The sequence below is a fragment of the Sorangium sp. So ce145 genome (assembly GCF_051525985.1).
Taxonomy (GTDB): domain Bacteria; phylum Myxococcota_A; class Polyangia; order Polyangiales; family Polyangiaceae; genus Sorangium; species Sorangium cellulosum_B.
On the sequence record NZ_CP150315.1, the window covers coordinates 6,171,887 to 6,402,572 of the forward strand.

The window sequence follows — 230,686 nt, forward strand, 5'->3', positions numbered from 1 at the left end:
GTAGCCGTGCCGCTCGCCCGGGAACACGAGGGTGTCGAACCGCTTGTCCGCGGCCATGAGCGCCTCGATCATCTTCGCCGTGTGCGCAAAGTGCACGTTCTCATCCATGAGCCCATGCATGAGGAGCAGCTTGCCGCGCAGGTTGCCCGCGCGCTTCGTGAGATCGGTCGCCTCGTACCGCGCGGCCTCCTTGTCGAGGAGACCCATGTACCGCTCCGTGTAGCCCGTGTCGTACAGCCGATCGTCGCTCACCGGTGATCCCGCGACGCCCACGTGGAAGCGGTCCGGCGCCATGAGGAGCGCCTCCAGCGCCATCCTGCCGCCGTAGCTGTGGCCGTAGATCCCGACGCGGCCCGCGTCGACGTAAGGCAGCGTCTTCAGGAAATCGAGGCCCGCGATCTGGTCGGCGAGCTCGACCTCGCCGAGGCGCCCGTGAATGGCGGACTCGAACGCGCGCCCGCGGTTCGCCGAGCCGCGGTTGTCGAGCTGAAACACCACCACCCCGCGGTCCGCGAGGTGATTCCACAGGAGCCACGGCGACCACGAGTTGAAGACCGTCTGGACGCCGGGCCCCCCGTACACGCTCACCACGACCGGATAGCGGCGGCCGGGCTCGATCCTCCGCGGCGCGAGCAGCGCGCCGTAGAGCGTGTCGCCGCTCGCGGCGCGCACCTCGACGATCTCGGGGGCGCGCAGCTCGAGCTCCGCGAGCTCGCGGTCCACGGGCGCCGGCAGCGCGCCGACCTCGGCGTTGTCCGCGCCCCTCACCGCCCCTCTCCACGGGCGATCCAGGGCCGCATGGAGCTCGACGTACCCCGGCCCCCTCGGATCCACGGTGATCTGGTGCATCCCCGGGTCGGACGTGAGCCGCTTCACCTCGCCGCCCGCGAGCGGCACGGTGTAGAGGTGGCGCTCGGTCGGGCCGTCCTTCGTCGCCACGAAGCGCGCGAGGCCGCGCTCCTCGTCCGGCGGAAGGAGCGAGGTGATGTCCCAGTCCCCCGCGGTGAGCCGCGCGAGCTCGGCGCCCGAGCCGGCGTCCCGCAGCGCGAGGTGGCGGTGGCCGCCCTCGGCGGTCGACCAGAGGAACCTCGGCGAGCGCTCGAGGAGCCGCATGTCGGCGAAGTCAACCCACGTCGGCGAGGTCTCGACGACGACCTCGGCCGCCTCGCCCGAGCGCGGCCTCGCGCGGAGGAGCGAGAGGCGCTTCTGGTCGCGCGAGAGGGTCTGGAACCAGAGCGCCTTGCCGTCTTCCGCCCAGGCGAACCGGCCGAGGTAGCGCTCGCCTTCGCCATCGCCGCCCTTCCACGCGAGCCATGTCGTCTTCCTGGTGGCGAGATCGAGGATGCCCGCCCTGACGCGGGGGTTCTTGCCGCCGACGCGCGGGTAACGCGCCATCATGAGATCTTCCTTGCCGTCGCGGAAGCCGAGGACTGGCACCTTCTCGACCTCTCGCTCGTCGACCTCCAGATAAGCCACCCGGTCGCAGCCGGGGGAGATCCAGAAGCCGCTCGGCTCATCGAACTCCTCCTGACCGTTGAAGTCGCTCAGGCCGCGCGACACCCCCTCGGGCGCCCCCCGGGTCAGCGCCGTCTCGCGGCGCGAGGCGACGTCGATCATGAAGAGCTCGCGCCCGCGGACGAACACCACGCGCTCGCCGCCGTCGCACACCTTCGGATCGATCTCCGGCTCGGGCGTGTCGGTGAGCCGCGCGATCGCCCCTTTCGGGTCGCGCGCGTCGCGCAAGAAGAGGTCGCCGCCGAAGGGGATGAGCAGGACCTCTGCCCGCTTCGCCCACGAATAGGCCGTGATCCCCCTGGAGAACATGCGCTGTCGCTCGCGGCGGAGCTCCTCCTCGCGCGACAGCGGCTTCGCGTCCTTCAGCAGGTCGCCCGAGGCGACGAGCTGCCGGATCTCGCGCGATGTGGTGTCGAAGGCGAAGAGAGACTGCTCCGGCCCGTCCGCCTGCCGTTGGAGGTAGGTGATCAGGTTCCCGCCGGGCGCGTACTGGATCCCCCTGGGCAGCCGCGCTCCGAGCGGCGGTTGCCGGCCGAGGTGGGCGTACGTGATCCGGCTCGCCTCCGGCCCGGCGATGCGCGTCCTGTCCGGCAGGGCGGCCTGCTTCACCGCCGCAGCGGCCCCGGCCGGGGCCGCCTTGGCGGGCGGGGCGGCCCTCCGCGGGGACGAGCCGGGCGGGGCGCAGGCGGCCAAGAGGAGGGGGAGCAACCCCCAGATTGCGGGGCGCGGCGGAGCTCGCATGGCCGCGATTTCGCTCGACGCGGCGGGGAATGTCAAACGCCGGCTGCCGTGGCGAGGCCAGGGGGTGAGAGGAGAGAAAAAAAACGCAAAGACCCGAAGACGCAAAAGGGAAAGAAGACGTCTCAAGGCGCAAAGGAATCATCGGAGCGGCAGAGATCGGGCCCCTGCCCTGCATCTCTTCTTTTTTGCGTCTTTGCGTCTTTGCGTTTGAATTCTCCTTCTACGTCTCGCGCTCACAGCACTCGATCTCCATCGCGCGCCATGAAGGCAGGTCAGCTCGCGATGCGCCGGAGCACGATGACCGGCCGCCCCGCGTCGCGCGAGCGATCGATATCCACCTTGCAGTCGAGCATCCAGTCGTTGTGGTCCTCCGGATCGGCGATGATCTGCTGCACGACCCAGGAACCGCCGTCCTCGGCGGGGTGGATGATCGTGTTGCTCGGGCTCCGGGCCGCCGGATCGGTGCGGATCGCCGCATGCTCCGCGTAAAAGCCTCGGAGCGCCTCGTCCAGCCGATCCGCCGTCCAGGGCGCCTCCTCCCCCTCCACCATCTCGGCGGCGACCTCGTAGTCGCGGCGGGCCAGCGCGCGCAGGAAGAAGAAGAGCTCGTTCCTCACGAGCACGGTGAACTCCTTGACGTTCCGCGTGACGTCGAACGCGGCCTGCTCCACGGCGCCGCCCGGGGCCGCCGCGCGCGGCTGGAACGACGGGTCGCGCAGCCGCTCCCACTCGTCGAGCAGGCTCGAGTCCACGCCGCGGATGAGCGCCCGGAAATAGGCGATCATGTCGATGGTGTCGCTGTCCTTCGCGTACTCGGGCACCGTCTGGACGAGCGCCTTGTACACCTCGGAGACGTACCTGAGGAGCAGCCCCTCCGCCCGCTCCAGGTTGTACTCCCGGATGTACTCGCTGAACGACAGGTATTGCTCGTACATCTCGCGCGCGACGCCCTTCGGACGGATGTTCTCCTGCCCCACCCAGGGGTGCCGCCGCGCGAAGTCGTTGAACGTCCCGTAGATGAACTCGCGGTTCGGCCTCGGATAATCGAGCTTCTCGAGCTCCTCCATCCGCTGCTCGTACTCCACGCCCGCCGCCTTCAGCTCCGCGAGCTTCTCGGTCTTCAGCCGATCGAGCTGCTTCTGCAGGATGAGGTCGGGGTTCTCGAGGATCGACTCGACGAGCGTCAAGAGATCGAGCGGATAGGTGCCGCTGTCGGGATCCAGCTTGCCCACCGTCTCGAGGACGTAGAGCGAGAGGGCGTGGTTCAGCGAGAAATCTTCCTGGAGATCCGCGTTGATGCGGAGGCGCTTGCCCGGCCCGTCGTCCCTGGGGACGAACTCGATGATGCGCGCCTCCACGAGCGAGCGGAAGAGGAGCATCGCCGTCCTGCCGTGCTGGCGCCGGACCGCCGGCCGATCGTGGGTGCCGCGGATGAGCCGCTTCAGCGCCAGACAGCCGCCCTCCTCGCGCCCGAGCACGTTGACGAGCATGCCGTGCGTGACCTGGAACCGGGACACGAGCGGCTCGGGCGGCGACTGGATCAGCCTTTCGAACGTCTGCCGGTCCCAGTGCACATAGCCCTTCTCCGGCGGCTTCTTCCTGACGATCTTCCGCCGCTTGGCCGGGTCGTTCCCCGCCTTCGCCTCGAGCCTCATGTTCTCGATGACGTGCTCCGGCGCCTGGGCGACGACGCTCCCCTGGTTGTCGAACCCCTTCCGCCCGGCCCGGCCGCTGATCTGCTGGAAGTCACGCACGCTCAGGATGGCCGTCTTCTCGCCGTCGAACTTGCAGAGCTTCGTGAACAGCACCGTGCGGATCGGGATGTTGACGCCGACGCCGAGCGTGTCCGTGCCGCAGATGATCTTGAGGTGCCCCTGCTGGGCCAGCTTCTCGACGAGCAGCCGGTATTTCGGCAGGAGCCCCGCGTGGTGGAGCCCGATCCCGTGCCTGACGAAGCGCTGCACCTCGCGGCCGTAGGGGCTCGAGAACTTGAACGGACCCCCGAACGCGGACCCCGGCCCTGCGCCCGCGAGGGCGGCGGTGATCGCGCGCTTCTCCTCCTTGGTGCAGTAATCCTGGCTCATCAGGTTCTGCGCCTCCTCGGCGCAGCCCCGCTGCGTGAAGCTCACGATGTAGATCGGCGCCTTGCCGCTCTTCACGAGCGTCGCGACGGTCTCGTGGAGCGGCGTCTCGCGGTACTCGAAGTCGAGCGGCACCGGGCGCACGGTCGACTTGATCACGGCGGTCTGCTCGCCCGTCAGGCGCGTGAGCTCCTCCTGGAAGAACTCGGTGCCTCCGAGCGTGGCGCTCATGAGCAAGAACCTCGCCTGCGGCAGCGTGAGCAGTGGGATCTGCCAGGCCGCGCCGCGATCGCGATCCGAGTAGTAGTGGAACTCGTCCATGATCACGTAGTCGCAGAGCGCCTTCTCGCCCTCGCGGAGCGCGATGTTCGCGAGGATCTCCGCGGTGCAGCAGATGATGGGAGCGTCGCGGTTCACGGCCGCGTCTCCCGTCAACATGCCCACGTTCTCGGGGCCGAAGTCGTTGCAGAGCGAGAAGAACTTCTCGCTGACGAGCGCCTTGATCGGGCACGTGTAGTACGACTTCATCCCCTCGGCGAGCGCCTTGAAGTGCATGGCGGCCGCGACGAGCGACTTGCCCGAGCCGGTCGGCGTGTTGAGGATCACGTTCTTGCCGCCGAAGATCTCGAGGATGGCCTCCTCCTGCGCCGGGTAGAGCTCGAGCCCCCGCTCGGCGACGTAGTCGAGGAAGCCGTTCAGGAGATCGTCGGCCGTGAAGTCGTGAGGCGACGGCGGGAGGCGAGCGAGGAGCGGAGCGGCGGCTTGATCCATGGCGGCTGTCGGGCGCGCGCCCATGGGCGCGGGCCCACCATGCAGAAGCCTGGTTTCAGCGAGAATGCAAGCAAACTCCTCCATGTCCGGGCCGGATCGCCCGCGACGCGCGCTCGGCGCGCGACCGACGCGGCAGGCGCAACCGACACCGCTGTCGCACTGGCGCGACCGACACGGCAGACGGAACAGGCGGATCGGACGCAGCAGGCTCCGCCCAGTCAAGCAGGACGAGCAGAGGACGGTGGCGATCGAGGTGCCATGCCGCCCGCAGCGTCACGCGATCGTGATAGCGTGGCCGGACGAAACACCAGGGGGGAGCGCCATGCACACACGGCCGAGCGGGCGGGTGCATGGAGGATCAGGGCGAGCGGCGGATGGGGGAAACGGCCGGACAACCAGCCTGGGCGACGCGAGCGCCCAGCAGGGGGACCGCGTGGATCGACGCGTCGAGCGGGAAGATCCTGCGCGCCAGCAGCTCGCTTTGCCTGCTGCTGGGCTATTCGGAGGGCGAGCTGCTCCAGAAGAAGCTGTCGGATCTCGCGCTGCCGGAAGACCGCGCGGGCTCGCTGGCCGCGTGGCGCTCGCTGCTCGAAGCCGACGAGGAGGAGCTCACCTTCGAGATGGCCTGCCGCTGCAAGGACGGCGGCGTCCGCTCGCTCCACGTGACCGGCGTCTTCGTCCGTGACGTCCGGCAGAGGCCGTATCGCGCGGTGGTGTTCGTCGAGGACATCACCGAGCCGAGGAACGCGGAGGAGCGGGCGGTCGCCGCGGAGCAGGCGCTGGCGGAGAGCGAGGCCAAGCTGCGGAACATCTTCCACAGCAACATGGCCCCGATGGCCTTCTGGACGCATGACGGACGCATCATCGAGGCGAACGACGCCTATCTGAAGCTCGTGGGCCACACGCGGGAAGAGGTCGCGGCCGGCCTGGTCCGCTGGGATGCCGACATGTCGCCGGAGGATCGCGCCGCCGGCGACCGCGCCCTGGCAGAGCTGCGGGCGAGCCGGTGGACGTTCACGCCCTTCGAGAGGACCTATGTGCTGCGCGACGGCACGCGCATCAAGATGCTGGTGAGCGGCTGTCTGCTGCCCGGTGAGCGGTACGAGGAGGCCGGCTTCGCGATCGTGCTCGACATGACGGCGCTCCGGCAGACGGAGGCGGCGGTCCAGCGGTGCGAGCAGGTCTTCCGCGCCATCGGTGAATCCATCGACTATGGCCTCTGGGTCAGCGACCCGGCAGGACAGAACATCTACAGCAGCCACGCGTTCCTCCAGATGGCCGGGATAAAGCAGGAGCAATGCTCGGGTCACGGGTGGATCGAGACGCTGCACCCGGACGACCGGCAGAAGGTCGCGATCTTCGAGGAGTGCGTGCGGCGGGGTGAGCCGTTCGAGGAGGAGCTCCGTTACGTCAGCCCTGACGGCGTCGTCCACCCCGTCCTCAACCGGGGCGTCCCGGTCCGCGACGAGCGAGGCGAGATCACCGCCTGGGTCGGCATCTGTCTCGACGTCAGCCGGCTCAAGCGCACGGAGGACGCGCTGCGCGAGAGCGAGGGCCGGCTCCGCGCGGCGCTCGACGAGGCGCAGCGGGTCATCGCGGAGCGCGGGCGCCTGGAGGACGAGCTCCGCGCGCGCGAGCGGGAGCTCGCGTCGCTGATGGCGAACTCGCCCGACGTGATCTACCGCCTGGACCTCGACCTGCGCTGCACCTTCATGTCGCCCACCTCGTGGACGGTGATGGGGTTCCCGCCGGAGCACTACATCGGCAGGACGCCCCGCGAGAACGGGCTCCCGACCGAGGTGATCGAGGTGAGCGAGGCCGTGTGCCACGAGGCGCTCGCGACGGCCAGACCGCAGCGGATGGAGTTCAGCCTCGGCGGGCGGCGGTTCCGCGCCCGGATCATCCCCGAGCTCGGGCCCGAGGGCGCCGTGGACTCGTTCATGGGGATCACCGAGGACGTCACCGCGGAGCGGCTGGCCGAGGAAGAGCGCCAGAAGCTGCTCGAGAGCGAGCGCGCCGCGCGCGACGAGGCGGAGCGGGTGAGCCGGGTCAAGGACGACTTCGTCGCGACGCTCTCGCACGAGCTGCGCTCGCCCATCAACGCCATCCTCGGCTGGGCGCGCATCCTGCGGGGCCGGGCGCCCGAGCCGCCGACGCTCGCGCGGGGGCTCGAGGTCATCGAGCGCAACGCGCGCCTCCAGGCCGACATGGTGTCCGAGCTGCTCGACATGAGCCGGATCGTCTCGGGGAAGCTGCGGCTCGACGTGCAGCCGGTCGACCTGCCGTCGGTCATCCGGAGCGCGCTCGAGGCGATCCAGCTCGCGGCGGAGACCAAGGGGATCGCGGTCGCCTCGAGCATCGACCCCGAGGCGAGCTCCCTGAGGGGGGATCCCGCGCGGATCCACCAGGTCGTCTGGAATCTCCTGTCGAACGCCGTGAAGTTCACGCCCCCGGGCGGGCGGATCGACGTCGCGCTGCGGCGCGCGGGCGCGCACGCCGCGCTGTCGGTGACCGACACCGGGATGGGCATCGCCCCGCAGTTCCTCCCCCACCTGTTCGAGCGCTTCCGGCAGGCGGACGCGTCCTCGACGAGGAAGCACGGCGGGCTCGGCATCGGGCTGTCGATCGTCAAGCACCTGGTCGAGCTGCACGGCGGCACCGTGGAGGTCGCGAGCCAGGGCGAGCATCTGGGCGCGACCTTCACCGTGACGCTGCCGCTCGCCGGCGTCTCGCAGGAGGCGCCCGACGCGGCGGCGCGCCCCAGCGAGGCGTGCGCCGAGGCGCTGGCCGACTACCCGGGCGCGTCGCTCGCCGGCATGCGGGTGCTGGTGGTCGACGACCAGCCCGACGCGCGCGAGGTCGCCCAGCGCGTGCTGGAGGAGTGCGAGGCGACGGTCATGACCGCGGGATCCGCCGCCGAGGCGCTGGCCATTCTTTCGCAGGATCGGCCCGACGTCCTCGTCAGCGACCTCGGGATGCCTGGTGAGGACGGCTTCCAGCTCATCCGCAGGGTGCGGGGCCTCGACGAGGCGCTCGGCGGGGCGACGCCGGCCGTCGCGCTCAGCGCGCTGGCGCGGGCCGAGGACAAGGCGCGGGCGCTCGGCGCCGGGTACCAGGCGCACGTCGCCAAGCCCCTGGATCCGGCCGAGCTCGTCGGGGTGATCGTGGCGCTGGCCAAGGATCGGGCGAACCCGACGGACCCGACGAACCCGACGAACCCGACGAACCCGACGAACCTGACGAATCCGCCGAGCGAGACGAGCCAGACGGCTCCGACCGATCGGACGAGCCGATGAGCGGCGGTTGCCCCGGGGGAGCTCCTTGGATTAGGTAGAAGCCTTTACGGCGCCGTCCACGGCGGGATGGCGAGCACGGCCATGGTCCAACAGATTTCCGTGAAAGATCTCTTTCTGAAGCTGAAGGCGGGCGAGCCCGTGTACCTCCTCGACGTGCGCACGCCCGGCGAGCACGAGATCGCCGCGCTGCCGGGCAGCACGCTGATCCCGCTGAACGAGCTCGTCGAGCGGGCCGACGAGGTCGCGCCGGGCGAGGGCGCGCTGGTCGTCGCCTACTGCCACCACGGCGTCCGGAGCCTCTCGGCCGCCGCCCTCCTCGAGAAGCTCGGCCACGAGCGCGTCGCCTCGCTCCAGGGCGGCATCGACGCGTGGTCGATCCACATCGACGAGAGCGTCCCGCGGTACTGATCCCCCATCGACGAGCTCAGTTGAGCGAGGCGGCGCCGAGCCGGAAGTAGAGCGATCGGCCTGCGCCGCACGCGCTGCAGGCGACCTTCGCGACGCGGAGGCGGACGCCGTCGAGCGTCTCGGCAGTGTGGTCTTCCACGCGGAAGGCGCCGCGGCAGCGCGGGCACGGGATCGACCGGGCGGCGACCTCGACCTGCGAGGCGGCGTCGAGGGGGATGGCGCGCCCGGGGGTGTGGCCCGGCTCGAGCAGCGCGAGCCGCTCGATATCGCGGGTGAGCTTCGCCGACGTGCGGTCGCCTTCGCGCCGGGCGGCGCGGGCCGAGAGCTTCTTCTTCGCCATGATGCCTGTCCCTGCGGCCCGCCGGTGTGGAGACGTCGCCCGCGCGGGGAGCGCGAGGCCGGGTCTACCGCTTGTCGCGGATCGTCTCCAGGTCCTCGTACACGTCCTCGGCGCCTCCGCCGTACACGTCGCGCTCTGGCGAGACGGCGCCCGAGCGCGAGGGCGCGAGGGTGCCGGGCCGCCGCACCTTGGGGGGCCGGACCCCTTGCGGGCGGTGTTCGGGGACCGCTGCGGGGTCGGGCGTCGTGGCGGCAGCGTCGACCGCGGAGGGCGAGTCGGCCCCGGCCGGATCCGCGGGGTGCGAGGGCGCTTCCGGGGCCGGCGCGACGCCGGAGGGCGCGGGCATGCCGAACGGCGCGGGGCCGGTGGTGCTCGCGAGGGTCATCGGCGCGTCCTGGCCCGCCGGCGACCTGGCGGCGACCGGCGCGCTCGAGCTCGCTGTCCAGCGCGCCGCGCCGAGCGCTACCGCGGCGAGGAGAGTTGCGGCGGCCGCGATCCACGCGCCCGCGTTGCGGCGCCAGCGGAACGCGTGGGAGCGCCACCGCTCGCGGCGCCGTTCGGTCCCTTCGCGCGGGCTCCAGGCGATCTCCTGCCCGTCCGGCTGGGTCAGCGGCACCGCCCGCTTGCCCGCGCCGAGCTGCTGCGGCGGCGCCCCCCGCTTGCGCGCCATCGTCAGCGTGGGGGAGTCGTCGCGCGCCATCGTCAGCGTCGGGCCTTCCTCGCCCGCCATCGTCAGCGTCGGGCCTTCTTCGCCCGCCATCGTCAGCGTCGGGCCCTCCTCGCGCGCCATCGTCAGCGTCGGGCCTTCCTCGCGCGCCATCGTCAGCGTCGGGCCGTCTTCGGGAGCCGTCTTCAGCGCGATGCCGCTGTCCTGCGCCGTCTTCAGCGCGGCGCCGCTGTCCTGCGCCGTCGCCGGCGCGGGGCCGATGTCCTGCTCCATCTTCAGCGCGGCGCCGCCGCCCTGCGCTGTCGCCAGCACGGAACCGCTGCCTTGCGCCATCTTCAGCGCGAGGCCATCGCTCCGGGGCATCGTCAGCGTGGGGCCGTCCTCGGCGCTCCCCCCGTGCGAGGACCGGTCGTTCCGCACCATCTTCAGCGTGGGCCTGCTGTCCTGCGCCGGGGTCGTGGGGCCGCTGCTCCGCGCCAGCGCCAGGGTGGGCCGCTCCGCGACGGCCACGAGGGGGAGCGTGCGACGCTCGCTGGACGGGGCGTCGGCGCTGGACGAGGTCGCCGTCGCCGCCGCGGCGCCCTGGCTGGGCAGGGTGGTCACGTGGTCGCCGCCGGGCGAGAGCGCCGTCGAGCAGGGACCTGCCCCGGCTCCCGCCCCCTTGTCGGCGTCCGGCAGGGTCGACGACGCGCCCGGGCCGTCGTTGGCCGCGGCGGGGAGCGTGCTCGCGACGCCGTCGCCCGAGGGCCCGAGGGGCCGCGACGACGGAAAGGCCTTGCCCCGGGCGATCGCCTCGATCTGCGCCAGGGCGCGGGCGGAGTGCTCCGAGCCGAACGGCGCGATCTCTCGCGCCAGATCCGCCACGGTCTGGACGCGCAGCTCCGGCTCTTTCTCGAGGCAGCGCAGGATGATGTCCTCGATCCGGGCCGGCAGATCCATCCGGTGCACCCGCGGCGGCGTGGGCGCCTGCGTGGCGATGGCGACGAAGAGCGCCGAGATCCTGGACACCTCGAAGGGGAACCGCGCCGTCAGGAGCTGGTAGAGGATGACGCCGAGCGACCAGATGTCGGTGCGCGCGTCGACGTCTTTCGAGCACCGCACCTGCTCGGGCGACATGTAGCAGGGGGAGCCGAGCATCATCTCCGACGCCGTGAGCTTGCCGTCGTCCTCGGCGGCGGCCGACTTGGAGAGGCCGAAATCGAGCACCTTGACGATGGGCGCGCCGGTCGCGCCGGTCGTGAGGAAGAGGTTCCCCGGCTTGAGGTCCCGGTGGACGATGCCGCGCGCGTGCGCCTCCGCGATGGCCTCGCAGCCCTGGATCACGTAATCGACCGCCTCGGACACGGGCAAGGGGCCGCGCGCCTCGATCTCCCGCTGGAGATCGCGGCCGCGCAGGTACTCCATGACGAGGTAGGGGACGCCGAGATCGCCCGTGCCGACGTCGATGACGCGGGCGACGTGCTCGCTGCGGATCGCCGCCGCGGCGCGCGCCTCGCGCAGGAACCGGGCGCTCGCGCCGGGCAGCGTCATCGCGCGGGGGAGGAGGAATTTGACGGCCACGCGCTGGCGCAGCGAGACGTGCTCGGCGGCGAAGATGACGCCCATGGCGCCCCGGCCGAGGCTGCGCTCGAGGCGGTATTTCTGCGCGAAGACCTCGCCTATCGCTGGGATGCCCGCCGTTGACGCGGGGGCATCCGGTTCCGATGGCCCGACCTCCATGCGCACACTATAGCCGCGCTCCCGCTTTTTTTGACGCGAAGATGCGGGGCGTCGGGGGTGGGGGGCGACCGGATGCGGGGGCAGCGGAACGCGGTCGCGAGGGTCGCCGTAGGCGGGCCGCGCACCTTCCATCACTCCCATGGTGGGCGCCGTCGGCCACGCGCGGCTCGCATCACGAGAACGCGCGACGCGACGACGCCGCCCTCGCCAGGCTTGCCCGCGCCCCCTCGCCTGCGACGCCTTCCCCGCGCCCTCCAGCATTGCGACAGCCCTCTCGCCATGGCACGAGCCCGCCCTCATGCCGACCCGCCCCTTCACCCTGGGCCGCTCCCGCCCGCTCTCGGGCGATCCCGGCGCCGCCGGCGCGCGCCCGTTCGAGCTCCCGGCGCACCACCTCGTGACCCACGGCGTGGTCGTCGGCATGACCGGCAGCGGCAAGACAGGGCTCGTCATGGTCCTCGTCGAGGAGGCGCTGCGCTCGGGCGTCCCGGTGCTCATGGTCGACGTGAAGGGCGACCTGCCCAACCTGCTCTTCACGTTCCCGGAGCTCTCCGCGGCCGAGTTCGAGCCGTGGATCGACCCCTCGGCGGCCGCGCGCGACGGCCGCTCCACGGCCGACGTCGCCGAGGGGCTCGCGGCGCGCTGGCGCGACGGCCTCGCCTCGTCGGGGCTCGGGCCGGCCGACGTCGCCGCGCTCCGCGCCCGCATGGCCCCGCGCCTGCTGACGCCGGGCACCACGGCGGGCGAGCCGGTCCACGTGCTGTCGGCGCTCGAGGCCCCCTCCCCGCTCTGGGACGAGGACGAGGAGGCCGCCCGCGAGGCGCTCTCGGCCTCGCTGTCGCTCCTGCTCCGGCTCGTCGGCCGCGACCCGGATCCGGCCCGGAGCCGCGAGCACGTGCTGCTCGCGCACCTCGCCGAGCGGCGGCTGCGCGCGCGGCGGGCCGCGGGGCTCGAGGAGCTGCTCGCGGACCTGGCCGATCCGCCGATCGCCGCCGTGGGCGCCCTCGGCGTCGACGAGTTCTTTGCCCCCAAGGAGCGCCAGGCGCTCGCCCGCGAGCTCAATACCCTGCTCGCCTCGCCCACGTTCGCCACCTGGCGCAAGGGCGCGCCGCTCGACGTCGCGGCGTGGCTCGCGCCGCAGGCCGGCAGCGGCGGCGGCAAGACCCCGGCGGTGATCGTCAGCGTCGCGCACCTCGACGACGACGAGCGGCTCCTCGTCCTCGGGCTGCTGTTCGATCAGCTGCTCTCGTGGGTGCGCGGCCTCTCGGGCACGAGCGACCTGCGCGCCCTCGTGGTCTTCGACGAGGTCTTCGGCTTCCTGCCGCCGCACCCGGCGAACCCGCCCACGAAGCGGCCGCTGCTCGCGCTGCTGAAGCAGGCGCGCGCCTTCGGGGTCGGCGTCGTCCTCGCCACGCAGAACCCGATGGACCTCGACTACAAGGCGCTCTCGAACGCCGGCGCGTGGTTCGTGGGCCGGCTCCAGACCGACGCCGACCGCGAGCGCGTCGTCGAGGGGCTCTCGGGCGCGGACGGCGGCGCCGGCGGCGTCGGGGCCGCGGCCCTCTCGGCCACGCTGAAGGCGCTCCCCCCGCGCACGTTCTTCGTGCGCGACGTCCACATGCAGCCGCCGTCGTTCCTCGCCGAGACGCGCTTCAGCCTGTCGTGGCTGCGTGGCCCGGTCACCCGGCGCGAGATCGGCCGCCTCGTCCGGAGCATCTCCCCTCCCCCGCCCGCGCCCGATCCGACACACGCTTCTCTCGATTCAAGGTCTGTACATCCAGATCCCAGAGTCAATTCTCTCGATTCAAGGTCTGCACATCCAGATCCAAGAGTCAACTCTCTCGATTCAAGGTCTGCACATCCAGATCTCAGAGTTGATTCTCTGGATATCAGGTCTGCACATCCAGATCCCAGAGTCAATTCTCTCGATTCAAGGTCCGTACATCCAGATCCTAGAGTCGATTCTCTCGATCCCAGGCCTGCATCTCCCGATCCGAGGCGCGCTTCGCCCGGTCCGGCGAGCCCCGCCCCGCGCGCGCCCATGGGCCCGGGCGGGACGGTCGTGCTCGACCCGCGCCACACGCCCGCCGCCCCGCAGCCCGCGCGGCGCAGCGCGGCTGCTCGAGCGGGCGCCGGCGCCCCCGCGCCCGCACCGCCGCCCCCGGCAGCGACGGCGCCCCCGCCAGCGCCCGATGGATGGCGGAGCCTCTACGCGCACGCCCCCGCCGCCGCGCCGGAGGGCTTCCGTTACATCCCCTGGGTTGCTGCCTCCGTGATCGCCCACCTGCGCGACACGAAGCTCGGCGTCGCCCTCAACCGGAGCCAGCTCCTCGCCGCCCCGCTCCTGCCCGACGGCAGGCCGGATCTCTCGCGCGTCGCCCGGCTCGACGCCTCGCTGCTCGCCACATCGCCCGCCGCGGGCGCCCGCTTCGCCGAGCTGCCTGCCCCGCTCGCGAAGCGCGCCACCGCGCAGGCCGCGGCGCGCGCGCTCCGGGAGCACGCCTACCGCACGACCGAGGCCGCCGTGGCCGTCCACAAGGAGCTCGGGCTCGCGCAGGACGACGGCGAGCCCCTCGAGGCGTTCGCCGCCCGCTGCCGCGCCGCCGCGGCCCGGCTCGCCGCCGCCGAGCAGCAGCAGGTCGTCGGCCGGTTCGCGCCCAGGATCGCGCGCCTCGGCGAGCGCATCGCCGCCGCGAAGGCGCGGTACGGCGAGGCCGAGGCCGAGGTGGCCGCGCTCCCCGGCGCGGTGGGCGCCGCGCTCCTCGGGCTCGTCGCCGGCAGGGACACCGCCCGGCGCGCCGGGACCCAGCGCGACAAGGCCGCCGCGAAGCTCGAGCGCGCGCGGCAGGAGTGGACCGAGGCGGACGCCGCGCTCCGGGATCTCCACGCCGCGCAGGCCGCCGAGCTCGCGGCGCTGGAGCAGCTCCCCCTCCGCGCCGGCGAGGGCATCGAGACGAAGCGCCTCGTCCCCAAGAAGAACGACGTCGAGGTCGCGTTCGTGGCGCTCGCCTGGGCCGCGACGCTCGCCGGCCCCGCGTGAGCCCGCGGCGCTCGAGCCGCGACGCGACGCCCATACCTCCTCCCTCCCGCGACGTCGCGGTATCGCTGCCTCCATCGAGGCGCTACGCTCCCCCGCATGCAGCCGATCGGCTCACGTGAGCGACGCCTCGACGGGGAGCCCGCGCGGCTCTGCCCCAGGTAACGCCATGCCATCCTCCCGCTTCCGCGCCGGGCTCGGCCGTCCGAGCGCGGCGCCCGCCGAGATCGCGTGGTTCGCCTTCCACGGCGACGACCTCCTCGTCCGTGCGCCGGGCGACGGCGGCGATCGCTTCGACCTCCCGATCGCCGCCGATCTCGCCGACCTCGGCGTCTCCGTCACGCGCGCGCAGCCGCTCGGCGAGCTGGACGGGCGCGCCTGCCGCTCCGCCGAGCTCGCGCAGGGCGCGCCGGCGCCGGCGGGGTATGCCTACGTCTCGCTGCGGCGCCTCCACGGGCGCATCGATCCCGAGCTGTTCGAGATCGCGGGCACGGCGTACCAGGTCCAGCACTGGGACAAGGCGCACCAGTACTGCGCGGCGTGCGGCGCCGCGCTCGAGACCGGGCAGGACGAGCGCGTCAAGCGCTGCGTCCGCTGCGCGAGCAACTACTTCCCCCGGATCACGCCGGCGACGATCGTCCTCGTCGAGGACGGACCGCGCGTCCTGATGACGCGCCAGGCGCGGTTCCCCGCGGGCATGTACGGCCTCGTCGCCGGGTTCGTCGAGCCGGGCGAGACGCTGGAGACGTGCGTCGCGCGCGAGGTCCACGAGGAGACGGGCGTCGACGTCGCCGACATCGTCTATTTCGGCAGCCAGCCGTGGCCCTTCCCCCACCAGATCATGGTCGGCTTCACCGCGCGCTACGCCGGCGGCGAGCTCCGCGTCGACACGCGCGAGCTCGAGGACGCACGCTGGTTCCACCGCGACGCGCTGCCGCTCCTGCCGCCGCCGCTCAGCATCGCCCGGAAGCTCATCGAGGCCTGGCTCGCGCGGCCGGCGCGGTAGCGGCGCCGGGCGACCGCTTCGACGTGCGATTCAATGTCGGCGCACGCCTAACATGCGTCGGCGAGGTTCACATGCGGATACGCGCGGATCTTCGCGTCCGCGGTGAGCAGAGGACAGCCGTGAATCCGAGCGGTGGCCACGATGATCTGGTCCGCAGGATCGCTGTGGAACTCGCCGGGCAACCGGGTCGATTCAGCAGCGATGCTCGGCGCGAGCGGCAGGAGCAGCACGCCGGGATACGCCAGCGCAGCTCTGAGCCAGGCGTCGATGTCGCACGGCAGCGCGAGCCGTCCACGCTCGACGAGCTTCGCCACCTCCCAGCAGGAGATCGCGCTCACCCCGAGGCCATTCGCTTCGCTCCGCCGTATTAACTCCGCCCAGGCAGAGCCGAGGCGCTCATCGCGCTGGACCCACCATACCCAGGCGTGGGTATCCAGAACGATCATCGTTCCGCCTCCCACCCTCCGGGCTCTGCCGGAGAGAACGGGTCGTCAAAGCGGTATGGCGTTCCCTGCAGCGGGTATGCCGAAGACTGCGGCCGCTCCTTGACGAGCACGATCACCTCCACGCTCGTCCCGGGGCCGAGCGGCAGCCCCTCGATCGTCAGAGTTCCATCCGGCCGGACCGTCGCCTCAAGGCGGTGCGCTTCCATGGCTCAGTATAGCCTGGCGCCGCCCCGCTCGGCCCCGCGGCGGCTCAGACGCGCCGCAGCTTCCACGCGCCGCGGCGGAACACGAGCCCGCCCGCGACGGCCAACGTCGAGAACGCCGCCGCGATCGCGACGAACACGCCCGCCGGGCCGAGCCCCGCGGCGCCCGCGAGGCCCCAGGCGAGCGGGATCTCCCAGAGCCAGAAGCAGACGAAGTTCAGCAGCGTGGGCGTCCAGGTGTCGCCGGCGCCGTTGAACGCCTGCGTGAACACCAGGCCGAAGCCGTAGAACAGGAACCCGCACGAGAGGATCCGCAGCGTCTGCGTGCCGAACCGGAGCACCTCGGCGTCGTCCGTGAACGCGCCGACGATGGCGCCGGCGCCCACCGCGAAGGCGACGCCCACCGCGCCGAGCATGACGGTGGTCCAGATGCCCGCGCGGTACACGGCGGCCTCGGCCCGGTCGGGGCGCCCCGCGCCAAGGTTCTGCCCGACGAGGGTCGCGGCGGCGTTCGAGAGCCCGAGCGCCGGCAGGATCGCGAACACGATGACGCGCATCCCGATCGTGTAACCGGCGAGCGCCGCGCTCCCGAAGGGCGCGATGATGCGCACAAGGCCGCTCCAGCTCGCCATGCCGATGACGTTTTGCAGCGCGCCGTTCGCGAAGAGCCGCAGCAGCGCCGCGAGCGCCGCCGGGTCGGGGACGAGGTGCCGCGCTCGCACCCTCACCCGGCCGCTGCCGCGCGTGAGGAAGAAGACCTGCAGCGCGACGCCAGTCCCGCGGCCAAGGGTCGTCCCGACCGCCGCGCCGGCCACGCCGAGCTCCGGGAACGGGCCGAGGCCGAAGATGAGGCACGGGCCGAGCGCCATGTTCAGCGCGTTCGAGAGCCAGAGCACCCGCATCGACAGCGCCGCGTCGCCCGCCCCGCGGAAGATCGCATTGATGACGAACAGCATCAGGATCGTCGCGTTGCCGAGCAGCATGATCGAGGCGAACGGCGCGCCGATCGCGATCACCCCGGGCGTCGCCCCCATCGCCGCGAGCAGCCGCGACGCGAGCAGCGCGCCGACCGCCGAGATCGGCAGCGAGATGAGCAGGCCGAGCACGATCGCCTGCCCCGCCATGGCGGCCGCCTCCTCATGGCGCCCCTCGCCGACCCGCCGCGCGACCGTCGCGGACGCGGCGACCGCGAGGCCCATCGCGATGGCGTAGACGAGCGCGAGGAGCGACTCCGTGAGCCCGACGGCGGCGACGGCGTCGGCCCCGAGCCGCGAGACCCAGAAGACGTCGACCACGACGAAGAGCGACTCCATGAGCATCTCCATGACCATCGGGATCGCGAGCAGGGCGATCGCCCGGTCGATGGAGCCGGTCGTGAAGTCGTGCTCGCCGCCGCGGACCGCGTCGCGGAGCGTCGACCAGACGCCCGCGCCGCGGCGCGAGGGCGGCGACGGAGCAAGAGCGTCCGCGCGCAGGTCGGGGGCGGGTGGCGTGCCGTGGTCGCGCATGAGGGCCGGCAAGCTGATCGCTGCAGGCCATTTCGTCCAGCGGCGTTGCACACCTTCGCCAACACTCCCGTCCTCGGTCGGTCCCGACCGAGCCAGGGGACCTCGGTGAGCCGGGCGCGCCGCTGAACCCTGGTGTATGCCGCGCCCCGCCCCCTCCCGGCGCAGCGCCGCGTCGTCAGCGGATCGAGAACGGATCCCGGTCTCGCGCGCTGAGCTCGACGCGCAGCGACGGCACCGCGGCGCGCAGGCGCTCGGCGAGGCGCGTCAGGGCGGCGCGCTCGCTGTTCGAGTGCAACGCGCACACCACGGTGACGCCCGCGCTCGCCGCGCGGAGGGCGTCGTGGTGGCGCAGCTCGCCGGTCAGGTAGAGCTCCGCGCCCTGCGCGATGGCGTCGTCGAGGAGCGCGCCGCCCGCGCCGGCGCACGTGGCCGCGCGGGAAACGACGCGCTGCTCGGGGCCGGCCACGAGCAAGGCGTCGACCCCCAGGCCCTCCTTGACGCGGCCGAGCAGCTCGGAGACCGGCGCGGCCCCGGCGAGCGGCCCGATCCGCCCGATGCCGGCCCTGAGCGGCTCGGCGGCGAGCTCGACGAGATCGAACGCCACCTCCTCGTACGGGTGCGCGGCGCGCATCGCCTGCACGACCGCGGCGGTCCGGTCGCGGGGGAAGACCATCTCCAGCCGCACCTCGGCGATGCGCTCGAGCCGGCCCTTCTCGCCGACCGTGGGATTCGCGCCCTCCTCCCCGAAGAACGTGCCCGTCCCCAGCGTGCGGAAGCTGCAGCGCGAATACCGGCCGATCTGGCCCGCGCCCGCCTCGGCGAGGGCGTCGGCTACCGCGTCGGCGTGATCCTCGGGGACGAAGACGACGAGCTTGTGCTGCCACGCCTTGGCTGGCGCCCGCCGGAGCGGCGCGCGGTCCGCCGAGATCCCGAGCGCGTCGGCGAGGACATCGTTGGTGCCCCCCTCGGCGACGTCGAGCGCGGTGTGGGGCGAGTACAGCGCGATGCCGTCGCGGATGGCCGCGAAGATGGGGCTCGGCGCGACCACGCGCTTCATGGCCTCGAAGAGGGGTGGATGGTAGGCGACGACGAGATCGCAGCCGAGATCGCGCGCTTCCCGGGCGACCTCGGGGGTGTAATCGATGGCGAGGAGCGCCGCGGACGAGGGCCGCGCCGGGTCGCCCGCGAGCAGGCCGACGTTGTCCCAGGGCTCGGCGAGCCGGAGCGGCGCGATCGACTCGAGCGCTGAAAGGACGTCTCGGAGGAGGGTCATGGCCGCCTCTATACCAGCGGCGACCGCGGTTCGCCGCCCGCGAGGGCTCGCCGCGGCAGCGGCGCAATCGATGCAGACCAGGCCTGTGCCATGCTGTGCCGGGCATCCCGCGCTGAGAGGCTGCGCCCGCGGATCCTGCGCTGGTATGGATGCTGCTGCTCTCTGGCACCATGGCCAGTCCCCCCTCTTCTCCGGCTCAATTTCGGATCGCGCTCGCTCACCAGCTGACACGCGCGATCCTCGCCACAGCGACGCTCAACGTGGCAGTTGGAGGCGCCGCCTGCGGCGGCGACGTCACCCTGGAGCGCGCGTCGGGCGGAGGCGGTGGCCCCGCGTCGGGCGACGAGAGCTCGGGGGCGCGCGGAGGGATGGGCGGGAATGCCGGGCCAGGCGGCGATGCCGTCACGTCGATCCAGGCAGGCGGCGTCCAGTGGACCGAGGAAGGAACGGTCTGTGTCGCCCTGGGGACCTCGGGACAGGGAGGACAGGGCGGTGTCGGGGGAGCTGCCGGCGAAGGGGGGACTGCCGGCGAGGGTGGCATCGGCGGCTCCCCCGCGGGCACGTGCCCGACCTACGGCCCCTACAGCTCCTCCGTCCCGGGATCGGGGTCCGGTGCGCCCGCGGGGTGCTGGTACACAAGCCTCGGGGAAGGTGTCCTCCGAGGCAACGAGTGCTGCTACGAGTTCATCGCGACCTGCGGCGGCTCAGGCCGTCCGTTCCTCGTGGGCGAGCGCGCGCGCACGGCGCGGGCAGAGCGGCGAGCGGCGAGCGCGTGGGGCGCCGCGGCGCACCCGGACGTGGCGGCGCTGACGCCATCGACCCGCGCCGCGCTGGCCGAGGCGTGGCTCCGCGACGCCTTGCTCGAGCATGCGTCGGTCGCCTCCTTCGCGCGGTTCGCGCTGGAGCTGATGGCGGTCGGGGCCCCCCCGGACATGCTCGCTGCCGCGCACGAGGCCGCGGGCGACGAGGTGCGGCACGCGGCGCTCTGCTTCGGCCTGGCGAGCGCGTACGCCGGCGCGGCGCTCGCGCCGGCGCCGTTCGCGTTCGGCGGGCGGGTCGAGGTCGCCTCGGGCCTGCCCGAGCTCGCGGCACGCGCCGTCCGCGAGGGCTGCGTCGGCGAGACGCTCGCCGCCGTGCAAGCCAGCGAGCAGCGCTCGCGCGCCACCGACGCCGCGGTCCAGAGCGCCCTTGCCACGATCGCCGAGGACGAGGCCCGGCACGCCGAGCTCGCGTGGCGCTTCGTGGCCTGGGCGCTCCAGACGGGCGGCGAGCCTGTGCGCCGGGCGGTCTCCGAGGCGTTCGAGGCGGCCCTCGCCTCGCCTCCTCCGGCCGCCACGGCGCCGGACGCCGAGGCCGACGCCCTCGCCGCCCACGGGCGCCCTGACGGCGCGGCGCTGGCCGCCTCCCACCGCCGCGCGGTCGCGGAGGTCATCGCGCCTGCGATGCGCGCGCTGCTGGGCGCGTGGTCCTAGCAAGGACGCGATCCGACGTGTTGTACCGGAAGGTGGACGACGCGCAGGCGCAGGCGCAGCTCGCTCCGGACACGCTGCACGCAGATCGAGTGGAAAACCATCCGGAAGACGGTCAGTAGATCGAGACGATGCGTCGATCGATCACAGGCTACCACCAGGACGATGCGAACGATTGGGTGGCCGAGCTGAGCTGTGGACATGGCCAGCACGTCCGGCACAAGCCGCCGTTCTTCTCGCGCCCCTGGGTCGTCACGTCCGAGGGCCGCGCATCCATGCTGGGCACCGAGCTCGACTGCGTGCGCTGCGATCGGCTCGAGATGCCCGACGGGATGGTCGCGTACAAGCGCACGGCCGAGTTCGACGAGGTCACGATCCCCTCCGGCCTGCGAAAGAACCATTCCACCAAGTCCGGCGTATGGGGGGTGATCCAGGTGATCTCGGGGCGGCTGCGCTACCGGATCGATGGGCTCGGCGGTCGAGAGCTCTCTCTCGATCCGGAGAGCCCAGGGATCGTCGTCCCCGAGGTGCTGCACCACGTCGACCCCGACGGCCCGGTGCGGTTCTTCGTGGAGTTTCGACGCAAGGGCGGGTAACCCGACCGCTGAATGGGACGGTCGCACCAAGCGTTCTGCGTCCTCATGAGCCGATCCTCCATCGCCCTGCTGGTCGCCGCCGCCATCGGGTGTAGCCCGCCTTCTCCCAGCCCGTCGGCGAGCGTCTCCGCGGCTCCTGCAGAGCCAGGCCGAGCTCCGGCGCCCGGCGCGACCACGCCCCCGGCCGGCACCTCCGCCGCAGAAAGCCCGGCGCCCGCGGCAGCACCCCAGGCCGCCACGGACACCGCGGGCGGCTCCAAGGTGAGCCTCGACGATCCGCGGATCCAGAAGATCAGGGCCCGGTATCAGGACATCCAGGCCCGCAAGGACATGACGCGAAGCGAGCTCCGCTTCGAGTGCGCCGGCGGCGAGGGGCGCGGCGAGCTCCGGTTGTACAAGGCGGACGGCGCGATCCAGAAGGCGGAGATCGCGGCCGCCGACGCGGGGCACGGCGAGTCGGCGTACCAGTTCTACTACGACCAGGGCCAGCTGGTCTTCGCGCTGCACGACGATGGATCCTGGGCCTTCGACGGGACGAGGGGTACGCCGGACAAGCCGGCGACAACGAGCAGCGTCACGCAGCGCCGGTACTATGTTCACGAAGGCGAGCCCGTCCTCTGCATCAAGAAGCACGCGAAAGGCCCCACGGAGAAGCTCGGCCCCTTGCTGGAGCAGGCGCCCAACGGGCCTGACGATTGCTCCAGGGCCAAGGAGACGCAGCAGATCGCCTCCGCCGCCCTGGCCGGCGCGAAGCCCAAGACCAGGGATGAGCTGAAGAGGCTGCTCTGCAACTGAGCCCAGCGGCGCGACCGGGCGGCGAGCCTTCTCGAGAGTTTTCAGACACCGGACCGGAAGACATGCGGCGCGCATGCTCTTCCTCCAGGTCTCGCCGCCGCTGGTCGAGCTGCTCGTGGAGCCGGCATGCTCGGGCGAGGCTGTCTCACGAGGCGAAGCTCAGGACACCTCGCGCGGCTCCTGGCGCGCGCGCCGGAACATCGCGATCCCGAGCAGGATCCCGCCCGCCACGATGGCGATGTCAGCGACGTTGAACACCGGCCAGCGGTGAAGGTGGATGAAGTCGATGACGTAGCCGCGGACGCCGCGATCGATCGCGTTCCCGATCGCGCCGGCGACGATGAGCGCGTACCCGGCCTGCTCGGTGACCGAAGCGCGGCGGCTGCTCCACCAGCCCAGGAGCACCACGCCGAGGACGATCATCGAGCACACCAGGAGGACCGCCACCTTCGCCGGCGACTGGATGCCCCGGAGCAGGCTGAAGGCCATGTCGCGGTTCTCGGCGTAGCGGAGATCGAGCACCCCCGGCACGATCGACAGGGGACCTCGCCGCTCGAGCGCGGCCTGCGCGACGGCCTTGGTGGCATGATCGCACCCCACCAGGGCCAGCGTGAACAGAATCAGGACCCAGCCCATCACACGTCGCGCCATGGCCGATGGAACACGGGGGCCCGGCGGTTTGTTCCCGGCCTCTCACGTAAGAGAGGACGGAATGGAGCCGGCGCCGTCCCGCCTGGAGCAAGCGGCAGGTGAGGACGCGGCTCGCGCTGGAGTCGATGGCGGCCAGGCCCCCCGCGGACAGGCTCGCGGCCGCGCACGAGGCCACGGGCGACGAAGGTGCGCCGCGCCGCGCGCCGCTCCGGCCTGACGAGCGCGTACGCCGGCGCGGCGCTGGCCGCCTGTCACAGCCCCGTGGCCGCCGACGTCATCGCGCCTGCGCTGCGCGCGCTGCTGGGCACGTCGTACCTCGTCGGGAAGCGCGGGGCCATAGAGCATCGATCCGCCTGAAAACCAGAGAAAACAGCCGCCAAGACGCCACAAGTCGCCAAGAAAACACCAACCTTGACGTCTCATGGCGCCTTGGCGGCTCGAATTCTTGCTGCTTGCCCGCGCTTTCAACTCGCTTGCCGCTCCAGCACGCCACAAAGATTGCACCAGGGCCTGACACCCATTAGGATGAATCTTCATTCCGCACTCTATTCTTCGATACAACAGGAGCCATCATGCCCACTCTCATGCTTTTTGGACACGGAGCAGCTCAGGCCGGAACCAGCTTCGATTTTCGAAGGCCATCAGCAAACGCTTCGAAGATCTATTTCTGGGCTGCAGAAGGGAAGCCTTCGAAGGTCTACGACGAGGCAATGAGTTCCATCATTGCGAACGCAGGCGCAATCCCAGTGGGGTGGTCCCAGGAGAAGTCCAGCAGAATCGGCGGAGCTCAGATAACTGAGCACCTGCTACAAGACCCAACACTACCTCCCGATCTGGTGCCTTGGCTCCCCGCAAACTTTGCCACCTTGGCCCATAACACCAACATACATCCACTCAATGGCATCGTGTACCATAACCACGCAACAATCATAGCCAGCAACGTAATGGTCTTTCGACTCAACGACGGAGCAAATAGCGTGCGCCTATCGGCCATCCTAAACAACGGAAATTTCAACAATAGGCCTCTCAACATCGCGTGGCTTGTCTGTCGCGTGTAACCGCCCGCAGGCGGCGGAGCGGCCTCGGCCCTTCGAACCATGGACACGTTGTTGATACAGCATCACTCTTGCAGGAGGGGAGCGGATCGCGCAAGGAACCTTGTATATCTCCTCCGACCGGAGTGTCCTCTGGTCGTCGTGGGGCCCAGAGGGTCCGGTAACCTGGGGCCGCGGCGCGGGGCCCACCTGGGCCGATGGGGCACGGGATCGCGGCTGTTGGTTCCCGGTTTCTCACTCAAGAGAGGACTGTTTGGAGCGAGCGCCGCCCCGCCTCGATCAGGCGTCAGGCGAGAAAGCCCGGCAGCGGTCCGCAGTTCGGCTCGATGCCGATGCCCGTCGCGGCGTGGCCGAGCGCGTTCATCACGGACGTGAGCAGCTTGTTCGAGCTCTGCGCGGCGGTGTTGTTGATGTACTGGCCCACGTTCACGCCCAGGTTCTTCCCGCCGATGACCAGGTACTGCATGTCCCGCGGGTTGTGGCTGTGGTTCGTGCCGCTCTCCACGCCCCAGAGCAGGATCGTGTTGTCGAGCATCGTGCCGCTGCCCTCGCGGATGCCCGCGAGCCGCTTCGCCAGGTACGCGATATGGCTCGCCCAGAAACGATCGAACAGCATGAAGGCCTGGCGCGTGGTCATCGACTCACCACCGACGCTGACGCTGTCGTTCGTGCGGCTGACGTGCGCGACAACGTCGTGCCAGCTCTGGCCGAAGCCGAGGAGGCCCTCGTGGTGGCCGCCGGAGAAGCTGAAGTGGTAGTCCGCGACCCGCGTGCGATCGCACGTGAACGCGCTCACGATGATGTCGGCCTGGATCTGCGCCCAGCGCGTGATCGTCGTCGCGTTGTTGGTGCTGCCGTTGTAGCCGGAGGTGTCCGCGCGCTCGCACGCCGCGCCGGCCGGGACCGACGTGCCGCCGCCCATGCCCGCGATGCGCTTCTCGAGCTCGAACAGCGCTTCCACGTGGAGCTCGAGCTTCTGGCGCTCGGCCTGGCCGAGGAAGCCCTGGATGGTCTTGAGCTCGCGCGTGTTGATCTGGAGGATCCGCTGGTCGGCCTTGCGCTTCGCGGCCGCGACGGCGTCCGGCATACCGCCGGGCGTGGGCGTCGGCGCGGCGCCGTCGAAGGTGACGCCGCTGAAGATCGTGCTGAACGCGCGCGCGGGGTCGGCCGTGTGGGTCATGGGCTGACCGGGGCCGCTGTACGAGATGATATGGCGCTTGTCGGCGCCGCCGCGATCGGCGACGCACAGGTGGATGCTCGCGATCGGCGTGCCGCCGCGCAGGTCGGAGCTCTTGAGCAGGATCTGATCGAGCGAGGGACCGTTCGCGTGGTGTGAGCTCTCGTCGATGAAGCGCGCGCCCGTGAACAGCTGCGCCATGCCGGCCTCGTGGTGATTCCCGACCGTCCAGGCATGGTCGAGCCGGCGCAAGAACAGCATGTTGCTCTCGAGGCCGCGGAAATCGGCGAGCGGCTCCTGGAGCTGGAACGTCGACCCGCTGCCGGTCGGCCACCACTCGGGCGGGTGCGAGTCGGGCGTGAAGATCAGCACCAGCCGCTTGGGCACGACGGTCTGCGCCTCGACCTCGCGGTGGCGCAGCAGCGGCGCCAGGAAGATCGCGCCGGCCGCCGTCTTCAGGATGTCTCGTCTGGATACGTCGAAGGGCCTGGGCATGTTCGATCCTCGATGGCCGTAGCTAGTCGCGCACGCGCTCCACCGTGCTCGGCGACGACAGGAGCGCCACGAGCAGGTCGCGCAGGAGACCGGTGCGATCCAGCGCCGCCGTGCCCTGCACGACCGGCGGAATACCGCGCGCAGACTCGACCTGGCCGAAATAGAACCGGAAGGCCTGCCGCGCCACGCACTCGCGGACCCAGGTGCTGCGCGACAGCGCTTCTCCCAGCCCCGCGGCGCTGTCGTACTCCCCGTCGACGTCGGTGTTGAGCAGCCACCCCACCGCCTCGATCGGCTGCGGCGCGGCCATGGGCGCGGTGAGCGACGGGCTCCTGTACTGCTCGAGCGTCCGATAGCGGCCCGCGCCGTCGAAATTCTCGAGCATGAAGCCGACGTTGTCGATCAGCGCGTGGCAGCTCTTGCAGACCGCCTGCGCGTTGTGCGTCTCGTACAGCTCGCGCGTGGTCTTCGGGGTCATGCGTAGCTCGCTCTCTTCGATCGGCGGCGGCGTGAAGTTCTCGGGCAACGTGATGTGCTGGCACAGCAGCTGATCGCGGATGAACAGGCCGCGGAGCGTCGGGGACGTGAGGTACTGCTTGGCGGTCTTGGAGAGCACGGAGCCGAGGGAGAGCAGGCCGCTCCGCGCGGTGTCCGTCGCGCCCGAGGCGTCGCTGCGGTAAAACGCGGAGAGCGCTGGATCGGCCTCGGGTACAGGCGCCGTGAGCAGGCTCGCGATCGAGCCCTCCATGCCTCCGTTCGCGCGGAGGAAGCGCTGCGTCTCGGCGAACATCGCCCCCTTCACATCGGCGAAGCCGGGGAACACGTCCTCGAACTTCTCCACCTCGGCCTCGAACGTGTGCAACCGCAACCACTGGACGAGGAAGCGACCGAGCTGGTCGGCGGCGCCCGGCGTCGAGAGCAGCTGGTCGATGTGACCGGGAAGCAGCGCGGGATCGGCCAGCTCGCCGCGATCGGCGGCGGCGACCAGCGTCGCAGAGGGCGGCTCGCCGAGCACGCTGTACGAAAGGAAGGTCGCGATCTCGTGGTCAGTCAGCCGGAACGCCGCTTTCGCCTCGTCGCTCGGCGCGCCGATCTCGGTCCGGTACAAGAAATAAGGCGAATTCAGCACGCCCTTCAGCACCCAGCGGAACGGCAGCGCCGGATCCCCGGACTCGGCGGCGAGATCGAACACTTCGCCATAATTGGCCAGGTCCTCCGCCGTCGCGGGCCGCCGGAACGCCTTGCTGACCGCCGCGCGCACGAAGTCCGTTTTGCACGTCGCGTCGACCTTGCCGCACGGAATCAGCGCGCTGAGCTGCCGATCGCCGAGCGCAAGCACCGCGGCCTCGGCCTTGGCCGCGTACTGCTCGGCCAGGGTCACGCGGACGAGCCCGCTGGTGGACATGTTCGGATAGATGCCGTTGTCCGGCACGGGCTCCATGTCCGAGATGTCGATCGACACGCCGAGAAAGCGCTGGACGGAGCGACCGTACTCCTCCGGGGTGAGCAGCCATGTGCGGGCGCGCAGCGCCGCGGAGGCGGGCGTTGGCGCCACGTACGGCAAGCTCCCGTCGGCCTGCGGCGGGGGAACGTCGCCGCCGGTCTCACCGCCAGCCGCGCCCGAGGACGGATCGCCGAGCTGCCCTGTGCAGGCGGGCGCCAGAGAACCCAGGACGAAGATCCAGCCAAACGATCGAAGATGCATATCGGATCTCCACATGGGTACGCGGCGCCGTTCGAAACCGCTCCCGTCGAGGAGGCTGGAAGTCCAAACGCTGTCCGTAAGTCAAACCGCCCGAAGCCGCCCATACAGCGTCATTGTTGCGCTGCAGTGGATGGCGAAGGTCCCGCTGCGGCCCCGCTCCCCTCGCCCGCGGCGCCTTCGTTGACGTTGCTCTCGGCGGGGCCGCCGTGCCCCGGGCGGGCGACTCGCGGCGCCCGGTGTCGTCGCATTCTCGAACCGCCTCTCCCGGGGGCGTTGTATCGACGCAGAAATCTGCGCGCACCTTGCGCGCCTTCACATTCCCGAAGGTCTCGGTTTTGATCATCGCCGCGCGCAGCGGCACAGCCGTTTCCGGTCGGCGCGGTGCCACTCACGCTGTAAGTTTGTCTCGAACCCCTGGCCCGCTGCAGCCGGCAGGTCGAACCCAGGGTGAATCAGACCGCCTTTCGCGGCTTCTTCACCGCGCGGAGCCTGCCTGTCGCCGGGTCGCCGCACCACAGTCGGCCGCTCGCGTCGGCCTCGACGCCGGAGAGGCGCACGCTCTCCGGCAGCGCGAGCCGATCCAGGACCTCGCCGCTCCGGGGATCGACGCGGCGGAGCTCCGACGGCGCGCCCTCCGCTTCGCACATCACGCCGTGCCAGAGATCGCCGTCGGTCCAGGTGACGCCGGTGACGAGCCGATCGGAGACGAGCGTGCGGAGGACGGCCCCGCGCTCGGGATCGATCTTGAGGATCTTCCGCTCGCGGTAGATGCCCGCATAGAGCGCGCCGTCGGCCCACGCGAGCCCGCTCACGGGCGTCGCGTCGAAGCCCGGCACCTCGCCGACCGCGGCCCCGCTCGCGGGATCGATCTTCCGGATCCTGCCGCCCCCGACGACCCACAGGTGGCGCCCGTCGAAAGCCACCCCCGCGCTGGCGGGCGCCTTCAGGCGGCGCAGCACGCGGCCGCTCTCGGGCTCGGCGGACATGAGGTCTCCGCGATCGCCGTGCGCGAACCACACCGCCTGTCCGTCGAACGCGACCCCGTGGATCGACTCCACCCCTTCGAACGTGCGCTCCGCGATGATCTCGGCCTGCCGGGCTTTCACGGTCCACTCCTTCCTCGCCCCGCGCACTCAACCAGGAAGCGCGAGCCCGAGGAGCAACATTTGTGACGCGATCGACAGCGCCGCTCTGGGCCTCGCGTAGCGCCGCGAGGGGCCGCTGCCGGTGACCTCGACAGCGCGCGCGAGCGAGAGCTCCGCGAGCGCGCGCTGCACCGTGCGCGCGCTCTTGCCGAGCGCGGCGCCGATGGCCGAGGCGCTCCACGCGGCGCCGTCCGAGAGGAGCGCGCGGATGGCGCCCGCATCGCCCGGATCGAGCGGCGCGAGGACGACCACCGCCACGCCCGCGCCGAGCTCCCAGCGGTACGCATTCCCGAGCGCGCGCACGACCCCGGCGCCGCCGAGCTCGGCGCGCAGGCGCCCCACCTCGACGCGCAGCCGCCGCCGGTGGGACTCGTTGACCGCGCGGACGCCGAACGCGGCGCGCGCGAGGTCGTCGCTCGCGCTCGCCGCCGGGTGGGCGCGCGCGAGCGCCTCGAGCAGGGCGAACAGGACCGGCCGGCGCGCGAGATCGGCCCGCACCTCGCCGCCGTCGAGCACGCGGCGGCGGAGCGCGTCCACGACGACCCGCCCCGCGGGCGCAGCGACCAGGGCCTCGATGTCAGCGAGGCGCACGGGCTCGTCGCGGTCGCCCTGGACGAGGCGCGCCACGGGCTCGTCGTGCGCGCGGAGGAAGCGCTCGGCCTCGGCGGTGAGCAGCGGGTGTCCGCTCGCCCGCGCCCACGCCGCGGCCTGCGCGGCGGCGCGCCGCGCCGAGGACGCGCGCACGAGCCGCGCGTGGACCTCGGCGCGCACGAGCGCCAGCGCGGCCCTCGTGAACACCGGCGCGTCGCTCGTGACCGTGCCCTCGGCCGCCGCGAGCGCCCGCTCCGCCTCGGCGACGCGTCCTTCGAGGAGCGCGGCCCGCGCCGCGCCCAGGCGAGCCCACGCCGCGTTCGTGAGATCGCCGGCGCGCTCGAGGGCGTCCCCCGCCTCGACGAGCCCTTGCCACGCCTCGCCGATCTCCCGCTGCGCGAGCGCGATCTCCGCGAGGGCCGCGCTCGCGCGCGCCCGGGCGCGCTCGGCGCCCGCAGCGGCGAACGCCCGCGCGGCGCGGCCGAGAGCGGCCTTCGCTTCCGGATAGGCGCCCATCTGCGCGAGCGCGATCCCGCGGAGCGCGAGCGCGTGTGGACCTCCGAAGGGGCCGACCACCTTCAGCGCGTCGAGCGCGTCGCCCGCCGCGAGCGAGCGGGCCGCCAGCGCGCCGAGCTCGGCGGGGACCTCGGCCGTCGCATCCATCGCGGCAGCGTCGCACGCCCGGCGGCGCGCGCCAACGGATCGCGACATCGATGTTGCTGTCGCGGCCAGAGGCGCCGTGGTCATTTCCACGGGTCAGCGGCCGGCGCGGCGAGGCGCCGCGCGCGCCGCCCACAGGAGGAGATCCCCATGTGCCCTGCGTGCCTCGCGTCCATCGGATGGGTCCTCGCCCAGGCGGCCTCCGCCGGCGCGGTGACCGCGATCGCCGTCAAGAAGCTCCGGAACCGGAACCATGGCAGGAGCGCCGCCGGCGCCCCCGCGTTGAAGGGAGAGCGCCGATGAGCCGCGCCAAGATCGCTTCAAGGGAAGAGTGGCTGGCGGCGCGCCTCGCGCTGCTGGAGAGAGAGAAAGAGCACGACCGGCGGCGCGACGCGCTGAGCGCCGCGCGCCGCGAGCTGCCGTGGGTGAGGGTCGACAAGGCCTATGTGTTCGACGCCCCTTCAGGCAAGCTGACGCTACGCGAGCTCTTCGGCGAGCGAAGGCAGCTCCTCGTCTACCATTTCATGTTCGCGCCGAGCTGGGAGGAGGGCTGCAAGAGCTGCTCGTACGTGGCCGACAACATCCAGGGTGGCCACGTCCACCTGGCCGCCCGCGACACGGCGTATTGCGCCGTCTCCCGCGCGCCGCTCGCCAAGATCGAGGCGTTCAAGGCGCGAATGGGCTGGACGTTCCCGTGGGTCTCCTCGGGGGAGACGGACTTCAACCATGACTACCACGTCTCGTTCCGTGAGGAGGAGCGCGCGCGAGGAGAGATGGAGTACAACTACAAGAAGGCGAGCTCCCCCTTCCCCGAGGCTCCTGGGCTGAGCGTCTTCGCCCGCGAGGGCGACGAGGTCTTCCACACCTACTCGACGTATGCGCGCGGGCTCGACGTCCTGATCGGCACCTACAACTACCTGGATCTCACGCCCCTCGGCCGGGACGAGGCCGCGCTCCCTTACACGATGGCGTGGGTCCGCCATCACGACAGGTACCCCACGACGTCAGGCACCTCGCGAAGCGAAGCCGCTGGGGAAGGCGGCTCGTGTGGGTGCGCCGCTTCGGCGCGCGGGCCCGGGTGACCCGGACTCCTCGCGGATTCCGCGCAGATCACGCGCGCCGCCCGCAGCGCGCGGAGCCCGGCCCCCGGTTTGTTGGCCGAGCCGACCGCGTCGACGGACACTGGCGAGACGGTCGCGATGAAGAAGTGGAGCTTCCTGGCCCTGGGGCGCAGCTACGAGATCACGGATTATGGCCCCAGGTTCGGGATCGAGGTCACACGGAACGGCTACACGGTGTGGACCGGCTACCGTGACGGAGCGCGGCTCGTGACGGACACGAGCACCCTGCCGTCGCGCGAGCTCGTGGCGCTCCGCGAGGAGCTCGCCCTGCGGGGGAGCTCCTGGAGCGCCACCCCGGGGACGGGCGCGGGTCTGCGCGCGCGCCGGCCGCAGCGCGCGGTCGAGCAGCTCGATCTTCTCGGGGCACCGCTGCTCGGCGGCTGCCCGCGCTGAGACGACGCGAGCGCGCCCGGCTTCACCGCCGGAGCGGGTCGACACACCTCCGCCCGCGTCAGCGAGCGTGCGCCCGCCGCCGCCCACGCCGCCGCGCCCCGCCAGCCGTCGGCCATCCCGCCGCTCTGCCGCGGCGCCGGCTGACAGCGCTCGCCCTGCACCAGGTCGCCGGGCTGGATTCCGCTCCCATCACAATTTAACCCGGGGACCCTCGACAAGCCCCGCCCACACGGAACCTCATCCGGGCACGTCGCGCAGCCAACCAGGGCGGGCCAGATCCGTCTAAAGTGCGCCGCCATGGCCAACCCGATCGACGCCGATCCCAACCGTCAGAGAGAAACCCCCGCCCAGAGAGACGGCAACGCCCAGCAGCGCGACACCTCCGCCGCATTTTTCCGCGGCAACCCGGCGCCGGACGCCCGCACCGGCATGCACCCGATCGCGTTGCGCCGCGCCTTCGCCGATCACCTGCACTACTCGCGCGCCCGGGAGTCCATGTCCGCCACGCCGTTCGACCGGTACGTCGCCCTCGCCCTCTCGGCGCGCGACCGCCTCGTCGACCGGTGGACGAAGACACAGCACACCTACTACGAGCAGGACGTCAAGCGCGGCTACTACCTCTCCGCAGAGTTCCTCCTCGGCCGGGCGCTCGTCGCCAACCTGCAGGCGCTCGACATCTACGACAGCTACAAGACCGTGCTCGGCGAGCTCGGCCTCGACCTCGATGAGCTCGTCGAGCAGGAGCCCGACGCCGGGCTCGGCAACGGCGGCCTCGGGCGGCTCGCCGCCTGCTTCCTCGACTCCATGGCCACGATCGGCCTGCCCACCTACGGGTACGGCATCCGGTACGAGTTCGGCATCTTCGAGCAGGTCATCCGCGACGGCTACCAGGTCGAGCGCGCCGACGAATGGCTCCGCTTCGGCAACCCCTGGGAGATCGAGCGCCCCGAGCACGCCGTCCCCGTCTCGTTCGGCGGCTACACCGAGCGCGTCCCCGACAAGCGCGGCGGCTTCCGCGTGGTCTGGCGCCACTCCGAGCAGGTCATCGGCGTCCCGTTCGACACGCCCATCGCGGGCTACCAGTCGAACACCGTCAACACCCTCCGCCTCTGGTCGGCCCGCGCGGGCGAGGAGTTCGACTTCGAGCTCTTCAACGCCGGCGACTACGTGCACGCCGTCCACGAGAAGAACCAGTCGGAGGTCATCTCCAAGGTCCTCTACCCGAACGACAACTTCGACAAGGGCAAGGAGCTGCGCCTCCGGCAGGAGTACTTCTTCGTCGCCTGCTCCATCGCCGACATCGTGAACCGCTACAACCGCGTCCACCCGGACTTCTCGCGCTTCGCGGAGAAGAACGCGATCCAGCTGAACGACACCCACCCCGCCATCGCGATCGCCGAGCTGATGCGCGTCCTCATCGACGACCACCTGCTCCCCTGGGAGGACGCGTGGAAGCAGACGGTCGGGGCCTTCGGGTACACGAACCACACCCTGCTGCCCGAGGCGCTCGAGCGCTGGCCCGTCGCGCTCTTCGAGCGGCTCCTGCCGCGGCACCTCGAGATCATCTACGAGATCAACCGGCGGTTCTTGCGCGAGGTCATGGACGCCCACCCGCAGGACCAGGACCGCGTGGCGCGGATGTCCCTCATCGAGGAAGGCCACGAGCGCCACGTGCGCATGGCCCACCTCGCGGTCGTCGGCTCGCACTCGGTGAACGGCGTGGCCAAGCTCCACTCCGAGCTCGTCAAGCGCGACCTGCTCCGCGACTTCTACGACCTCTGGCCCGAGCGGTTCAACAACAAGACGAACGGCGTCACGTTCAGGCGGTGGCTGCTCGCCTGCAACCCCGCGCTCGCCGCGCTCGTCACCGAGAAGGTCGGCCCGAAGTGGGTGACGGAGTTCGAGCGGCTGCGCGAGCTCGAGCGCCACCTCGACGACCCGGAGTTCATCGAGCGGATCGCCGCGGTGAAGCGCGCGAACAAGGTGGCGCTCGCGAAGGTCATCGCGCAGGAGCTCGACATCGTCGTCGACCCCTCCTCGATCTTCGACGTCCAGATCAAGCGCCTCCACGAGTACAAGCGCCAGCTGCTCAACGCGCTCCACATCGTCGCGCTCTACCTGCGCCAGAAGCGCGGCGAGCAGATCACGCCGCGGACCTTCATCTTCGGCGCCAAGGCGGCGCCCGGCTACCGGCAGGCGAAGCTCATCATCAAGTTCATCCACGCCGTCGCCTACGTGGTGAACGGCGACCGGCGCCACACCGGGCTCCGGGTCGCGTTCATGCCGAACTACCGCGTCTCGCTGGCCGAGCGCATCATCCCCGCCGCCGACGTCTCCGAGCAGATCTCGACCGCGGGCATGGAGGCGTCGGGCACCGGCAACATGAAGCTCGCGCTGAACGGCGCGCTCACCGTCGGCACGCTCGACGGCGCGAACATCGAGATCCGCGACGCCGTGGGCCCGGAGAACTTCTTCCTGTTCGGCCTGACCGCCGACGAGGTCATCGCCCGCCGGGGCGAGCACTTCGAGGGGCGCACCGCCGTGGCCGCCGACCCGGAGCTCCGCGAGGTGATCGAGCTCATCTCGTCGGGCTTCTTCTCCCCGGAGTACCGCGAGCTCTTCCAGCCCCTGCTCGACCGGCTCCTCGGCCGGGACGAGTACATGATGCTCGCCGACTTCAAGGCCTACTCCGCCTGTCAGCGCGAGGTGGAGGCGGCCTACGCCGACCGGCAGAGCTGGCTGCGCAAGTCCGCGCTCAACATCGCGCGCGTGGGCGAGTTCTCCTCGGACCGCACGGTGCGCGAGTACGCGCGCGACATCTGGGGCCTCACGCCCGTCGAGATCGACCTCGGCGCGGCCATGTCGCTCGTGTGAAGGCGCCGGCGCGCCTCCGCCGCGGGCCGCTCGCGCGCCTGCGGCGGGGCGGCCGCGCCCCGCCGGACGGAGCCAGCCGGACCAGGCCGGCGCCCGCGAACGAACCCAGCAGCACCCTCGTCCCGGTTCCATGAGCCGGGCGCCACGGCGGACGGAAAATCCAGGCCCGCGCGTGGCGAAGCGCGCCGCGGCGGAGCATGCTTCCGGGGCATGAGCCAGCTTCGTCGGCCGCTCGCCGGGGCGGGGCTCTTGCTATCCTTCCCGACGGATTTATGCCGAACGATCCTGAGGAAAGAGAAGACAGGCAGGGCGACCTCGCGACGGAGCGGGAACGGAAAGTCGAGAAGCCCCGCCGCTACAAGGTCGTGTTCCACAACGACGACTACACGACGATGGAGTTCGTCGTGCTCGTCCTCATGAAGTTCTTCCACCGCACCGAGACGGAGGCCACGCACATCATGCTGAGCGTGCACCACCGCGGCCACGGGGTCGCCGGCGTGTACACGAAGGATGTCGCCGAGACCAAGGTCGCCCAAGTACAGGACTTCGCCAAGGAGCACGGGATGCCCCTTCGGTTGACCGCCGAGCCGGAATGACCATGCGCATCAGCCCCGAAGTTGAGATCGCCTTTTCGCTCGCCACCCGGGAGGCCTCGCGCCGCCGGCACGAGTTCGTGACCATCGAGCACCTGCTCTACGCGCTGCTCTTCGACGAGGAGACGGCCGAGGTCCTCCGGCACGCGGGGGGCGACACCCCGCTGCTCAAGAAGAAGCTCGAGCGCTTCCTCGACGAGGAGATCGAGGTGCTGCCGGAGGACGCGGACACGAGCCCGACGCTCTCGCTCGGGTTCCAGCGCGTGGTCGGCCGCGCCGCGATGCACGTGCAGTCCTCGGGCAAGAAGGAGCTCAAGGGGGCGAACGTGCTGGTGGCGATGTTCGCCGAGCGCGACTGCCCGGCCGTGACGCTCCTCGGCGAGCAGGGCGTCAGCCGCTTCGACGTCGTGAACTACATCTCGCACGGCATCTCGAAGACGGGCCAGGACGACGGCCTCCGGGAGGAGCCGCCGGAGGAGGGCGGCGAGCCCGGCGCCGCGCAGCCGATCAAGGATCCGCTCGCGGCGTTCACGATGAACCTCAACAAGGAGGCGGCCGAGGGCCGCATCGACCCGCTGGTCGGCCGCGAGAACGAGGTCGCCCGCACGATCCAGGTGCTCGCGCGGCGGCGCAAGAACAACCCCCTGCTCATCGGCGACGCCGGGGTCGGCAAGACGGCGATCGTGGAGGGGCTCGCGCAGCGGATCGAGAAGAAGGACGTGCCCGCGCCGCTCAAGGACGCGACCGTCTACGCGCTCGACATGGGCGCGCTCCTCGCGGGCACGAAGTACCGCGGCGACTTCGAGAACCGCCTCAAGGCGGTGCTGCGCGCGCTCGAGAAGCAGCCGGGCTCGGTCCTCTTCATCGACGAGATCCACACGATCATCGGCGCCGGCGCCGCGAGCGGCGGGACGATGGACGCGTCGAACCTGCTCAAGCCCGCGCTGGCCTCGGGCCGCCTGCGCTGCATCGGCGCGACGACGTTCCAGGAGTACCGCGGCCACCTCGAGCGCGACAGCGCGCTCGCGCGGCGCTTCCAGCGCATCGAGGTGCCGGAGCCCTCGGTCGACGAGACGGCGCAGATCCTGAAGGGCCTGCAGAAGCGCTACGAGGAGTTCCACAAGATCACGTACACGGCCGAGGCGATCGAGGCCGCGGCGAAGCTGTCGGCGCGGTACCTGCAAGATCGCCGGCTGCCCGACAAGGCGATCGATCTGCTCGACGAGGCGGGCGCGGCGGCGCGCCTCCGCCACGGCGACGGGTACACGGTCGAGGCGGCGGACATCGAGCTCGTCGTCGCGAAGATGGCGCAGATCCCGCCGCGCCAGGTGTCGACGTCGGACAAGGCGCAGCTCAAGGATCTCGAGCAGTCGCTGCGCTCGGTGATCTTCGGGCAGGACGAGGCGGTGAAGCAGCTCGCGTCGGCGATCAAGCTGTCGCGCGCGGGGCTGCGCGCGCCGGAGAAGCCGATCGGCTCGTTCCTGTTCTCGGGCCCGACCGGCGTCGGCAAGACCGAGCTCGCGAAGCAGCTCGCCAGGGCGCTCGGCATCGGGTTCCTGCGGTTCGACATGAGCGAGTACCAGGAGCGCCACACCGTCTCGCGGCTCATCGGCGCGCCGCCCGGCTACGTCGGCTTCGACCGCGGCGGCCTGCTCACGGAGGCGGCGGCGAAGACGCCGCACGCGGTGCTGCTGCTCGACGAGATCGAGAAGGCGCACCCGGACGTGTTCCAGGTCCTGCTCCAGGTGATGGACCACGGCACGCTGACCGACAACAACGGCAAGAAGAGCGACTTCCGCCACATGGTGCTGATCATGACGAGCAACGTGGGCGCGCGGGAGCTCGCGCAGGCGCGCGTCGGCTTCGGCGAGCGAGGGACGGCGGGCGACGACGACAAGGCCTACAAGAACACGTTCAGCCCGGAGTTCAGGAACCGGCTGGACGCGCGCATCATGTTCCGGCCGCTGGATCCGTCGGTGATGGGCAGCATCGTGGACAAGTTCGTCGGCGAGCTCGCGGCGATGCTGGCGGATCGGTCGGTGACGGTCGAGGTGACCGACCGGGCACGGGCGGAGCTCGCGACGCGAGGGTACGATCCGGCGAACGGGGCGCGGCCGCTCGGGCGCGTCATCGAGAACGACATCAAGCGGCGGCTCGGGGACGAGCTGCTCTTCGGGGCCCTCGAGAACGGGGGCAACGTCGCGGTCGACTTCGAAGGCGGGGAGTTCACGTTCAAGTTCTCGGCGGCGAACGGGGGAGGCGCGGAGAAGGCGAAGGCGAACGGGGCGGCGGTCGAGCCGGAAGCCGTCGGCTAGGACGGCTGCGACGGAGCCAGCGGGGAGGGGGTGCCCGTGCGCGCGGGCGGCGGGGGCCCCTCCCACGAACTCGCGCCTTTGGGGAGGCGATTGCCGTGAGTACGGGAGACGTGGGTCGGGAGGGATAGCTGCGATGCGGGCCGGCGCTCGGGTTCGTGGGGCCCTACCCCGCCGCCCGCGTGCACGGGCACCCCCTCCCCGCTGGCTCTTCCAAGGGGGGTGGGGGGTAACGGGGGCGGGTCAGTTCAGGGAGTGCGGCATCGCCAGGGTGAACGACGCGATCTCGGCGTCGAAGACGCGGCCGTCAGGGCGGTGCATCTGGTAGGTGCCGCGCATCGTGCCGCGCGGGGTCTCGAGCACACAGCCGCTCGTGTACTCGAAGTGCTCGCCAGGCTTGAGCGAGGGCTGCTGGCCGACGACGCCAGGGCCGCGCACCTCCTCCACCTTCCCGCTGCCATGCGTGATGATCCAGTGCCGCGTCCTCAGCTGGGCAGGCTCGGTGCCTTCGTTCGCGATCCGCACGGTGTAAGCAAAGACGTAGCGGTGCTCCGTCGGGGATGACTGCGTGGGGACGTAGACCGTCGAGACGGTGACCCGGATGCCCTGCGTGATGGCCGTCGACACAACCACGCACTGCCACCGCTGCGGCGCGCGCACAAGGGCCCGGCCGCGCAGCACGCGCACAAGGGCCCGGCCGCGCAGCGCCCACAAGGGCCCGGCCGCGCAGCGCGCGCACAGAGCCGGCAACCGGCAAGGAGCGCCGCGGCCCGGCGTGACGACGGGACGGCCAGGCTCCGGGAGACCCGGCGTTGACAGCTTCCGGGCTCATCCGCACGTTTCGATGAACCTTGGGTCGACGAACCGTGGAGGACCCGCCGTGGGCGAACAGAACCGTATCTGTGTTCGAGATGCAGTTGGCGAGCCGTTCGTCCCGATCGCGATCCTGCCGCCGGCGCGCGGCGAGAGGGCGGCGATGATCCAGAACGGCGATCCCACCTCCGGAGAGGCGGAAAATCACGGCCTCGGGCTCACGGCCATCGGCCCCGTCATGCCGGAGCGCAAGATCCGCGAGTGGGCCCTCGTCCTCCAGTCGAGCGAGCTTTGGCACGCCGTGCGGTACACGCCGGCGGGCTGGGTGCTCCTCGTGCGCGACGAGGACTACGCCCTCGCCGCGGGCTCGATCGATCGGTACGAAGCGGAGAACCGCAACTGGCCCCCGCTCCGCCCGCGCGAGCGGCTGCGCCACCCTCCGTCCATGGTCGCCGGCGTCGCGTTCGCCGCGCTCGCCCTCTTCTTCTTCCTCGTCACCGGGCCCGCGAGCGGCGGCGGACGCTGGTTCCAGCGCGGCGCCTCCGTCGCCGACCTCGTCGTGGGACCGGAGCCGTGGCGCGCCATCACCGCGCTCACGCTGCACGCCGACTCGGCCCACGTGCTCGGCAACGTCATCTCCGGGACGGTCTTCGCGTCCGCCGTGCAGCGCCGCCTCGGGCCGGGCGGCGCCGCGCTCGCCGTGGTCGCCTCGGGCGCGATCGGGAACTTCGCGAACGCGCTCTGGCACCAGAGCCTGGGCCAGCACCACGCGTCGATCGGCGCCTCCACCGCGGTGTTCGGCGCGATCGGGCTGCTCGCCGCCACGCAGCTGATGCTCGACCGCGCGCACGACAAGGAGAGCGGCGAGAAGCGCCACCTCCTCCACCTCGTCGCGCCGCTCGTGGGAGGCCTCGCCCTCCTCGGCGCCCTCGGCGCGAGCCCACGCTCGGACCTCGGTGCGCACGCCTTCGGGTTGCTCAGCGGCGCCGCGATCGGGGTCGTCGCCGGCCTCTCGCTGCGCAACCGGCCCGCGCCGCGGCGCCCCGTCGTCCAGGTCGCGCTGGGCGCGACCGCGGCGGCGCTCGTCCTCGGCGCGTGGCAGATCGCGCTCATCGCCTGAGCGCGCGACTGAGCGCGCGACCGCGGCGGCGCTCGTCCGCGGCGCGTGGCGCGCGCTCATCGCCCGAGCGCGACCTCAGTCGACAGGCCAGATCCCCACGGTGCCGCCGACCCAGGTCAGGTCTCGGTTGTGGTCGACGCCGAGCATCCTCCCGCGCGAGAGCCGCACCAGGTTGAGCACGAGCGAGAGCTCGGGCTCGTCCGGCGCGCGCAGGAACATCATCCGCACCTCGGCCTTCACCCCGTTCCCGTCGGGCATCGCGAGCGCCGGCTCGTACGCGACCTTCTCCTGGAGCAGCCAGCGCGAGCGCTCCCCCTCCGGGATCGCGGCGATGTCCTCGGGCGTGACATCGACCTTCACCCCGGAGCCCGCGAAGGAGAACAGCGGCTTGAGCACGTACCGCTCGAGATCCAGCGGCGCGCCCTCCAGCGCGCTCAGCGTCCGCGACCGCGGGAGCGCGGGGTGATCGATGTAGGGCAGCGTGTACTTCGACCAGGTCCAGTACCAGTTCGGGTGCGAGCACCACGTGACGTCGAGCGGATCGCCGTACCGGAACGGGAGCTCGACCCGCTTCGACTGGAGCTCGTCGAACACGACGCGGTTGTACAGCCGGCGGACCTGGACGAGCCGCCCACCCACGCGGCGGAACAGCCGGTCCCCCTCCCGGACGAGCGCCGTCGGACAGACGGCGTCGACGCCGACGAGGAGCTTCGTCGCCACGAAATCGGGGTACGTCTTCTGCTTCTCCGGCGCGAGGTCGAGCAGGACCACCGACTCTTCGGGCTCTCCCGCGAGGATCGCGCGGCGGAGCTGCGCGAGGACGTCTGCGGTGCTGCGGTCCCCGAAGCAGCACGACCAGCGCCGGTCGAGGCCCGGCATCCCGGCGAGCACCTCGGCCATGATCTCGACCTGGATGAGCATGAGCGCGTAGAGCGACGGGAACGCCTGCAGCTCGACCACCTTGCCCGTGAGCTCGCCGTCCGGGCCGCGCACGATCGCGAAGTCCACCTGCACGCAGTTGGGGAGCGGATCCATGCCCGGGACGTCGAGGTGCGCGGGGATGGCGCGCTTCATCTGCGCGATGAGCGCGGGGCTCGAGATCTGTCGCACGATCTCCGTCGCGGAGCGCTCGAGGTCGTCGCGCAGCCCGTGGGGCAGGAACAGCGGCGTCTCGGCGACGCGGAACGGGATCGCGCACCCGAGCCGCCGCTCGAGCCGGCCGAGGTAGTCCGCGTAGGTCGACGGCCCGAAGGCAGCGTTGAACGCGCGCCGGAAGGTGGGGTCCATGTATTTGTATTTTGTTGGTATCACGGCAACGCGCGCGGCTGAACGACCCGCCGGGCGCCTCCAGCAAGAGCGCGCCGGGGGCTCTCCGCGGTTCGATCCGGCTTGAGGACGCGGGCACGGCGACTACAGTCGCCGCGAACCCCGCCGAGGCCTCCCACGATGATCAAGCTCCGCTCCGCCATGGTTTTGCCGCTCGTCGCCGCGCTCGCCGCGGCGTGCTCGAAGACCCCCGAGCCGACAGCCACATCCGCGCCCGAGGCGCCGGCGACCAGCAAGCCCGCCGCGCCCGCCGAGGCGGCGCCCGCTCCGAAGCCGGCGCCGGCCAGCGGCCAGCAGGCGGGCGGCGAGCTCGCGTGGGATGCCCCGGCGAGCTTCGAGAGCGCGCCGAACCCCAACGCGATGCGCAAGGCCACGTACAAGATCAAGCGCGCCGCCGGTGACACCGAGGACGCCGAGCTCAGCGTGAGCCAGGCGGGCGGCAGCGTGGACGCGAACATCACGCGCTGGGCCGGCCAGTTCTCCCAGAAGAGCGACGATTCCCCCAAGCGCACCGACCTCAAGGCCGGCGATCTCAAGGTCACCATCGTCGAGGTGAAGGGGACGTTCGCCGGCTCCGGGATGCCCGGCATGCCCGCGTCGGATCCGAAGCCGAACTATGCCCTCCTCGGCGCGATCGTCGACACGCCGTCCGGGCTCTGGTTCTTCAAGATGACCGGCCCCGAGAAGACGGTCACCGGGGCGCGCGCCGACTTCGACAAGCTCGTGAACAGCCTGCGCCTGAAGTGACGCCACAGCGCGGCGCGTCGACCACGCGCCGCGCCCTCAGTACGCGATCTCCCCGTCGAAGAACCGCGCGAACGCCGGCGGGAGCGCCGCCGCGCCGCCCTCCGCGAGCGGCGGTCGCGCGCTCGAGAGCGTCTGCCAGAGGAGGATCGTCTCCCGCGGGCGCTCCTGCGCGATCCCGCGCAGCGCGGCGAGCGCCTTGGCGCTGTACGTGACCTCCCCCGGCACACCGATCAGCCGCTCCACCTCGGGGATTGCCGCGATGGACGCGGGGGTCGGCATGCCGTAGCCGGGGCCGATCGCGCGGTGATCGATCTCGAAGCGGACCGGCGGGAGCCGACGCCGGGTGAAGCGCGGCGCGCGCCGGGCGAGCAGGCGCTTCATGCTGCCGATCTCGTACCGGACGACGGCGCGGTTCGACGCGATGCGCTCGGTGATGCGAACGCCGACGATCGTGGTGGGCCAGCCGAGCACCGCGGCGCCCAGCGTGAGCCCCGCCAGCGTGCCGCCCGTCCCCGAGGGGACGACGATGCGATCGGGCCGGGGGGCCTCGCCGCGCTGGACCTGCGCCGCGAGCTCGAGCATCGCGTCGACGTAGCCGAGGCACGGGAGGGCGGACGAGGCGCCTGGCAGGATGAAGTACGGCCGGTCGGCCCGCCGCAGCACCCGGATCGCCCGGACCGCGGTGGTCGCGTACCCGCCGCCATGGACGAGCTCGGCGCCGCTGGCCGCGTCGGCGAGGAGCGCGCCGCGGCCGAACCGGGTGATCGGCTGATCGAACAGGACCGCGGTGACGGCGAAGCCGAGCGCGCGGCCGAAGAGGGCCGTGGCGGTGACCTGCGTCGACGCCAGCCCGCCGACGGTGACGAGCGTCCTCGCCCCGCGCCGCTCCGCGTCGGCGAGCAGGAACTCGAAGCGACGCACCTTGTTGCCGCCGTAGAGCGGCGAGATCAGATCGTCACGCTTGACCCAGACGCCGCCGCGGCCGAGGTACTTCTCGATCGCGGCGCACGGGACGACAGGCGTCGGCGCGTGCGCGAGGGGGCGCCACGGGACCTGCCCCGAGAGCTCGGGCAGCTCGGCGAAGAGCGGCAGCTCCCGCGACGCGGGCAACGCGGGCAACGCGGGCGAGACGGCAAGACGCGCCCCGGGAGGCCCCGCCGCGCCGGCCGCCCCGGCGCGGGCGGCTCGCTCCTCGTCCTCGCCGTCAGCCACGCTCCACCTCGCGTTCTCGCGTTCAGGCGCGCGCCGCCGCGCCGTGCCCCGCCTGCCTGCCGCCCGGGCCCGCCTGCTCACCGGCGTCGCCGGGGTCGTCTTCCGCGCTATTTCCCATGCCAGCTTCCGCGCCAGCGCCGAGGCGGCCGCCGCGCGCGACCAGGGGATCGCTCAGGTAGGTGTCCGTCAGCCGCTTCGGCCCCGCGAGGCCGAGCAGCCGGAGCGGGAAGAGCAGCACCGAGAGCACCCACGACGCGAGGCCGAGCGCGAGCTTGCCCCCGTACGCCTCCGCCACCAGCGCGAGCTTGCGGCCGGACGACATCGACGAGATCGGCGCCTCGGTCAGGCCGATCCGCATGAGCCGGAGCTCCGCGATCCGCACCGTGTGGCGCACCAGATCGGGCAGGCGCTTGAGCGCCGGGTGGTCCATCGGCAGGCGCTTCTTCATGAACGCCTCGAGCCGCGACACGCCCCAGAGCGACACCAGCGCGAGGCCGAGCAGCCGCCTCCGGAGCGCCGGCCTGCCCGCGATGGCCTTCCTCGTCTGCTGCTCGCCGAAGTCGACGTGCCGCTCTTCCTGCCGCACCCCGCGCTTCAGGATGGCGACGATCTCCGGCTCATCCACGGTCTCGATCATCGCGTAGAAGGCCTGGAGGACGAGCCCCTCGCCGAGGGCCATCTCGAGGGCGACGTGCTCGGCCCAGTCCCCGCCCATCAGCCCGGTCGCGAGGAAGCGCACGCTCCAGGCGGCCTTGTCCGGCGGCGCGCCCAGGATCTCGAGGATGCGGAGGAAGTTGCCGACGTGCTGGAACTCCTCGACGGCCTGGCGCGCGAGGAAGCGCGCGGACTCCAGGTCGGGGGCGTTGTAGAGCCAGTGCCCTATCTGGACGCCGGTGATCTCCCCGTAGAGGAACTGCTGCACGGCCCAGACGATCACGTCCTTGTCCTTGACGGGATCGAGCCTGGCGCCCTGGAAATCGAACGCCATCTCTTCGCGGGTCACCAGCATCAGTCGCCCTCCGGTGCGGTGAATTTAGCCCAGATCGCGGCCGCGGGCAGGTCCGAGGCGAAGGGCCCGGCGCGGCGCGATCCGCCGCGGCGGCGCTCCTGCTCGGCCCGTCCGGCGGAGGCGGCGCCCCCCGTGGTATACGGCCGACACGGCGGCATCAGGAACCGCCGACTTGAACCTCAGGAGAAGCACCATGGCGCGTGTCCACAACTTCAACGCCGGCCCTGCCGGGCTCCCCCTCCCCGCCCTCGAGCGCGCGCAGCGCGAGCTCCTCGATTTCGAGGGGACGGGCATGTCGATCATGGAGCACAGCCACCGCGGCAAGGCGTTCGAGGCGGTGCACAACGAGGCGATCTCGCTGCTCCGGCAGCTGCTCGGCCTGTCGGACGATTACCACGTGCTGTTCATGCAGGGCGGCGCGGCCATGCAGTTCGCGGTCGTGCCGATGAACCTCCTGCCGCCCGGCAGGAGCGCCGACTACATCCTGACCGGCGGCTGGTCGGAGAAGGCCCTGGAGGAGGCGAAGCGCGTCGGGACGGTGCGCGTGGCCGGGAGCACCGCCGTCGACAAGCGGTACACCCGCATCCCCCACCAGGGAGAGCTCTCGCTCGATCCGAACGCCGCCTACGTCCACATGACGACGAACAACACGCTGTTCGGCACGCAGTGGCACTGGCTGCCCGACACGGGCAACGTGCCGCTCGTCGCGGATATGTCGTCCGACATCCTGTGGCGCAAGATGGATATCTCCAGGTTTGCCCTGGTTTACGCCGGTGCCCAGAAGAACATCGGACCGAGCGGGATCACGGTCGTGCTCGCACGCAAGGATCTCGTTGACAGCGCCCGAAAAGACATTCCCGTCATTTTCCGTTATGCCACTTACGCTGCCAACAACTCGCTCTACAACACACCTCCGACATTCGCAATCTACCTCATGCGCAACGTGCTCGCGTATACGCTTGAGATCGGTGGGCTCGAGGAGGTCGAGCGACGGAATCGCAAGAAGGGTGAGCTGCTGTACGAAACCATCGACGCGCACCCGGACGTCTTCCGGGCGCCGGTCGAGAAGGAGAGCCGCTCGTTCATGAACGTGGTGTTCCGGCTGGCCAGCGAGGAGATGGAAAAACGCTTCGTCGCCGAGGCCGCAAAGGAGGGTATGGTGGGGCTCGCCGGACACAGGTCGACCGGGGGTATCCGGGTTTCGATCTACAACGCAGTACCCGTTGCATCGGTAGAGCGCCTCACGGCGTTCATGCGGGATTTCGCCAAGAGGGGTTGACTCGCGGCGGGAGCACGACGTTCTCGGTATTTCCAGGTTCGCCGCTGTTTCCAAAACACGCTCGGCGAACCTCCCCCTAATTCGTCGCGTCCCAACCTTCAGCCCGCTTGACGTTGTTCCGCCCGGCACAACAGGCCTTCGCGGAAAGGGTCTGTCGGCCTTTCCGCAGCTGGGAGGGAGGCGGTGAACACCGCTCCCCGACCAGCACCGGAAGGGGACGGCGAACGCCGCTCCCCGACCAAGCACTGGAAGGGGACGGCGAACGCCGCTCCCCGACCAGCACCGGAAGAGAGCGGCCATCGCCGGTCTCGACCGGCCCGGGAGGGGACGGGGGGAACGCCGTCCTTTACCGGCTCGCAGGCCCCGTTCGGAGACCTGAATCGAGCGAGCCAACCGTAAGGAGAGGATGATGGCGAGCATGGACGATCGTATGATTTCCAGGAGTGAGGAGGGCCAGGAGGAGAGAGGGGCCTCGCCGAGCGAACCCCCGCCTTCTTCAGCGTCGCAGCGGGCTGCCAACGAGCGGCAGCAGCGTGGCTTCGCCGCCATGGACGAGGACCGTCAGCGCAAGATCGCCAGCAAGGGCGGGAAGGCAGCCCACGAGAAGGGCACGGCGCACGAGTTCACGCGCGACGAGGCGCGCGCCGCCGGCAAGAAGGGCGGCGAGGTCGTCAGCCAGAACCGCAAGCACATGGCCGAGATCGGTCGCCGTGGCGGCGAGCGCGTGAGCCAGGACCGGGCCCACATGGCCGAGATCGGCCGCAAAGGCGGCGAGGCCGTGAGCGGCGATCGCCAGCACATGGCCGAGATCGGCCGTCGTGGCGGCGAGTCGCGGGGAGACCAGCCGCGGGAGAATCAGCCGCGCTGACCGGGGACGCGCAGGGCCCGGCGCCGGGGGGCGCCGGGCCAACCCCCTACCCCATCGCAACGGCCACGACCCTGGCCTCCCGGTCGTCGCCGCAAGGTGCCTCTCGGGAGGTCTCCAGGCGCCACAGGACCGCGCGCGCCGCGCCGGCATGGCACCCCCGCACATCTCGACAGCCAGACGCCCGGCGCGCCGCCCCAGGAGGGCGGCGCCGAACCTCCAGCGCGGGGCAGGCGCCGGCGGGTCAGCCGGGCGCGATCGCGCCCAGCGAGACGTCGCTGGGCGTCTCCTTCGGGCCAGGGATCCATTCCTCGTCGGGCTCCTCCGGCGGGAGCACGACCGGGGCGCCGTCGTAGCGCAGGCGCTTGCCAGGCCAGACGAAGCTGCGGAAGAGGTAAGCGAGGAGCGACGGCTGGTCGAGGCCCGGGTGGATGAAGGGCGCCACGCGCCTCGCGTGCGCGGCCGGCAGGAGGCTCCAGTGGAGGCCGGGCTCCATGTGATGGATGGAGTGGAAGCCGTTGTTGTACGTCCACCAGTTGACCAGCCGGCCGACGAAGTTGCGCGAGTGGTTGTACTCGCTGTCCTCGTCGCAGCCGTCGTGCTGGAGGTAGTTCATGGTCACGATCCCCCACGCGGCGTACTGGTGGGGGATCAGGACGTAGAGGAGGAACTTCTGCCAGTCGAGCGCGAGCAGGGCCCCCATCGCGCCGAGGAACACCGCCGACTCGAGGAGCATCTGACGGAACCACGGCGGGTTCCGCCGGTACATCGCCTTGAAGTAGCGCATGTCGGCGGGCAGGATGTCCCGGACCACGCGGCTCATGAAAAAGAGGCCGTTCAGCAGGTTCCACCGATAGCGCACCTTCGTCGTCCGCATCACGTCACGCCGGGACTGCGTGTACTTGTGATGGCTGAGGTTGTGACCCGGGACGTAGGCGCTGACGGGGTGCCCGTAGGTGAGCGTGAGCGCGACCTGGAACGCGCGGTTCATCCATCGCCGCCGGAACACGGGGCAATGGACCGCGTTGTGGGTCGCGACCGCTCCGAGGAACGAGAACACGCACGTCGTGGCGAGGAGCGGAATCGCGAGCCATAGCGCGCGCGGCGCGTAGACCCATTGCACCGCCACGAGCACGAAATACGTCGCGACGAAGAGGAGTGTCTTGATATCGGCGCGGTACCGGAGCATGGCTGTTCTTCGCGTCTGCTATCAGGACCACGCGCCGAACCGACCGGCAGCGCCGAGCAGCGCTGACCGGCCCGGACGGGCGCAGCGGCCCATCTTCTCGGCGCTCTTCCTAGCGCATTTCGTCGCAGCTGGAAGCCCGAAGTTGCATTCCGACGAGCGCTCCGCGCCATCCCCACCCGACATCCGTGTTTCACGCCGATGTCTCACGCTCGGTGCGATCGTCTTTACGCACCTCGCGCCGGTGTGCAGGCGTGGGAGCCGCTCCGCCGGTGTGCAGGCGTGGGAGCCGCTCCGCCGGTGTGCAGGCGCGGGAGCCGCTCCGCCGGTGCTCGGCGGCGCGTGCGGCGGAGCACTCCGGCGCGCTCCGGCGCGCTCCGGCGTGCGCTGGGCCGGAGGCGGCTCGCGCTTGACGACCTGGTCGCGAACCGCCAACGTGGCCGCGTGAGCTCATCCCCTCTCGGCTTCGATCCGAACGGTCCCGCCATCGGCAACGGGATTTACGGGCTGCCACACACTGCTGAGGACGCCCGGGTGGTCCTCGTCCCGGTGCCGTGGGAGCCGACGGTGTCCTACCGCCGCGGCGCCGCCAAGGGCCCGGGGGCGATCCTGCGGGCCAGCCGGCAGGTCGACCTCTTCGACCTGCACACGGGCAGACCGTACGAGCAGGGCATCGCGATGCTCGACGTCGATCCGGACATCGTGCGCTGGAATGCGGAGGCGTGCGCCGCGGCCGAGCCGGTGATCGCGGCGCACGGGGAGGTCGCTGGCGACCGGGACCTGGAGGCGCGCCTCGCGGCGGTCAACGCGCTCTCCCGCCGGCTGAACGAGCGCGTCACGGAGATCGCCTTGCGATGGATGGAGCGGGGCAAGCTCGTCGGCGTCATCGGCGGTGATCACTCCTCCCCCTACGGCGCGATCGCGGCGCACGCCGCGCATTACCCGGGAATGGGGATCCTGCACATCGACGCGCACGCCGATCTACGCAACGCGTACGAGGGATTCACCGACTCCCACGCTTCGATCATGCACAACGTCGCGACGAACCACCCGACGATCCCGCGGATCGTCCAGGTCGGGCTGCGCGACATGAGCGAAGACGAGCTCCGGTTCATCCGCGAGTCGAACGGGCGCATCGTCGCCCACATCGACGCCTCGATCGCCGATCGGCTCTTCGAGGGCGAGCCGTTCCACCTGATCGCCGACTCGATCGTGGAGGATCTCCCCGACGACGTCTATGTGAGCTTCGATATCGACGGCCTCGATCCGACGCTGTGTCCGAGCACCGGCACGCCAGTCCCCGGCGGGCTGACGTTCCAGCAAGCCGTCGCCCTGATCGGCCGCATCCAGAAGAGCGGCCGGCGCATCGTCGGCTTCGACCTGAACGAGGTCGCGCCGAAGGACGACGCCGACGACTGGGACGGCAACGTCGGCGCCCGCCTCCTCTACAAGCTCATCGGCTTCACGCTTCTCTCCCACGACACGCGCAGCCGTTAACGAAGCGAGCGCGTCGCGCGCACTCTCCCCCAACGAGGTGCCCGCCTCACGAAAGCGCGCGGCGGTAGGTTTCGATCGCGAGGTGGACGTCCAGGGTGCCGGCCATCTCGCGGCACGAGTGCATGCTGAGCATCGGCGCGCCGACGTCGACCGTGGCGATGCCGAGCGAGGCCGCCGTGATCGGGCCGATCGTGCTGCCGCAGGGGAGATCGCTGCGCACGACGAAGCGCTGGGGGGCGTAGCCCACGTCGTGACAGAGCGCCTCGAGCGCGGCGGCCGTCGCGCCGTCGGTCGCATAGGACTGGTTCACGTTCGACTTGATCACGAGCCCGCGGTTGATCTGCGGGGCGTGGCGCGGCTCGTGCTGATCGGCATAGTTCGGGTGCACCGCGTGGGCCATGTCCGCCGAGACGAGCAGCGATCCGGCCATCGCGCGGGCGAACGCCTGCGGCTCGCGCCCCGGGTAGACGTCGACGATCCGCGCGAGCACGTCGCGGAGCACGCTCCCCGCCGCCCCCACGGCGCTCCGGCTGCCGCACTCCTCGTGGTCGTAGAGCGCGATGACCCGCGTCGCCGCGGAAGGAGCGGCGCCGATCAGCGCGGCCGTCGCGGCGTGACAGCTCGCGAGGTTGTCCAGGCGGGACGCGAAGATGAACTCGTCGGAGAGGCCGCCGAGTGACGCCTTGAGCGTGTCGTACAGGCAGAGATCGAAGCCGAGGATGGCGTCGCGCGGCGCGTCGACCGCGCGCGCGAGCAGGGCGTTGAGATCGGCCTCCTTGCCCAGGCCGATCACGGGGACGAGGTGCTTCTGCGCGTTCAGCACGAGCCCCTCGGAGTTGACCCCGCGGTTCAGGTGGATCGCGAGGTTCGGGACGCGGGCGACCGGGCGGCCCAGGTCGACGAGGAGGCGCTCGATCCGCCCGTCCCTGCGCACGTGGACGCGGCCGGCCACGCTGAGATCGCGGTCGAGCCAGGTCGAGTACAGGACGCCGCCATAGACCTCGACCCCGAGCTGCTGGTAGCCGCTCCGCGAGAGCTCGGCGCTGGGCTTCACCCGGAAGTTCGGCGAGTCGGTGTGCGCGCCGATGACGCGAAAGCCGCCGAGCGCCGGGTGCTCGGCCCCGACCACGAACGCGACGATCGTCGACCCGCCCCGGATGACGAAGCGGCGATCGCCCGGAGCGACCGCCCACGCGTCGCGCTCCCCGAGCTCCGAGAAGCCGGCCGCCACGAGCCGCGAGGCGACCTCGCGCACGGCGTGGTACGGCGTCGGCGAGCGATCGATGAAGGCGCAGAGGTCGCGGGCGGCCGCGACGCCGCGCTCGCGCAGCGCCGCCATCTCGTCCGCGCTCCTCGCGAAGCGCTCGCCAAGGTCGGTCAGTGGCCTGGGATCGCCTGTGCGATCGAGGATCTCGGGGGACGTCATGGAGGGCGCGGAGTCTAGCAGAGCCGCCGGGCCTCGCCCTGCGCGCCAACGCCGAGATGGCGGCCCACGCGGCCGGTGCGCCATGGTATCCGCCACCACCGCGCCGCTCGCAGGACCTCCTCCGACGCCGCGCGCCGCAACCCGCAACGGAGACGCGCCCCGATGTACCGCCTCGTCCGACCGCTCCTCTTCGCGCTGCCGCCCAGCCTCGCGCACGAGCTCGGCATGCTCGCGCTCGCCCCCATCGAGCACGCGGCGCCGCTCCGCGCCCTCGTGCACGCCCGCCTCGCGCCCCGGGATGGGCGCATCGCCGTGCGCACCATGGGGCTCGACTTCCCTTCCCCGCTCGGCGTGGCGGGCGGCTTCGACAAGGACGCCCGCCGGGCCCGCGCGCTCGCCGCCCTCGGGTTCGGCTTCGTCGAGCTCGGCACCGTCACGGCGCAGCCCCAGGCCGCGAACCCGCCGCCGAACCTCTTCCGGCTGCCGGCCGACCGGGCGCTCATCAACCGGCTCGGGTTCCCGAACCAGGGCGCGGCCCGCGTCACGGAGCGCCTGCTCGGCCGCGGCGGTACGGCGGCCGTCGGCGTGCCGGTCGGCATCTCGATCGGCAAGTCCAGGGTCGCGCCGCTCGATCCCATCGAGCCCGCGATCGACGACTACCTCGCGAGCTTCCGGGAGGCGCGGCGCGCGGCCGACTTCGTCGTGATCAACGTGTCGTCGCCGAACACGAAGGACCTCCGCGCGATGCAGGGCCCGGCGATCGCGCGGGCGCTGCTCTCCGCGATCGCGCGGGAGAACCGCGCCGCCGGGGCGCCGCTGCCGCTGCTCATCAAGGTCGCCCCGGACCTCGGCGACGAGGAGCTCGAGGCGCTGCTCGCCGTGGTCGAGGAGGTCGGCCTCGCCGGCGTCATCGCGACCAACACGACCGTGCGGCGCGACGGGCTCGCGACGAGCCCGGCGGACGTCGAGGCGATGGGCGCGGGCGGGCTGAGCGGCCCGCCCCTCCGGCAGCGCTCGCTCGCGATGGTGCGGCGCATCCGCGCGCGCCTCGGGAGCAACGTCACGGTGATCGGCGCCGGGGGCATCGAGTCGGCGGAGCACGCGATGGACCAGCTCCAGGCGGGCGCCGACCTCGTGCAGATCTATACAGGCTTCATCTACGGCGGCCCCCTCCTCCCCGCGGAGATCGCGCGCGGGCTCTCGGACCTCGTGGCCCGCTCCGGCGCGCGGTCGATCCAGGACCTCGTGAGCCGGCCAGGCGGCGCGACGCGCGCTGCTAGGATCGGCCATGGAGCTTGAAGCGCACGTCCACGACACCATCCGCGACATCCCGGAGAGCGAGTGGAACGCGCTCGACGGGGTGAGCGAGGCGCCGTTCCTCACCTGGGCGTGGTTCGACGCGCTCGAGCGGACGGGGTGCGTGGGCGAGGCGGCGGGCTGGCTGCCCCACCACATCACGCTCCGGGCCGAGGGGGCGCTGCTCGCCGCGGCGCCCGCCTACCTCAAGGACAACAGCGAGGGAGAGTTCGTCTTCGACCACGGCTGGGCCTCCGCGTCCCACCAGATCGGCGCGCCGTACTACCCGAAGCTCGTCGTCGCGGTGCCGTTCACCCCCGCGACGACGCCGCGGCTGCTCGTGCGGCGGCCGGAGGACCGCCCGGCGCTGCTGCCCGTCCTCGCCGAGACGCTCCGCAAGCTGGTCGCGCGGAGCCGCATCTCGAGCGCCCACGTCCTGTTCCCGACCGAGGACGAGGCCGCCGCCCTCTCCGATGCCGCCATGGCGCACCGCTGCGGCGTCCAGTTCCAGTTCGAGAACGAGGGGTATCAAACGCTCGACGACTTCCTCGCGCGCTTCAACGCGAAGCGGCGGCACCAGATCCGGCGGGAAATGCGCGAGTCCACGAGGCAGGGGCTGTCTATCGCCACGCTGCGCGGCGCGGAGATCACGCCGGAGATCGTCGATGCCATGTTCGGCTTCTACGTCTCCACCGTGGAGAAGTTCGCCTGGGGCCGGCAGTACCTGAACCGCGCCTTCTTCGAGGAGATCGCGGCCCGGCTGCGCGGCGGCGGGGCCCAGGGAGGCGTCGAGATCGTCCTCGCGCGGGAAGGCAAACGCCCCATCGCGGGCGCGCTCAACCTCGCCGGGCCCACGACGCTCTACGGCCGTTACTGGGGCGCGTCGGAGGAGCGCCCGTTCCTGCATTTCAACGTCTGCTATTATCACCCGGTCGAGGACTGCATCGCCCGGGGACTGCGCCGCTTCGAGCCGGGCGCGGGAGGGTCGCACAAGCTCGTTCGCGGCTTCGCACCGAGCGTCACCCACAGCGCGCACCACATCGCGCATCCACGCCTGGACGCCGCGGTGCGCGAGTTCCTCGTGCGCGAGCGCGCGGCCGTCCGCGCGAAGACGGCGGACAGGAGCGTGGCATTCCGCTGAGCGCCTCCCTGGCGCAGCGCGACGTGCGGTGTTGACGTGACGCGCGCTGGAGAGGGATGCTGCCAGACATGCGCGCCTTTCTTGCACTCCTCGCCTCCTCCATCGTCTTCGGGCTCGCCGCGAGCGGCGGCTGCTCGAGCAATGAAGCGACCGACACGACCTCGACGGCAACGGCGGCCACGGTCGCCGGCGCCGGCGGCTCGCTCGGCTTCGGCTGCTTCGGCGGCAGCCCGGATGGGCGGTGTACGATCCTCGCCCAGGTCCCCGAGAGCTGCAGCTGCCCGGACTGCTCCGACACGGCGAGCTGCCTCGGTCGCTGCAACGACGACGGCGCCTGCGACATGCGGCCAGACGCCCCCGACGGCGAGGATTGCACCTGCCAGGACTGCGCGGGCACCGTCGCGGCCTGCAGCCCGAGGCGCGGGTGCAACGACAACGAGGGGTGCAACGCCAACGAGGATTGCACCTGCCCCGACTGCACGAGCACCCCGCGGTGCACGGATCACTGCACGGACAACGGCTCGTGCGCGGAGTACTTCGAGGGGTGCTCCTGCGCGGATTGCCGCGGCGTGGAGCGCTGCGGCGGGGACCCGGCCACGAGCACGGCCGCGGCCACGACGAGCAGCGGCGCGGGCGGCGACCCCGCCGGCAGCGGCGGCGCGGGCGGCGACCCGACCGGCAACGGCGGCGCGGGCGGCGACCCCGCCGGCAGCGGCGGCGCGGGCGGCGATCCGACCGGCAACGGCGGCGCGGGCGGCGCCTAGGACACGCTCGGCGCCCTCGCCGCTCCGCGCCCTCGCCGCTCCGCGCCCTCACTGCTTCGCGGTGAGCCCGTGCTTCCTCAGGAACATCCGCACGTGGTGGCGCTCCATGCCCGCGCGGCGCGCCATCTCGCTGACGTTGCCGCCCGTCGCGCGGATCAGCTCGCTGAAGTAACGCTGCTCGAACGCCGCGACGGCGCTCCGCTTCGCCTCGCCGAACGCCGACGTCGGCACGACCACGTCGCCGCCGCCCTCGAGCGGCAGGATCGAGGCGATCGCCTCGGCCCCAGGCGGCAGGCTCGCGGCCACGCTGGTGACGTTCATGAGCTCGCGGACGTTGCCAGGGAAATCGTGCTGGCCGAGCGTCGTGGTGATGAGATTGACCATCTCCACGGCGCGCTCGGGGCACCCCAGGCGCTCGCAGACGCGCTCGACGAGCAGCGGGATGTCCTCCCGCCGCTCGCGGAGCGGCGGCAGCTCGATGCGCATCTGGGCGATCCGGAAGAAGAGATCGCTCCGGAAGCGCCCGGTGTTCATGCTGCGGCCGAGGTCGCGGCGCGTCGCCGCGATGATCCGCACGTCGACGGGCTCGTAGATCCGTGACCCGACGCGCTTCACCTTCTGCTCGGTGAGCGCGCGCAGCAGCTTCGGCTGGAGATCGGGCGGCAGCTCGCCCAGCTCGTCGAGGAAGATCGTCCCGCCGTTCGCCTCGTGGAAGGCGCCGCTCCTCCGCTCGTTCGCCCCGGGGAAGGCGCCGCGCTCGTGCCCGAAGAGGAAGCTCTCGGCGAGCGCGCCCGGCAACGAGGCGCAGTCGACGACGACGAACGGGCCGCCGCGCCGGCTCGAGACGTCATGGATGGCCTGCGCCGCGAGCTCCTTGCCCGTGCCCGTCTCCCCGGTGATCAGCAGCGAGAGCTCCGTCGAGGCCACCTCGCGCAGCAGGCGGAACAGGTGGCGCATCCGCGGCGAGGCGCCGATCAGCGGGCCGAAGCTCTCGTCGAACCCGACGTCGACGCGCTCCTTGTCGAGCGGCTCGAAGCTCAGCACCGAGCCGCCGACCTGGATGGCGCACGCGGCCGTCAAGATCGCCTCGCGGATGCGGACCGTCGACACGAACGTCCCATTCTTGCTGCCGAGATCGCGGACGAGCACGCCCGGGCCCTCCGCGCGAAGATCGCAGTGCGTCGAGCTGACCTCCGGATCGTCGACCACCACACCGCAGCTCGGATCGCGCCCCACCACGATCGGCGCGATGCCGATCTTGACGGGATCCCGGCCCGCCGACCGCAGCGTGCCGCCGCGAACAAACCACTGAACCGCGCGAGCGCGGGTCGCATCCCTCGTCGAGCTCATATCCAACGGTTATTCGATTTCCCTGGTCTTGACCACATCCACGCACGCCTCGCGCGCCCACGGGTGGGAGCACCCACCTGGGCGCACCGGGTACGTAGCTTCCGGAGGAGCCGCAGCCTCCCGTCGAAAAACTTCACAACCACTAGAGGTAACAAAGAGAAATTCTGATCAAGCAATGTGCTGAGCGCATAGCGGGAGAGGCCCCCGAGAGGTTAGAGTACGTGGTCTACGCAAGCGATGAAGCGGGCGCTCGTCCCGCTCGCCTCATCGGGTGTCGATGGTCGATGAACGAGGACCCGGCCATCGCGGGGTGGATGCGCCCCGCGATAGGGGCTGTCGGTGTGTGTTCTTTCAACGCGATTCGGGGCTCCGCTCTCCCGGTCCCCTCAACGTGGGAGTCGCGCGAGCGCTCCCGGCGAGGATGCTTATGCCGAGAATAGGATGGTTACTCCGGAAGCGCGCCGCGACGGCCCTGGGGCTCCTGGGGCTCTCCGCGGGCGCGAGCGCGCTCGCGTCCGTGTCCGCCGGTTGCAGCAGCGAGGCCGACGGCCCGTGCATCTCCGACGAGCAATTCTTCGCCGAGAAGGTGTGGGTCCCCATCCTCTCGACGAAGTGCATCGGCTGCCATAACCCTCAGGGGCAGGCGGCGGAGTCCAAGCTGATCCTCGCCGGGAGCAGCGAGGCGGGGTTCCTCGACAAGAACCTCGCGACGTTCAAGTCGCTCGCCGGGCTCGAGCTCGGCGGCGAGTCGTACGTCCTGCTCAAGCCGACGAAGGCCATCGAGCACGGCGGCGGCCAGGTCCTCGCCTCGGACAGCGCCGAGGTCGAGGCGCTCCGGGCGATGGTGGAGCGCACGAAGGAGCCGTCGTCCTGCGAGACGGACGTCAACGCCTCCTTCGCCGGCGTGGTGATGAGCGGGCCCGAGGAGACGCTCCGCACGGCGAGCCTCGAGCTCGCCGGGCGCCTGCCGACAGAGGCCGAAGAGGAGGCCGTCGCAGAGAGCGGCATGGACGCGCTGGATCCGATCCTGGACCAGATGCTCACGGAGGAGACGTTCTATGTGCGGCTGAAGGAGATCTACAACGATCTCTTCCTCACCGACCGTTACCTGAACGGCGAAGAGGCCGTCGATCTGCTGCGGAGCGACGCGTACGATCCGAAGTGGTACAACAGCCTCCCGCAGGATCCGGCGCTGGTCGCGAAATACGGCGCGCGGGACCTGGAGGACGTCGCCAACAAGCTGAAGAGCTGGACGAACCGGGCCGTCGGGAGGGAGCCGCTCGAGCTCATCGCTTACATCGTGCGGAACGACAGGTCCTTCAAGGAGGTCCTCACCGCCGACTACACGGTCGTGAGCCCCTTCTCCGCGAGGGCGTACGGCGTGACGGCCGAGTTCAAGAACGACGCGGATCCAGACGAGTTCGTCCCGGCGAAGCGCGATCCGATCCCGCTCGCCGGCGTGCTCACCTCCCCCGTCTTCCTGTCCAGGCACCCGACGACGAACACCAACAGGAACCGCCACCGCGCGAGGATGGTCTATCAGTTCTTCCTCGGCACCGACATCCTGAAGACGGCCGAGCAGCCGCTCGATCAGACGAAGATCACCGACTTCAACCCGACGATGAACAACGCGGCGTGCACCGTCTGCCACGCCGCCCTGGACCCGCTGTCGGGCGGGTTCCACAGCTTCGACTCCGCGGGCCGGTACGAGGAGGACGACACCTGGTACGAGGACATGCGGCCGCCGGGCTTCGGCGCCGAGTCGGTGCCGTTCAGCGAGTTCCCGACCGCGCTCTCGTGGGTGGCGAAGCGCGTCGCCGACGACCCCCGCTTCGCGCTCTCGGCCGTCTATACGATGTACACCGGCCTCACCGGGCAACAGCCGCTCGCCGCGCCGACCAACGACGATCCGGAGTTCAACGCCAAGTTCCGGGCGTACCTCGCCCAGTACCACGCGTTCAACACGATGGCGCACGACTTCGCCGACGGCGGTTACAACCTGAAGACGGTCGTCAAGGCCATCGTCAAGAGCCCCTATTTCCGGGCGCGCAACGTGGCGCAGGCGTCTCGGGGGGAGGCGCTCACGCAGCTCGGCGGCACGCGGTTCCTCGGGCCCGAGCAGCTGCACCGGAAGATCTGGGCGGTGATGGGGTATCCGTGGCGCCCGCGGGCGTTCGAGGACGACGGCAATCGCTACGACTTCCTGCTCCGGCGCGACGCCTACCGCATGCTGTACGGCGGCATCGACTCGCAGGACGTGATCCAGCGGATCACGGAGCCGAACGGGATCATGGCCAACATCGCCGACCGGATGGCGAACGAGATGGCGTGCATCGCGGTGCCGCGCGACCTCTACCTCCCGCAGGAGGAGCGGCTCCTCTTCCCGTACGTCGAGACGACGTTCGAGCCGCGGGACACGAACGATTTCGACGTGCTGCCGGCCGTCGAGGGGATCAAGCAGAACATCCAGTACCTGCACAAGCGGGTGCTGGGCGAGTCGCTCGAGCTCGGCGATCCCGAGATCGAGCGGACATACAAGGTCTTCCTCGAGACGTGGGAGGAGGGCAAGGCGGGCATGGCGAAGCCGGAGGGCGAGGAGGGCCGGCTCTCGAGGTCGCTGCCCGGCCCCTGCCAGGTGCACAACGACTACTGGACTCGAGAGGGGCTCCCCGACGACGAGAAGCTCACGCGCGACGAGAACTACACGGTCCGCGCGTGGATGAGCGTCATGACCTATCTCCTTTCGGACTTCAGGTTTCTTTACCAGTAGGAGCAGCCATGGAACGTCGAGATTTCCTCAAACTGGCATCTATGGCGGGCCTCGGCGTCGTCGCAGCGGGCGTGCTGTCGAGGGACGCCGCCGCGGCCGGCCCCTACGCGGGCCCGCTCTGGGTCCACATCCACGCGAGCGGCGGCTGGGACCCGACGAGCCTCTGCGATCCCAAGGGCGCGATGAGCGCCGAGGAGCAGAAGACGCGGGAAGCGATGAACCGCAGCTACCTGCGCGAGGCGATCGGGACCGCCGGCAATCTCAAGTACGCGCCGGTCGGCGGCAACGACGCGTTCTTCAAGAAGCACTACAGCAAGCTGCTCGTCATCAACGGCATCGACACCGGGACGAACAGCCACGACGCCGGCGTCCGCAACACGTGGTGCGGCACGCTCCGCGAGGGCAAACCCGCCTTCGCGGCGCTCGTGGCCGGCGTCCACGGCGGCGCGCTGCCGATGGGGTTCATCAGCAACGGCGGCTACGACACGACGGCGAACGTCGTCGCCGTCACCCGCATCCCCGACACCGGCCTCCTGCAGCGGCTCGCCTATCCGAACAGGATCGATCCGGGGAACGAAGAGAACCGCGAGCAGTACCACACCGACGCCACGATGACGCGGATCCTGGAGGCGCGGCAGGCGCGGCACGCCGCGAAGCTCGAGCAGCAGCGGCTGCCCCACGTCAAGCAGGCGATGAGCACGCTCTTCACGTCGCGCGTCGGGCAGAACGAGCTCAAGCAGCTCATCCAGTACCTGCCCGCGGAGTTCGAGAACGCCTCGCTGCGGCGGCAAGCGCAGGTCGCGCTCGCGGCATACCGCGCCGGCATCTGCGTGAGCGCCAACCTGTCGGTGGGCGGGTTCGACACGCACGGCAACCACGACGACAACCACATCCCGCGGCTCGACCAGATCTGCGACGGGATCGACTTCATCCTGACCGCCGCGGAGGAGCAGGGCATCGCGGACCGGATCGTCCTCGTCGTGGGCTCGGACTTCGGGCGGACTCCGGGCTACAACGAGGGCAACGGCAAGGACCACTGGAACATCACCAGCATGATCCTGGCCGGCGCAGGCATCGCGGGGAACCGGGTGATCGGCGCGACGGACGACCGGCACAACCCGCTCGACGTCGATCCGGTCACGCTCGCGCCCAAGGAGGGCGGCGTCCGGCTCAAGCCGGGGCACATCCACAAGGCGCTGCGCAAGCTGGCGGGGATCGCGGACGATCCGCTCGTGGAGCGATTCCCGCTCTCCGAGGAAGAAGACCTGCCCCTCTTCGGGTGATGTGGCCCGCGGGCGGCGCGCCGCGCCGCCAGCGACTGCAGCGCGGGTGACTTCATCGGAGCCGGCGGGCGAGGAGGCGGGATGTCGCCTCGCCCGACGCTCACTCCACCGAGAACGCGATCTCCTCGCTGGCGGCCGCTCCGTCCGCGTCGACGCGGAGCCGGTGCGCGCCGGCGACGAGCGGCCAGTCGAGCGCGAACGGCGGGCCGACCTCGATGGAGCGCCCGTCGAGCACGAAGCGCACGCGGGGCACGCCCGGAGGGACGTCGGCGCGCAGCCGGATCGCCTGCAGCGAGTTGATCGAGGGGTCGAGGACGAACCGGGCGCCGTCGGGCGGGTACGCGACGCGGACGCGCGCGCCGGCGCCGGCTGGCGGAGCGCCGGGCGCGCCGTCGAGCCCGGCGAGCGCGCCGCAGAGGGGCGACGCCGCATCGGGCGCGAGGGGGCGGCCGGCGGCGCGCGCCCACGCGGTGAGCTCCGCGTCGTAGCGCTCGACGACGCGCTCCTCGACCGCCGCGTCGGGGCAGGCCCCGGCGCGCAGGCCGTTGCGGCGATCGATGCGCACGGTCTCGTGCATGTCGCAGGGCGAGAGCGCCGCGACGTCGCCGCGCGGGAGGAGCTCGTGGCGGCGGTGCGGGCACGCGGCGGTCGGCCTCATGCCGGACAGGGCGCAGACCTCGACCTCGGCGAGCTGCTCGGGATCGGGCGGATCGAAGGGGCGCGGCGGCCGGACGCGCGCGGCGGCGAGCATGGCGTCGCGGAACAGCGGGCCCGCGCCGGTGATGCCGCTGACGCCGCCCATGGGCGAGCCATCGAAGTTGCCGACCCAGACGGCGACGGTGACGTCGGGCGTGAAGCCGACCGCGATGTTGTCGCGGAAGCCCTTGGACGTGCCCGTCTTCGCGGCCACGGGGAACGGCAGATCGAGCGCGTTGCCCTCGCCGAACGACGCGAGCCGCGCCCGGTCGTCGGCGAGGATGTCGACGATCACCCGGGCGCGCGCGGCGTCGAGGACGCGCGCGCCGCGCTCGGGAGGCGCCGCGGGCGGCTCGGCGGGCGCGCCGCTACCGCTGGACGCGGGCGACGCGGAAGAGGCCGCCGGCGAGGAGGGCGACGGAGACGACGAGGGGGCGAACGAGCGCACCGCGCGCACCGGCAGGTAAAGGCCTCCCCGCGCGAGCGTGGCGTAAGCGTTCGCGAGGTCGACAAGGCGGACCTCGCCGTCGCCGAGCGCGATGGCGACGCCGTAGCGCGACGGCTCGCGATCGAGCGAGCGGAGGCCGAGCTCCCGGAGCCGCGCGAGGACGCGCTCGGGGCCGAGCGCGGCCGCCGCCCAGACCGCAGGGACGTTGTACGAGTTGGCGAGCGCGTCCCGCAGGCGGACGGGGCCGTGGAAGCGGCCGTCGTAGTTCCGCGGCGCGTAGTTGCCGTTCGCCGTCGGGAACGAGAGCTCGACGTCGGGAAGGACGGTCGCGGCGGTGAACCCGAGCTGCTCCATGGCGAGCTCGTAGACGAACGGCTTCAGCGCAGAGCCGGGCTGGCGCAGCGCGAGGACGCCGTCGTTGTGGCCGAGCCCGGCGGCGTCGTCGATGTCGTGCGAGCCGACGTACGCGAGGATCTCGCCGGTCGCGTTCTCGATCACCACCACCGCCGCCGCGCCGACGTCGCGATCCGAGAGGCCGCGGACGGTCTGCTGCGCGAGGACCTCGATCTCGCGCTGAAGGCCGCGGTCGATCGTCAGCGTGATCGAGGTCGCCCGGCGCTCTACGATCCGCGACGCGGCGTCGGGGCCCCCGGCGGGAAGGCCCGCGCCCGGGCCCAGCGCGCCGCCGAGCACGGCGCGGACGAGGTGCGGCGCGCCGAGGCCGCCCCCCTTGGGGGCGAGCGCGATGGGCTCCGCGCGGGCGCGGGCCACCTCGGCCTCGCCGGCGAGGCCGGCCGCGAGCATGCGATCGAGGACGCGGTTCCTGCGGCGCTCGAGCGGCCCGGTGCCGCGGCGCGGATCGTAGAGCGCCGGGCCGCGCGGCATGCTGGCGAGCGCGGCGGCCTCCGCGAGCGACAGGTCGCGCGTGGGCTTGTCGAAGTAGAAGCGGCTCGCCGCCTCGACCCCGCGCAGGCCCGGGCCGAACGCGACGCGGTTCAGGTACTGCTCGAGGATCTCGCGCTTCGAGAGCGACGCCTCGATGCGCAGCGCGAGCGCCGCCTCGCCGAGCTTGCCGCGCGCGGTGCGGGGGCGCGGGACGAGCGTGCGCGCGAGCTGCTGCGTGATCGTGGACCCGCCCGAGACGACGCGCCGCTCCGCCGCGAGCTGGCCGACGGCGCGCGCGATCGCGATCGGATCGACGCCGGGGTGGCGCACGAACCGCTTGTCCTCCGCGGCCAGGAGCGCGCGCTGGATGCGATCGCCGGCCTCGGAGAGCGGAAGCCAGCGCGCGCGCGCGCCGTCTCCAGCGCGGAGCTCGCGGAGCACCGTGCCGTGGCGATCGAGCAGGACCGTGGACACGGCGTGGTCCTCGGGCGCCCCGAGCTCCGGCGGGAGCGGGGTGAGCGCCGCGAGGGTGGCGAGCAGGAGCCACGGCGCGACGGCGAGGGCGAGCGCGATCTGCGCCGCGCGGCGGAGGATCCGCCGCGCGCGCGGGCCGAGGCGCGCAAACCACCGCCCTGCGCGGCCGGGCCCTTCCTGGGAGTGCGCGCGCACGGCTCAGCGCGGACGCGGCGCCGCGTCCGGCCCTCGGCTCCCGACCTGGACCGTGACGGCGCCCGTCCGGCCGAAGACCTCGGGGCTGTACATCTCCTCCGCGCGCGCGGGCGGGACCACGAACGAGCCGAGCGTCGTGGCGCGCGCGAGGTACCGGTACCGGTACATCCCGGCGGCCATGTGGTCGACGAAGAAGAGGACGCGATCGTCGCGGATCTCGCGGACGAAGCGGCTCGGCTCGTAGACGCGGCCGGTCGCGCGGAGGTCGTCCTGATCGGCGTCGGCGTCGTCCGCCTCGGCCTGGGCCTCGGCCGCGTCGATGTCGAGCGAGCGCGCGGACGTCGCGAGCCGCGCGTCGACCGCCTCGAGGCCGGCCGGCAGCGGATCGTCGATGACCACGAAGTCGCGCGGAGAGGGCGTCACCACGACGATCTCGCCGAGCACGAGATCGCCGCCGGCAAACGCGACCGACGGCGGGGCCGCGCGCTCGCTCGACGTGGACGCGCCGCCGACCACGGCGGCGAGGTCCTCGGGCGCGAGCGCGCGGAGCGACTTCTCGACGAAGAAGCCCCGGTCGAGCGCCTCCGTCGGGAGCTGCTTGCGCGCGTAGCGGAGCCGCGCCTCGTAGAACAGGCGGCCGCGCCCGTCGACCGAGAACGCGAGCGGCGCGCCCCCGGCGCTCGCGAGCCTCGCCGCGGGGATCGACGTCTTGACCTGCTCCGTCGTGGGGCCGTGGAACGGCGCGGAGAACAGCTCCGCCTGCCCCAGGAACACCCGCGCGTCGAAGTCCGGCGCCGCCTTCTCCTGCGCCTTCCGGTACTGATCGAGCGCGAGCAGCGCCCAGGCCGTCTCCTGCGTGCTGCGCCACGTGCCGCCGCGGCGATCCGCGAGCAGCCCCGCCGCGAGCCGCGGCGCGAGCGGGTGCGCCGGCCGCGCCGCGAGCAGCGCGCGCAGCACGAGCGCCGAGGTGCGGGCCTCGGAGTCCATGAGGACCGCGTACGCGTCGCCGTGGTTGTGGACGGCCCGCGCGACGGGCCCGTCGAGGCGCAGCGCGCCCTCGAGCTCGCGGACGAGCTGATCCACGGACGCCCTGTCGCTCTTGCCGATCACCATCGCGTGCGCGAGGAGCGCCTTCGAGAAGAGCGGCAGCTTGTCGCGCTCGTCGAACAGCTGGCTCGCGCGCCCGGGATCGGGGGCGCCGCTCGCCGCGAGGACGTCGACGAGGAACGGCGCCGTCGCCCGGAGGAGCGGGTCGGCGCCGATCCGGTTGAGCTCCTGGCGCAGGTACGACGTCGCGCGCTCCACCGCGTCGGGCGGCACCGCGACCCCGTAGCGCCTGGCCTCGGTGAGGCCCCACAGCGCGTACGCCGTGGTCCACAGGTCCGCGCGGTCCGACTCGGCGAAGAAGCCGAAGCCCCCGTCCCCGCGCTGGTGCGAGAGGATCTCCCGGATCGTCTTGCCGATGACGGCCGTGAGGTCCTTCGGCAGCGCGATCCCGTAGGCCTTCGCGAGGTCGCGCAGCGACAGGAGCGGGACCATCCGGCTCGTCAGCTGCTCGGTGCAGCCGTACGGGTACTCGAGGAGCTGCTCAACGCCGCCGCCGAGGCCCACGAGCGCGGTCGGCGCAAGGCTCACCGTGAGCCCGCCCGTGTCGTCGCGGATCGCCGACAGGTCCCCGAGCCGCTCGGCGCTCGCCGTGGTGGTGTCGCCGTAGAGCGCGACGGCCTCCGGCGCCATGGGCGCCTTGATCTCGCGGTTCACCTCGACCACGTCCGACGCGCCGCCGCCGGTCGCGCGGAAGCGCAGCGTCGCGGGGCCGGCCCGCGTCGCCGACAGCGCGAAGCGGACCTCGGCCGACCCGCCCGGCGCGAGCTCGATCGCGCGCTTGGCGCTGCCCGCGAGCGTCAGCCCCGACGCGGTGACCTCCACCTCGACCGTCGCCGGCTTCGCGAGCCCCTTCGAGGTCACGACCACCCCCGCGTCGATCGCGTCGCCGGCGCGGAGGAAGCGCGGCAGCGCGGGCCGGGCCATGAGCGGGCGGCTCGTCGTCACCCGGGACTCGCCGTAGCCGAAGCGATCGTCCTCGGCGGCCACGACCGCCATGACCCGGTACGTCGTGAGCGAGTCCGGCAGCTTGAAGCTCGCGTGCACCTGCCCGGAGGCGTCGGTGACGAGCGCGGGGTTGTAGTAGGCGCTCTGGCGAAAATCGCGGCGCACGCCCGTGCCGCCCTCGGCGCCGCCGCCGCCCGCGCGCCCCTTGTCGGCGCCGAGGTCGGCGAACGGGTTGCGCACGCGGGCGAGCGCCTCGCGCGTCTCGATCGTCGCCACCTTCAAGGGGCGCGGCGCGCCGAACACGGGGATCGGATCGGGCGTCGTGTACCCCGTCAGCGACAGCACGCCCTCGTCCACGGCGTAGAGCGTGACCTCCGCGCGGGCGGGCTGGCCGGCGCGGTCGCGGACGTCGACGTCCACGCGGATCGGATCGCCGGGGCGCGCGTCCGCCTTGTCGGCGCGGACGCGCACCGCGAGCCGCTGCGCCTCCGGGTTCACGCGGAGCGGCGCGTAGCCGAGGCGGAACGCCGGCGCCCCGACGTCGGGCCCAGGCGCCCCGCCCTTCCCCGGCGCGGGCTGCGGCTTCGTCCGCCCGCGCAGGAGCAGCACCGAGACGAAGGCGTTCGGCCGGAGGTCCTCCGTGATCGGGACGTCGATCACGGGCATGGCGCCCGACAGCGTCACCTTCCGGTGCGTGGAGATCCCGGCGCGCTCGACCGTGACCAGCGCGTCGGCGGAGGCGAACGGCGACTTCACGATGATGCGCGCCGTCTGGCCGATCTCGTAGCTGTCGCGGTCGGGAACGAGGTCGACCTTGAGCTCGTCGCTGTCGCCGAAGCCCCCGCCGCCCTCGCCGAGCGCGTAGACCCCGGCGGCGGCGCCGACGGGGTTGCCGCGGCGGTCCCTGGCCGTCGCGTGCAGGAGGTAATAGCCCCCCGACGGGACCGTGAGCTCGCAGCTCCGCGGCGCCGCCGCCGTCGTGACGCCGCACCGCGCGACGACCTTGTCGACCGGCGCGCTCACGCTGCGGTACGCGCTGCCGCTCTCCTCCCGCGCGAGCGTCCACGTCCGGTGCACGAGCTCGACCCGGACCGCGACCTGCGCGACGCGCGCGCCCTTCGGATCGACCGCGAGGATCTCCGGCCGCAGCACGTCGCCCGCCTTCGCGAAGAGCTCGGGCTCCTTGAGGGCGACGTAGAACTCGGCCGGGTGCACGAGCGCCGTCGAGCTCCCGGCGATCGTCTGCCGCGACACGTCGGTGACCGACGCCTCGCACGTGACGAGCTCGGTGCCGCGCTGCCCGGGCATCGAGAGCGCCGCGCCGATCGCCGCCTGCCCGGCCGCGTCGAGCTTCTCGCGCGCGCTCTGCACCTCGAACCCGCGCGGCGCCTGGTCCCGCAGCGCGTCGGTGAGCTCGTCCTCGCGGACCGTGAACCCCTCGATCCCCGGCGGCGAGAACGACACCGGCGCGCGCGTCACGGAGAGCGATGCCTCCGCGTTCGTCATCGGCGCCCCGAACAGGTAATCGCCGCGCGCGGTCCAGCGCGCCTTGTCGCCGCGGACGTAGCTCGGCCTGTCGCTCTCGACGCCGACCTTGAACTCGGCGGGGCGGTACTCGGCGACCTCGACGCTGCCCATCACGTCCGGCCACCCCGCCTCGCCGCCCTGGACCGTGGCGGCGAGGCTGTACGTGCCGAGCCGCGCGCTCTCGGGGATCTTCACGTCGGCCGAGAACGTGCCGAAGGCGCCGAGCGTCGGGGAGAGCGAGACGAGCGCCTCGCCGTCGGGCCCCTCGACCTTGAGCGCGACGCTCTTGCCGGCCGGCGTCGTCGCCCCGCGCGCGCCCTCCTCGCGGAAGATCCCCTTCACGCGCACCGTGTCGCCCGGCCGGTAGATGCCGCGATCGGAGAACATCATCCCGAACGGGCGCGCCTCGCTGAAGTCCGACGCCGCGCCGAAGCGCCACCCGTTGAGCGAGTCGGCGACGCTCCGGTACGTCCAGTCGTCGCCCGCGCGCGCGAAGACCACGCTGCGCCCGAGCGTCGTCGCGGTCTCCGGACCGTGCGCCGTCGCGGGGACCACCGCGAACCCCTCGGCGTCGGTGGACACCGCGGCGGGCGCGGGCGCGCCAGGGGCCCGGATCCACACGCGCGCCCCGGGCACCGGCGCGCCCGTCGACAGGCGCGTCACCCAGACGAGCGAGCCGCTCGGCGAGACCTTCGCGCTGATCCCGAGGTCGGTCACCTGCGCGATCACCGCCTCGGAGGTGGTGCGCGCGTGCCGCGTCCCGGGCCGGGCGGTGTAGCTGATCCCGATCGCGAGCGGCCCGCGCTTGCCCTCGCCGCCCAGCACCTCGGCGGCGCGCACGAGGTGCGTCGCCGGCGTGTTGGTCGCGGCGGCCGGGCGCAGGACCGTCTGCTTGCCGGAGGGCAGCGCCGCGATCTCGCCCATCTTCGGGCTGCGCCCCGGGCTGTGCGGATCACCCTGGAGCGCGAGGATCATCTCCTCGGTCATCGCGCCGACCGCGAGCGAGAGCTCGCGCACGTTCACGGACACGACCGGGATCTCGCGACGCTGGGCCGGCTCGAACACGCTCCCGACGAGGCCGATCTGCGCCTCGGGCCAGCGATCGTCGAAGGCGATCTCCTCGGTGACGACGCCGGCGAGCGCCTGCCCGTGCACGTCGCGCAGCCCGGCGGCCACGCGCACCCGGTAGCTGCGACCCGGGGCGAAGGCGCCGCCGAGGGGGATATGGCTCGTGGGCTCGTCGTCCTCGATCCACGACGGCCACAGCAGCTTGACGGCGGGCTCCACCGAGATCGCCCGCTTCGCGTCCGCGAACTTCACGGGGTTCGAGAAGGCGAGCGTGAACCCGCCGTCGGCCGCGCAGCGCCCCTGCGGCGTGTCGCGATCGCACTGGGGGCGCAGCGCCCGGAGCGGCCCGTAGGTGCGGTACGTGAACCGCTGCTCCTCGCCGGCCGGCAGCGGCCCTTCGCGGCCACGGAGGCCCTCGGCCACGGCGAGCTCGATCTCGCTGTCGCGCGGCAGCGGCGCGCGGGGGACGAGCTCGGCGAGCATCTCGTTCTTCGCGTCGGGGCGCCGCACCTCGAACGCCACCTTGTCTCTTCGGCCGCCCACCGTGAGGGACGCGCGCCGCGCGATCTCGGCGGTGTCGACCGGCTGGTTGAACCGCAGCTCGAACCGCGCCTCCGGCGTGAGGTCGTCCTTGCCCGACCAGGGCTCGACGCGCGCGACCGCGGGCAGCTCGGTGCGGAAGGTGAAGGAGTACGGCTCGGCGAGCGCGCTGCCGTCGAGCGCGCGGGTGCCCGCCGGGACCTCGACGGTGAACTCCGTGCCGCGCGGCAGGCGGCCTTCGGGGACGAACGTGAGGCCGCTCGTGCCGACCCAGCGCCAGCGTCCGGGCGCGGACGGCTTCAGGACCGCGGGCGCCGCGGCCTCGCTGCCCGCGAGATCGAGCGATCGCATCGGCCGGTTGAAGACGAGGCTGATCTCGGCGGGGCTCGTGGTCTGCCCGCGGGGCGCGCCGAACACCACCGCGAACGGCCCTGCCTCGGCCTTTCCGCCCGTGTCGAGCGCGCCGGGCGCGAGCGTCCCTCGAGGCGGGACGTTGGGGGCGCGCGCGCCCTGAACGCACGCCAGGCTGAGGGCGATGGCCGCGAGAACGGCGGGCGCAGATCGGAGGCGCGGAGCGACGGACATGGCCGCGACTCAGCAATGGGGATGCCGCGGGCGCAAGAGGCGAGTCCGCGGCGGAATCGGGGCGGGTGATGTGGCAGACGAGACACACCCGACGAGCGCCGGTGACGCGCGGGCGCCCGGAGTCTGGCCGCGCCCGCCGCCGCTCTGTGGGCGGCGGCGAGTCGGGGGGGCAACGCCGCGTTCGCGAGGGCGATATCGCGGGTCTACGGCGCGATGTCGTACGCGTGCTTCGCCGCCCACAGCGTGGTGGCGCGCATGTAGTAGGGCGCGCGGATGCTGCCGTTGCCCTCCCATGCCTCCGGCGTGCGGAACCACAGGCCGTCGGTCTTCCAGATCGTGTCGACCAGGCTCGCGCCGATCTCGCCGGCCTGCGCGGCGAGCCCCTCCTGGATCATGCCGGCCACCACGCCCCAGGACGTGCCCACCCAGCACTCCCGCGTCTGGTTGCTCGTCCCGTCGACCGAGCCATTGGCGGTCATGACGTTGACGACGCCGCGGGTCCCGCCGTCGAAGCGCTTGAAGTTGTTCTCGTAGATCTTGGTGAACGCCGACGCGGCGTGGCTCGGGTCGACGATCGGCGGCAGCCCGAGGGCGCGCGCGTACCACTGGCCAGCGAGCTGGTCCGACATGATCCGGTTCGTGTCCCGGCTCCCCGTGTCGATCTTGTAATACGATCCCGTCCAGAGCTTCGACTCGAAGCCGCCCTTGGACTGCTCGACCCACGTCTGGTAGGTGCTCGCGAGCGAGGCGTCACCGACCGCGGTCGCCAGCTCCTTCGCGGCCTCGCTGGCGGCAATGAAGAGGCCTCCGCAGTACGCGGTGTTGCCGTGCAGATCCATGTCGTCGTAGGTCTGATCGATGCCGTTGCTCTCCGGCAGCCCGTCCCCGTCGCCGTCCTGGCCCTTCACCTTCTGCATCGCCATCTTCACGGCGGGCCAGCAGTAATCGAGGAACGCCTTGTCGGTCTTCCCGGTGAGCGCCCAGTCGCGATAGACCATCAGGACCAGCTTGGAGTTGAGATCCTTCCAGTTGGTCGAGTCGCGGTAGGTGTACGCGTTCCACTTGCGGAAGACGCTCTCGTTGTCTCCGAAATCGTGCGCGGTGGTCCCGATCGCGCGCGGCCTGTCGGAGCGGGTGGTCGTCACGCTGTCGCAGAACTGCCGCACCTCCTGCTTGTCGATGTCCGGCCAGAGCGAGAACAGGGCCCATGAGCCATAAAAGCGCACGTCCGACGTCCCGTAGAACGGGTAGATGTACGACTCGAGGCTGGTGAACATGTCCTCGTCCGGGTCGTCCGGCTGGCCGGACGCGGCCCCGGCCTCCCAGTACGTGCCCGCGATGGCGTAGTAATAGAGCTCGTTGAACAGAGCGCCCTTGAGCCACTCCGGGTACTTCGGGTCGTCGAGCACGCTCGCCTGCCAGTCCTGGATCGCCCAGAGCCACGGCTCGTGCTCGGCGAGCGCCTCCGCCGCGATCGTCCACGAGGCGTTCCCCGTCCGCCCGAAGTGGCGCGTGTACGCGCGGTACCACCTGTCGCCCGAGCCCGCCTGCGTGACCGGGATGTCCCACGCGAGCACGATCGGCACAATGACGCTCTTCCCCGGCTCCACCGTGGCCTTGAACGCGATCGCCCCGAGCGAGTGCCCTCCCGTCGTGTTGGCGAGCGCTCCGTCGTTGGCGAGCTCGCTCTGCAGGGCGGCGACGCTGTCGGCGGACTGGTACGAGACGACCACGCCCGGCGCGTTCCGGCTGGCGAGCGTGAACTCGCCCTGTCCCTCGGAGCTCGGCGCCCCTCCGCCTCGGGTGAGGACCAGGCCGACGTCGTCGCCGGAGGTCTGCACCGTGGCGCCATTGCCGCCGTGATCGTTCTTCCAGGTCAGCATCACGGCGACGTCGCAAGGTGCTCCGGTCGGATTCGTGATCTCCCACCGATAAACGCCGACCGGGTAGCTGGTCTTCTTGTAGTCGCCCGGGATGATGGGGCTGTATTGTTCGACCTTCGCTTTGCAGGGGAATGCCGCCCCGTGGTAATCGACCCACGAGCGCGGAAAGAGCGAGGAGTACGTCGCCTGCCCCTGGCCCAGGCCGTCCTTGTCGAGGCGCTTCGTCTGCGCGTCGCCCCCTTCGGCCTTCTGGTACATGAAGAAGCCTGCGCTGTTGTCGACGTTCTGGTCATTGCTCCCGATATCGAGGCGACCCTTGTAGAACCTGCCGTCGAACCGCCAGGTGATCGTCCCGGCCCCGAAGCCGCCGATGGGCGCGCCGTCCTCGTAGACGCCGTCCGTGATACCCCTGCTCCACGCCTGAGCCGGGATGGAGATCGGCTCGCCCGGCGCGTGCGCCGGCGGGCCGCCGCCTTCGCTGCCGCCGGAGCCGACCGCGGGAGGAGCGCCGCCGGTGCCCGCCCCTGACGACGAGCTGCTCGCAGGGCCCTGGCTTGTTCCGGCACCGGCTCCGGTCGATGTTCCGGCACCGGCGCCGCCAGGCCCCGCTCCGCCATCCGACGAGGACGAGCTCGAGCCACCTCCACCGCACGAGGCGGCTGTCGCCACGACGAGGACGGCACCGGCGGCGACGACACCCAGAGAGCGTAGTGGGACAAGAGGCAATGTCATGACGGCGAGCATATGCGGATCGTGCGCACACGTCACCGTACCAATGGCAATGCATTCACTTCGTTACCGCTGAAACATTCCGTCGTTTCAGAGGCAAACCTGATTTCGCGCGTCGCTGTTCACCCGGGCGGCCTTTAGCGCGACGCGAAATCTCCAGGGCATCTTTCACGACGCGCACGACGCGCACAACATGATCGCGCGAACGAGATCGATGCGTTCCTCATTTCATTGCCAGGCCAGCTCCGCAGCGCGCGGCCGAGGAGCGGCGCTCATGGCCAGGTCGTCTTGACCGCATTGATCCAGGTGTCAGCGAGGCGAAAGGCGGGATCTTGCTCGATGTGCACGAAGCGTCCGCTGTAGCTCGTTGCGGCGCGACCGCAGACCTGGCTCGCCGAAACGAAGTTGAGGAGCCTCCCTTGAACGTTGGTCGTCGCGTTCAGCGAACAATCGCTGCTGCCGGGGACGCCGACCCGCCAGGTGGGCCTCTCGGCCAGCAAGTTGCGCTTGAGCTCCAGTATCTTGTCACCCGAGACGGGGGCGACATCCATGCCGTGCGAGGCGAACACGTCCTCCGCGCAGGTGTCTCTCGCCATGCCATGCCACTGGATGCCCCACCAGGGCCTCGATCCATAAAAGGCCGCGAGCTCCAGGTAGGTCGCGTGAAACGCGTTCGTCACGTTGTGGGCCACGTCCGAGACCATGGTCGAGCGCTGGCAAACGCTGTCGGTGAAGCTCGCATCGCGGTGAGCGCCGGCCATCAGGAAACTGCGGGATCTCGTCGCCTTGAAGACGCTGACGGCCTGGATCTCCGTCTCGAGGTCCGCGGTCGCATGCGGCGCCGAATGAGCGAGCTCTCGCTCCGCGGCCGCATCCACGATGAACGTGCCCAGCCCGAGATCGACGGTTCCATCGCTGTTCCGATCGCCGACCTCCATGAGCACACAGTATCTTCGTCCATTGTTGGCGTCGCGGAGGAGCCGGATCCGCGTAGATGACGACAGGCTGGACGGAAGCACGAACTTGCAGCTGCCGCCCATCATGGTGCGAACGACGCTCCGCCACGCGGTCAGCTGCGTCGAGGTCGGGGTGACGAAGATCCCTGAGTCCCTGCCGGGCATCTGATCGCGAATGCACGTCACGAGCGCCTCCAGGGTCGCGCTCGACGAGCAGGTCAGGTCCGCCGACACCGCGGGGCGGGACGCCATGAGGACGCCAGCGCCGAGCAGGAACAAAATCGATCGTTCGAACCGCATGACAGCGTTACCTCCAGTCAGGGGTTTGCGGACGGCGAGTGCAAGGCGGAGACCGCCGCGCTGTGCGAACCGTTCGCGGTCGCCGCGGCCACCACATCGCGGCGTTATCGCCACATCGCAGCTCGGCCACCACACCACAGCGTCAGTCGACCCGGTGAGCCCCCGGGGTGTCGCACGTCATGACAACGGCGCGTCGCTCGCCGGCCGGAGCGGGTCGTCCGGGCGCGAGGCGCCCGCCCTGTCCGTCCTGTCACGATCAGCAAGCTTCCCGAAAACGTGTGGAAATAATGGAGGCCTTATCCTCGGCAGCGTGAAAGTCATCTCGCACGGGCTGCTCGGGCGTGAGACGACCGAAGCGATCGCCATCCCCCTCGGGGCCCTCGCGGCCTCGCTCCTCGTGTTCGGCGCGTTCGTGGCCGCCCAGGGGGTGAACCCCTTGAGCGTCTATCACGACATGGTCCGCGGCGCCTTCGGCACGTGGTTCTCGCTCCAGAACACCCTCCTTCGGGCCGCGCCGCTCATGCTGACCGCGCTCTGCGCGGCGCTGCCGGCGCGCCTAGGCCTGATCGTCATCGGCGGCGAGGGCGCGCTCGCCATGGGCGGGCTCTCGGCCGCGTCGGCGGCGCTGGCCGCACGGGCGTGGGGCGCGCCGCCCGCCGCCGTGCTCGCCGCGATGCTCGTCTCCGGGCTCGCCGCCGGGGCGCTCTGGATCGGCCTCGCCGGCGCGCTGCGCGTCTACCGCGGCGTGAGCGAGACGATCAGCAGCCTCCTCCTCAACTACATCGGGATCGCGATCCTGAACCACCTCGTCGAGGGCGCGCTGCGCGACCCGGCGAGCCTCAACAAGCCATCGACCGCCTCCATCGGCGCCGAGAACGCGCTCGGGAGCCTGCCCGGCCTCGAGGTCCACTGGGGCCTCGCCTACGGGGTGCTCGCCTGCGCGCTCTGTTATGTGCTGATGCACCGGACGACGTTCGGCTTCGGCGCGGCGATGAGCGGCGGCAACGTCCGCGCGGCGCTCCTCGCCGGACTGCCGGTCAAGCGCCTCGTCGTGGTCACCTGCGCGCTCGCCGGAGCGTGCGCCGGGCTCGCCGGCATGGTGGAGGTCGCGGCGGTCCACGGCCGGGCCAACGCGTCGCTGATCAGCGGTTATGGCTACACCGGCATCCTCGTCGCGTTCATCGCGCGCCACAACCCGCTCGCGATCATGCCGGTCGCCCTCCTGCTCGGCGGCATCGGCGCGAGCGGCGGCCTGCTGCAGCGGACGGCGCGGCTCCCCGACGCGACGGTGAGCGTGCTCCAGGGGATCCTGTTCATCGCGATCCTCGCCAGCGAGACGCTTTACGGCCGTTCCCTCGCCGCCCGCGAGCCCAAGGTCCGTCAGGCGGCTCCGGCGCCTTCGGTGGCATGATGAACGACGCAGCTGCGCTCGGTCTCTGGGGCATCCCCCTCGCGGTCGCCGCCGGGGCCATCCGCATCAGCACGCCATTCCTCTTCGTGAGCCTCGGCGAGTGCCTCACCGAGAAGAGCGGCCGCGTGAACCTCGGCCTGGAGGGCACGCTCGTCATGGGCGCGATGGGAGGTTATGGCGTCTCTTTCCTCACGGGCTCTGCCTGGCTCGGCGTGCTCGCCGCCGGCGCCATCGGCGCCGCGCTCGGCGCGCTGCACGCGTGGCTGTGCTCGAAGCCGCGCGTCAACGACATCGCCGTCGGCATAGCGCTCATGCTCTTCGGCGTCGGCCTCGCCTTCTTCCTCGGCAAGCCACTCATCCAGCCGACGGCGCCCCGCCTGCCCGCGATATCGCTCGGCTTCTTCAGCGATCTCCCCCAGGTCCGCTCCGCGCTCCAGGTGAACGCGCTCTTCCTCATCGGAGCCGCGCTCGCCCCGCTCCTGCTCTGGGCGCTGAACCGCACCCGCTTCGGGCTCGTGCTCCGCACCGTGGGCGAGAGCGCCGACAGCGCCCGCGCGATGGGGGTCGACGTGAACCTGGTCCGGCGGCGCGCGACCATGGCCGGCGGCTTCCTCGCCGGCGTCGGCGGCTCGTTCCTCTCGCTCTTTTACCCTGGCAGCTGGAACGAGGGGCTCTCGAGCGGACAGGGGCTCATGGCCGTCGCCCTGGTCATCTTCGCGCGCTGGAACCCGGTGCGCTGCCTCTTCGCCTCGCTGCTCTTCGGCGGCGCGAGCGCCCTCGGGCCGGCGCTCCAGTCCGTGGGGATCACCTGGGGATACCACCTCTTCAACGCCGCGCCGTACATCGTGACGCTGGCCATCATGGTCGCCGCGAGCTCCGCGACCCAGACCCTGCGCGATCAGCCCGCCGAGCTCACGCTCGCGCGTTGATCGCGCGACGCGGCGCGCGCCGGACGAACCATGTGCACCGTACGAGACGAACGAAACGAACGAAAGGAGCGAGCCCCGCGAGACGAGCGAACCGTACGAGACGAGCGAAACGCTGAATGACAGGAGGACTCGACCGATGCCCTACGTGGCCGCTGATCCCTACGCCTGGCCTTACAACGGCGCGCTCCGCCCCGAGACGACGGCCCTGATCGTCATCGACATGCAGACCGACTTCTGCGGGAAGGGCGGGTACATCGACCTGCTCGGCTACGACGTCTCCCTGACGCGGGCGTGCATCGCGCCGATCCAGCGCGCGCTCGCGGAGCTGCGCCGCCGCGGCTATCACGTCCTGCACACGCGCGAGGGGCACCGGCCGGACCTCTCCGATCTCCCGGCGAACAAGCGGTGGCGCTCCCGCCGGACCGACGGCGGGCGCGGCACGGGCGTGGGCATCGGCGATCTCGGGCCGTGCGGGCGCGTGCTCGTCCGCGGAGAGCCTGGGTGGGAGATCATCCCGGAGCTCGCGCCCCTGCCCGGCGAGCCGATCATCGACAAGCCGGGCAAGGGCTCGTTCTGCGCGACGGATCTCGATCTCATCCTCCGCCAGCGCCGCATCGAGAACCTGATCCTCACGGGGATCACGACGGACGTCTGCGTGCACACCACCATGCGCGAGGCGAACGACCGCGGGTACGAGTGCCTGCTGCTCTCCGACTGCTGCGCGGCCACGGATCCTGGCAACCACGCCGCCGCGCTGAAGATGGTCAAGATGCAGAACGGCGTGTTCGGCGCGGTCTCGACCTCCGCCGCGCTGCTGGAGGCGCTCCCGTGACCATGGACCCGCGCGTCTTCACGAGCCCCACGGCGAGACCGCCCCGCGCCGCCGCCCGGGAGCCCGGCCCCCCCACGCCGCCGCCGGCGCTCTCCGCGGCGGGGATCACGAAGCGGTTCGGGCCGCTGCTCGCGCTCGACGACGTCTCGCTGCGCCTCACGCCCGGGAGCTTCCACGCGCTCCTCGGCGAGAACGGCGCCGGCAAGAGCACGCTGGTCAAGTGCATCATGGGCTATCACCAGGCCGACGCCGGCGAGGTGAGGGTCGGCGACGCGGCCCTGTCCATCAGGAGCCCGCGCGACGCGCAGGCGCTGGGGATCGGCATGGTCTACCAGCACTTCACCCTCGTGATGAACATGACGGTCGCCGAGAACCTCGTGCTCGCGCGCGCGTCGCTCCCCCTCGTGATCGACTGGCGCAAGGAGCGGGAGGCGATCCGCGCGTTCATGGAGCGCATGCCCTTCCGGCTCGATCCGGAGCGAACCGTCCGCGCGCTCGCGGCGGGCGAGAAGCAGAAGCTCGAGATCCTGAAGCAGCTCTACCTCGGCAGCAGGATCGTCATCCTCGACGAGCCCACCTCGGTCCTCACGCCCGGGGAGGCGGACGAGGTGCTCGGGATGCTCCGGTGCATGGCCGACGAGCAGCGGATCAGCGTGCTCATGATCTCGCACAAGTTCCGCGAGGTGACGGCGTTCGCCGACGAGGTCACGGTGCTGCGGCGCGGCCGGGTCGCCGGCCGTGGCAAGGTCAAGGACCTCACGCCGGCGGCCATGGCCGAGATGATGGTCGGCGCGCAGCCGGCGCAGGTCTCCGCGGCGCGCGGCGACGCGCCCGCCGGGGAGCCGATCCTGCGCATCGAGGGGCTCGCCGCGAGCGACGATCGCGGGCGGCCGGCGCTCGACGGCGTGACGCTCACGGTCCATCGCGGCGAGATCGTCGGCATCGCCGGCGTCTCCGGCAACGGGCAGGAGGAGCTCGTCGAGGTGCTCGCCGGGCAGCGCGCCGCGCGGGGTGGCAGCGTGCTCGTCCATGGCGAGCCGTACGGCGCCGGGCGCGCGCAGATCCAGCAGCACCGGGTGCGGTGCCTGCCCGAGGAGCCGCTGCGCAACGCCTGCGTCCCCGCGATGTCGGTCGCCGAGAACATCGGGTTCCGCGTCTTCGACAGGCCGCCCTTCACGAGGCTCCGCTGGGGCGTGCGCCGGGCGGCGCTGAGGCGGTCGGCCGAGCACCTCGCCGCGGAGTACGCCATCAAGGCGCCCTCGGTCGACGCCCCGATAGGCAAGCTCTCCGGCGGCAACGTGCAGCGCGCCGTCCTCGCGCGCGAGCTCGGCATGGACGAGGACATCGCGCTCCTCGTCGCCGCAAACCCCTGCTTCGGGCTCGATTTCGCGGCCGTGGCGGAGATCCGCTCCCGCATCCTGAAGGCGCGCAACAGCGGGACCGCCGTCCTCCTCGTGAGCGCGGATCTCGACGAGATCTTCGCCATGGCCGACCGTGTCCTCGTGATGAGCGAAGGCCGCATCGTCCACGAGTCGCCGATCGCTTCGGCCGACGTCGCGGAGATCGGCCGCGCGATGGCGGGGCACCGATGACGGCGCGGCCCCTCGAGATCGCGGCGAGGCCGTACCCCTTCCGCGTCGCCGATCGGGACGCCGTGGCGCTGCTGGTCATCGACATGCAGCGCGACTTCCTCGAGCCCGGCGGCTTCGGCGCGGCGCTCGGCAACGACGTCAAGCGGCTCCAGCGCATCGTGCCGACGGTCCGGCGCGTCCTCGACGCGTTCCGCGACCACGGCCTGCCCGTCATTCACACGAAGGAGGGTCACAGGCAGGATCTCTCGGACTGCCCCCCTGCGAAGCGGAGCCGGGGTGCTCCTGGGATGCGGATCGGCGATGTCGGGCCGATGGGCCGCATCCTGGTGCTGGGCGAGCCTGGCAACGACTTCGTGCCCGAGCTCGCGCCGGCGCCCGGGGAGCTCGTCGTACCGAAGCCCGGAAAAGGCGCCTTCTACCGGACGGGCCTCGACGCCAGGCTGGCGGCGCTCGGCGTCTCGCACCTGATCATCGCCGGCGTGACGACCGAGGTCTGCGTCCAGACCACGATGCGCGAGGCGAACGATCGCGGCTACGAATGCCTGTTGATCGAGGACGCCACCGAGAGCTATTTCCCCGAGTTCAAGGCGGCGACCCTGGAGATGGTCCGTGCCCAGGGCGCGATCGTCGGCTGGACCGCCCCCGCTGCCGCCGTCTTAGAAGCGCTCTGATCGAAGGAGTGTGAAGACGGCTTATTCTGGACCCGAGAGGAGATGTCACCGGCTGGGAGCGGGTACCGTTCCCCCGCTGGGGGAAGCCCGCGCCCGTCTTGAGTTGTTCTGGCATGTGGAGCCACGGGAGCGCCCGGCGCAGATCCTCGTGGGCGAGGGGGAGTTGGAGACGGAGGTCGCTAGGAGCCTCGGGATGCCCGTCGGGACCGCATTCTCACGGCTTCGCCGAAGGCGGATGCGCCTTGCAGGCGTACTCAAGCGGCGCCGCCGCCTCCGGTAGACTCCACTCGTCCACCGAGCAGATGCCCTCGTCTCATGGGGACATCGATGCGCGCCGTGCTGTAGTTATCGGGCGAATGCACCCTCGGGAGCAGTGCGTTCACCCGTAGCGGCGTCCCGTCGGGAGCGTAATGCCGATCACGTGTCGCTGTGGACAGTGCCCACGCGGAGGCTGTAATAGAGAAGATATGGCAAAGAGGTTGCGGCCGGTCTGGTTGTGGGCGGCAACGGCGTGGATGGGTGGCGGGTGCGCGGCGCTGGTGGGGCTGGAGGACAGCTATTACCAGCTGGACGGGAGCGAAGGCAGCGGCGGAAACATTGGCGATCCCGCTACCTCCGGCAGTGCGAACCCTGGCGGTTCGGGCGGTGCCGATCCAGGCGCCGGAGGCAGCGATGGCGGCAGCACCTCCTCCAGCGCCACGGCTTCCGGCGGTACGGACCCCAGCGGCTCGGGTGGCGCCGCCCCAGGTACCGGAGGCCGCGACAGCACCAGCACCTCCTCCAGCGCCACGGCTTCCGGCGGCGCCGACCCAGGCACCGGAGGCAGCGACAGCAGCACCTCCTCCAGCGCCACGGCGTCCGGCGGTGCAGATCCCGGCGGCTCGGGCGGCGCGGACCCAGGCGCCAGCGCCGGCGGCAACGACAGCAGCAGCAGCAGCACGTCCTCCGGCATCACGGATCCCGGCAGGTGCAGCATCTTCTGCTCCGACTTCGAGGGCGGCTCGCTGCCTTCCGAGATCCAGTTCTTCCCGGACTACCTGCGGCCGAGGATGGGCGAGTTCGTGACGCTGGACAGCACCGGTCACAGCGGCACGCGCTCGGTCAAGGTCTCGGGCACGGACTTCAGCCAGATGCTCGGCGTGGCCGTGCCGAGCAACTTCTGGGGCAGGATCTACCTCAAGAGCGCCACCGACATCCAGATGGGCCACAACACGTATGTCGCGGCCGTGGACGGCAACGGCGATCCCAACAACGGGGAGCAGATCCGCATCGGCGAGCACCAGTGTCAGCTCGAGCTGAACCGCAAGAGCGACGACAAAGAGATGCTCTCGAACGGCGGCATGTACATGTGCAGCGGCGGCGTGAAGCTCGTCGCGAACACCTGGTACTGCCTCGAGTTCCACTACGACGGGCCGGGCCGCTCGGTGAGCGTGTTCGTGGACGGCGCCGAGGTCAACGCGATGCACGTCACGGACTGGGGCCCGTACGACTACAAGCTCTTCAAGTTCGGGTTCGAGAAGTACCACGGCGGGGCCAAGACGATGTGGTACGACGACCTCGCGCTCCACTCGGAGCGCGTCGGCTGCGGCACGTGAGGCCGCCCCGCGCAGCGCCCTTACCTCGGCAGACCGCTCCTCGACGGGCGCTCCTCGAGAAATCGTCGCTTCCTCGACCAGGTGTACTAACGCGTTGAGCCGAGGGCGCCGGCTACGAGGTAGTCCATGCTCTCGAGCGCGATGTCGGTCTGCTGCTGCGCGACCGAATCGGCGATCACCACCTTGCCCTCATTGTTCATGATGGGCCCCTGGAAGATGGTGAGCGTGCCCTCCGTGAGCTTCGCCTTCGCCTCCTCGGCCTTCTTCTTCGCCTCCTCGGAGACGGCGGGGCCATAGGGTGAGATCTTGATGTACCCCTCCTTGAAGCCGCCGCGCAGGAGGTGCGGATACGGCTTCCCCTCGCGGATGAACGTCATGTAGTCGGTGTAGACCTTGGACCAGTTCCACTCGGCGCCGGTCAGGTACCCCTTCGGGGCGAGCGTCGCCTGGTTCGTGTGGTAGCCGGTGCTGAACGCGCCGCGCCGCTCCGCGAGCTCGATGATCACCTTCGGCGAGTCCACGTGGGCGGTCAGGACGTCGACGCCCTGATCGATGAGGCTGTTGGCCGCCTCCGCCTCCTTGACGGGCATCGACCAGTCGCCGGTGAAGATCACGGCCGTCGTCACGCTCGGGTTCACGCTCCGGGCGCCCAGCGTGAAGGCGTTGATGTTGCGGAGCACCTGCGGGATCGGCTTCGCCGCGATGAACCCGAGCTTGCCGCTCTTCGTCGTCATCCCCGCGACGATGCCAGACACGTACTCGGCTTCGTCGATGTAACCGAAATAGCTGCCGACATTGCTCGGGTGCTTCGACCCGTCGTAGAGGCCGCCACAATGGAGGAAGATCTTGTCCGGGAACTTCTCCGCCACCTTGAGGATATGCGGATCGAAGTAGCCGAAGGACGTCGGGAAGATCACCGTCGCGCCATCGAGGTTGATCATGCTCTCGAGCGTCTTCTGCACGGCGACCGTCTCGGGGACGTTCTCCTCCTCACGGGTCTTCACGCCGGCCAGCTTGGCGAGCGCGGCGGCCCCCTCGGCGTGCGCCTGGTTGTAGCCGTAGTCGTCCCTGGGGCCGACGTAGATGAACCCCACCGTGAGCGGCTGATCGCTCGACCCCTCCTTGCTGCAGCCGGCCGACGGCAGGAGCGAGAGCGAGAGGAGCAGTGGACGGAGGATGGCGAGGAAGCGCTGCCCCCGTGCCACGCCATCCGCGGGGAACAGAGGAGTTCGCGGTGTGCTCTTCACGCCATGGATGTGTACGCGACTCCTCATTTCTGGAACTTTTCCCACGCGTGAATTTTGCGCGCTTCGCGCGATTACCGTTGAGCGCGCACGGCGCGCTGTGGCATGGTTCCATCAACACTGGAGACTCGCGATGACAGCTACAGTTCCAGCAGCGACGCGGGATTTTATGCCTGTGCAGTTGCCATTCATCATTGCGAATGTGGCAACGATGGCCGCTCATCCGGAGTCGGTCCCCTGGCGGCGCCTCCGGGAGGGCGTCGAGATTCACCGCCTTTACGGCAGCAGCGACGCAGGCGCCTCTGCCGCGCTCCTGCGCTACGCGCCGGGGGCATCCGTGCCGCAGCACGTCCATCGCGGCCATGAACACATCTTCGTGCTCACAGGCTCGCAGTCGGACGAGCGCGGGCACCACCGCGCCGGCACGCTCGTGATGAACGCCCCGGGCAGCCGCCACAGCGTCTCGAGCGCCGAGGGCTGCATCGTCCTCGCGATCTGGGAGCAGCCCGTCGTCTTCATCTGATTCATCCTCATCTGATCGTCTGGACACCGGCCCACGCATCAGGACATCCGGGCCGCTCATCTGGACATCTCCTTTCCACCCCCTCGCGCCATGCGGGGCTTCGCCGCGTCCAGACACGAAGGCCAGCGGGCTCACGCCGGCCTGACCTGGGTCCGGGGTGCGACATCGCCGCAGGCACGTCCTCGCCGGACCGCGAGCGCGCCCCCGGCGCTCGCTTTCTCGGGGCGCAGAGGTTCAGGTACGCTGCGCTTTGCCGTAGGCTGGACGCTCATGGATTTGCGCGGGAAATCGCTCCCTCCGGGGCCGCTCGTCACGGACGAGGACATCCGGGAAGAGCTCCGGCGGCTGTTCGACGCCGGTCCCGACTCGGGGCTCGTCATCCGGGTCTACGGCGAGCCGGGCGAGGGGGCGGCCGCGGCGGACGCGTTCCGCGAGATGTTCGCGTCGCTGCGCATGTACGAGGGGAAGCCGCAGGACCAGCCGCTGGAGATCCTCGTCGACGCGCCGAGCAAGGCGCACATCGCTCGCGCGCTGTCCGTGCTCGGCCACAAGCAGCACCAGAAGCGGATCCTCGATCACATCCTCACCACCTTCGGGCGCCGGCTGATCGACCCGCTCGCCGAGATCCTCGACACGACCCCGACCGGCTCGGTGACGGCGCGGCTGACCATGCTGCGGGACATCTTCCTCGCGCACGTCGCGGATCTGCGGATGACGCCGGAGTCGCAGCAGATCCTCTCGAGCGATCTGCGCAAGCTCCTGAGCGACGACTACCTGGCGATGGTGGCCGAGAACGAGGAGCGCGTGCAGCGCCCGCGCGTGGCGATGCTCGCGCAGCAGATCCTCCGGCTCGTCGGCTCCACGTTCCACAACGCGCTCAAGCGGTGGCCGGCGCACGCCGAGCAGATCGCCTCCTCGATCGCGCGGCGGAGCCCGAAGAAGGTCCGCCTGAGCGAGGTGCCGAAGCTCATCCGCGGTCAGATCACCGACGGCATCGAAGAGTTCCTGTGGATCGAGACGAGCGCGGACATCGAGGGCGCGCTGCGCCCGATGCTCGCCGAGCACCAGGACGTGATGCCCGTGACGCAGGCGACGCTCGACCGATCGACGTACCGCGAGTTCGCGGACGCCTGCTGGGCCATCATCGCCGAGCACTGCTGACGGCTGGGCGAGCGCTGCCGGATCGACGATCCCACCGCGCTGCAGGCTGAGATCCATCACGTCCTGGTCGCTTCGCTCACGGCTTCACCGACTGTCCTGCCCGATGCGTCTGGAGGGAGAGACCCCCTCCGGAGCGAGCCCCCGCGCGCGCCGCGTCGGGAATGATTTCCGCCTCCCGCTGTTGTAAGGGGCCGCTGGCGCCTGGGCCGCCGCGCTCTGCGGCGTCCGAATCGCCGGCGCGGAGAGCTTCTTCCCTTCGCGGAGGGGTGCACGGCCGTGATCGAAATCAGCGACCTATACAAGTACTACGGCGACCGGAAGGCCATCGGGCCCCTGTCGTTCTCGATCGAGGCGGGAGAGATCGTCGGTCTGCTCGGCCTGAACGGCGCGGGCAAGACGACGACGCTCAGGATCCTCGCCTGCGATCTGCTCCCGTCCGCGGGCCGCGTGCTCGTGGACGGACTGGATGTCGTCGACCACCCCCACGAGGTGCGGTCCCGCATCGGATACCTCCCCGACAGGCCGCCGCTCTACGACGAGATGAGCGTGCGCGCCTTCCTCCACTTCGCCGCGCGCCTGCGCGGCGTCGACGCCGGCGCGGCCGACGCGCGGGTGGCCGAGGCGCTCGCGGTGACGCAGCTCGACGACGTGGCCGCGGACCCCATCAGCTCGCTGTCCCACGGCTTCAAGCAGCGCGTCGGCATCGCGCAGGCGATCGTGCACAAGCCGCGGCTGCTCGTCCTCGACGAGCCGATCAGCGGCCTGGATCCCGTGCAGATCGTCGAGATGCGCGCCCTGCTCCGGAGCCTGCGCGGCAAGCACACCATCGTGCTCTCCAGCCACATCCTCTCGGAGATCAGCGAGACGTGCGATCGCATCCTCGTGATCCGGGACGGCGAGATCGGCGCGCAGGGGACCGAGCAGGAGCTCTCGGCCAAGCTGCTCCACGGCGTCCGGGTCGAGCTCACGGTGCGCGGCCCCGCGGCCGAGGGCGCGGGCTACCGCGTGGCGCGCGGCGAGGCGGCGAAGGCGCTCGAGCTCGCCCGCGAGGTGGAGGGCGTCACGTCCGTCGAGCAGCTCACCACGACGGAGCCGGGGAGCGACGTCGTGAGCTTCGCGGTCGAGGCCGACCGCGACGTGCGCGCGGCGCTGTGCGCCGAGCTCGTGCAGGCGGGCATCGGCATCCTCGAGGTGAAGCGGAGCGAGCGCGAGCTCGAGTCGGTGTTCCTGCGGCTCGCCACGCGCAGGGCGCCCGGGGCGAAGGACAGGTCCGCCGCGGCCGGCAGGGCGGGCGCCGGCGGCGACGCAAGGAAGGCCCCTGCGGAGGAGCAGGCGGAGGAAGGCGAGGGCGAGACATGAGAGGGACATTGCTCGTCGCGCGGCGGGAGCTGTCCGCGTACCTGAGATCACCGCTCGGGTACGTCGTCGCTGCCGCTGCGCTGCTCATCGACGGCATCTACTTCCAGGTCGCGGCGCTCGGCTCGGGCGCGCGGCTGTCGGCGGAGGTGCTGCTCAAGTTCTTCGACGGCACGGCGTTCATCACGATGGTCGCGGCGCTCATCCTCTCGATGCGGCTCATCGCCGGCGAGCGCGAGAGCGGGACGCTCATCCTGCTCAAGACCGCGCCCGTGCGCGACGGCGAGATCATCGCCGGCAAGTTCCTCGCCGCGCTCGCGCTGGTCTCGTTGATGACGGCGATCACGATCTACATGCCGCTGCTCATCTTCGTGAACGGCAAGGTGTCCGTCGGGCACATCCTGGTCGGCTACTCCGGGGTGCTGCTGCTCGGCGCCGCGTCGCTCGCGATCGGGCTCTTCGCCTCGACGCTCGCGGCGAGCCAGGTCATCGCGGTCATCCTCGGGGCGGCGATCATCGGGACGCTCGGCTTCCTGTTCCTCGTCGCCCGCGTGACGGAGCCGCCGCTCAACGACTTCGTGAGCGCGCTGAACCTCTACCCGCTCAACCAGAAGCCGTTCCTGAACGGCGTGCTCCGGCTGGAGAACGTCGTGTACTACGTCGCGGTCGCGTACTTCTTCCTGCTCGCCGCGACCCACACCCTGAAGGCGCGGAGGTGGCGGTGAACGACAAGCAAGGTCAGGCCGACGAGGCCGAGATCCGCGGCGAGGGAGCGGGCTCCGCGCCCCTGCCGGACGCAGGGCGAGAGGCCCCGCCGGCCGGCGAGCCGGCGCCCGCCGCGCCGCGCGAGGCGCCCGCGCTCCGCGCCGGGGGCTGGATGGTCCCGGCGTACGCGGGCGCGCTCCTCGCCCTCTTCCTCGGCGAGCGCGTGGTGCCCACGATCGAGTGGCTCCGCTATGCCCTGTCGGGGCTCGGGTTCTTGACCCTGGTCCTCGTCACCGCGCTGCGCTTCGCGACCGCGGTGCGCGAGTCGGGCGAGCGCCGCGCGGTCGAGCGCGCGCTCGCGATCCTGTCGGCGCTCGGCGTCGTCGCGGTGGCGGCCTACTTCACCACGACCGACGCGGGGCAGGCCATGGTCGGCGTGTCGCGCGCCGCGCCCGAGCTGCGCGGGCGCATCGACGCGGCCACGACGGTCGCCTGGGTCGCGCTGCTCGTCATGGCGACGGTGCCGCTGTTCTTCGGCGAGGCGGCGCTCGCGCCGATGCGGCGCGCCGAGCGCATCGAGGGCCGGCGGGTGCGCGCCGCGACGCTCTCGGGCCTGACGCTCGGGTTCGCCGCGGTCTACTCCGCGCTCTTCGTGTTCGCCGCGAGCAAGCTCGATCTCAAGGCGGACTTCTCCTACTACCGCACCGCCCGCCCGGGCGAGTCCACGAAGCGCGTCGCCGAGAGCCTGACCGCGCCGCTCAAGATCACGGCCTTCTACCCGCAGCAGAACGAGGTCGGCGCCGAGGTGGAGGGCTACCTGCGCGAGGTGAAGGCGGCGTCGCCGCAGATCACCGTGGAGGTGCAGGATCGCCTGCTCGTCCCCGCGCTCGCCAAGGAGGCGAAGGTCACGCAAGACGGCGTCATCGTGCTCTCGCGCGACGGCTCGCGCGAGACGCTCACCGTCGGCTCCGACATCAAGAGCGCGGGCGCCAAGCTGAAGAGCCTCGACGCCGACTTCCAGAAGGTGCTGCTCAAGGTGATCCGGCCGCAGCGCACCGCGTACCTGACGGTCGGCCACGGCGAGCTGAACGAGTCGGCCAGCTCCCCCGAGGGGCGGACGACCAAGAACCTCCGCAAGCTGCTCGAGTCCCAGAACTACGTCGTCAAGGACCTCGGGCTCGCCCAGGGGCTCGGCAGCGAGATCCCGAAGGACGCGAGCGTCGTCATCGTGCTCGGCCCGCAGAAGGCGTTCCTCCCGGAGGAGGTCGCGGCGCTCAAGCGGCACGCCGAGGAGGGCGGGCACCTCCTGCTCGCGCTCGATCCGGACGCCAAGGTCGATCTGGATCCGCTCGCCGGCGCCGTGGGGCTCACGTGGAAGCCCGAGGTCCTGGCGAACGATCGGGTCTATGTGCGGCGGCGCTACAACGACTCGGACCAGGCGATGCTGGTCACGACGCGGTACTCCTCGCACGCCTCGGTGTCGACGCTGAGCCGCCACGCGCAGCAGGCGCCGACGATCTTCCCGGGAGCGTCGTCGCTCGACAAGCGCGAGGACGGTGGCCTGAAGATCGACTTCGTGGTCCGCTCGCTGGGCGAGACGTTCGCCGACGCGAACGGCAACTTCAAGTTCGACGCCGGCGGCGAGAAGCGCAGCGTCTACAACCTCGCGGCGGCGGTCTCGAAGGAGCTCGCGCATGGCGGGGACGACAAGGAGAAGAAGGAGCTGCGCGCGTTCGTGGTCGCCGACGCCGACGTGTTCAGCGACGCGGCGTTCAGGAACGAACCCAACATCGTGCTCGCGCTCGACGCGCTCCGGTGGCTCGGCGGCGAGGAGAGCTACGCCGGGGAGATCACGACGAGCGAGGACGTCCGGATCGAGCACACGAAGGAGAAGGACCAGGTGTGGTTCTGGGCCACGATCCTCGTGGCGCCGGCCATGGTGCTGGGTCTCGGGCTCTTCATCACGCGCCGCGGGCGGCGCGCGAGCGGGAGGCGCGCATGAGGTTGGAACGCAGCTTTTTCGTGCACCTCGGCCTTCTTGTGGTCGCGGCCTTGTCCGCGGTCCTCGTCTGGACGCGCGACGAGAAGGCGGCCGCCCTCTCGGTCGCGGACGTGACCGTCTGGGCCGGCCGCGCCGACGACGTCGAGCGCATCGCCTTCGAGGGGAAGTCGAAGTCGGTCGTCCTCGAGGCGAAGAAGGACAAGGAGGGCCGCTATTTCGTCGGCACGGCGGAGCGCAAGACGACGCCCCCGGCCGAGAAGCCGAAGGATCCGCACCAGAACCCCGACGACGCGGCGCAGGACGACGAGCCGCCCGCGGAGCCTGAGCCGACGGTCAAGACGACGACGTTCGTCTCGGTGGCCGCTGGCAACAAGCTCGCCGAGGCGATCGCGCCGCTGAAGGCGCTGCGCTCGATCGGCCGCATCGCGGACGATCGCGCGGCCGAGTTCGGGCTGGCCGAGCCCGAGGGCACGCTCACCGTCAAGCTGCGCGGCGCCGAGCGAAAGCTGGTCCTCGGCGGCGCGACGCCCGGCGGCGCGGACCGGTACGCGCGCGACGAGGCCACGGGCGAGGTGTACGCCATCAAGGGCGACATCTACCGCGATCTCGACACCGCGGAGTCACGGCTCCTGGAGCGGGATCTGCACGAGTGGAAGGACGTCGATCTCGCCAGGGCGCGCGTCATCACCGGGGACAAGCGCCGCGAGGTCGTGCGCAGCGGCGACGAGGGCAAGAAGTTCTGGGCCGATCCGGCGAGCCCCGAGCAGAACGACGAGACGGTCGGCAACTGGATGAGCAAGCTCGACCGTCTCCGTCCCACCGAGTACGTGGCCGCTGCCCCGGAGCAGAAGGAGGTCGTGGTGCGGATCGAGTACACCGGCCGCTCTGGCGACATCGGCTTCGCCGAGCTCGTGAAGGGGCCCCCCGGGGCGAGCGGCAAGCCCGACTATTTCCTGGTCACGGAGCGCACCCGCCTTTACGGCAAGGTGCCGGTAGGCGTCGCCGAGCAGGTCGAACAGGACGTCGGCGCCGTCGTCAAGTAGCCCTTGCGCCTCGTGACCGCGCCGGAGCAGCCGCCCGGCGCGGTCGGCGCGGTCAGCCTTCCGCGCGGCGCCGGCCGCGCCCTGGGGCGCAAGCTGTCTCCCCCAGTCGCTCTTTACTTGCCGTACCGGGTCCGGTCCTGCAACGCTCGGGCGCAATGTTCTTCCGACGATTGCCTACCCTAGCGCTGGGCGCTGCGGCGGCGCTCGCCGCGGCGTGCAGCTCGCCGCCTCCACCGCAACCCGTGGCGCCGCCGCCGACCGTGACCGCGGCGCCACCGCCTCCGCCTCCCCCTGCTCCGAAGCCCTGCAAGGCGCTCGATGAGCAGTGCCAGGCAGAGGCGTCGACCCGGGCGAAGATCGCCCAGAGCTCACTCGTGTTCACGCCCGCGAAGGGCTGGACCTATGCCCAGGCGGAGAGCGCCACGATCGCGCAGGCCGAGGACGAGGGCCCGGCCTTCGCGACGGCGCAGATCGACGCGGGCGAGGGCAAGCAGGCGATCGAGAAGCGCGACGCCGCGCTCGAGGCGCTGGCGCGCGAGATCAACGTGACGTTGCCGAAGAAGAAGGTGAACTGGAAGAAGCCCGACGACATCAAGGACGTCGCCGGGCGGAAGATCGGCCTGTGGCAGAAGGAGGGCGCGACCCGCGGGGCCAGGAAGGGCCCGCTGCTGATCTTCGGCGACACCGGGAAGGACGGGGAGATCGTGCTGGGGCTCGGCTTCGTCCCCGAGGACGACAACTCCGGCGCCGACGAGACCATCCTGCAATCGATCGAGTCGATCTCGGTCGCGGCGGAGTGATCGCGTGACGGCACCGAACGTCGCGCCGGGCAGCGTCATCGCGGGGAGGTTCTCGGTCCGCTCGCTCCTCGGCTACGGGGGCGCGACGGCCACCTTCCGCGCGGTGACGGCGCAAGCGCGCGACGTCGCCCTCAAGCTGTACTCGCCGGTCGTCGGCCAGCGCGCGGACGCGATGCAGCACCTCCAGCGGTACGTGGCCGAGACGAACAGGCTGCCGCCGGAGCTCGCCGCGCACATCCTTGAGGCCGGCTACGACCCGGCGACGGCCGCGCCCTTCACGGTGACGGACATGATCCCGTTCCCGTCGCTCGCCGAGCTCGTGCGTCGCCGGCCGATGGGCTTCGAGGAGGTCGGCTCGATGCTCCGCTCTCTCGCGGCGGTGCTCGACGCGGCCCACGCCCGCGAGGTCCCCCACCACGGCCTCAAGCCGACGAACCTGTTCATCGACCCGAGCGCTCCGGGGAGCGTGAAGCTCACCGACTTCGGGCCGTCCCTCGCGCGGAGCATGGTGCCGACGCAGGAGGGGTATGTCCTCTCCGCGCCGTGGCTGGCGCCCGAGCAGCTTCAGCCGGGCGGCCAGGCGGGACCTGCCGCCGACATCTTCTCCGCGGCGCTGGTCTCCTTCTTCGCGCTCACGGGCCGCTCGTACTGGCGTTCCTGCCAGGGTCAGGTGGACGTCCAGGGCTGGCAGCGCGAGCTCATGGCGCCGCGCCTCGCCGCGTCCGTGCGGGCCGCGGAGCTCGGCGTCCCGCTGAGCCCTGTGCTCGACGGCGCCTTCGCGCGCGCGCTGGCGCACGATCCGCGCGAGCGCTTCCGCTCCGCGAGCGAGCTCGCGGCCATGCTCAGCGGCTTCTCGGCGGCCGCGATCGAGGTGGGCTCGACGCTCGCCCTGTCTCCTTCGGTGAACGAGGCGGTCGCGCCCGCGCCGCCGGCCGTCGCCGTCACCGCGGCGAGCGCGCCCGCGCCCTTGCCGCCCGGCGACGCCACGCAGCTGGTGCCCCCGCCGTTTTCACCCTCGCCGCAGCCGTCGCACGCGCCGTTTTCGCCCTCGCCGCAGCCTTCTGCCGACGCGCCCGCCGGACAGGCGCCGTCGCCTTCGGCCCCGAGCCAGACCGCATCCCATCGAAGCGGCGTTCCCGCGCTGACGGCGGTCAGCACCGCGCCCCGATCGCCGTGGAGCAAGGCGGCCTCCCTGATGGTGGGCATCGTTGCGGTGCTGCTCGTCGGGGGCACGGCCGCCGCGTGGTACGTCCTGGACCGCAAGGACAGCGCGCAGCCAGACCCCAGCGCCTCGACCAGCGCTTCCGCGGCGGCTCCCCCCGCGCCGTCGGCCGAGCCCGCTCCGCCCGAGCCAGCCCACAGCGCGCCGGCCGCCGACGCCGGGACCCCGAGCGCCGAGCCCCCGATCGACGCCGGCGCCGCGACCGACGCCGGCGTGGCGACCGACGCCGGCGTGGCGACCGACGCGACGGTGAAGATCTCCTGCAAGCCCGTCGCCTGCGAGGAGATCACCATCGACGGCAAGGTGACGCAGGCCCCGGAGGTCGAGCTCGGGCTCACCCCTGGGGTTCACAAGGTGAGCGTCAAGCGAACCGGCTACTTCCCGCGGAGCCTGAGCGTGGTCGTCAAGGCCGGAACGCCGCTCGTGCAAGAGTTCCAGCTGACCGAGATCCCCCCGGCTCAGCCAGCGGGGCAGGCGGCGAGCAAGCCTTGCGGCAAATTCCTCAAGCGCTGCAAATAGCCCTCTAGCGCGCGCTCACGCGCGAGGGTGCGCCCGACGGTACGCGGCGCGCACGTGGTCGTCCGCGAGGTGCGTGTAGATCTCGGTCGTCACGACGTTCGCATGACCGAGCAGCGCCTGGACGCTCCGGAGATCCGCGCCCCCCTCGAGCAGGTGCGTCGCGAACGAGTGGCGGAGCTTGTGCGGCGAGCTCGGCTTGGCGATGCCCACGGCGCGCGCATATCCGCCGAGGAGCTTCCACACCGCCTGCCTGGTGAGCGGCCCGCCGCGCGGCGAGAGGAACAGCACCTGGGTCGCCGCGCTGCGCGGGTGCGTCGCGCGCAGCTCCAGGTAGGCGTCGATGGCGGCGAGCGCCGGCTCGCCGAGCGGCACGAGCCGCCGCTTCCCCCCCTTGCCGAGCGCCATCACGATCCCTTTGCGCCGGTCGATGTCCGCGAGCTTGAGGCGCACCACCTCGCTGACGCGCAAGCCGGCCGCGTACATCACGTGGAGCATCGCGCGATCGCGCAGCCCCTTGAACGTCCCTTGCTCGGGCGCCTCGATGAGGAGCGCGATCTCGTCGAACGAGAGCACCTTGGGCAGCCGCCGCCCGACCCTGGGTCGCTCGACCAGCGCGCACGGATCCCGCTCGATGCGGCGCTCGCGGAGCAGGAAGCGGACGAACCCGCGGACCGCGGAGAGGTGGCGCGCCGCCGAGCTGGCGCTGATGCCCGCCTGGCCGAGCGCGACCAGGTAGGTGCCGATCAGCGACTGGTCGAGCCCCTCGACCGTCGTGATCCCGCTCGCCTCGGCATGGGCGACGAGCTTGGCGAGATCATGGCCGTAGGCCTCGAGCGTCAGGGGCGCCAGAGCCCGCTCGACGCGAAGGTGATCCAGGTAGGCGTCCACCCAGGTCGCAAGGTCCACGGCCAACGGTACTTCGAAAGCGGCGAAGCGCGCCAGAAAGCCGGGCTGGGGCAGATCGACCCAGAACGCCCCGAACGGCAATACGTCTTCCTCCCTTCCGGCGTTTCACCTCCCCGTCCTGGTTCCAGCCGGACGCGGAATGCGTCACAGTGGGCCCTGTGGTGTCAGCCTTCGAGGTCATCGAGCCCCGCGGAGCGGAAAGCCCGGTCCTCGTCGAGGTACCGCACGCGGGCGTCCACGTGGATCCCGAGTCGCTGTCCTGGACCATCGCGCCGGCGCGCAGCATCGGGCGCGACGCGGACCTGTACGTCGACGCGCTCTTCCAGGACGCTCCGGCCGAGGGGGCGACGCTCCTCTTCTCCCGGATGAGCCGGCTGGTCGTCGATCTCAACCGGAGCGAGGCCGACTGCGACGGCGACGCGGTCGAGGGCGGCGGCCGGGCGCCGTACCCGCGGGGGCTCATCTGGCGCATGACCACGGATGGCGAGCCCATCCTTGCCGCCCGGCTGCCGCGGCAGGAGGTGGAGCGCCGGCTCGACCGCTTCTATCGCCCGTATCACGGCGCCCTCAGCGCGCTCCTCACCCGCAAGCGCGAGCGCTTCGGCTTCGCGATCCTCCTCTGCGCGCACTCGATGCCGAGCCAGAGCCGCCGCGGCCACGCGGAGGGCGCGATCGGTCGGGCCGACATCGTCCCCGGCACGCGCGGGCGGACGACCGCCGCGAGCGCGGTGATCGACGCGGTCGATCAGCACGCGCGCGCCTGCGGCTTCTCGGTGCGCCATGATGACCCCTACAAGGGGGGCTTCAGCACCGCGCACTACGGCCAACCGCACCGTGCCGTCCACGCCGTGCAAATCGAGATTGCACGCCGGCTGTACATGGACGAGCAATCCCTTGCCATGGATGGGCAAGGATTCCCTGCCGTGCGAGACTTCGGGCGCACCCTGGTCGCGCGGCTCACCTCAGCCGAGCTGCTCGGTCAGCTCCGCAGCAGCCCTCCCTTCGACGCCCGTGAGATCTGATCCAGCTCCATCAATGGAAAAGCCTTTCGGAGAGGCGAGCCGCGACCGCCCGCCAGCGAGCCGTCGCGCGATCGCCGAACGCGAAAAGGCAGCACCAGCCCAGCCGGAGGACGCCACAGCCGGCGAGAGCCCGGCCGACCGCGCCCAGGAGGAACCGGCCGCGGCGTCGATCAGCGTCGCCCCGGTCGATCGGCGCCTCGAGTCGAACCCGGCCATCCCGGCCGAGGTGGCGCCCCCGAGCACGCGCGAGCACGTCACCAAGCCGCTCCTCGCGTCCGAAGCGCTCATGGAGGACCTGGCGCCGATGCGTCCAGCGCAGGACGCCGCGCGGATCTGGTGTGCTGCGGTGGGCGCTGGCTTCCTTCTGCTCGGCGGCCTGTCGATCGCTGGGCTCCGCCCGGACGGCGTTGTCGCGGGGCCGCCAGCGTTCGTCCTGGGCATCGTCGCGCTGTTCACCGCGCTCACGTCGGTGAGCTATCGGCAGCGCGCCGTCGCCATGGTGGTGCTCGGGGCGATCGCGACGGTCATCGGCCTCCAGAGCTCGGGGACCGCGGTCGGCTGGGGAACCGCCCGGGCCGTCGCGGCGATAGCACTCCCGGCGGCGCTCGTCTTCCGGTCTCGCTACAGGGCCTACAGCGGCGCGCGGTGGCTGCTCGTCGCCGCCTTCCTCGTCACGCTCCCGTCCTTCGGGCATGCGATCGGACAGCTGGCTCTACATGATCCGCACCTGGGCCATCTCGGCGCCTTGCTGGTGATCCTGGCGGTCCTGTCCAGCCTTACCGGGTTCATGGGTGCGGAGACGACGGGCGCCGGGTCGTTCCTTGCCGTCGCGGTGGTGCTCGCCTTCATGGCCGACCTGGTCGTCGGCAGGCTCGCGCACCTCGACACCTTCTCGCCCCGGGACATCGTCATCGTGCTCTCCGCGGGCCTTGCGTTCGCGGCGACGTCCGCCATCACGAGCCTCGGCCTGTTCCAGATCCTGGCCTGGCGTCTGGCTGCCGACGCCCGGCGTATCGATCTGCACTCACGCCGTCCCGAGAACGAGAAGGACGGGCGGGATCGGCGTCCGCCCTCGGGCGGCGAGTGGCTGACCTAGGCCGCGCGTCAGCTGGCGCATAGGGCGTCGGGGACACCGAGGGGAGAAGCTCGTCCGGGCCGCGTTCGGCCCGCTCTCTCCCCCATCCCCTTCTGCGTCCGGCCGGCGTCAGCGCGGTGATCGACCGATCGACCTCTCCGACAGAGATTTCCAGCCCACGGCGGCGATGATCCCCCGGAGGACGCTTGACATGTCCCCCGGCTTCCTTCACTTTCCCGCGCTCCCGAGCCCCCCTGCTCCCCCGCGCAGGGCGTGCGCCCGGCCAGCTAATTCGATTTACGGTCGGGGCACCGACGCAGGGCCCCTTCCAACCGAGGACGTCATGGCGAAGAGCGACATCACTGGGAAGCGGAAGCTTCTGGCGCAGAATGTCTCCCACTCCAACATCAAGACGAAGCGCTGGCAGCTCGTGAACATCCAGACCCGGCGCGTCTGGGTCCCCGAGCTCAACCGCTTCGTGAAGCTCAACCTCACGACGCGCGACATCCGCACGATCGACAAGATCGGCGTTGTCGCCTACGCGAAGCGCTACGGCGTCGCGCTCTAGGCCCAGCGCCAGCGCGCCGGCCGGCCTGAATGTCGGCCGCCGCTTCGCGGCTGGATGCGCCGCGCTCTGTTCTCCCCCTCTCGGGGCTCGTCTCCATCCATCTTCAGCTTTTGAAGTGCCGCGTGCGTGACGGCGCGCGGCGCATGCAGCCTGCGCGAGCTGGCAGGCGTCGGCCGCAGCGCACGTTGCGCAGCGGCTCGCTGCGCCTCGCTGCAGCCTCAGCGCTCCTCCACGGCGCCCTCGATGGCCCGCGCCGCGTCGGCTAGGAAGGCGCATGGCCGGCCGATCTCCGCTTCGGCCGACCGACGCCTGCTGCGCCTCACCCCTCCGCGGGCTGCGTCCCTGCCCCCGCCATGAAGCCGGCTGCGAGGTTGGCCGTGCGCGCGTCGCGCTCGTCGCGCAGGACGGCGATGGCGGCGCTGGCGCCCTGCTGCGTGCGGACATCATGAAGGGCAGCCTCGAGCGCGGTGCCGCCGAGGAGCGCGGTGAGGGCGCTCAGCTCGATCGTGGGCTTGCCTGCGAGCGCGATCGCAGCGGCGAAGGCGCCGCGCTGGAGGATCCCGATCGGCGCGGCCGCGGGCAGGGGCGTGCCAGGGGCGAGGCGCGTGATCCCGCGGCGCACCGGGACGGCATCGCGGCCGAGCACGATCTCGAGCTCGGGGACGGTGATGCCATCGTCGGTGCGCGTGTAGGCGAGCGCTGCGACCGTGCCCCAGCCGTCGCAGGCGACGATGGCGTCCGTGGGTCGCGCCACATCCCCTACCGGCCAGGGCGCCTGGAGCGCGGTCGCCCCCTCCGCGATCATGGTCGACGCGGCTTCCACCTCGGCGGGCACCGCTTCTGCGAGGTCTTCGGCGGTCAGCGTCCCGCCTGCGACCGCCCCGCCGACGGCCAGCAGCGCCCGCTCCACATCGCGCGCCCGGAGCGCCACCGCGCCGAGCGAGCCGACCTCACGGAGCAGCGCGGCGCGCCCGGTCGCGCCCGCGCGCTCCGCCGCGGCCACACCGGAGCGAACCAGCTCACGGAGCCGCGCGCGTCCGAGGTAGCCATGCAGCAGGACCAGCATGCCGAGCGAGCGCGGAACGGCGACGTGCGCGGCCTCCGGGACGCTCTGCCCATCGACGAACCCGCGCGGCCGCGGCGCGCCGCGCCCAGGCTGGATCGCCCGTCCATCGAACGCCCTCGCGCCGACGCCGACGCCGGCCGCCAGCGCGACGGCGGGCGCGAGCAGCACGTCGGGCTGCGCGCCGGCTGCAGCGAAGAAGCCGGCGACGATCGCGTCGATCGCGCTGCCGGAGGACTCGAGCGCGGCCCGGGCGGCCGAAGCCGCAAAGGAATCGCTCGCGGTGGCTGCCGCGCCGCGGATCACTGCTCCTCGTCCTCGGCGACGAGGGTGCTGGGCATGGGCATGGTCGGCCTTACCACAGCCGACGCCGTCGAGCGATCGGGCGTGCGCGCGAGCGCCGCCGCGAGCAGCGACTTGATCTGCGCCGCGCGGTCGCCCTCGACGACCAGGAACACCTCACGCCGCCCGCGCAGGCGCTCGGCGACACGCTCGAGCGCGGCCGCTCCCATCGACGAGGACCGCCCGAGCGCGCGCAGCCGTGTGTAGACGATCGGCCCGGGCGGCGGCGCGTCGCGCGCCACGTCGAGCACCGGGATGACCTTCGCGGCGCGCGCGGTCGCGACGATGTCGTCGCGCTCCCAGATCCCGGAGGGCTCCCAGCAGCGCACGACCCCTTCGGCGGGCAGGCGCTCGAAGAGCGCCGCGAGCTTCTTGCGGTTGCTCGCCGTCGGCCGGAGCGACGCCGGCGTCTGGAGCAGGACGCACCGCGCCTCCAGCACGGCCGCCACCTCGAGCGAGGCCGAGAGCGCCTCGTCGAGGTCGCGCCCGCCGGCGAGCTCGCCGACAACGCGCGGCAGCACCACGCTGAAGACGAAGCCCGGCGGCACCGCCTTGCGCCATTTGCGCAGCGTCGTCGCGCGAGGCAGCGACGTATCGAGCGGGCGGAGCTCGACCAGATCGAAGCGATCTTTGTACTTCTGGATATCCCCCTTGAGCGAGGGCAGTCCGACGAGGAGGCGGGCCATCAGCGCGGACTCTTAACCCAGCTTGCGCGCCGATGCAGCGCGTGCCCGACGGCGGCGCGATTTCTCATTTGGGGAGCAAAATCCTTGATTTATTCGAAGTGGAACCACTGCGTCGGGTTGTCCCGGAGAAAACGCTCCATCTCCGCCGTGATCTGCCGCGCTGCCACGTCGAGCTCGGACGATCCTGGCCTGCGGGGGAGCGAGATGGGCGGCGCGATGCAGATCTCGTACTCCATGAAGCCGGTCCGCCGCGTGAACACAGGGACGATCGGCGCGCCGCTGACCGCCGCGAGCTGAAGCGGGCCCTCCGGGACACGCCAGGGCCGCCCGAAGAGCTCGACGTCGCGCCCGCGCATCCCCGACGGAAGTCGATCGATCTGGATGGCCACGACGCCCCGCCGCCTGAGGTGCGCGAGCAGCGGGAGCACCGCGAGCGGATCGTCGGCCACGTGCTGCATCCGTACGCCGACCCGATCTCGCGTCCCGTCCTGGATGGCCTGCGCTCGCTGGTCGCGCTCGCGCTGCATCACGATGAGCACGTCGGCGGCGTGCACCGATCGCAGCAGCGGCGCGGCGGCCTGCCAGCCGCCGGTATGCGCCGTGACGACGATCACGCCGAGGCCCCGCTGGAACGCGTTCGTGAAGTGCTCGTCGTTCACGCACAGGCCGGTGAGCCGATCGGGCCGGCTGCTGCCCGCGATGAACGCGTCCGTGAGACAGCTGGCGAAGTTGATGAACACCCGGGCGACGTCGCGGTACTCGTCGAGCGTCCCCCGCTCGCCCAGCGCCAGCCGGAGGTTCCTGCGCACGGCCCTCCGCTGCTCCGGCAACACCGCCCCGACGACGAGCCCGAACAACGCAGGGCTGTGCCGGACGAGGAGGTCCGGGCCGTGGGTCACCCCAGCGTCGACTGCCCGCCGCCAGAGGACGGAATCGTGCCGGCGTAGATCGTCGAGGAGCGCTCGGAGCCTGGAGGGGAGATCCACGTTGGTGCTCGTGCGCGCGGCGCCTTGCCGGCGCACACCGTAGCGGATCATCGGGCCCCCGCGAAGGGCGCCCGAGCACCGCCGCGCTCCCGCGCCGCGCTCGATCGCGGCGGGCGGCGCGCCTCAACCTGCACCGGGATCCTCGTTCGACCCGTCAGGCCTCGGCGCGCCCGGGCCCGCCGGCTCGCCGCCCCCTGCGTGGCTCACTCCCCACGCGGCGACGGCGCGCACCGATGCGTCGTCATGGGCAAGCGCTGCGGCGAGCGCGCGCTTCGCGCTCGCTGCCGCAGCGCCCTCTGCGCCGCTCGCCAGCCGGTTCGCAGCGACGATCGTCGCGTTTCGGGCGAGCCCGCCGCGTCGCGCGCGCCGGACGGGCGTCCCCACGGTCAGCGCGTCGAACGCCTGCTCGTCGAGCGCCACGAGGTCGTCGACGTCCCGCGCTTCCCATCGGGCCAGAGGATGGAACGGCGCGGTGCGCTCGAGGGCCGGGGGCGCGGTCCTGTTGAAGGGACATACCTCCTGGCAGACGTCGCAGCCGAAGAGGTGCTCACCCATGCCGGACCGCAGCGCCTCGGCCGGCGCGCTCCTCTGTTCGATCGTCAGGTACGCGACGCAGCGCCGCGGATCGAGCACGAAGGGCGCGTCGAACGCCTGCGTCGGGCACGCGTCGAGGCAGCGCGTGCACGATCCGCAGCGCTCCGCGATGGGCACGTCGGGGACGAGATCCAGCGTGGTGACCACCTCGCCGAGCAGCTGGTAGCTCCCCTGCCCCGGGGTGATGATCAGCCCGTTCTTGCCGACGAAACCGATGCCTGAGCGCGCCGCCCAGACGCGCTCCATCACCGGCTCGACATCGCAGAGCGGCCGCGCGAGCACGGATGGCGCGAGCGAGCGGATGAACGCCGCGAGCCGCCGGAGCCGCCGCTTCAGGTGGTTGTGATAGTCCTGCCCGCGCGCGTACCGCGCGACGCTCTGCGCGAGCGGCGGGTCGCGCCGCTCGCTCTCCTTGGGCCGCGCATACCTGCGGCCGACGCACACGACCGAGCGTGCTCCTTCGAGGATCGCGCTGGTGTCCAGCCGGCGCCGCTGCTCCGCGTATTCCGCGAGGTACCCCATCTCCCCGTGCATGCCGCGCGCGACGAACTCCAGGTACCGTGCGTGCTCGACCCCGAGCGGCTCGTCGGCGCGCGCGACGCCCACGACGTCGAAGCCGAGCGCGAACGCCTGCTCGCGCACCAGCCGGTCGGGCGTCGTTCGCGCCGCGCCCGCCTCCCCGGTGGGACGATCGGCATCGCGCTCGCTCATCGCAGGAGGATGGACCGGAACGGCGCGCCGCGGTGCTGGCGCCACGCTCGACGACCGCGCGCGACGCGAGATCACCCGGCGTTCCGGTCGCCGAGCAGCCGATCGAGCGTGATCGCGCACGCCGCGCGCACGCTCAGGTGGTTGTAGCCGGTGCTCGCCTCCGCCCTGATCGGCTCGATCCGGACGTCGGCATCGGCGATGACCTCTGGCGCGAGGCCCCAGCCTGTGCCGAACAGGATCACCACCGGATCGCTCGCTTGCGCGAGGCGCGCGCGGGTTGCTGCGTAGCTCGTCACCGGGAGCCCTCGCGAGGCCGCCGCGGTCGTCCAGACCTCGACGCCGCGCCGACCTGAGCCGCTCAGCGCGGAGTACACGTCGTCCAGACTGGGGACCACGCTCAGCACATCGAGCGCGACCGCGCGATCCGGGATCCGGCGCTTGCCGGAGCCGAGCACCCAGTGTTCCTTGATCCGCTCTGCCAACGCGCGCTGAGCGGCGACCGGGTGAACGACGAAGAGCCGCTCGGCGCCGTACGTGCGCGCGCTCCGCGCCATGTCGTGCAGATCGAGGTTCGTGATCGCCGTGGTCACCGTCTCCCCGGACCGGTCGAGCACGGGGTAGTGAACGAGCGCGAGCGCGAGCCTCATCGCCGCACCTCGCCGCTCTCGTCCGCGGGCGGCTCTCCCCCCCGCGCCTTACGCCAGAGGTCGGGCCTGCGCTGGGCCGTCCGCAGCTCGGCCTCCGCTCGTCGCCAGCGCGCGATGGCCGCGTGGTTCCCTTGCTGCAGCACGTCGGGCACCTTGTGCCCACGGAACTCCACGGGACGGGTGTATTGCGGGTACTCCAGGAGCCCTGCCAGCGCGGGGCTGTGCGACTCGTGCTCCGCCGACACAGCGTTCCCGAGCACCCCTGGGAGCAGGCGCACGCACGCATCGATCACCGCCATCGCCGCGACCTCGCCGCCGGTCATCACGAAGTCGCCGAGCGAGATCTCCTCGTCGACGAAAGCGCGCACCCGCTCGTCGAACCCCTCGTAGCGACCACAGACGAGCGCAACGGCAGGGCGCGCCGCGAGCTCGATGGCCTTCTCCTGACGGAAAGGCTGCCCCTGCGGCGTGAGCAGCACCCGGTGCGCGCGCGGCAGAGGCCCCGAGGACGCCGTCGCGTCGGCCCCGGGAGGCGCGCTCGACGCAACGCCTTCGGCGGCGGCTTCGTCGAGCGCCTCCAGGCAGCGGACGATGCAGTCGACGCGCATCACCATGCCGGAGCCGCCGCCGTAAGGCGTGTCATCCACGCTCCGGTGTCGGCCGAGGCCAAACTCACGCGGGCTGCGCGTCCGCACGGCGAGCGCCCCCGACGCGAGCGCGCGCCCGACCATGCCGATCGCCAGGAACCCCTCGAACAGCTCCGGAAACAGGGTGACTACGTCGATGCGCATCGAACTTGCCGAGGCGGGCTCCCTTGCCTGGAACGGCGGCTCAGACGAGGCCTTCCAGCGTCGCCAGCTGGACGACCTGCCGCTCCGCGTCCACGCTGCTGACGAAGCTCTCGGTCAGCGGGACCTCGATGGAATCTGCGCCCTGCCTCTCCACGACGAGCACATCGCAGGTCGGGTACGACTGGAGCGACCTCACGTGCCCGAGCAGATCGCCATCGGGCGTCATCACGCGCGCCCCCTCCACGTCGCAGGCGTAGAACTCGCCCTCGGAGAGCGGCGCGAACGCGTCCCGAGGGACACACACCGTCGCTCCGCGCAGGGCTTCGGCCGCGTCCCGATCGTCGATCCCGGCGATCCGCACGAGCAACGCCTTGTCGACGGGCCGCGTCGCCACGATCTTCGCGTCCCGCGCAGAGCCGTCGGGAAGGCGCAGCCTGATCGGAGGGCGCGTGAGGAGCAGGTCGGACGCCTCGTTGTAGAGGCGCAACCGCAGCTCCCCCTGAACGCCGTGCGGACGGGCGACATCCGCGACGGGAACGTAGCGTCGCTCCACGTCGGGCTCGTCTCAGTCGAGGATGTCGAGGTGCGCGCGGCGCCCCGACTTGCTCGCGGCGGCGCTCAGCAACGTCCTGATCGACTGCGCTGTGCGCCCGTCCTTGCCGATCACCTTGCCGATATCCTCGCGCGCGACCGTCAGCTCGATCCGGGGGAAGCGGTCTCCCGCAACCTCGCGCACGACGACCCGGTCCGGCTGATCGACGAGCGCGCGGGCAACGAGCGCGACGAGATCGACCAGCGGAGACGTCGACGAGGCCATGCTACTTCGCGGCGTCCGCGGGCGCGGCCGCCTGGGCCAGCCCAGGGTGCTTCAGGAGCAGCGCCACCGTGTGCGTCGGCTGGGCGCCGTTCGAGATCCAGTGCCTCACGCGGGGAACATCGAGGCGGATCTCGGTCCTGCGCGGGTCGTACGTGCCCAGCCGCTCGATGAACCTGCCGCCGCGCGGGCTGCGCTGGTCGGCGACGACGATGCGGTAGAAGGGCGTCTTCTTGGTGCCCGCGCGGGCGAGGCGAATATGAACGGCCATCTGTAGAACCTCGATCGTATGGAAGAGCCCGTGCCCACGTTGTGCACGGCCTGCTCTGGAGGCGCCGGAGCGTAGCTCGTTGTGTGCTCGGCGCCAGAAGTGGGGGCGCAACCTAGGCGAAGATCCTGCCGAGGGTCAACCCCGCACGAGCAGGGGACGCCCGCGGAGGACAACTTTCAGGCCCCCGCGGCCTGCTCGAAGCCCCTCTCGCTCAGTCGCCAACCGTCCTCGCCAGACGAGCCCGGTGCGAGCGCGGAGCCGAGATCCGCGTGCATGCACGGTCGCCAACTTCGTGGAATTTGCGAGGAAAACGGGGAATGTCTCGAAGATACGTCGTCCAGGACACGCTGCTGGAGTGGCGCTTCCAGCGGGGTTCACGCGGGAGCGAGCGCTACACGTGGCGTCAGCCCAGATCGAGGATGATGACGCCCCGGTTGGGATCGTCCTCTTCCGAGTCCGGAAGACGACGAGGTGCGGGGTAGCGTTCGATCGGCAGCTCGAGGCGCGGTCGAATTTCTTCTCTTCTGGACCGATCCTTCTCTTCTTCGCGCTGCCGTATTTGCTCGATGATGAACGGAGGAAGCATCGACTAACCCCTCCACCTCGTAGAGTGCTCGGCTGAATTGGTGGAACGAGGTCTGCGAGAAAGCACCCCGCTCTTAGAAGCGAATCTAGCAATGTGGGATGGCGGGTCAAGGTTATCGGTCGGGCCGACAGTGGTATGTTCGCAGCGCTCATGACGCGGCACGGCGCGTGGTTTGCGCACGCATGCTTCTCAGAATCGAGGTCCGGTCCCGGGTCGGGTTCTGCTTCTGGTTCCGGTTCCGGCTCCGGTTCTGCTTCCAGTTCCAGTTCCGGCTCCGCTTCCGAACTTGTTCGGGAAGATCGGCGTCGGCCGGCGCGCTCGCAGGTCACATCCTGCTCCTTCCTGGCGGCGCTGGTCGCACTGATGGCGCTGCTCGCGCCCGCCCGAGCAGCGGGCGCCGCCTTCGACGTGAACGACCCGAGCTGGGAGGGTTGCTCGGAGCTTCTCGAGATCGCGCGCGCGGAGCTGGGGGCCGCGAGGGTCCACCCCGTCGCTGTGCTCGACTGGAGCCAGGTCGGCCCCGAGGACGGCATCCTGGTCCTCCACCCGCTGCAAACGCTCGACGCCGACGAGACGACCGCCTTCATGAAGGCCGGCGGGCGGCTCGCCATCATCGACGACTTCGGCCGCGGCGACGACACGCTCCGGCGATTCCAGATCGAGCGCATCCCGACGCCAGCCCGGCCGCTCGCCGCGCTCCGGAACCGGCCCTCCCTCGCGATCGCGGAGCCGGTCGCCGACACCGTCGGGGGCCACTCCGTCGGCCGGCACCCCGTCGTCAGCCACGTCGAGCGGCTCGTCACGAACCACGCGACCGGCCTCCGGCATCCGAACCTCTCGCCCGTGCTGCGGATCCGCGCCGTCAGCGAGCCGGACGTGATCCTCGCCGTCGCCGGGCAGGTCGGCAAGGGCCGGCTCTTCGCGATGGGCGACCCGTCCGCGCTGATGAACATGATGCTCAGGTACCCGGGCAACCGCGCCTTCGCCTCGGGCCTGACGCGCTATCTGGTCGACGAGGATGGGGCTCAGCCGCGCCGAGGGCGGCTCCACATCGTCGCGAACCGGTTCGACGAAGAGAGCTCGTTCGGCGGCGAGACGTCGCTCCGAAAGGACTTCGACGCGCAGGTCAAGGCGCTCGCGAGCGCCGTCGAGGACGCCCGCCGCGACGGGCTTCCGGGCGGCGCCCTCCTCGCGCTCGCGGCGCTCGCCGGCCTCGGCCTCGCGATCTGGACCGCGCGCGCCTCCGCACGGCCCTACCGCAGCCCGCTCCCCCGGTACGCCCGACCGACGCCGCTCGTCGCGCAGGGAGGCGCAGCCGGGCGCTTCGCCGTCCTCGCCGCCCCCTCTTCCCCGCGGGGCCTCGCGTTCCTCGAGCTGAAGAGCGCCCTGTTCGAGGCGCTGTCCTTGCGGTTCGGCCTGGAGGCAAATCCGGCGCAGGAGACGGTCGCGCGGATCGTCGCGCGAGAGGGATCTCTTGACGAGCGAGCCCTCTCGGCCTTCAAGGATGTTCTGGGCACCATGTACCGAGTCGAAGCGTCCGTCGTCGCCGGCAAGCCGGCGAACGTGTCGAGGCCCGCGCTCTTGCACGCCGCCGACGTCGTGCGGCATGTCCTCGCCGCCTGCGGCGCGGACGGCCGGAAGCCACCGCGCGGACGTCACCCCGGCGCGCCCCCCGATCCTGCGACGGCGTCCCCGTCGCCAACCGACGCGAAGCTCGCACCACCCCACCCAGACAAAGGCGCTCGATGAACCAGGTTCAGGCCGTCGCCGTCGACGAAATCTCCGCGGCAAAGGAGCGGATCGAGGCGGTCCGGCGAGAGATCACGCGCGTTTACATCGGTTCGTCGCGCGCCATCGATCTGATGCTCACCGCCCTGCTAGCGCAGGGGCACGTGCTGCTGGAGGGCGTCCCCGGCGTCGCGAAGACCACGCTGGTCAAGGCGTTCGCGGCCGCGCTGGGCGCGTCGGTCCGGCGGATCCAGTTCACCCCCGACCTCCTGCCCGCCGACATCACGGGGACCTACGTCCTGTCGCCCAAGGAGGGGACCTTCACGCTGCGCCCCGGTCCGATCTTCGCGAACCTCGTGCTCGCCGACGAGATCAACCGCGCCCCGGCGAAGACCCAGTCGGCCCTCCTGGAGGCCATGCAGGAGCGACAGGTGACGATCGAAGGCGATCGCTTCGAGCTTCCGTCGCCCTTCATGGTGCTCGCGACCCAGAACCCGATCGATCTCGAGGGGACTTACCCGCTGCCCGAGGCGCAGATCGACAGGTTCCTCATCCGCGTGAGCCTCGGCTACCCGCAGCACAAGGACGAGGTGGCGATGCTCCGCGCGCACAACGTCGAGGCGCCGCGGGCGCGGGCGACCCTCTCCGTCCAGGACCTCCTCATGCTGCAGGGCGTCGCGCGAAGGATCCACGTCGAGGACGATCTGTACGAGTACGCGGTGAACCTCACCGCGTTCACGCGCACGCACCCGCGCGTCCTGCTCGGCGCATCGCCGCGGGCGACGCTCGCGCTGGTCCAGGCGGCCAAGGCGGCGGCGGTGATCGGCGGGCGCCCGTTCGTCACGCCGGACGACGTGCGCGGCATGGCACAAGCGACGCTGGCCCATCGCCTGGTGCTGGTACCCGAGGCCGACGTGGATCCCAAGGCGCGCGACACGATCGTCGACGAGGCGGTTCAGCGCGTGGGGTACCGGCGCGCGGCGCGGCCGGCGTAGATCCGCATGCAGCTCTACCCCACGCGCACCGCCGCCCACCTGGCCATCGCCGGCGTCGCGGTCATGGGCGCCGGGCTCATCGCGCGCGAGCCGGCGATCGTCGGCTGGGGCGGGGCGATCCTGGTCGCGATCGCGCTCGCCCGCGGCGTGACGCTGGTGTCGGTGGCGCGCATCCGCGCGGCTGGGTTCGAGATGCTCTGGGGCGGCTCGCGGCGGATCCTCCGTTCCGCGCGCGGAGGCACCGTGGAGATCGAGGCCGAGGTTCGGAACCGCGACACCCTCGCGGCTCGCTACGTCAAGCTGCGCACCATCGCCTCGTCGCAGCTCGACGTGCGCATCGAGCCGAACCGCGGCGAAGTCTCCGCCTCGGGTCGGCTCAAGGTGAAGGTCATCGTGCGAACGCCGCGCGTCGGCCAGCACGGGCTCCACGGGCTCGCGCTCGAGGTCCACGGCGCCCCGGGCCTCTTCGAGGTGCCCCTGACCTTCGCGAACCCGTATGGCATCGAGGTGCTTCCGCGGCCCTTCATGCCGTACCTGACGCAGCCGCGCGGAGGACGCAGTCACCTCCTCGCGGCCTCTGGCAAGCCCGGGCGCGTACGCGGCGAAGGAGACGACCTGCGCGAGCTGCGAGAGCACCAGCCGGGGGACCCGTTCCGGAAGATCGCGTGGAAGGCCAGCGCGCGCCGGGGCACACTGCTCGTGCGGGAGTTCGAGCGCGAGGAGCGGGATGTGGTCTGGGTCCTCGTCGACGCGGCGGTGGAGCTCTGGGCGGGCCCGCTCGGCCGCGCTCCGCTCGATCTCATGATCGACGAGGCCGCGGCCATCGCGACGAGGCACCTCGGGCGCGGCGATCGCGTCGGGCTCATCGTCCTGGCCCCCGGCCCGCGCGTGACGATCGCGCCCGATCACGGCCCAGGGCATGGCCAGAAGATCGCGCAAGCGCTCACCGTCGGGTGCGGCACCTACGACGCGGATCGGAGCGAGCTCGACGAGTCGGACGTCGCGGCCCGCGTCATCGAGCACCTCAGGCCGCTCGACGCGCGCGGGCTCGACGACCTGCGCCGCGGCGACCTCGACCGGCTGGCGGCCCGCGCGGAGTCGATGCGCGCGCGTGCGCCGTTCTCGGCGCCGGCGCCGCTCGGGCGCTCGCAGCGCGAACGGACGCTGCGCCGCTACCTCGCGAGCTACGGCATCGAGTCGCCCGCGCGCGCCGAGCCGGATCGGCGCGATCCCGCCGTGGCGATCGCCGAGTCGCTCACGCACATCGCGCGCGTCAAGCCGCGCGCGAGCATGGTCTATGTCCTCGCGTCGCCTCCGGCCGACGCGCAGCTGGGCCAGCTCTCGGAGGCCGTGCGCCGGCTCTCGCGGAAGGCTGTTCACGTGGTGTGGACGCTCCCGGATCTCGAGCCAGGGCTCGGGCCTCCCTGGGAGGCGCCGCGACCGCAGGAGAGCGACGGCGACGAGGGGCAGAGCGGCCCCACGCCGTCCAACAAGGCGTTCCAGGAGCTCGCGCCGATCGCGGCCGAGGCGGTGCTCATCCGCGCGCGGGTGGCTCAGACCCGCCGCGAAGCCGTGCTCCGCAAGGCCGGCGTGCGCGTGGTGCGGCTGCGCGCGGCGGCCGCGCCGAGCAGAGCCGCAGACGTAGCCCACGACGGGGCGCACCCACCGCAGATCTGAGGACGGGCGATGGCCATCGCAGAGCTCTTGCGCACACGCGGTCTCTCCCCGAAGAAGGGGTTCGGGCAGAACTTCCTCGTCGACGTCGATGCGGCGCGCCGGATCGCCGAGGCGGCCACGACGACGGAGGGCGGCGCGGTGATCGAGATCGGAGCAGGGCTCGGCGCGCTCACGCGGCCGCTCCTCGATCGCGCCACGCACGTCGTCGCCATCGAGCGCGATCGCGACCTCGTCCCGATCTTGCGCGAGCAGCTCGCTGGGCCGATCGAGGAAGGCCGCTTGACGCTGCTCGAGGCCGACGCAGCGCAGGTCGACTGGGTCGGCGCGCTCTCCGGCCACGCGCGCCCGCACGCGGTGGCGGGCAACCTCCCGTACCACATCACGGGCCGGCTCCTCGAGCAGGCGACCACCGTCGCGCATCAGATCGATCGCGCGGTGTTCATGGTGCAGCTCGAGGTCGCGGATCGCCTGGTCGCCGCCCCGGGCAGCGCCGACTACGGCGCGCTCTCGGTCTTCGTGCAGGCCGCGTTCGACGTGCGCCGCCTCCTGATCGCGCGCGCCGGCGCGTTCTACCCGAGGCCCGAGGTCGACTCGGCGGTCGTCGTGCTGACGCCGTGGCGCCCGCGGCGCGCCGAGGAGACGGACGCCTTCCGCGCCGCCGTGCGCGCCGCGTTCTCGGCGCGCCGCAAGACGCTCCGGAACGCCTGGAAGAACCTCTATGGCTGGTCCTCCCAGGAGCTCGAGCGGCACGCGAAGGACGCCGGCATCTCGCTCGACGCTCGCGGCGAGACGCTCAGCGTGGAGGCGTTTGCGCGGATCGCCGCCGCCAGGGGACGCTGAGCGCCGGCGCCCCGTCGCCGGAGCCGGCGAGTGATGCGAGATTGGACGTCGCCCCCGGACGTCCCGCGCGGAGCCCAGCCCCCGGAAAACTCGCCCACGACCGCGCGTCCGCAGCGACGTGGCCGTCAAAAATCCCGCAGAATTTCTGGCACACGGCACTAGTCGGACGCGCAGGTCCGTGCTAGTGGGCCCCGCGACTCGTCAAAGCACGTACGAGGAGGACTCCCGCTCCATGGTTGTTGGAAAGATCACCCAGGTCATCGGACCGGTCGTCGATGTCGATTTCCCGGCTGGCCAGCTGCCCAAGATTCTGAACGCGCTCAAGCTGAGCAACCCGAGCATCTCGGCTGAGCCGGACAACCTCGTGCTCGAGGTCGCCCAGCACCTCGGCGAGTCGTCGGTGCGCACGATCGCGATGGACTCCACCGACGGCCTCGTGCGCGGGATGGAAGTCCGCGACACGGGCAAGCCCATCATGGTGCCGGTCGGCAACGAGTGCCTCGGCCGGATCCTGAACGTCGTCGGTGTGCCGATCGATGAAGCCGGGCCCGTGCACGCCAAGAAGGTGGCGCCGATCCACCGGGAGCCGCCCCCGTTCATCGAGCAGTCGACCAAGGTCGAGGTCTTCGAGACGGGCATCAAGGTCATCGACCTGATCGCCCCCTACCGCAAGGGCGGCAAGATCGGCCTCTTCGGCGGCGCCGGCGTCGGCAAGACGGTGCTCATCCTGGAGCTCATCAACAACGTCGCGAAGGCGCACGGCGGCGTGTCCGTCTTCGCCGGCGTCGGCGAGCGGACGCGCGAGGGCAACGACCTCTTCCTCGAGATGAGCGAGTCGAAGCTCGCGGACGGCAGCCCCGTCATCTCGAAGGCCGCGCTGATCTACGGCCAGATGAACGAGCCCCCGGGCGCTCGCTCCCGCGTCGCGCTCTCGGCGCTCGCCGTGGCCGAGCACTTCCGCGACGAGGAGGGGCAGGACGTCCTCCTGTTCGTGGACAACATCTTCCGGTTCACCCAGGCCGGCTCCGAGGTGAGCGCGCTCCTCGGACGCATCCCGAGCGCCGTCGGTTACCAGCCGACCCTCTCGACGGAGATGGGCGCGTTCCAGGAGCGCATCACCTCGACGACCAAGGGCTCCGTCACCAGCGTCCAGGCGATCTACGTCCCCGCGGACGACCTGACCGACCCCGCGCCCGCCACGGCCTTCGCCCACCTCGATGCGACCACCGTGCTGTCGCGCGCGATCTCGGAGCTCGGCATCTACCCGGCCGTCGATCCGCTCGACTCGAACTCGACGATGCTCGATCCCCAGATCGTCGGTGAGAAGCACTACTCCGTCGCGCGGCGCGTCCAGCAGACGCTGCAGCGCTACAAGGACCTCCAGGACATCATCGCCATCCTCGGCATGGACGAGCTCAGCGAGGACGACAAGCTCGTCGTGGCGCGCGCCCGCAAGATCCAGAAGTTCCTGTCGCAGCCGTTCTTCGTGGCCGCCCAGTTCACCGGGCTCGAGGGCAAGCTCGTGCCGCTCAAGGACACGATCGCGGGCTTCGAGGAGATCCTCGACGGCAAGCTCGACCATGTCGCGGAGCAGGACTTCTACCTGGTGGGCGGCATCGAGGACGTGAAGGCCAAGGCGTCGCAGAGGGCGTCCTGACGCAGCCATGGCCGACACAATCCTCCTCGAGATCGTGACGCCGACCGGCGTCGCGCTGCGCGAGCAGGTCACGGACGTGACCGCGCCGAGCGTCGCCGGGGAGTTCGGTGTGCTCCCGGGTCACCTCCCGCTGCTCGCCGCGCTCCGGACCGGCCTCGTGACCTACCACCAGAACGGTCAGGAGCACCGCCTGGCCGTCCATCACGGCTTCGTCGAGGTCGCCGGCGACACCGCGCTGCTCCTCACCGAGCGCTTCGCGGTGAAGGACGACGTCGACGTCGTGAGGGTACGCCGCCGGCTTAAGGAGGTCGACACCGAGCTCGACCACTGGCAAGGCGACCTGACTGATCCGCGCCGCCGGGCGCTCATCGAAGAGGAGCAGTGGCTCGCCACCGAGCTCGAGCTCATCGGCGATCCGCCCCCTCCGATGGTCCGCGAAGACACACGCTTCCTGGCCGAGCACGCCGAGGCGCCGCCGGTCGACGAGATGGTCGAGGCTTCCCAGCCCGACGAGAGCCTGACGGACCACAAGAAGCCCGGCTCTCCGTTCCCCGATCCGAAGTGACGTCTCTGGCGGCTACCGCCTTGCACGTGCGGCCGCCACACAGGACACTTGTCTCCACACAGGCCGCGAGGGACTGGGGGGTCTCCCGCTTCGCGAGCCGCCCGTACCGCCGAGGCGCTGGCGCGGACGCCGCCACGCCATCTGAGTCCACCCGTGATGATCTGCGGGCCCCGCACGCACGGAGCCCCCAAGGCAGCCCATGATCTCTCCGGAGACGATCGCGCTCGTGAAAGAGCGCACGGATCTCGTAGCGCTCATCGGCGAAAGCGTGCGCCTCGCCCGCCGAGGGCACTCCTTCACCGGGCTCTGCCCCTTTCACAAGGAGAAGACGCCCAGCTTCCACGTGAGCCCGAACCGCGGGTTCTACCACTGCTTCGGCTGCAAGGAGACCGGCAGCGCCATCGACTTCGTGATGAAGCTCGAGGGCCGGACGTTCGCGGAGGCGGTCCGCGCGCTCGCCGAGCGCGCCGGCATCGAGGTGGCGGAGTCGCTGACCGAGGCCGAGCGGCGCGAGGCGCAGGCGGCGCGCAGGTCGAAGGACGACCTCTACGCCGTCAACCACCTCGCCGCGACGTTCTTCGAGCACAGCCTCCGCGGGGGGCCGGGCAGCGCTCCTCACCCGCTCGCGCGCCACGCTCACGAGGAGCTCGAGCGGCGCGGCCTGCCCCTCCGCGACGGCGATGGAGCCGCCGACCCGATCGCCGACGCCCTCCAGGCGTTCCGGATCGGCTACGCCCCGTTCGGCTGGGACGGGCTCTCCACGTACCTGCGACAGCAAGGCGTCTCCCCGGTCCTCGCGGAGCGCGTCGGGCTCCTCGTGCCGCGCTCGTCGGGGAGCGGACACTACGACCGCTTCCGGCACCGGCTCATGTTCGCCGTCACCGACGTGATGGGCCGGGTGATCGCGTTCAGCGGACGCGCGTTGCCCGATCCCAGCCCTTCCGAGCTCTCGTCGCTCGGCCTCACCGGCCCTGCGCCGCAGGCCGACGGCGCGCCGGCGAAGTACATCAACAGCCCCGAGTCGCCGATCTACACGAAGGGCGAGCACCTCTTCGGGCTGCACCAGGCGCGCCAGGCGATCCGCCAGCGCGGCGAGGCGATCCTCGTGGAAGGCAACTTCGACGTCGTCGCGCTCCACGCGCGCGGCATCGGCCAGGCGATCGCCCCGCTCGGGACCGCCTTCACGCCCGGGCAGGCGAAGCTCATCAAGCGCTTCGCGCCCGCGGTCATCCTGCTGTTCGACGGCGACGCGGCCGGCAAGAAGGCCACGCGCGCGGCGCGCGCCCCGTGCCGTGAGGCGGGGCTCAGCGCGCGCGTCGCCGTGCTGCCTTCCGGCGTCGATCCGGACGACCTCGCGCGCAAGCACGGCCCGGAGGCGATCGCGCGCATCGTCAAGGCGGCGCGCGGCCTGCTCGAGCACCTGATCGACGAGGCGCTCGACGGCGACAGCTTCGGAGGCTCGTCGCTGCCCGAGCAGCTCGCCCGCGTGCGCGCCGTGACCGCGCTGCTCTCTGAAGAAGACGACCCGAACCTCAGGATGATGGCGAAGCTCTACGCCGATCGCCTCTCCTCGAAGCTCGTGATCGGCGGCCGCTCACCGGACGACCTCCGGCAGCTGGAGCGCGTCGTCGAGGAGTCCCTCTCCCGCCCGCGGAGCCAGCCTACCCGCGAGGTGATCCCCTCCGGACAGACGACCGAGACGTGGGAGCGCGCTCGCTCGCGCGCGCAAATCCAGGAGGTAAGCTTGGAGATCCTGGGCGCGATCCTCGATTTCCCCGAGCTTCTGGCCGACGACGATCTCCAGACGGCGCTGGAGTGCCTTGAAGGCGACGTCGCCCTGGCAATTGTTGCAGCGCGTCAAAATTTCACTTTTGAAATGGGTCTTGCCGCCAGCGAATTTCTTGCGCAAGTCCCGGCTCCGATCCATTCATTCGCGGCTGGACGGCTGGTCTCGCCTGTCTTCGAAGCGGCCTCAACGGCCAAGGCGACGCTCTTGGAGAATTCACAAAAGTTGAGCAGACAAGCCCTGGCGCGACAAAAAGCAGCCGTCGTGAGCCAGCTCCAGAAGAGCGCGGTCGACGCTGATGCTGAAAACGCTTTGCTGCGTGAGCTATTCCAGCGAAGAGCGGGGGGTCTCGGTCTTCCTTGATGCGTTCCGGGTCGCCTCGCCGTGGTGACTCGACGTGCGTGATCCCTAGAGTTTATCGGAGTCATTTGGTGTCTTGTCGGTCGCGGCGAGCTGATCGCCGTAAGTGGAGCATGAGGTAATGGCGAGCAAGGCCAAGCAATCTTCCGGTCGGGCAGGCGGGGTCGCGAGGGCTGCGGGGGGCGGCGCGCTGAACGGCGCGCGGCACGCATCGACACGCGGGCACGCCGAGGGGGGGGCGCGCCCAAGCAACAAAGGAGACGCGGGCATCCGGGCCGAGCGGTCGGAGAAGGACCGGAAGACGCTCGAAAAGCTCGTCGAAACCGGCAAGAGCAAAGGCTTTCTCACCTATGACGAGGTGAACGACGCGCTCCCCGCGGACGTCGCGCCCGATCAGCTCGACGACGTTGTGGGCGCCCTCGGCGACGAGGACATCGAGATCGTCGACGGCGCGACCCAGGTGAAGATCGCGCCGAAGCGCATCGCGGACGAGGAGGCGGGCGAGAAGAAGCTCGTCGTCACGCCCGACCGCGAGGAAGAGGACGTCGACTACTACTCGAAGTCGAACGACCCCGTCCGGATGTACCTCCGGAAGATGGGCAGCGTCTCGCTGCTCACCCGCGAGGGCGAGGTCGAGATCGCGAAGCGGATCGAGATCGGCGAGCAGAAGGTCAACGCCGCCATCCTCGACTCCCCCATCGCCGTCCGCGAGATCATCGATCTCGGAGAGAAACTCCGGAAGCACAAGATCCGGGTGAAGGAGCTCATCAAGGACGCCGAGAACGACGACCAGGAGTTCGACGAGGAGGAGGCCGACCGGCGCATCATCCGCCTCATCGACAAGGTGAAGCGCGTCGACAAGAAGAAGGCGGAGCTCCTGGAGGAGCGCAAAGAGGTGAAGACGGAGGTCCGCCGCAAGCAGATCGACGTCGAGGTGACGCAGGCGACAGCCGAGCTCGTGACGACGCTCGAGGAGATGCGCCTCAACAAGCGGACGATCGACAAGATCGTCCAGAAGCTGAAGAGCCTCATCTCGAAGGTCGAGAAGGCCGAGGCGGGCGCGACGGAGCTGGAGCGGCGCACGGGGCTCTCGAAGGGCGAGCTCAAGCGCGAGCTCATCAAGGTGAAGGGCAACCGCGCCCTCGAGGGGCGGCTCGCCAAGAAGCTCAACGTCCAGCGCGAGGAGCTCAACGACTTCGAATCGACCATCAAGAACGCCCAGAAGGGCCTGAAGAAGGTCGAGGAAGAGCTCAACATCGACGTCGCGGCGATCCGCGATACCTACGAGAACATCCGCGAGGGGGAGCGGATGGCGGAGCGCGCCAAGGCGGAGCTCGTCGAGGCGAACCTCCGCCTCGTCGTCTCCATCGCGAAGAAGTACACGAACCGCGGCCTCCAGTTCCTGGACCTCATCCAGGAAGGGAACATCGGCCTCATGAAGGCCGTCGACAAGTTCGAGTACAAGCGCGGCTACAAGTTCTCGACGTACGCGACGTGGTGGATCCGGCAGGCGATCACCCGCGCGATCGCGGACCAGGCGCGGACGATCCGCATCCCGGTCCACATGATCGAGACGATCAACAAGCTGATCCGCACCTCGCGCTACCTCGTGCAGGAGTACGGCCGCGAGCCGACCCCCGAGGAGATCGCCGAGAAGATGGAGCTCCCGCTCGACAAGGTGCGCAAGGTCCTGAAGATCGCGAAGGAGCCGATCTCGCTCGAGACCCCCATCGGCGAGGAAGAGGACTCGCACCTTGGCGACTTCATCGAGGACAAGAGCGTGATCTCGCCCGCGGAGGCCGTGATCAACATGAACCTCGCGGAGCAGACCCGTAAGGTCCTGAAGACGCTGACGCCGCGCGAGGAGAAGGTGCTCCGGATGCGCTTCGGCATCGGCGAGAAGAGCGACCATACGCTCGAAGAGGTCGGTCAGGACTTCGAGGTCACGCGCGAGCGCATCCGGCAGATCGAGGCGAAGGCGCTCCGCAAGCTCCGGCACCCCAGCCGCTCGAAGCAGCTCAAGAGCTTCATCGACAGCTAGTCCGTGGGCTGGCCTGCTCGCCAAACGAAGGCAGCTCTGCCGCGCGGGCCGCGCTGCTGGCCTCTCGCTGGCCGAGCACGCGCTCGCGCGGGCAGCCGTTCGCTCGGCGAGCGGCGCGCCGCCGTGGCCCTCCTCGTGCTCGCGAGCGCGGTCCTCGGCGGCTGCACCAAGACGATCTCCGAAGAAGACTGCCGCACGATCGGCGAAGGCATGCGCACCGCGTGGGCAGCGGAGGCAAAGCGGGTGGGGTCCGCCGCCAAAGGGGGCCCGGGGAAAGCCTCCGTGGTGATCGACAGCGAGGGCGAGAGGCTCTCGTCGGAGTGGACATCCGACTGCAAGCGGGAGCTCGCCGGCAGCAAGGTGGACCCCGGCGAGCTCGGCTGCCTTACCCGCGCGAAGACGCTCGAAGAGCTCCGCCGGTGCGCCACGCCCTGAACGCCTGGGAGCGCGGCCGGGGCGGGGCGCCGCGCGACCCCTTCAGTTGAGATAGCGCTTGTCCTTCGGGGGGTCCTTCTGGCCGCCGGGGATGACCCTCAGCGGGACGCCGCCGGAGCGGCCGCGCGCCGCGGGGACGCGGCGGAGCGCGGCGGACTGCGCCTGCAGCTGACGGAAGCGGATCCGCAGATAGAAGCGGCGCAGCGGGGAGAAGTCGCCGAAGAGATACCCCGCGAGCATGCCCCCGAACGGCGTGATCAGCCCCTCGGGGGGCGCGCGCATGGCGATGACGTTGAGCACCGAGATCCCGAAGATGAAGACGAGCAGCATGGTGCCCGTCACGGGGAGGACGAAGAAGAGGCGGACCGTGGCATGTCGGTGCGCGAGCGCCCACGCGACGGCGACCGCCTCGATCATCCCGAGCCCGCCGTAGAAGACCGGCCGCGCCATCTTCGGGAGGAGCGCGCCCACCGCCACCTGGAGCGCGAACGCGAAGGCGGCGGAGCCGAACAGGAACGCCAGCGTGCGTCTGGCGCCCCAGCGCTCTTCGAGCGAGGCACCGAGGAAATACAGGCCGAGCAGCGTCGTGACGAAGTGCCAGGGATCGCTCGGGTTGTGGACGAGCGGCGCGGTGAGCAGCCGCCACACCTGGCCGTGGAGCACCTTCTCGCTGATGCCGAGGAACGGCTCGAGCACGCCTTCGCCGGCGCCCCCCCAGTTCAGGCCCAGGGTGAACATCACCCAGATACAGCCGATCGCGATCATCATCCCCAGCAGGGCCTTGCCTGGCTTGGGGAACCCCATCGAGCTGTGCTCCGGGCGCATGGATCTCCACCTAACAGCGGCGCCCCCGACGAGCAACCGCCGCCCCCGGACTTCACGGCGATCCGCCCGGCGCCGACCCCCTCCAGCGGCCGCGACGCCCGCTGCGCGCCATCCAGGACGCTCTGGGGCAGGGCCCGCTCGGCCGCGACCAGCCCCCCCGTCGGGGCCCCCCCCGGGGAACGCGCACGTCCCTGCTGCGCCCGCCGGCCAGGGGCTCAGAAGAAGTTACCGATGTTGAACTCGAACTTGTACGTCTCTTCGTAGGGCAGCCGCTTGAACGGGAAGCCCCACTCGAAGCGCAGCGGTCCGAGCGGGGAGAACCACCGGAGCCCGAATCCCCACGAGGTGCGGACGTCGAGGAGCCGCTCGGCCGAGAAGCACGGGTTCGTGACGTCGTGCGGCGATGCGGGGGCGGCGTTGCAGTACAGCTTCTCGAGATTCCAGGCGTTGCCCAGATCCGTGAAGACGACGCCCTTGATCTGCACGGCCTCGAGGAGCGGGAACTCCAGCTCGAGGTTCTGGTAGTACATCAGGTTGCCGCCGATGTTCGCGCCGTTCGCGATGGGCAGCGAGTTCGGATCGAGCGACTCGCGGAGCGGGAGGCGCGGGCCGATGTCCCGGATCTCGAAGCCGCGCACGTCGAGGATGCCGCCCAGGAAGAAGCGGGCGAAGATCGGCACGCCCTGCGGGTTGGGGCTCGTCACCATGCCGGCCTCGGTGTTCAGCTTGAGGACCAGGCTGTCCGTGATCGGGTAGTAGAACCTCCCTGTGGCGCGGTACCGCAGGAACTCGTTCTCGCTGCCGAACGCGCTGTGGGCGAGCTCCACCGAGCCCTGCAGGTAAATGCCCGAGGTCGGGAAGAGCTGGTTGTTGCGCGTGTCGAAGGTGAGCGCAGGGCGGATGCTCGACGTGAGCCCGGCGTTGAAGAGGTTGTAGAGCGGGAGCCGCTGGAACGAGGCTCGCTCCTCTGCCGTGCCGAGGCCGGTGTTCGTGGCCGACGAGATCTCGTCGTTCTCCAGCGTGTAGGTCAGCTGCGCGCGCAGCTCCGGCTCGATGAGCGGGTAGCCGAGCGTGAGCGAGCCGCCGGTGGAGGTCTGCGAGAACTCCGTGTAGGTCCGCAGCTGGTTGTAGACGCTCACCGCCGCGGAGAACGGGCTGTCGAACAGGTACGGCTCGAAGAAGCGGACGTCGATGAGGCGCCGCGATCCCGAGATCTGCGCCTGGAGCGACAGCGACTGGCCGCTCCCGAGCAGGTTCGCCTGCTGGACCTGCGCCGTCGCGATGAAGTTCTCGACGCTCGAGAAGCCCGCGCCGATCTGGAAGGTGCCCGTCGGCTTCTCGCCGATGTCGACGTTGACGTTGATGTGCTGGGGGTCGTCGCCCTGCTCGGTGGAGATGTCGACCCGCTCGAAGTAGCCGAGCGCCGTGATCCGCTGCTTCGATCGCTCCAGCTTCGTCTCGCTGAACAGCCGCCGCTCCTCCACCTCCATCTCGCGGCGGATCACCTTGTCCCGCGTCTTCGTGTTGCCGCGGATCTCGATGCGCCCGAAGTAGACGAGCTGGTTTCTGCGGATGCCGACGGTGATGTCGACCTCGCGCCTGTCCGGGTCGAGCTGGGTGTCAGGCGACGCCTCGACGTTGGCGTAGCCGGCATCCCGGTAGAGCGTCTGGATCGCGCCGAGATCCTTCGCCAGCTCGGCGCGGTTGAACCAGTCGCCCGGCTTGGCCCGCACCATCTCGCGCAGCGCGCGGCGCCCGCCGAGCGGCTCGATCTCGCGGCCGTCGGCGTCGCGCTCGTAGACGCGGAGCGAGCGGATGCGGAAGCGCGGCCCCTCGTTGATCGTGATCGTGACCTCGATGCCCGTGCGGTCGGGCGTGAGCATCACCCTGGGCGTCGCGACCTGCGCCGCGAGGAAGCCACGATCGTAGTAGAGCGCGTTGATCACGAGGACGTCGCGCTCGAACGCGTCCTGGCGGAACGGACCGCCGGTGCCGAAGGCGAAGAAGCCCCCCTGCCCCGTGATCATGACCTCCCGGAGCTCCTCGTCCGAGATGTTCTGGTTCCCGATGAACGTGATGCGCCGGACGGTGACCGGCGAGTGCTCCTTGATCGTGAACTTGACGGTGACCTGGTTCTCCCGCTCCGGCTTGACCTCGTAGCTGACCTCGGCGAGGAAGAAGCCCTCCTCGGCGTACTTGTCGCGGAGCTTCTGCACGCCGCGCCGGATCGCCGCGTAGCTCAGGATCGTGCCGGTCTTGATCTCGACGGAGAGCGCCTCGGTGAGGTCCTCGCTGTCGATCTCCTTGTTGCCGGAGAACTCGATGGCCTTGATGCTCGGGCGCTCGCGGACCAGCACCCTCAGGCTCACGCCGTCGTCGCGGCGCGTGAGGTCGACCTCGACGTCGTCGAACAGGCCGGAGTCCCAGAGCTCGCGCACGTCGCGCGCCAGCCCCTCGGGGGTGAACGGCCTGCCGACCCGCGTCTGCCCGAGGTAGACGAGCACGTCCTCGGTCGAGACCCGCCGGTTGCCGGCGATGGCGACCTGGACGACCGGCTGCCCCCGAGCGAGCTCGGCCTCCGTGGGCGCCAGGTGGAGCGTCGGCTCGACGGCGTCGGCGGCGACCTGCGCAGGTGTACCGGCGCCGGGCTGGGCTCCCACGGTCGCGTCGGCCGGCGCGGGCGGCTGCGCAGCGCTGGCCGGGGCGGCAGGCGGCGCGGCGCCGCCCCGGGGCGGCTGCGCGCCCGGAGCACCTCCGGGCACCTGAGCTGCCGCGAGCCGGGGCCGTATCGCCGCTACTGCAACGAACACCAGGAAGAGGCCGAGCCAGACGAGCCGCAGCCAGCGGCCGAGAAGGCGAAGCATGGGACGGGTGCCTGTCGCGTACAAGGCGCCACCCCGTAGCCCAGCGCGCCGTGAGTCTCAAGGGCGGACGCCGAAATCAAGGCGTCGCCGTCAGGTCGCGCTGCGCTGCCCGCGTCCGGGTCGATCTCGCGGCCATCTGACGCTATGCCAGGGGCCGCACGAGCGCAGGCGAGCACTCGCTGCCAGAAATTCCGGCGAGGCAGCCTTGACCGAGCGCGAGCCCCTGGGTAATTGCCGAGGCTCGCCAGCGTTCACCTGAACATCGGAGCACCTGTTCGTCCGGTGCCCGCGCACTCTCTGGAGCATCGCGTGTCTCGAACCCCCTCCCTTCCGTCCGACGGTGACGCGTCCCGCAAGGGCCGCCGTGGCGGCCGGCCCGGTGACAGCGAGCCGCCGCCGCCCCCGGCGCCCGACACCTCGCTCGCCGACGAGGCGCAGCGCCGGTACCTGAACTACGCGCTCAGCGTCATCACGTCGCGCGCGCTGCCCGACGTCCGCGACGGGTTGAAGCCGGTGCAGCGCCGCATCCTCTACGCGATGCTGCACGACCTGCACCTCGGGCCGGACGCGAAGTACCGGAAGAGCGCGGCGGTCGTCGGTGACGTGATGGGTAAGTACCACCCGCACGGCGACGTCGCGATTTACGACGCGATGGTCCGGCTCGCGCAGGACTTCGTGATGCGGGCGCCGCTCATCGCCGGCCACGGGAACTTCGGCTCCGTGGACGGCGATGCGCCCGCCGCGATGCGTTACACCGAGGCGAAGCTCCGGCCCCTGGCGCTGGAGCTGCTCAGCGAGCTCGGCCAGCGCACCGTGGACTTTCGTCCCAACTACGACGGGACCCGCTTCGAGCCGATCGTCCTTCCGTCGCGCTTCCCCAACCTCCTCGTGAACGGCTCGCAGGGGATCGCGGTCGGGATGGCGACGAGCATCCCGCCGCACAACCTGGGCGAGGTGATCGACGCGTGCGTCGCGCTGATCGAGAACCGCGAGCTCACCACGCACCGGCTGCTGTCGTACGTGAAGGGGCCGGACTTCCCGACCGGAGGTCAGCTGCACGCGACGAAGAAGGAGCTCGAGGCCGTCTACACGGCGGGCCAGGGCTCGCTGAAGCTCCGCGGCGAGTGGCAGCTGGAAGAGGGCGACGGCAAGCGCGGCGCCGCTCCGCAGATCGTGATCACCTCGATCCCGTACGGCATCGAGCGGAAGGCGATCGTCGAGAAGATCGCCGAGGTGATCCTCTCCAAGAAGCTGCCGACGCTCGTGGACGTGCGCGACGAGTCGACCGGCGAGGTGCGCATCGTGATGGAGCTCAAGCGCGGCGCCGACGCGCAGCTCGTGATGGCGTACCTCTACAAACAGACGCCGCTCGCGATCAACGTGCAGGTGAACCTCACCTGCCTCGTGCCCACCGACAACGCGGAGATCGCCGCGCCGCGGCGGCTCGGCCTGCACGAGATCCTGACGAAGTTCCTCGACTTCCGCTACGCGACGGTGACGCGGCGGCTCGAGTTCGAGCTCGGCGAGCTGAGGCGGCGGATCACGATCCTCGAGGGGTTCGAGAAGATCTTCGACGCGCTCGACGAGGTGATCCGGATCATCCGCAAGAGCGAGGGCAAGGCCGACGCGGCCGAGAAGCTGATGAAGCGCTTCACCCTCAACGAGGAGCAGACGGACGCGATCCTCGAGCTCAAGCTCTACAGGCTGGCGCGGCTCGAGATCCTGCTCGTGCAGAAGGATCTCGGCGAGAAGCGCGCCGAGGCCAAGCGGATCGAAGGGCTGCTCCGGAGCGACGCGAAGCGCTGGGGGATCGTCCGCGACGAGCTCGTCGAGATCAAGGGATCCTACGGCGAGAAGCGCCGCACGAAGGTGGTCGGCTCGATCGACGAGCCCGAGTACCAGGCGGAGGACTTCATCGTGGCCGAGGACGCGAACGTGATCCTCTCGGCGCAGGGCTGGGTGAAGCGGGTCCGCGAGGTGAAGGATCTGGCCTCGACGCGCATCCGCGAGGGAGACAGCGTCCTCGCGGCCGTCGCCGGCTCGACGCGGTCGACGGTCGCGTTCTTCTCGAACCTCGGCGCTTGCTACGTGTGCCGCATCCACGACGTGCCGCAGTCGACCGGCTACGGCGATCCCGTGCAGAAGCTGTTCAAGCTGGCCGACGGCGAGCGGCTGATCGCGCTGATGTCCTTCGATCCGAGGGCGCTCGACGTCCCGGCGCAGACCCCGGACTCCGCCGAGCCGGAGCCGCCCTTCGCGCTCGCGATCACCCGAGGAGGCCTCGGCTTCCGGTTCTCGCTGCGGCCGCACCGCGATCCATCGACGCGCTCCGGGCGCCGCTTCGCCAAGCTGAACGAGGGCGACGAGGTGCTCTTCGTCCACGCGGTGGACGGCGCCGACCGGGTGCTCTGCGCCTCGAGCGACGCCTGGGCGCTCAGCGTGGCCGTGGAGGAGCTCGCCCTGCTCTCCGGCCCGGGCAAGGGCTCCGTCGTCATGCGGGTCGCCGAAGGTGAGCGCCTGGTCGGCGCCGCGCTCGCCCTCGGGCCGAGCGACGTGATCACGGTCGAGACGGAGAAGGGCAAGACGCTCGAGATCGCCGCGAGCAAAATCGCCGGCCAGCGCGGCACCCAGGGCGAGCCGGTCGCGCGACGCGACCGCTTCGCCCGCGTGGTGCCGCCGGCCGTCGTCGTACCGACGCTGGAGGTGAGCTGAACATGGCCGCCACGAATTCCCCGGTCCGCGCCGCTTCCGGCGCACGTTACACGGCCGCTGACATCGAGGTGCTCGAGGGGCTCGAGCCCGTCCGCAAGCGCCCCGCCATGTACATCGGCGGCACCGACGCGAGGGGCTACCACCACCTGCTCTGGGAGATCGTCGACAACGCCGTCGACGAGGCCATCAACGGGCACGCGAAGCGGATCGAGGTGACGCTCGACGCCGATCTCCAGGGCGCCACGGTGACCGACGACGGGCGCGGCATCCCGGTGGACGTCCATCCCAGGTACAAGCGCCCCGCGCTCGAGCTCATCTTCTGCACGCTGCACGCAGGCGGGAAGTTCGCGAGCGACAACTACAAAGTCTCAGGCGGGCTCCACGGCGTCGGATCGAGCGTCGTCAACGCGCTCTCCGAGCTCGTCGAGGTCCGGGTGCTGCGCGACGGGTCCGAGCACCAGCAGACGTTCTCGCGCGGCGCGCCGACCAGCAAGCTCAAGAAGGGCGCGCCCACCCGCAAGCACGGCACGACCATCCATTTCAGGCCCGATCCGGAGATCTTCGGGCAGGGCCGGCGCTTCGATCCCGAGACCATCCGCGAGCGCCTGGAGGCCAAGGCGTACCTCCACGGAGGGCTCGAGATCGCGTTCCGCGATCTCTCGTCCGGAGAGTCGATCGAGCTCCTCCACCCGAACGGCATCGCGGACTTCTTGCCGAAGCTGGTCGCCCAGCGCGGCAAGCCGGTGACGCACCCGTCCATCTTCTACGTCGCGCGCGAGGGCGAGATCCGCCTGGAGGCGGCGCTCCAGTGGACGGAGTCGACCGACGAGTACGTGAAGTCGTACGTCAACGGCATCCCGACGCACGCGGGCGGCGCGCACGAGTCCGGCTTCAGCGGCGCGATCGTGAAGGCGGTCCGCGCGTTCATGGACGCGAAGAAGGTCCAGCCGAAGGGGGTCACGCTGACGGCCGACGACATCCGCGAGGGGATCGTGGGTGTCCTGTCCATCTACATCCAGGATCCGCAGTTCCAGGGGCAGACGAAGGATCGACTCAACAACGCCGAGGCCGGGCCGGCGGTCGAGGGCATGGTCCGGCCGGCGCTCGAGCAGTGGATGCTCCACAACGGCACGGCCGGCGAGTCGATCGTGGCCCGCGCGATCCTGGCGGCGCGCGCCAGGGAGGCGCGGCGCGAGGCGACCCAGCAGGTCCTGCGCAAGACGCCGGTGTCGCACCGGCTGAACCTGCCGGGGAAGCTCGCCGATTGCGCCTCGACCGATCCGAGCGAGAGCGAGCTCTTCATCGTCGAGGGCGACAGCGCAGGTGGCTCGGCCAAGCAGGGCCGGGACCGCCGGACCCAGGCGATCCTCCCGCTCCGCGGCAAGGTGCTCAACGCGGAGCAGGCCTCGACCTCGAAGGTGCTCGGCAACAAGGAGCTCCAGGACATCGTGAGCGCGCTGGGCTGCGGCTTTGGAAAGGACTTCGATGCCTCCAAGTTGCGTTACGGAAGGATTTTTCTACTCATGGACGCCGACAGCGACGGCCAGCACATCGCGACGCTGCTGCTGACGTTCTTCTACCGGCACCTGCCCGGCCTGCTCCGCGGCGGGCACGTGTTCCTCGCGCAGCCGCCCCTCTACAGGATCGACGTCGGCAAGGAGACGCACTGGGCGCTCGACGACGCGGAGCGCGACCGGGTCCTCGCGAAGCTCCCCAAGACGGCCAAGGCGGATATCTCGCGGTTCAAGGGGCTCGGCGAGATGCCCGCGGAGGACCTCAAGGCGACCACGCTCGACATCCGACGCCGGCGCGCGCTGCGCATCGTGATCGAGGGAGAGATCGAGACCGATCGCATCCTGAACGAGCTGATGGGCAAGGACGCCCAGGCGCGCTTCCGCTTCATCATGGAGCGCGCGCCGAACGCCGAGATCGACGTCTGACATCGATCCCTCCGATCCCTCGTTCGAGGGGTCGCGGCGACTCCGCGCCTCGCGCGGACCTCGTTGGATGCGGCGCCTCGCTCCAGCATTCATCCCTTTGACCGCCATGAGCTCGCCGCGAGGATGTCGCGATGCAGGCGACCGCCATGGCGTGCTCGTCGCGAAGACACAATGTGCCAACCGCGGGTGATCTCTGGCGCCTGTGCCACGTGAACGGCAGGCCACACCCCGTCGGACATCGCGAGCAGGCTGCCGGGCAATCGCGGGATTTTGTGCTGCTGAATGCCGAATCGCGTGAGCCGAGAGCGCTGCGTCAGCTTGCGGCCTGCTGGTTGCAATACGTCGCGCCGGTGGCCGCGATGACCGCGAGACACCGCCCTTTCACCGCTGGAGAGGTACTCGTGACGACTGCGCTTCCCATCTCGACTCCGATCGCACCCTCCTCGTCCCACAGCATGCCGGCCGCATGTTCCCTGTCGGTTCCGAGCGGCGCGCCTGCCGCACGGCCGACGTCGCTCCCGGCGCATGGCGTCGCTGCGCCGAGCCACGGCGCGCAGCTGCCGCGCGAGCGCGCTGTGGCGACCGGCGCCTCCCGATCCACGCCACCACTGCGCTCGGCAACCCCGCTGCCGCGCAGTACCTCGGAGCGGATCCTGCTCGGCCGCGACCGCATCCGCAGCGCCGCGGAAGCAGGCCAGAGGATCCGTTCTTACGAGGTCGCGCTGGACCTCGATCTGTCCGAGTTTCACTTCGCACGGCTGTTCCGCGCGGCCTTCGGGTCATCGCCCCACGTCTATTACGATGAGGTGCGTGCGGAGCGCGCGCGAGCGCTCCTGCATGAGGGGCTAACCGAGGGAGAGGTCGCCCGCCGCATCGGCTTCCGCAGGCCTGCAGAGCTCCGCGCCCTCCTGTCCAAGCGCGGCAGCACGCCGCCCTCGGCCGGAGAGACGGAGCCGAGCGACGCCTCTGCCGAGTGAGCTGACGGCAGAGATCGATCCTGTGGAGCGCTGGCACCGCCGCCTCCGGTGCGAGGACAAAGTGCTTACCCCCATGACACGACGATCAGAGCCTCCGGTGCGTGAGCGACGGTAGGTTCGCCCTGACCCGATCGAGGTAGGACGGGTCGAGCATCGCCATCGCGATCCCCTCCCCTTCCGAGGCCTGAGCGATCACCTCACCCCACGGATCGATGACGCACGATTTCCCGAACGTCGCCCGCCCGCCAGGATGCTTGCCCCACTGTGCCGCGGCCACGACGTACGCCTGGGCCTCGATGGCCCGCGCGCGGAGCAGGACCAGCCAGTGGTCCTTGCCGGTGAGCAGGGTGAACGCCGCAGGGACGGCGATCGCCTCTGCGCCAGCGGACGAGAGCGCGCGGTAGAGCTCCGGGAACCGGACGTCGTAGCAGATCGACAGCCCGAGCTTCACGCCGTCGATCTCGGTGACGACGGGGCGATCCCCGGCGGTCGTCGACGCCGACTCGCGGTACTTCGTTCCGTCGGCGATCTCGACGTCGAAGAGATGAATCTTCCTGTAGCGCGCGGTGAGCCGGCCGTCGGCCCCGAAGACCGCGCAGGTGTTGTACGGCCGCGCCGGATCGTGCGCGCGCTCGGGGAAGCCGCCGGCCACGATGGTCACCCGGGCGGAGCGCGCCGCGTCGGCGAGACGACGCGCGATCGGACCGCCGCCAGCGTCGAGGTCCTCCGCGATGTTGCGCTTCCCCTCCTCGTTGCCCATGTACGCGAAGTTCTCGGGCAGCACGACCGTCGTCGCCCCACGGCGCGCCGCCTCGACGACGAGCACCTCGACCCGCGCCAGGTTCTCGCTCACGTTCTCCTGGCTGGAGAGCTGAAGGGCCGCCCAGATCACCGGTTTCTCCATGCGGCAAGCCTACCGCACGGGGACCCGGCGTGGACCGCGCGCCGACGGGAGCGCAGGGCTCGTCAGATTCCTCGATCTCCGGGCGCTCCGGCAGCGCCACCTGCCCCGCCGGCGCCAGCAGCCCCGCCGCCACCTGCCCCAGCAGCTCCGCCAGCGCCAGCGGCACCTGCCCCGCCAGCGCCAGCAGCCCCACCGCCACCAGCGCCACCTGCCCCGCCGGCGCCGGCGGCTCCACCGCTGCCGTCCACCTCGGCGGGCGCGGCGCACTCGAGCGGCGCACCGGAGTAGGTGCACCTGGCGCTGCACGCGGCGCACACACAGGCGAGCACCCGCTGGAACATCCGGTGGGCGGCGCCCGCTTCGTCCGGGAACACACACGCCGTCTGGCAGGCTTTCTTGCGGCCGCACCCCTTGAGGCACAGGCTGATCGGCCTGCACTCAGGCTCCCCGTCGCACGCCGCGAGTTCCGCCTCGCAGCGCCCACCGCGGGACGCATGCTCGTTGAAGCAATCGCCGCAGCGCCCGGCTTCGCCGCCATAGGCCGCGAGGCATTCGCAGACGTTCGACGGCCCCTTTTCATCGCCCGCATCGGGCGGCGCTCCCCCCGAGGCGCCCGCGCTGGTGGAGCTGCCCGCCTGAGGGCGCGGCGACGGGGGCCGCTCGTCGGTGCAGCTCGGGAGCGACGCGAGCGCAAGCGCCGCACCCCAGGCCATCACGCCGCAGAGGACAGCCCAGCCGTACAACCCGACAGGAGCGCGCATCGCCCTCCGCACGATCGCCATGATGGGGACGAGCGTAGCCTGCCTCTCTCCCGCGACCGAGCCTGAGCCGCACGGCTCATGAACGTCCGCAGGATCCGCCAAGGCCGCACGGAACCCTCTCCCGGCGGCGCCCGATCGCTCCTATGCTTTCCCCGCACGTCACAAAAATTCTCATGGAAATCGCTCCCCTGTCGCTGTTGCCGCGCTCCGTGCTCGCCCTCGCCAAGGAGGTCGCGCGCGCGCTGCTCCGGCGACCTGTCGTCGGCATCGCCGCCGCCGCTCAGACCGCCGACGGCCGGTGGCTGCTCGTTCGCCGCAGCGACACCGGAACCTGGGCGCTCCCGGGAGGCACCCTGGAATGGGGGGAGACGCTCCGCGACAGCATCGTGCGGGAGCTCGCCGAGGAGGCCGGCGTCACCGAGGTCGAGCTCGGGCGGGTCGTGGGCGTGTACTCGCGGCCCGATCGCGACATCCGGTTCCACGCCGTGACGGTCGTCGTCACCGCCCGGATCGCCGCGCCGACGCGCCCCCCGCAGAACCCGCTCGAGATCCGCGAGGCCAGGCTGTTCCGGGAAGACGAGCTCCCGTCCGAGCTCGCGATGGACATGGGGGATCTCTTCGCCGCCGCCCGGCGCGCCGGCGACACGGAGCTCGAGTGAGCCGAGGCAAGCGATGACGCAGGCACACCACGACGACGCCGGAGCGCGCAACGCGCTGCAGGGCGGGCTCGCGACGGATCCGAAGCACAAGGCGAGGATCGAAGAGCTCGCCGAGCGCATCGAGAAATACAGGGCGAGCTACTACGCGGGGCACCCCGAGATCTCGGACGCGGCGTTCGACGCCCTCGAGGACGAGCTCCGCGCCCTCGATCCGGCGCACCCGGTGCTCGCCCGGGTCGGCTCGGCCTCCCTGATCACCGAGTGGGAGAAGGCGCGGCACGAGATCCCGATGGGCTCGCTCAACAAGGTCGTCTCCGAGGACGAGCTCCTGGGCTGGGTCGCCCGGTGCGACGAGATCCTCGTGAAGGACGGGCACGGCGACGGCGGCACGGGCGCCGCGCCGCCGGCACCGGGATCCATCTCGAGCGTCGCGGGTGACCTCTTCGTGGCGGAGAAGCTCGACGGCATCTCCATCGAGGTCATCTACAAGGGCGGCAAGCTCGTCGACGCCATCACCCGCGGCGACGGCGAGTGGGGCGAGCGGATCACCGCGAACGTCGCGCGGATGAAGGGGATCCCCTCGCGGATCCGGGAGAAGGGCCGGCTGTCCGTGCGCGGAGAGATCATCCTTCGCCTCTCGGACATGAAGCGCCACTTCCCCGGCGTCACCAGCCCGCGCAACATGGCCGCGGGCGCGGCCAAGCGGTTCGACGGCCAGGGGGCGGAGCACTGCACGGTGCTCTTCTACGATGTCGCCGATCACCTCGAGATCCCGACGTGCCGGGCGCGCTTCGCCTGGCTGCGCGAGCTCGGCTTCGCGACACCGCAGACCGCGCACGGCAGCGTCGAGGACGTCGTGAAGCTCTACCGGCGCTACTCGAGCGAGCTCCGCGCGGGCCTCGACTACGAGATCGACGGGCTCGTCGTCTACGTGGACTCGCTCCACGTCCAGGGCCTGCTCGGCGACGTCAACCGCCGGCCGCGCGGCGCGGTCGCCTTCAAATTCGCGTCGCCCGCCAAGGTGACGACGGTCGTGGCGATCCAGTGGGACACCGGGCCGAGCGGCCGCGTCACCCCGGTGGCGATCGTCGAGCCGGTGGAGCTCGCCGGCGCCAACGTCCGGCGCGCTTCCCTGCACAACTCGGCCAACGTGCGGAGCCTCGGCATCGGCGTGGGCGACGAGGTGCTGGTCTCGCGCCGCAACGACGTGATCCCGTACGTCGAGGAGGTCGTCGAGAAGCGCGGCCCCGTCGCCGTCCCTCCATCGGTCTGTCCGGTCTGCAACGCGCCGCTCGTCGTCGAGGGAGAGTACCTCCTCTGCCGGAACGCCGCGTGCCGCGCCCTCATCGAGGGGCGCATCCACAACTGGATCGACGCCATCGGCGCGCTGGAGTGGGGCGACAAGCTGATCGAGCAGGTGGTGGCCGCGGGCCTCGTGCGAGAGCCGCTCGACCTCTACAAGCTCACGGTCAAGAGCATCGCCGACCTCGATCGGCGCGGCGAGAAGAGCGCAACGAAGTGCCTGGAGCAGCTGAAGAGCCGCCTCCCGCTCGCGCTGCCGGTGTTCCTCGCGGCGCTCGGCATCGAGGGGTTCGCGATCCAGACCGCGCGGCTGCTCGTGTCGGCGGGGTACACGACGATCGAAAAGCTGCTCGCCGCCGGCGAGGACGAGCTCGCCGGCATCCCGGGCCTCGGCGCGATCAAGGCCGCGAGCATCGTTCGAGGGCTGCGCGCACGCAGCGACGAGATCGGGCGGCTGCTGGCCGCCGGCATCGTCCCGGTCGCGCCCGAGGCCGAAGGCCCGCTCGCCGGACTGACGTTCTGCTTCACCGGCGCGGGCGCGCGTCCCCGCGGCGAGCTCACCCACCTCGTCGAGTCGAGCGGCGGCCGGGTGCTGAACAGCGTCACGAAGGAGCTCAACTACCTCGTCATCGCCGACGTGGCGTCCACGTCGAGCAAGGCGGTGAAGGCGCGCAAGTACGGCACGAAGCTCATCACCGAGGACGATCTGGACAAGCTCATCGCCGAGCGCCGCGGCGGCTGACCGAGGCGAGCCGCGGCCTCGACCCGTCGGCCCCTACCAGGTGATGTCCTGGTCCTCCGTGACGCCGAGGACGTCCCGGAGCTCAAGAAGCCGCCCGTCCGGGAGGCGGATCGTGCCCGAGTAGAGGCCGATCGGCTGCATGAACTCCGACGCGAGCAGGCCGACGTTCGTGTGGTTCGAGTGCGCCGCGCCGGGGACGAAGCGTAGATCCACGGCGCCGTCCGCGGTCCGGACGCGCCACGGATCGAGCGGCCGCGCCGCGTCGAAGGTGAACCGGCCCTCGGCGAGCGGGATGAGCTCGCCGTCGATCCAGATCGCGCACTCGGCGTCGCCGACGAAGCCTTCGCCCAGGTTCAGGCCGACGCGCTCGCCGCTCTCCGCGCGCCCCAGCGCGAGGGCCCAGCGCCAGGTCGTACGGCGCCGCAGGAGGCCGCCCGTGTAGTCGTAGCTGGCGATCGCTCCGTCGAGCGAGATGCGGCGACCGAGCACCGACGCCTCGCCCTCGACGCCGAGGAGCAGGCGCTTCTCGGTGGTGATCAGGAAGCCATCCGAGGCCTGCGCGATCGCCGAGAGCGCCGGCGGGGCCGCGCGGCCGTCGAGCCGCGCCTCGAGCTCGACGCCGCGGAGCGCGGCGGTCACCGCGGTCGTCGCGTCCGTGCGCGGCCGCTCGATCCGGACGCGCGCGCGGGGGAGCCACACGCGCGCGGAGCGGCCTTCGCCGCTCGCGTCGCCCACGCTCGCCGCGAAGGGCGGCCCGAACGCCGCGCGGTCCACGAGCAACCGCCGGCCTGCCTTGTCGAAGACGACGCTGAACGCGATCGACAGGTAGCCGAGGTGAACGACCGCGACGGCGACGAAGACCTCGTCGGACGCGATCCCCACGTAGACCCATCGCTTGTGCTTGAGCAGCCGATCGAGCCTGCGCGGCGCGAGGAGCGCCGGGTCGACGCGCGGGAGATCGCCCCGGTACGACCCGACGCGCGCCGCTCCCGTGCTCGGGTCGAGGATCGCATCGGGCGGCGTGATGAGCTCGCGCATCTGACGAGAGTAGCGGCGACGTGGTCGCTGCCCAAGGCGAGCGACGCCGGAAGCCTGACATCGTTAGAATCGTACGAATCGCGCGATTGCGCCGAGCGCGCTCCTCCGCGGCCATCTGGCTCACGCCGCGGCGGAGAGCAGCGGCGCTGGAGCCTGCGCGCCCTCGGCTCCGTCGCTAGACTCGCGTCATGATCGACGCCATCGCCACGCCCCCGAGCCCTCAGAACGAGCCCGTCCTCACGTACGCGCCTGGCAGCCCGGAGCGCGCGGCCCTCAAGGCGGAGCTCGACCGCCGGGCGCGGGAGACGATCGAGATCCCGATGGTCATCGACGGGGAGGCGATCCGGACCGGCGCGCTCGACGAGGTCCGCGCGCCGCACCGGCGCGACCTCCTCCTCGCCCGCGCCCACCAAGGCGGCGCCGAGCACGTCGCGCGCGCGATCGAGGCCGCCCGGCGGGCGCACCCGGCCTGGTCGAGGACGCCGTGGACCGAGCGCGCCGCCGTGTTCCTCAAGGCGGCCGAGCTGCTCGCGACCCGGTACCGCCCCACGCTCAACGCGGCGACGATGCTCGGGCAGAGCAAGACGGCGTACCAGGCGGAGATCGACTCGGCCTGCGAGCTCATCGACTTCTTCCGCTACAACGTCCACTTCGCGCACCGGATCGCGGCGGAGCAGCCGGCGAGCGCGCCCGGCATCTGGAACCTCGCGGAGCCTCGCCCGCTGGAGGGCTTCGTCTTCGCGGCGACGCCGTTCAACTTCACCGCGATCGCGGGCAACCTGTGCGCGGCCCCGGCGCTGATGGGCAACACGGTGGTCTGGAAGCCGTCCGCGAACGCGCTGTACTCCGCGCACTTCGTGATGGATCTGTTGATCGAGGCGGGCCTCCCGCGCGGCGTCATCAACCTCGTCATGGGCCCGCCCGAGCTCGTCTCGAACGCGTGCCTCGATCATCCGGATTTCGCCGGCATCCACTTCACCGGCTCGACCGCGGTCTTCCAGTCGATCTGGCGCCGCATCGGGGAGAACATCGGGCGCTACCGCAGCTACCCGAGGATCGTGGGCGAGACCGGCGGGAAGGACTTCGTCTTCGCGCACGCGAGCGCCGACGTCGACGCGCTCGCCGTGGCGCTCGTCCGGGGCGCCTACGAATTCCAGGGGCAGAAGTGCTCGGCCGCGTCGCGCGCGTACATCCCCCGCTCGCTCTGGCCGGCCCTCAAGGACCGGCTCGTGGGCCACATCCGGGCGATCCGCGTGGGGGACGTCGCCGACTTCCGCAACTTCATGGGCGCGGTGATCGACGAGCGAGCGCACGCCCGGCTCACGGGGCGGATCGCCGCGGCGAAGTCGGACGCGGCGTGCTCGATCGTGTGCGGCGGCGGCGCGCGCGCGCACGACGGGAGCAACGGCTGGTTCGTCGAGCCGACGCTGATCGAGACCACGGATCCGCGCCACCCGCTGATGGCGGAGGAGCTGTTCGGGCCGGTGCTCACGGTCTGGGTCTACCCCGACGGCGAGGAGCACACGGCGCTCGCGCTCTGCGACGAGACGTCGCCGTATGGCCTGACCGGCGCCGTGTTCGCGCGGGATCGGGCGTTCATCGAGGCGGCGAGCGACGCGCTCCGCTTCGCCGCGGGCAATTTCTACATCAACGACAAGCCGACCGGCGCCGTCGTCGGGCAGCAGCCGTTCGGCGGCGCGCGCGCCTCCGGCACGAACGACAAGGCGGGCAGCCTGTTCAACCTGCTCCGCTGGGTCTCCCCGCGGGTCGTGAAGGAGACGTTCGCCCCGCCGCGCGCGGTCGCCTATCCGTTCATGGCGGCCGAGTAGCAAGCGCGCCTCGCGCCGGAGAGGCGGCGGGCCTCGTCGCTCAATCCTCCGGCGAGTAGTCGCAGATGCCACCCGCGAGATCGGCGCAGGATCGGTCCTCCTCCTCGTAACACTCGGCCGTGCGCTCGATGGCCGTGGCATAGGACGCGCGGTCGGACAGCTCGAGGCACAGCGCGACGCACGTGTCCTTTCCAGGGCTGTCGGTCTGGCACTCGGCGTTCTTGGTGCAGACCACCTCGCACGCGTCGATGTCCGACGAGCATCCAGGGGTGGGAGCGAGGAGCAGCAGGGCCAGGACGAGCGCGGGACGGGGCATGGCGAAAGTTCCAGCGGCCATCGGAGCACGCGGCCGAGCCGGCGGCGAGAGGCGAGCAGGGGGCGGCCGCGCGGCGCCGGCTCGACCCGGCTCCAGATCCCGGCTGGAAGCGCGCGCCGCTGGAGGCGAATCGAGCCGGTGAGCCCGCCTGCGAACTCCGTGTTCCGCCCAAGTCGTTAAGCGCACCAACGGAGATCGGATTTCTTCTCAGGGCTTCAGGCCCGGATCCATCGCCATCAGACCCGCCATGCGCCGAGCTCTACAGGCCGATCCGTCATACCGACGATTCGGTTGTGGAGCAGCACCCGGCCGTTACGTATGCTCCAGATCTCCGCCCGACAAAAGCGTGCGCTTCCATGGCGCGCAGGACGAGCAGAAGCGTAGGTGTATATTTCCCACGCCGCTACACCAGGAGTCGCTGTGGGATAGAAAACGTTGGAGGTGCCATGAAGTCGATTCATTTTCTGGGTTTCTTCGTGCTCGGCACGATCGCGGCGACCGCCGCAGGCTGCGGCGGAGACAACGACGGCGACGGCGGCGGCGGCGGCGAGGGAGGAGCCGGGAGCACCACGACGTCCTCCGCGACCACCGGCCCCGCCGCCAGCAGCACCTCCACGGGCTCAGGCGAGGTGGACGACGGGAACGACAGCCCCGAAGAAGCGGAGCCGATCCAACCCGAGGACGGTTGGCTCGAGGGGACGCTCGAGCCACTGGAAGAGGACGCTGACTACTACAGCTTCACCGGAGCCAAGGGGCAGCCGGTGTACATCCTGAGCGACGCGAGGCCTTCGGATGACGAGAGGGATCCGACATACCCGGATACCGTCCTCACGCTGCTCGACGCCGACGGGAACCAGCTCGCGCAGAACGACGACCCGGCCCGGGGCTTCACCAATGACAGCGAGCTGCTCACCGTCCTGCCAGCAGACGGCGAGTACTTCATCGTCGTCCAGGATTGCAACGCCGCCTTCCCGCAGTTCGCCTTCCCGAACGGCTGCTTCAACCCCGCCGACGTCGTGAGCTTCGACTACGGGGTGGCGCTCCTCTCGCTCGATCCGGCGGAGAGCGATACCGACAGCCTCATCGGTGAGGCCGAGCCCAACAATGACGCCGAGCAGGCCGTGCAGCTGCACTATGAGCTGAACAACGACGAGTCGGGCTACTTCACCACCTTCGCGTTCGGCAATTTCGAGAGCGCGACCGACGTCGACGTGTATTCGTTCACCCCGCCGGAGACCCCCGCGGTCGACAACGTCATCCTCGCCCAGCTGATCGCCGACCAGCCGACAGGGATCGAGGGCAACGGCTCGACGGTGGACGTCAGCGAGATCGCGGTGTTCGCTTCGACCGATCTGACCAACGCGTACGCGAAGGTGAACCCGACGAAGGGCGGCGATATCACCCTCCCGGTGGAAGCCGGGCAAGAGTACTTCGTCTTCGTCAAGCGCCCTGCGGGAGAGGTAGGAAAGAACGACTTTTACATCCTGCTGCACAACCGCATGAGCTCCGATCCCCTCGAGGCCGAGGAGGAGACCAACGGTGTCGTGGAGACGCCGGAAGGCGGCCTCGTCTCCTTCCCCAACGGGGGAGGCGGCGTCAGCTACGCGATCGAGGGCCAGCTCGCCGACGGAGAGACCGCCGACGTCGACATCTATGCGGTCCCGCTCGATGACATCGAAGAGGGCTGGACGTTCTCGGTCGTCTGCGAAGCGCAGCGCAACGGGTCCGGGGTCCGCGAGCTCAGCGCCGAGGTGCTGAACGGAGACGGCACATCGATCGACGCCGCCACCTACTCGGCCACGGAGACCGAGGACGAAAACCTGTACGTCGAGCGGGTCGCGATCCCGGAGGCCCCTGCGGACAACCGGCTGCTCGTCAGGGTATCGGCCGGGACGCCCGCCGCCGACGTGACGAGCCGAGGATACAACTGCCTCTTCGCCTACCTGCCGCCGGAGACCGAGTGAGGGTCTGAAGCACCTCATGGCGTGAGCGCCCGTCCCACGGGCGCTCACCGCCGGGTGCGCCAGAGCACGCAACGCCGGACCGCCCTCGAAGACCGGCGCTGCGCGCGCCGTCGTCGGCACACCGTGCGCGCCGATCGCCGGCGGCTCTCCCCGGGCCTCCCCGCTCCCCGTGGTATAGCCCGACCGACATGAAGGTCGGCACCACACCCGCGCGCTCAGGGCTCCTCTCACTTCTCCTGCTCGTCGCCTGCAACGCTGGCACCCGGACCGGTGGGGTCTCCTCGCCGGCCACGGCCGGCGGCGCCGCGCCGCAGGGGGCGACGTCGACGCCGGCGACGACCGCACCGCCCGAGACGCCGCCGCGCGCCGAGTTCGATCCCGTGGCGCAGGGGCTCACCGTGGAGGGCGTGAAGCAGCTCTGCGACGAGCACCTGCGCGCCGCGGAGGGGCACCTCGACGCGATCAGGGCGCTCCGAGGCGCGCCGCCGGAGAAGCTCACCTACGCCGCGACGCTCGGGCGGTTCGACGACGCCACGCTCGAGGTGAACAGCGCGGGCGAGTTCCCGTACCTGATGGGGGTCGCGCACCCGGACGCGGCGGTGCGAGAGGCCGCGAGGCTCTGCGAGCCGAAGGTCGACAGGTTCACGACCGCGATGTGGCTGGACGCCGATCTCGCCGCCGTCATCGGGGCGTACGCCGAGAGAGGCGACGCGCGCGAGGCGTTGAGCGGTGAGCGCGCCCGGCTGCTCTCCGATGTCCTCCGCGACTTCCGCCGCAACGGGCTGTCGCTGCCGGTAGACCGACAGCAGCGCCTCCGCGACGTGAACGAGCAGATCACCCGCATCGGACAGGAGTTCATGTCGAACCTGTCCGCGTCGACCGCATCGATCGAGATCGCGCCCGCCTCCCTCCAGGGGCTGCCCAAGGAGTACGTGGCGAAGCACGCGCCCAAGGCGAACGGCAAGGTCGAGATCACCACCGACTACCCCGATTTCTTCCCGTTCGTCACCTACGCCAAGGACCGCAAGGCCGCGCTCGCTCTCTACGTCCTGTTCACCAACCGCGGCGGCGAGAAGAACGTGAAGCTGATCGATCGCCTCCTCGCGCTCCGCTCCGAGAAGGCGAAGATGCTCGGCTACAAGAGCTGGGCGGACTACGCCATCGAGCCGCGGATGGCCAGGACGAGCGGCGCCGTGCGCGGCTTCCTCGACCAGGTCAGGACCGCGCTGAAGGAGCCCGCCAAGGCCGAGTTCGCCGCGCTGATGAAGGAGCACGTGCGGCTCGGAGGCAAGCCGACCGACAAGCTCCCCCCCTCCGATCGCTACTACCTCGAGGATCGGGTCCGCGCGTCCACGTACCAGTTCGACTCGCAGGCGCTCTCGGATTACCTCGAGCTCGGCGCGGTGAAGCAGGGGCTCATGGACATCACCGCGAAGATGTACGCCCTCGAGTACAAGGAGGTCCCCGCGAAGGCGTGGCACCCCGACGTGACCGCGTACGAGGTGCGCTCCGAGGGCAAGCTGATCGGCAAGTTCTACCTCGACCTCTACAGCAGGCCCGACAAGTACAAACACGCGGCGATGTTCACCGTGCGGACGGCGAAGCTGCTCGACGACGGGTCGTGGCAGAGCCCCGTCGCGGCGCTCGAGTGCAACTTCCCGAAGCCGGGGGCACAGCCGGCGCTGATGTCCCACGAGGACGTGGTGACGTTCTTCCACGAGTTCGGGCACGTGCTGCACCACCTCCTGACGCGCTCGGAGCTGGCCTCCTATTCAGGGACCGCGACGGTGCGCGACTTCGTCGAGGCGCCGAGCCAGATGTTCGAGGAGTGGGCGTGGTCGCGCGAGGTGCTCGATCTGTTCGCGAAGCACCACGCGACCGGCGAGAAGATCCCGGACGCCCTCTTCCAGGCGATGACCCGCGCGCGAGGCTTCGGTCGAGCGCTCGCGACGCAGCGGCAGCTCACCCTCGCGTCGATCGATCTGGAGCTCCACACCCGCGATCCGGGCTTCGACGCGACCGTGGTCGTGGAGCAGGCGCAGCGCGCGAACGAGTCGTTCGCCTTCGTGAAGGGGACGCACCTGCAGTCGAGCTTCGGGCACCTCATCACCTACGACGCGGGCTACTACGGCTACCAGTGGGCGCTGTCGCTCTCGCGCGACGTGCTCACCCGCTTCAAGCAGGAAGGCCTGCTGAACCCCGCCGTCGCGCGCGCGTTCCGCGACGAGGTGCTCGCGAAGGGCGGCGGCGTCGAGGCGGGAGCGCTCGTCACCCGCTTCCTCGGCCGCCCGCCGAGCCACGACGCGTACCTCGCGTACCTCCAGGGCAAGGAGTGAACGGGCCGGCCGCCGCGCGGTCGAGCGCTCGGCGCGGGCCTTGTCGCCGCCGAGCGCTCGACCGCGCAGCGGCGCAGGGTCCAGCCATCCCTGGCCGGCCCCCCCTGACGGGAAAGCTCAGGGCTCGATCGCGACGCCGAGCTCCTCGCGCAAGGCGTGGTAGGCGTCCGAGACCGTGAACGAGAGGAGATCGCCGATCTTCTCCTCGGGCGTCAGCACGCCCGGCGCGTCTCCCCGCGAGAGCGACGACGCCGCCACCGAGAGATCGCCGGTCAACAGATAGCCGACCCGGGCAGCGCACCGCTCGACCGATCCCACCCAGTGCGCGAGATCGAGCGGCGCGCGGATCTCGTAGAGCTCGAACACCGCGGCTTCCAGGGCATCACGCTCGCTCTCCGTCAGGTGCTCGTCGAGGAGGGGCACCAGCGCGAGGACCGCGCCCTCGAGGTCGGCGGGGACGAGCTCCGACGGCCGCGCCACCTTCACCGCCGCGGCCAGACAGACGCCGAGCTCCTCGAGCGACGGGAAATGGAGCAGCAGCCGGTGCGGGCCGACGTGGTACGCGACGTGGCTGCCCACAAGGAACGCGAGCTCGGCCGCCGTCCTCCCGCGGAGCGCCTCGCCGCCGACGAGGACGCTCGGCTCCTCGACCGCCACCGCGGCGACCGCGATCGGCGCGTCCTTGCGGAGGTAGACCGCCGGCGCGGCGATCCCGAGGCACCGGCTCGCCCACGAGAACAGGCGAACCACGCCCGCCGCGTTCCGCTCCGCGTCGGCGCGCGCCGCCGGATCGAGCTGGGGAGCCCGCTTCTCCCGCACGCGCTGCGCGAACCGCGCGCGGATCGCCGCGCCGGCGACCGACGCGAGGACCTCCTCGAGCGCGCGATCGCGATCGCCCGCGCGCAGGAGATCCCACGTCGCGACGCTCAGCCCGCGCGCAGGCTGGACGAGGCCCGCCGGGCGGTGCTCCTCGAAGATGAAGCGCTCCCGCGCCTCGGCCGCGCCGAGGTAGACGGCCACGCTCGCCGCGGACCACGCCTGGTCGACCCGCCTCAGCTTCTGGAACGTGTCGAACAGGTCGTGAAACACCTGGACGTTGCCGGGATCGAGCACCGCCGCGGCCTGGAGGTGCGCGGCGGCGCGCTCGAGCCGGCCGGCGGCCCGCGCGAGCGACGCCGCGCTGAGCCGCCCCGGGATGTCGTCCGGTCGCTCGTCCACCGCGCCCTCGAACGCCTCCAGCGCGGAGCTGGGATCCTCGAGGTGATCGCGGAAGAGCATGCCGAGGCGGCGGCAGAGCTCCCAGGTGACGTCGCTCCGGACGCGCACGTCGGAGATGCGCTGCGCCCGCTCGAGCATCCGCCGGTACGCGAGCTCGAGCTCGCCCCATTCCTGCCGCGCCGAGAGGAGGATCGCGATGAGGGAGAGCGGATCGAGGAACGTGGGATCCGCGTCCAGCGCGCGCTCGAGCAGCTCGATCCCGTCCCGCTCCCGCGTGACCTCGGTCAAGGTCGCGCGGGCCTCGCCCTGCATCGCGGCGCGGGCGAGCTCCAGGAGCGCGAGCGCCCGCTCCCTGGGCTCCTCCATCCGCTCGATGAGGCAGCGGCGCGCCTCGATCGACGCCTCGACGTCGCCCGCTGCCTGGTAGAGCCGGCCCAGGCCGCGCAAGACCGCGGGGTCGTCGGGGCGGAGCTCCCGCGCCCGCTCGAGGAGCTCCAGCGCGCGCGCCGGCTCCCCGGCGATGCTCTCCCAGCGCTCCGCGGACTGGACGAGGAGCCCGAAGCGATCGCCGTCCCCCTCGACGCGCGTGAGCAGCCGCTCCTCCGCGATGCGCAGCCGGACGAAATCGCGCGCGGCGAGGTGGAGCTCGACCAGGGCCTCGAGCGCGGGCCGGTGCTCCGGCGCGAGCGCGAGCGCCTTGTCGAAGCTCTCGATCGCCTCGCGGTGCCGCTCCTGGCGCCACCTGGTCTGGGCGATGCGCAGATGCACCTCCGCGCGGGCGTCCCGGTGCGCGACGCCGACGAGCGCGAGCGCCTTCTTGTACGCCGTGAGCGCGCCCTCCAGGTCCGCGGCGGCGGCGAGCATGTCGCCAGCCGCGAGGTACTGCCCGACCGGGTCGTCCGGCGCCGGCGCCGGCGTGGTGGCGGCGTCCCGCTCGTCCGCGACGACCAGCTGCGCTTCCTCGGGCCGCTCCGCCGGGGGCGCGCCCGGGGCGCCGCCGCGCGGGACGAGCACCGCGAAGGAGCCCCGCCCGCCCGTCCGCGCGAAGCACGGGATGGCGCTGGCGAGCTCGGCGTTCCCCTCTACGCGGCGGAAGATCGCCTCCGCGGTGAGGCCGCGCTCCGGCTCGGCCTCGTCGAGGTGCTCGACGAAGGCGCGGGTGAGCACCGACGGCAGATCCGCGTCGAGCGAGCCGATCGGGTGGGCCGCGACGAGGAGCTCGACCCCCGTCACGGAAGACGCCACCGCCTGCTCCGCGGCGGCGACGACGGCGCGCGAGGTCGCCCCGGGGCCGTGATGGCACTCGAGGACGAAGAGCACCTCGCCGCGCGCGCGATCGCGGAACACCGCGGCGATGTCGCCCAGCGCGTCGCCCAGGCCAGGGTTCTCGGGGTCGAGGCAGAGGAAGAGCTCCCCGTCCGGCGACAGCGCGACCGCGCTGGAGGCGTAGAAGAGGAGCAGAGTGGACGCATCGTCGCGGGCGGCGTCCTCCGCGTCGACCAGGGTCCTCCGCGTCGCAACGACCTCGTCGAACAGCGTGTCGAGCTGCTCCGCGAGATCCCGGGCGGGATCGACGTCGATCACCCGGAAGCCCGCGTCGTCCAGCGAGAGGCGGGCCCGGATGAGATCTCCGTCGAGCGAGCCGGGCGCCGGCCGCTGATCGCGGTGCAAGCTGGGCGTGGCGACGATGGCCAAGCGCATCAGGGCGCCCTCTTCTCGTTGCGTACGCGCATGCAGACGAGCAATCTACCCAGGGCCGAGCCCGAAGCGAAGCGGGTTGCCACGCTGCGCCGCACCACGCCGCAGCGTGGGGTCCCCCGCACGAGAGATCAGCCGGCAGAGAACAGGCATGAGCGAAGGCAGGCGTCGTTGGTGGACGGAAGCACCCCGAAGCGCACGAACAGCTCGCGTCGCGTCAGCCGCGTCAGCCGCGTCAGCCGCGTCGGCCGCGTCGGCCGCGTCAATTGCGCTCGCGGTCGCCCTCGCGTCCGGCTGCGGGAGCGTGTGCGATGAGGCGACGGAGCACACCGAGGCGTGCGGCTTCCACGGCAGCGGCATCTCCGCCGAGGCGTCGTGCGACGGCCGCGTCCGGTGCGCGTCGGCGTGCGCGGCGGAGGCTCCCTGCGGCGCGTTCGATGGCACCGACGCGGCCGCGCTCGATCGGTACCAGCGCTGCCTCGAAGCTTGCTGAGCCCGCCGCGGCGCTCAGCGGACGGCCCGGACGAGCGCGGCGCCGTCCGGCGGCCGGTCCTCGTCCGGGCCGAGGCACAGCAGCGACAGCTCCTTCCAGGGAGCGAGCCCCTCGCCGCCGAGCGGATCGAGGTGGACGAGGACGTCCTCGAGCACGCGGCCGAAGCCGTAGATGTCATCGCGCGGATCGCTCGCCCGCCCGGCGAGCCGCTCCGGTGAGACGTACCCTGGGCTGCCGCCGGCGGACGGCGCGCCACGCGGCCTGGCCAGCCCGAAGTCGGTGAGCACGGGCTCGCCGAGGTTGCGCAGGAGCACGTTCGCCGGCTTCACGTCCGCGTGGACGTAGCCGCGCTCATGGATCCGGGCGAGCGCGCGCGCGAGCGGACGCGCCCACCGCGCGATCGGCGCGAGCGCCGCCGCGTCGCCGGCGCGGAGCACGTCTCGCACCGACCCCCGCGCGATCCACTCGAGCGCGATCCACCCCTCCTCGGGGTCCGCGTCGAAGACCCGCACGACGCCGGGGCCCCCGAGCGCCGCGGCGAGCCGCACCTCGCGGGTGAGGTGCGCCCGGTCGCCGCCCCGCCCGTGGTAGACCTTGAACCCGATGCGCCGGCCGAGCACCTCGTCCTCGGCCTCGTAAACCGCGCCGGCGCCGCCGCGCGCCACCTCCCGGAGCAGGCGGAACGGGCTCTTGCCCGCCGAGGGCGCGACCACGGTCGCGTCGTCCAGGCGGGCGACCGCGGCGGGCCGATCCGCGCCGAGCGCCGCACGCCAGCGCTGGTGGCGCTCGCGCGCGCCCGGCGCGCCGATCTCCCGGACGAGCACCCGCTCGATCGCGCCGACCGCGCGCGGGAGCTGCCCCAGCGAGGCGTAGAGATCGGCCGCGAGGACGAGGCCTTCGGTCGAGGACACCGGCTGCGCGCGCGACGCGCCCCCGCGCTCGCGCGACGCGGCGCCCTCCAGCACGGCGAGCGCGCCGTGCTCGTCGCCCCGGGCCGCGAGCAGATCCGCGCAGGCCACGCGGATCGGATCGGGCAGCACCCGCTCCTCCATCGCCGCGACGAGGTGCGCCACGGCCTCGGCCTCCCGGAGCGTCCCGCGCGCCCGCCGGAGCACCGCGATGACCTCGTCCGTCGAGGGCCCCTCCCGCGTGCCGGAGCTCCGCAGGCGCGCGATGTCGTCGCTCCCGCCTTCGCGGGACGCGCGCGCGTGCGCCTGCGGCCGCTCCGCTCGCGCCGGATGCGCGCTGCCCCCGGCGTCCGCCCCGCCCGGCCCGGCGCCGCCGCGCGCGTCCGCCGGCGCACCGCCGTCCGCCGCGGCGCCGCCGAGGCGCTCCTTGAGCCGCCGCCACAGGCTCACGCCGTGCCGCCCTCGGCGCCGCCACGCCGGATCGACGGAGCCTCACCCGCGGGGGGTAGCCGGAAGACCGCCGTCCCCCCGCGCGCCGAGGCGATCGCGTCGCCCGCGCAGAGCTCGACCGACGGCGCGAGCTGGTAGTCGCCGAGGAACGGCGGCGGCGCCCCCGGCGGCGTCTTCAGCGCGACGAACGCCGAGGCCCCCACCCGATCGACGCGGATCCGCCAGGGACCGACCGGCAGATCGCCGAGCGGCGCCGTGAAGCGATCGCCCGCGATCTCCACCACGCACCCCTCCCCGGTCCGCGGCGTGATCGCGCACGGCACCTCCCCGCCCAGCAGGAGCTGCACGCCGCGGCCGACGGGCAGCGGCCCCGTGAGCCGCGCGCCCGCCAGCGTCGTGCCGTTGCGCGTCCCGAGATCCTCGACCTCGACGCCGGACGGGCCGCGCCGGATCCGCACGTGCGTCCTGCTGACGGCGCGGGACGCGACGACGATGGTCGCCTCGCCGCGGCCGATCGTGACCTCGTCGCCGAGCGCGCACCGCAGCAGGGCGCCGCCGAGCTCGAGCGACAGGATCGGCCCCGAGAGGAGCCGCGCGCGGATCGCGCGCAGGGCGTCGGCCACCTGCTCGCCGCCGCGGTTCCCCGCGATCCAGGCCTCGGCCACCGCGATCGCCTCGCGGCGCTCCGCCATCCGGTCGAGATCCGCGATCGACCGCAGGACCGCGGCGAGCTCTCGCTGGTCCCTCTCGACGGTCATCGCGGAGCGGAGCCGCTCCTCGAGCCGCTCGATCGCGCCCGCCGCGGCCAGCACCCGCGTCTCCGACTCGGTGTCGCCCACCAGGGCGTACGCGTCGGCCGCGCGCTCGAGCTCCCCCGCCTCCTCGAGCTCGCGCGCGACCGCCAGCGCCTCGCTCCGCATCACGCTCGCGCCCCGCGCGCGCACCAGATCGAACGCGAGCAGCGCCTTGCGCCCGAGCGCCGAGCGCTTGAGCTCCGGGCTCTCCGCCATGCGGGACGCCGACGCGCAGAAGGCGATCCGCTTCTCGACGCTGCGCTCGGCGTCCGCCCGGAGGAGGAGGACCCGGGCCGCGTCGTCCGGCATCCCGGCGTCGAGGTACAGCTCGACCGCCCCCGCGAGATCGCCGGCGAGCTCCTTGGCCTCGGCCGCCCTGCGTCGGCTGTCCCCCCGCCTGAGCCCGAACCACTCAAAGAGACTCACGCAGCGCCATCCTCGCCACCATCCGACATCCTACCCTTGATGCGCGCCGGCCCCAACCGCCAGCGTTGACTCCCTCCCTCGTCACCCGCAGGATTTGCGGCCTCGATGTCGACAACGAACCGCCTCGGCGAACTGCTCGTCCGCGAAAAGCTCATCAGCCTCCAGCAGCTCAGGCAAGCCCAAGAGGAGCAGCGCAAGACAGGTCAGAACCTCGGGTACGCGCTCGCCAAGCTCGGGTACATCTCCGACGGAGAGATCACGAGCTTCCTCTCGACGCAGTACCGCGTCCCGGCCGTCGCCCTCGACGAGTACGAGATCGACGCGGAGGTCTCGCGCCTCGTCTCGCGGGACGTCTGCGAGAAGCACAAGATCATCCCCATCTCCAGGTCGGGGACGGCGCTCGTCGTGGCGATGGCCGATCCGACGAACCTCCACGCGATCGACGACATCAAGTTCCTCACGGGCTTCAACGTGGAGCCCGTCGTCGCGTCCGAGACCGGCATCACGGAGGCGATCGAGCGCGCCTACAACGTCGGGCCCTCCTACGACGAGGTGCTGAGCGAGTTCGGGGAGGAGGAGGTCGGCTTCCAGGTCGAGGCCGACGACGTGAACGTCCTCGAGCTGGAGAAGGCCGCCGAGGGCGCGCCCGTGGTCCGGCTCGTCAACGCGATCCTCCTGAACGCCATCAAGAAGGGCGCGAGCGACATCCACGTCGAGCCGTACGAGAAGAAGCTCCGCGTGCGCTACCGCATCGACGGCGTGCTGATGGAGGAGATGCAGCCGCCGATCAAGCTGAAGAACGCGATCTCGAGCCGCCTCAAGATCATGAGCTCGCTCGACATCGCCGAGCGGAGGCTCCCGCAGGACGGCCGCATCAAGCTGAAGATGGGCAGGGGCCGGGAGATGGACTTCCGCGTCTCGGTGCTGCCGACGATCTGGGGCGAGAAGATCGTCCTCCGCCTCCTCGACAAGTCGAACCTGCAGCTCGACATGGCGAAGCTCGGCTTCGATCCGAAGCCGCTCGCCGACTTCAAGTGGGCGATCGGCCAGCCGTGGGGCATGGTCCTCGTCACCGGCCCGACCGGCTCCGGCAAGACGACGACGCTCTACTCGGCGCTGTCGGAGCTCAACCAGATCGGCTCGAACATCAGCACCGCCGAGGACCCTGTCGAGTACAACCTGCACGGCATCAACCAGGTGCAGATGCACGACGACATCGGGCTGAACTTCGCGATGTCGCTGCGGTCGTTCCTCCGGCAGGACCCGGACATCATCATGGTCGGCGAGATCCGCGACTTCGAGACGGCCGAGATCGCCGTCAAGGCCGCGCTCACCGGCCACCTCGTGCTCTCGACGCTGCACACGAACGACGCGCCGTCGACGATCTCGCGCCTCCTCAACATGGGCGTGGAGCCGTTCCTCATCACCGCCAGCGTGAACCTCGTGCTGGCCCAGCGCCTCGCGCGCAAGATCTGCCCCGACTGCCGCGTCCCGCTGAAGGTCGACGCGAGGGTGCTCCTCGACTTCGGCTTCACGGAGCAGCAGGTGGCGCGCGCGGAGCTCGTCCGCGGCGCGGGCTGCAAGACCTGCAACGGCTCGGGCTACAAGGGCCGCGTCGCGCTCTACGAGGTCATGCGCTTCACCGACGCGCTGAAGGAGATGGTCCTCCAGGGCGCGTCCACGGCCGAGCTCAAGGCCGCCGCGATCAAGGGCGGGATGCTGACCCTCCGGATGAGCGGGATCGAGAAGGTGCTCGCGGGCGTCACCACGACCGAGGAGGTCGGCCGCGTGACGATGGGGGACTGAGCGCATGAGCACCGAGCTCGTCGGGCAACAGGAAGGCCTCCGGTACACGCTCCAGCAGCTCCTCCGCGCGATGGTGGAGAAGGGCGCGAGCGACATGCACATCACGAGCGGCACGCCGCCGCTCCTGCGCATCGACGGCACGGTGGTGCCGCTGAAGCTCCCGCCGCTCATGCCGAGCGACACGAAGCAGCTCTGCTACTCGGTGCTGAGCGAGGAGCAGGTGGCGGCGTTCGAGCAGCGCAACGAGCTCGATCTCTCGTTCGGCATGAAGGGGCTCGCCCGCTTCCGCGCCAACATCTACATGCAGCGCGGCGCCGTCGCGGCCGCGTTCCGGCAGATCCCCTTCCGGATCATGAACTTCGACGAGCTGGGCCTGCCGCCGGTCGTGCTCGACATCACCGCCAAGCCCCGCGGCCTCGTGCTCGTGACGGGCCCGACGGGCTCGGGCAAGACGACCACGCTCGCGAGCATCATCGACAAGATCAACTCGGAGCAGCGGCTGCACATCCTCACGATCGAGGATCCGATCGAGTACCTGCACCCGCACAAGCTGTCGCTCGTGAACCAGCGCGAGATCGGCTCCGACACCGCGTCGTTCAAGGACGCCCTGCGGTACGCCCTGCGCCAGGATCCGGACGTCGTGCTCGTCGGTGAGATGCGCGACCTCGAGACCGTCGAGTCGGCGCTGACGATCGCCGAGACCGGCCACCTCGTGTTCGCCACGCTCCACACGAACTCGGCGATCTCGACGATCAACCGCATCATCGACGTCTTCCCGCCGCACCAGCAGTCGCAGGTGCGCCAGCAGCTCTCGTTCACGCTCGTCGCCGTGATGACGCAGCTCCTCCTGCCGCGCGCGAACGGCCCGGGGCGCGTCATGGCGATGGAGGTCATGATCCCGAACGCGGCGATCCGGAACCTCATCCGCGAGGACAAGCTCCACCAGATCTACTCGCAGATGCAGGTGGGCCAGGCCGGCAGCGGCATGCAGACGATGGCCCAGTCGCTCGTGTCCCTCTACCAGCGCCGGATGATCACGCTGGAGGAGGCGTTCGCGGCGGCCGCCGACGGCGAAGAGATCCGGGCGATGCTGGAGCCCCGTCAGGCGGTGAGCTCACGGAACAGCGGCCCGAAGCAGGCTTGACCACAACGGCGCCCTGCCATTCGGTTCACCCTGCACGCTCGACGCGCCTCGCGGCTCACGGCGCGGCGCGGCGCGATGGGAGGCGGGCGGGCGAGCGGGCGCCGCTGGCATCCAGAAAATCGCAGTAAAATCGAGGTGTTGGAGAGGGGGCTCCACACTTTTTTGACATCTACCCAACCGTTCAGTAGGTTCCGCCCGATGCAGGGGCTCACCGAGCGACAACAGCAGGTGCTTCACTATATCCGGCAGTCGATCAGCGAGCGCGGCTACCCGCCGACGCTGCGCGAGATCGGCGCGCATATGGGGATTCGCTCGACGAACGGGGTGAACGATCACCTCCGGGCGCTCGAGCGCAAGGGCTACCTCACGCGCGAGGACATGAAGTCGCGCGCGCTCCGCCCGCGCGATCTCGACGGCGCGGGCGCCGGCGGCGGCGCCGATCTCCGCGGCGCGCTCGTGAACGGTGGGAACGACGCCCCTGCGAACGACCAGGAGGACGACCTCGTCGAGATCGCGGTCGTCGGCCGGATCGCCGCGGGCCTGCCGATCCTCGCCGAGGAGCACGTCCTCGATACGGTCCGGATCGAGCGCACGCTCGTGCGCGGCGGGCGCGAGGTGTTCGGCCTGCGCGTCACCGGCGACTCGATGATCGAGGCGGGCATTTTCAGCGGGGACTACATCTTCGTGCGCCGGCAGCTCACCGCGCAGCGCGGCGACATCGTGGTGGCGCTGATCGGCGACGAGGCGACCGTGAAGTACTTCTTCCCCGAGAAGGACTACGTGCGCTTCCAGCCGGCGAACGCGGCGATGGCGCCGATCCTGGTCCGGGCGAGCGACTTCAAGCCCGCGATGCTCCTCGGCGTGGTCGTCGGCGTCTACCGGAAGCTCTGACCTCACCCTTCCCTTACCCGAGCCGGTTGACGTGCGCCGAGCGGCCTTGATAGCGTCGCGACGGCCGGGCAGACGGTCTTAGGTGCCCGCTCCAGAAAGAACGCGATCGTGACGACGCACGGGCGGCGATTCGGGACTTGGATTTCAGGCGCGGGCATGGTGCTCGCGGCGGCTCTCACGGGCGGCTGCGGCGGTACCCTCTACGCGTTCACCGCGAACTCGGCCTCGAGCAAGCTCGAGACGGCCGAGGCGCTCGGCGCAGAGAAGTATGCGCCGTACGAGTATTACACCGCGCGCGAGCACCTCTGGAAGGCTCGGGAAGAGGCCGCGGCCGCCGACTACGGCGACGCGATCGACTTCGCCGACGTCGCAGAGGAGTACGCGGACAAGGCGATCACCCTAGCGAAACAGGCGCACGAGGGCGCGGGTCGATGAGCATTGGAATGACGCGCCGCAGTTCCCGCCGCGCCCGTCGCGCAGGCGCCATCGCTGTCGTGGCGATCGCCGGGGCCGCCCTCTCGTGCACGCAGGTGCCGGTCATGCGCGGCGACATCGAGGCGCTGACCACCATCGCGAAGCAGGCGGAGCGCAACGGCGCGCTCCGCTGCGCGCCGCGCGAGCTGGCGATGGCGAAGTCGCACCTGTCGTTCGCCTCGGTCGAGCTCGATCAGGGCTTCTTCGTCCGGGCCAAGGAGCACCTCGACATCGCGAAGGCGAACACGCACGCCGCGTACGACCTCTCGCCGCCGCAGAAGTGCGCCGAGCGCGGGTTCGTCGAGGAGGCGCCGCCGCCCAAGCCCGGAGACTGCGACGGCGACGGGCTGCTCGATCCGGAGGACAAGAAGTGCCCGTGCGACGCCGAAACCTGGAACGGCTTCCAGGACGATGACGGCTGCCCGGACGATCCGGACACGGACGGCGACGGCCTGACGGACAGCAAGGACAGCTGCGTGCTCCTGCCCGAGGACAAGGACGGCTACCTCGACGAGGATGGCTGCCCCGAGCTCGACAACGACCTCGACACGATCCTCGACGCGAACGACAAGGACAGCACGGGCAAGAACTGCGCGAACGATCCGGAGGATCCGGACGGCTACGAGGACGCCGACGGCTGCCCCGAGCCGGACAACGACCAGGACACCGTGGTCGATCTCGAGGACCAGTGCCCGAACGAGCCGGGCGTGGTCGGCGGCGACAAGCCGGGCTGCCCGAAGAAGCCGAGCCTTGTCATCGTCACCGAGAAGGAGATCAAGATCACGCAGCAGATCCACTTCGAGTTCGACAAGGACAAGATCCGGCCCGAGAGCTTCCCGATCCTCGACGCCGTGGTGGACGTCCTCCAGCAGAACCCGAAGATCAAGATCGAGATCCAGGGGCATACGGACAACAAGGGCGCCGCGGCCTACAACAAGAAGCTGTCGGATCGGCGTGCGGCCTCGGTGAAGAAGTACCTGGTGGCCAAGGGCATCGACGAAGCCCGGCTGACATCGAAGGGGTACGGCATGGAGCAGCCGATCGTGCCGAACACGTCCGACCAGAACCGTGCCCTGAACCGGCGCGTGCAGTTCGTCCGCACGGAGGGCGCGCAGTAGTCCTGCCGTCGCGGGGGCACCGCCTGGCGTGTCGGGGTACGGTCGTTCTCGACCGCGCAGCCCAGGGGGCCGGACCCGGCCCCCTCCTCCTGAAAGCGAGAGCCCCTCCCCCTGAAAGCAAGAGCCCCTCCCCAGCACACCCTGGAGGTCTGAACCCGTGTTTTTCCGTCGTTCACGCCGCGCTCGTCTCGCGTCTGCACTGACTTCGCTGTGGGTCCTCGGCGCGCCGGCGGTCGCCGGCGCCGCCGGCGAAAAGGACGCGGAGGCGATGAAGCTGCACAACCAGGCGATGGACGATGACTACCTCTCTGTCGAGTTCGACAAGGCGGAGAAGAAGCTCAAAGACGCCCTGAAGAAGTGCGACAAGGGCGCCTGCTCGAAGCCGGTGGTCGGCAAGCTGCACATCGCGCTCGGCACGGTGTACGGCGGCGGCAACAAGCTCCAGCAGGCCAAGGCCGAGTTCGTGCTGGCGCTCCAGGCCGATCCGAAGGCGGCGCTCATCGACGCGCTGACGACGACCGAGCTGGCCCAGGCGTTCAAGGAGGCCCAGAAGGAGGCGCAGGCCGCCGCCGGGAAGGCGTCTCGCGACGGCGGCGGCAAGGCCACGAAGGCCGCGGCGGGCGACGTTCCCCACACGCCGGTGGCGGAGCAGGCGGTGAACACGCCGGTGCCCGTGTATGTCGAGATCCCGGAGGAGATCGACGCGTCCAAGGCGACGGTCCGCTACAAGCCGTTCGGCTCGCCCAAGTGGAAGTCGCTCGAGATGAGGCGTATCGAGGGCGGCTTCGGCGTGGAGATCCCCTGCGAGGATGTCACGACGACCGGCGAACTCCGGTATTTCGTCATCCTGAGGGACGAGGCGGGCGATCCGGTGGGCACCGCCGGTTCGATGCAGGCGCCTCACCGGGTGCCGATCAAGAACGAGATCGATCAGGAGCCGTCGCTGCCTGGCCAGGAGCCGCCGAGGCGGTGCGCCGCGAAGGAGGATTGCCCGCCAGGCCTGCCTGGCTGCCCCGACGCTGACGGCAAGCGCGGGGACAAGGCCTGGGGTTCGGCCTGCGAGGCGACCGAGGAGTGCCAGTCGGGGCTCGCCTGCGTGAACGGGACCTGCGAGCAGGGGAGCGACGAGGGCGGCGGGGCGTCGAAGGGCAAGGGCAACCGCAACGTGGTCGGCGTCTCCGGCCAGCTCGACCTGCTCCTGGTGCGCGGTACGGATTACGTCTGCTCGGGCAGCGACGCCGCGTACGCCTGCTTCTACCCGGGCGGCGACGGCCGGCAGTTCTACGGCGAGCCCGCGGATCTGGAGGGAACGAACGGGGTCAAGGGCGGCCTGAGCCTGGCTGGGTGGCGGGTGATGCTGTCGTACGATCGGCAGCTGTTCTCGGACCTGTCGCTGCTCCTCGGCGTGCGGGTCGGATTCGCGTTCGGCGGCTCGCCGTCTTCCAAGAACGCGCCGAACCCGTGGACGGACGAGGCGGGCAATGACCTGCAGAACCCGCATCTCCAGGCGCTCAGCTTCCTGCCGCTCCATGCGGAGCTCCGCGCCACGTATTTCCTCCTGGGGGATCGGATTGTCGAGAAGGGCGGGTTCCGCCCCTATGCCTTCGCCTCGCCCATCGGGCTGGCCCAGGTGAACGCCTCGGTGCCTGTGGATGTGTGCGATCGCCGCACCGAGGAGGGGGATCCTCTGCGCACCAGCAGCAGCAACAGGTGTCCGGCAAATACCCGCTACGTCGAGAATCTCGATGCCTACCAGATCACCGGGCGGAACTTCTCCGCGCTAGGCGCCGGTGTGGTCTATGGCATCACCCAGAACTTCGGAGTCTCTGCCGAGATGAAGGTGATGCTGATGTGGCCAACGCTCGGCCTCGTCCTGGCCCCCACCGTCAGCCCCGTGTTCGCCTTCTAGCGCCCTCTCCCGCACAGCCAAGCCCCTCCCCCCCGTTCCAGCCGCAGCGCGGGGGACGCCCGCACAGGAGACGGGCCCAGATCGGCGTTTTCGGCGCGCAGGCGTACTCACGTCTCAGGATTGATCATATTTTCCCCACCTCCCTCGCGGCGCTCCAGCCCTGGACGAGGGTGAGCAGCTGCTCGTAGCCACGGCCCAAGGTCTGCCAGCCGGGCTCGCCGTTTCGCCGGAGGTGTCCGCCGAGCCCGGCGATCGCCAGGAAGGCATCGCGGGCCGTGGCGTTCTCGGGCAGGGGCTTGCGCGCGAAGACCCGCAGCACCTCGAGCTGGGTGGGCGTGAGCACGGCGGTCGCGGGCTGCTCCGGAGCGCGCCGAGCCTCGCTGCGCAGCAGCAATAGCTGCCAGGCGATGGGCGCGAAGAGCGCCAGCACGTTGCGCAGGCCGTGCAGGTCCTCGATCTGGCGCTTCTCGTAGGCGCATCCGGTCTTCAGGGCCTTGAAGAACTCCTCCACCATCCAGCGCGCCCGGTACCAGTCGACCAGCTGCGTCAGCTGCTCGACGGACTCGACCGGCTCGCTCGTGAGCAGCACCCACTCGACCGGCGCTTCGCCCGGCGGCGGCTCGATCTCCCAGACGCGTACGACCCGCAACGAGAGCGTCGCAGGCAGCTCGCGCGGCTGGGATCTCGGTCGCCGCAGGGTCACGCGCGTGCTTCCAAGGGCGAGCTTGGCCAAGCGTCCTGCGCGCGGAGGATGCAGCCGTTTCTGTTGAGGGCTGCGATTGCCCGCCGGCCGCGGCGAAAGCTCTACCTCGCGCACGGCCACCGCTTGAACATGCGCGAGCGCCTGCTCGAGCTTGGCCTCCGCTCCGAGGGCGTCAGCCTCGACGAGGCGATTGTGCGCGAGCCGAATCACGAACCGATGCCCTGCGCTCAAAAGCTGCGCGAACAGGCCGTAGTCGTCGCCTTCGCGGTCCATGACGTGCACCACATCGTGCGGCGCAGCGCCCAAGACCGCGACTCGCTCCACCTGCTCTCCCCAGCGGTCGTGCTCGTTGTCCGTCGTGCCGTCGTCGCGCACGTGCGTGCTCAGATCGAGCACGCCGAGCGGGCGGCGCGTTCCATCGCCGCTGACCGCCAGCGTGAAGTGGGCGAAGAACGTCTGCCCCGAGGAGCGCAGCCGTCCGAGCCCCTGCCGCTGGCCGTCCGAGCGGAAGGAAAGGGTCGTGGTGTCATGGATGGCGAGCACGACCGGCTCGGCCTCCATGCGCGCGAGGGTGGCGCGCACATGCGGAGCCAGAATCGCCGCGGGCGTGACGGCGTCGTTGCCGAAGAAACGGTACGCCGCCTCCAGCTCGCTGTCGGACAAGAGCGAGGGGAAGCTCTTGTCCGGCGCCTGCGCCAGCTTCTGCACCAGCTTGGTCTGGCGCTTCGAAAGCCGCGCATCGCCGAAGTGCGCGTCGCTCATCTCCTCGGCGAGTGCCGCTGCGTGCTCTGCTGCAGGTGAACCCATCCGCAGCTTTGATCACGTCGCCCAGCACACATCAAGCGAGATGTGTAGGATCTTGAGACTCACGTACGCCGAGCACCGAAAACGTCGAGATGGGCCCGTCTCCGAAGCGGGCGCCCCCCGCGCTAGAGGTCGAAGTGTTCGGTGCCGAGGAGCTGGTAGAGGCCGTAGAGCGACCCGGCGTCGTGGTGCTCGAAGCGAACGCCCGCGCGCGCCGGCCGCCCCGCCGCACCGCGGCGGATCCAGGCGATGCGACCGCGGAGGCTCAGCGGATCCCACAGGTTCGGGGCGGTGACCTCGAGCGTCACCGACGCCTCGGGATCCAGGAGCTCCGACGCGAGCTGGGCCTCGGACAGCTCGATGCCGGCGCCGCCCAGCCCCAGATCGCGGATGCGAACGCCGTGCTCCTCGATCGACTGGCGATCGCGCAGCGTCGCCCCAAGATCGACGCGTCGCCTCGCGTGAACGCGAAAGTGGTCCCGGACAGCCATCCTGGCGCATTCTCCAGTCGACGCGAACATATCACGAGAGACGCGCGCACACGCTCGGTTCGCCATGCCCTGCGGCGCAGGGGCGCGGGCGCGAGCGCGGTGACGCGCGCCGCGCGAACAGCATGCTCGCCCGGTCGCCCATGGCTGCGTTCGGTAAAGCGACCGTCACGTGTTAGCCTTTGGGCTTCGCGGCGAACCTTGGGTAACATGCGGACCACATCCGCTGGAGCGAGTCGCGAAGTAGACGGGAGTTCTACCCTGATGGCCCAGGACACACGCAAAGATCCGCGAGCGAGAGTGCTGCAGATGACCGTCCGCTACAAAAGCGCCACGGTCGACGAGTTCATCGAGCACCACTCGCATGACGTGAGCCGTGGCGGCATCTTCATCAAGACGCCGTCGCCCTTCCCCGCTGGCACGCTGCTCAAGTTCGAGATCCGTCTACAGGACGAGCAAGCCGTGATCGCCGGCGTCGGCCGCGTCGTGTGGAAGCGCGAGCCCGCGCAGGGGAGCGACGCGCACCCGGCGGGCATGGGCGTGAAGTTCATCAAGATCGATGAGAAATCCAAGGCCGTGATCACCCGGCTCGTCGACGCGCAAGCGGGCGCCGGGTCGGCGTTCGAGGCCGGCATCACCGACCGCGCGGATCTGGGCGACGACGTGCAGGAGATCACGGCCCCGTCGGCGACCGCGAGCGCGCCGCAGGCCGAGCCCGCGGCCGCCAAGGCAGCGCAGGCGCAGGTGAAGCGGGCGTCGACGATGCTGGGGCTCGGCTCGATCGGGGCGAAGGGCGACGCGGGCAAGGGCGAGGCGAAGAAGGCCGACGTCGCGGAGGGCGGCAGCTTCTTCCCGCAGACGAACCCCGAGAAGGAGATGCCGCCGCCCGACGAGCGGACGATGATGAAGCAGGCGGCCGAGCTGCTGAAGCAAGCGCTCGCCGACGCCGGCGGCTCGCTGGACGAGATCGGCCCGTCCAAGGAGCCGCTCATGGCCGCCCCGCCGAAGAAGGCCGAGCCCGCTCCGGCGCCGAAAGAGGAGCACGTCAGGCCGCTGGCCGAGCCGGCGGCGATGCCGGTCCAGGCGGTCGCTCAGCTGGCGAGCGAGCGGGAGGCGCGGGATGAAGCGCCCGCGGCCGAGGCGAGACCAGCGAAGGCGGCCGCAGCCAGGAGGCCGGCCGAGGTCGCGGACCGGGCGCCGGCGGAGGATCTGCACGCCAAGCCCGCGCGCCAGGACGTGAAAGCGGCCGACGATCAGGCGAAGGCGAAGCCAGCGGCCGCCAAGCCCAAGGAAGACAAGGCGGCCACGGCCAAGGCCGCGCCCGCGGCCCAGGCTCCGCTCGCACAGGAAGAGGAGAGCAGCGGCACCGGGCGGCTGCTCACGATCCTGCTCGTCGCGGCGGCGCTCTGCGGTGCGCTCTGGCTCGTCTTCGGGCAGAGCGACAAGCCCCCCGCGACCCCGCCGGCCGCGCCGGAGCAGCCCGCGGCGAAGCCCGCAGCTCCGGCGGAGAAACCTGCGGCTCCGGCGGAGAAGCCTCAGCCGACGGAGGTCGTGCCCGCGGCGACGGACAAGGCTGCGCCCGCCGCGACGGCGGCGCCCACGACGACCGCCGAAGTGCCGGCGGCGCCGACGGCGAGCGCCACCGCGCCCCTCGGAGCGACCGCGGAGCCTGCGGCGCCCAAGGCGACGGCCGAGCCTGCGGCGCCGGCGACGGCGGAGCCCGCGGCGCCCAAGCCGGCGGCGGAGCCTGCAGCGACCACCCCGGCGCCAGAGCCCGCGGCCCCCACGGCGACGGCGGCGCCCGCGGCGCCCAAGCCGGCGGCGCCCAGGCCCAGGCCGGCCGCGCCGAAGCCGCCGAAGAACGACGATCCCTACGGTTGATGACCAGGCCGCGGGTCCTCCGCGGGAGAGGCAGCTGCGATGAGCGGCTCGGTGAGTCACGTCAGTGAATCAGGGCTGGGCCGCTCGAAGGCGGCCGCCACGCTGGCCGCGCTGGGCCTGCTGGCCGCGACCGGGCTCGTCTGCGGCGCGGTCGCGCTGCGCGATCCGACGGCCGTGACGGCGCTCGAGGGGGGCGCGAGCGCCTCGCCGAGCCCTTCGCCGGCCGCCGCGCCCAGCAGCAGCGGCCGCGAGAGCAGCAGCGCGCCGCCCCCCGAGCCGGCGCCGGCGCTCGCTCCCGCGGAGCCCGAGGCCCCGGCGAAGGGGCCGCCTGCCCGCGCTCAGCCCGCGGAGATCGAGGGCGCCCAGGCCGCGGGGAGCGCGGCGCTCGGCTCGCTCGCGCAGCGGTATCCGGAAGACCCTGCGGTCCTCCGGGCGCTCGCGGTCGCGCAGGCGCGCGAGAAGGCGATGGCGGCCGCGCTGCTCACGGCGCAGCGGCTGTTCGAGGTCGCTCCCGAGGAGGTCGGGAACGACGAGCTCAAGCAGATCATCCTGCGGGCAGCGAACGGCACCCCGGACCTCGCCCTCACGGCGTTCGATCTGATGGCCAAGCACATGGGAAGCCGCGGTCCCGACCTGCTCTACGAGGTGGTGACCGCGCCGAAGTTCGGCGATTGGCCCAGGGACCACGCGAGCACACGTCTGATGGAGAGCAGCGTGCGGCAGCTCGCGTCGCCGGCGCTGCTCGTCGCCGACGATCTGCGCCGCCTCACGGACTGCCCCACCAAGGCGATGCTCGCCAGGGCGCGCGAGGAGGGCGATGTCCGCGCGCTCCATTACATCAAGGCGCTGGGCACCCCCCAGCCATGCCGGGGCCATCGGACGCGCAAGTGCCTCAGGTGCGGCCCCCTCCAGAAGGAGCTCCGCGCGACGGCCAGCGCCATCGAGAAGCGCAAGAACGAGAAGGCGGCGGCGGCAGCGCCGCCCGCGGCGAGCGCTGCTCGCTGACCGCCTTCGCCTCGCCAACCCCGGAGCGGCGTGTTCCCTTGCATCGCCGCTGTCGCGCCTCGACGCGACGGCGGCGACCGGCCTTCCGCCCTGCCAGCCCCGCAGCGCTGCCGCGCACACATGGCGGTCCCAGCACGGCCGCGTGGGCGGCTCGATGCTCCGAAGCAGACGCTCAGTATCCGCTGGGATCCGCTGGGAGCGGCACGGCCACGCAGACAGCTCGACGCGCGGAACCAGCTCACCAGGGGAGCGAATCGGGGTGGGCGCAGCAGGACTTGAACCTGCGACTTCGTCCGTGTGAAGGACGCACTCTACCGCTGAGTTATGCGCCCGATGCCAGCCGGTTGTCACCCGGCCGTTTCGGAAAGACGTGGCGCTTTTAACCCAAACATCGGCGTTCGACAAGAAGAACTCGCTGGCGATGTCGAACTTCTTCGCGGCGCACCTTCAGGCCCGAACCAGGCCCGAAGCGGGGGCTCCCCGGTGAAGGCGCGTCTCGTGGCCGCGGCCAGCGCGCCGCCCGTGGGGCCCGCGCGCGCCGGCTGCGCGCCGCCCGTGAGCGACCGGGGCGCGGAGCCAGGCGGGCCGCCGCGTCCGCGCGGCGCCGCGGTCGAGCGAGCGGGGACGGGCGCCGCTGCGCTTCGAGCGCGCGCGTGGGCACCGGCGCAGCGCGACGCGCGCGGTCACTCGAGCGTGGCGACGGCGCGCCGGAGCGCGGCGAGGCCTGCTTCGATGTGGTCCTCATCGCAGGCATACGAGAAGCGAAGGTACCCAGGCGCGCCGAAGGGGGTGCCGGCGACCGCGGCGACGTGCGCCTGATCGAGCATCCACGTCGCCACGTCCTCGTCGCTCGCGAGCGTCGTCCCCTGGAAAGCGCGCCCGCAGAGCCCGCGCACGTCGGCGAACGCGTAGAACGCGCCCTCCGGCATCCTGCAGCGCACCCCCGGTACGGCGTTGAGCCCCTCGACCATCAGCGAGCGCCGCCGGGCGAACGCCGCGCGCATCGCGAACACCGCGTCGCGGGGCCCGTTCAGGGCGGCGACAGCGGCCGCCTGGGAGACGGCCGCCGCGTTCGTGGTGCTCTGACCCTGGACCACGTCGAGCGCCCTCGCGACCTCGGCCGGCGCGATGCTCCAGCCGATCCGCCAGCCCGTCATGGCGAAGGTCTTGCTGACCCCGTCGACGACGATCACCCGCGGCGCGAGGTCCTCCGCGAGCGCCGGGAGCGACACGTGCCGGAACCCGTCGTAGGTGAGATCGGCATAGATCTCGTCGACGATGATCCAGCAGTCATGGCGCCGCAGCACGCCCAAGAGCGGGAGCAGGTGCTCTTCCGCGTACGCCGAGCCGGTCGGATTGGAGGGCGTGCACAGGATGATCGCCTTCACCCGCGGAGAAAGCGCGCCCTGGAGCGCGCCCGCCGTGAGGCGGAACCCCATCTCCTCGGTCGTGTCGACGATGACCGGCGTGGCGCCGACGAGGCGCACCTGCTCCGGGTAGCTCACCCAGTAGGGCGCGGGGATGACGACCTCGTCCCCCGGCTCGAAGAGCGCGGTCGCGAGGTTGAACAACGCGTGCTTCGCGCCGCAGCTCACGGTCACCTGGCTCGGCAGCGGCCGCCAGCCGCGGTGCTGCTCGGTCGCGGCGCAGATCGCCGACTTCAGCTCGGAGATGCCGGACACGGCCGTGTAGTGGGTGGCGCCGGCGTCCAGCGCCGCCTTCGCCGCGATGCGAATGTGCTCCGGCGTGTCGAAGTCAGGCTCGCCCACGCCGAAGGAGAAGACCTTGTGCCCGTCGGCGCGGAGGCGCGCGGCCCTCGCCGCCATGGCGAGCGTTGCACTGGGCGCGACGGCCGACAGACGGTCAGCGAGCTTCCTGGGCATCGAGACACTGAGGAATAAAGGGCGGCCTCAGATAACGCAAGGCGCTACCGCTCCGGCGCTCTTGCGCGAGCGGCTCGGATGTGCCGTCAGGGCGACGGCGTGGCGCCGCCGACCTGGACCGCGGGCTTCTGCTCGTCCTGCTTGATCGAGTAGCGCACGAGGGCACGGAGCACGTCGTTGCGCTGCACGTTTCCGAGGAGGCTCTTCATGTCCTCGTAGATCGACGGATCGACCAGCAGGGCGCCGAGGGTCCCCTTGCCCGCCCTCATGTCGTGCACGATCGCCCGCAGATCGCCGGTCATCGCCGTCACGTTGGCGAGCGCCTCGGCGCCGTCGCCCTTGCCGCCATAGAGCGCGTCGTGCGCGAGGCTGTCGCTCTCGCGGATGCCCCGCAGCGTCATGGCGACCTCGTCCGCCGCGCTCCCGAACTGCTGAATCTGCTTCTGCGGGCCGTCGCCGTAGATGACGTCGTGCGCGAACCCCGGCCCCTCCTTGACCCGCGAGACGACCCCCCGCACCTCGCGCACCGCGCTCGCGAGCTCCGTGCTGAGACGGTCGAGGCTCTGCACGGTGCGCGAGATGCGCTCGGCCTCCTCGGGATCGGTCAGGAAGCGGTGCGGGTAGCCTTCCCCCTCGGTCACCTGCTTCATCAGCGTGTTCGCCGAGGCCACCGTCTCGCGGAGATCCCTGTGCAGCTTCTCGTCGGCGATGTTCTCCGAGACCTTCTGGATGTTGTCGAGCGTCGCCTCGGCCTTCTCGGCCATGCCGGTCACCTTCCCCATCACGTCGGTCGGCACCTCGCCGGGGATGTGGCCGCCGGGCGGCACCGAGTCCGGGCTCTGCCCCTTCGTGAGCTCCAGCATCTTGTCGCCGAGCAGGCCCTTGTTCGCGATCTGGGCGACGCTGTCCGTCTTGATCCGGCTCGCCTCGCTCTCGACGATCTCGAGCTTCACATAGATCTTGGTGTCCTTCGGATCAGGGCCGTAACCGACCTCGGCGACGTGACCGATGTCGATGCCTCCCATGCGGATGGGCGCGCCCGGCTTCAGCCCCTGGACGTCGGCGAAGTTCGTCGTGAAGCCGACGGAGGAGTCGAAGAGCCGCCGCTCGTCGCCTATCAGGAAAATGACTACGGCGGAGAGCACAAGGCCCGCCAGCACAAAGAGTCCGACCTTCAGATCGCGCGCTCTGCCCATGCAGAAGGGCATCTTGCGCGATCTCGGAGGGATCGTCACGCGCCGAGAAGCGTCTGGACGTCCTCATTCACCGGAGCGGTCCCGGTGATGAAATCGGCGACATGCGGATCGGTGGACCTCCGGAACTCGTCCGGGGTGCCGGTCGCGATGACCTCGCCACGGAAGATCATCGCCATCCGATCCGAGATCGTGAACGCGCTCTTCATGTCGTGTGTCACCACGATGCTCGTCACGTTGAGCGCCTGCTTCAGCCCCTTGATGAGGTGGTTGATGCGCTCGGTGTTGATCGGATCGAGGCCGGTCGTCGGCTCGTCGTAGAGCAGCACCTCGGGCTGCACCGCGATGGCGCGCGCGAGGCCGACGCGCTTCTTCATGCCGCCGGACAGGTCCCCCGGGCGCATCTGCTCGATGCCCGGCAGGCCGACCAGCGACAGCGCCCAGTTGACCCGATCCGCGATCTGCGCCTCGGTCATCTCCTTGCGGTAGTGCTCGTGCAGGCCGTAAGCGACGTTCTCACCGACCGAGATCGAGTCGAACAGGGCGCCGCCCTGGAAGAGCATCGCGATGCGCTGGCGCACCCCGGCGATGCGCGCCTCGCTCAGGCGCGTGATCTCTTCACCGTGGAACTGGATAGATCCATCATCAGCATCGAGCAGACGGATGAGCAGCTTCAGCATGACGCTCTTGCCGACGCCCGAGCCGCCCATGATGGTGAGCGTCTCGCCCGGGTACACTTCGAGGTTCAGGTCGCGGTAGATGACCTTCGGACCGAAGGCCTTGCGCACACGCGAGAACCGGATCAGCGGCTCAGCCACCCGTTCACGCTAGCACGCCGCGGAGGCCCGCCGCGAACGCTCAGTCGGACGCGGCGACGTGCTCGATCCTGATCTCGACGGCGTCCCCGCCGCGCCAGGCGTCGCGCCGGAGCCGGCCCACCACGTCCACGCGCTTGCCGGTGAAACGCGGCGCGAGCTCGCCCAGCTCGAACCCGAAGCACGAGATCTCGCGGCGGGCGAACGTGAGCTCCAGCTTGAGGTGACCCTTCAGGTTCCTCGCGGAGCGCACGGCCGCGCCCGCCACGAGGACGTACGACGGGCGGTTGCCCTCGCCGCACGGCTCGAGCCGCTCGAGATCGCGCGCCACGGCCGCAGGATCATCGCGATCGTCGAGCCGGACGTGGGCGGCGGCGGACGCCGCGGCGGCCGGGAGGTCCTGCTCGCGGAAGGCGTCGCACCACGCCGCCCGGAGCGCCTCGACGCGATCGGCGCGCACCTCGACGCCGGCCGCCGCCTGGTGGCCGCCGAAGCCGACGAGCTCGGCGCGGCACCGGGTGAGCGCGTCGTGGAGCCGCGCGCCCGCTGGACCGCGCACCGAGCCGCGCCCCTTCGCGCCCTCGAGCGCGATCACGATCGTCGGCTTGCCGTAACGACCCGTGATCCTGCCGGCGACGATGCCGACCACGCCGGGGTGGAAGCCCTGCCGCGCGATGACGATCGCAGGATCCCGATCGAACCCAGCGCGCTCGATCTCGGCGAGCGCGGAGGTCAGCATCTCGTCCTGGATCGCGCGCCGCTTCATCTGCGCCTGCTCCACCGTGGCGGCGAGCGCGGAGGCGGTCACGCCGTCGTGCGCGAGCAGGAGCTCCAGGGCGATGTCGGGATCGCCGAGCCGGCCGGGCGCGTTGAGGCGGGGCGCGATCCGGAAGGCGACGTCCTCGGCGGACGCGCCGCGCCCGAGATCGAGGTTGGCGAGCGCCGCGAGCGCGCGGAGCCCTGGACGGGGCCCGGTCTGGAGCACGCCAAGGCCGGCCCGCACGAGCGCGCGGTTGTCGCCGGTCAGCGGAGCGACGTCGGCGACCGTGCCGATCGCCACGAGGTCGAGGTAGGGGCGGAGATCGAGCGACGAGCCGAGCCTCTTGCGCACGGCGGCCAGGAGCGAGAGCGCGAGCCCGCAGGAGGCGAGCCCCTTGTACGGGAAGCCGCAATCGGCGCGGTGCGGGTTCAGGAACGCGATCGCGGGGAGCGGCTCGGCCGGCACGAGGTGGTGATCGATGACGACGCAGTCGATGCCGGCCGCGCGGGCCGCGGCCAGCCGCTCGTGATCGCTGGATCCGCAGTCGCACGTGATGAGCAGCGTGGGACCTGTGCGCATCACGCGCTCCAGCGCGGGCGCCGAGAGGCCGTAGCTGCCTTCGGCGCGCGTCGCGAGGAGCGGCACCACCTGTCCCGAGAGGGCGCGCAGCCCGCCGGTCATGATGGCGGTCGCGGTGATCCCGTCGCAGTCGTAGTCGCCGAAGACGGCGATCCGCTCGCCGGCGCGCACGGCGCGCGCGATCCGCTCCGCGCTCGCCTCGCGATCGGCCATCGCGTCGGGCGACGTGAGGTGCGAGAGGCGCGGGTCGAGGAAGCGCCGGGTCGCCTCGTCAGGCGCCCAGCCGGCCCGGTGCAGGATGTCCGCTACCGTGATCGACAGCCCCAGCTCGCGCGCCATCACGAGCGCATCGGCGGACGCCTCGCCCGGATCCGCGACGGGCGCGGCGCCCCCCGCCGCGGGCGAGGCCGGCGCCTCGCGCTCGGGGAGCTCCCTCCAGGCCTCCGTGGCGCTGCTCATCACAGAAGCGGGTACACCGACGGGGGGGGTGCGTCCATGGCCTGGGGCGGTTCAGGCCGCGCGGCCACGCGCGGCCACGGCGAGGCGCTCAGACGACCGCGTCGGCGCGCTTCTGCGTGCGGACGCGGCTGACCTTCCTGCGCTTGCTCCCGTTCGCGCCGAAGAACCGGCGGTCGATCCACTCGGTGAGCGGCGCCGCGACGTAGATCGACGAGTACGTGCCGACGGCGATCCCGACGACGAGCGTGAACGCGAAGTCCTTGATGACGCCCGTGCCATAGAAGAGGAACATGACGAGCGACAGCAGCGTCGTCATCGACACGAGGATCGTGCGCCCGAGCATCTCGGAGAGCGAGAAGTTGATGACGGCGGCGAAGCTCATGTCGCGGTGCTTCCCCAGGTTCTCGCGGATCCGGTCGTAGACGACGACCGTGTCCGTGATCGAGTAGCCGACGATCGTGAGGAGCGCGGCGACCGTGGAGAGGGTGATCTCCCGCTGCGTGATCACCATCGCGCCGAGCGCGATGCCGACGTCGTGCACGAGGGCGACGATGCCGCCGGGGGCGAACCGGATGTCGAACCGGAACGCGATGTACGCCATGATGAAGAAGATCGTGATGGCGACGCTCTTGATGGCCGCGTCGCGCAGCTGCGCGCCGGCCTTCGGGCCGATCCACTCGACCCGGAGCGCCTGCTCGGGCACCTTGTCCGCGCCGAGGTGCTCCCGGAGGCCATCCATCAGCTGGTCGCCCTTCGACTTCAGGTGGAGCTCGACCTTGTGGTCACGCTCGCTCACGATGAGCGGGTTGTTCGCGCCGGCCCTGAGCTCCACCCCCTCGATGCCCTCGATCTGCTTCTTGATCCCCTCCAGATCGGGCGCGGTGTCGTAACGCGTGGAGATCTTGTCGCCGCCGGGGCTGAACTTCACCTCGGTGGCGCGCACAGCGGGCGGGCAGCGGTCCTCGGGGACGGAGCCGTTCTCGGGCGGCAGGCACATCCGATCGCGCACCGCGGCCTTCTGCTGCTCCGACAGGGTGGAGACCTCATGGACCCGGATGAGGTAGCGGTTCGGGTTGGCCTGGTCCGCGACGGACACGACGTCCGGGGAGTCGAAGCCCGCCTTGGTGACGGCCTCGCGGACCTCGGCGCTCGAGACCGGAGCCCGGAAGGCGACCTCGATCTCGGTGCCTCCCTTGAAATCGGTCCCGAGCGTCGGCCCCGGCACGATGAACGAGATGATCGACAGGATGAGCAGCACCGCGCTGAGCCCGATGAAGAGCCAGCGCTTGCTCATGAAGTCGAACTGACGGCCAGGTTTGATGAGTTCCATCGTCGTGTCTCAATCGGAGAGCCGCTCGCGCGTTCTCCCTCATAAGGTCGGAGATCGGCTCGCGCGCCCTCGTTCTCAGCCGAGCGAGAGCGTCTTGATCTTTCGGCCGCGGACCGCCCAGTCGAACATCAGGCGGGTGCAGACGACCCCGGTGAACAGGCTGATCGCGATGCCGACGATCAGCGTGATCGCGAAGCCCTTGATGGGGCCGGTTCCGTACTGCGCCAGGATGAGCCCCGAGATCAGCGTGGTCACGTGGCCGTCGAGGATGGCGCTGAACGCCTTGTCGTAACCGATGTCGACCGCGGCGCGCGGGCTCTTGCCGTTCCTCAGCTCCTCCCGGATGCGCTCGTTGATCAGCACGTTGGCGTCGACCGCGATGCCCATGGTGAGCACCAGGCCGGCGATGCCGGGCAGCGTCATCGACGCCCCGAACATCGCGAGGACGGCGACCTGCAGGATGAGGTTGAAGATGACGGCGATGTCCGCGATGAGCCCGGCGCGGCTGTAGATCACGACCATGAACACGACGACGAGCAGGCCGCTCGCGATGGCGCCCTTCATGCTCTGCTGGATCGCGTCCTTGCCCAGCGACGGGCCGATGCGCTGCTCGTTCGAGGGCGAGATCGGGGCCGGCAGCGCGCCCGATCGGAGCACCAGCTCGAGCTTGCGCGCGTCCTGGAGCTGCTGATCGGGGTTCTGCGAGCCCATCGTGATCTGCGCGCGGCCGCCGCCGATCTTGGTCTGGATGACCGGCGCGCTCTCGACCTTCTCGTCGAGGATGATGGCGAACCGCCGCTTGACGTTCCTGCCGGTGATGTCCTCGAACCGGTCGGCGCCGGTCGGGGTGAAATCCATCGACACGTACCAGCCGCCGAGGCCGCCCTCGCTCTGATCCGGGAGCGCCTGCGCGTCGCGCACCATGTCGCCCGTGATCTCGGCCTTGCTGAAGAGGAAGTACGTCCGCCAGCCGATCTCCTCGATGGCGTCCTTCTCCTCGTCGTACTCGTACAGCTTGCCGAAGCCGATCTCGTTGTCCGCCGGGACCTGGAGCGTCCCGACCCACTCGCGCAGCCGCTTCAGCGTGTCGCGCATCTCCTCGTGCTCCGCGCGCACCATCCGGGCGAAGTGGACCGGCTTCGTCTTCCCGGGGCCGACCGGCGCGTTCTCGATCGAGAACGTCAGCCCCTTCGGGAGGTCCTCCTCCTTGGCGCTCCTCGCGATCGGCTCGAAGAAGTCCTGGTCGTCGTCGACCATCTTGAACTCGAGCCGCGCGGTCTGGCTGATGATCTCGCGGATCGTGGTGAACGCGGCCTCGTCGTCGCCGGGGACCTCGATGATGACGTCCTCGTCACGCGTGGAGACGCTCGCCTCCTTGAGGCCGAGCCCGTCGACGCGGCGGAGCACCGTCTCCTTGGCCTGCGACACCGCCCGCTCACGGATGTTGCTCGAGACCTCGTCGCGGATCCGGAACTTCGCGACGCGGCGATCCGCCGAGCGCTGGAGCTGCAGCTCGTGCAGGAACTTCGCCAGAAACTCGTCGTTGATCTTCTCGGAGTCCGCCGGGTCGTTGAACGTGATCGCGATCGTGTCCGCCTGCTCGCGCGACTTCTCGATGCGGAGCTTCGTCTGGAGCTTCTGCATCTCCTCGATCGTCGGCGGCTTGTCGCCCTCGTGGAACCCGAACGACTTCGCGAGCGCCGCGCGCAGGTCGTCGTAGTACCGATCGCGCTTGTCGCTGATCGCCTCGTCGACGTCGACCGTGTAGACGAGGCGGAGGCCGCCCTTCAGATCGAGCCCGCGCACCAGGCGGAACGGGATGTTCGACGTCAGGAAGCGGCTGAACCCGAGCTCGCCGGCCCTCGCCTGGGTCTCCTGCTCCGCGACCTCCTCCGACGAGAGGCCGGTGTGGACGGGGCGGCCGTACCGCTCGTCGTGGTAGGTCGGGTAGATGGCGAGCGCCGAGCCGAGCGCCAGGAACAGCACGAAGCCCGTCTTTGCCCGCCACGCGAAATCGATCCACGGCCCGACGCAGAGCAGCGCCCACGGCACCATCAGGCCGAAGGTCGCGAGGGCCCAGAACACGTGGTAGTGGGCCGCGATCGCGGCGGCGCCGGCGGAGAGCGCCGCCCAGGCGAAGACGCTGCGCTTCGATCGGCTGAGCCACGCGCCGAGGAGGCACAGGCCGGCGACGCCGGCGAACCCGTACTGGAAGATGTTTAGGAGCATGGAGTCTGGCGCCGCGGGGGCGGTAAAAAAGCTTCCTGTTGGGCCGAGCGCCGGCCTACGACTTCTTTTCCTTCGCCGCGTCGGCGACCTTGGCGTCCGCCGCCGCGACCTCGCCCGGATCGGGGCCCTGGATCGCGCTCTTCAGGATCTGCACGTTCACCCCGGGGGCGATCTCCAGCTTGACCCTTGGGGAGTTCGGGCTGATGTCGACGATCCTGCCGAGGAGCCCGGACTGCGTGACGACCCGGTCGCCCGCCTTGAGGCTCGACTCGAGCTGCTTCTGCTTCTTGCTCTGGCTCCGCGTCATCACGAAGATGAGCAGCAGCGGCAGCGCCAGGATGAGGAACTGGAAGGCCCCCCCGCCGAACGGCGAAGAAGGCGGCGCCTCCTGCCCTCCGGACGGCGGAGATTGACCTTCGACCGGCGTCGCGGGCGCGTTGCCCGCTCGCCCGGGGGCGGCGTTCGGCTGGAACCAGTTTGAGCTTGCCAAGGTGACGCGTGTCTCCGGGCCCCGACGGGCTCGCCCGCAAATTGCGGGCCTCTCCCAACCCCCCGGGGCCCGCCTCCATACCCAGGATCCAAGGGTCGCGCAAGGAGCTAGGCGGGCAGGCTCACCCGGGCGTCCGGGGAATGCAGCCTGGCGGCCCTTTCCGCGCTTACGTCCCCTGCCGCTCTTCCGCTGCCGCGCGGCGTCAGCCGTCGCTGCCGAACACGATGTGCCGGCGAGCGCGCTCCCCGCTCGCGATCTCCGCGAGCGAGAGGCGCACGTCGCGCTCGGTGATGGTGCCGTCGATCGTCGCGAACGTCGCGGAGAGGATCGGCGGGATGCGCCCGACGCTGGGGAAGCCCGGGGCCCAGGTGAGCGCGTCCGCGAACGCCGCCTTCACCGCGGCGGCGACGGGCCCGTACGGCGCGAGCGGCACATCGAGCGGCTCCAGGACAACGATGGCCTTGGCGCGCCCGAGCGTCTTCACCACGTCGGCGCCGAAGAACGGGCGGAGCGCGCGCACGCCCACGAGGCCGACGCGGCGGCCCTGCGCGCGCAGGCTGCGCACGACCTCGCGGGCGGCGGGGAACGCGCAGCCCACGACGACCATGATCTCCTCCGCGTCCGCGGTCTCGACGCGCTCGATCGCGCCGAGCGGCCTGCCGGTCAGCTCGCAGAGCTCCCGCATCGCGCTGGCGAGCGCGAACGGAACGCGCGCGCAGAAGCCCCGCTCGGCCCGCTTCCGGACGACGCCGCGGCCCTGCGGGCGAGGCCCCCCGTCGCCGTCGCTCTCGCCCGGCGCCGCGTCGGTGAAGGTCGGCGCACTCCGCTCGGCGCCGAGGAAGCGCGCCGCGAGCTCGCGCGTCCCGCCGAGGGCCGACACGTCCGACGGCAGCGCGTCGACGAGGTGCAGGAACGGCGTCTCGCTGTCCTCGGCGGCGCGCCGCGCCACGAGCGTCATGTCGGCCGCCTCCTGGCTGCTCCAGGTCACGAGCACCCCCGCGCCGACGTCGAGCGCGGGCGCGAGCTCGTCGCGCCCGACGGCGAGCCCGCCGCGGCGCTCGATGACGTGCACGGTGACCGGCGTCCGCACCGCCGCCGCCTCGCCGAGCGCGGCGAGCGCCCCGACGAGCTCGTGGGCGCCCAGCACGACGCTCGCGCGCTGCCCGGCGCGCGTGCGCGCGGCGGCGCCGCGGATCGCCTCGGTGGCGCACGCGGCGCGCTCGATCGGCAGATTGCCGGGCACGGCCGCGTGCGCGGCGAACAGCGCGCTCCCCGCGGCCACCTCGACATGTGCGATCACCGCCGCCGGATCCGGCGGCGCGCCTAGACCGTCAGGCCCTGCCATCCCATCGTTCGTCGCCCGAGCCGCACGCGAGGTCAAGCGCGAGCGCGATCGGCTTCCGCGCAGCGGCCGGCCTGGAGTAGCGCGGCGATCGCGATCGTCGGTGTTCGTCAGTGTCCGGACGTAACTCCGAGAATTCACGCTCCCAGCGCGCAATGAGCTTCCGCCGCGCGCGGCTCCCGGCCGGTCGCTCGCCCGGCGCGTCGAGCGCATCGTGGAAGCCTGCCGCGCCCGGCCTGTGGCTGCAGCCGGGCCTCGTCGACCGATCGACGGCATCGACGGTTCGGCGAGCCGGCTGCTCGCCCAAGGCGACGGGGCGAGAACGGACGCCACCCGAGCCTTCACCAGGAACACCAGGAACCGGTCACCATGCACCGGGCCGCCACAACAAAAGCGACCCCACGAAACATATCGCTTGACGGACCTCCCCCCCCTTGATAGGAGGCGCTCTCCGTTTCGTCGGCCCCGGGCCGAGCGGGCGGGACATAGGCGCGTAGCTCAGTGGTAGAGCACTACCTTGACACGGTAGGGGTCGCCGGTTCGAAACCGGCCGCGCCTACAAATCAGCAGGAGACCTAGCCTGCGAGGTTTCATGGCCCTCGATCAGACAGCCCTGGCCGCCCCGGCGGCCCGCACCACGGTGCGCAAGGCTCTCGCGGACGACATCGCCAAGAACCGCCCCATCCTCGGCGCCCACGTCAACGGGCGCCTCGTCGATCTTCACCTTCACACCCCCTTCCACTTCGACGACTCGGCCCGGATCGGGCTGGTCCGGACGAGCGCTCCGGATGGCCCTTCGGCGAACGCCGTGGCCGCCCCCCGGTCGCGCGACCTCGACGAGGCCCTCGGGGCGATGCCGCTCGCGGAGCTCGCCGACCGGCGAGCCGCGGCGCGGAAGCTCCACCGGCTCGCCGTGAGCACATCGGGTTCGTGACCTGCCGCTCCGGCCGGCCTCTCTCGCCCGGCAGTCCCTTCCCCACCCCCGTCGAGCCCGGCGCGCCATGGCCCGGAGCGCCGATGCGCCGCGGCGCTCGTCCTGCTTGCTGCCGTTGCCTGCGGCGCGGAGTCAGGCGACATTGTCGTGGTGATGGACGCCACGACCGGGCTCGGGCGCGGAGCGGCGGACCGTCGCTTTCAAGAGCACAGAACACAAGGAGGCAGCGAAATATCACATGGCGATGAGACGCTTCGACCCTCGGCAGGCCCAGCGGGGGCCGCAGATCCGCATCAACCAGCGCATCCGCGTCCCGGAGATCCGCGTCATCGGTGATGACGGCGAGATGCTCGGCATCATGCAGACCCACGAGGCGCTGCGCCGAGCTCAGGAGAAGGGGCTCGACCTCGTCGAGGTCAACCCGAAGGCGGATCCCCCGGTCTGCAAGATCCTCGACTTCGGCAAGTACAAGTACGACGAGAAGAAGAAGGCCCGCGAGGCGAAGCGCAAGCAGAGTGTGGTGGAGATCAAGGAGATCAAGCTCCGTCCCAAGACGGACGACCACGATCTCGAGTTCAAGACCAGGGCTGCTCACCGGTTCCTCGGCGCAGGCCACAAGGTGAAGTTCACGGTGCGCTTCCGCGGCCGCGAGATCACCCACCCGGAGAAGGCGCAGGAGCAGCTCGACTGGATCGTCCAGCACTGCGAGGAGATCGCGAACGTCGAGGTGCGCCCCATGATGGAGCAGCGCACGATGACGCTGATGATGGCGCCCAAGCCGGCGATCCTGCAGAAGGTGGCCCAGGCCCGCGCCGCCGCGGAGAAGGCGCGTCAGAAGGCGATCCAGGAAGGGCGCGCCGCTCCTGCCCAGGACGACACGGAGGACGAGGAGATCGAGAAGCTCGAGAGGGAGCTCGAGGAGCAGGACGACGAGGACGACGACGAGGCGGAGGCGACCGAGTAACGCATCCGGCGAGAGAGCGCGCCTCGACGCCGATCACGGTGCGGCGCGCCTCGCAAGGGCGGCGTGTTGACGCGTGCTGACATGCGCTGAGCGCTCGCGCGCTGGCCGCCGCGCAGCACGCAGCGCGCCCAGGGCTCGGCCGTGGGCGCCGCGAGGAGCACGCTCCCTTCGCCGAATCAGTGCGGGATCAGGCCGCCGAACCACGCGCCTGCGGCGAGGGCGGCGAGCGCGGCGACGAGCAGCACGGCCTTCACCGCGCCGCCCCCGGTCCTGGCTGGAGGGGCAAGATCCGGCTCCAGGTCGCGCGGCGCGGCCGGCACGAGCGGCGCGGCCGGCACGAGCGGCGCGGTAGGCGCCGCCGCGGGCGGCACAGGGCGCTGCATCTCGGGTACGGGCCGCGGGGAAGCCAGGGTCGGCACGGCTCGCCTCTCGAGCGGCGGATGCGCCGGCACAGGCGGCGCGAGCAGCGGACCCGCGGGCCTGGACGAGGGGACGCCGGAGGAAGGGGCGAGAGGAAGGCCGAACCCCGTCTCCTCGAGCGCGGCGAGGTTGCCCTCCTCGACCGACACGGTGGCGAGGGACCGCCGCATGACGTCCTCCCCCGGCGCCGAGAGCTTGTCCCCCGGCGCCGAGAGCTTGATCTCGTCGGCCCACTTGCCGATGTCCTCGAAGGCCGAGATCTTGAGCGGCTCGTTCAGACGCGTGGTGCTCGGCGCCGCCTTGTCGTCCGGCAGCGACGTGAACTCGAGCAGCGTCTCCTCGATGAGCCGGTCGATGAACGACGCCTTGTCCGACGTGGGAGCCCGCTTCCGGAGCGCCATGGCGCTGCGGACGTGCTCGGCGATGTCGTAGGCGCTGACGGGCCTGCCGAACCTGTAGAGGAAGGTCGTGAGATCCCGGCCGAGCTCGCGCGCCGAGCCATAACGCTCCGCGGGATCGCGGGCCAGCGAGCGGGCAATGATGCGATCGAGCTCGGGGGGGACCGCCTTGTTGCTCTCGGAGAGCGGCGGGATCTGCGCCTGCTGCACGAGCTTGACCGTCTGGTAGTCGGTGTCGCCGAGGAAGAGCCGCTTCCCGGAGAGCATCTCCCAGAGGATCGCGCCGAGCGCGAAGATGTCGGTGCGGTGATCGACCTCCTGGCCCTGCGCGGCCTCGGGCGAGAGGTAGCTGAACTTGCCCTTGATGATCCCGGCCTCGCTCTTCTCGAGCTGGCTCGTCGCCTTGGCGAGGCCGAAGTCGACGATCTTCACCTCGCCGTACTTCGTGATGAGCACGTTCGGAGGCGACATGTCCCGGTGGACGATCTTGAGCGGATGCCCGTCGGCCGCCTTGAGCTCGTGGGCGTACGTGAGCCCCTCGCAGAGCTTCGCCGTGATGAACACGGCGGACTCGACCGGGAGGGTGCGGCCGGCCTTGCGCATCGACTCGAGGACCGCCTTCAGATCGGCGCCGTCCACGTACTCCATCACGATGAAGTACGCGTTGTCGCCGACGCCGATGTCGAACACCTGCGCGACGTTGGAGTGGGAGAGGTGCGCAGACAGCCGCGCTTCGTCGAGGAACATCGCGATGAAGCGCTTCTTCTCGCTGAGGTGCGGGAGCACGCGCTTGATCGCGACCTGCTTCTTGAACCCCTCGATCCCGGCGCTCTCCGCCAGGAAGACCTCGGCCATGCCGCCCGAAGCTAGCCGCTCGATGACCCGGTAGCGCTGCTGCTGGTGGGCATCCGTCATGGTCCACCTAGTACACCACGTCCCACGCTGCGCGCGGAAACAACCGGCTCGTCTTCATCGGAGCCCGCGGGCGAGGCGCGCAAAGAGTGCGGCCTGGAACCATCGCGCACGCTCGCGCACGAGCGCGCGCCCTGTCCCCTGGACGCAGCCTTACGCGGGCATCGCAGCGGCCAGGCTCGGGAGGCGAGGCTCGCTCAGCCCGTGAGCGCGCTCCGCAGGAACGGGCGAGGTGCAGGTGTGAGCGGCACCGCCACCGCGCGCACGCGGCTCCTCGACGCGACCGCGCCGCGCGCGAGCGCCGCGGGCTCGATCTGCGCGGCGGCGCGCTTCCGGCGATCGTCGAGCTCCGCGGCGAGCATGTCCTTCACCATGTCGAGGAGCTCCGGGAAGCCCGACAGGCGCAGCCCGACGTCGTTCGTCCAGAGGATGATCTCGAGCTCTCCGTCAGGCGCCCTCGCCTCGGGATCCCACGCGAAGACCGTCTCGGCCGCCGCGTCGATGCCGAACGGGACGAGCGCGCTCCGCGCACCATGGCGGCCGCGCATGGTCGCCGGCACGCCGTCGCGCTCGCCCGCGCCGCGCACCTCCTCGCCCTCGCAGTGCTCGAGCACCATCCGCCCGACGTCCATGTACGAGCCGCGCGCGAGCGCGCGCACCCCGAGCAGGCTGGCGCCAGCGAACAGCTGCGGCCAGCCGTCGTGCCGCGAGAGCAGCTCCCGATAGCTCGGCGGCAGCGCCATCCCGAGGCGCCGCTCGACGCCGGCGATCGCCTCCTCGGGAGCCCCGGCCGGCGGCGCGATCGGCATTCCCCGCCGCGGATCCATCCGCGCGAGCTCCAGCTTGAGCGCGCGGATGCGGTGCATCGACTCGAGCCACTCCATGCGCGCGACCCTACGCGCGCGGCGCCGGAAGGAGCAAAAAACGAGCGACGCTCCGCCCCGCCGCGCAGGCGCAACCCGGGGGACACACGCGCTTGACAGTCATTTGGGTCAGCGGCACGGTGCTTGCGTGGCTGGCTTGGGCTCCTGGGCATCGCTTCGCACCACCTTCGTCGTGGCGGGCGCCACGTTCGTCGTCGCGTCGCTCGCGACCGCGTGCCTCGACTACGCGGGCGAGGAGCTGTTCGATCAGTGCGACACGCCGGCGGCGCCGCTCCCCGGCTCGGGATCCGGCTCGGGCGCCACCACGAGCGCCGGGGCGGCCAGCGTGGATCAGCCGGACTGCGGCGCGCCGACGCACGCGCCCGGCTCGGGATCCGGCTCGGGCTCGTGAGGGAAGAGCGGCGCGATCTCCTCGCGCTCGCCGCGCTCACCGCCGCCGCGCTCGCCTCGCGCCTGCTCTTCCGCATCGATCACGACGAGGACATCGACGCGCTCCGGTTCGCGCTCGGCGTGGAGCGGTTCGACGTGGCCGCGCTCCGCCCGCACGCGCCGTACTACCCCGTGTTCGTCGCTGCGGCGAAGGGGCTCGCGCTGCTCGGCGCGACGCCGCGCGCGGCGCTCGCCCTCGTCAGCGCCGCGTCGGGCGCGGCCGCCGTCGCCTTCACCGCCCTGCTCGCGCGCGAGGTCGCCGGGCGGCGCGCCGCGGTGTTCGCCGGGGTCCTCGCGCTCGCCTCGCCGTTCCTCTGGCTGTCGTCCGAGAAGCTCCTCAGCGACATGACCGGCACCGCGACGGTGACCGCGGCGCTCTGGCTGTGCGCCCGCGCGCGGCGCCTCCGCGGCGCGCAGGCGGCCGCTCCGGCCGCGCCGCTGGACACCGCCGCCGCGGCGGCGCGCACGCGCACCTGGGCGCTCGTGCTGCTCGGCGTCGGGCTCGGCGTGCGGCTCTCGTACTTCCCGTTCGCGCTCGCGTGCCTCGCCGTCATCGCCCGCGGCGAGGGCGGCCGCCTCGCGTGGCTCGCGCGCGGCCGCGACCTCGCGGCCGGCGCGCTCGCGTGGCTCGTGCCGCTCGTGCTGATCGCGACGCCGCGCGACCTCGTCGCGACGACGTGGGTCCAGGGGCTCGGGCACTTCACCCGCTGGGGAGGGACGGCGATCACCGTCTCGTCGCCGCTCGATCGCCTCCGCGGCGTGATCTGGGGGATCTGGGCCAACGGGCTCGGCGGAGCGTGGCCCGACGCGCCGGCGGCGCGCTGGCTCGGCGCGCCGCTCCTGATCGCGCTCCTCGCCGCGGGCGCGCTCCGCGTCGCGTCGCGAGAGCGGGCCGCGCGCGCGCTGCGCGAGCAGCCCGAGCTCTGGGCCTCCGCGTTCGCTTATTTCCTCTGGGCGCTCCTCGGGCAAAACATCGCCTACAAGCCGCGGCACTGGCTCCCGCTCGTCCCGCTCCTCCTCGTCGCCATGGCCGCCGGCGCAGCGGCCCTCTCGGCCGCGCGCCCCGCGGCGGAGGGCGCTCCGCGCCGCCGGGCGCTCCGCGGCACCGCGCCCTTCGCCCTCGTCGCGGCCCTGGCGGCGCAATGGCTCGCCGACGCGATCTCGCTCGCTCGCCAGCACGAGGCGCCCTCGCCGGCGGCCGCGATCGTGCGCTTCCTCCGCGACGCCGGCGCGCCGCCGCGCCCGGTGCTCACGCGCGACCTCGACCGGATGATCCAGGAGGGCGCGCCGGGCCGGCTGCCCGTGCGCGTCCGCGACGACGCCGCGCTCGTCCGCAACGTCGAGCGGGCCGGGCCGGGTGGCGCGCTCATCACCAGCGAGGCGCTGTCGCGGGAGGCGCGCGACGCGCTCGCAGACCGCGGCTACACGATCGCGATCCGCTTCGCGCGCCCGCGCTCGCGCTACGTCGACGCGCTCTGGAGCGATCTCGCGCTGCTCGAGGCGCTGCCCGCCGGACCTCCAGCAGGCGGCGCGCCCCCCCGCTGAAAACGAGGTTGACCTCCGTTTTCAAGGGCGCGAAGACTCCCGCCCCCCCGGCTCCCGGTCCTCGTCATGAAAGCGATCACGTCCTTGTGGCCTCGCTCCGCGGGCGTCGTCCTCGGCGCGCTGCTGCCCTTCGCCGCCGCCGCGCAGCCCGCGCCCGCCACGCAGCCCGCGCCCGCCACGCAGCCCGCCCCCGCCGCGCAGCCCGCGCCGGACGGCCCGGTCCTCGACCTGCCGCCCGAGCACGCCGCGCCGCCGCCGGAGCCCCGGAAGCCCGCCGTCGGCCTCGGCGCCGGAGAGGCGCCCGAGCACGAGCTCGTCCGCGGCCTGACCGAGCAACGGTTCCGCAGCGCCGGGGCGAGCGCCAGCAGCACCTCCGTCGGCGGCTACGGCGAGGTGCATGTCCGCGGCACGACGACCGGCCGCGAGGGCGAGCGCGCGTGGGTCGCCGACATCCCGCGCCTCGTGCTCTTCGTGGCGCACGAGTTCACGGCCGACATCCGGTCCTACGTCGAGCTCGAGGTAGAACACTCGATCTCCTGCGCGAGCTGCCCGGGCGCCGCGGAGCTGGAGCAGGCCTACATCGAGTGGAACGCGGCAGGCCGCGCCCTCGGGCTGCGCGCGGGCCTCGTGCTCGTCCCGATGGGGATCATCAACCAGTGGCACGAGCCGCCGGTGTTCCACGGCGTGGTCAGGCCCAAGGTCGACACCCTCGTCATCCCCTCGACGTGGCGCGAGATCGGGATCGGCGCGTTCGGGCAGCCGCTCGACTGGCTGCGCTTCGAGGCCTACGCCATGACCGGCCTCGATCCGCTCGGCTTCCGCGCGGGCGGCCTCGCCGGCGGGCGGCAGAGCGGCGGGCTCGCCCGCGCCAACGCATGGGCGGCCGTCGCGCGCGTCGAGGCCGAGCCGCTGCTCGGGGTCGTCGCGGGCGCGTCGGTGTACGCGAGCGACGCTGGCCCGAACGGCGAGGGCAAGTTCTTCCTTCGCGACGGCACCCCGGTGGATCTGTCGGTCCCGGTCCTCGGCTGGTCGCTCGACGCGCGCTGGCGCAGGAGCGGCCTGGAGACGCGGGTCCTGTTCGCCGAGTGGCACCTCCCCGAGGCGCGCGCGCTGATGGTCTCGTTCAACGAGCGCGGCGCGCCGAACTTCATCGATCCCACGAGCCCCGTCGCCTCCCGGATCCGCGGCGGCTATGTCGAGGCCGCGTTCGACGTGCTCCGCCCGCTCGGCGTGGGCCACGAGCTCCTGCCGTTCGCGCGCGTCGAGGCGTACGACACGCAGTCCGCGGTGCCCGAGGGCTACAAGGCCAACGCCTCGTACGGCGTCCGCGAGCTCACGCTCGGCGCCTCGTACCGGCCGACCCAGGGGGTCGTCGTGAAGGCCGACTACCAGCTGCGCGACCGCACCCTCGGGTTCGACCAGACGCAGCTCAATTTCGGCCTCGGGTTCATGTACTGAGCGCGCCGGACGCGGGCACACCATGTCACTCCGCCCAGACGACGCCGGGCCCGAGCGCCTCGTGGTCGGCGCCGGCATCTCCGGCCTCTACGCCGCGCTGCTGCTCGCGCGGGCCGGCCGGCGCGTGCGCCTCCTCGAGCGCGCGGCGCGGGCCGGCGGGCTCGCGGGCGCCGAGACGTTCCGCGGCCTGCCGTGCGATCTCGGCTCGCACCGGCTCCACCCGGCCGCCCTCGATCAGCCGCTCTTCCGCGAGGTGCACGCGCGCTCCCCGTTCCTCTCGCGCCCGCGCCGCGGGGTGCTCGTGCTCGGCGGCCGCCACGTCCCCTACCCGCCGAGCGCGCCCTCGATGCTCCGCGCGCTCGGCCTCCGCGCCGGCGCCGCCATGGGCCTCGGGTTCGTGGCGCAGCGCGGCCGCCGCGCGGCCTTCGCCCGCTGGGAGCACGACCGCGCCCTCGCCGGCGAGGACGTCGGCTTCGAGCGGTTCGTGCGCGAGCGCGTCGGCGCGGCGGCCTACGCGTCGTTCTACCGGCCCTACGCCGAGAAGGTCTGGGGCATCCCGCCGTCGGAGCTCTCCCAGACCGTCGCGAAGAAGCGGATCAGCACGACGAGCCCGCTCGCGCTGTTCAAGGGGCTCACCCGCGGCCGCGGCGGCGCCTCGGCGGATCTCGCGCGGTTCATCTACCCGCCGGCGGGCATCTCGTCGCTCATCACGTACCTCGAGGCGCGCCTCGCGGAGGCCGGCGTCGAGGCCGAGTGCGGGACCACCCTCGGCCTGGCCGGGGCGGGCGCGCGCGCCGGCGCGGCGCCGATCCTGTTCGCCGGCGATCTCGCGGATCTCGTGCCCGACGCGCCGCTCGAGCACCGCGGGCTCTACCTGGTCTACCTGGCGTACCCGCGCGCGCGGCTCGGCGCCCCGGAGACGTACTACTGCCCCGACCCGCGCTTCTGGTTCGGCCGCGTCTCCGAGCTGCAGAACTACGCGCCGGATCTCCGCCGCCCGGGCGAGACGGTGCTGTGCGTCGAGATCCCCGAGGGGGCCTGGGGGAGCGGGCGCGACTTCGCCTCGGGCGCGCCGCTCGAGGCGCTGCTCGACCAGCTCGTGCGCGCGGGCATCGCCCCGCGCGGGGTGGCGCCGCTCGAGGCCCGGCAGCGCTTCGTGCCTCGCGTGTACCCGCTCTACCGGCGCGGCTGGCTGCGGGACTGGCGGGCCGCGATGCGCCGCGCCGCCGCGCTCGGCGTGATCCCCTTCGGGCGGCAGGCGCTCTTCCTGCACTGCAACCTCGATCACTGCGCCGCGATCGCGGCCGACGCGGTGGCGCACGTCGAGGCCGGCCGCAGCCCGGAAGCGTGGGCGCTGAACGCCGAGCGCTACCTGGACGTGCGGGTGCGCGACTGACGCGACTGACGCAGCTGACGCAACTGACGCAACTGACGCAACTGACGCGACCGACGCCCGCGCCGCAGATCCGCGGCCCAAACGCCGTTGACTTTGACTTTCACGAATGACAGTTTCGTCGGAGCTTTGATGCGTCCTTCTCGTGACCTCCGCACCGCCCACTTCGCTGCAGCAGCGGCGCTCACGTTCATCCTGGCGGCGCTGCCCGCCCACGGCGCAACGTACTGGACGGTCCCTGCTGTCCTGAAGAGCTTCTTCGCAAGCTCCAAGAAGGTCGGCTATCGCAAGGTCGTCCTCGGCGACGCGGAGGCGCAGGAGCTCGGCAAGAAGCTGGGGGCACCGGTCAAGCGCGAGTGGGTGGTGTACGTCGCGGAGTCCGACGGCAAGATCGACGGCTACGCGATCAAGGACGAAGAGAAGGGGATGCACGAGCCGATCGACTTCGCCGTGCAGTTCTCGACGGCCGGCGCGGTGGAGCGCATCGAGATCCTCGAGTACCGCGAGGCGTACGGCGACGAGGTCCGCGGGGATCGCTTCCGCGCCCAGTTCCGCGGCAAGACGGCGGGTGACCCGATCACCGCGGGCAAGGACATCGACATCGTGTCGGGCGCATCCATCTCGTCCCGCTCCGTGGCGCTCGGCGTCAAGCGCGACGCGCTCGTCCTCCAGCTCGCGCTGAAGCGCGGCGGTCTGTGAGGGATTTCACAGCTTCAGCCGGTCGGCTGAGGTCGCTCTCGCTCGGCGCGAAGCTCCTCTACTCGGCGTTCGCGCTCGCGTCGGTCATCGGGCTGCTCGTGTCGTGGCGCCTCTACGGGGCGATGGTGCAGGACGCGGGGGCCGCCGCGTACTACGCGGGCGCGCCGGTCGCCGCGCCGCCGCCTGCCCCGACCCAGCCGCCCGCGGCGGCCGAGGGGCCCGCGCTCGATCTGGGCCCGGAGCTCGATCTCCCCGGAACGCCGGAGGCGCCGCGCGTCCTTGTCGAGCAGATCTCCGAGCGGAAGCTGCTCGAGGTGACGCATTTCCACCTCTTCTCGGTGCCGGTCTACGTGCTGATCCTCGCGCACCTCTGGCTGCTCGCGCGCCTGCCGTCGTGGCTCCACACCGCGGGCGTCGCGGCGGCCGTCGTCACGAGCGGGCTGCACATCGCGGCGCCATGGCTCCTCCGGAGCGCGCCCGGCGCCGCGGCGCTGATGCCCATCTCCGGCGTGGCGATGCTGCTGTCGCTCGGCGCCATGGCGGTCGTCTCGACCGTGGACATGTGGTTGCCGAGGCGCTCGCGGCGAGGCGAGGCAGCGCCCGCCGACGAGGCCCAGGCCCAGTAAACCGCCGCGCGCGCCCCGCGCGGGGCGCGCTCGCCCCGACGAGCGAAGGCGCCCTGGAGGGACCAGCTCACCAGCGCCGGACGAGGCCTCAGCCCGGCGCGTCCTGCTCGGGGACGAGCCAGAGCACCCCGAGCGGCGGGAGCGAGAGCACGATGGATTGCGGGAACCCGTGGCTCGGGACGTCCTCGACCTCGACGCGACCCAGGTTGCCCACGCCGCTGCCGCCGTACTGGACCGCATCGGTGTTGAGCACCTCCAGGTAGGCGCCGCGCCGCGGGACGCCGATCCGGTACGGATGGCGCGGGACCGGCGTGAAATTGCCGATGAACACGACGTGCGTGCCCGAGGGCGACATCTGATCTCCCGCGCCGTCGCCGTAGCGGATGAACGAGATCACGGTCTGCATGTGATCCGTGCAGTCGATCCACCGGAAGCCGTGGTGCTCGTCGTCGAGCTCGTACATCGCCGGATACTTCTTGTAGAGCGCGTTGAGCTCCGTCACGAGCCGCTTGAGCCCCGCGTGCTCGGGCACCGAGAGCAGGCCCCAGTCGAGCTCCGTCTTCTCGCTCCACTCGGCGAACTGGCCGATCTCACCGCCCATGAAGAGCAGCTTCTTGCCCGGGTGCGCCCACATGTAGCCGTAGAGCGCGCGCAGGTTCGCCAGCATCTGCCAGTAGTCGCCGGGCATCTTCGAGAGCAGCGCCCGCTTGAGGTGCACGACCTCGTCGTGGCTCAGCGGCAGGAGGAACTTCTCGGAGAAGGCATAGATCAGCCCGAACGTGAGCTGGTGGTAGTGGAAGGCGCGGTGGATGGGCTCGTGCTTGAAGAAGTCGAGCGTGTCGTGCATCCACCCCATGTTCCACTTGAAGTCGAAGCCGAGCCCGCCGACGTACGTCGCGTGGGTCACCGACGGCCAGGCGGTGGACTCCTCCGCGCAGAGGATCGCGCCCGGACAGCGCTCGTGCACCCGGTTCGACAGCTCGCGGATGAAGTCGATGGCCTCGATGTTCTCGCGGCCGCCATACCGGTTCGGCACCCAGTCGCCGCCCTGCGCGGCGTAGTCGAGGTAGAGCATCGAGGCGACCGCGTCGACCCGCAGGCCGTCGATGTGGAACTCGTCGAGCCAGTAGAGCGCGTTGGCCACAAGGAAGTTCCGCACCTCGTGGCGGCCGTAGTTGAAGATGTACGTGTTCCACTCGCGGTGCTCGCCGAGGCGCGGGTCGAGGTGCTCGTAGAGCGCCGTACCGTCGAACCGCCCGAGCGCCCACGCGTCCTTGGGGAAGTGCGCGGGGGTCCAGTCGAGGATCACGCCGATCCCCCGCTGGTGGCAGCGATCGATGAAGTAGCGGAGGTCGTCGGGATCGCCGAAGCGGCTGGTCGGGGCGAAGTAGCCCGCCACCTGGTAACCCCACGATCCGTCGAAGGGGTGCTCCATGACCGGCATGAGCTCGATGTGCGTGAAGCCGAGCTCGGCCACGTACTCGACGAGGTGGTCGGCGAGCTCGCGGTACGTCATCCAGCGCATCCCGCCCTCGTACGGCGGGCCCTCGCCCGGCACGCGCCGCCAGGAGCCGGCGTGGACCTCGTAGATCGTGAGCGGCTTCTTGCGCGAGTCGATCCTGCCGCGCTCCTGCATCCAGTCGCCGTCCTGGAACGCGTAGCGGCTCGTGTAGACCCGCGAGGCGGTGGCCGGCCGGAGCTCCATCGCCTGGGCGACGGGATCGGTCTTCACCGTGATGTTCCCCTCCGGCGTCTTGATCTCGTACTTGTAGAGCGCGCCCTCGCCGAGGCCCGGGATGAAGATCTCCCAGAAGCCCTCGCCCATCCGGCGCATCGCGTGGCGGCGGCCGTCCCAGTGGTTGAAGTCGCCGAGGACGCTCACCCGCCGCGCGTTCGGGGCCCAGACCGCGAACGACGTCCCGGAGACCCCGTCCACCTCGCGCACGTGCGCGCCGAGGACGCGGTAGAGCTCCCAGTGCCGCCCCTCGGCCAGGAGGTGGCGGTCGATGTCCCCGAGCGTCGGAGGCATCGCGTACGGGTCGAGCTCCACCGAGGAATTGCCGTCGGGGAAGCGCAGCTCGAGCTGGTACCGGAAGCGTCCGTCCGCGGGGTAGGACACGCCGGGGAAGCGCGCCTCGAAGAGGCCCGCGGGGTGGACGCGCTCCATCGGCTGCTTCCGGAGCCTGGGGTCGCCCGGGACCACCGCGATCTCGGTGGCGTCCGGCCGAAAGACGCGGACCACCAGGTCGTCCTCGTCTTCGTGCGCGCCGAGCACGTGGTGCGGATCCGGATGCTCGACTGCCGCGATGAGATCGAGTTCTCGTTGTTCCAACATGTCGGGGTCCGCCTATAGCGGCTCCACTCGCCGACGTCATGCCGAGAGTCCGCCCGAGACGCCGACCCGGCTCACCCGGGCACACCGGCGCGGCCTGCGGCGCCGGTCCCCCCTGGCGCAACCACGGTGTGCTCACCATTTGTCCGCAGCGCAACAGCGGATGTCGGTGGGCCGGATCGACCGCGAGCACGCCGAGGATCGTCGGGATTCATCGGGAAACAGCGCAAATGCTCATTTGCTGTACCTTCTCGGGAAGGGTAGGGTCCCGGCGTCGAGCAGCGAGCCACGGAGGCCATCCGGCAAGCGACGCGGGCTCGACAGGCGGAGGGATCGAACATGGGTCAGGTGGTGAGCGAACGCCCGATCGGGGGCAATGGCAGCGGTCCTGGCATGAACGGGCACGGGGGCGCGGCGATCCGCAGCTACGCGCCCGCGACCGGGGAGCTCCTTGGAGAGGCCCCGAACACCAGCGCCGAGGAGGTGCGTGCCGCGGTCGCCCGGGCGCGGCGCGCGCAGGAGGCGTGGGGGGCGCTGCCCGTGGAGGAGCGCTGCCAGCGCGTCCTGCGCTTCCGCGACGCCATCGTCGATCGCACGGACGAGATCGTCGATCTGCTCTCGCGCGAGTGCGGCAAGCCGCGTCACGAGGCGCTGCTGCACGAGGTCCTGGTCGCGGCGGACATGGCGACGTACTTCGCGCAGATCGCCCCGAAGGCGCTCGAGCCGCACGAGATCAAGCTCCACCTCTTCAAGCACCGGCGCAGCTGGGTCCACTACGTCCCTCGCGGCGTGGTCGGCGTGATCTCGCCGTGGAACTTCCCGTTCCAGCTCGCGCTGCGCGACGTGCTCGCGGCGATCGTCGCCGGCAACGCCGCCGTGCTCAAGCCGAGCGAGGTGACGCCGCTCATCGCGCTCAAGCAGAAGGAGATCTGGGACGGCGCGGGCATGCCCGAGGATCTGTTCCAGGTCGTCACCGGCTACGGGCCGACCGGCGCGGCGCTCATCGACAGCGGCATCCAGATGCTCCTGTTCACCGGCAGCGTCGGCACCGGGAGGAAGGTCGCCGCCGCCTGCGGCGAGCGCCTCATCCCGTGCGTGATGGAGCTCGGCGGCAAGGCGCCGCTCATCGCCTGCGCGGACGCGGACATCGAGCGCACGGCGCAGGCGATCGTCTTCGGCGGCTTCGCGAACGCGGGGCAGGTGTGCGTCGCGGTGGAGCGGGTCTATGCGCACCGCGAGATCCACGATCGCCTGCTCGAGCGCACCGTCGAGATCACGAAGGGGCTGAACCAGGGTGATCCGGGCAAGGAGTTCGTCGACGTGGGGGCGATCATCTTCCCGCCGCAGATCGACGTCGCCGAGCGGCACATCAAGGACGCTGTCGACAAGGGGGCGACCGTGAAGGCCGGCGGCAAGCGCGCGCCGGGGCAGGGCCAGTTCTTCGAGCCGACGATCATCGCCGGCTGCGATCATGCGATGACGGTGATGACCGAGGAGATCTTCGGGCCGGTCGTGCCGTTCATGCAGGTCGCGACCGAGGAGGAGGCGATCCGCCTCGCGAACGAGTCGCACCTCGGCCTCAACGCCTATGTCTTCTCGGAGGACACCGATCACGCCCGCCGGCTCGCCGAGCGCCTGCAGGCCGGCAGCGTGCTGGTGAACGACGTGCTCATGAACGGCGCCCTCCCCGACGCGCCGTTCGGCGGCGTCAAGCAGAGCGGCTTCGGCCGGGTGATGGGCGAGGACGGGCTCCGGCAGATGTGCGACGTCAAGCACATCAACGCGGACCGCATCGCGCTGGGGTCGAAGGACCCGACCTGGTTCCCCTACACCGCGTCGTCGTACAGCTGGTTCAAGCGGGGGATGCGCGCGCTCTTCTCGAGCGGCGGCTTCCTGCGGCGCATCGGGGAGCTGTTCTAGGGCGCGGCGCTGTCGACAGCGGCGGAGGGGAGCCTCGAGAACGTCGGCTGACCAGACGCCGGATGGACGGCCGCCGTGCGGGCACAGATCCTGCGCTTCGCGCCAGAGGCGCGCGTTCTTGCAACCCCACCCCCTTCTGATCCAGGCTGAACCCATGTCTACCCGGCCCGGTTCCTCGCCGAGCGACCCCATCCTCGCGGCCATCGATCGCGCGGCGCGTGTGCAGAGGCTCACGCCGGAGCAGCGCGCCGAGCTCGATCGGGACGTCGCCGGCATCGCGGCGGGCCGTGCGCGCCTCGTCGCTCACGAGGATCTGCCGCAAGCCCTGGAGGAGCTGGCCCGCGGGCAAGGCGGATGAGCTTCCGCGTCGTCTGGAGCTTCCCAGCGCTGGAGACGTTTTACAGGCTGCCGATGCACTCGGCCTTCATGATCGACCGGGCGGTCGTTCGCTTCGCGGAGACGGGCGAAGGCGAGCTCGCGTGGGAGGCGCCCTACTACCTCCTCAGCGCGGGCTTCCACGACGTGGTGCTCACGATCGAGCGCGAGGCGCGGACGATCACCGTGCTCCGCATCTACCGCGCTCGCTGAGAGCTACGGGATCTTCCGGTCCAGATCAGATCGGCGACGTCCGGCTCGAAGACGAACGCCTGGTCCTCCGTAAGGGTCGTCGAGATGGGCTGACTCGGCTCCATGACCTCGCGGACGATGCGGTCGAGCTCTGGACGCCTGTTCGAGGAGGGCCTGAAACTCCGCAGGGGTCCCGACCGCGCGGGTCTCCTTCAGGACCGCGAGTTGCTCTTGTGATAGTTCGATTCCCATAACCTACCTCCGTTGGGGGTGGTGGTCAGTGTGGATATCGTGGCCAATGGGCGGTCGTAGCACGACAGCAGAGCTCGGCGCGCACCAGCAGCGCCCGACGCACCGGAAAGCACGGTTGCGTCACCGGGGACCTGCACCAGCGCTTCCGGGACGCGACCCGGCGGAGCTGGGGAGCGGGATCAGCGGATCGGGAGCGCGGCCAGCAGCTCGGGGAGCTGCACCAGCGGGTGCTGGCAAGGGCTCCGGACCTGCTGGCGAGCGTCCATAACCTGCTGGCACGGTCCCCCCGGACCACTGGGACGCGTCCTCGCGTGCTGCCGCAACAGAGATGTGGTGTAACGAGGAAGAAAATTCTGTAGTTTCCTGTGACGCTTATCACGGCCAGACGGAGGATTGCATTGGACACTCGACGGCGCTCTCGCATCGACGGGAACAGGGCTGTATCAGCGCGAGGTGCGGGTCGAGCGCTGTTCGCGCGGATGTTCGTCGCCCTCGTCGCGCTCGTAACCGTGGCGTGCGGCGACGAGCCAGGCGACAGCAGCACGAGCAGCGGCGACCCGGGCGGGACCGGCGGCAGCGCGGCAACCAGCACGAGCGGTTCAGGCGGGGCAGGCGGCGCGGGCGGCGAAGGCGGCAGCGGCGGAGGCCCCGGCTGCACCGCGGGCGCGTCGCAGAGCGTCCCGTGTGGCCTCAATGGAAACGGGGAGCAGACGCAGGTGTGCACCGACGGTGTCTGGGTCGACGAGGGCGCGTGCGACGATCCGGACGAGTGCGTCGACGACGCCCAGCAGAGCGAGCCTTGCGGCCACAACGGCGCCGGGACGGCGACCTCGGTCTGCACGGGCGGCGTCTGGCAGCCGGGCGCCTGCGTCAATGCGGACGTCTGCACGAACGGCACGACGCATCAGGCAGCCTGTGGGCTGAACCGGGCGGGCTCGAAGCCGCAGGTCTGCACGGCAGGGCAATGGCAGGACGATGGCGCCTGCGCCGACCCCGACGTCTGCACGAACGGCACGACCCAGCAGATCGCCTGCGGGCTCAACGGGGCCGGCGCCCAGTCCCAGGTCTGCACCGCGGGGCACTGGCAGGATCATGGCGCCTGCGTCGACCCCGACGTCTGCACGAACGGCACGACCCGGCAGGCGACGTGTGGCTTCAACGGGGTGGGCACGAAGCCGCAGGTCTGCACGGCAGGGCAATGGCAGGACGATGGCGCCTGCGCCGACCCCGACGTCTGCACGAACGGCACGACCCAGCAGATCGCCTGCGGGCTGAACGGAGCGGGCGCGAGACCCCAGCGCTGCGCCGGGGGCCAGTGGCAGGACAACGGCGCCTGCGTCGATCCCGACGTCTGCACGAACGCCGCTACGCAGCAGAGCGCCTGTGGGTTGAACGGGGCAGGCTCGAAGCCCCAGCGCTGCGCCGGAGGCCGATGGCAGGACGACGGCGCCTGCGTCGACCCCGACGCCTGCGCGAACGGCACGACGCAGCAGGCCGGCTGCGGATACAACGGCGCGGGCACGAAGCCGCAGCGTTGCGCGAATGGCCAGTGGCAGGACGATGGCGCCTGCGTCGACCCCGACGTCTGCACGAACGGCACGACGCAGGACGTTCCGTGCGGGCTCAATGGACGCGGCGATCGGCAGCAGAGCTGCACGCAGGGCGCGTGGGTGGACACCGGCGCGTGCATCGATCCCGACGAGTGCGTCGACGACGAGGTGGCGCTCGCGACGTGTCCCGGCGGGGTCCAGTCGACGACGTGCGTCGAGGGGCTCTGGATCGAGGACGGCGTGTGTGAAAGGAACCCGCTCAGCGCGCAAAAGCTCACGACGTGCGCTGTTGTGGACCGCAAGGTCTACTGCTGGGGCAACAACTCGAGCGGCGAGCTTGGCAATGGCACCACGATCTCGACGGGCACGCCGACGCCGGTCTCGAACCTGAACGACGCCGTCGCCGTCGGGATGGGCGACCACCACGGTTGCGCGCTGCGCGCGACCGGCGCCGTCGTCTGCTGGGGCGCTGGCGATGCGGGCGGGCTCGGGAGCGGGGCCACCACGAGGACGACGACGCCCGTCCCCGTGTCCGGCCTCGACGACGCCGTGGCCCTCGATGTCGGCGCCGAACACGCATGCGCGCTGCGCGCGACCGGCGCCGTCGTGTGCTGGGGGCAAGGCCGCGCGGGCCAGCTCGGCAATGGATCGACGGCGAACGCGACGACGCCGGTCGCCGTCTTGAACCTCGCCGACGCCGTCGACGTCGACGCGGGCGGTGAACATACCTGCGCGCTGCGCGCGACCGGCGCCGTCGTGTGCTGGGGGCATGGCGTCGATGGCCAGCTCGGAAACGGCATTGCTTCCAACCAGTCGACGCCCGTGGCCGTCTTCGGCCTGAACGACGCGATCACGATATCGTCCGGCTGGAACTATAGCTGCGCCGTGCGGGCGAGCGGCAGCGCCGTCTGCTGGGGTCGAGGGACCAATGGCCAGCTCGGCAATGGCTCCTCAAACGACGTGTTCACGCCCGTCGCGGTGTTGACCCTCTCGGATGCGGTCGCCATCGAGACGAGCAGCGCGACCAATTACGCGGGCTCGGGCGGGACCTATGGCCATACGTGCGCGCTGCGCCAGAACGGCGCCGTCCGGTGCTGGGGGTATGGCGTCGATGGCCAGCTCGGGCAGGGGACGTTTGCTTCGAGCTCGGCCGGCGTTGCCGTGCTGGGCCTGAGCGACGCGCGCGCCGTGGCGGCGGGCTTGCATCACACGTGCGCGATGCGAAGCACCGGCGAGCTCCGCTGCTGGGGGTTGGCAAGCAGTGGGCAGCTCGGGAATGGATCGGTCGCCACCGCGCCGTTGCCGGCCTCGGTGGTGGACCTGCGGGACGCGGTGGAGATCTCCGCGGGCCCAGACCACTCGTGTGCCGTGCGCCAGAGCGGCGAGGTCCAGTGCTGGGGCGAGGGCGGCGACGGTCGGCTCGGCAACGGCTCCACGGTGGACCAGCCGAGCCCCGTCACCGTGTCGGGCGTGACCGACGCCGTTCGCGTCAGTGCGGGCGCTGGCTACACGTGCGCACTGCTTAAGAATGGACAGGTTCAGTGCTGGGGGGATGGATCTTATGGCGCGCTCGGAAACGGCGCGACGGCGGACAGCGACATGCCCGCCGCGGTGTCGAACCTGACGGACGCCGTCGCGATCAGCGCGGGCAGCTTGCACACGTGCGCTGTGCGCCAGAACGGGCAAGTTCGCTGCTGGGGCTATGGGGCAGACGGACAGCTCGGGAACGGGGCTACCACGGGGCAGAGCGCGCCCGTCACCGTGCTCAACGTGACGGACGCCATCGGCGTCACGGCCGGCAGCTATCACACGTGCGCCTTGCACGCATCAGGCGCCGTCTCGTGCTGGGGCTCCGGGACGAGCGGACAGCTCGGAAACGCCACCTTGACGAGCTCGTCGACGCCGGTCGCGGTGACTGCGCTGAGCGACGCCATCGCGCTCGATGCGGGGGCGGCGCACACGTGCGCGGTCCACGGCACGGGTGCCGTGAGCTGCTGGGGCAGCGGCGGCAACGGACAGCTCGGGAATGGTGCGACGACGAACGTCACCATTCCCATCCCGGTCTCGACCCTCGGCAATGCCGTGCAGGTGAGCGCTGGCGGCACGCACACCTGCGCGGTCACGGCCCTCGGGGGCGCGTTTTGCTGGGGCAGCGGCGCCAACGCACAGCTCGGAAACGGCTCGGTGGCCAATGCGCTGACGCCGGCGCAAGTCCCGAACGTCGCCGACGCGGTGAGCATCAGCGCCGGGACGAGCCACGCCGTCATGCTCCGTCAAACGGGCTCCGTTGCGGTCTGGGGAGCGGTAGGCGTGGGTCGCCTTGGCAATGGCAGCCCGAAGATCAGCTTCCCCATCGCCGTAGCCGGGCTCTGAGCTTCGCACGCGAGCGCGCCTCGGCTCGTCGAGGCGCGCGTGGCGAAAGCAGGTCGACAAGGCTCCGCCCGCGTCACGGCCTGTCCGCGAGGACAGCCGACTGGTGGACCGCCGCCGGCGCGCGCGCGTACTCCCTGAGCGCGATCGAGTCGTGCAGCCGGACCCCGTGGCTGCTCAGCTTGGCCAGCGCGCGCGACACCCCGCGCGGCGCAACGCTGACCAGGCGGCCTATCTGCGCCAGCGCCCACAGCTCGAACCGGCTGCCCGGGACCAGGCGCCTGGCGGCGTTCAGCGCGAACACCCGGCTGCGACGCACGTAGTCGGCCAGCTTGCGCTCGCAGGCCTGGAACGCGCGCGCGTGGTCGCCGCCTGCCGCGGCCAGCTCGCCGGCGAGGATATAGGCGCCGACCACCGCGAGGCTGGTGCTGCCGCCGACGGCCGGCCCGGGCGAATAGCCGGCGTCGCCGGTCAGGGTGACGCGCCCGCGTGACCACGAGTCCATGCGCAGCTGCGTGATCGAGTCGAAGTAGAACGCCGGGGTCCGATCGAGCTCGGCCATCAGCCGCGGCACCTCCCAGCCGGCCCCGGCGAACGCCTCGCGCAGCAATTGCTTCTGCCGCGCGACGTCCCGGTGATGGACATCGAGCTCGCGCGGGCGCCCTTCGACCGGCGCTCACAAGACAGCGTGAGCGCCGGCGGGGGGCTGTGCGCGGCGGCGCGCGGGTGGGCGCGGCGAAGCCTCTTGGTTGATCGGTATCAGCCAGCGATCAGCGACGGGAGGTAGTCCTCCGGAGCGCTGAGGCCCAGGAGGTGGAGCACGGTGGCCCCCATGTTCGCGAGGCCGGGCTTCTGCACGGTGGTGTCGATCGCGAACGTGTAGCCGGGCGCATAGACGTGGAACGGCACCGGGTTGAGCGTGTGGCTCGTCTTCGGCTTCGGCGAGCCGTCCGCGAGCGTCTCGAAGGCGCCGGTCTTCTTCACGAGCTCGTACATCTCGTCGGCGTTGCCGTGGTCGGCCGTGACGAGGAGCACGCCGTTCAGCGCCTTGACCACCGGGAGCAGGCGCCCGATCGAGAGGTCGACCGCTTCGACGGCCATGATGGACGCGTCGCGGACGCCCGTGTGGCCCACCATATCGCCGTTCGCGTAGTTGATCCGGTAGAAGTCGTGCTTTTGGCTCTTGAGCTGGGCGATGAGCGCGTCGGTGATCTCCGACGCCTTCATCCACGGGCGCTCCTCGAAGGGCAGCGTGTCGCTCGGCACCTCGAAGTAGGTCTCCCGCGCGTCGTCGAACTTGCCGCTCCGGTTGCCGTTCCAGAAGTAGGTCACGTGGCCGTACTTCTGCGTCTCGCTGCTGGCGTAGCTGCGCTTGCCGGCCGCGACGAGGTACTCGCCGAGCGTGCGGTCGATGGCCGGTGGAGGCACGAGGAAGCGCTTCGGAAGCTGGAGATCGCCGTCGTACTGCATCATGCCCGCGTAGAAGACGTCCGGCTTCGGGCCGCGGTCGAACTTGTCGAAGTGGGGGTCTTCGAACGCGCGCGTGATCTCGATCGCGCGGTCGCCGCGGAAGTTGAAGAAGAGCACCGCCGAGCCATCCTCGATGGGCCCCACGGGCTTGCCGCTGCCGTCGACGATCACGAAGCCGGGCAGGTTCTGGTCGATGACGGCCGGGTCTTCCTCGCGCAGCGTCTTGATCGCCGCCTCGAGGCTCGGGAAACCACGCCCCTCGCCGCGCACGTGGAGTCTCCAGCCGCGCTCGACCATGGGCCAGTCAGCCTCGTAGCGATCCATGGTGATCTTCATGCGGCCACCGCCGGAGGCCACGCGGTAGTCGCGACCGCCCTTGCCGTTGATCGCGGCGAGCTCCCGCTCGATCCGCTCCACGTAGGTGAGCGCGCTGGTCTGCGGCACGTCGCGCCCGTCGATCAGCGCATGGATGCGCACCTTCTCGACGCCGACCGCGTCCGCGGCCTTGAGCATCGCCGCCAGGTGGTCGATGTGGCTGTGCACGTTGCCGTCGGAGAGCAGGCCCATGAAGTGGAGCGGCTTGCCCGTGTTCTTCACGCGCGCGATGGCGAGCCTCCACGCCTCCCCCTCGAACAGCGAACCGTCGGCGATGGCATTGTTCACGAGCTTGGCGCCCTGATCGAACACGCGGCCCGCGCCGAGCGCGTTGTGGCCGACCTCGCTGTTGCCCATGTCGTCGTCGCTCGGCAGGCCGGCCGCCTTGCCGTGCGCCGCGAGCGTGGTGCTCGGCGCGTTGACCGCGAGCCAGTCCAGGTGCGGGGTGCGAGCGAGCCACACCGCGTTGCCGTCGTTGTGCTTGCCGACGCCGATGCCGTCCATGACGACGACGACGACGGGCCCGGACACGCCAGGGAACGAGCGATGCTTGGGGAGGACCAGTGAACTCATGTCGGACCGTTTACCGGAGATCGGGGCGGAGAAGAACTACAACCGGCAAACCTCGGGGCGCTCGCTCGGTCCGGCACGCGGCCATCACGGCCGGAAGGTGCATCTCTCATCCGTGCAGGATCGTGGCGGTCACATCGCGCCCGCCCGAGAGGTTGGTGATCAGCGCCATCGGCGTGTAGAGGAGCCCGAAGGGGAAGCCCCACCAGCCGAAGAGCAGCGAGATCATCGTGTACGGGAGGCCCTTGAGGAGCGCGCTCTCGCCCGGCCGGATGTAATGGACGGCGGAGCTGCGCTTGAAGGTGAGGATGAGGATCGAGATACAGTATTCGAACACCACGAACCGCGCCCCCGCGGCCAGCTCACCGCGAATCGTTTCGTTCGACAATCCCTCGATCCCTGCAATCGTCATCGGCTGCTCCCCCGTCTTGCGCGGCCGGCGGCCGTGGTTGGCCATGGTCGCACGCGCGCCGGGGGGATTGACAGGGGCGAGGTGCGGGCGTCGGGGCTCGGGCTTCTTCTCGCCGCTGCGCCGGATTGGAAGAACATCCGGCCGCCAACGAGCCTCAACCTATCGAAGTTGCTGTTCTTTCTTCCGAGCCCGCGCCGCCGCGCACAGCCCCCCGCCGGCGCGGCGGCTCGGCTCAGCCTCTCTCCGCTACGCGGCCGCCGCCGGCTCCCCCGCCGCCGCGCCGGTCACGCCGCCCGTGCCCGCGGCCTCGATCGGCGCCTCCTCCAGCGCCGCCGCGATCACCTGGCTCATGTCCTCGACGAAGATGAGCTCCAGTTCGGCCCGCACCTCCTTCGGGATCTCCTCGGCGTCGCGCGCGTTCTTCTGCGGCAGGACGACCCGCTTGATCCCGGCGCGGTGCGCCGCGAGCACCTTGGACTTGATCCCGCCGACCGGCAGCACCCGCCCGCGCAGCGTGCACTCGCCCGTCATCGCCGTGTCCGAGCGCACCCGCCGCGCGGAGAGGAGCGACGTCAGCGCCGTGAACATCGTCACGCCCGCGGACGGCCCGTCCTTGGGCACGCCGCCCGCAGGGACGTGGATGTGCAGGTCCTCCGCCTCGAGCTTCGCCGTGTCGACCCCGAGCTCGATGGCGTGGCTGCGCACGTAGGTGAGCGCCGCCTTCGCCGACTCCTTCATCACGTCGCCGAGCTGACCCGTGATCTCGACCCTCCCCTTCCCCGGCATCCGCGACGTCTCGATGAACAGGATGTCCCCGCCCACCGGCGTCCAGGCGAGCCCGGTCGCGACGCCGGCGACGCTCGTCCGCTCCGCCACGTCGCTGAAGAACCGGACCTTGCCAAGGTACGTCCCGAGATCGCTCGCCTCGACCACCACGCGCGGCGCCTTGCCGTCCGCCGCGCGGGCGATCTCCAGCGCGACCGCCCGGCAGAGCTTCTTGATCTCGCGGCCGAGCTGCCGCACCCCGGCCTCGCGCGTGTAGTCGCGCACGATCGCCGCGAGCGCCTCGTCCGTGATCGACAGCGACCCCGGGTCGATCGCGTGCTCCTTGAGCTGCTTCGGGACGAGGTGCGACCGCGCGATCGCGATCTTCTCGTCCGGCGTGTAGCCGGACAGCTCGATGACCTCGAGCCGGTCCCGCAGCGGCGCCGAGAGCGCCCCGAGATCGTTCACCGTGCAGAGGAAGACGACCTCCGACAGATCGAACGGGAGCTCCAGGTAGTGATCGACGAACGTCCGGTTCTGCTCCGGATCGAGCACCTCCAAGAGCGCCGCCTCGGGCGAGCCCCGCCACCCGGCGCCGAGCTTGTCGACCTCGTCGAGGAGCACGATCGGGTTCTTCACCTTGGCCTTCTTCAGCGCGTGCACGATCCGGCCGGGCAGCGCGCCGACGTACGTCCTCCGGTGGCCGCGCAGCTCCGCCTCGTCGTGCACGCCGCCGAGCGAGATGCGCACGAACGGGCGGCCCGTGGCGTCGGCGATCGACTGGCCGAGCGAGGTCTTGCCCACGCCGGGCGGGCCCGCGAAGCACAGGATCGTCGCGCGCGCCTTCCCGGTCAGCTTGAGCACCGCCATGTGCTCCAGGATGCGGCGCTTCACGTCGTCGAGGCCGCGGTGATCCTCGTCGAGCTTCGCCTTCACCGCGTCGAGGTCGTCCTTCACCTCCGCCCTCGCGCTCCACGGCAGGTCCGCGATCCACTCGAGGTACGTGCGGATCACGTTGTGCTCCGCGCTCTGCGGGCCGACCGACTCGAGCCGGCGGAGCTCCCGATCGGCGACGGCGCGCGCCTCCTCGGGGAGCCCGGCCTCGTCGAGGCGCCGCCGGAGGGCCGACAGCTCGTCCTCGCCCTCCTCGCCGCCCGCGAGCTCCTTCTGGATGGCCCGGAGCTGCTCGCGGAGGATCACCTCGCGCTGGCCCTTGCCGAGCTCGCGCCGCACGTCGCCGTCGATCTTCTTCTTCAGGTCCGCCAGCGCGGACGCCTCGGCGAGCAGGCCGGCGACCCGCTGGAGCCGCGGCACCACGCGGAGCTCGGAGAGCACCTCCATCTCCTTCTCGGTGGCCAGGCCGAGCGCGCCGGCGACCTGATCCGCGAAGACGCCCGGCTCCGCCCGGCTCGTGGCGGCGATCTCGGCGAGGTTGGTCCCCGTCTTCGGGCCGACCTCGCGGGCGCGCTCGCGCAGCGACGCCGCGAGCAGGCGCGCCTCCTCGGCGTCGCCGAGGAACTCGGGCGCGAGGGTGCCCTCGGCCCGCCACGTCGGCTCGGTCTCGACCAGGGCCGAGAGCGCGAAGCGATCGAGCCCCTCGATCACCAGCCGGTAGCCGTTCGAGACGCGCGAGATGTCGACGACCCGCGCGAACGTGCCGATGTCGTGGAGGTCCTCGCGCCGCGGATCCTCGCGCTTCGGATCGCGCTGCGCGATGACGCCGATCACGTCGCCGGCGTGGACGGCGTTGAGCAGCGCCACCGAGCGGGGGCGCCCCACCGGGAGCGTCAGCACGGTGCCGGGAAAGAGGACGCCGGTGCGGAGCGGGAGCAGGGGAAAGGGGGAACGAGGCGCGCTGGCGCCGCTGCGAAGCTGGCTCATGCGAACTCCTGTGGCAGCGGTCGGCTCGCGCCATCCGTGCCGGATCGGTCGAAGGTCAGGTGGACTGCGTGGACGGCGCGCCGCGCCTCCGCCCGTCAGGGCAGCGCAGCGCGCGGATGGGCTCACGTAGACCGCCGCGAGCAACCGCTCGGGCGAGCTCCATGAATCGATGAACGAAAAGTAAATTCGTTCACGCGCCCGTCAACCCGCCCCCCCGGCGAGCGCGACGGCTGGATCAGAACAGCTGGACGCCGAGCACGACGCCGGGCCAGGCGCGCTCGGTGCTGGTGGCGTCGGAGCCGAGGGGGGCGCTGCCGTAGGGGCTCAGCCGGGCGTCCGCCGGGGTGCCGCCGAACGCGACGTTAAAGCTGGGACCCCCGAAGATCGCGAGCTCCGGGAAGAGGCGGAAGCCGAGGAGCGCGCGCGCCTGCGCGATGATGGCCGCCGGCTCGAGCGTCGAGGGCTCGTGGAGCGTGTACCCGAGCACGTCGACGTCGACATAGGCGCGCTGATGGATGGAGATGCGGCCGCCCAGGCCGAGCGCGGAGACCAGGAGAGGGCGGTTGCCGATCGTGCGAAGGCCGATCCCGTAGATGTTGTGGATGTGGTCGCTCCCGTGCTTGACGCCGGCCATCACGATGCCGGATTCGAGCCCCCAGGCGTCCACGTGCAGGCGGCCCTTGCGGATGAAGTTGAACAACCCGAGCGAGAACGGCGAGTCGTCGGCGTAGTTGACGAGGCCGATCTGAGCGCCCCCCACCTTGCCGGTGGCGATGTTGACGAGCCCGATCTGCACGTCCGCCGACTCGCCCGCGGCCAGGTTCGTCAGGCCGGCTTGCAGATCGGCCGACCCGCCGGCGGCGACGTTGACCAGGCTGAGCTGCACGTCCGTCGCCTCGCCCACGGCGACGTTGGCCGCGCCGATCTGCACGTCGGTCGACTTGCTCACCACGACGTTGGCCACGCCGACCTGCAGATCCACGGACGCTCCCGCGGCGAGGTTGGCCATGCCCACTTGGGCTCCGTCGACCTGACCGGCGGCGACGTTGACCGCGCCGACCTGCGCGCCCGCGACAGGACCGGCGGCGACGTTGACCGCGCCGATCTGCGCGCCCCGGAGCGAGCCGACGACGTTGGCGCCGCTCGTGACCTGCACGCCACGCGCCGGACCGAACACGAGGTTGGCCGCGGTCGAGAGCTGCGCCCCGCACAGGAACGACGAGGAGATGCTGGCGCCCGCGCTGAGCTCGATGCCCGTGGTGCCCGCCGTGTACCCGGCGACGAGGCTCAGCGAGTAGTGGCGGACCACGTTCGTGCCGGTGAAGGTCGAGGAGCCGACGAGGGGGAGGACGTCGGCGCCGAACAGAACGCTCGTCGCACCGGGGGACGCGCACGGAGGCGGCTCCGGTGGCGCGGGGGCGGGGCGCGAGGCCTTCGCAGGACGCGCGGCGCGGGGAGGTGGCGCCGGCCTGCCGGCGTCGGGCGGCGCCGCGGGCGCTGGCTGCGCCGCGGCCGGCGCCTCGGGCGGGCGCTTGCCGAGCGCCGCGGCGAGCTCCGCCGCCTCGTCCCGGACGAGGTTGCCCGCGAGCAAGGCGATCGCCTCGGCGGCGCGATCGGGATCCTCCGGGACGTCGATGGTGCGCTCGATGCGGCGGCCGTCCGCGGCGCTGTAGCTCAGCGTGACGCGGCCGTCGGGCTCGCCGCGGAGGACCAGCGTGGAGCGCCCGGCGGTCGCCGCGCGGGCCAGCGTGACGTCGGCGCCGAGCTCGCGCCCGATGGCGGCGCGCACCGCGTCGGGATCGAGCGTCCACGGCGCGCCGTCGACGACGAGCTCGACGCCCGCGGCGCTCGGCTCCTCGGCGAGGGCAGGCGCGGGAGGCGCGGTGACCGCGGCGAGGGCGCCCGCGGCCGCGAACGCGTGCAGAAGGAGGACGCCCGCGCGGAGGCCTGCGCTGCGCGCGGACGTCTTCCGGTCACGGCGCGGCGAGCCCCGCGGCGGCGCAGGGGGAGGTGCGAGGGCGGGTGAGTTCATCGACCATGCTGTGCCCGCTCGCGGCGCGTTCGTTCACGCGCCGCGACGTTCACTCGTCCGCGCTGCGCATCGCCTCGAGCAGCGAGCGCGACTCGTCCTTTCGGTAGCCGCCGAGGGCGCCCTGCGCGAACGGCTCGAGCGCCCGCCGCGCCTCGTCCTTGCGGCCGAGGCGAACGAAGCAGAGGGCGCGGTTGTACTGGGCCTCCACCGCGAAGCGGCCGCGCGGGGCGGCGGCCAGGTACGCGTTCCACGCGTCGAGCGCGGCCGCCGGGTTGCGGTCGACGAAGTGCGCGCGGTGCGCCGCCTGGTAGAGCGCGTCCGCGTCGGGGCCGGCCGGCGGACGCTCGATGGCCTGCGGATCGCCCGCAGCCGGCCGCGGCGCGGTCGGCAGGCGCGCGGCGCCCGGCGCGACGGCCGCGGCCGGGCGCGAGGCAGACCGGACCGGCGCGACCGCCAGCACCGGCGCGCGCGGCGGCGCGGGTGCGATCGGGGGCTCCGCGATCGGCGCAGGCAGCGGCGGCGGCTCCGGCGCGGCCGCCTCCGCGCTCGCCTCGGCCTCGGGCGGCGCCGGCGCCTCGGCCTCGGGCGGCGCGGGCGCCTCGGCCGCGTGCCGCGGCCCGGACAGCGCGCGCTGCGGCGGCGGCGCGGGCGGCATGGTGGGCGCCTCGGAGACGCGCAGCCCGAGCCGCGACGCGAGGTCGTCCCAGCCGCCCGGGAACCAGCGCGCGGCCGAGGCCCACGCGACCGATCCGACGAGCACGGCGGCCAGCGGGACCACCACGCGGACCACCGCGAGGCGGCGCGCGCGTTGGGCCTTCAGGCTCCTCATCACGCGGGCGCGCGTCTCGTCGCGGCGGGCGCGCGACGCGTCTGCCTCCGCGCGAAGCGCGCGCGAGGCCTCGCGGAGCACGTCGTCCTTCTCCTTCACGGCGCCCTCTCTTCCAGCAGCGTCCGGAGCTTCTGCTTGGCGTGGAACAGCCGCGTGCGCACGGTGGCCTCGGGCACGCCCATGATCTCGGACGCCTCTCGCGCGCTGCGCTCCTCGACCTCGCAGAGCACGAACGCCACGCGCTGCGCCGTCGGCAGCGCGTCGAGGGCGCGGTTCAGGGCCTGGGCGAGCGCGGCGCGGCCGGCTTCCCGCTCGGGGCTCGACGCGTGCTCCTCGTCCGGCTCCAGGGCGAGCCGCTCCATGGCGGCGCGGCGCCGCGCCGCCGCGCGGAGGTGGTGGCGGGCGTGGTTGACCGCGATCGCGATGAGGAACGTCTTGAGCGACGAGCCGCCGCGGAACCGCTGCGCGGCCTGGGGCAGGCTGATGAAGACGTCGTGGGCCAGGTCCTCGGCGGACGCGTCGTCGCCGGTGAGGCGGCGGGCGAACCCGCGCACCGCGCCGTAGTGCCTGTCGTACGCCTCGCCGACCGCCGCGGCGTCCCCGCGCCGCAGCCGCTCGACGAGCGCCTCCTCCGCGTCCTGCGCGCGCTCGGCGCCGCGGGAGAAGAAGAACGGCATGAGGAGCGCCATGGTCTTCATCGGGCGCCACCTCTCCCCGGCGCGCGGGGGCTCGACGTCGCCGGACGGCTGTGCCCCCGGAAAATCCGCTGCTCGCTCTGTCCCATCTCGGTCCATCCCTGCGCCATCATCGTTACACCCGAACGCGCTCGGCGGCGTTGCCCGTTTGCCATCAACAAGCGTCGGAGAGCCCGGGTCGACATGAGGCACACCCCGTCGTGCCCGGCGTGGAGAAGAGCGTTCATGGTCGGCGCGTCGGTTTCGTGCCCGGAGGGGCCGGGGACGTTCAACCCCGGTGGGCAAAATCGACCGCCGGGGGTCCGGGCGGCTGAAATCTACGGCCAGGGGCGCGATCGGGCGCCGCGGTCCACCCCGCCGCCCGGGAGCTCCGGACCGGCGGCCGTCGAGATCGTGCGCAGGCGCGCGACCCGTTGAACGGAGCGCGCGGCAGCGGGCACGGAGCTCCGAGTGGGCAGAGGGCGCCGCGCCGACGAGCCGCGCCGCTGCCCTGGATCCATCGCTGATCAGGAGTGATGACCTATGAGCATGCGCACGGCCTTCGAGTGGGGTCTCGGTCTCTCTTTGTCTTTTTTCTCGATGACGACGGTCGGTTGTTACATCGAGACCAGCGACGACTGCGACTGGGACGATGACTGTATCGACGCGCCCGACGCTCCCGATTTCGAGCGCCCGGATTATGACGAGGACACGGATGACGACGACCGTGAGGAAGGCGCGAGCAGCGGCGGCGAGAGCAGCGCGAGCGGCGGCGGCGAGAGCAGCGCGAGCAGCGGCGGAACGGGCGGGAGCTCCTCAGGGGGACAGATCGCCTGCGAGGCGGCGTGCGACTGCCCGAGCGGCGACGCGTGCGTCGAGGGGATCTGCAAGACGCCGTGCGCGGCCTCGTGCGAGTGCGCCGAGGGCGAGTCGTGCGAGGGCGGCTATTGCGCGCCCCCGCCGGAGCCGGCCATCTCCTGCGAGGTGGACTGCGACTGCCCGAGCGGCAGCGAGTGCGTCGAGGGCGTCTGCACCTGAGCCGCGGGGCGCTCCCGGGCGCGCAGCGATCTGAGCTCGAAGCGCGCCCATCGTGAGTCTCGTGAGGCTGCGCGCCCTCTTACCCCACGGCCCGACTCCTGACCGCCGAACCGGTGAATCCCGCGAAGCGGGGCACTCAGCGCGGCGGGGAGCCCAGGCTCACCGCGACGGGATGAGCCGCTCGAGCCGGGACATGTACCCCGGCAGCTCCGCCGCCAGCGCTCCGGGCAGCGCCCGGTCCGCTTCGAACAACATCGCCAGGTTGCCGTAAAGCGCCGCGTCCGCGAGGCTCGGGGCCTCGCCGAACAGGAACGGCGATCGCTTCAGCGTCCGGACGGTCGGCGCGAGCAGGGTTTTCGCGCGCTCGAGCAGCGCCGGGGTGTCGCGCTCCCACTGCTCGATACAGCCAGCGCCGAACTTGCGCTCCTTGATCAGCGTGTACAGGGCGCGCTGACCCGGCCGCTCCCAGGCGTCGCGGATGCGCGGCGACGCGACTCGGAACAACACGTCCTCCAGCGGTCCATCGCAGAAGTCCGCGTACGCCCAGACCGGGCCCTCGAGCACGTCCAGCGTCAAGCGCCGGGCGGCAGGGTCCTCGAGCAGGAGCTCGCAGATCCGCCGCGACTCGACCGTCACCCGGCCGTCGTCGCCGACCAGCACCGGCACGTAGATGTAGCCGCCGGTCACGCGGGCCAGCTCGTCGCGATCATCGTACGGCACCTCGACCAGCTCGTACGGGCGGCCCAGGAGGTCGAGCAGCATCTGAACTTTGCGGGCGAAGGGGCTATATCGGAGTCGGTAGAGCTTCATGACTCCCGGGATACCCCGGCGCGCCTGGACGAGCGAACGAATGTTTTCCATGGTACATGAGAAATTCTCATGACCAGCCCCGCCCCGGGGGATCACCCTCCGCCGCTGCCGTCGCTCACCGCCCTGCAGGCGTTCGAGGCCGCGGCGCGCCATTCGAGCGTCACCCGCGCGGCGCGCGAGCTGGGCGTGACCCAGGCCGCCGTCAGCCACCAGATCCGCGCCCTCGAGGACACCCTGGAGACGGCGCTGTTTCGGCGCTCGCCGCACGGCATCAGCTTGACGGAGGACGGCGAGCGCTGGGCCGCGGAGCTGGGCGTCGTGTTCGCCCGGCTGCGCGAGGCGAACGCCCGCCTGCGGCGGCCCGCCGCGGACGCGCGGCCCGCCGTGTCGGTCAGCGTCACGCCGTCGTTCGGGGCGCGCTGGCTCGTGCCGCGGCTCGGGCAGTTCCTTGTGAGCCACCCGGAGGTCGACGTGCGCATCTCCGCCACCGAGCGCCTCGTCGATCTCGCGAGAGAGCCGGTGGACATCGGCATTCGTTATGGACTCGGCAGCTACCCGGGCCTCTTGACCGTCAAGCTGGCGGACGACGCCCTGATCGTGGCCGCCGCGCCGAGCGTCGCGAGCAAGCGCGCGCGCTGGCGCGTCGAGGACCTGAGCCACGAGGTGCTGCTCGGGGACGACCACCCCGACGCCTGGGGCCGCTGGTTTCGCGAGCGCTCGCGCCGCCTGCCAGCGCGGGTCCGCCAGAGCCAGCTCACCGACTCGTCGATGCTGGTGGACGCGGCGGTGCGCGGTCAGGGGGTGGCGCTCGCGCGCTGGTCGCTCGCGGCCGCGGAGCTCGAGCTCGGCCGCCTGGTGCTGCTCTTTCCCAGGCTCCCGGCGCTGCCGACGGGCCTCGCTTACTACCTCGTGAGCACGCGCGCGAGCCTGCGGCGCAAGCCGGTGGCCGCCTTCAGGGACTGGGTCGTATCCGAGGCCGCGAGCCTGCGCAGGCCCGGAGGCTGACGGCGCGGCGTCAGCCCCCCGGCTCGCGGGCGGGCCCGCGGCCGACGAGGCCGTAAAGGACGATCCGGTGGACCGCGGACAGCATCGCCTCGACCTCTTCGCGGGAGCCCTGGAACAGCCACGGAGGAGCGAAGCTCGCATAGGCGCGCAGGAGGGCGCGCGCGGTGAGCTCGGCGTCGGCGGCGTCGAGCTCGCCGGCGCCGGCGCCGCGCGCGACGAGATCGCGGAGGAGCGCGCGCTCCTCGTCGAGGAAGCGGGCGTGGGCGGCCTTCACGGCGCGGCTCTGGCAATGCACGAGATCGCACGCGTGCGCGCCCGAGCCGGCGAGCTCCAGGAAGGCGCGCGCGCGGGCGTCGAACACCGCCCGCAGCCGGTCGCAGAACGGCACGTCGTCCCGGGCCGCGGCGGCGCGCATCGCGGCCATGACGGCGCGGTGCTCGCCCTGGGAGAGCTCCTCGACGATGGCGTCCTTCGAGGCGAACTCCAGGTACACGGCGCCGACCGCGATCTCGGCCTCGCGCGCGATATCGGCGACGGTGGTCTTGGCAGGCCCGTACCGGCGGAGGAGCCGCTCTGTCGCCTCGAGGATCCGCTGGCGCCGCTCCCTTTCGCCGCCGGGGTAACCGTGCTCCATGAGGTGAGCGATGTTCTCCTGGATTCACGGCCGGGGGAAGCGTCCTGGCGGGCGGCCGGCAGGGACCATGGGAACGCCACGGCGCGCGGGCACGGGCGGGCCACGCGCTGGCCGCTGGCGATGGCGCACGAACCCGACGGCGCGCGGGCCGCGCCGGCGCGACGGAGCCCAGCCCCGAGATTGATCGCCGTACGTCCGGCGGCTATCGTGGGCTGGCTTTGCACCGGATTTTCCGCGAAGATCGCGCTGTTCACGGGATCCGCGGTCCGGCGCGCGAGGGGACCGAGCCATGACGAGCACCGCGCCGACACACGACGAAGCCGAAGGGCTGGTGCGACCGGGGCAGGTCATCGCCGAGAAGTACCGCGTCGAGCGGGTGATCGGCGCCGGCGGGATGGGCGTCGTCGTCGCCGCGACCCACCTCCAGCTGGAGGAGCGGGTCGCGATCAAGCTGCTCCTGCCCGAGGCGGCGAAGTCGCGCACGCTCGCCGAGCGCTTCGTGCGCGAGGCGCGCGCCGCGGTGAAGGTCAAGAGCGAGCACGTGGCGCGCGTGACCGACGTCGGGACGCTCGACTCCGGCACGCCGTACATGGTGATGGAGTACCTGTCGGGCAGCGACCTCGCCGACGCGCTCCGCGCGGGCGGGCCGATGACCCCGCAGGCGGCCGTCGAGTACGTCCTCCAGGCCTGCGAGGCGCTCGCCGAGGCGCACGCCGCGGGCATCATCCACCGCGACCTCAAGCCGGCGAACCTGTTCCTCACGCGGCGCGCGGACAGCTCCCCGTGCGTGAAGGTGCTCGACTTCGGGATCTCGAAGGTGGCGACCGGCGGCTCCGACCCACGGATCACCGACACGAAGGCCATCATGGGGTCGCCGCTCTACATGTCGCCCGAGCAGCTCAAGTCCTCGCGCGACGTCGACGCGCGCACCGACATCTGGTCGCTCGGCGTCATCCTGTTCGAGCTGCTCACCGGCGCGCCGCCGTTCGACGGCGCGACGATGCCGCAGCTCTGCGTGGCGATCATGCAGGGGATCCCGAGCCCCCTCGCCGCGTTCCGCTCCGACGTGCCCCCGGCGCTCGAGGCGGTGATCCGCAAGTGCCTGGAGAAGCTGCCGGAGCAGCGGTTCCGCCACGTCGGGGAGCTGGCCGAGGCGCTCGCGCCGTTCGCGACCGGGCGGGCCCGGCTCTCCATCGACCGGATCAGCGGGATCTCGCGGAGCTCGGGGCCCCCGCGGCCGGAGCTCGCTTCGGCGAGCGGGGTGACCTCGCCGACCGTGGTGAACACGTCGCTGAACACCTCGCCGACGTGGAGCGGGACGGTCGTGACGCGAAAGCGGCCGGTGGGGCTCGCCGTCGCGGCCGGCGCCTTCGTGTCGCTGATCGCCGCGGTCGCGGTCTTCGCGTTCCTGACGTCCCGCTCGCGCGGCGACGGCGCGGCGACCGAGCCGGCCGCCAGCGCCTCGGCCGCGCCGTCGCCGGCGGACGCCGCGGCACAGCCGGCGACCGCGCCCGCGTCGCTCTCGCCGGCCGTCACGCCCGGCGGCGCCGAGGCCCCCGCGCCGGTGGACGACCGCACGGCGGCGCCGGGCCCGGCCGAGATCACCCCTGCGCCCCCCGCGGCGCCGGCCAGCGGCAAGCCCGCGGCGCCGCGCCGGCCGAGCGCCGCGCCGCGACCCCCGGCCCCCACGCACGCCACGCAGCAGGCTCCGGCCCCCCGGCCGCCCGCCGCCCCGGCCGCCGCGCCGCCCGGCGGCAACCTGTTCGACGATCGCAAGTGAGGACACCACCATGACGAGCCTGCCCGTGAAGCACCTCGGGCGCCTGCTGGCGCTCGCGATGTTCCTTGCCGCCCTCCTCTCGGGCGGCCGCGACGCGAGGGCCGACACGGCGGCCGCGCAGGCCCTGTTCGACGCGGCCAAGCAGCTGATGGCCCAGGGCAAATACGCCGACGCGTGCCCCAAGCTCGAGGAGAGCCAGCGGCTCGACCCGGGGATCGGCACGCAGTTCAACCTCGCGGCCTGCTACGAGCAGCTCGGCCGGACGGCGAGCGCCTGGTCGATGTTCCTCGAGGTGGCCGGCGCGTCGAGGGCCGCCGGCCAGCTGGAGCGCGAGAAGGTCGCGCGGCAGCGCGCCGCCGCGCTCGAGCCGCGGCTCATCCGGCTGACGATCACGGCGCCGGCCGACTCCCCGGCCGACCTCCAGGTGAAGCGCGACGGCGCCCTCGTGGGGCGCGCGCAGTGGGGCACGCCGGTGCCCGTGGATCCCGGGAAGCACACGGTCGAGGCCTCCGCCGCCGGCCGAGCGCCGTTCGCGAGATCCATGGAGCTCACCCGGGCGGGCGCCTCGGAGACGCTGGCCATCCCGCCGCTGCCCGCGGGCGCGCCGGCGCGCGACGCCGCGCTCCCGCCGAGCGGCCCCGCCGCGCCTGCGGGCGCCGCCGCGCTTCCTCCGGGCGGCCCCGGCGCGCCGCGAGCGAGCGGCGCCCCGCTCGCGCCGGTCGCCGCGGTTGCGCCGGGGCGCCCGGCCGCGCCGCTGACCAAGCGCCGCAGCAAGGGGATGATGGTCACGGGCATCGTCCTGACGAGCCTCGGCGCCGTCGCCATCCTGGGCGGGGGCCTGGTGATCGCCTCCGCCCCCTCGTGCTCCGGCGACGGCTGCGTGTACGACAGGTCCAGCAACCCGTACGCCGACGACACGGGCTACCAGTACGAGGAGGACGGCGCGGACGCGGAAGGCGCCGGGGTCGGGCTCGTCGTCGGCGGGCTCGTCCTCGCCGGCGTCGGCATCCCGCTCGCCATCGTCGGCGGCCGCAAGGTGCCGGTGCAGCCCGAGAAGCAGGCTGCCTCCACGCCGGCGCCGCCGCCCGAGCTCGTCATCGGCCCGCGCTACGCCGGGCTCCGCTGGTCCATGTGAGCGCCGGCGCGGCGCTGCGCCGGCCCGGCGCGCGCGGCGGTGCGCCGCCGCGGCGCGCGGCGAGGGGGTCGTGAACGCTCATTCCGGATCGATCCGGTACACGGTGCCGCCGAGATCGACGACGTAGACCTCGCCGGCCCCGTCCTGCCCGAAGCTGGCGATGCTGTAGCCGAACGACCCGAGATCGTCCGTCCGGTCGACGGGCGCGGAGACCACCCCGCCCTCATAGGTGAGCGTCCAGACCCTGCCGCTGCAGTAATCACCGTAGAAGTAGCTCCCCCGGAGCCACGGAATCCTGCTGCCCCGGTAAACGTAGCCGCCGGTGACCGAGCAATCCTCGATGACCCGCCCGGCGTGGCCGTACTCGACGGCAGGGAGCGTGATGGTCCCCTCGAGATCGCAGCTCTCCGCGGGGATGAAGCAGTGCGCGCCCTCCATCCGGCGCCAGCCGTAGTTCTTCCGTCCTTGCCCTGCCGGCTCGATGTTGATCTCTTCCCAGAGGCGGTGACCGACGTCCGCGATGTAGAGATCGCCCGTGCACGCGTCGAAGCTGAAGCGGTACGGGTTCCGCAAGCCATAGTCCCAGATCTCGGGCAGGACGCCTTCGCCCGTCATGTTCCCTTCCGGGATGCCGTACGGGTGTGTCGAGACGTCGAGGCGAAGGATCTTCCCGAGCAGCGTCGTGAGCGCCTGGCCATTGCCGATGTCGGCATGGTTGGGGCCGGCGTCGTTGTTGTCGCCGCCGTCGCCGAGCCCGAGATAGAGGAAGCCGTCGATCGGGCTGAACTCGAGCGAACCGCCGTTGTGGTTCCGATGTAGATCCACGACCTCGAGGTACGTGGCCACCGGGTCTGGACTGGCCACGTCCGGCCCCTCTCCCCGCGCGAACTCGACCACACGCGCGTTGCCGCCCGTCGCCTTGTCCGTGTAGTGGACGAAGAAGCGACCGCCGTCCTCGTAATCCGGGTGGAACGCGAGCCCGAGCAGACCGCGCTCGCCGTTGGCATTGAACAGGACGCGATCCCGGATATCGAGAAACACCTTGGGCTCCGCCGCTCCGTCGTCGAGGACGAGGATCTGGCCAGGCTGCGTCAGGATGAAGAGCCGCGTGGGGTCGCCCGGCGCGGATTTCACGAGGAGCGGGTGATCGAGGCCGGAGACGACCGTCGTGAGCTTCAGCGCGCCCTCGTCCTCGCTCGGCGGCGCACAGCTGAATCCCTCCGCGGGCTCACCGCCGCCGCTGCCGCCAGCGCCGCTGCCGCCGCTGCCGCCAGCCCCGCTCGCGCCAGCCCCGCTCGCGCCAGCCCCGCTCGCGCCAGCCCCGCTGCTGCCACCCCCACTCGCGTCCGCTCCGCCGGCTGCGGCCGATGAGTCCCCGCCGGTCGTGCCGGGCGGCAGCGGAGAGATCGACTCCTCGCGCGAGCAGGCGATGAACGCGAGCTCGGCCGCCAGAACAAGCGCGAGGATCGGAAGGGACGACAGGGCTGAGCTCGACGGCCTCATGGCCGGACGATATCGTAAATCGTAGATCGAAGCCCAGGGCGGCGAAGATGCGTTGTTGGAGGCACCCGCGCGCCCCGCCCGCCGCGCGCGCACGCCGGACGGCGCCGCTGCGGGCCCCCCTGACGCGCCTGTGCCGGCGTTCGGGGCGTGGCGAGATCGCGAAACGAGCCCCGCGATCCACGCATCGATATCGATGGAGCTGGCCCCATCGCCGCACTTCGAGCGAGGCCAACCACACGAGAGCATGGCATCCGTTTTTCCGCGCTGGAGCAACACCGCTTTCCGACTCGCCATCGCCGCCGTCATCCTCGGCGGCGCTGCGGCCGTGGCAGCGCCGATGATCTACGTGCGCTCGGACTGGAACACCGGGCGGCACCTGCCCGTGCAGCAGCCCGTGCAGTTCGACCACAGGCACCACGTGCAGGACGACGCCATCGAGTGCCGTTTCTGCCATTACACCGTCGGGCGGGCGGCCACGGCGGGCATGCCGGCGACAGCGGATTGCATGGGCTGTCACAGCCAGATCTGGAATCAGAGCCCCAAGCTCGAGCTCGTCCGGAACAGCTATTTCTCGGACACGCCGATCGTCTGGAACCGCGTCAACGACGTGCCCGACTTCGTCTATTTCAACCACGCGATCCACGTGAACAAGGGCGTCGGCTGCGTGACGTGCCACGGCCGCGTGGATCAGATGCCCGAGGTCCGCCAGGTGACGCCGATGACGATGGGCTGGTGCCTCGAGTGCCACAGGGCGCCGGAGCGCCACCTCCGCCCGCTCTCCGCGATCACGGACATGGACTGGGACCCCGGCCCCGACGCGGAGCGGATCGGCCGGCAGATCGCGCAGCAGCTCGGCGTGCGGCACCTCGTCCACTGCTCGGCCTGCCACAGGTGAGCCCGCGCGGGCGCGAACGGAGCGACACACAGGGGATCATCGAGGAGCGACCAGGACACCTACGAGAGCGCGAGAGGACGAGGGGCCATGGGCGGCCAGCAGCGGAGCGCCGTCAGGGCGGCGGCGCGGATCCAACGATGACCTGAAGAGGGACGATGGCTGATCAGAAACAGATCCCGTGGAGCGCCGCGCTCGACGGCAAGACGGGTAAAGCGTACTGGCGCAGCCTCGCGGAGCTCCTCGAGTCACCAGAGCTCCTCGAGGCCGCGGCGCGGGAACTCCCGGCGGGCGCGGGCAATCCGGCCACGATGAGCCGGCGGCGCTGGCTCGAGCTCCTCGGCGCGAGCATGGCGCTCGCCGGCGTGTCCGGGTGCAGAGCGAGGGCTGGGGACAACATCGTCCCTTACGTGACGACGCCGCCCGAGGTGACGCCGGGCGTGCTCCGGTATTACGCCACCAGCCTGGATCTCGACGGGTTCGCGACGGGCATCCTCGTCGAGAGCCACGAGGGGCGGCCGACGAAGGTCGAGGGCAATCCGCAGCACCCGGCGAGCCTCGGCTCGACCGGCGTCTACGAGCAAGCGTCGGTGCTCGGCCTCTACGATCAGCACCGCGCGCGCGCGGCGCGCCGCGGCGCGGCCCTGGCGACGTGGCGCGCGTTCGTCCAGCAGTTCGAGGGCGCCCGGAGCGATCGCGGCGCCGGGCTCCGGTTCGTCCTTCGGCCCACCGGCTCTCCGCTCCTCCTCGACCTCATCGGCCGCGTCCAGGCGCGCTATCCGGCGGCCCGGTTCACGTTCTACGCGCCCGCTCGGTCGGCGCACCCGGCGCGCGGGGCCGAGCTCGCCTTCGGCGCTCCGCTCCAGGCGCAGTACGACTTCCGGACAGCCGACGTCATCCTCGCGCTCGACGCCGACTTCCTCGCGTCGATGCCGTTCAGCGTGCGGTATTCGCGCCAGTTCGCGGAGCGCAGGCGCATCGGCTCGCCGACAGGCACCATGAACCGGCTCTATGTGATCGAGCCCGGGCTGACCCCGACGGGGAGCATGGCCGATCACCGCCTGCGCAAGCGGCCGAGCGACGTACCGGCGATCGCCGCGGCGATCGCGGCCGAGCTGCTCCTGACCGAGGGCGCTCGCCCGGGGCTCATCCCTCCTCAGGCGCTCGGCGCGCTCGATCCGCTCCGGGCGCGGGTCAGCGAGGCGGAGAGGCGCTTCGCCCGGGCGGTGGCGCGCGACCTCGCGCGCGGGGGCGCGGCGAGCGTCGTCGTCGCGGGGGAGCGGCAGCCTCCCGCGGTGCACGCGCTCGCGCACCTCATGAACGCGGCGCTCCGCAACGACCGCGCGGCGTGGACCACCGCGGGGACCTTGATCACGGCGGGCGCCGCCGAGCAGGACCTCACGGCGCTCGCCGAGGAGCTCCGCCGCGGCGCCGTCGATACCCTCGTGCTCCTCGAGAGCAACGTGGTGTACACGGCGCCCGCGGATCTCGAGCTCGCGGCACGGCTCCCCTCCGTCCCGAGCCGGGTCTACCTCGGGCTCTACGAGGACGAGACCGCCGCGGGCTGCGACTGGTTCGTTCCCGCCGCGCACGATCTCGAGGCCTGGGGAGACGCGCGCGCGTACGACGGCACGATCTCGCTGATCCAGCCGCTCATCGAGCCGCTCTTCCAGGGCAGGACCGCCGCCGAGGTGCTCGCGGTGTTCGCGGGCGAGACGCAGAAGAGCGCGCGCGACCTCCTGCGCGACGCCTGGGCCGCGCGCCGGGGCGGCGCCGATTTCGATGCGTTCTGGGAGGACGCGCTCCGGCGCGGGCTCGTCGAGGGCACCGCGGCCCCGCGCGAGGACGCCACGCTGCGGCTCGACGGGGTGATCGCGGCGCTCACGCAGCTCGTGGCGGCGGCCCCGCCGAAGGCGGACGCCATCGAGGTCGCCTTCTCGGCCGGCGCGAGCGTCTATGACGGCCGGTTCGCCAACAACCCGTGGCTCCTCGAGCTGCCCGATCCCATGACCAAGCTCACCTGGGACAACGCCGCGCTGCTCAGCCCGGCGACGGCGAAGGCGCTCGGCGTCGAGAGCGAGGATGTCGTCGATCTCGAGCTCGGGGGGCGAACGATGTCGATACCGGTCCTCGTCGCGCCAGGGCACGCCGATGGCACGGTGTCGCTTTCGCTCGGTTACGGGCGCAGCGGCGCCGAGTCGATCGCCGCGGGGGTGGGGTCCGACGCGTACCGGCTCCGCACCGCGGCCGCGCCCTTCTTCGCGGCAGGCGCCTCGGTGACGAAGCGGCCGGACCAGAAGCACAAGCTCGCCCTGACGCAGCGGCACTGGAGCCTGGAGGGGCGCCCCATAGCGCTCTCGGTCCCCCTCGCCGTCTACCGCGAGCGCCCCGACTTCACGGAGGCGCTCAAGGGGCCACAGCCGTCCCTCATGCCCCCGATGCCTCCCCCCGGGGCGCCGAAGGACCAATGGGCCATGACGATCGATCTCACGATCTGCACCGGCTGCAGCGCGTGCGTCACCGCGTGCCAGGCCGAGAACAACGTCGTCGTGGTGGGCAAGGAGGAGGTCCTGAACAGCCGCGAGATGCACTGGCTCCGCATCGACACGTACGTGGTGGACAACCCGCGAGACCCGCGCGACCCGGCCGTCGTCCACCAGCCCATGCTGTGCCAGCACTGCGAAAAGGCGCCGTGCGAGTACGTGTGTCCCGTGAACGCGACGACGCACAGCCCCGACGGGCTCAACGAGATGACGTACAACCGCTGCGTCGGGACGCGGTTCTGCTCGAACAACTGCCCGTACAAGGTCCGCCGCTTCAACTGGTTCGATTACGGCGAGCTCCGCGCGTACAACACGGGGCTCACGAAGCTCCAGCGCAACCCCGACGTGACGGTGCGGGAGCGCGGCGTCATGGAGAAGTGCACCTATTGCGTCCAGCGGATCCGCCGGGCGGAGATCGCCGCGCGGGTGGAAGAGCGCGCGATCCGCCCCGGAGAGGTCGTCACCGCGTGCCAGCAGGCCTGTCCGACGCAGGCGATCCAGTTCGGCTCCCTCGCGCACGGAGAGACAGCGATGGTGGCGTGGCGGGGCGAGCCGCGGAGCTACGCGGTGCTCCACGACCAGGGCACCCGGCCGAGGACCATGTACCTCGCGCGCGTCGACAACAAGAACCCGGAGCTCGACAAGCCGTGACGGAGCCCCTCATCCTCGGCCGGCCAACCGACGAGGAGCTCTCCGAAGAGCTCCTGTCGGTCGTCTGGAAGCCGCGGTCCAGGCTGTGGTGGGCGGCGTTCGCCCTGACCGGCGCCGGGACGGTCGTGCTCGCGCTCGCCATCCTCTACACCGTCACCACCGGCATCGGTGTCTGGGGAAACAACATCCCGGTGGGCTGGGCGTTCGGGATCATCAACTTCGTGTTCTGGATCGGCATCGGCCACGCGGGGACGTTCATCTCCGCGATCCTGCTCCTCCTCGAGCAGCGCTGGCGCACGAGCATCAACCGGTTCGCCGAGGCGATGACCCTCTTCGCCGTCGTCCAGGCGGGCCTCTTTCCGCTCCTGCACCTCGGCCGGCCGTGGTTCGCCTACTGGCTCGTCCCCTACCCCGCGACCCTGAGGGTATGGCCCCAGTTCAAGAGCGCGCTGCCGTGGGACGCCGCGGCCGTGTTCACGTACTTCACGGTCTCTCTCGTCTTCTGGTACATCGGGCTCATCCCCGACTTCGCGGCCCTCCGCGACCGGGCCCCGAGCCGCCTCCGCCGGATCGTCTACGGCGTCCTGTCGCTCGGCTGGCGCGGCTCCGCTGTCACCTTTCGTCACTACCGGCTCCTCTACGGGTTGCTCGCCGGGCTCGCGACGCCGCTCGTGCTCTCGGTGCACTCGATCGTGAGCACCGATTTCGCGATGGCGCTCGTCCCGGGCTGGCACTCGACCATCTTCCCCCCGTTCTTCGTCGCCGGGGCCATCTTCTCCGGGTTCGCGATGGTGCTGACGCTGCTCATCCCGGCGCGCCGCATCTTCCACCTGGGGAACGTCGTCACCCAGCGCCACATCGACAACCTGAGCAAGCTGGCGCTCGTCACCGCCTGGATCGTCATCTACTCGTACATCATCGAGCTCTTCGCCGCCTGGTACAGCGGATCGGCATACGAGATCTACCAGTTCTTCGCCGCGCGCCCCGCCGGGCCGAACGCCGCGATCTTCTGGGCGCAGATGATCTGCAACGTGCTCGTCCCCCAGCTGCTCTGGTTCCCGCGGGTCCGGAGGAACATGCCCTTGCTCTGGATCATCTCGATCCTCCTGAACGTCGGGATGTGGTCCGAGCGGTTCGTGATCATCGTCATGGGGCTGCAGCGCGAGTTCATCCCGTCGGCGTGGCACGCCTACCACCCGACGTACGTCGATATCTCGATGTTCATCGGGACGATCTGCTTCTTCCTGCTGCTCGTCCTGATCTTCCTCCGCCTCTTCCCGTTCATCCCCGTGGCCGAGGTCAAGGAGCTGAACCACGAGCTCAGCCACAAGGAGGATCACTGAGATGAGGAGAGGACTGCTCGCCGAGTTCGAGACGCCCGAGGCGATGCTCCTGGCGATCGCGGAGCTCAGGAGCCGGGGATACCGGCGGCTCGACGCGTTCACGCCGTACCCGATCCACGGCATCGACGAGGCGCTCGGGCTCCGCCGCTCGCCGCTCAACTGGATCATCCTGCCCTTCGCGCTCGCGGGCACCGCGGGCGGCTACCTCGTCCAGTGGTTCTGCAATGCGTTCGACTACCCGCTCATCGTGGGCGGGCGGCCGGCGCACGCGGCCCTGGCCTTCATACCGATCACCTTCGAGATGATGGTGCTCTCGGCCGCCCTCACCGGGTTCGTCGTGCTGCTCGTCCTCGCCCGGCTTCCCGAGCTCTGGCACCCGGTGTTCGACGTCCCCGGGTTCGAGCGCGCCTCCATCGATCGGTTCTGGGTCGGCATCGACGCCCGCGATCCGGCGCTCATCAGCCCCCTCACCGAGCGCGATCTCACCGATCTCGGCGCCATCACCGTGGCCTGGGCCGGAAAGAACGGAAAGGAGCGCTCATGACGCGCGGACGGCTCCTCTCGCTCTCCTGCCTGGCCGCGGTGCTCTGCCTCTCGTGCACGCCGGTGACCACGGCCGACGCCGAGCCCGGCGACGCTGACCTCTTGGATCTCGAGCGCATGCTCAGGCAGCGGCGCTTCGCGCCCTACCAGCCGACAGACCTCTTCGACGACGGCTCGGTCATGCGCCACCCCCCGGCGGGCGCCGTGCCGAACGACCGCGTGACCGGCGATCCCGGGCTCACCCAGGGGTTCACGGGCGAAACGTACGTGGCGCGCATCCCGGTCCCGGTGACCATCGAGCTGCTCCAGTACGGGAAGGAGCGCTTCGAGATCCACTGCGCCGCCTGCCACGGTGTCGCCGGAGATGGAGAGTCGGAGGTCGCGCGCAACATGACGCTGCGGCGCCCGCCGTCCCTCGTCGACCCGCGCGTGCAGGCGTTCCCGCCCGGCCGCATCTACCGGGTCATCGTCGAGGGCTACGGCCTCATGCGCTCGTACGAGACGCAGGTCCCGCTGATGGAGCGCTGGGCGATCGTGGCCTATGTGAAGGCACTCGGGAAGAGCCGCGCCACCGCGCTCGACGCGCTCCCCCCGCCCCTCCGCGAGCGCGCCCGGAAGGAGCTCCAGTGAACCGGCGATTCCCCATCTTCCGGGGCGGCCGCGCGATCGTGTCGAGGTCCCTCGGCCTCGCGCTCCTCGGCGCCCTGTTCCTCGTCGTCGGCGCGTTCGTGGACCGGGAGCGGCTCTTCTACGCCTACCTCGCGGCCTACGCCTTCGCCGTGACCACGGCGGTCGGGGCGCTCCTGTTTCTCATGATCTGCCACGCCATGGCCGCGACATGGCCGGTGGCCGTCCGCCGCCTCGCGGAGGCGATCGTCGGGACGCTGCCGCTCCTCTGCGCGCTGTTCGTCCCGCTCCTGTTCGGCCTCGGCGCGCTCTACGGGGAGTGGCTCCGCCCCGAGTCGATCCCCGACGAGCACGTCCGATCCATCGTGCTCCATAAGACGCCTTACCTGAACCTCCCCTTCTTCCTCGTGAGGACGGGGATCTACTTCACGGTGTGGCTCGTCTTCGGCGCCCTGCTCCGGCGCGGCTCGATCCAGGGCGACGCGACCCCGGCGCTCGCGGACAGCCGGCGTCTCCGCGTGATCAGCGTCGCCGGCCTCCCGCCCGTCGCGCTCACGCTCTCGTTCGCGGCCTTCGACTGGCTCATGTCCCTCGCGCCGACGTGGGTGTCGACGATGTTCCCCGTCTACGTGTTCGCCGGCGGCTTCGTCGCGGCGATCGCGCTGCTCACGGTGCTCGCGTTCGCCGCCGAGCGCGCCGGGCTCCTGCCCGGGCTGAACGCGTCGCACTACTACGCGCTCGGCCGGCTCCTCCTCGCGTTCACCATCTTCTGGGCCTACGCCGCGTTCTTCCAGCTCCTGCTGATATGGATCGCGAACAGGCCCGAAGAGGTGGAGTTCTACGTGCACCGCGCCCACGGCCCGTGGGCGGTCATGTCCGTCGTCCTCGTGCTCACGCGGTTCGTGATCCCCTTCCTGATCCTGCTCAATTACAGGATCAAGCGGCGCCCGGCCTGGCTGTCGGCCGTCGCCGCCTGGATCTTCGTCGCGCATTACCTCGACATGCACTGGCTCGTCGCGCCCGAGGTCCCCGGCGCTCGCGCGCCGTTCCACTGGCTCGACGCGGCGGCGCTCCTCGCCGTGGTCGGCTCGTGCGTCGCGTTCACCGTGCTGCGGGTGCGCGGCAAGCCGCTCGTCCCCGTCAACGACCCGGCGCTGCCGGCCGCCTTCCGCTACGAGAGCGTATGACATCCAACTATCGCCGTCCCGACGTGCACCAGGAAGAGGATGTCGTCCAGTGGAAGACGATCCTCGCCGTCGCGCTCGCCGTCGTCGTGATCTTCATCGTCCTGGGCCTCTGGGCCTGGATGCTCATGCGCGGGCGCGAGGCGGAGCTCCGCCCCGCGGGGAAGAGCGCCGAGCGCGGCAGGGAGATCTCCCTGCCGCGCGGCGAGGTGGCCGGGGTGGATCAGCGCATCTTCCGGCGCGAGGAGATGGGCGAAGAGGGCGTCGGCACGGCGCTGAACCGCCGGAAGCGCGAGGAGCTCGGCCGCTTCGGCTGGGCCGACCAGAGCCGCGGGCTCGCGCAGATCCCGATCGAGGATGCGATGAATCTCGTCGTGGAGGAGAGCCGCTGATGAGGATGCAACACCTGTCCACAACGGCGTTCCTCGCGCTCGTGCTCGCGCGCGCGCCGGTCGCGGCCGCCGCCGATCCGCCGTCGCTCCCGCCCGCCGCGCGCGAGGCGGACATCGACGAGCGCCTCGGGAGCGCCATCGACACGGCGCTCCCCTTCACCGACATGGACGGGCGGCGCGCCCCGCTCGGCGAGCACTTCGACGGGCGGCGGCCGGTCCTCCTGGTCCTCGCCTATTACCGCTGCCCGACGCTCTGCGGCCTCGTTCTGCGCGGCCTGGTCGCCGGCATGGCGAAGCTCGATTACCGGCTGGGCGAGGACTACCGCGCGCTCACGGTGAGCTTCGATCCGCGGGACACCCCGGCCACCGCGGCGCGGAAGAGGACGGCCGCGCTGTCGGCCCTCGGCCTGGCCGGCGCGCCGACGCCGGAGACCTGGCCCTTCCTGACCGGCGCGCTGCCCGAGATCCGCGCGCTCGCCGGCGATCTCGGCTTCCGGTTCGCGTACGACCCCCAGACGGAGCAGTACGCGCACCCCGCCGCCGTCTTCGTCCTCACGCCGCAGGGCCGCATCTCACGGATCCTCTATGGCATCGAGTTCTCCCCCCTCGATCTCCGCCTCTCGCTCCTCGAGGCGAGCCGGGGGCAGATAGGCACCCCGCTCGAGCGCGTGCTCATGACGTGTTATCGCTACGACCCCGCGAGCCGCCGGTACGGCCCTTATGTGGCCGGCTTCCTGAGGCTCGGCGGGGCCGCCATCCTGGCCTGGGTCGCCGCGGTGGTCGCCTTCTTCGGCTGGCAAGGGCGGCGGCGCAGGAGACTGGAGCGCGCGCGATGAACGAGCTGCTGCGCCAGCTGCTCTTCTTGCCCGAGCAGCGCTCCTCGCTGGCCCGCGAGATCGACGGGCTGCACTACTTCGTCATCCTCGCGACGATGGGCGGCGCCGCCCTCATCACGCTCATCGGCGGGTATTTCCTGATCCGCTATCGCCGGCGGCTCCAGGACACGCCGCGGCCGCACCCCGGGGCGTTCGCGCGGCCGGCGCTCTTCCTCGAGACGGTGTCGCTCTTCGCGCTGGGCTTCCTCTTCCTCACGTTCTGGACCATCGGTACGCGCCAGTTCGCCGACCTGCGCACGGCGCCGGACGACGCGCTCGACGTCTATGTCACGGGGAAGCAGTGGATGTGGAAGTTCGGTTATCCGGGCGGAGACAGCGAGATCTCGGTGCTCTACGTCCCCGCGCACAGGCCGGTCCGGCTCATCATGACGTCGCGCGACGTCATCCACAGCTTCTACGTGCCCGCGTTCCGCATCAAGCAGGACGTCATCCCTGGCCGGTACACCACGGCCTGGTTCGAGGCGAACGAGCCCGGCGCTTACCCCATCCTCTGCACGGAGTTCTGCGGCACGAGCCACTCCGAGATGCGCGGCCAGGTGATCGCGCTCGACCCGGTCGACTACGAGCGCTGGCTCGCGGGCGGCCTGGCGAGCGCCCCGGCGTTCGCGCAGGAGGCCGCCGCCGAGGCGGAGAACGAGCTCGCCGAGGCGGAGCCGACGATGCCGAGCCGCGGCGAGCGCGCCGCCGCGAAGCACGGCTGCCTCCGCTGCCACACCCTCGACGGAACACCGCACGTCGGCCCGAGCTGGGCCGGGCTCTACCGCGCCGTCGTACCGCTCGAGTCCGGCGGCGAGCGCGTCGCCGACGAGGCCTACATCACGGAGTCGATCATGGATCCGCTCGCCGCGGTGCACCGCGGGTTCCCGCCGGTCATGCCGTCCTTTCTCGGACAGATCACGCCGCCCGACGTCGCCGCGATCATCGAGCTCATGAAATCGATCCGCGACGTCCCTCACGGCCCCGACGTGCCGTGGGACGGCGGGGTCCCCGGGAGCAGCGTCACGCCGGAGGGGGTAACGCCATGATCGCCCACGAGGTCGAGGGGACAGCGCCCGTCCACGGCGCGCACGAGGTCGATTATCTCCGCGCCGGCGCGGGCGTGCGGTCGTGGCTGCTCACGACCGATCACAAGCGCATCGGGCTCATGTTCTACGTGCTCGTGGTGCTGATGCTCCTGCTCGGCGGCGCCTTCGCGCTGGTCCTCCGGACCGAGCTCCTGACCCCCGGGCCCACCGTGATCAGCGCGGCGGTCTACAACCGCATGTTCACGCTCCACGGCGTGGTCATGGTCTGGCTCTTCATGATCCCGTCGATCCCGAACATCTTCGGGAACTTCGTCCTCCCGCTCATGATCGGCGCCAAGGATCTCGCCTTCCCGCGCCTCAACCTGGCGAGCCTCTACGTCTACGCGATCGGCGCCGTCGTCACGCTGGCGGCGACGATCGCCGGGGGCGCCGACACCGGCTGGACGTTCTACCCGCCGTACAGCACGACCACGCCCGCGGGCGTCCTGCCGGTCGTGATAGGCATCTTCATCCTCGGCGCCTCGTCGATCATGACGGCGGTGAATTTCATCGCCACGACCCACACGATGCGCGCCCGCGGGATCAGCTGGGGACGCGTGCCGCTCTTCGTGTGGGCCATCTACAGCACGAGCATCATCATGCTGCTCGCGACGCCCGTCCTCGGCCTGACGATCCTGCTCGTCGGGCTGGACCACATCTACCATTTCGGCGTCTTCGATCCGACGCTCGGCGGCGATCCCGTGCTGTTCCAGCACCTGTTCTGGTTCTACTCCCACCCTGCCGTCTACATCATGGTGCTCCCGGCGCTCGGGGTCGTCAGCGAGGTGGTCTGCACCTTCGCGCAGCGGCAGCCGGCGTCCTACTGGGCGATCGCCCTCTCGTCGTTCGGCATCGCGTTGATCGGGTTCGCGGGGTGGGGGCACCACATGTTCGTGGCCGGGATGAGCGAGCTCGACGCCGGGATCTTCGGCGCGTTCTCGATGTTCATCGCGATCTTCTCCGCCATCAAGGTCTTCACCTGGGTGGCGACGCTGCACAGGGGGGCCATCCAGTTCAACACCCCGATGCTCTATTTCTTCTGGTTCCTGTTCCTCTTCGTCTTCGGCGGCATGACGGGCGTCGCCGTGGCCACGCAGTCGCTCGACGTCCACTGGCACGACACCTATTTCGTCGTCGCCCACTTCCATTTCATCATGGTGGGCGGCACGCTCACCGCGTTCCTCGCGGCGGCGCACTACTGGTTCCCCAAGATGTTCGGCCGCGCCTACTCGGAGCCGATGGGGCTGCTCACGTCGTTCGGGGTGTTCCTTGGGTTCATCCTGACGTTCCTCCCCCAGTTCCTGGCGGGCAACGCCGGGATGCCGCGCCGCTATTACAGCTATCCGGCGCAGTACCAGTGGCTGAACGTCCTCTCGACGGGCGGGGCCTACCTGCTCGCGGGCGCGCTCGTGCTCGCGCTGGTGAACCTCCTCATCGCCCTGCGCTGGGGGCCGCGCGCCAGCGCCAATCCATGGAGGTCCCGGAGCTACGAGTGGCTGACGCCGCCCATCCCGCCGGAGCACAACTTCCCCGTGACGCCGGTCATCGATCGCGGCCCGTACGATTACCACCTGACCGAAGAGGAAGCCCATGCCCGAGTCTCAACCGCCCGCTGAGCAGCTCGCGCCGGCGCGGCTGGCCATGCAGTTCGAGGATCTCGAGAAGCAGACCCACGCCGCGCATTTCGGCATGTGGATCTTCCTCGCCAGCGAGGTCCTGCTCTTCGCCGGGCTCTTCGCCCTCTACGCCTCCTACCGCGCGGTCTTCGGCCACGAGTTCAGCGCCGGCGTCGCGCACAACAACGCCGTCATCGGGACCGCGAACACCGCGATCCTCCTGACGAGCAGCCTGCTCGTCGCGCTGAGCGTCTACGCCGTGCGCCTCGACCGGCCCACGATGGCCGGCCGCCTCCTGCTCGGCGCCATCGCGCTCGGCCTCGCCTTCCTCGTGCTGAAGGGCGTCGAGTACACCCAGCACTTCCACGAGGGGATCTTCCCCGGCTCGGCCTACCGCTTCGAGGAGCTCCCGCAGGCCGGCGCGAAGATGTTCTTCACCCTCTATTTCCTGACGACCGGGCTCCACGCGATCCACGTCACGGCGGGGCTCGTGGTCCTCGGCTGGCTCACGTGGGGGTGCTTCCGGCGCCGGTACGGCGCGGGCAACGACACGCACATCGAGCTCGGCGGCCTCTACTGGCACCTGGTCGACGTGATCTGGATATTCCTCTGGCCGATGCTCTACCTGATGCACTGATGCACCGCTAACGGCACGTTGCGCCCATGACCGTCAAGCACCTCTCCTCGCGGACCTACGTGATCGTCTGGCTCCTCCTGATGGGGCTGACGCTGGCGTCGTACCTCCTCTCGCTGGCCCACCTCGGCGCGGCCGACGTCGTCGCGGCGCTGCTCATCGCCACGGCGAAGACGCTGCTCGTGCTGCTCTTCTTCATGCATCTCATCGAGCAGCGCTTCACGAACGCCCTCCCCATGATCGTGGCGGCGCTCCTCGTCGGCCTGATGCTCACGCTGATGCTCAGCGACGTGACGAGCCGCCAGGCGATCTTGCAGCGGCCGATCCCGCTGCCCCGGCCTCCCGCGACCGCGCCCCGATGACGGCCGCGCCCCGGTGATCCGTCCGTCGCGCGAGCGCGCCCGCCGGCGCGGGGCCGAGCGCGCCCGCCGGCGCGGGGCGTAGCGCGCCCGCCCGCGCGGGGCCGAGCGCGCCGTCGTCGCGCGGCGACGGGCGCTCGCCGACGTCGCGCGTCGCGATGGGCGCGCGGCCGAGCTCGCCGGGGCGACGCAGGAGCTCGGCTGCCGTCGGAGGGCGCGCGACGCCGATCTCATCGCATCGGGCGCCCCTCACATGGCCTATCCGCCGCCCTGTTTCAGGCCTACAAACACGTGCTCTCGGTGCCGCGCGACGGCCCTGCGGAAGGGTGTCTGCGCCTCCGGCATTGAACGTTCGTAGGAGCGATCATGAAGACGTGGATTGGGCGGGCCGCGGTCCTGTGCGGCCTCACCGCGGCCGCGTGCACGCCCGGCCCGGCGGACGCGCCATGGCTCGCGGAGGGGGACGGATCTCTGGCGCTGGACTGGGCGGCGGCCTCTCCGACGGCGTTCCGCGGCGCCCCCGGGAACGTCGACCCGAGCGCGCCGTGCTCCGCGCGGGTCCTCTTCACGGAGGCCTTCGCGGACAACACGACCCGGTGGAGCCTCGCGGCGGGGTGGGAGATCGGGCCGGCGAGGGCGTCGAGCGACCAGCGCGCGGGGTTCCCCGATCCGGCGAGCGATCACACCGGGGCCGGCGACGACGGCGTGGCGGGCGTGGTCCTCGGCGGCAGCCCGAGCGTCACCGCGCCGCACCCGCAGCGCTACCTGACCAGCCCCGCCGTCGACGCGCTCGTGAGCGGGCGAGTCACGCTGTCGTTCTGGCGATGGCTGAACACGACCTACCGCAACAAGGCCCGCGTCGAGGTCTTCGACGGATCGCGCTGGCGGATCGTCTACGAGTCTCCGCACGACGATGTCACCGAGTCCGGATGGAAGCGCGTCACCTACGATCTGACGCCCTACAAGAGCCCGAGCCTGCGGGTGCGGTTCGGCTACAGCGCCGTCATCGCCTTCGGCGGCGCGCCCATGTCGGGCTGGAACATCGACGACGTGCAGATCAGCGCCTGCCGCTGAATCGGCTCATGGCCCGAGCGGGAGAGCGCTCGCGGGCTCCCAGGAGCGCTGTGAAAGACACATCCAGGGCGTCATTTTCCATTCCTGCTGACAAATTTTGCTCCCAGGTCCGCCGTGGATCGCCCTGGCACCTCGCTTGCTCGACCCAGCCTTGGAGCGCGCGAGGACGTGACCTTGCGCCAACCTGTGCCAAAGAAAGGACCCGTCGAACCATGCCCATGCAGAAGAAGCGAAAGGTGCTGAAGGCGCCGTTCATCGTCACCGTCGCCGCGGCGGCCTCGCTCGCGGGCGCGGTGGCCCTGCCGGGATGCAATCCCACGGTGACGAGCGGCGGCTGCCCCGAGGCGGCGCCGGAGATCGGATCGAGCTGCGAGGAGGACGGCCTTTCGTGCAATTATGGCAAAGAGTTGTGCGACCTCCCGATCGACAGCACGTGTATGGGCGGGGTGTGGGAACAGGCGCCCACGGTGGCCTGCAACCCGCCATCACCGGAGTGCCCCGTGGAGGTGCCGAAGGCCGGCAGTGCGTGCGAGGAGCGCGGGAAGACCTGCAACTATGACACCACCGGTTGCCCCTCGGTGGTGACGTGCGGTGACGACGGCACGTGGTCCGAGCCGATGTCGCCGGCCTGCAACCCGCCGCCGCCGGAGTGCCCCGTGGAGATGCCGAAGGCCGGCGGCGCCTGCGCGGCGCCCGGGACGACCTGTAACTATGACAACGCCGGTTGCCCTGCGGTGGTGAGCTGCGGTGACGACGCCACGTGGTCCGAACCGATCTCGCCGGCCTGCAACCCGCCGGCGCCGGTGTGTCCCGAGGAGATGCCGACCGACGGGGATCCCTGCGCGGCGGCGAGCGCGCCCTGCCCCTACGAGATGATGACCGGCTGCGGCCCGATACCGACCCAGGCCGTGTGCGTTCAGCAAAAGGACACCTGGAGCTGGCAGGTAGCCGAGATCTTCTGCAATCCGCCGCCCCCCGACGTCTGTTTCACCGTCGCCACCGAGGACGCGTGCGCTGGCCTCGGGCCGGTGTGTCGCTGGCTCACGCCAGGCTGCGGCGACGCCTCGACGACACCCGTGCTGGCCGAGGCGGGCTGCTTCCCGAGCCAGGCTTGCGAGATCGGCGATGCGTGTCCGGAAAGTGCGGGCTGCCAGGAGGTCGTCATCAACCCCTGTTACAAGCAGGCCTGTGACGCGTGCGGCTCGACCATCAAGGTGTGCGCGCCGCCTGGCGGGCGCCCGGGCGCGTCGCCGTGAGCTCGTCCAGGGGCGACGAGCGCCCGTGTCCCGTCTTGCCGCCCCCGGACTCCCCGCCTAGCGTGATCTCATGACGGACGCCTCCGAACCAGAGCACGACAGCGCCGCCGACGCGGAGGCGCCGCGCGGGCAGCGCGCCCCCCTCCCTCCCGCGAGCGACGCGGTGCGCGCCGAGTGGGGGCGGCGCGTGGAGGCCGAGTACCGCTCGGCGGCGATCACGCAGCACCTCACGCTCTGGCTGATCCAGATGGGCGCGTCGCCGGATCTCATCGACGACGGCCTCCGCATCGTCAAGGACGAGCTCGCGCACGCTCGCCTCAGCCATCGCGTCCACGCCCGCGCGGGCGGCGGCGCCTTGCCGGCGCTCCGCCGCGAGACGCTCGGGCTCAGGAGCAGCGGAGACGAGCCGCTCGAGATGGCCGTCGCCCGGGCGGGCGTGGAGGTGTTCTGCCTGGGGGAGACGGTCGCGGTCCCGCTCTTCAAGGTGCTCCGCGAGGGGTGCACCGTGCCTGTCGCGCGCCGGGCGCTCGATCGCATCCTGCGCGACGAGGTGCGGCACCGCGACTTCGGCTGGACGCTGCTCCGTTACCTGCTCGAGCAGCCGTGCGCCCCGGCCGTGCGGCAGCTGGTCGAGCGCGAGCTCCCCGCCATGTTCACGCGGCTTCGCAGGAGCTACATGCCCCCTGGCGGCGCGAGGCGCGCGGCGATGTCCGACGACGACCGCGTCTGGGGCCTGATGCCGCCCGCGCGGTACGGCGAGATCCTGGAGCGCGCCGTGGAGCGGGACTACGCGCCTCGCTTCGGCGAGCACGGCCTCGATGCGACCACCGCGTGGCGCGCGGCGACCGCGTCCGACAGGTCCGCCGCGCCCCCCTGAGCCGGACGGCGGCGGGCGATCTGGCGAGAGGACGCGAGCTCAGGTCGTGAAGACCGGACTCGGGCTCAGGTCGTGAAGACGCCGAACTCGGGGCTGTAGATGATCACGCCTCGGGCGCGCTCCAGCGCCCCCTGCGCGAGCTCGATCACCAGGAACGCCTCGTCCGCCGCGTACTCGTTGCCGAGGCCGTACAGGCTGGCCTTCTCGAACCCGAACCGAGCGTAGTACTCCGGCGCTCCGAGGACGACCGCGAACGCGAAGCCGGCGTCCCTGCACGCCGCGATCCCCCGTCGCGCCAGCGCAGAGCCGATGCCGCAGCCCGCAAGCCCAGGTGAGACCGCGAGCGGCGCGAGGCCGAGGCCTTTGCCGGGGACGCCGTCGCCGGCGATCGTCACGGGGCTGAACAGGACATGTCCGACGATGCCCGTGTCCGTCTCCGCGACCAGCGAGACGGCCGCGCGCCCCGCGTCCCGCAGCCTGTCCACGAGATCCGCCTCGAGCGCCGAGGGGAACGCCGCGAGGTGAACGGCGCGGAGCCCCGCTTCATCACCCGCGCGCTCCGGCCTGACGTCCATCATCGACGCACCCCGCGGGGCCGACGCCCCTCCGCCGCTCGGCCTGCGCGAGGGGCGGCGTCCGGCGCGATCCCCCGCCCGCGAGCCGCGTCAAGCACCAAGGAGGGCGCGGCTATGACAGACCATGTCCCACCGGGCCGACACCTCGATAACGCCCCTTGCTCTCCAGCTCTCCACAGGCGTTCTCCACAGGAGATCCCCTGGACAACAGCTGGATTCTGTCGATTACCTTCGCCGCGCGCGCCTCTTCTCGTCATGGCCATTCGCACAGCCTAGCGGAACGCCGCGCCGCGGGGTGAACCGGCGCCCGACGACACGCGCAAACGCTCGTAATCACAACAGCTTTTACGACCGCAGGCACCGCCGTCCGCCCTGACGGGTTGGGACAATGTCCGTCCGATCGATCCCTTTCCCGACGGGTCGAAGATGACTATCCATGGTAGACATCAAGAACGCGGCGCGACGGCGTGTCTCTCGCACGAGCGTGTAAATGGCGCGCCGGAATGCTTCGTTTTGGAGGAGACTTCATGGAAAAGATCTCGCTCACGTACTTTGTCGACTTCGTTCTCAAGGCCGGGACGCCCAAGCTGACGGGCGTCAGGGAGTTCAAGGAGCGGAAGGACGAGCTCCACACGGACTTTTACAGGCAGGTGCGAGAGGCGATCGTCGACATGCACAGGAGCGGAAAGCCCACCAGCGTGCTCGACGGCTTCCTCGCCGCGCAGCACGACGAGCGGCGCCGCCGCATCTACCCGTCGGTGGTGAACGGATATCGCAAGTTCCTCGCCTCGACGAGGATGACGTGGTTCGAGCCGCCGGCGTCGACGTACCGCCTCGGCGATCTCGAGATCAACGTCAACCCGGAGCTCGGGCTCGTCATCGATGGGACGCCGCATGTCATCAAGATGTATTTCCGCGGGGAGCCCCTGTCGTCCAAGCGCGTCTCGGTCGTGCTGAACCTGCTCATGAACGGGCTCGCGGAGAGCACGCCGGGCGGCGCCTTCGCGGTGCTCGACGTACGGAACGCCAAGATTCACACCTTCAAGGTGCCGAACCCGCGGCTCAGCCTGCTTCTCCGTGGCGAGGCGGCCTCCTTCGCCACCATCTATACCGGGCTGTGATCGCGGCGCCGCCGGGCGGGGCGGCGCCGCGCAGGCATCACACCACGTCGTCTCCCGGCGTCCACCGAGCCCACGACGCCCACCGCGATACCGGCGTTGCCACGCCGCGCGCCCTCCGCCGCTCATCCGGGCGCGGGGCGCGCGGCGCGCGTGCCCCGCCCGGAGCACGACGCGCACCGGGTGGACGCGGGAGCCGAAAGGTCGATGTCACGACGACGACGCCGTGACGCCATGACGCGACGACGCGACGACGCGACGACGCGACGTCACGACGACGTGATGACGCGACGCCGCAACGAATGGCGCACACGCAATCGAGCTGTAGGAGATCGACGCCACTGGCCTCATCGCAGAACGAACGCGGAACGTACGCGGAACGTACAAGCAGAGTAAAAATGACCGATTCAGAGAAAGAGAACTACGATCGCTCGGGCAGTTTCGTTTATCCTCGGGCTGCCATGGACCGCCGCGCGCAGATCACCGCAACCCCGCTTCATGTGCCCAGCATTCTTGTGGTCCTTGATCCCGCGTGGCCGGCGCTCTTCAGCCTGTGCCTCGCGGTGGCGCCGGGCTGCGGGGTGCTCCTGCACCGCTGCGACGCGGCCACCGCCGCGACTATCGCCGCCGAGCGGCGGCCGCTCGCGATCCTCCTGTCCAACAGCATCTACGCGAGAGATCCCGCCGATTTCGAGGCGCTCGCCCGGGACGTCCGCTCGACGCTGCTGCGGCTCGATGAGGAGGTCAGCGAGCGAGAGCTCGAGGCGATGCTGAACGGCGCGCTGCGCGAGACGCGCGAGATGAACGCGCAGCGCGACGCGGGTCGGCGCGACGAGGCAGGCGGGCGCTACACGATGATCGGGGCGCAGCGCAGCGAGACCTTCGGCCACAAGGCGGCCTCGGGCGCGGACACCCGCGCACCGCAGCGGGCGGGCGCGAGCGCGGATTCCCGCCTCGCGCCGCAGGTCCGCGAGAGGTCGGCGAGCCAGAGCACGCTGCCGCCGCCATCGGCGCGCTCCGCCGCCCCGCTGTCGGCCCGGGCGCCCCTCGCGAGCCACGCGCTCACGCCGGTGCCCCCGTCGAGCGCGCCGCCTTCGTTCCGCTCCCCGCCGGTGCCCTCCGCGCCGCCGCTGGCGCGCACGCAGCCGAGCGCGTACGCGCCGGGCGGGTCACCATCGGCGCCGCCGCCCTCCGCCCGCTCGCTCTCGGGCCCCGCACATGTGGTTGCGGAGGCCGCCGGGAGCGGCCGTCTGTCGAGCCTGCCTCCGTCGTCGCGCCCAGAGCCCCTGTCGAGCCCGCCTCCGTCGATGCGCTCACAGCTCCTGTCGGGTCCACCTCCGTCGACGCGCGCGCAGCCGAGCGTGCCGCCGGTCCCCTCGTCGCGCCCTCTGCCAGGGGGCCCTGCGGCGCGTCGACCCACGCCGACGCCGTCGAGCGTGCAGGCAGGGCCGCCTTCCTCCAGGCGCAGCCTGCCGAGCCCGCCGTCCTTGCGCACGATGGCGAGCTCGCCCCCCTCGGTGCGCTCCGTCCCGCCCGGCACGCTCTCGAGCGCCGAGCCCCCGCCGTCGATCAAGACGATGGGGCCTCTGTCGGCGCGGATGGCTCCGGCGTCCTCGGTGCGCCCCGAGCTATCGCCGCGCTCCGGCGTGCGAGAGCGGGGCAGCGAGGAGCTAGATGCCGTGTTCGAGGATCAGAAGCTGCCGCTCGACGCGCTCGCGCGGGGCAACCGCGGCACCACAACCACGCGCTGAAGCGCGGGCCAGAACGGTTCCTGCCCACCTCTGCACCATCCAGAGCAGAGCGGCAGCAGAGCGGCCCATGCAGAGCAGAGCGGCGGTCACCCGCACAGGAGACGGGCCCAGATCGGCGTTTTCGGCGCGCAAGCGCACTCCAGTGCGCTGAGCACCGAAAACGTCGAGGTGGGCCCGTATCCGAAGCGGGTGACCGTCGCTCTAGCGGGTGACCGCCGCTCTAGCGGGGGCGCGTGAGCCATGAGGCGGTGGAGCCCGCGGCGCGCCCGAGCAGATCGCCCGCGATGTCGAGCAGCGCGGGCGGGGCGGGCGCGCCGAGATCGCGGCCGAGATCGACGAGGATGCGGTCGACGCACTCCATCGCGCTCGAGGCGGCGAGATCCATCCCCGCGCCGCGCCCGCCGGCGGCGCGCCCTGCGAGGTACAGCCCCCTCACGGGCGTGTACACCGCCGGCCGCGCGCGGCCGACCTGGCCAGGCGTCTGCGCCGTCCCCGACGCGAGCTCGCCGCCCGGAGCGCACGCCTCTCCGCCTCCGTCCTGGATTGATCCGTCGACGAAGATCGCCTGGGAGAGCACGCCGGGCACCGCCGCCGACAGCGCGCGCAAGAGCTCGTCGACCGTCGCGCCGGGTCCGGCGCGCGAGGCGCCGCCGCTCCCCCCCGGTACGGCGCACGCGCAGAGGAGCTCATGCCCAGGCGGCGCGAGCGACGGGTCGAAGCGCGTCGGCGCGAGGCAGTAGAACGGAAACGCTGGCGCGCCGGCGCCGCCGGCGAGACCGGCGAGCGCGCCCGCCGGGACGAGCCGCCTGCGCAGCCCGATCTTGACCTCGACCAGCCTCGGCTGGGGCGCGATCGCACGGACGCGCGCCACGTAGGCGTCGGGGAAGTGCGGCTCGCCAACGAGGCCCGACACGGTCCGCAGGAGCCCGGCCGCGCTCACCACGATGCGCGCGGGGAGCGCCGTTCCATCCTCGAGCTCGACGCCCTGCACGCGACGATCGCGCACCAGCACGCGGCGCACGGTCGCGCCCGTCCACACGGCAGCGCCGAGCTCCCGGGCCAGGCGGCAGAAGACCTCGGGGATCCGCGAGGCGCCTCCCTCGGGATAACGCTGCCGGCCGGCGCGGGCGAGCCGGCGCAAGGAGAACAGCGCCTCACCCGCGGACGCCTCGGCTCCTGGCAGCAGCAACGGCAGGCCGAGCAGCCCGCCGAGCCGAGCGGCGGCCGCGGCGCGCGGGATGAAGCGGGCCACGTACGCCTCGGCCGTCACGTCGTCGCACGCGGCCAGATCGACGTCGCGCATCGCCGCCGCGTGCGCGAAGAGACGCGCGGCGCCCGCGGCCTCCAGCGGCGTGAGGTCGAGGCCGCGCGCGAGATCCAGGGCGGTCCCGGCGAGCCGGAGGAGATCTGTCCGAAGGACGACGCGGCGAGCGCGCGCGGTCCCGGCGCGGGCGCCCGTGAAGCAGAGCGCCGCCGGCTCGTCGCTCTGCTGGAAGGTGATCGCGTCGCCCTGGCCCACGCGGCGGAGCACGTCGCCGAGCGGGCCTTGGTCGCCACAGCCGAGCATGTGCGTGGTTGTGTCGATGCGGAAGCCGTCCCTCTCGTAAGCGGCAGAGGAGCCGCCCAGCCGGCGCTCCTTCTCGACGAGCAGGGCCGGGATGCCGGCGTGCGCAAGGAGGAGCGCCGCGGCAGCGCCGCCGACGCCAGAGCCGATCACCACCGCGCGCAAGGGAGCCTCGTCCATGGCGTCACCAGAACATATCGCGGAGAGCCCGCGCGGCGCGCGCCGCGCCGCCGGCAATCACGCGGAAACCGCGCTGGAATCACGCTGGCAGACGCGAGACCACGCGAGACCACGCTAGCCCACGCGAGGGGAGGCCGCGGGATGCGAGGCGGCGCGCGGGCCACGTGGGAGGACGCGGGGCCGCGTGAGGAGACGCCGGGCTACGCGGAATCACGCAGGGCAAGGCAGCGCAGCACACCACGATTCGACAAAGCGCCGAGGCGCGCGCCGAGCGTTGACCCTCGAGAGCGGCCCCCCGTAGAGTGTAGCCTTGCAGCCGACGTGCCCGCTATGAAGACCTGCCCGCAGTGCCATCAGCGTTACCCGGCCGACAGCGCCTTCTGCTTCATCGACGGCTCGTCGCTCGTCTCCGAGAAGGATCCCCGCATCGGGACGTCGATCGCGGGTCGGTACGTCATCGAGCAGGGCCTCGGGATCGGCGGGATGGCCACGGTCTACAGGGCATACAACAAGCTGATCGGCACCCCGTGCGCCATCAAGATCCTGAACCGCGAGTTCGCGCAGGACACGACGACGCGGGAGCGCTTCCGGCGCGAGGCACGGCACGCGCAGCGGCTCGCGCACCCGAACATCATCGAGATCTTCGATCAGGGCGACACCGACGACGGGCTGCCCTTCCTGGTGATGGAGCTGCTCCAGGGGACGAGCCTCGCCGACGTGGTGGAGCGCAGCCGGGTGCCGCTCGCGCGGGCCCTGCCCATCTGGGTGCAGATGGCGCGCGCCCTCGGCCGAGCGCACGACTTCGACGTCGTGCACCGCGATCTCAAGCCGGAGAACGTGTTCCTGATGAAGGGCGACTGGGTGAAGCTCCTCGACTTCGGCATCGCCCGCTGCGCGCAGGACGCGCGCCTCACGAACCTCGGCGAGATCTTCGGCACACCGCAGTACATGGCGCCAGAGCGCAGCACGACGATCGACGCTGGCCCCCCGGCGGACCTCTACTCGCTCGGGGTCATCATGTTCGAGATGATCACGCAGCGGCTGCCGTTCGACGCCCCGGATCCGGCGAGCTGGATCCTGAAGCACATGAACGAGCAGCCGCCGCACCTCAAGGAGCTGGCCCCGGAGATGCCGGACGCGCTCGACCGCCTCGTCAGCGCCCTGATGGCGAAGGAGCCCTCCGAGCGCCCCGTCGACGCGTACCGCGTGCTCGCGGAGCTCGAGGAGATCGCGGCCGCGAGCCGGATCGCGCTCCCCCCGCCGCCGGAGGCGATGCCGCGCGACTCGGCGGTGCGCTCGAGGGGCGCCGGGCGCGATCCGTGGGTCAGCCGGCTCGATCTGTTCGAGCGGATGACGGCCCGCGCGTTCGGCGCGTCGGCGCCGGTGGACATCCAGCGGCAGCTCGAGGCGCTGCGCGGCGTCGTGCGGGAGCACGCCGACCTCCGCTCGAGGGCCCTCGACGAGCAGCGGCGCCTCGAGGGCGTCGCCGAGGAGTGGCGCGACGGCCGGATGCAGATCGGGCGGGCGATGGACGCGCTCACGGTCGACGCCTCGCTCACGCGCGAGGAGGCCCGGTCGTTCCGCGCCAGGGTGGCGCCGCTCAGCGCGGCGACGCAGGCGTTCGTCCCCGAGGTGCTGATCGCGCACAAGGAGGCCGTGCGCTGGGAGGGCCGGTGCGGGTTCGCCGAGCCCTACCTCGAGCTCGCCGCCAGCTACCGCAAGCTGGCCGAGCTCGTCGAGGGCTGGTATGCGTCGCGCAAGGCGGACTACGAGGCGGAGAGCGAGGCGATCGCCCGCGAGCACGAGGTGGCCGAGGTGGACGCGCAGATCAAGAAGCTGCGCGAGCGCCTCGAAGAGCTCGACCGGCAGCTCGAGGCGCGGCGCCGGGAGTCCCAGGAGCGCATCGCCGAGATCGGGCGGAGGGTCGATCAGCTCGACGCCGAGCTGCTCCACCTGGCCAGCCGCTTCTGCGCGCCGCTCCGATCGAAGCCGGAGCTCGGCACGCTCTTCGTGGAGCTCGAGCGGCTCGCCGGCTGACCGCTCCGCTCCGGCGCGCCTCGGGCGCACATCGTGGCGGCGTGTCGCAGGTCGCGGCGCTCCGGCGAGGACCTCCCTGCGGCGCGCGTGGATCCGGCGCGGGCGCGCCCCCGCGGAGCTCGACCCGGCGGCGCGGCGTTCGTCCGCCGCCTGCCGTCGCGCCGCGCGCCAGCACGGTCGCCGCGCCCCGTGCGTACTAAGCTACCCGCCGTGACGCCCGACCCCGCACCCGAGGCGCGGCGCTCCTCGGCACCGCGCCCGCCGCGCGCGCCGGGACGCGCGCGCCGCGCCGCGTCCGCCGTCGCGGCGGCGCTCGGGCTCACGCTGACGTTCGCGGGCGCCGCGGCCGTGGGCGTCGCGCTCCACCTCGACACGCCCGCCGCGCGCCGCGTGGCCCGCGACGCCACGAACCGGCTCCTCGGCTCGCTGTTCCAGGGGCGGATCGTCGCTGACGAGATCGACGCGCTCGGCCTGGGCGGCGTGCGGATCCGATCCGCGGTCGCGCTCGATCCACGCGGGAACAAGGTGATCCGCGCGAGCGGCCTCGAGGCGCGCGCCGACGTGCTCGCGATGCTCCGCGGCGCGCTCTTCGGCGCGGGCGCGCTCCGCATCGAGGTCCCGTACATCCGGGTCGAGCAGGCCGACGTGCTGGTCCAGGACAACGGCGCGGGGGGCGTCACCCTCGGCGACACGTTCACGCCGCTGCCGCCGCGAAGCCCGCCCTCGTCCAAGCCCCAGGGGCCTCCGCGCGACGTCGTCGTCGCCCTCTCGCACGTCGAGATCGGGCGCGGGTGGGTCCACGGGCAGGTCGCTCCGCCGCGCGCGCTCGACGCCGATGTCAGCCGGCTCTTCGGGTCGGTGCACGTCGGCCCGGAGGGCGTCGCGGTCGACGTCAATCAGACGGGGCTCGTGGATCGCGCGTTCCTGCCGGCCAGGACGGCGGGCACGGCGAACTACCACCTCCGCGCCGGGGACGAGGTCCGGATGTGGAGCAGCTTCGCGGGTCGGCTCGCCGACGTCGAGGTCACCGCGCGGGCCGTGCTCGACGAGGAGCACCTCGAGGCGCAGGCGAGCGTCCCGCGCGCCACGCCGGAGCAGCTGCGGAGCCTCCTCCCGGATCACCCCCTGACCGAGCCCATCTCCGCGCGCGTGGCCGTGAACGGCCACCTCCCTCAGCTCGACGTGGTGGCCTCGGCCTCGGCGGATCCTGCCGGCCCCGCGGGCGGCGGCCTCGCCCTCACCGGGCGGCTCGACGTGGCGGGGCCCGTGCGGCTCGACGCGGAGGTCCAGGCGCGCGACGTCGATCTGCGGCTCTTCGGCGTGCGCCTCTCGCCCGATACGGCGGGCGGCGCGGCGCCCGTACCGGCCGGCGCGGCGCCCGTACCGGCCGCGCCCGCCCGGCCCCGCGCCGCGCCCCCCCTGACCCGCGCCGCGCCCTCCCTGCCCCGCGTTGCGCCCGCGCGGCTCCGCGCTGCCGCGGCGAAGCCCGCGCCGGAGCGCGGCTCCGATCCGGCGCCCTTGATCACCGCGGACGGCCGGGTGCGCGTCGAGCTCGGCGACCTGCTCCGGCTCTCCGTCGAGGCGCGGACCGAGCCCACCGCGCTGCTCGGGCAGCGCGTGCCGGCGGCGGACGTCCACCTCGTGCTCGACCGCGGCGAGCTCCACGCGCGCGCGCACCTCCACGAGCCGGGCGCGCCGATCGACGCCGCCGTCTCCCTCCTGCCGGGCGGGCAGGGCCTCCGCTTCGCGGCGACGGCCGACATCCCGGCGATCGCCGCGGCGCCGCGCCTCGCCGGGCCCGTCGACGGCGCCGGCCGCGTGCGCGTCGAGGGGAGCCTGCGCGGGGGAGCGCTCGACGCGCGCGTCGAAGGCGCGTTCGCCGGGCTCCGGGTCGGCCAGGACGTCGCGCTCGCCAGCGCGCGCGTCGCGGGGCGGGTCTCCGGGCCGATCGACGCGCTCTCGATCGACGCCTCGCTCTCCGGGAAGGAGGCGCTCGCCGGCGGCCACACCGTCGACGAGGTCACCGCGCAGATCTCCGGCCCGCTCGCCTCGCCGAGGCTCCGCGCGACGCTCACCGACGGCGACGACGCCCTGAGCGCCTCCGCGCGGCTGAGCGCCGCTCCCCTCGCCCTCCGCGACGTCGAGCTCCAGCTGAAGCGCGACGGCGCCGCGGCCGCGGGGAAGATCACGGCGATCACCTCCTCGGCCGGCGGGCTCGCCGTCGAGGGGCTCGATCTCTCCTCGGCCGAGCTCGGCTCGCTGAAGGGCCGGCTCGCGGTGCGCGGCGATGACGTGACTGGACGCCTCCGGGGCGACGGCATCGACGTCGGCCGCCTGGCCCGGATCCTCGGGATCCCGATCCGCGTGCGCGGCCGCGCGGAGGTCGACGTCGCGCTCGATCGGGACCGCGAGACCGGGCGCTCGGGCCACGTACGGCTCGGCCTTACGGGGGGCGAGGTCGCGTTCCTGTCCGGCATCTCGGCGCAGCTCACGGCGACGTTCGAGCGCGACCAGGTCAAGGCCGACGGGTCCGTGCGCATCGACGCGAAAGCGCCGCAGCCGAACGGGAACGGCGGGCAGCCGCCGAACGGCGCGTGGAACGACGCCCTGCCGCGGTGCGCCGGCACGCTCGCGAGCGTGCGTGTGTCCGGCGCCGAGGGCACGCTGGAAGGGCCCCTCCTGCGCGCGGAGACCTGGACCACCCTGGTCGGGAAGGCCGAGGTCGCCGCGGACGACTGGGACCTCGGCTGCCTCGCGCAGCTCATGCCGATCGGGCACATCGTGAGCGAGGTGCGCGGCAAGCTCACGACCCGCTTCGGGGTGTCGCGCGCGGCCGGCGAGCCGTTGCCTTCGCTGCACGACGTGCTCGTGCGGACGCACGGCCTCGCGCTCGCCGGTCCTCATCGGCTGGGCGCCGAGCGCCCGGCCTGGGAGTCGCGCTTCGTCGACGCGCAGCTCAAGGGCTCGTTCAGCGGCGCGACCGGCAAGGCGGACGCCGCGCTGACCCTGTACGACGGCGGGCTGCTCGCCGACGTCTCCGGCGCGATCGAGCTCGATCTCGAGGCGCTCACGGGGCCGCCCGCGGACCGGTGGTCGTCGCTCCTGCGCTCGCCCATCGCCGCGCACGCCTCCATCCCGCGGCGCGGGATGGACCAGCTCACCACGCTGCCCTCGTTCGTGCGCGAGGCGCTCCCGCCGCTCGCCGGCGAGGTGCGGATCGACGCGTACGCGAACGGCACGATCGAGCGTCCGTTCCTGACGGCGCGCACCCTCTGGTGGGGCTTGACCTACGCGCCGCCGGGCGCCTCGAGCGCGACGGATCTCCTTTTCCCCACCGATCTCGACGCGTGGCTCACGTACGACAGCGAGAAGGCCACGCTGGACGCGCACGTCACGCGCGGCGCGGCCGAGATCGCGACCGTGAGCGCCGAGGTGCTCGCGCCGCTCGAGCGCCTGCTCGCGGACGTCCCGGCGCGCGCGCTCAAAGGCGCGCCTCCGCCCCCGGCGTGGACCGGCTCCTTCCGCGCGACGCTGCGCGAGGTCCCGCTCGGCGAGATCCCCCTGCTCGCCGACAGCGGCATCGCCGGGCGCGTGAGCGGCGAGATCGAGATGCGCGGCCTCAACATCGCGCCGTCGCTCAAGGCGCGCCTCACGGTGCCGGGCGTCACGCTCGGGAGCGACCTCGCCTTCGAGCGCGGCGTGCTCGCGCTGCGGATCGACCCGATGCGCGAGGCCGGGCGCGGGCACCTCCGCGTCACCGAGCTCGCCCTCGAGGGCCGGCGCGGCGGCAAGATCCGCGCGAACGCCTTCGCCAGCGTGCGCTTCCGCGGCGGGCTCATCCCGGTCCTCGACGGCGAGCGCACGGACCTCGCCATCTCCGCGGAGCGCTTCCGGCTCGCGGCGCTCCAGCCGCTGGTCGGCGGCCTGCTGAGCAAGGTCGATGGGACGCTGGACGGCGACCTCCGCATCGAGCTCGGCGGCCCGTCCGACGCGGACGGCAACCTCCGCGCCCAGCTGGAGGTCAGGGACGGCGTCGTGCACATCCCGGAGCTCGGGCAGGAGCTGCGCGACGTGGCCGCCCGCGTCACGGCCGAGGGCGGCGTCCTCCGGATCGAGGGCTTCCGCGCGGCGGGCACGACCGGGATGGCGCAGGGCTGGGCGCTGTTCCGGCTCGCCGGGCTGGCGCTGCGCGACGGCGCCGGGGCGCTGACCATCGCCGAGGACCAGGCCCTCCCGCTCACGCTCGAGGGGGTGCCGCTCGGGACCGCCTCCGGGGCGCTGTCGTTCATCGCGGAGAAGAAGCCGGGCGAGCTCGCCCTGTACGCGACGGTCCCCACGCTCCGCGTCTCGCTGCCGGCGACGAGCAGCCGCGACGTCCAGCCGCTCGGCGACAACCCCGACATCTCCGTCTCGCACCCGCTCGGGCCGGAGAAGCAGCGGCGCGCGGCGGACGCGCTCCGCTACTCCGTGGCGTTCGACGTGCGCGACGCGTTCGTCAGCGGCGCGGGGCTGAGGCTGCGCCTGCAGAGCGCCGAGGACGCGCCGCCGCGCGTCGTGATCGGAGAGGACACACGGGTGTCGGGCGGCATCGTGATCACGCGGGGCGAGCTCGAGATCTACGGCAAGGCGTTCGAGATCGAGGGCGGGCGCGTGCGCCTGCGCGAGGAGGACGCGTCGAACCCGCACCTGAACGTCACGGCGCACTGGGACGCCCCCGACGGCACGCGCATCCACGTCGCCTTCAACGGCAACCTCCGGCCCATCACCGACAGGTCGCTGCGCTTCACCTCGAGCCCGCCGAGCTCGCAGCAGGACATCCTCGCGCGGCTCCTGTTCGGCGCCGATTTCTCGGAGGGCGCGCAGGCCGCGGGCTCCCAGACGCCCGCGGGCCTCGCGGCCGGCGGCGTCGCGGCGTCGGTCGGCAGCGAGATCGCGTCGGCGCAGTTCAACGCGCTGCTGAGCGGCATCGCGCCGCTGCGCGGGCTGACGACGCGGTTCGGGACGACCTCGGAGGGCGCGCTGCGGACGAGCCTGGTCTACCGGCTGAGCGACAACCTGACGGCGCAGGCCACCTTCCAGGAAGGCGCACAGCAGAGCGCCGCGACGGGCTCGAGCGGGCCGACCCCCGGCGGGACGGCGAGCGAGCGCGGCACGCGGACCGAGGTCACCATCGACTGGCGCTTCAGCGAGCACTGGACGCTCCGCGGCACGGTGGGCGTCGACGCGCGCCAGGCGACCTCGGGCATGCTCGACCTGCTCTGGCAGTACCGGTACTGAGCCGAGCGCGGCCGCCTCGACCCCGCGCGCCGGCGATCCCTCCCTGGATCTCCGGCGCGCGGGGCTAGCGCGCGGCCCGCGAGGGCAGCGTGACCTCGCGCCCGCCCACGCGGAGCGTGGGCGGCTCGGCCTCGACGAGCAGCGGGGCGAGCTGCGTCTGCGCGTGGCGCGAGAAGCGCGCCTCGAGCGCGCCGCTCCGGGCGCGCGCGTACACGACGCCGTCCTCGCCGAGGGAGAGCGTCGCCGGATCGAGCGGCTCCTCCGTGCCGTCGAACAGGAGCAGCGAGACCGCGCCGCCCTCGCCGATCCGGAGCGCGTCGACGAAGAGCGGCGCGTCGTCGACCTGGAAGTAACACCAGTCGTAGCCGTTCGTGAGGATCGGCCGGCCGTCGTCCGGGTGCCGCCCGATCCAGGACCGGAGCCCGCGCTCGATCGCCGGATGGTCGACCCGGGCGCCGTCGTGCCAGAAACGGCCCTCGCGATCGAGCCGGATCGAGCTCTCGCGGGAGGTCCCGGGGGGCGGCGCGAAGCGGAAGAAATCGGGATGGTCGCCGGGTTTCATGGGTCACCTCGCAGGAGAGATGCGGCCCGGCGCGGTGAATCGCAAGGAGCGCGAGGAGCGCAAGGAGCGCGGGCAGCGCGCGGCGCGGAGTACTATAGCGGGCCCATGGGAGCCCAGACGGTAGAGGTCGGCACGGACGAGCACCTGCGCGCGACGCGGGCGTACTACGACGAGTTCTCGGCGCGCTACGAGGCCCGGCGCGGAGGGCGCGATCCCGGGGGCTACCACGACCTCGTCGACGCGCTCGAGGTCGACTTCGTGCGCCGCTTCGGCGAGGGCCGCGACGTGCTCGAGGTGGGGTGCGGGACCGGGCTCCTGCTCGCGCGGCTCGGCGCGTTCGCGCGCGCCGCGCGCGGGGTCGATCTCTCGCCCGGCATGCTCGAGCGCGCCCGGGAGCGCGGGCTCGACGTCGTGGAGGGGAGCGCGACCGACCTGCCGTTCGCCGACGAGAGCTTCGACGTCGCGTGCTCGTTCAAGGTGCTCGCCCACGTGGAGGACGTCCGTCGCGCGCTGTCGGAGATGGCGCGCGTGGTGCGGCCCGGCGGGCACGTGATCGCCGAGTTCTACAACCCCTACAGCCTGCGCGGGCTCGTGAAGCGGCTCGGCCCGGCGGGCGCCATCAGCGACAGGACCCGGGAGAGCGCCGTCTTCACGCGCTTCGACGCGCCGAGCGCCGCCGCCGCCCTGATGCCGGACGGCGTGCGCGTCGTCGCCTCGCGCGGGGTGCGCATCGTGACGCCGTTCGCGGCCGCGATGCGCGTGCCGGGCCTCGGGCGCCTCCTGCGCCGGGCGGAGTGGGCGCTGTGCGACACGCCGCTCGCGCAGCTCGGCGGGTTCTGGATCGCCGCCGCGCGGAAGGCGTGAGCCGCGCGGCGCCCCCGGTCAGAACCGTCCGGTGAGCCCCGCGACCATGCCGCCGGGGACGACGGAGATCGTCGGCGCGGCGGTGAAGCTCGGCGGCGGCGGCGGCACGGGGCGCGTCCGGAAGGAGACCCGCTCGGGGACGAACGTGATCTGCGCGTGGGCGATCCCGGCCGCGACGAGCGTCGCGAACGCCCCGAAGGCCACGCGGTTGACGGCGGCCGCGGTCCCGATACGGCTGTTCAGCGCGTCGATGTCGACGCTCTGCACCGGGCCGCCGCCCTGCCCCGAGGACCTCGGCGAGATGTCGACGTTCTCGTAGCTGGCCAGCGCGATCGCCGAGACGATCGAGGTCCCGCCGGCGACGGCCTGGCTCACCAGGAAGAACCAGCCGAGCCCATCATCGCCGTTCTGGAACTGCCCCACCCCGAAGGGCAGCATCGCGGTCCAGCGGGAGTTCTGCGCCACGACCCGCTCGCGCCCGGCGAGGCGATGGAGCTCGGCGACCCAGCGGCGCTCGTCCTCGCGGCCCCGCTCGACCCGCAGCCGCGCCGCGCGCTGCGCCTCGGCCTTCTGCCGCGTCACCTCCTCGATGCGCGCCCGGATGCGCGCCCGGACCGCGGTGAACCGATCGATGACCTCGGGCTGGAACACCGCCGGGTTCGGCGAGTACACCGGGTTGTCGAGGAGGATCTTCTCGATGTACGCGTCGGCCTCGCTCGTGCGCCGCAGCGCCACGAGCGCCGCGGCGGCGAGGCCGCGCGCCCGCTCGACCAGGCCGGGCTCGGAGATCCTGCACGGCTTGCCCTCCGCCTCGATAGGGCCGCGCTCGCAGGGCGGGTTCGCGGGATCGAGCATCGCCGCGAAGCGGCTCACGGCCTCCTCGTAGTGCCCGGCGTCGAAGCGCGTCTTGGCGAGCTCGAACTGCTGCACGTCGTCGGCGCGCGCCGGCGCCGCGAAGCAGAGCGCGAGGGCGGCGGCGGCCGCCGCCGCGAGGCGCCGCGGCGCGCGCAAGGCGCGGCAGCCCCCGACCGATGGGAAGCGAGCGCCGGGAGATCTCCTGCCTGGAGTTCGCGCAGCCATGCGGAAGGGGTGCGCCGTGATGTAGCGGAGTTTGGACGGGGATGCTGAGAATTCCGGAGCGGACGCCACAATGACGGCAATGCCGTCAGCCGGACGGCCAGGAAACCGTGTTCGGCTCGCCGGCCACCAGCGTCACGTTGCCGACGCGCGGCGCGGCCTCCGGCGTCGCCGGCGTGAAGAGGCAGCTCCCGCTCCAGGACACGTCGTTCAAGGTCACGGCCTGCGGGGTGCCGGCGTAGCCGATCAGGCCGATCTGCGGGCACGCGACCTGCGCGCTCGGAGGCGCGCCGCTCAGGACGACCGTGCTGGGCAGGATCTCCAGCTTGTGGATGATCCGCTGCGGCGCGGAGACGCCGGGCTTCGGCGCCACGACCGAGATGACGCCCGCGTACGGCTTGCAGCACCGCGAGCCGGGCACGCTGATGTGAACGGTGTGTGTGCCGATCTTGAGGGGCGTGACCTTGTTCGCGCCGAACCAGCTGATCTCGACGCCATCGAGCACCAGCCTGGCGCCGCTCGGGACGATCTGGAAGACGACGTCGCGCACCGCCGGAACGTCCTCCGTCGGCGCGGCCGAGGGCGGGATGTGCGGCAACGGTGGCCGCGCGCGGGGCCGCGGCGCGCTCGCGACCTCCCTGGCGCTCGGCGCGACCGCGCGCACGTTCGGCGACGGGACGAGGGCGTCGATGTGCGTCGGCGGCGTCGTCGGCGGCGGCTCGGCCGCCGCGAGCGCGTCCACGTCCACCGGCGGCGGGTCACGGAGCGCGCGGGCGATCGTGAACGCGGCGAGGCCGAGCGCCACCGACCCGAGCGCGACGAGCAGCGCGCGCAGCGCGAGCTTCTGCCGGTTGCGGCTCGCGTTCAGCTTCGCGAGCCGCTTGAGGATGGTGAGGTCGTTCGGCGCGAGGGCCAGCGCCCGGTTGTAGTCCGCGGCCGCGCCGGGCACGTCGCCGCGCTTGCGGCCGGCCTCCGCGCGCGCCACGAGGCGCGGGACGAGCCGCGCGACGTGCCGCTCGGCGTAGCCTGCAGGGTCGGCGAAGTAGGCGGCGAGCTCGGCGCGCGGCTCCGCGATCTCGAGCGCCGTGAGCTCGGCCCTGATCTGATCCGCGAGCGCGCGAGGGCTCGCCAGGCGGGCGGCGATGTCGTGCGCGAGGGCGCCCGCGACGATCCGGCTCCAGCGCGCGCCCACGGTGGCTCGCTCGCGCTCGGCCTCCGGGTAGATCCCCTCGAGCACCTTGCGGAGCACCTGCGCCGGGTTCTTGCCCTCGAACGGCAGGTGCCCGACGAGACACTCGTAGAAGAGCACCCCGAGCGCGAACACGTCGGTGCGCGCGTCGACCTCGCCGCCCTCGATCTGCTCCGGCGCCATGTGCGCCGGAGAGCCGAGCACCTGCCCCGTCGAGGTGACGCCCTGAGCGTCGAGGATCTTGGCGATGCCGAAATCGGTGAGCTTGATCACCACGCTCGCGCCGTCCCGGCTCTCGCCGGCGCGGTCGGAAGGCAGCTCGACGAGCACGTTCTCCGGCTTCACGTCGCGGTGGATGATCCCCGACGCGTGCGCGTGCTCCAGCGCGTCGCAGAGCTCGAGCACCACCGCGGCGCCGATCTCGGCCGGCATCTCGCGGTGGGCGCCCAGGATCTTGCGCAGCGTGGCGCCGCGGAGCAGCTCGACGACGAGGTAGCGCTCGCGGTCCTGCTCGCTGGAGACGTCGTACACCTCGACGATGCCGGGGTGGCGCAGCTTCGCCGCCGCGCGCGCCTCGGCGACGAAGCGGGTGCCGACCTCCGCGTTCTCGCGGAGGTGCTTGTGGATGATCTTGACGGCGACCTCGCGGCGGAGCCGCGGGTCGCGGGCGCGGTAGACCGTGGCCATCCCGCCGTGGCCT

At 71.6% G+C, this 230,686-nt stretch carries 174 protein-coding genes, 2 tRNA genes and 1 pseudogene (2 of these 177 cut by a window edge); 104 read left to right on the forward strand and 73 right to left on the reverse strand.

Annotation, left to right across the window (positions count from 1 at the left end; all coding sequences use genetic code 11):
* Positions 1-2,124: the 5' portion of an alpha/beta fold hydrolase gene (locus WMF34_RS22560; RefSeq protein WP_437994512.1), read on the reverse strand. 66 nt of this gene lie to the left of the window's left edge; 2,124 of the gene's 2,190 nt are visible here — the first part of the coding sequence; it begins with the start codon at positions 2,122-2,124; its stop codon lies beyond the left edge, outside the window.
* A 404-nt stretch (positions 2,125-2,528) separates the two neighbouring features.
* Positions 2,529-5,108: a DEAD/DEAH box helicase gene (locus WMF34_RS22565; RefSeq protein WP_437994513.1), complete on the reverse strand. Its 2,580-nt coding sequence runs from the start codon at positions 5,106-5,108 to the stop codon at positions 2,529-2,531.
* Positions 5,109-5,458: 350 nt separating this feature from the next.
* Here WMF34_RS22565 and WMF34_RS22570 point away from each other — a divergent pair, with 350 nt between their 5' ends.
* Together WMF34_RS22570 and WMF34_RS22575 are read left to right on the forward strand one after the other, a co-directional pair.
* Positions 5,459-8,404 (forward strand): PAS domain S-box protein, encoded by a 2,946-nt coding sequence (locus WMF34_RS22570; protein ID WP_437994514.1) that lies wholly within the window; start codon positions 5,459-5,461, stop codon positions 8,402-8,404.
* Positions 8,405-8,503: 99 nt separating this feature from the next.
* Positions 8,504-8,812 (forward strand): rhodanese-like domain-containing protein, encoded by a 309-nt coding sequence (locus WMF34_RS22575; RefSeq protein ID WP_231865002.1) that lies wholly within the window; start codon positions 8,504-8,506, stop codon positions 8,810-8,812.
* 16 nt (positions 8,813-8,828) lie between these two features.
* Here the strand turns inward: WMF34_RS22575 and WMF34_RS22580 are convergent, their stop codons facing one another.
* Positions 8,829-9,152 carry a hypothetical protein gene (locus tag WMF34_RS22580; protein WP_012236999.1) on the reverse strand — a complete coding sequence of 108 codons (324 nt, stop codon included), beginning with the start codon at positions 9,150-9,152 and terminating at the stop codon, positions 8,829-8,831.
* Between the two features lie 64 nt (positions 9,153-9,216).
* Complete coding sequence (locus WMF34_RS22585) at positions 9,217-11,838, reverse strand: protein kinase domain-containing protein (protein WP_437994515.1); 2,622 nt, start codon at positions 11,836-11,838, stop codon at positions 9,217-9,219.
* Between WMF34_RS22585 and WMF34_RS22590 the strand changes: the two genes are divergently transcribed.
* Both WMF34_RS22590 and nudC read left to right on the forward strand, forming a co-directional pair.
* On the forward strand, positions 11,837-14,578 hold the full coding sequence (locus WMF34_RS22590) for a helicase HerA-like domain-containing protein (RefSeq protein ID WP_437994516.1): 2,742 nt from the start codon (positions 11,837-11,839) through the stop codon (positions 14,576-14,578). The genes WMF34_RS22585 and WMF34_RS22590 overlap by 2 nt on opposite strands.
* Before the next feature lie 166 nt (positions 14,579-14,744).
* Complete coding sequence (nudC, locus tag WMF34_RS22595) at positions 14,745-15,581, forward strand: NAD(+) diphosphatase (protein WP_012237002.1); 837 nt, start codon at positions 14,745-14,747, stop codon at positions 15,579-15,581.
* 47 nt (positions 15,582-15,628) lie between these two features.
* Here the strand turns inward: nudC and WMF34_RS22600 are convergent, their stop codons facing one another.
* From WMF34_RS22600 to WMF34_RS22610, 3 genes are all read right to left on the reverse strand, one after another.
* The gene (locus tag WMF34_RS22600; protein ID WP_437994517.1) at positions 15,629-16,027 is read right to left on the reverse strand and encodes a type II toxin-antitoxin system VapC family toxin; all 399 of its coding nucleotides are present in this window, start codon (positions 16,025-16,027) and stop codon (positions 15,629-15,631) included.
* Between the two features lie 250 nt (positions 16,028-16,277).
* Complete coding sequence (locus WMF34_RS22605) at positions 16,278-17,738, reverse strand: MATE family efflux transporter (protein WP_012237005.1); 1,461 nt, start codon at positions 17,736-17,738, stop codon at positions 16,278-16,280.
* 175 nt (positions 17,739-17,913) lie between these two features.
* Positions 17,914-19,011, reverse strand: a complete 1,098-nt coding sequence (locus WMF34_RS22610) for a Nif3-like dinuclear metal center hexameric protein (protein ID WP_437994518.1) — start codon at positions 19,009-19,011, stop codon at positions 17,914-17,916.
* A 260-nt stretch (positions 19,012-19,271) separates the two neighbouring features.
* Here WMF34_RS22610 and WMF34_RS22615 point away from each other — a divergent pair, with 260 nt between their 5' ends.
* The 3 genes from WMF34_RS22615 (at position 19,272) to WMF34_RS22625 (ending at position 21,871) form a co-directional block, all read left to right on the forward strand.
* Entirely contained in the window at positions 19,272-20,483 is a 1,212-nt protein-coding gene (locus tag WMF34_RS22615; protein WP_437994519.1) for a ferritin-like domain-containing protein, read from the forward strand.
* 128 nt (positions 20,484-20,611) lie between these two features.
* Positions 20,612-21,076, forward strand: a complete 465-nt coding sequence (locus WMF34_RS22620; protein WP_437994520.1) for a DUF3565 domain-containing protein — start codon at positions 20,612-20,614, stop codon at positions 21,074-21,076.
* A 45-nt stretch (positions 21,077-21,121) separates the two neighbouring features.
* Positions 21,122-21,871, forward strand: a complete 750-nt coding sequence (locus WMF34_RS22625) for a hypothetical protein (protein ID WP_437994521.1) — start codon at positions 21,122-21,124, stop codon at positions 21,869-21,871.
* Between the two features lie 159 nt (positions 21,872-22,030).
* On the opposite strand, the gene lspA is transcribed toward WMF34_RS22625, so the two are convergent.
* Positions 22,031-22,522: a signal peptidase II gene (lspA, locus tag WMF34_RS22630; RefSeq protein WP_012237010.1), complete on the reverse strand. Its 492-nt coding sequence runs from the start codon at positions 22,520-22,522 to the stop codon at positions 22,031-22,033.
* Between the two features lie 186 nt (positions 22,523-22,708).
* Here lspA and WMF34_RS22635 point away from each other — a divergent pair, with 186 nt between their 5' ends.
* A complete protein-coding gene (locus WMF34_RS22635; RefSeq protein ID WP_012237011.1) occupies positions 22,709-22,879 on the forward strand; it encodes a hypothetical protein in 171 nt (56 codons plus the stop codon).
* Positions 22,880-23,863: 984 nt separating this feature from the next.
* Here WMF34_RS22635 and WMF34_RS22640 read toward each other — a convergent pair.
* The 4 genes from WMF34_RS22640 to WMF34_RS22655 form a co-directional block, all read right to left on the reverse strand.
* Positions 23,864-25,249: a DUF1552 domain-containing protein gene (locus tag WMF34_RS22640; RefSeq protein ID WP_012237013.1), complete on the reverse strand. Its 1,386-nt coding sequence runs from the start codon at positions 25,247-25,249 to the stop codon at positions 23,864-23,866.
* A 22-nt stretch (positions 25,250-25,271) separates the two neighbouring features.
* The gene (locus tag WMF34_RS22645) at positions 25,272-26,954 is read right to left on the reverse strand and encodes a DUF1588 domain-containing protein (RefSeq protein WP_437994522.1); all 1,683 of its coding nucleotides are present in this window, start codon (positions 26,952-26,954) and stop codon (positions 25,272-25,274) included.
* 452 nt (positions 26,955-27,406) lie between these two features.
* Positions 27,407-28,060 carry a Vgb family protein gene (locus tag WMF34_RS22650; protein ID WP_012237015.1) on the reverse strand — a complete coding sequence of 218 codons (654 nt, stop codon included), beginning with the start codon at positions 28,058-28,060 and terminating at the stop codon, positions 27,407-27,409.
* Between the two features lie 27 nt (positions 28,061-28,087).
* Positions 28,088-29,401 (reverse strand): helix-turn-helix domain-containing protein, encoded by a 1,314-nt coding sequence (locus WMF34_RS22655; RefSeq protein ID WP_437994523.1) that lies wholly within the window; start codon positions 29,399-29,401, stop codon positions 28,088-28,090.
* A 99-nt stretch (positions 29,402-29,500) separates the two neighbouring features.
* Here WMF34_RS22655 and WMF34_RS22660 point away from each other — a divergent pair, with 99 nt between their 5' ends.
* The 6 genes from WMF34_RS22660 to clpA all read left to right on the forward strand — a co-directional run bounded on the left by WMF34_RS22660 (position 29,501) and on the right by clpA (position 36,646).
* Positions 29,501-29,653 (forward strand): hypothetical protein, encoded by a 153-nt coding sequence (locus WMF34_RS22660; protein WP_437994524.1) that lies wholly within the window; start codon positions 29,501-29,503, stop codon positions 29,651-29,653.
* On the forward strand, positions 29,650-30,432 hold the full coding sequence (locus WMF34_RS22665) for a DUF899 domain-containing protein (protein WP_012237018.1): 783 nt from the start codon (positions 29,650-29,652) through the stop codon (positions 30,430-30,432). Before WMF34_RS22660 ends, WMF34_RS22665 begins: the two co-directional genes overlap by 4 nt.
* Positions 30,433-30,549: 117 nt before the next feature.
* Positions 30,550-30,864 carry a hypothetical protein gene (locus WMF34_RS22670; protein ID WP_044968978.1) on the forward strand — a complete coding sequence of 105 codons (315 nt, stop codon included), beginning with the start codon at positions 30,550-30,552 and terminating at the stop codon, positions 30,862-30,864.
* Between the two features lie 297 nt (positions 30,865-31,161).
* Positions 31,162-33,738 (forward strand): glycogen/starch/alpha-glucan phosphorylase, encoded by a 2,577-nt coding sequence (locus WMF34_RS22675; protein ID WP_437994525.1) that lies wholly within the window; start codon positions 31,162-31,164, stop codon positions 33,736-33,738.
* A 272-nt stretch (positions 33,739-34,010) separates the two neighbouring features.
* Positions 34,011-34,334 carry an ATP-dependent Clp protease adapter ClpS gene (clpS, locus tag WMF34_RS22680; RefSeq protein ID WP_044965503.1) on the forward strand — a complete coding sequence of 108 codons (324 nt, stop codon included), beginning with the start codon at positions 34,011-34,013 and terminating at the stop codon, positions 34,332-34,334.
* Positions 34,331-36,646 (forward strand): ATP-dependent Clp protease ATP-binding subunit ClpA, encoded by a 2,316-nt coding sequence (clpA, locus tag WMF34_RS22685; protein WP_012237022.1) that lies wholly within the window; start codon positions 34,331-34,333, stop codon positions 36,644-36,646. The genes clpS and clpA overlap by 4 nt, the downstream gene beginning before the upstream one ends.
* Positions 36,647-36,886: 240 nt before the next feature.
* Here clpA and apaG read toward each other — a convergent pair whose 3' ends face one another.
* Entirely contained in the window at positions 36,887-37,270 is a 384-nt protein-coding gene (gene apaG / locus WMF34_RS22690) for a Co2+/Mg2+ efflux protein ApaG (RefSeq protein ID WP_044965505.1), read from the reverse strand.
* A 253-nt stretch (positions 37,271-37,523) separates the two neighbouring features.
* On the opposite strand from apaG, the gene WMF34_RS22695 reads away from it, so the two are divergent.
* Positions 37,524-38,576, forward strand: a complete 1,053-nt coding sequence (locus WMF34_RS22695) for a rhomboid family intramembrane serine protease (RefSeq protein ID WP_437994526.1) — start codon at positions 37,524-37,526, stop codon at positions 38,574-38,576.
* Between the two features lie 75 nt (positions 38,577-38,651).
* Here the strand turns inward: WMF34_RS22695 and WMF34_RS22700 are convergent, their stop codons facing one another.
* Entirely contained in the window at positions 38,652-39,863 is a 1,212-nt protein-coding gene (locus WMF34_RS22700; RefSeq protein ID WP_044965507.1) for a hypothetical protein, read from the reverse strand.
* Between the two features lie 159 nt (positions 39,864-40,022).
* On the opposite strand from WMF34_RS22700, the gene WMF34_RS22705 reads away from it, so the two are divergent.
* Positions 40,023-40,649 carry a hypothetical protein gene (locus WMF34_RS22705; RefSeq protein WP_437994527.1) on the forward strand — a complete coding sequence of 209 codons (627 nt, stop codon included), beginning with the start codon at positions 40,023-40,025 and terminating at the stop codon, positions 40,647-40,649.
* Positions 40,650-40,685: 36 nt separating this feature from the next.
* Here WMF34_RS22705 and WMF34_RS22710 read toward each other — a convergent pair whose 3' ends face one another.
* Both WMF34_RS22710 and WMF34_RS22715 read right to left on the reverse strand, forming a co-directional pair.
* A complete protein-coding gene (locus tag WMF34_RS22710) occupies positions 40,686-41,861 on the reverse strand; it encodes a 1-aminocyclopropane-1-carboxylate deaminase/D-cysteine desulfhydrase (RefSeq protein WP_437994528.1) in 1,176 nt (391 codons plus the stop codon).
* A gap of 22 nt (positions 41,862-41,883) precedes the next feature.
* Positions 41,884-42,870 carry a ferritin-like domain-containing protein gene (locus tag WMF34_RS22715; RefSeq protein WP_012237028.1) on the reverse strand — a complete coding sequence of 329 codons (987 nt, stop codon included), beginning with the start codon at positions 42,868-42,870 and terminating at the stop codon, positions 41,884-41,886.
* 193 nt (positions 42,871-43,063) lie between these two features.
* On the opposite strand from WMF34_RS22715, the gene serC reads away from it, so the two are divergent.
* Positions 43,064-44,149, forward strand: a complete 1,086-nt coding sequence (gene serC, locus WMF34_RS22720) for a 3-phosphoserine/phosphohydroxythreonine transaminase (RefSeq protein ID WP_437994529.1) — start codon at positions 43,064-43,066, stop codon at positions 44,147-44,149.
* 547 nt (positions 44,150-44,696) lie between these two features.
* Positions 44,697-45,017, forward strand: coding sequence for a KGG domain-containing protein (locus WMF34_RS22725; protein ID WP_044965509.1), 321 nt, complete (start codon positions 44,697-44,699; stop codon positions 45,015-45,017).
* 241 nt (positions 45,018-45,258) lie between these two features.
* Here the strand turns inward: WMF34_RS22725 and WMF34_RS22730 are convergent, their stop codons facing one another.
* Positions 45,259-46,203 carry a fatty acid desaturase family protein gene (locus tag WMF34_RS22730; protein WP_437994530.1) on the reverse strand — a complete coding sequence of 315 codons (945 nt, stop codon included), beginning with the start codon at positions 46,201-46,203 and terminating at the stop codon, positions 45,259-45,261.
* Between the two features lie 441 nt (positions 46,204-46,644).
* Between WMF34_RS22730 and WMF34_RS22735 the strand changes: the two genes are divergently transcribed.
* Complete coding sequence (locus WMF34_RS22735) at positions 46,645-47,697, forward strand: agmatinase family protein (RefSeq protein WP_437994531.1); 1,053 nt, start codon at positions 46,645-46,647, stop codon at positions 47,695-47,697.
* Positions 47,698-47,743: 46 nt separating this feature from the next.
* On the opposite strand, the gene WMF34_RS22740 is transcribed toward WMF34_RS22735, so the two are convergent.
* A complete protein-coding gene (locus WMF34_RS22740) occupies positions 47,744-49,036 on the reverse strand; it encodes a M18 family aminopeptidase (protein ID WP_012237033.1) in 1,293 nt (430 codons plus the stop codon).
* A 249-nt stretch (positions 49,037-49,285) separates the two neighbouring features.
* On the opposite strand from WMF34_RS22740, the gene WMF34_RS22745 reads away from it, so the two are divergent.
* The 3 genes from WMF34_RS22745 (at position 49,286) to WMF34_RS22755 (ending at position 52,324) form a co-directional block, all read left to right on the forward strand.
* Complete coding sequence (locus WMF34_RS22745) at positions 49,286-50,422, forward strand: quinone-dependent dihydroorotate dehydrogenase (RefSeq protein ID WP_044965511.1); 1,137 nt, start codon at positions 49,286-49,288, stop codon at positions 50,420-50,422.
* Positions 50,412-51,560: a GNAT family N-acetyltransferase gene (locus tag WMF34_RS22750; RefSeq protein WP_012237035.1), complete on the forward strand. Its 1,149-nt coding sequence runs from the start codon at positions 50,412-50,414 to the stop codon at positions 51,558-51,560. The genes WMF34_RS22745 and WMF34_RS22750 overlap by 11 nt, the downstream gene beginning before the upstream one ends.
* Before the next feature lie 68 nt (positions 51,561-51,628).
* Positions 51,629-52,324, forward strand: coding sequence for a hypothetical protein (locus tag WMF34_RS22755; protein WP_012237036.1), 696 nt, complete (start codon positions 51,629-51,631; stop codon positions 52,322-52,324).
* Positions 52,325-52,372: 48 nt separating this feature from the next.
* Here the strand turns inward: WMF34_RS22755 and WMF34_RS22760 are convergent, their stop codons facing one another.
* Entirely contained in the window at positions 52,373-53,674 is a 1,302-nt protein-coding gene (locus WMF34_RS22760) for a sigma 54-interacting transcriptional regulator (RefSeq protein WP_012237037.1), read from the reverse strand.
* Between the two features lie 517 nt (positions 53,675-54,191).
* On the opposite strand from WMF34_RS22760, the gene WMF34_RS22765 reads away from it, so the two are divergent.
* Together WMF34_RS22765 and WMF34_RS22770 are read left to right on the forward strand one after the other, a co-directional pair.
* Positions 54,192-56,444 (forward strand): DUF1588 domain-containing protein, encoded by a 2,253-nt coding sequence (locus tag WMF34_RS22765; protein ID WP_437994532.1) that lies wholly within the window; start codon positions 54,192-54,194, stop codon positions 56,442-56,444.
* 8 nt (positions 56,445-56,452) lie between these two features.
* Positions 56,453-57,727, forward strand: a complete 1,275-nt coding sequence (locus WMF34_RS22770) for a DUF1501 domain-containing protein (protein ID WP_012237039.1) — start codon at positions 56,453-56,455, stop codon at positions 57,725-57,727.
* A 100-nt stretch (positions 57,728-57,827) separates the two neighbouring features.
* On the opposite strand, the gene pbpC is transcribed toward WMF34_RS22770, so the two are convergent.
* The 4 genes from pbpC to WMF34_RS22790 form a co-directional block, all read right to left on the reverse strand.
* Entirely contained in the window at positions 57,828-60,425 is a 2,598-nt protein-coding gene (pbpC, locus tag WMF34_RS22775) for a penicillin-binding protein 1C (protein ID WP_437994533.1), read from the reverse strand.
* A 3-nt stretch (positions 60,426-60,428) separates the two neighbouring features.
* Entirely contained in the window at positions 60,429-66,197 is a 5,769-nt protein-coding gene (locus tag WMF34_RS22780) for an MG2 domain-containing protein (protein WP_437994534.1), read from the reverse strand.
* A 203-nt stretch (positions 66,198-66,400) separates the two neighbouring features.
* Positions 66,401-68,812, reverse strand: a complete 2,412-nt coding sequence (locus tag WMF34_RS22785) for a non-lysosomal glucosylceramidase (RefSeq protein ID WP_162144006.1) — start codon at positions 68,810-68,812, stop codon at positions 66,401-66,403.
* A gap of 269 nt (positions 68,813-69,081) precedes the next feature.
* On the reverse strand, positions 69,082-70,065 hold the full coding sequence (locus WMF34_RS22790; RefSeq protein WP_437994535.1) for a hypothetical protein: 984 nt from the start codon (positions 70,063-70,065) through the stop codon (positions 69,082-69,084).
* 310 nt (positions 70,066-70,375) lie between these two features.
* Here WMF34_RS22790 and WMF34_RS22795 point away from each other — a divergent pair, with 310 nt between their 5' ends.
* From WMF34_RS22795 to WMF34_RS22820, 6 genes are all read left to right on the forward strand, one after another.
* Positions 70,376-71,476: an ABC transporter permease gene (locus WMF34_RS22795; protein WP_012237044.1), complete on the forward strand. Its 1,101-nt coding sequence runs from the start codon at positions 70,376-70,378 to the stop codon at positions 71,474-71,476.
* Complete coding sequence (locus tag WMF34_RS22800; protein ID WP_012237045.1) at positions 71,476-72,405, forward strand: ABC transporter permease; 930 nt, start codon at positions 71,476-71,478, stop codon at positions 72,403-72,405. Before WMF34_RS22795 ends, WMF34_RS22800 begins: the two co-directional genes overlap by 1 nt.
* Before the next feature lie 136 nt (positions 72,406-72,541).
* Positions 72,542-73,237, forward strand: a complete 696-nt coding sequence (biuH, locus tag WMF34_RS22805; protein WP_437994536.1) for a biuret amidohydrolase — start codon at positions 72,542-72,544, stop codon at positions 73,235-73,237.
* Positions 73,238-73,239: 2 nt separating this feature from the next.
* The gene (locus WMF34_RS22810; RefSeq protein ID WP_437994661.1) at positions 73,240-74,829 is read left to right on the forward strand and encodes an ABC transporter ATP-binding protein; all 1,590 of its coding nucleotides are present in this window, start codon (positions 73,240-73,242) and stop codon (positions 74,827-74,829) included.
* On the forward strand, positions 74,826-75,500 hold the full coding sequence (locus tag WMF34_RS22815) for a cysteine hydrolase family protein (protein ID WP_437994537.1): 675 nt from the start codon (positions 74,826-74,828) through the stop codon (positions 75,498-75,500). Before WMF34_RS22810 ends, WMF34_RS22815 begins: the two co-directional genes overlap by 4 nt.
* A 467-nt stretch (positions 75,501-75,967) precedes the next feature.
* The gene (locus tag WMF34_RS22820; RefSeq protein ID WP_437994538.1) at positions 75,968-77,095 is read left to right on the forward strand and encodes a hypothetical protein; all 1,128 of its coding nucleotides are present in this window, start codon (positions 75,968-75,970) and stop codon (positions 77,093-77,095) included.
* Between the two features lie 86 nt (positions 77,096-77,181).
* Here WMF34_RS22820 and WMF34_RS22825 read toward each other — a convergent pair whose 3' ends face one another.
* The gene (locus WMF34_RS22825; RefSeq protein ID WP_012237050.1) at positions 77,182-78,300 is read right to left on the reverse strand and encodes a BMP family ABC transporter substrate-binding protein; all 1,119 of its coding nucleotides are present in this window, start codon (positions 78,298-78,300) and stop codon (positions 77,182-77,184) included.
* Positions 78,301-78,550: 250 nt separating this feature from the next.
* On the opposite strand from WMF34_RS22825, the gene WMF34_RS22830 reads away from it, so the two are divergent.
* The 8 genes from WMF34_RS22830 to WMF34_RS22865 all read left to right on the forward strand — a co-directional run bounded on the left by WMF34_RS22830 (position 78,551) and on the right by WMF34_RS22865 (position 87,670).
* Positions 78,551-78,862: a cupin domain-containing protein gene (locus tag WMF34_RS22830; protein ID WP_231865009.1), complete on the forward strand. Its 312-nt coding sequence runs from the start codon at positions 78,551-78,553 to the stop codon at positions 78,860-78,862.
* Positions 78,863-79,132: 270 nt separating this feature from the next.
* On the forward strand, positions 79,133-80,023 hold the full coding sequence (locus tag WMF34_RS22835; RefSeq protein ID WP_437994539.1) for a hypothetical protein: 891 nt from the start codon (positions 79,133-79,135) through the stop codon (positions 80,021-80,023).
* Positions 80,024-80,299: 276 nt separating this feature from the next.
* Positions 80,300-81,382, forward strand: a complete 1,083-nt coding sequence (locus tag WMF34_RS22840) for an ABC transporter ATP-binding protein (protein WP_437994540.1) — start codon at positions 80,300-80,302, stop codon at positions 81,380-81,382.
* The gene (locus tag WMF34_RS22845; RefSeq protein ID WP_437766896.1) at positions 81,379-82,104 is read left to right on the forward strand and encodes an ABC transporter permease; all 726 of its coding nucleotides are present in this window, start codon (positions 81,379-81,381) and stop codon (positions 82,102-82,104) included. The genes WMF34_RS22840 and WMF34_RS22845 overlap by 4 nt, the downstream gene beginning before the upstream one ends.
* The gene (locus WMF34_RS22850; RefSeq protein ID WP_437994541.1) at positions 82,101-84,086 is read left to right on the forward strand and encodes a Gldg family protein; all 1,986 of its coding nucleotides are present in this window, start codon (positions 82,101-82,103) and stop codon (positions 84,084-84,086) included. Before WMF34_RS22845 ends, WMF34_RS22850 begins: the two co-directional genes overlap by 4 nt.
* Entirely contained in the window at positions 84,083-85,129 is a 1,047-nt protein-coding gene (locus WMF34_RS22855; protein WP_437994542.1) for a DUF4340 domain-containing protein, read from the forward strand. Before WMF34_RS22850 ends, WMF34_RS22855 begins: the two co-directional genes overlap by 4 nt.
* 170 nt (positions 85,130-85,299) lie before the next feature.
* Positions 85,300-85,929, forward strand: coding sequence for a hypothetical protein (locus WMF34_RS22860; protein ID WP_157906849.1), 630 nt, complete (start codon positions 85,300-85,302; stop codon positions 85,927-85,929).
* A 4-nt stretch (positions 85,930-85,933) separates the two neighbouring features.
* Positions 85,934-87,670, forward strand: coding sequence for a serine/threonine protein kinase (locus WMF34_RS22865; RefSeq protein ID WP_437994543.1), 1,737 nt, complete (start codon positions 85,934-85,936; stop codon positions 87,668-87,670).
* A 15-nt stretch (positions 87,671-87,685) separates the two neighbouring features.
* Here the strand turns inward: WMF34_RS22865 and xerD are convergent, their stop codons facing one another.
* Positions 87,686-88,576 carry a site-specific tyrosine recombinase XerD gene (xerD, locus tag WMF34_RS22870; protein WP_044968992.1) on the reverse strand — a complete coding sequence of 297 codons (891 nt, stop codon included), beginning with the start codon at positions 88,574-88,576 and terminating at the stop codon, positions 87,686-87,688.
* 158 nt (positions 88,577-88,734) lie between these two features.
* Here xerD and WMF34_RS22875 point away from each other — a divergent pair, with 158 nt between their 5' ends.
* From WMF34_RS22875 to rpmB, 3 genes are all read left to right on the forward strand, one after another.
* On the forward strand, positions 88,735-89,598 hold the full coding sequence (locus WMF34_RS22875; protein ID WP_231865011.1) for an N-formylglutamate amidohydrolase: 864 nt from the start codon (positions 88,735-88,737) through the stop codon (positions 89,596-89,598).
* Between the two features lie 13 nt (positions 89,599-89,611).
* Positions 89,612-90,694 carry a hypothetical protein gene (locus tag WMF34_RS22880; RefSeq protein ID WP_437994544.1) on the forward strand — a complete coding sequence of 361 codons (1,083 nt, stop codon included), beginning with the start codon at positions 89,612-89,614 and terminating at the stop codon, positions 90,692-90,694.
* Between the two features lie 322 nt (positions 90,695-91,016).
* On the forward strand, positions 91,017-91,241 hold the full coding sequence (rpmB, locus tag WMF34_RS22885) for a 50S ribosomal protein L28 (protein ID WP_012237062.1): 225 nt from the start codon (positions 91,017-91,019) through the stop codon (positions 91,239-91,241).
* 319 nt (positions 91,242-91,560) lie between these two features.
* Here the strand turns inward: rpmB and WMF34_RS22890 are convergent, their stop codons facing one another.
* From WMF34_RS22890 to WMF34_RS22935, 10 genes are all read right to left on the reverse strand, one after another.
* The gene (locus WMF34_RS22890; protein WP_437994545.1) at positions 91,561-92,610 is read right to left on the reverse strand and encodes a hypothetical protein; all 1,050 of its coding nucleotides are present in this window, start codon (positions 92,608-92,610) and stop codon (positions 91,561-91,563) included.
* Positions 92,607-93,332, reverse strand: a complete 726-nt coding sequence (locus WMF34_RS22895; RefSeq protein ID WP_012237064.1) for a DUF72 domain-containing protein — start codon at positions 93,330-93,332, stop codon at positions 92,607-92,609. Before WMF34_RS22895 ends, WMF34_RS22890 begins: the two co-directional genes overlap by 4 nt.
* 89 nt (positions 93,333-93,421) lie before the next feature.
* Complete coding sequence (locus WMF34_RS22900; protein WP_437994546.1) at positions 93,422-94,369, reverse strand: lysophospholipid acyltransferase family protein; 948 nt, start codon at positions 94,367-94,369, stop codon at positions 93,422-93,424.
* A 72-nt stretch (positions 94,370-94,441) separates the two neighbouring features.
* A complete protein-coding gene (queG, locus tag WMF34_RS22905; protein WP_012237066.1) occupies positions 94,442-95,623 on the reverse strand; it encodes a tRNA epoxyqueuosine(34) reductase QueG in 1,182 nt (393 codons plus the stop codon).
* 71 nt (positions 95,624-95,694) lie between these two features.
* Positions 95,695-96,270, reverse strand: coding sequence for an RNA methyltransferase (locus tag WMF34_RS22910; RefSeq protein ID WP_012237067.1), 576 nt, complete (start codon positions 96,268-96,270; stop codon positions 95,695-95,697).
* Positions 96,267-97,061 (reverse strand): tRNA (guanosine(37)-N1)-methyltransferase TrmD, encoded by a 795-nt coding sequence (gene trmD, locus WMF34_RS22915; RefSeq protein ID WP_012237068.1) that lies wholly within the window; start codon positions 97,059-97,061, stop codon positions 96,267-96,269. The genes WMF34_RS22910 and trmD overlap by 4 nt, the downstream gene beginning before the upstream one ends.
* 40 nt (positions 97,062-97,101) lie before the next feature.
* Complete coding sequence (rimM, locus tag WMF34_RS22920) at positions 97,102-97,614, reverse strand: ribosome maturation factor RimM (protein WP_012237069.1); 513 nt, start codon at positions 97,612-97,614, stop codon at positions 97,102-97,104.
* Positions 97,615-97,626: 12 nt separating this feature from the next.
* The gene (locus WMF34_RS22925; RefSeq protein WP_012237070.1) at positions 97,627-97,878 is read right to left on the reverse strand and encodes a KH domain-containing protein; all 252 of its coding nucleotides are present in this window, start codon (positions 97,876-97,878) and stop codon (positions 97,627-97,629) included.
* Position 97,879: 1 nt separating this feature from the next.
* Positions 97,880-98,146: a 30S ribosomal protein S16 gene (rpsP, locus tag WMF34_RS22930; protein ID WP_012237071.1), complete on the reverse strand. Its 267-nt coding sequence runs from the start codon at positions 98,144-98,146 to the stop codon at positions 97,880-97,882.
* Positions 98,147-98,549: 403 nt separating this feature from the next.
* Entirely contained in the window at positions 98,550-98,732 is a 183-nt protein-coding gene (locus WMF34_RS22935; protein WP_157906850.1) for a hypothetical protein, read from the reverse strand.
* Between the two features lie 363 nt (positions 98,733-99,095).
* On the opposite strand from WMF34_RS22935, the gene WMF34_RS22940 reads away from it, so the two are divergent.
* From WMF34_RS22940 to WMF34_RS22980, 9 genes are all read left to right on the forward strand, one after another.
* The gene (locus WMF34_RS22940; RefSeq protein ID WP_044965519.1) at positions 99,096-100,481 is read left to right on the forward strand and encodes a DUF4350 domain-containing protein; all 1,386 of its coding nucleotides are present in this window, start codon (positions 99,096-99,098) and stop codon (positions 100,479-100,481) included.
* Complete coding sequence (locus WMF34_RS22945; RefSeq protein ID WP_012237073.1) at positions 100,478-101,455, forward strand: AAA family ATPase; 978 nt, start codon at positions 100,478-100,480, stop codon at positions 101,453-101,455. The genes WMF34_RS22940 and WMF34_RS22945 overlap by 4 nt, the downstream gene beginning before the upstream one ends.
* Before the next feature lie 6 nt (positions 101,456-101,461).
* A complete protein-coding gene (locus tag WMF34_RS22950) occupies positions 101,462-103,132 on the forward strand; it encodes a DUF58 domain-containing protein (RefSeq protein WP_437994547.1) in 1,671 nt (556 codons plus the stop codon).
* A 9-nt stretch (positions 103,133-103,141) separates the two neighbouring features.
* Positions 103,142-103,972 (forward strand): 16S rRNA (adenine(1518)-N(6)/adenine(1519)-N(6))-dimethyltransferase RsmA, encoded by an 831-nt coding sequence (rsmA, locus tag WMF34_RS22955; protein ID WP_012237075.1) that lies wholly within the window; start codon positions 103,142-103,144, stop codon positions 103,970-103,972.
* Between the two features lie 232 nt (positions 103,973-104,204).
* On the forward strand, positions 104,205-105,629 hold the full coding sequence (gene atpD / locus WMF34_RS22960; RefSeq protein WP_012237076.1) for a F0F1 ATP synthase subunit beta: 1,425 nt from the start codon (positions 104,205-104,207) through the stop codon (positions 105,627-105,629).
* 7 nt (positions 105,630-105,636) lie between these two features.
* Complete coding sequence (gene atpC, locus WMF34_RS22965) at positions 105,637-106,194, forward strand: ATP synthase F1 subunit epsilon (RefSeq protein WP_012237077.1); 558 nt, start codon at positions 105,637-105,639, stop codon at positions 106,192-106,194.
* Positions 106,195-106,393: 199 nt separating this feature from the next.
* Complete coding sequence (gene dnaG / locus WMF34_RS22970; RefSeq protein ID WP_012237078.1) at positions 106,394-108,343, forward strand: DNA primase; 1,950 nt, start codon at positions 106,394-106,396, stop codon at positions 108,341-108,343.
* A 118-nt stretch (positions 108,344-108,461) separates the two neighbouring features.
* Positions 108,462-110,381, forward strand: coding sequence for an RNA polymerase sigma factor RpoD (gene rpoD, locus WMF34_RS22975; RefSeq protein WP_012237079.1), 1,920 nt, complete (start codon positions 108,462-108,464; stop codon positions 110,379-110,381).
* Positions 110,382-110,504: 123 nt separating this feature from the next.
* Positions 110,505-110,816: a hypothetical protein gene (locus tag WMF34_RS22980; RefSeq protein ID WP_437994548.1), complete on the forward strand. Its 312-nt coding sequence runs from the start codon at positions 110,505-110,507 to the stop codon at positions 110,814-110,816.
* Positions 110,817-110,858: 42 nt separating this feature from the next.
* Here WMF34_RS22980 and WMF34_RS22985 read toward each other — a convergent pair whose 3' ends face one another.
* The gene (locus tag WMF34_RS22985) at positions 110,859-111,641 is read right to left on the reverse strand and encodes a rhomboid family intramembrane serine protease (protein WP_012237081.1); all 783 of its coding nucleotides are present in this window, start codon (positions 111,639-111,641) and stop codon (positions 110,859-110,861) included.
* Between the two features lie 215 nt (positions 111,642-111,856).
* Positions 111,857-114,505 carry an outer membrane protein assembly factor BamA gene (gene bamA / locus WMF34_RS22990; protein ID WP_437994549.1) on the reverse strand — a complete coding sequence of 883 codons (2,649 nt, stop codon included), beginning with the start codon at positions 114,503-114,505 and terminating at the stop codon, positions 111,857-111,859.
* Between the two features lie 309 nt (positions 114,506-114,814).
* Between bamA and WMF34_RS22995 the strand changes: the two genes are divergently transcribed.
* The 3 genes from WMF34_RS22995 to WMF34_RS23005 all read left to right on the forward strand — a co-directional run bounded on the left by WMF34_RS22995 (position 114,815) and on the right by WMF34_RS23005 (position 120,134).
* The gene (locus WMF34_RS22995; RefSeq protein WP_012237083.1) at positions 114,815-117,217 is read left to right on the forward strand and encodes a DNA gyrase/topoisomerase IV subunit A; all 2,403 of its coding nucleotides are present in this window, start codon (positions 114,815-114,817) and stop codon (positions 117,215-117,217) included.
* Positions 117,218-117,219: 2 nt separating this feature from the next.
* Positions 117,220-119,157 (forward strand): DNA gyrase/topoisomerase IV subunit B, encoded by a 1,938-nt coding sequence (locus WMF34_RS23000; RefSeq protein WP_012237084.1) that lies wholly within the window; start codon positions 117,220-117,222, stop codon positions 119,155-119,157.
* A 131-nt stretch (positions 119,158-119,288) separates the two neighbouring features.
* On the forward strand, positions 119,289-120,134 hold the full coding sequence (locus tag WMF34_RS23005) for a helix-turn-helix domain-containing protein (RefSeq protein WP_437994550.1): 846 nt from the start codon (positions 119,289-119,291) through the stop codon (positions 120,132-120,134).
* An 85-nt stretch (positions 120,135-120,219) separates the two neighbouring features.
* Here the strand turns inward: WMF34_RS23005 and WMF34_RS23010 are convergent, their stop codons facing one another.
* The gene (locus WMF34_RS23010) at positions 120,220-121,038 is read right to left on the reverse strand and encodes a carbon-nitrogen hydrolase family protein (protein WP_012237086.1); all 819 of its coding nucleotides are present in this window, start codon (positions 121,036-121,038) and stop codon (positions 120,220-120,222) included.
* Between the two features lie 62 nt (positions 121,039-121,100).
* Entirely contained in the window at positions 121,101-121,820 is a 720-nt protein-coding gene (locus tag WMF34_RS23015) for a hypothetical protein (protein WP_157906851.1), read from the reverse strand.
* 152 nt (positions 121,821-121,972) lie between these two features.
* On the opposite strand from WMF34_RS23015, the gene WMF34_RS23020 reads away from it, so the two are divergent.
* On the forward strand, positions 121,973-122,458 hold the full coding sequence (locus WMF34_RS23020) for an NUDIX hydrolase (protein ID WP_231865014.1): 486 nt from the start codon (positions 121,973-121,975) through the stop codon (positions 122,456-122,458).
* 13 nt (positions 122,459-122,471) lie between these two features.
* A complete protein-coding gene (gene ligA / locus WMF34_RS23025) occupies positions 122,472-124,502 on the forward strand; it encodes an NAD-dependent DNA ligase LigA (RefSeq protein WP_437994551.1) in 2,031 nt (676 codons plus the stop codon).
* 33 nt (positions 124,503-124,535) lie between these two features.
* Here ligA and WMF34_RS23030 read toward each other — a convergent pair whose 3' ends face one another.
* On the reverse strand, positions 124,536-125,540 hold the full coding sequence (locus WMF34_RS23030; protein WP_437994552.1) for a DUF2804 domain-containing protein: 1,005 nt from the start codon (positions 125,538-125,540) through the stop codon (positions 124,536-124,538).
* Positions 125,541-125,728: 188 nt separating this feature from the next.
* Here WMF34_RS23030 and pruA point away from each other — a divergent pair, with 188 nt between their 5' ends.
* On the forward strand, positions 125,729-127,369 hold the full coding sequence (gene pruA / locus WMF34_RS23035) for an L-glutamate gamma-semialdehyde dehydrogenase (RefSeq protein ID WP_437994553.1): 1,641 nt from the start codon (positions 125,729-125,731) through the stop codon (positions 127,367-127,369).
* A 40-nt stretch (positions 127,370-127,409) separates the two neighbouring features.
* Here pruA and WMF34_RS23040 read toward each other — a convergent pair whose 3' ends face one another.
* Positions 127,410-127,685 carry a hypothetical protein gene (locus tag WMF34_RS23040; protein WP_437994554.1) on the reverse strand — a complete coding sequence of 92 codons (276 nt, stop codon included), beginning with the start codon at positions 127,683-127,685 and terminating at the stop codon, positions 127,410-127,412.
* A gap of 446 nt (positions 127,686-128,131) precedes the next feature.
* Between WMF34_RS23040 and WMF34_RS23045 the strand changes: the two genes are divergently transcribed.
* Both WMF34_RS23045 and WMF34_RS23050 read left to right on the forward strand, forming a co-directional pair.
* Positions 128,132-129,649, forward strand: coding sequence for a PPC domain-containing protein (locus WMF34_RS23045; RefSeq protein WP_437994555.1), 1,518 nt, complete (start codon positions 128,132-128,134; stop codon positions 129,647-129,649).
* A 188-nt stretch (positions 129,650-129,837) separates the two neighbouring features.
* A complete protein-coding gene (locus tag WMF34_RS23050) occupies positions 129,838-131,985 on the forward strand; it encodes a M3 family metallopeptidase (RefSeq protein ID WP_437994556.1) in 2,148 nt (715 codons plus the stop codon).
* Positions 131,986-132,102: 117 nt separating this feature from the next.
* On the opposite strand, the gene WMF34_RS23055 is transcribed toward WMF34_RS23050, so the two are convergent.
* Complete coding sequence (locus tag WMF34_RS23055) at positions 132,103-134,904, reverse strand: tetratricopeptide repeat protein (RefSeq protein ID WP_437994557.1); 2,802 nt, start codon at positions 134,902-134,904, stop codon at positions 132,103-132,105.
* A gap of 301 nt (positions 134,905-135,205) precedes the next feature.
* On the opposite strand from WMF34_RS23055, the gene WMF34_RS23060 reads away from it, so the two are divergent.
* On the forward strand, positions 135,206-135,394 hold the full coding sequence (locus WMF34_RS23060) for a hypothetical protein (RefSeq protein ID WP_044965527.1): 189 nt from the start codon (positions 135,206-135,208) through the stop codon (positions 135,392-135,394).
* Positions 135,395-135,408: 14 nt separating this feature from the next.
* Here the strand turns inward: WMF34_RS23060 and WMF34_RS23065 are convergent, their stop codons facing one another.
* Together WMF34_RS23065 and WMF34_RS23070 are read right to left on the reverse strand one after the other, a co-directional pair.
* Positions 135,409-136,752: a serine/threonine-protein kinase gene (locus tag WMF34_RS23065; RefSeq protein WP_437994558.1), complete on the reverse strand. Its 1,344-nt coding sequence runs from the start codon at positions 136,750-136,752 to the stop codon at positions 135,409-135,411.
* On the reverse strand, positions 136,749-137,972 hold the full coding sequence (locus WMF34_RS23070; RefSeq protein WP_437994559.1) for an FHA domain-containing protein: 1,224 nt from the start codon (positions 137,970-137,972) through the stop codon (positions 136,749-136,751). The genes WMF34_RS23065 and WMF34_RS23070 overlap by 4 nt, the downstream gene beginning before the upstream one ends.
* A 105-nt stretch (positions 137,973-138,077) precedes the next feature.
* Between WMF34_RS23070 and pilB the strand changes: the two genes are divergently transcribed.
* The 6 genes from pilB (at position 138,078) to WMF34_RS23100 (ending at position 145,314) form a co-directional block, all read left to right on the forward strand.
* Positions 138,078-139,778 carry a type IV-A pilus assembly ATPase PilB gene (gene pilB / locus WMF34_RS23075; RefSeq protein WP_012237099.1) on the forward strand — a complete coding sequence of 567 codons (1,701 nt, stop codon included), beginning with the start codon at positions 138,078-138,080 and terminating at the stop codon, positions 139,776-139,778.
* A 4-nt stretch (positions 139,779-139,782) separates the two neighbouring features.
* Positions 139,783-140,922, forward strand: a complete 1,140-nt coding sequence (locus WMF34_RS23080; RefSeq protein ID WP_012237100.1) for a type IV pilus twitching motility protein PilT — start codon at positions 139,783-139,785, stop codon at positions 140,920-140,922.
* Positions 140,923-141,120: 198 nt separating this feature from the next.
* Positions 141,121-141,813 carry a transcriptional repressor LexA gene (gene lexA / locus WMF34_RS23085; protein ID WP_012237101.1) on the forward strand — a complete coding sequence of 231 codons (693 nt, stop codon included), beginning with the start codon at positions 141,121-141,123 and terminating at the stop codon, positions 141,811-141,813.
* Between the two features lie 108 nt (positions 141,814-141,921).
* Complete coding sequence (locus WMF34_RS23090; protein ID WP_012237102.1) at positions 141,922-142,248, forward strand: DUF4398 domain-containing protein; 327 nt, start codon at positions 141,922-141,924, stop codon at positions 142,246-142,248.
* 8 nt (positions 142,249-142,256) lie between these two features.
* Positions 142,257-143,405, forward strand: a complete 1,149-nt coding sequence (locus tag WMF34_RS23095; RefSeq protein WP_437994560.1) for an OmpA family protein — start codon at positions 142,257-142,259, stop codon at positions 143,403-143,405.
* 268 nt (positions 143,406-143,673) lie between these two features.
* Positions 143,674-145,314: an EB domain-containing protein gene (locus WMF34_RS23100; RefSeq protein ID WP_437994561.1), complete on the forward strand. Its 1,641-nt coding sequence runs from the start codon at positions 143,674-143,676 to the stop codon at positions 145,312-145,314.
* 124 nt (positions 145,315-145,438) lie between these two features.
* Here WMF34_RS23100 and WMF34_RS23105 read toward each other — a convergent pair whose 3' ends face one another.
* Both WMF34_RS23105 and WMF34_RS23110 read right to left on the reverse strand, forming a co-directional pair.
* Positions 145,439-146,779, reverse strand: a complete 1,341-nt coding sequence (locus WMF34_RS23105; RefSeq protein ID WP_012236791.1) for an IS4 family transposase — start codon at positions 146,777-146,779, stop codon at positions 145,439-145,441.
* Positions 146,780-146,946: 167 nt separating this feature from the next.
* Complete coding sequence (locus WMF34_RS23110; protein WP_012237106.1) at positions 146,947-147,312, reverse strand: PilZ domain-containing protein; 366 nt, start codon at positions 147,310-147,312, stop codon at positions 146,947-146,949.
* Positions 147,313-147,573: 261 nt separating this feature from the next.
* Here WMF34_RS23110 and WMF34_RS23115 point away from each other — a divergent pair, with 261 nt between their 5' ends.
* Positions 147,574-149,190 (forward strand): TIGR02266 family protein, encoded by a 1,617-nt coding sequence (locus tag WMF34_RS23115; RefSeq protein WP_437994562.1) that lies wholly within the window; start codon positions 147,574-147,576, stop codon positions 149,188-149,190.
* A gap of 51 nt (positions 149,191-149,241) precedes the next feature.
* Positions 149,242-150,195, forward strand: a complete 954-nt coding sequence (locus WMF34_RS23120) for a hypothetical protein (RefSeq protein WP_437994563.1) — start codon at positions 149,242-149,244, stop codon at positions 150,193-150,195.
* 260 nt (positions 150,196-150,455) lie between these two features.
* Here WMF34_RS23120 and WMF34_RS23125 read toward each other — a convergent pair.
* The 9 genes from WMF34_RS23125 to WMF34_RS23165 all read right to left on the reverse strand — a co-directional run bounded on the left by WMF34_RS23125 (position 150,456) and on the right by WMF34_RS23165 (position 161,278).
* Positions 150,456-150,527: transfer RNA gene (locus WMF34_RS23125), tRNA-Val, on the reverse strand.
* Positions 150,528-150,878: 351 nt separating this feature from the next.
* Positions 150,879-152,021, reverse strand: a complete 1,143-nt coding sequence (locus WMF34_RS23130) for a pyridoxal phosphate-dependent aminotransferase (protein WP_437994564.1) — start codon at positions 152,019-152,021, stop codon at positions 150,879-150,881.
* A gap of 143 nt (positions 152,022-152,164) precedes the next feature.
* The gene (locus WMF34_RS23135; protein WP_437994565.1) at positions 152,165-153,274 is read right to left on the reverse strand and encodes an MlaD family protein; all 1,110 of its coding nucleotides are present in this window, start codon (positions 153,272-153,274) and stop codon (positions 152,165-152,167) included.
* A gap of 35 nt (positions 153,275-153,309) precedes the next feature.
* Complete coding sequence (locus WMF34_RS23140; protein WP_012237111.1) at positions 153,310-154,089, reverse strand: ABC transporter ATP-binding protein; 780 nt, start codon at positions 154,087-154,089, stop codon at positions 153,310-153,312.
* A gap of 40 nt (positions 154,090-154,129) precedes the next feature.
* A complete protein-coding gene (gene recJ, locus WMF34_RS23145; protein WP_231865019.1) occupies positions 154,130-155,884 on the reverse strand; it encodes a single-stranded-DNA-specific exonuclease RecJ in 1,755 nt (584 codons plus the stop codon).
* An 88-nt stretch (positions 155,885-155,972) separates the two neighbouring features.
* Positions 155,973-157,214: a protein translocase subunit SecF gene (gene secF, locus WMF34_RS23150; protein WP_437994566.1), complete on the reverse strand. Its 1,242-nt coding sequence runs from the start codon at positions 157,212-157,214 to the stop codon at positions 155,973-155,975.
* Positions 157,215-157,289: 75 nt separating this feature from the next.
* Complete coding sequence (secD, locus tag WMF34_RS23155) at positions 157,290-159,443, reverse strand: protein translocase subunit SecD (protein ID WP_012237114.1); 2,154 nt, start codon at positions 159,441-159,443, stop codon at positions 157,290-157,292.
* A gap of 55 nt (positions 159,444-159,498) precedes the next feature.
* Positions 159,499-159,933, reverse strand: coding sequence for a preprotein translocase subunit YajC (gene yajC, locus WMF34_RS23160; RefSeq protein WP_437994567.1), 435 nt, complete (start codon positions 159,931-159,933; stop codon positions 159,499-159,501).
* A 202-nt stretch (positions 159,934-160,135) separates the two neighbouring features.
* Entirely contained in the window at positions 160,136-161,278 is a 1,143-nt protein-coding gene (locus tag WMF34_RS23165; RefSeq protein WP_157906853.1) for a transketolase, read from the reverse strand.
* 484 nt (positions 161,279-161,762) lie between these two features.
* Between WMF34_RS23165 and WMF34_RS23170 the strand changes: the two genes are divergently transcribed.
* The 3 genes from WMF34_RS23170 to infC all read left to right on the forward strand — a co-directional run bounded on the left by WMF34_RS23170 (position 161,763) and on the right by infC (position 163,173).
* Positions 161,763-161,834 (forward strand) — tRNA-Val (locus tag WMF34_RS23170).
* Between the two features lie 33 nt (positions 161,835-161,867).
* The gene (locus WMF34_RS23175) at positions 161,868-162,209 is read left to right on the forward strand and encodes a hypothetical protein (RefSeq protein WP_012237117.1); all 342 of its coding nucleotides are present in this window, start codon (positions 161,868-161,870) and stop codon (positions 162,207-162,209) included.
* 244 nt (positions 162,210-162,453) lie between these two features.
* Positions 162,454-163,173: a translation initiation factor IF-3 gene (gene infC / locus WMF34_RS23180; protein WP_044968999.1), complete on the forward strand. Its 720-nt coding sequence runs from the start codon at positions 162,454-162,456 to the stop codon at positions 163,171-163,173.
* 176 nt (positions 163,174-163,349) lie between these two features.
* On the opposite strand, the gene WMF34_RS23185 is transcribed toward infC, so the two are convergent.
* The gene (locus WMF34_RS23185; protein WP_437994568.1) at positions 163,350-164,906 is read right to left on the reverse strand and encodes a serine/threonine protein kinase; all 1,557 of its coding nucleotides are present in this window, start codon (positions 164,904-164,906) and stop codon (positions 163,350-163,352) included.
* A 194-nt stretch (positions 164,907-165,100) separates the two neighbouring features.
* Entirely contained in the window at positions 165,101-165,787 is a 687-nt protein-coding gene (locus tag WMF34_RS23190; protein ID WP_012237120.1) for an SMI1/KNR4 family protein, read from the reverse strand.
* Positions 165,788-165,923: 136 nt separating this feature from the next.
* Here WMF34_RS23190 and WMF34_RS23195 point away from each other — a divergent pair, with 136 nt between their 5' ends.
* The 6 genes from WMF34_RS23195 to WMF34_RS23220 all read left to right on the forward strand — a co-directional run bounded on the left by WMF34_RS23195 (position 165,924) and on the right by WMF34_RS23220 (position 171,937).
* Positions 165,924-166,178 carry a hypothetical protein gene (locus WMF34_RS23195; RefSeq protein WP_437994569.1) on the forward strand — a complete coding sequence of 85 codons (255 nt, stop codon included), beginning with the start codon at positions 165,924-165,926 and terminating at the stop codon, positions 166,176-166,178.
* Positions 166,175-167,761: a hypothetical protein gene (locus tag WMF34_RS23200; RefSeq protein ID WP_437994570.1), complete on the forward strand. Its 1,587-nt coding sequence runs from the start codon at positions 166,175-166,177 to the stop codon at positions 167,759-167,761. Before WMF34_RS23195 ends, WMF34_RS23200 begins: the two co-directional genes overlap by 4 nt.
* 84 nt (positions 167,762-167,845) lie before the next feature.
* Entirely contained in the window at positions 167,846-169,219 is a 1,374-nt protein-coding gene (locus WMF34_RS23205) for a hypothetical protein (protein ID WP_437994571.1), read from the forward strand.
* Between the two features lie 22 nt (positions 169,220-169,241).
* Positions 169,242-170,615 carry a protoporphyrinogen/coproporphyrinogen oxidase gene (locus WMF34_RS23210; protein WP_437994572.1) on the forward strand — a complete coding sequence of 458 codons (1,374 nt, stop codon included), beginning with the start codon at positions 169,242-169,244 and terminating at the stop codon, positions 170,613-170,615.
* Between the two features lie 129 nt (positions 170,616-170,744).
* Entirely contained in the window at positions 170,745-171,311 is a 567-nt protein-coding gene (locus WMF34_RS23215; RefSeq protein ID WP_012237124.1) for an FMN-binding protein, read from the forward strand.
* Positions 171,308-171,937: a hypothetical protein gene (locus WMF34_RS23220; RefSeq protein WP_012237125.1), complete on the forward strand. Its 630-nt coding sequence runs from the start codon at positions 171,308-171,310 to the stop codon at positions 171,935-171,937. Before WMF34_RS23215 ends, WMF34_RS23220 begins: the two co-directional genes overlap by 4 nt.
* A gap of 88 nt (positions 171,938-172,025) precedes the next feature.
* Here WMF34_RS23220 and glgB read toward each other — a convergent pair whose 3' ends face one another.
* On the reverse strand, positions 172,026-174,272 hold the full coding sequence (gene glgB, locus WMF34_RS23225; protein ID WP_437994573.1) for a 1,4-alpha-glucan branching protein GlgB: 2,247 nt from the start codon (positions 174,270-174,272) through the stop codon (positions 172,026-172,028).
* 348 nt (positions 174,273-174,620) lie between these two features.
* Here glgB and WMF34_RS23230 point away from each other — a divergent pair, with 348 nt between their 5' ends.
* The 4 genes from WMF34_RS23230 (at position 174,621) to WMF34_RS23245 (ending at position 180,931) form a co-directional block, all read left to right on the forward strand.
* A complete protein-coding gene (locus WMF34_RS23230; protein ID WP_231865020.1) occupies positions 174,621-176,189 on the forward strand; it encodes an aldehyde dehydrogenase family protein in 1,569 nt (522 codons plus the stop codon).
* 154 nt (positions 176,190-176,343) lie between these two features.
* Positions 176,344-176,547 carry a hypothetical protein gene (locus WMF34_RS23235; RefSeq protein ID WP_437994574.1) on the forward strand — a complete coding sequence of 68 codons (204 nt, stop codon included), beginning with the start codon at positions 176,344-176,346 and terminating at the stop codon, positions 176,545-176,547.
* The gene (locus tag WMF34_RS23240) at positions 176,544-176,777 is read left to right on the forward strand and encodes a hypothetical protein (RefSeq protein WP_437994575.1); all 234 of its coding nucleotides are present in this window, start codon (positions 176,544-176,546) and stop codon (positions 176,775-176,777) included. The genes WMF34_RS23235 and WMF34_RS23240 overlap by 4 nt, the downstream gene beginning before the upstream one ends.
* A 710-nt stretch (positions 176,778-177,487) precedes the next feature.
* Positions 177,488-180,931 (forward strand): hypothetical protein, encoded by a 3,444-nt coding sequence (locus WMF34_RS23245; RefSeq protein WP_437994576.1) that lies wholly within the window; start codon positions 177,488-177,490, stop codon positions 180,929-180,931.
* Between the two features lie 73 nt (positions 180,932-181,004).
* Here the strand turns inward: WMF34_RS23245 and WMF34_RS23250 are convergent.
* From WMF34_RS23250 to WMF34_RS23280, 7 genes and pseudogenes are all read right to left on the reverse strand, one after another.
* A pseudogene (locus WMF34_RS23250) lies at positions 181,005-181,580 on the reverse strand (FAD-dependent oxidoreductase); the annotation flags it as partial.
* A gap of 107 nt (positions 181,581-181,687) precedes the next feature.
* Positions 181,688-183,346, reverse strand: coding sequence for a 2,3-bisphosphoglycerate-independent phosphoglycerate mutase (gene gpmI / locus WMF34_RS23255; protein WP_012237134.1), 1,659 nt, complete (start codon positions 183,344-183,346; stop codon positions 181,688-181,690).
* 106 nt (positions 183,347-183,452) lie between these two features.
* Positions 183,453-183,755 carry a hypothetical protein gene (locus WMF34_RS23260; RefSeq protein WP_012237135.1) on the reverse strand — a complete coding sequence of 101 codons (303 nt, stop codon included), beginning with the start codon at positions 183,753-183,755 and terminating at the stop codon, positions 183,453-183,455.
* Positions 183,756-184,001: 246 nt separating this feature from the next.
* Complete coding sequence (lon, locus tag WMF34_RS23265; protein WP_437994577.1) at positions 184,002-186,401, reverse strand: endopeptidase La; 2,400 nt, start codon at positions 186,399-186,401, stop codon at positions 184,002-184,004.
* A 235-nt stretch (positions 186,402-186,636) separates the two neighbouring features.
* Positions 186,637-188,433: an LA_2272 family surface repeat-containing protein gene (locus tag WMF34_RS23270; RefSeq protein ID WP_437994578.1), complete on the reverse strand. Its 1,797-nt coding sequence runs from the start codon at positions 188,431-188,433 to the stop codon at positions 186,637-186,639.
* Positions 188,434-188,482: 49 nt separating this feature from the next.
* Complete coding sequence (locus WMF34_RS23275) at positions 188,483-189,361, reverse strand: tetratricopeptide repeat protein (protein ID WP_044965538.1); 879 nt, start codon at positions 189,359-189,361, stop codon at positions 188,483-188,485.
* Positions 189,358-189,960, reverse strand: coding sequence for an RNA polymerase sigma factor (locus WMF34_RS23280; RefSeq protein ID WP_437994579.1), 603 nt, complete (start codon positions 189,958-189,960; stop codon positions 189,358-189,360). Before WMF34_RS23280 ends, WMF34_RS23275 begins: the two co-directional genes overlap by 4 nt.
* A gap of 519 nt (positions 189,961-190,479) precedes the next feature.
* Between WMF34_RS23280 and WMF34_RS23285 the strand changes: the two genes are divergently transcribed.
* Positions 190,480-190,974 (forward strand): hypothetical protein, encoded by a 495-nt coding sequence (locus tag WMF34_RS23285; protein WP_437994580.1) that lies wholly within the window; start codon positions 190,480-190,482, stop codon positions 190,972-190,974.
* Between the two features lie 159 nt (positions 190,975-191,133).
* Here the strand turns inward: WMF34_RS23285 and WMF34_RS23290 are convergent, their stop codons facing one another.
* On the reverse strand, positions 191,134-191,835 hold the full coding sequence (locus WMF34_RS23290) for a glutathione S-transferase family protein (protein ID WP_437994581.1): 702 nt from the start codon (positions 191,833-191,835) through the stop codon (positions 191,134-191,136).
* Between the two features lie 18 nt (positions 191,836-191,853).
* Here WMF34_RS23290 and gcvA point away from each other — a divergent pair, with 18 nt between their 5' ends.
* On the forward strand, positions 191,854-192,789 hold the full coding sequence (gene gcvA, locus WMF34_RS23295) for a transcriptional regulator GcvA (protein WP_437994582.1): 936 nt from the start codon (positions 191,854-191,856) through the stop codon (positions 192,787-192,789).
* 10 nt (positions 192,790-192,799) lie between these two features.
* Here the strand turns inward: gcvA and WMF34_RS23300 are convergent, their stop codons facing one another.
* The gene (locus WMF34_RS23300; RefSeq protein WP_012237143.1) at positions 192,800-193,423 is read right to left on the reverse strand and encodes a TetR/AcrR family transcriptional regulator; all 624 of its coding nucleotides are present in this window, start codon (positions 193,421-193,423) and stop codon (positions 192,800-192,802) included.
* Between the two features lie 289 nt (positions 193,424-193,712).
* Between WMF34_RS23300 and WMF34_RS23305 the strand changes: the two genes are divergently transcribed.
* Both WMF34_RS23305 and WMF34_RS23310 read left to right on the forward strand, forming a co-directional pair.
* The gene (locus WMF34_RS23305) at positions 193,713-195,203 is read left to right on the forward strand and encodes a serine/threonine-protein kinase (RefSeq protein WP_437994583.1); all 1,491 of its coding nucleotides are present in this window, start codon (positions 193,713-193,715) and stop codon (positions 195,201-195,203) included.
* Positions 195,204-195,213: 10 nt separating this feature from the next.
* Positions 195,214-196,338, forward strand: a complete 1,125-nt coding sequence (locus tag WMF34_RS23310) for a hypothetical protein (RefSeq protein ID WP_437994584.1) — start codon at positions 195,214-195,216, stop codon at positions 196,336-196,338.
* Positions 196,339-196,416: 78 nt separating this feature from the next.
* On the opposite strand, the gene WMF34_RS23315 is transcribed toward WMF34_RS23310, so the two are convergent.
* Positions 196,417-197,841, reverse strand: coding sequence for a PQQ-dependent sugar dehydrogenase (locus WMF34_RS23315; protein WP_437994585.1), 1,425 nt, complete (start codon positions 197,839-197,841; stop codon positions 196,417-196,419).
* Positions 197,842-198,085: 244 nt separating this feature from the next.
* Between WMF34_RS23315 and WMF34_RS23320 the strand changes: the two genes are divergently transcribed.
* From WMF34_RS23320 to WMF34_RS23390, 15 genes are all read left to right on the forward strand, one after another.
* Positions 198,086-198,736, forward strand: a complete 651-nt coding sequence (locus WMF34_RS23320) for a cytochrome c3 family protein (RefSeq protein WP_044965543.1) — start codon at positions 198,086-198,088, stop codon at positions 198,734-198,736.
* A 155-nt stretch (positions 198,737-198,891) separates the two neighbouring features.
* A complete protein-coding gene (locus WMF34_RS23325; protein ID WP_437994586.1) occupies positions 198,892-201,927 on the forward strand; it encodes a TAT-variant-translocated molybdopterin oxidoreductase in 3,036 nt (1,011 codons plus the stop codon).
* Complete coding sequence (gene nrfD / locus WMF34_RS23330; RefSeq protein ID WP_437994587.1) at positions 201,924-203,270, forward strand: NrfD/PsrC family molybdoenzyme membrane anchor subunit; 1,347 nt, start codon at positions 201,924-201,926, stop codon at positions 203,268-203,270. Before WMF34_RS23325 ends, nrfD begins: the two co-directional genes overlap by 4 nt.
* A 1-nt stretch (position 203,271) precedes the next feature.
* Complete coding sequence (locus WMF34_RS23335; protein ID WP_437994588.1) at positions 203,272-203,814, forward strand: DUF3341 domain-containing protein; 543 nt, start codon at positions 203,272-203,274, stop codon at positions 203,812-203,814.
* The gene (locus tag WMF34_RS23340) at positions 203,811-204,443 is read left to right on the forward strand and encodes a c-type cytochrome (RefSeq protein ID WP_437994589.1); all 633 of its coding nucleotides are present in this window, start codon (positions 203,811-203,813) and stop codon (positions 204,441-204,443) included. The genes WMF34_RS23335 and WMF34_RS23340 overlap by 4 nt, the downstream gene beginning before the upstream one ends.
* On the forward strand, positions 204,440-205,627 hold the full coding sequence (locus WMF34_RS23345) for a hypothetical protein (RefSeq protein ID WP_012237152.1): 1,188 nt from the start codon (positions 204,440-204,442) through the stop codon (positions 205,625-205,627). Before WMF34_RS23340 ends, WMF34_RS23345 begins: the two co-directional genes overlap by 4 nt.
* On the forward strand, positions 205,624-206,016 hold the full coding sequence (locus WMF34_RS23350) for a hypothetical protein (RefSeq protein ID WP_437994590.1): 393 nt from the start codon (positions 205,624-205,626) through the stop codon (positions 206,014-206,016). Before WMF34_RS23345 ends, WMF34_RS23350 begins: the two co-directional genes overlap by 4 nt.
* Positions 206,016-206,852 (forward strand): SCO family protein, encoded by an 837-nt coding sequence (locus tag WMF34_RS23355; RefSeq protein ID WP_437994591.1) that lies wholly within the window; start codon positions 206,016-206,018, stop codon positions 206,850-206,852. The genes WMF34_RS23350 and WMF34_RS23355 overlap by 1 nt, the downstream gene beginning before the upstream one ends.
* A complete protein-coding gene (coxB, locus tag WMF34_RS23360) occupies positions 206,849-207,937 on the forward strand; it encodes a cytochrome c oxidase subunit II (RefSeq protein WP_437994592.1) in 1,089 nt (362 codons plus the stop codon). Before WMF34_RS23355 ends, coxB begins: the two co-directional genes overlap by 4 nt.
* Positions 207,934-209,592 (forward strand): cytochrome c oxidase subunit I, encoded by a 1,659-nt coding sequence (locus tag WMF34_RS23365; RefSeq protein ID WP_437994593.1) that lies wholly within the window; start codon positions 207,934-207,936, stop codon positions 209,590-209,592. Before coxB ends, WMF34_RS23365 begins: the two co-directional genes overlap by 4 nt.
* The gene (locus WMF34_RS23370; RefSeq protein WP_012237157.1) at positions 209,567-210,229 is read left to right on the forward strand and encodes a cytochrome c oxidase subunit 3; all 663 of its coding nucleotides are present in this window, start codon (positions 209,567-209,569) and stop codon (positions 210,227-210,229) included. Before WMF34_RS23365 ends, WMF34_RS23370 begins: the two co-directional genes overlap by 26 nt.
* 26 nt (positions 210,230-210,255) lie before the next feature.
* Positions 210,256-210,588, forward strand: a complete 333-nt coding sequence (locus WMF34_RS23375; protein WP_012237158.1) for a cytochrome C oxidase subunit IV family protein — start codon at positions 210,256-210,258, stop codon at positions 210,586-210,588.
* A gap of 363 nt (positions 210,589-210,951) precedes the next feature.
* Positions 210,952-211,659, forward strand: a complete 708-nt coding sequence (locus tag WMF34_RS23380) for a hypothetical protein (protein ID WP_012237159.1) — start codon at positions 210,952-210,954, stop codon at positions 211,657-211,659.
* A 218-nt stretch (positions 211,660-211,877) separates the two neighbouring features.
* Entirely contained in the window at positions 211,878-212,915 is a 1,038-nt protein-coding gene (locus tag WMF34_RS23385; RefSeq protein ID WP_437994594.1) for a hypothetical protein, read from the forward strand.
* A 70-nt stretch (positions 212,916-212,985) separates the two neighbouring features.
* Entirely contained in the window at positions 212,986-213,792 is an 807-nt protein-coding gene (locus WMF34_RS23390; protein WP_437994595.1) for a ferritin-like domain-containing protein, read from the forward strand.
* 65 nt (positions 213,793-213,857) lie between these two features.
* Here the strand turns inward: WMF34_RS23390 and WMF34_RS23395 are convergent, their stop codons facing one another.
* Entirely contained in the window at positions 213,858-214,370 is a 513-nt protein-coding gene (locus WMF34_RS23395) for a GNAT family N-acetyltransferase (RefSeq protein ID WP_437994596.1), read from the reverse strand.
* A gap of 524 nt (positions 214,371-214,894) precedes the next feature.
* On the opposite strand from WMF34_RS23395, the gene WMF34_RS23400 reads away from it, so the two are divergent.
* A complete protein-coding gene (locus tag WMF34_RS23400) occupies positions 214,895-215,488 on the forward strand; it encodes a hypothetical protein (protein WP_012237163.1) in 594 nt (197 codons plus the stop codon).
* A 395-nt stretch (positions 215,489-215,883) separates the two neighbouring features.
* Positions 215,884-217,236 (forward strand): hypothetical protein, encoded by a 1,353-nt coding sequence (locus tag WMF34_RS23405; RefSeq protein WP_157906857.1) that lies wholly within the window; start codon positions 215,884-215,886, stop codon positions 217,234-217,236.
* Between the two features lie 220 nt (positions 217,237-217,456).
* Here WMF34_RS23405 and WMF34_RS23410 read toward each other — a convergent pair whose 3' ends face one another.
* Positions 217,457-218,980: a phytoene desaturase family protein gene (locus WMF34_RS23410; protein WP_437994597.1), complete on the reverse strand. Its 1,524-nt coding sequence runs from the start codon at positions 218,978-218,980 to the stop codon at positions 217,457-217,459.
* Positions 218,981-219,310: 330 nt separating this feature from the next.
* Between WMF34_RS23410 and WMF34_RS23415 the strand changes: the two genes are divergently transcribed.
* Positions 219,311-221,017 (forward strand): protein kinase domain-containing protein, encoded by a 1,707-nt coding sequence (locus WMF34_RS23415; protein WP_437994598.1) that lies wholly within the window; start codon positions 219,311-219,313, stop codon positions 221,015-221,017.
* A gap of 210 nt (positions 221,018-221,227) precedes the next feature.
* Entirely contained in the window at positions 221,228-226,294 is a 5,067-nt protein-coding gene (locus tag WMF34_RS23420) for a translocation/assembly module TamB domain-containing protein (protein ID WP_437994599.1), read from the forward strand.
* A 64-nt stretch (positions 226,295-226,358) separates the two neighbouring features.
* On the opposite strand, the gene WMF34_RS23425 is transcribed toward WMF34_RS23420, so the two are convergent.
* Entirely contained in the window at positions 226,359-226,856 is a 498-nt protein-coding gene (locus WMF34_RS23425) for a hypothetical protein (RefSeq protein WP_012237168.1), read from the reverse strand.
* 105 nt (positions 226,857-226,961) lie between these two features.
* Here WMF34_RS23425 and WMF34_RS23430 point away from each other — a divergent pair, with 105 nt between their 5' ends.
* Complete coding sequence (locus WMF34_RS23430; protein WP_437994600.1) at positions 226,962-227,720, forward strand: class I SAM-dependent methyltransferase; 759 nt, start codon at positions 226,962-226,964, stop codon at positions 227,718-227,720.
* An 18-nt stretch (positions 227,721-227,738) separates the two neighbouring features.
* On the opposite strand, the gene WMF34_RS23435 is transcribed toward WMF34_RS23430, so the two are convergent.
* A complete protein-coding gene (locus tag WMF34_RS23435; RefSeq protein WP_231865021.1) occupies positions 227,739-228,731 on the reverse strand; it encodes a hypothetical protein in 993 nt (330 codons plus the stop codon).
* A 154-nt stretch (positions 228,732-228,885) separates the two neighbouring features.
* Positions 228,886-230,686, reverse strand: partial view of a protein kinase domain-containing protein gene (locus WMF34_RS23440; RefSeq protein WP_437994601.1) — the 3' portion only. The gene runs 113 nt beyond the window's last position; the window shows 1,801 of its 1,914 coding nt (coding positions 114-1,914); the start codon falls outside the window, past its right edge; the stop codon is at positions 228,886-228,888.

Coding starts and splice junctions, on each gene's coding strand:
- WMF34_RS22565 (WP_437994513.1), bottom strand. CDS start 5,108: ATGGATCAAGCCGCCGCTCCGCTCCTCGCTCGCCTCCCGCCGTCGCCT.
- WMF34_RS22570 (WP_437994514.1), top strand. CDS start 5,459: ATGGAGGATCAGGGCGAGCGGCGGATGGGGGAAACGGCCGGACAACCA.
- WMF34_RS22580 (WP_012236999.1), bottom strand. CDS start 9,152: ATGGCGAAGAAGAAGCTCTCGGCCCGCGCCGCCCGGCGCGAAGGCGAC.
- WMF34_RS22590 (WP_437994516.1), top strand. CDS start 11,837: ATGCCGACCCGCCCCTTCACCCTGGGCCGCTCCCGCCCGCTCTCGGGC.
- WMF34_RS22585 (WP_437994515.1), bottom strand. CDS start 11,838: ATGAGGGCGGGCTCGTGCCATGGCGAGAGGGCTGTCGCAATGCTGGAG.
- nudC (WP_012237002.1), top strand. CDS start 14,745: ATGCCATCCTCCCGCTTCCGCGCCGGGCTCGGCCGTCCGAGCGCGGCG.
- WMF34_RS22600 (WP_437994517.1), bottom strand. CDS start 16,027: ATGATCGTTCTGGATACCCACGCCTGGGTATGGTGGGTCCAGCGCGAT.
- WMF34_RS22605 (WP_012237005.1), bottom strand. CDS start 17,738: ATGCGCGACCACGGCACGCCACCCGCCCCCGACCTGCGCGCGGACGCT.
- WMF34_RS22610 (WP_437994518.1), bottom strand. CDS start 19,011: ATGACCCTCCTCCGAGACGTCCTTTCAGCGCTCGAGTCGATCGCGCCG.
- WMF34_RS22620 (WP_437994520.1), top strand. CDS start 20,612: ATGCGTCGATCGATCACAGGCTACCACCAGGACGATGCGAACGATTGG.
- WMF34_RS22625 (WP_437994521.1), top strand. CDS start 21,122: ATGAGCCGATCCTCCATCGCCCTGCTGGTCGCCGCCGCCATCGGGTGT.
- lspA (WP_012237010.1), bottom strand. CDS start 22,522: ATGGCGCGACGTGTGATGGGCTGGGTCCTGATTCTGTTCACGCTGGCC.
- WMF34_RS22640 (WP_012237013.1), bottom strand. CDS start 25,249: ATGCCCAGGCCCTTCGACGTATCCAGACGAGACATCCTGAAGACGGCG.
- WMF34_RS22645 (WP_437994522.1), bottom strand. CDS start 26,954: ATGCATCTTCGATCGTTTGGCTGGATCTTCGTCCTGGGTTCTCTGGCG.
- WMF34_RS22655 (WP_437994523.1), bottom strand. CDS start 29,401: ATGTCGCGATCCGTTGGCGCGCGCCGCCGGGCGTGCGACGCTGCCGCG.
- WMF34_RS22660 (WP_437994524.1), top strand. CDS start 29,501: ATGTGCCCTGCGTGCCTCGCGTCCATCGGATGGGTCCTCGCCCAGGCG.
- WMF34_RS22665 (WP_012237018.1), top strand. CDS start 29,650: ATGAGCCGCGCCAAGATCGCTTCAAGGGAAGAGTGGCTGGCGGCGCGC.
- WMF34_RS22670 (WP_044968978.1), top strand. CDS start 30,550: ATGAAGAAGTGGAGCTTCCTGGCCCTGGGGCGCAGCTACGAGATCACG.
- WMF34_RS22675 (WP_437994525.1), top strand. CDS start 31,162: ATGGCCAACCCGATCGACGCCGATCCCAACCGTCAGAGAGAAACCCCC.
- clpS (WP_044965503.1), top strand. CDS start 34,011: ATGCCGAACGATCCTGAGGAAAGAGAAGACAGGCAGGGCGACCTCGCG.
- clpA (WP_012237022.1), top strand. CDS start 34,331: ATGACCATGCGCATCAGCCCCGAAGTTGAGATCGCCTTTTCGCTCGCC.
- WMF34_RS22700 (WP_044965507.1), bottom strand. CDS start 39,863: ATGGACCCCACCTTCCGGCGCGCGTTCAACGCTGCCTTCGGGCCGTCG.
- WMF34_RS22705 (WP_437994527.1), top strand. CDS start 40,023: ATGATCAAGCTCCGCTCCGCCATGGTTTTGCCGCTCGTCGCCGCGCTC.
- WMF34_RS22715 (WP_012237028.1), bottom strand. CDS start 42,870: ATGCTGGTGACCCGCGAAGAGATGGCGTTCGATTTCCAGGGCGCCAGG.
- serC (WP_437994529.1), top strand. CDS start 43,064: ATGGCGCGTGTCCACAACTTCAACGCCGGCCCTGCCGGGCTCCCCCTC.
- WMF34_RS22725 (WP_044965509.1), top strand. CDS start 44,697: ATGGACGAGGACCGTCAGCGCAAGATCGCCAGCAAGGGCGGGAAGGCA.
- WMF34_RS22730 (WP_437994530.1), bottom strand. CDS start 46,203: ATGCTCCGGTACCGCGCCGATATCAAGACACTCCTCTTCGTCGCGACG.
- WMF34_RS22740 (WP_012237033.1), bottom strand. CDS start 49,036: ATGGCGGCGCTGCGCGAGCGCGGCGTCGCGGCCGCCCGCGACCTCTGC.
- WMF34_RS22745 (WP_044965511.1), top strand. CDS start 49,286: ATGTACCGCCTCGTCCGACCGCTCCTCTTCGCGCTGCCGCCCAGCCTC.
- WMF34_RS22750 (WP_012237035.1), top strand. CDS start 50,412: ATGGAGCTTGAAGCGCACGTCCACGACACCATCCGCGACATCCCGGAG.
- WMF34_RS22755 (WP_012237036.1), top strand. CDS start 51,629: ATGCGCGCCTTTCTTGCACTCCTCGCCTCCTCCATCGTCTTCGGGCTC.
- WMF34_RS22760 (WP_012237037.1), bottom strand. CDS start 53,674: ATGAGCTCGACGAGGGATGCGACCCGCGCTCGCGCGGTTCAGTGGTTT.
- WMF34_RS22770 (WP_012237039.1), top strand. CDS start 56,453: ATGGAACGTCGAGATTTCCTCAAACTGGCATCTATGGCGGGCCTCGGC.
- WMF34_RS22780 (WP_437994534.1), bottom strand. CDS start 66,197: ATGTCCGTCGCTCCGCGCCTCCGATCTGCGCCCGCCGTTCTCGCGGCC.
- WMF34_RS22785 (WP_162144006.1), bottom strand. CDS start 68,812: ATGACATTGCCTCTTGTCCCACTACGCTCTCTGGGTGTCGTCGCCGCC.
- WMF34_RS22790 (WP_437994535.1), bottom strand. CDS start 70,065: ATGCGGTTCGAACGATCGATTTTGTTCCTGCTCGGCGCTGGCGTCCTC.
- WMF34_RS22800 (WP_012237045.1), top strand. CDS start 71,476: ATGAACGACGCAGCTGCGCTCGGTCTCTGGGGCATCCCCCTCGCGGTC.
- biuH (WP_437994536.1), top strand. CDS start 72,542: ATGCCCTACGTGGCCGCTGATCCCTACGCCTGGCCTTACAACGGCGCG.
- WMF34_RS22810 (WP_437994661.1), top strand. CDS start 73,240: ATGGACCCGCGCGTCTTCACGAGCCCCACGGCGAGACCGCCCCGCGCC.
- WMF34_RS22815 (WP_437994537.1), top strand. CDS start 74,826: ATGACGGCGCGGCCCCTCGAGATCGCGGCGAGGCCGTACCCCTTCCGC.
- WMF34_RS22820 (WP_437994538.1), top strand. CDS start 75,968: ATGGCAAAGAGGTTGCGGCCGGTCTGGTTGTGGGCGGCAACGGCGTGG.
- WMF34_RS22830 (WP_231865009.1), top strand. CDS start 78,551: ATGGCCGCTCATCCGGAGTCGGTCCCCTGGCGGCGCCTCCGGGAGGGC.
- WMF34_RS22835 (WP_437994539.1), top strand. CDS start 79,133: ATGGATTTGCGCGGGAAATCGCTCCCTCCGGGGCCGCTCGTCACGGAC.
- WMF34_RS22845 (WP_437766896.1), top strand. CDS start 81,379: ATGAGAGGGACATTGCTCGTCGCGCGGCGGGAGCTGTCCGCGTACCTG.
- WMF34_RS22855 (WP_437994542.1), top strand. CDS start 84,083: ATGAGGTTGGAACGCAGCTTTTTCGTGCACCTCGGCCTTCTTGTGGTC.
- WMF34_RS22880 (WP_437994544.1), top strand. CDS start 89,612: ATGGAAAAGCCTTTCGGAGAGGCGAGCCGCGACCGCCCGCCAGCGAGC.
- rpmB (WP_012237062.1), top strand. CDS start 91,017: ATGGCGAAGAGCGACATCACTGGGAAGCGGAAGCTTCTGGCGCAGAAT.
- WMF34_RS22895 (WP_012237064.1), bottom strand. CDS start 93,332: ATGGCCCGCCTCCTCGTCGGACTGCCCTCGCTCAAGGGGGATATCCAG.
- WMF34_RS22900 (WP_437994546.1), bottom strand. CDS start 94,369: ATGATCCGCTACGGTGTGCGCCGGCAAGGCGCCGCGCGCACGAGCACC.
- queG (WP_012237066.1), bottom strand. CDS start 95,623: ATGAGCGAGCGCGATGCCGATCGTCCCACCGGGGAGGCGGGCGCGGCG.
- WMF34_RS22910 (WP_012237067.1), bottom strand. CDS start 96,270: ATGAGGCTCGCGCTCGCGCTCGTTCACTACCCCGTGCTCGACCGGTCC.
- trmD (WP_012237068.1), bottom strand. CDS start 97,061: ATGCGCATCGACGTAGTCACCCTGTTTCCGGAGCTGTTCGAGGGGTTC.
- WMF34_RS22925 (WP_012237070.1), bottom strand. CDS start 97,878: ATGGCCTCGTCGACGTCTCCGCTGGTCGATCTCGTCGCGCTCGTTGCC.
- rpsP (WP_012237071.1), bottom strand. CDS start 98,146: ATGGCCGTTCATATTCGCCTCGCCCGCGCGGGCACCAAGAAGACGCCC.
- WMF34_RS22935 (WP_157906850.1), bottom strand. CDS start 98,732: ATGCTTCCTCCGTTCATCATCGAGCAAATACGGCAGCGCGAAGAAGAG.
- WMF34_RS22940 (WP_044965519.1), top strand. CDS start 99,096: ATGGCGCTGCTCGCGCCCGCCCGAGCAGCGGGCGCCGCCTTCGACGTG.
- WMF34_RS22945 (WP_012237073.1), top strand. CDS start 100,478: ATGAACCAGGTTCAGGCCGTCGCCGTCGACGAAATCTCCGCGGCAAAG.
- WMF34_RS22950 (WP_437994547.1), top strand. CDS start 101,462: ATGCAGCTCTACCCCACGCGCACCGCCGCCCACCTGGCCATCGCCGGC.
- rsmA (WP_012237075.1), top strand. CDS start 103,142: ATGGCCATCGCAGAGCTCTTGCGCACACGCGGTCTCTCCCCGAAGAAG.
- atpD (WP_012237076.1), top strand. CDS start 104,205: ATGGTTGTTGGAAAGATCACCCAGGTCATCGGACCGGTCGTCGATGTC.
- atpC (WP_012237077.1), top strand. CDS start 105,637: ATGGCCGACACAATCCTCCTCGAGATCGTGACGCCGACCGGCGTCGCG.
- dnaG (WP_012237078.1), top strand. CDS start 106,394: ATGATCTCTCCGGAGACGATCGCGCTCGTGAAAGAGCGCACGGATCTC.
- rpoD (WP_012237079.1), top strand. CDS start 108,462: ATGGCGAGCAAGGCCAAGCAATCTTCCGGTCGGGCAGGCGGGGTCGCG.
- WMF34_RS22985 (WP_012237081.1), bottom strand. CDS start 111,641: ATGCGCCCGGAGCACAGCTCGATGGGGTTCCCCAAGCCAGGCAAGGCC.
- bamA (WP_437994549.1), bottom strand. CDS start 114,505: ATGCTTCGCCTTCTCGGCCGCTGGCTGCGGCTCGTCTGGCTCGGCCTC.
- WMF34_RS23000 (WP_012237084.1), top strand. CDS start 117,220: ATGGCCGCCACGAATTCCCCGGTCCGCGCCGCTTCCGGCGCACGTTAC.
- WMF34_RS23005 (WP_437994550.1), top strand. CDS start 119,289: ATGCAGGCGACCGCCATGGCGTGCTCGTCGCGAAGACACAATGTGCCA.
- WMF34_RS23010 (WP_012237086.1), bottom strand. CDS start 121,038: ATGGAGAAACCGGTGATCTGGGCGGCCCTTCAGCTCTCCAGCCAGGAG.
- WMF34_RS23015 (WP_157906851.1), bottom strand. CDS start 121,820: ATGGCGATCGTGCGGAGGGCGATGCGCGCTCCTGTCGGGTTGTACGGC.
- WMF34_RS23020 (WP_231865014.1), top strand. CDS start 121,973: ATGGAAATCGCTCCCCTGTCGCTGTTGCCGCGCTCCGTGCTCGCCCTC.
- ligA (WP_437994551.1), top strand. CDS start 122,472: ATGACGCAGGCACACCACGACGACGCCGGAGCGCGCAACGCGCTGCAG.
- WMF34_RS23030 (WP_437994552.1), bottom strand. CDS start 125,540: ATGCGCGAGCTCATCACGCCGCCCGATGCGATCCTCGACCCGAGCACG.
- pruA (WP_437994553.1), top strand. CDS start 125,729: ATGATCGACGCCATCGCCACGCCCCCGAGCCCTCAGAACGAGCCCGTC.
- WMF34_RS23040 (WP_437994554.1), bottom strand. CDS start 127,685: ATGCCCCGTCCCGCGCTCGTCCTGGCCCTGCTGCTCCTCGCTCCCACC.
- WMF34_RS23045 (WP_437994555.1), top strand. CDS start 128,132: ATGAAGTCGATTCATTTTCTGGGTTTCTTCGTGCTCGGCACGATCGCG.
- WMF34_RS23050 (WP_437994556.1), top strand. CDS start 129,838: ATGAAGGTCGGCACCACACCCGCGCGCTCAGGGCTCCTCTCACTTCTC.
- WMF34_RS23055 (WP_437994557.1), bottom strand. CDS start 134,904: ATGCGCTTGGCCATCGTCGCCACGCCCAGCTTGCACCGCGATCAGCGG.
- pilB (WP_012237099.1), top strand. CDS start 138,078: ATGTCGACAACGAACCGCCTCGGCGAACTGCTCGTCCGCGAAAAGCTC.
- WMF34_RS23080 (WP_012237100.1), top strand. CDS start 139,783: ATGAGCACCGAGCTCGTCGGGCAACAGGAAGGCCTCCGGTACACGCTC.
- lexA (WP_012237101.1), top strand. CDS start 141,121: ATGCAGGGGCTCACCGAGCGACAACAGCAGGTGCTTCACTATATCCGG.
- WMF34_RS23095 (WP_437994560.1), top strand. CDS start 142,257: ATGACGCGCCGCAGTTCCCGCCGCGCCCGTCGCGCAGGCGCCATCGCT.
- WMF34_RS23100 (WP_437994561.1), top strand. CDS start 143,674: ATGAAGCTGCACAACCAGGCGATGGACGATGACTACCTCTCTGTCGAG.
- WMF34_RS23105 (WP_012236791.1), bottom strand. CDS start 146,779: ATGAGCGACGCGCACTTCGGCGATGCGCGGCTTTCGAAGCGCCAGACC.
- WMF34_RS23110 (WP_012237106.1), bottom strand. CDS start 147,312: ATGGCTGTCCGGGACCACTTTCGCGTTCACGCGAGGCGACGCGTCGAT.
- WMF34_RS23115 (WP_437994562.1), top strand. CDS start 147,574: ATGGCCCAGGACACACGCAAAGATCCGCGAGCGAGAGTGCTGCAGATG.
- WMF34_RS23130 (WP_437994564.1), bottom strand. CDS start 152,021: ATGGCGGCGAGGGCCGCGCGCCTCCGCGCCGACGGGCACAAGGTCTTC.
- WMF34_RS23135 (WP_437994565.1), bottom strand. CDS start 153,274: ATGGGCAGAGCGCGCGATCTGAAGGTCGGACTCTTTGTGCTGGCGGGC.
- recJ (WP_231865019.1), bottom strand. CDS start 155,884: ATGAGCAGCGCCACGGAGGCCTGGAGGGAGCTCCCCGAGCGCGAGGCG.
- secF (WP_437994566.1), bottom strand. CDS start 157,214: ATGGAACTCATCAAACCTGGCCGTCAGTTCGACTTCATGAGCAAGCGC.
- secD (WP_012237114.1), bottom strand. CDS start 159,443: ATGCTCCTAAACATCTTCCAGTACGGGTTCGCCGGCGTCGCCGGCCTG.
- WMF34_RS23165 (WP_157906853.1), bottom strand. CDS start 161,278: ATGGCAGGGCCTGACGGTCTAGGCGCGCCGCCGGATCCGGCGGCGGTG.
- WMF34_RS23175 (WP_012237117.1), top strand. CDS start 161,868: ATGGCCCTCGATCAGACAGCCCTGGCCGCCCCGGCGGCCCGCACCACG.
- infC (WP_044968999.1), top strand. CDS start 162,454: ATGAGACGCTTCGACCCTCGGCAGGCCCAGCGGGGGCCGCAGATCCGC.
- WMF34_RS23185 (WP_437994568.1), bottom strand. CDS start 164,906: ATGACGGATGCCCACCAGCAGCAGCGCTACCGGGTCATCGAGCGGCTA.
- WMF34_RS23190 (WP_012237120.1), bottom strand. CDS start 165,787: ATGGAGTGGCTCGAGTCGATGCACCGCATCCGCGCGCTCAAGCTGGAG.
- WMF34_RS23210 (WP_437994572.1), top strand. CDS start 169,242: ATGTCACTCCGCCCAGACGACGCCGGGCCCGAGCGCCTCGTGGTCGGC.
- WMF34_RS23215 (WP_012237124.1), top strand. CDS start 170,745: ATGCGTCCTTCTCGTGACCTCCGCACCGCCCACTTCGCTGCAGCAGCG.
- glgB (WP_437994573.1), bottom strand. CDS start 174,272: ATGTTGGAACAACGAGAACTCGATCTCATCGCGGCAGTCGAGCATCCG.
- WMF34_RS23235 (WP_437994574.1), top strand. CDS start 176,344: ATGTCTACCCGGCCCGGTTCCTCGCCGAGCGACCCCATCCTCGCGGCC.
- WMF34_RS23240 (WP_437994575.1), top strand. CDS start 176,544: ATGAGCTTCCGCGTCGTCTGGAGCTTCCCAGCGCTGGAGACGTTTTAC.
- WMF34_RS23245 (WP_437994576.1), top strand. CDS start 177,488: ATGTTCGTCGCCCTCGTCGCGCTCGTAACCGTGGCGTGCGGCGACGAG.
- gpmI (WP_012237134.1), bottom strand. CDS start 183,346: ATGAGTTCACTGGTCCTCCCCAAGCATCGCTCGTTCCCTGGCGTGTCC.
- WMF34_RS23260 (WP_012237135.1), bottom strand. CDS start 183,755: ATGACGATTGCAGGGATCGAGGGATTGTCGAACGAAACGATTCGCGGT.
- lon (WP_437994577.1), bottom strand. CDS start 186,401: ATGAGCCAGCTTCGCAGCGGCGCCAGCGCGCCTCGTTCCCCCTTTCCC.
- WMF34_RS23270 (WP_437994578.1), bottom strand. CDS start 188,433: ATGAACTCACCCGCCCTCGCACCTCCCCCTGCGCCGCCGCGGGGCTCG.
- WMF34_RS23280 (WP_437994579.1), bottom strand. CDS start 189,960: ATGAAGACCATGGCGCTCCTCATGCCGTTCTTCTTCTCCCGCGGCGCC.
- WMF34_RS23285 (WP_437994580.1), top strand. CDS start 190,480: ATGAGCATGCGCACGGCCTTCGAGTGGGGTCTCGGTCTCTCTTTGTCT.
- WMF34_RS23290 (WP_437994581.1), bottom strand. CDS start 191,835: ATGGAAAACATTCGTTCGCTCGTCCAGGCGCGCCGGGGTATCCCGGGA.
- gcvA (WP_437994582.1), top strand. CDS start 191,854: ATGACCAGCCCCGCCCCGGGGGATCACCCTCCGCCGCTGCCGTCGCTC.
- WMF34_RS23300 (WP_012237143.1), bottom strand. CDS start 193,423: ATGGAGCACGGTTACCCCGGCGGCGAAAGGGAGCGGCGCCAGCGGATC.
- WMF34_RS23305 (WP_437994583.1), top strand. CDS start 193,713: ATGACGAGCACCGCGCCGACACACGACGAAGCCGAAGGGCTGGTGCGA.
- WMF34_RS23310 (WP_437994584.1), top strand. CDS start 195,214: ATGACGAGCCTGCCCGTGAAGCACCTCGGGCGCCTGCTGGCGCTCGCG.
- WMF34_RS23315 (WP_437994585.1), bottom strand. CDS start 197,841: ATGAGGCCGTCGAGCTCAGCCCTGTCGTCCCTTCCGATCCTCGCGCTT.
- WMF34_RS23320 (WP_044965543.1), top strand. CDS start 198,086: ATGGCATCCGTTTTTCCGCGCTGGAGCAACACCGCTTTCCGACTCGCC.
- WMF34_RS23325 (WP_437994586.1), top strand. CDS start 198,892: ATGGCTGATCAGAAACAGATCCCGTGGAGCGCCGCGCTCGACGGCAAG.
- WMF34_RS23335 (WP_437994588.1), top strand. CDS start 203,272: ATGAGGAGAGGACTGCTCGCCGAGTTCGAGACGCCCGAGGCGATGCTC.
- WMF34_RS23340 (WP_437994589.1), top strand. CDS start 203,811: ATGACGCGCGGACGGCTCCTCTCGCTCTCCTGCCTGGCCGCGGTGCTC.
- WMF34_RS23350 (WP_437994590.1), top strand. CDS start 205,624: ATGACATCCAACTATCGCCGTCCCGACGTGCACCAGGAAGAGGATGTC.
- WMF34_RS23355 (WP_437994591.1), top strand. CDS start 206,016: ATGAGGATGCAACACCTGTCCACAACGGCGTTCCTCGCGCTCGTGCTC.
- coxB (WP_437994592.1), top strand. CDS start 206,849: ATGAACGAGCTGCTGCGCCAGCTGCTCTTCTTGCCCGAGCAGCGCTCC.
- WMF34_RS23365 (WP_437994593.1), top strand. CDS start 207,934: ATGATCGCCCACGAGGTCGAGGGGACAGCGCCCGTCCACGGCGCGCAC.
- WMF34_RS23370 (WP_012237157.1), top strand. CDS start 209,567: ATGCCCGAGTCTCAACCGCCCGCTGAGCAGCTCGCGCCGGCGCGGCTG.
- WMF34_RS23375 (WP_012237158.1), top strand. CDS start 210,256: ATGACCGTCAAGCACCTCTCCTCGCGGACCTACGTGATCGTCTGGCTC.
- WMF34_RS23380 (WP_012237159.1), top strand. CDS start 210,952: ATGAAGACGTGGATTGGGCGGGCCGCGGTCCTGTGCGGCCTCACCGCG.
- WMF34_RS23385 (WP_437994594.1), top strand. CDS start 211,878: ATGCAGAAGAAGCGAAAGGTGCTGAAGGCGCCGTTCATCGTCACCGTC.
- WMF34_RS23390 (WP_437994595.1), top strand. CDS start 212,986: ATGACGGACGCCTCCGAACCAGAGCACGACAGCGCCGCCGACGCGGAG.
- WMF34_RS23395 (WP_437994596.1), bottom strand. CDS start 214,370: ATGATGGACGTCAGGCCGGAGCGCGCGGGTGATGAAGCGGGGCTCCGC.
- WMF34_RS23400 (WP_012237163.1), top strand. CDS start 214,895: ATGGAAAAGATCTCGCTCACGTACTTTGTCGACTTCGTTCTCAAGGCC.
- WMF34_RS23405 (WP_157906857.1), top strand. CDS start 215,884: ATGACCGATTCAGAGAAAGAGAACTACGATCGCTCGGGCAGTTTCGTT.
- WMF34_RS23410 (WP_437994597.1), bottom strand. CDS start 218,980: ATGGACGAGGCTCCCTTGCGCGCGGTGGTGATCGGCTCTGGCGTCGGC.
- WMF34_RS23415 (WP_437994598.1), top strand. CDS start 219,311: ATGAAGACCTGCCCGCAGTGCCATCAGCGTTACCCGGCCGACAGCGCC.
- WMF34_RS23425 (WP_012237168.1), bottom strand. CDS start 226,856: ATGAAACCCGGCGACCATCCCGATTTCTTCCGCTTCGCGCCGCCCCCC.
- WMF34_RS23430 (WP_437994600.1), top strand. CDS start 226,962: ATGGGAGCCCAGACGGTAGAGGTCGGCACGGACGAGCACCTGCGCGCG.